This is a genomic window from Nocardia sp. CDC153 (assembly GCF_035818515.1).
Lineage (GTDB): Bacteria > Actinomycetota > Actinomycetes > Mycobacteriales > Mycobacteriaceae > Nocardia.
Genome location: NZ_JAYKYU010000008.1, coordinates 1 through 227,171, shown reverse-complemented (window position 1 = coordinate 227,171; position 227,171 = coordinate 1). Strand labels below are relative to the sequence as shown.

The window sequence follows — 227,171 nt, the reverse complement described above, 5'->3', positions numbered from 1 at the left end:
TCGGCCTGGTGATCCCCCACGCCGCCCGCCTGCTGGTGGGTCCGCGCCATCGGGTGCTGCTCCCGGCCAGCGCCCTGTGCGGAGCGCTGTTCCTGGTGGTCGCCGACGCCGCCACCCGAATTCTGGTTCGCCCCACCGAAATCCCGGTGGGTGTCCTCACCGGGCTGATCGGGGCCCCCGCGTTTCTCCTCCTCTTGGGCCGCCGCAGCTACCGGTTCGGTGCCGCATGACGAAAGGCGCAGTCTTGACCAAGGTTTCGGATTTCCGGGTGCGCCCGGCGCTCGCGCTGATCGCCGCGGCGGCGGTGCTGGCGGGATGCGGGTCGTCACAGGCGACGTCGGGCAACCTCACCGTGCGCAATTGCGGTGTGGAGCAGCGCTTTCCGTCGCCCGCGCAACGGATGTTCGTCAATGACGGGAACCTGATCTCCATGGTGTTGGCGCTGGGAGCGCAGGACCAGACCGTGGCGGTGTCGAGCCTGAAGCGGGACGCGGACACGCTGCGCAAGCACTACGGGGACGCCGTCGACAAGCTGAATTCCGTTGCGCCGGATTACCCTTCACGCGAGACGGTGCTCGCTCAGCGACCGGATGTGATAGTGGCGGGCTGGAACTACGGCTACTCGGAATCCACGAACCTGACCCCCGATTCCCTGCGAACCGCCGGGGTCGCCCCCTACATCCTGACCGAGAGCTGCCGCCGCCCCAATGGTGAACGCGGCGTGGTGGACCCGTGGACGGCCCTGCGCACGGATCTCACCGCGCTGGGCGCGATCACCGGCCGCAAGGACCGGGCCACGGAGGTGACGAGCGATCTCGACCGCCGCCTCGCCGCCCTGCAATCCGCCCCTCGGCCCGCAAAGCCCCCCACCGTCTTCGTCTTCGACAGCGCCTCCGACACCGTCATGTCCAGCGGCGAATTCGGCGCTCCCCAAGCGATTCTGGAGGCGGCCGGGGCCCGCAATGCCCTCGCCGATGTCGCCGACACCTGGACCGCCGTGTCCTGGGAGCGCATAGCCGCCGCCGACCCGGACGCCATCGTCTTCGTCGACTACCCGCCCCAGACCTTCGGGCAGAAGATCGACCTGCTGCGCGCCAAGCCCGGCATTCGCGATCTGCGCGCCGTCACCGCGGGCCGATTCCTGAACCTGCCGTACGCCCTGTGGACCAGCGGCCCGCTGAACATCGATGCCGCCGAGCAGGTCCGCGCCCAGCTGGAGCGCTGGAATCTGGTGCCGCCCTCGGGAATTCACCCCGCCACCGACGACGCCGTGCGCTGAGGCTCCGATGCTCAGCGCCCGATCGACACGGTGCCGATCTCGTCGAGCTGGATCTGCCGCACGAACGGCACGATCTGGTTGGCGATGACCGCGTTGTACTCCTGTGGCCGCTCGATCGGGTTGGCGTGCCCGGTGGTGTGTGTGGTCACCACCAGCAGCGTCCCGTTCACCCCGCCCACCTGATCGATGAGCACCTGGTGCGAGTACTCGACATTCACGATCGGATCGTCGTACGGATTGTGCGGGCGAATGAACGCGATGGCCGGACGCGGTTTACCCGCCGCGGGTTTGGACAGCGCCCGCAGATCGTCGACCGCGCCACCGGCCACAATGGCCTTGAACTGCGCCTCGATCAGGCCATTGCTGGCGGCATTGGTGTTCAGGATCTTGTCGCGCAGCACGTTTCGCACCGCCTGCCGGAATTCGTCGCCGCGAATCACATAGCGTCCGCCGACGAAATCCTGATGGCGCGCATAGGTTTCCACGATGAGCCGCAGCAGTCGGCTCTCGCGCGCCCCGGGGAACCAGCCCATCCAGCGCAGCATTTCCTCACCCTGGTCCCGGCTTTCGGGCCGCACGGCGTCCAGGTCGACCGGCGTGCAGTCGAGAATCACCGCCTTCACCTTCTCGGCGCTGCCGACGTGCAGGTGTTTGGCGATCTCCAGCGCGATCACCCCGCCCATGCTGTGGCCCACCAGCACCACGTTCGGCACCTTGGCGGCCTCGGTGACCTTCACGATCAGATCCGAGATGACCTTGGTGTCGATACCGGTCTGGTCGTAGCGCACGGCCCACACCGACCCCAGCGTGGCCAGCGACGGCAGCGCGCGGGCGGTGTCACCGGCGTCGAGCACGCCGAGACCGACCAGGTCGAATACGGCGGTGTCGCTGACCTTCGCGTCCGAGGGTCCCGCGATGGGCAGCACGGCCGGTTCGGTGCGCGCCAGCCGCGCCTGCTCGGGCAGCACGTCGACGCCCATGTATTCGGCGAAGGCACCCAGCGCCACCAGTGGAATCAGGCTCAGCCGCAGAATCATCAGCCGCGTCCGCCGCAGCCGCACCCAGCCCGCGCCGAGCCGGGTCGCGCGCAGCCGTTCCCGACGCCGCCGATCGTCGTAATCGGCGACACCGGACGGATGGGGAAAACCCGGCAACGCCATACCAATCCACTGTACGAATTTCCGGCGTTTCATCCAGGCTTGCGCCGCCGGTCAGCTCCTGGTATCGCGCTGTTCACCTGTCGGGAGGTGAACTCAGTGCCGGGCCGCGTGCTCGGTCAGCTGGGCCAGCTTGGCCAAGGACATGCGGAAACCGACCTCGTTATCGGCCGCGGACAGCCCCGGCGGCAGATTGTCGTGCCGCGCCGTGACCTTGGTGCCGCCCGGGACATCGTCGAGGGTGTAGGTGACCGTCATCTCCCCGCTCAAATCCGGGTCCTGCGTTTCGAATTCGACTGTCTGCACCACCTCCCGATTCGGAACGACCCGCGCGAAGACCCCGTGAAAGGTGTCGGTGTGCGCGGTCGTCTTTCCGGCCTCGGTGGGCAGGTCGTAGGTCAGCGATATCCGGAACCGCCCGCCGACGCGCGGATCGAATTCGTGGATGTGACTCGACATTCCGTCGGGGACCATCCACGTGCGCACCGAACGCGCATCCAGGAGCGCCCGGAAGACATTCGGACGCGGGGCACCGACGAACTTCTCGACATGGGTGGAGGGCACGCGGCCACCCTACGCCGACTGTGATGAAGATCACGACAGATTCATTCGCTGTTCGGCGAGTCCGCTGGAGCCTCCGGGAGGGTGAGGGTGGCCAGCGTGCCGCCGCCATCGGCGGAAGTCAGTGTGACGGAACCGGAATGGACGTCGGCCACCCAGCGCACCAGCGACAGCCCGATGCCGTGCTGCCCGCGCGTCCCCACCGCGCCACGCCGGAAGGGGTCGGTCAACTCGGGATCGACCCCGGGCCCGTGATCGCGGACGAGCACCTGTCCCGCCGCGACCCGCACCTGGACGGGCGTGCCGCCGTGCACGAGCGCGTTGTCGATGAGATTGCGCACCGCCAGCGCCAGCAGATCCGGATCCGCCCGCACCGCCGTGGGTTCCGCGACGAAGGCGACCTCGCCGCCGCACTCCGCGACGACGCCCTCCACCAGCTGATCCAGATGCAGCCGCTGCAGATCCAGCTCGCCCACACCGGTTTCCGCGCGGGTGCGGGCCAGCAGCCCGGCCACCATGCGGCCCATGCGGTCGGTGAGCGAGCGCGCGTCGGTGACCGCGCGCCGCGCATCGCCCGGATCCCGCAGTGCCGCATCGAGATACAGCCGCAGCGTCGCCAGCGGCGTGCGCAGTTCGTGCGAGGCCTCGGACAGGAATCGCTCCTGCTGATCCAGCATGCGCAGCGCCGACCGCATGCTCACCCCCGAGAGCAGGTGCCCGGCCAGACCGGCCAGCACCACCAGCGCGAGCCCGCCGCCCCACAGCGCCATGACCAGGCTGCGGTGGTCGCGCTGCCCGGGCGCGGGATCCCCGGCGGCGAAAATGACCGCGGCGGGCGAGCCCTCGGTATCCCAGATCGGCGCGCCCGCCAGCCGGGTCGGATGCCCGTCGCGGTCGGTCCCGGTCCGCCACCGTGTCTCCTCGTCCGCGGCGACCTGCCGGGCCGGGGCGACCAGATCGGCGGGCAGCTCGGATCGCTTGTGCGCGAACCGTTCCTGCCAGCTGCCCTGCGCATCCCGCACGAGGACGGCGACCGCGTTCGACCCGCCCGACAGATCGTCGTCACCGCGCACGGTCTCCAGATCGAGGCTGCCGTCCTCGTTCCAATACACCTCGCGGGCCAGTCCGGTCACCACCCGGTCGATGCCCGCGTCCAATTCCTTGTCGCGCGAGTGCGCGTCGATGGAGGCCGCGATGGAGCCGAGCACGATGAGGCAGACGGCGGTGAGCGCGGTGAACAGGGCGGTCAGCAGCCATCGGGTGCGCCGCAGCTGTCCGGGACTGGTCGGCCGGGTCCGGGTCGTGCGCCAGGCGCTCCGCAATAGCAGCGGCATCCTCATGGCGCGATGGTGAAGCCGACGCCCCGGACGGTGTCGATGAGCGGCGGCTCCCCGAGCTTGCGCCGCAGCTGGGCGACCACCACGTCCACCACATTGGAGGCGGGTTCGGCCATTTCGTCCCAGCAGCATTCGATGAGTTCGGCCCGGGTGACCACGGTTCCGGCGCGCACGGCCAGCAGCTCGAGCACCCCGAATTCCTTGGGCGTCAAGGTGAGTAGCGTCCCGGCGCGATGCACCCGACGACGCGGGCGGTCCACCACCAGGGTGCCCACGACCGTGCGGGTGGCCTCGGGGAGTTCCTGGCGGCGGCACAGGGCCCGCACCCGCGCGGCGAGCTCGTCCATGGCGAAGGGTTTGACCACGTAGTCGTCGGCCCCTTGGGCGAACCCGTCGAGCCGGTCGGCCAGGGCGTCGCGCGCGGTCAGCATGAGCACCGGCGTGCGCCGCCCGGATTCGCGCTGCGCGCGCACCAGATCCAACCCGTCGCCGTCGGGCAGCCCGCGATCGACCACCAGGCAGTCATAGCTGTTGACCGCGATCTTCAGGTCCGCGTCGGCGTAGTCGCGGGCCAGATCGACCGCGAATCCGGCCGCCCGCAATCCCGCGGCGACCTCGTCGCCCAGCTCCCTGTCGTCCTCGCACACGAGTACCCGCACCTGCGCAATTACAGCACTCGTACCGGTCATACGGCCACGACCCCGGGCAGTGGCCGCGGCGAGCCGGGCAGAACGTCGCTCGCCGGGACGCCGAACCAGGATTCGGCGAGGGTCGCGTAGAACTCGGTCATATCGACGGTGGCGCGCAGATTGTCGTCGGCGTCGAGGGCGCGCAGCGAGGGCATCTCCCCGGCAACCCCGGAATTGGTGGGGCCGAGCAGCAGGGCGGTTCCGGCCGCGCCGTGATCGAGGCCGCCGGAGTCGTTGTCGGGGACGCGGCGGCCGAACTCGCTGTAGGCGGCGATCAGGACGCGGTCGGCGATGCCACGGGCGGCGAGGTCCTGCCGGAACGCGGCGAGGGAGTTGTCGAGGTCGGTCATGAGCTCCGCGTACTGTTCGGTGTGATTGGAGTGGGTGTCGAAGTCCGCGCCCATGGGTACGTGCACGATGCGCAGGCCGTGGCTGTCGTCGGCGAGCAGCCGTGCGGCCAAACGCAATTGGATGCCCAGGTCGGAGTCCGGGTAGCCGGTCGCGGCGGGCGAGAGGGTGGCGGCCACGTCCGAGAAGCGCAGGGCGGCAGCGCTTCCGGCCCGAGCGGTCGCGAACAGCGGCGCGTCCAGGCGGTCCGGATGGGCCATGGCACGCTGTGCGGCCAGCCACGCGCCCCGCACGTTCTCATCATCGAAAACCGGGAACAGGCCGTCGTTTCCGGCATCCACGGACAGCGTCGTGACCCGCTCGCAGGCCAGGGCCTGGGACGAGCCGACGCCCAGTGCGACACCCACCGCGGGCGCGCTCGGGTCGCCGAGGTGATCGCACAACCGCCCCAGGAATCCGGTCTCGGCGCGCAGTCGCCCCTCGGGATCGCCGGTCTGCCACCGATGCAGCATCTCGAAATGCGAGAGGTCGGGTTTGGCGGTGCCCACGCCCGGAACGAGGGTGGCACCGGCCGCGGCGAGCTTCGGCAGATTCGGGTGTAGCCCGAGCTTGTCGTCCACGACGTGCACCTTGTCGGCGGCGATCGCGGTGCGCCGCCGCAGCTCCCGATAGCGGGAGTCGGCGTACGGCACGGTCATCGACAATCCGTCACTGCCTCCGGCCATTTCGATGACGAGCAGCTTGCGCTTGTCGAGCGCGGCGGCCCGCACCGGCGCGGGCGGCTGCCACACCGGCGGGGTCGATGACGAGCCGAGCACCTCGTATCCGGCCACCGCGCTGGCCGCGGCCACCACGCCGACACCGAGTCCGGCCCGCAGCACGGTCCGGCGATTCAGCGAGATCATGAGATTCCCTTCGTCATGCCAGCGTGAATTCCGGCGCGGTGATGGCCAGCGCGAGCAGCGCGCTCGCCGCCTGCCGTGGCTCGCGACGCAGCTCGAACGCCAGATCGCGAGCGGCCGTGGAGGTTTCGGGCGTGGGGTCGTAGATCGCGGCGCGGGCGAAGACGGCGGCGACCGGATCGCCCGCGCCCGCGATCTCCTCGAGCACCGGGGCACCGATCGCGGCCGCGGCGCGCGCCACGGCCGTGCCCGGTGCCAGCCACCGGTTGCCCGGCGGCCAGCCCGCCACATTCGGCGGGTAGAACGGCGACTGTCCGAGCCCGGTCATGGTCTCGAAAGCCGCTGCCGGGTCGTCGATTCCGCACACGGCGAAGGCGGCGGTCACCCATTCGACCGGATAGCGCGGGCGGGTGTACACGGCGGCGGTGAAGGAGCCGTCGCGCAGGATCGCCTCCACCAGCGGCCGAATCTCCAAGCGCGCCCGGGTGAATACCGCCGCGAGCTCGTCCACCCGCTGCTCCGGGGCCCACTGCCCGACCAGGAAGTAATGCAGCTTGGCGGCAATGAACCGCGCGCACTCGGGCCGATCGCACAGCACGTCCACGGCGTCACGCGCGGTCGTCACCGAGCGCCCGAGCAGTTGTACCGGCCGCCGGTTGCCGCCCTCGGGATCGAAGGACACCGTGCCGTCGTCGTCCACCGACCAGCCCGACAGCGCGGTCGCGGCGGCCTTCACATCCGCCTGCGTGTAGTTCCCGCGCCCGAGGGTGAACAACTCCATGAGCTCTCGCCCGTGATTCTCATTGGGCGCGTCCGCCACCGACCCGGCGCCGTCGAGCCACTGCAGCATGGCCCCGTCCACGGTGACCGCCCGCGTCAGCTCCCGGAAGTTCCCGAGCGCGTGGCGCCGCAGCAGCAGATGCTGCCGCCACATCAGCTCCCAGGTGTCGACCTTGTCGTGGCTGGAGGTGAAATGCGAGTGCCAGAACCAGACCAGCTTCTCGTGCAATCCGGCCGCCGGATCCGCCATGGCCCGCAGCCACCGTCCGGCGGGACCGTCCACCGCGGCATCGGCGTACTCGTCGAAGACCGGTGTCGCCGGTTCCAGCGCGGGTGCGGCCAGCACGAGGTCCACCACGCCGCTCGCGCCGTGCCCGGCGAGCGCCTCCACCCGCCCGGGAAACGGCCCGAAGGTGGTGCGCCGCAACACATGCGCCACCGCCGCCAACTCATCCATGCGGCCACGGTGACAGACGGCCCGTTAGGAATTCATGAGCCCAGATACCGCGCGCGCCAAGCCGGGTCGAACCACGACGGGGCCGCCGCACCGAACTCGTCGGCAGTCCACGAGCCCGCGCCCGCCGGAATCGAACCGACCAAATCGACTCCGGTGACCGCGGGCAGATCGACGCGGTTGCACTCCGAGGCCAGATCGGGTTCCGCGGGCCAGGATCCGATGACCAGCCCCGCGCACTCGACACCGGCCGCCGCGAGCGCCCGCGTGGTGAGTTCGCTGTGATTGAGCGTGCCCAGCCCGGCCGCCGCCACCAGCAGCACGGGCGCGCCGAGTTTCTGGGCGAGATCGAGCAGGGTGAAGTCGCCGATTCGCACGAGCAGCCCGCCCGCGCCCTCGACCAGGATCAGGTCCGCGTCGGCGCACGATTCGATTCCGGCGACCGTCTCGGCCAGGGTCAACAGTGGCCGGCCGCAGCGTCGGGCGGCGGTGTCGGGGGCGAGGGGTTCGGGGTAGCGGGCCAGTTCGAGGGTGCGCGAAACACCGCTGAGCCGAGTGATTTCCGCCAGGTCGCCGGGCTCGCCGGGGGCCACGCCGGTCTGCGCGGGTTTGCAGACGGCGACCCGCGCACCGGCCGTGGCGGCGGTGGCGGCCAGTGCCGCAGTGGCGATCGTCTTGCCGACATCGGTCGACGTACCCGTGATGAACAGCATGCGGCTCATACCGAAACGACCTCCCGTCCACGCGCCTGCGCCAGCACGTCGCCGAGAACGGTTGCGATGGTGGCCAGTTCGTCCGGGGTGAGATCGGCGCGGGCGGTCAGCCGCAGCCGCGAGGTGCCCTCCGGCACGGACGGCGGCCGGAAGCAGCCGACGCTGAGTCCGCGTTCGCGGCAGGCTTGCGCGGCGTCATAGGCGGTCTGGGCCTCGCCGAGCACCACCGACACCACGGCCGAATCCGGTTCTCCCACACCGGCGATGCGAGCCAGATCAGCGGCGCGGTCCAACACCCGCTGCGCCAGCTCCGGCTCCTCGCGCAATAGACCCAACGCCGCACGCGCCGCACCCACGGCCGCCGGAGCCAGTCCGGTATCGAAGATGAACGTCCGCGCCGAATCGATCAGATGAGCCCGCACCCGCTCGCTCGCCAGCACCGCACCGCCCTGGGCGGCAAAGGCTTTGGACAGCGTCGCGGTGATCACCAGATCGGGCTCCCCCGCCAGCCCGCACTCGTGCACCAGACCGCGCCCGCCCGCGCCGCGCACACCCAGCCCGTGCGCCTCGTCCACGATGAGCACCGCCCCGTTGGCGCGAGTCACCCTGTGCAACTCCGTCAATGGCGCGAGGTCGCCGTCGGCGCTGAACACCGAATCCGTCAAGACCAGTGCACGCTCCTCGCGGCGCTCGGACAGCAGGCGATCCACCGCCGCCGGATCGCGATGCGGGGCGATCTCCACCCGCGCCCGCGACAGGCGGCAGGCATCCACCAGCGACGCGTGGCTGCCCGCGTCCGAAACCACCAGCGCCCCACGCCCGGCCAGCGCGGTCACCGCGCCCAGGTTCGCGGCGTAGCCCGACGCGAAGACCAATCCGGCCTCCGCGCCGACGAATTCGGCGAGTTCGGATTCGAGTTGTTCGTGCTCGGCGGTGGTTCCGGTGACCAGGCGCGAGCCCGTCGCGCCCGCGCCCCAACGGCGCACCGCGGCAATGGCTCCCTCGATCACCGCGGGGTGGCGCACCAGCCCGAGATAGTCGTTGGAGGCCAGGTCGATGCTCGTGCTCTCGGCGGTGCGGGCGCGCAGCGCACGGCGCAGTCCGGCGTCCACACGCTCGGCGGCGCGGGTGTCGAGCCAGCTCAAGGGATCGGCAGTCACAGCTCGGAAGCATACTTGAACGGCGTTCAGGAGACCATGGGTGTCGGGCCGCCGGACTATGCTGGGGATCGTAAGGAGGCTGCGCGATGCCACGATGGGCAATAGTGGTCGAGCAGACGACCGGCTTCGGCGACAGCAAAACCTGGAGTCCGAAGATCCTCACGGAGGTGGTGGGCACCCGCGAACAAGCACTCGCCAAGGTTCCCGACCTCGTTTCGAAGTTCATTCCCGATCATCCGAAGTTGATCAGCCGCCGCACCATCCTGCGCGACGGGGACACCTTCATGTTGATCGCCCGCGGCTGGTCCGACGACTACCACTGCGTATTCAAAGTCTGGGAGATCCTGTCCGACAGCGACAATTCAGACAAAGTGCGCGAAAAACGGGCTAACCGCTGACGACTCGCACCGCGCGAGCGGCACGAGCACCCAGGGCACCACGCCGTCGGCCGGGAACCGCGCTCGGTCGGCGGATCGAATGGCCGAATCGGCCGAGGCTGTGGCAGCGCTGAGCACGGGTCACACCGCCGCGGCCGCGCACATGGCGTCGGTGATGCGCCGGACGTCGTCGGGGGTGCTGATGAACGGCGGCATGCAGTAGATCAGATCGCGGAACGGGCGCAGCCAGACACCGGATTCGACCGCGGCGTGGGTGGTCTTGCGCATGTCCACCGGATGATCGAGCTGGATGACACCGATCGCGCCACGAATCCGGACATCGGCGACGCCGGGCAGCTCGCGCGCGGCTGCCAGACCGGTCCGCAATCCGGCCTCGATCCCGGCCACCTCGCCGCGCCAATCACGCGACAGCAGTAGCTCGATCGAGGCCACCGCGACCGCGCAGGCGAGCGGATTGCCCATGAAGGTCGGGCCGTGCATGAGGCCACCGTGGGAGCGACTGACGGTCTCGGCGATCTCGGCGGTGCACAGCGCGGCCGCGAGCGTCAGGTACCCGCCGGTGAGCGCCTTGCCCACGCACAGCACGTCCGGTCGGATCCCGGCCTGCTCGGCGGCGAAAAGCGTTCCCGTGCGGCCGAATCCGGTGGCGATCTCGTCGAAGACCAGCAGCACGTCGTGCTCGTCGCACAACCGGCGCAGATCGGCCAGATAGCGCGGGTCGTGGAAGCGCATGCCGCCCGCGCCCTGCACCACGGGTTCCACGATGACGGCGGCCAATTCGTGCGCGTGCTCGGCGATCACCCGCTCCAGCTCCGAGACGTACCGCGGCTCATAGCTTTCCGGCGGGGCGCTCGCGAAGACCTGCGGCTCCAGCACATCCGTCCACAGCGCGTGCATGCCGCCCTCCGGGTCGCACACGCTCATCGGGGTGAAGGTGTCGCCGTGGTAGCCGCCGCGCCAGGTCATCAGGCGGTGCTTCCCGGGGCGGCCGAGCGCGCGTTGATATTGCAGGCACATCTTCACCGCGACCTCGACCGACACCGAGCCCGAGTCGCACAGGAAGACCTTGTCCAGCCCGTCGGGGGTGAGCTCGACGAGCAATTGCGACAGTCGCACGGCCGGTTCGTGGGTGAGCCCGCCGAACATCACGTGACTCATCTTCCGCGACTGCTCGAGCAATGCCGCGTCCAGCACCGGGTGCCGGTAGCCGTGCACGGCCGCCCACCAGGAGCTCATGCCGTCCACCAATTCCCGCCCGTCGGCCAGGGTGAGCCGGGTACCCGACGCCGAGGCCACGATGAGCGGTTCGGTTCCGGCGGGGAAGCCGCCGTAGGGATGCCACACGTGCGCGGCGTCGAGGGCGGTGATCTCGCTGGGGGTCAATGCCACGGGAAGTCCTTACGAGGAGCTGGCTTGAACGGCGTTCAAGTTACCACGAACCCCTGGCGGAACGGCTCGCGCGGCGTATCCTTTGACTCAGTCAAAGAATTGGCATCGGGATGGGAATCGATATGGCCACCGGTATTGCCGACCGCCTCGTCGAGGCACAGCACATTGCCGCCGTCCGCGCCTTCAACCGGCGGTACACGCGGCTCATCGGAGTTCTCCAGGGCGGGATGCTCGGCACCGAGTACTCCCTGGCCGAGGCCCGTATCCTGTTCGAACTGGCCAACTTCGGGGCCTCGGAGGTCGTCGATCTACGGTTGGGACTGGATCTGGATCCCGGGTATCTGAGCCGGATCCTGGCGCGCTTCGAGGAGCGGGGGCTGGTGGCCCGCCGGAGATCGGATGCCGACGGACGGCGACAGGTGGTCGAGCTGACCGAGTCGGGTCGCGCGGCCTTCGAAGTCCTGGATCAGCGCACCCAGGAGCAGATCGGCGACCTGCTGATCCCGCACTCCCCCGGCAAGCGCAACCGACTCGTCGGTGCCATGCGCACCATCGAGCAGATCCTCGACACCGAGACCGAACCCGATCCGGCCGCCGTCGTGCTGCGCGAGCCGCGGCCCGGCGAGCACGGCTGGGTGATCGCGCGCAATGCCGAGCTCTACGCCGAGGAGTTCGGCTGGAACGGCGAATACGAGGCGCTGGTCGCCAAGATCGTCGCCGACTGGCTGAATTCCCATGACCCGCAACGGGAACGCGCGTGGATCGCGGAATACCGGGGCGAACCCGTCGGCTGCGTGTACTGCATGCGCGACAGCGACACCACCGCGCGGCTGCGGCTGCTGCTCGTCGAACCCTCGGCGCGGGGGCTCGGCGTGGGCAGCGCGCTCGTCGACGAATGTGTCCGATTCGCCACGGATGCCGGATACACCGAGCTGGTGCTGTGGACCAACAGCGTGTTGACCTCCGCCCGCCACATCTACGAGCGCGCGGGATTCACCCTCGGCGAATCGAATCCGCATCACAGCTTCGGCGTGGATCTGGTCGGGCAGACCTGGCGCAAGGGACTCGCCTAGGGCAGGGGACACGGTCCGGGAGCGCGACCGGCTCGCTAGGGTCAGGGCATGGCTCCCGCGACTCCCGGCTCGACCGGGCTCGGTGTCTGGCCGGGGACCGCCTACCCGCTGGGCGCGACCTACGACGGCGTCGGGACGAACTTCTCGGTGTTCTCCGAGGTCGCCCGGCGGGTCGAGCTGTGCCTGATCGACGCCGACCACCGCGAGACCCGGGTGCCGCTCGACGAGGTGGACGGGTACGTGTGGCACGCCTACCTGCCCGGGATCGGGCCCGGGCAGCGGTACGGGTTTCGGGTGCACGGGAAGTTCGATCCGGCCAAGGGGTTGCGCTGCGATCCCAGCAAGCTGCTGCTCGACCCGTACGGCAAGGCGTTCGAAGGGGACTTCGGGACCGATGCCGCGCCGTACAACTACGGGCAGAATTCGCTCGGGCACACCATGACCGGGGTGGTCATCAACCCGTATTTCGACTGGGCCGAGGACCGGTCGCCGCGGCGGCCGTATCACGAGACGGTCATCTACGAGGCGCATGTGAAAGGCATGACCCGCACGCATCCGGACGTGCCCCCGGAATTGCGCGGAACCTTCTCGGGCATGGCGCATCCGGCGATCATCGACCACCTCCAGCGGCTGGGCATCACCGCCGTCGAGTTGATGCCCGTGCACCAATTCCTCGACGACCGCATCCTGCTCGATCGAGGGTTGCGAAACTACTGGGGATACAACAGCTTCGGCTATCTCGCACCGCATCGCGGTTATGCCGCGGGCGCATCCCCCGACGCCGCGGTCACCGAGTTCAAGGCGATGGTGCGGGCCTTTCACGCCGCCGGTATCGAGGTCATTCTCGACGTGGTCTACAACCACACCGCCGAGGGCAATGAATTCGGGCCGACGCTCAGCTTCCGCGGGCTCGACAATGCGGCGTATTACCGTCTGGTGGACGGTGATCCGCAGCATTACATGGATTACACCGGCACCGGCAACAGCTTCAATATGGCGCATCCGCACGCGCTGCAGCTGATCATGGATTCGCTGCGCTACTGGATCCTGGACATGCACGTGGACGGCTTCCGGTTCGACCTGGCCGCCACCCTGGCGCGCGAATTGCACGATGTGGACCGGCTTTCCACGTTCTTCGACATGGTGCAGCAGGATCCGGTGGTGAGCCAGGTGAAGCTGATCGCCGAGCCCTGGGATGTCGGCGAGGGCGGCTATCAGGTCGGCAATTTCCCGGTCGCCTGGACCGAATGGAACGGGAAATACCGTGACACCGTGCGGGATTACTGGCGCGGGCAACCGGCGACACTGGGCGAGTTCGCATCCCGGCTCACCGGGTCCTCGGATCTGTACGAGGCGACCGGACGGCGGCCCGGGGCCAGCATCAATTTCGTGACCGCGCACGACGGGTTCACCCTCGCGGATCTGGTGTCCTACAACGAGAAACACAACGAGGACAACGGCGAGGACAACCAGGACGGCGAGAATCACAACCGGTCCTGGAACTGCGGGGTCGAAGGACCCACCGACGATCCGGAGATCCTCGCCCTGCGCGCCCGGCAGACCCGCAATCTGCTCGCCACTCTCATGCTGTCCCAGGGCACGCCCATGCTGTTGCACGGCGACGAATTCGGCCGCACCCAGCACGGCAACAACAATGCCTACTGTCAGGATTCACCGCTGTCGTGGATGGACTGGACGCTCATGCACACCAATGCCGAACTGCTCGAATTCACCGAGCGGGTCATCACGCTGCGCCGGGAACACCCGGTCTTTCGCCGCCGCCGCTTCTTCGATCCGAACCGGCCCGGGGACATCGCCTGGTTCACCCCCGGCGGGACCGAGATGACCGACGAGGACTGGAAGACCAGCTTCGCGCGCTCGCTGGCGGTGTATCTCAATGGCGACGGCATCCACGAGCCCGGGCCGCGCGGCGAACGCCTCGTCGACGACTCGTTCCTGCTGTGCTTCAACGCACATGACGCGGGACTCGACTTCACCCTGCCCGGGTCGGCGTACGGCAATGCCTGGTCGATCGCCCTGGACTGCTCCACGCCGACCGGCGATCCGGCCTGCGACACCCCTCGCCCCGCCGCCGCGAGCGTGCAAGTGCCCGCACGCTGTCTGCTCGTGCTGCGCCGTACGGCATGATCGATACCGCCATGACCAGCTCGCCCGAACACCACACCGGTCCCATCGCCCGGCAGACGCCCGTGCGCAGCACCTACCGTCTGCAGCTGCGGCCCGACGCGCTCACCTTCGCGGACGCGCGCGGCATCGCGGAATACCTGCAGCAGCTGGGCATTTCACATCTGTACCTGTCGCCCGTCATGACGGCGGCGCGGGGCTCCACCCACGGCTACGACGTCACCGATCCGACCACGGTGTCGGCGGGGCTGGGCGGGCCGACCGGGTTCAAGGCGCTCTCCGACGAGGTGCGCAGTCGCGGTATGGGTTTGATCGTGGATCTGGTGCCCAACCATGTGGGCGTGGCCGATCCGCGGCAGAACCAGTGGTGGTGGGATGTCCTGCAGTACGGCAAGGACTCGAAGTACGCCAGCTGGTTCGATATCGACTGGACGCCGGGCAATGGCTCGGGCGGGCGGATCGCGCTGCCGGTGCTGGCCGGGGAGAACGATCCCGCGGCGTTGACCGTCGACCGCTCCGGGGCGGAACCCATGCTGGCGCTGCACGATATGCGCTTCCCGCTCGCGCCGGGCACCGACGGTGAGAACGCGCTGCGCATTCACGACAAGCAGCACTATCGACTGGTCAACTGGAAGTCGGGGCTGTGCGGGTACCGGCGGTACTTCACCGTCGGCGGGCTGGCCGCCATTCGGCAGGAGAACCCGGAGGTCTTCGAGGCCACCCATCGCGAGCTGGCCGCCTGGTGCGAGCACGATCTGATCGACGGTGTGCGCGTGGATCATCCGGACGGGCTGGCCGATCCGGCCGAGTATCTGCGACGGCTGCGCCAGCTCATCGGACCGCAGCGGCTGCTGCTGGTGGAGAAGGTGCTGTCCAATCGCGAACCGCTGGATGCCACCCTGCCCATCGACGGCACCACCGGCTACGACGCGCTGGCCGATCTCGGCGGGGTCCTCATCGACCCGGACGGTGAGAAGCAGCTGACCGAATTGTCGCGGCAGTTCACCGGGCACGGCAGCGACCGCGCCTGGTTCACCGAGCAGGAGCATCGAATTCGGCGCGCGGTCGCCGAGACCATGCTGGTGCCGGAGGTGCGACGGTTGGTCGCCGCGATCAAACGCGATGCGCGCGCCGACGCGTTCGACACCATGGCGCTCACCAACGCCACCATCGAGGTGCTGTCGTTCATGCCGGTGTACCGCACCGACTACGCGCCGCTGGCCGGAATGGTCGGGGCGGTGGTGGCCGAGGTGGCGCGGCGCAATGCCGAACTCACCGCGCCGCTGCAGGTGCTGGTGACCGCGCTGGCCGCGGGCGGGGAGGCGGCCACCCGCTTCCACCAGGTGGGTGGCGCCATGACCGCGAAAGCCGTGGAGGACACCATGTTCTACCGCGCGGCGCGGCTGGTGTCACTGCAGGAGATGGGCACCGATCCGGCGCGGTTCGGGTGCTCGGTCATCGAATTCCATCTCGGCAATGCCGAGCGCGCGGCCCGCTGGCCCGCCACGATGACCACGTTGACCACCCATGACACCAAGCGTGGGGAGGATGTGCGCGCCCGCATCGGGATGCTCTCGCAGGTGCCCGACATCTGGGCGCGCTCGGTCACTACCTGGGAGGAGATGGCGCCCGGGCCCGACGGGGCGACCACACTGTTCCTGTTGCAGAACATGTTCGGCGTCTGGCCCGCCGACGGACGACCGGCCGCCGCCGTGCCCGGGCTGCGCGAGCGCCTGCATCAATTCGCGGAGAAGGCCGTTCGCGAGGCGGGCACCCAATCCTCCTGGGAGGAACCGGATATCGAGTTCGAGACGGCGGTGCACCGCTGGATCGACACCGTCATCGACGGCCCGGTGGGAGCCGAACTCGGTGAATTCGTCACCGATCTCGCCACTCACGCCTGGACCGACTCGCTGTCGCAAAAGCTCCTCCAACTCTGCGCCCCCGGCATCCCCGACATCTACCAGGGCTGCGAACTGTGGGAGGACTCCCTCGTCGACCCCGACAACCGCCGCCCCGTCGACTTCACCCACCGCTCCCTGCTACTCCAATCCCTCACCGGCACCCCCGATCTCGACCCCTCCGGCGCGGTCAAGATGTGGATCGTCGCCTACGCCCTGTGGCTGCGCCGCGAACGCCCCGACTGCTTCGTCGGCGGCACCTACACTCCCCTGTTCGCCTCCGGCGACCGCGCCCCCCACCTCATCTCCTACGCCCGCGGCCGCACCGGCGAAACCCCCGAGGTCATCGTCGCCGCCACCCGCCACAGCATCCGCCTCGACGAAGCGGGCGGCTGGTCCGACACCGTCCTGGACCTCCCCCAAGGCCACTGGACCGACCGCCTCACCGGCCACACTTTCTCCGGCCGAGCCCGCCTGGAAAAACTCTTCGCCCGCCTCCCCATAGCCCTCCTCGTCCGCTGACCCGGCCAGCGTATGGCGAAGGGAATTACAGTGCGGCGGTGAAGGCTTGATAGGCGTCAGGGCCGAAGAGCACGAAGCGCACCTGCTGGACTGCGGTGTCGGTGGCTCGGACGGTGTCGATCGCGATGCGGGCGCCGTCGTCGATCGGCCAGCCGTAGATGCCGGTGGAGATGGCCGGGAAGGCGACCGTTCGAGCGCCGAGTTCGTCTGCTACTCGGAGGGATTCGCGGTAGCAGGAGGACAGGAGGGGCGAGCGGTCGTCGTGGGGGGACCATACCGGGCCGACGGTGTGGATGACCCAGCGGGCGGGGAGGTTTCCGGCGGTGGTGGCGACGGCCCGGCCGGTGGGTAGGCCCTTGCCGTAGTGCGAGGCTCGCAGGTCGCGGCAGGCGGAGAGGATGGCCGGGCCGCCCTTGCGGTGGATGGCGCCGTCCACGCCTCCGCCGCCGAGCAGGGAGGAGTTCGCGGCGTTCACGACGGCATCCACCTCTTGTTCGGTGATATCGCCTTGGACCAGTACGAGTTCGACCATGGGGAGATTCTCCGCCCACGGGCGGTTAGAAACCGAAGGAGCCGGTGTTGGGTTTGCCGCCGCCCGAGGTGGGGTCGGTGACGGTGACGGACTTGGTGGCGGTGGAGCCCGCTACGCCGGGGCGGCCGGAGAAGGTGGCGGTGATGGTGTAAGTGCCTGCGGCACCCGGGGTCCAGACGATGGTGGACGTGCCGGTGGCCGCGACGGGGATGTCGCCGAGGACTTGGTCGCCCGCCTTGAACTGGACGGTGCCGCCCGCTGCCGCCGGGGAGACGGAGGCTTCGAGGGTGACGGGCTTGTTGGTCTGGGCTCCGGTCACGTCGGTGAGGGTGGTGGTCGACAGCGCGTCGCTGGAGACGGTGATGGCGGGACCTTTGTCGGTGTAGTTGCCGTCGCCGAGGGAGCCGCTGTAGTCCATGGTGGTGGAGAGGGGGGTGTCGCGGGCGCAGTTGACGCCCACCTTGTATTGGACTTCGAAGGTTTGGGATTTGGGTTGGATATTGGGGTAGACCGGGTATTTGGTGATGCCGAATTGGGCTCGGACCCAGTCCGGGGATGAGGTGGTGTCGAGGTCCACCTGGTCGCCGCCCATTTTGCCGGAGCCCGCGACCGGGGTGAGGCAGGCGGGGTGGAAGTCCTTGACGGCGTAGATGTATTCGACGGGGATGCCGGTGCGTTCGAAGGTCGTGGTGACGGTGACGGTGTCACCGACGATCGGGTTGGTGTTGGAGACCGTGCGGGTGAACTTGCTGTTCCCGTCGGTCCAGGTGATCGTGCCCGAGGCCGCCGCGGCCGTGCCGGGTACCGCCGCGACGGCGAATCCGGCCGCCACCGCGAACGCGGCCATCGAGCCCGCCGCACGCTGAATTCTCTTGTCCACCATTGTTTCTCCCACGTTTCCGGGCACCCCTCGACATCGTCATCGAGGCGCTGGCGCACCCGGGTCGAGACATTGGATCACGGTGGAGTCGGTCATGAGTCCAGTTTTGAAATGATCATGAGTCAAATACGGAGGGCCGCTTGCACAGCCGTCACGAACCTGCGCCTCGACCCACCCGGCCGAATGGCGGTGGCGGCCGCCCGCGCCAGATCTCCACAGCTGGCGTACCGGTCGGCCGGGTTCCAAGCGGTGGCCTTGGCCAGGACCGACCCGAGAGTGCCGGGCAGCCCGGAATCCCGCGCGGGAAGCGGCAATTCACCCGGTAGCTCACCGGTTACCAACTGATACAGGGTGACCGCCAGGGCGTGAACGTCCGCACGCGGACCCGCCGGACATCCGACCCGCTGCTCCGGCGGCGCATACGGCTGCGAGAACGCCCACCGGCCGCCGGAGGTCACCGTCTCCCCCTCCGCGAGACTGCGCGCGATCCCGAAATCACCGATCAGGATCCAGTCCGCCCCACCCGTCCCGGTGGTCCGGAAGATATTGGCGGGCTTCACATCCCGATGCACCACCTGGTGAGCGTGCGCGTAATCGAGCGCATCCGCCACCGCCGCGGCCATCCGCACCGCCCGCCCCGGTTCGATGCCGCGCGGATGCTGGGCGATCAGATCGGCCAAATCCCCGCCGGGCACGTACTGCATGGCCATCCACAGCGTCCCGTGATCGTCACCGAAGTCCTTGATATCCACGATGTTCGGATGCGCGAGATTCGCCACCAACTGTGCCTCGCGCCGGAACTGGGCGGCCCCGGCGGCATCGGCCACCACCGGCCTCAGCACCTTCAAGGCCACCGGCATCGCCAATTCCGGATGCCTGGCCAGGTACACGGTCCCCATCCCGCCCTCGCCCAGCCTGCGCTGGATCACATACCCCGCGAGGACGGACCCGGCGACCAACCCCGTCGCCCCCATCCCGCGCACCCCTCCCCCTGGGGTCCGCCGATGCGAGGAGAGCCCCGCGACGGCGGTCCGGAGCGAGGAGATCAGCATGACTAGCTCGACAGCACTCGGGTATCCGTCGGCGGGAGCGGAACCAGGTCGATGGGTTCGATGAGATCGGGCGGCACCGGGCCGCGGCTGTGCTCGCACCAGCGGTGAATATTGGCCGGGCGGTAGCCCTTCCGATCCGGGACCGTGGCGGCCAGGAAGCTGTCCTGATCCTCCGGCTGCAGTAGTTTGCGCCAGGAGTCGCGGTAGAAGCGCGGGCTGTTCCAGCTCGCTGCCAGCCGCACGTAGTTGAGCACCCGGAATCCGACGCTCAGCGAATCGTGCAGGTGGGCGGCGTCGAACGGGCACTCCGCCAGCAGGGTGTCGAGCCGATTGTGGTCGAAGGCCAGCCCCTCGGCCTCGGCCTCGGCGATCATCCAGCGCAGGGTGATATCGGACAGCCCGCAGTCGGCGTAGCCGCCGCCGATATCGCTGTGCACGCCCTCGAACCAGACCTGCTTCACCCGATCGGGCCGGTCGAAGCGCTGCCTGTCCTCCTGCGGAATCTCCCACAGGCAGGGGGCGAATTCCCGCCGCCGCTCGTCGATGGCCAGCGCCTGCCGCGCGCACAGCACGATCGGCGACAGGTTCACGTCGTGGAACCGGTGCTTCCACGCGGTCAGCCCCGGCACCCCCATCGCGCCGACGGTGTCGAATACGCCGAGGAAGTTGATGGTCGGCCGCTCCGGATGGCAGTACCGGGAACGGAACTCCTCCCACTCCGGCGGATCGGCGGCCTTCGGATCCTTCTTGCGCGTCTTGTAGATCTCGAGCGCCTTCGGGTACTTGCCGTGAATCATGGCGTCGTACTTCAGGATTCCGAGCCGATTGATCATCCCCGCCAGACTGCGCGCGGTGTACGCGCCCCGGCTGAAGCCGAAGATGAAGATCTCGTCACCCGGCTCCCAGTTCAACGCCAGCTGCCAATACGCCGCCGACAGGTTGGCCTCGAGCCCGAGCCCGAAGGCTCCGCCGAGCAACCGGTCCGACATGAATCCGCGCGAGCCGGGCCCCGACACGTAGTAGATGCGCTGACCGACGGACTTCCCCTCCCTGTCCGCTCCGGTCAGCCGCACCGTCTCCGCGATCTTGACGATGTTCGACACCGTCGTGCTCGACTCGGCTTTCCAGGTGCCGTCACAGCACACCACCAGCCTTTTCATGAACGCCAGCCTCCCGTCCTGACCGTTCGGTTTCACGCGTAGTGAACTACCCGATTAATCGTCCCCCCGACACGCACCCGTTAACTCGAATACGCGCCGCCACAGGTATTCGCCCGTTCGGTGTTAACAACCGCCGATCGCTCCGCGATCGCTCATGATTCGTTCACGATCACTGTGGCACCGTGGGGCCATGTCCGACGATGGAGTGACCGCCCGCAGCGTATTCGTTCTGGTGTGTGAGGACGATGAGAAGCTGGGCGAACGGGTCGCCGACGGACTGCGCGGGGCCGGATTCATCGTCGATCTGACCCGCAATCTCACCGACGCCAGCGCGCAGGTCGGGGCCCGGGTCTACGACTGTCTCATCGTGGACCGCGGGCTACCCGACGGCGACGGCCTGGATCTGGTTCGGCGGCAACGGGAATCGGGTGTTCGCACACCCGCATTGCTGCTCACCGCGCGCGACAGCCCCGCCGACCGCACCGAGAGCTATGCGGGCGGCGCGGACGACTATCTGCCCAAACCGTTTTCGCTCGCCGAACTGGCCGCCCGGGTCCGCACCCTGTGCACGCTGCGCAAGCCGCAGCAGCCGACGCCGGTGCTGACCATCGGCGACCTGGTGGTGGACCGATTACGCCGCCGGGTGCGGCGCAGCGGCGTGCTGCTGACCATGACGACGCGCGAATTCTGCGCCCTGGAATTGCTGGCCGCGCGCGCCGGAACCCTCGTCACCCCGGCCGAGATCGCCGCGTTCTGCGCCGACCCCACCTCGACCACCGGCATCGAGGAAGTGATCACGCGGCTCGACCGAAAGCTGGGCGAGCCGCAGATCATTCACACTTCGGCGGCGGGGTACCTGCTGCACGCGTGAATCAGGTCAGGTACCGGTAGGCGGGCGAGTTCGGGTCGAGTCGCTCGCACTGGATCGGGGCCTTGTCCATGCGCTCGAGCAGCGAATCCAGCCCCTGCGGGCTCCCGAGTTCGATACCGACCAGCGCCGCACCGGTTTCGCGGTTGTTGCGCTTGACGTACTCGAACAGGGTGATGTCGTCGTCCGGGCCGAGGACCTCGTCCAGGAAGCGACGCAGCGCACCGGGTTCCTGCGGAAAGTCCACGAGGAAATAGTGTTTCAACCCCTGATGCACCAGCGACCGCTCGATGACCTCGCCGTAGCGCGAGACATCGTTGTTGCCGCCCGAGAGCAGCACCACGACCGTCGATCCGGGCTCGACCTCGACCTCACGCAGGGCCGCCGCCGCCAGCGCACCCGCGGGCTCGGCGACAATGCCCTCGTTCTGGTACAGCTCCAACATGGCCGTGCAGATCGCGCCCTCGTCCACATGCATCATGCGGAAAGAGCCTGCGCCGGTACGGGTTTCGGTGCTGGTCAGTAAGGGCAGAGAGGCGTGCGAGCGCACCGCGCCGCCGAAACGCACCACCGCCTGATACCCGACCGCGCCGACGCGGCGCACGGCCGCGCCGTCGACGAACGGATCGATCTCCGGCAGCGTCACCGGTCCCCCGGCCACCAGCGCGGCCGTCATGGAGGCCGCCCCCGTGGGCTCGGCGGCCAGGATCGCGGTCCGCGGCGACCGTTCCCGCAGGTACGTGGCAATCCCCGCGAGGCAGCCGCCGCCGCCCACCGGCACCACCACCAGATCCGGCTGGGTGCCGAGCTGTTCGAGGAACTCGGCGGCGATCGTGCCCTGCCCGGCCGCGGTGCGCGGATCGTCGAAGGGCGGGACCATGGTCGCCCCGGTGCGCGCGACATCGTCGGCGGCGGCCGCGGCGGCCGCGTCGTAGGTGTCGCCGATGGCGATGAGTTCCACGAATTCGCCGCCGTGGACGCGGATTCGGTCGCGCTTCTGCTTGGGGGTGGTGGTCGGGACGTAGATGCGGCCGCGCACGCCCATGGCCTTGCACGCGAAAGCCACGCCCTGCGCGTGGTTTCCGGCGCTGGCGGTGACCACGCCCGCGGCCTTCTCGGCCTCGGTCAGCTGCATCATCAGGTTGTAGGCGCCGCGCAGCTTGTAGCTGCGCACGGCGGTGAGGTCCTCGCGCTTGAGGTAGACCTCGGCCCCGGTGAGCGCCGACAGCCGCGGAATCCGTTGCAGCGGCGTCGGCTCGATAATGTCCGAAATTCGCTTGGCCGCCGCGTCGATCTCGTCCGCGCTCAATTCGGGCAGCGGACCGGACACTTTCTCAGCTACAGCGAGCGGATCAGACACCCGAACATGCTAGCTGGCAGCACACGCCGGGCCGGAATCAGATGCCCCGGCCGCGATGCGGCCGGGGCATCTTTCCATCGACCGCCGCGCTTCCCGGTTTCGCGGCGGGCGACGCTCAGTCGCGCGGGGTCAGGACGAAGACCGGGATTTCGCGCGTGGTCTTCTTCTGGTACTCCGCGTAATCCGGCCAGACCTCGACCGCGCGCTTCCACCAGAGGGCCTTCTCGTCGCCGGTGACCTCGCGGGCGTCGTAGTCCTTGACCACGTCGCGGTCGCGGAGCTCGACGTGCGGGTCGGCCTTGATGTTCCAGTACCAGACCGGATGCTTGGGCGCACCGCCGAGCGAGGCGACAACCGCGTATTCGCCGTCGTGCTCGACCCGCATGAGCGGGGTCTTGCGCAGCTTGCCGGACTTGTTGCCGCGAGTGGTGAGCAGGATGATCGGCACGCCCTCGTGGTCGCCGCCCTCCGCGCCAGCGGTCTTCTCGTACTGCTCGGCCTGTTCACGTGCCCAGTCGTACCGACCGGGTTCGTACTCTCCGATTAGTGGCATGACGTGCTCAACCGTCATCGTCGCCGTGTTGTTCCCGACAGAGGTTTCGGTTGCCCGAACTTTGGGTCACCGTCTACCCTGACCGTATGGCAGTGGTTCACCCTACGGACACCGAGCGGGCCCCCGCGCGTCCGACCGTGGACATCGCCGGGACAGCCTGGCCGATGTACAAGCTCGAGGCCCTGTTCGCGGGCGCGGTGGTGTGCCTGATGCTCGCCCTGATCACCGGTTCGGTGCAGATCGCGGTGCTCGCCGGAGCGGCCGTGGCCACTGCCCGCTGGTTGCTGGCCTTCGCCCGCGCCTGATTCCGTTACGTGTCATTCGGGCGCGTTATTCCTTTTGCCTATTACCGTCGAGGCCATGCGGCTGTCCACTGTGGGCGTTCCATTGCTGTCCGTCGGGGCCGTCCTCGGCTGCGCGCAGCCGGCGGGGGCCGACATCATCACGCTGCCCTCGCACGAGCGGACCTATCAATCCACCTTCGGCAGTTTCACCGTCGGCGACCGTGACGAGTTCATCAACCGCATCGCCCCGCTGAACCAGGTCGGCACCACGCGCGAAGCCCTGGTCAGCAATATGGCCTACGCCCGGGTCGACGGCATCGCGGGCGGGCAACTCAAGACCGGCTATCACGTGGGCTGCTCGGTCACCCTGCCCAACGGCAATGTCGGGGTCATCCCGCAGGCGTACGTACCGACCGTCGACGTCCCCGGATCGCCCGCACCCACCGTGCACATCATCGGCCCCAATATCCAGGTGCCCATGAGCGTCAACCTGGCCCCGGGCGAGGTCAAGGATCTCGAGATCGCGACCAAGGACCTGATTCCGGGTAAGACCGTGCAGGTCATCATTCGCGATTTCCATATCGCCGTGAATCAATGCGCCGGACCGGTTTCCATCCGGCAGTACACCTACATCTACGCGAAGTCCGCCGAAACCGATGACAGCGGAGCGGTTTTCGGCGATCCCACCTGGCTCTGACACCCGCCCGGCTCTGCCACCCGATCCAGTTCCGAGATCACCGCGGTTACCCACACAGGAGACCATTCATGAGAGTGCGTGCCGCCCTGCTCACCCTGCTGCTGGCCACCCTTCCGATGATCGCCGTACCCGGCCCCGCCCAGGCCGACCCGGGCGATCACGCGATTCCCCTGACGAGCCTGGGTTTCGGCAAGACCCTGCAATTCCAGGGCCGGACCCACGAGGTCTCCCTGAGCCTGCCGATCCTGCCGGGCCTGGCCCCGACGGCGATCACCGGCACCGTGCAGCTTCCGCCCAGCCTGGCGCGCGGCACGCTGGAGGCGCATTCGGGGCAGCGGCTGCTGGAACGGGTGAACCTGCCGCAGGATCCGCGCGCGCCCATCCGAATCTCCTTGGCGGGGGCGGAGGTTCAGGGCGATACGGTGCCGGTGACCTTGACGTCCTCGCTGCTGCCCGAGCCCGGCATCTGCCCCGACGACTGGACCGGCCAGCCGCTCACGCTCAGCGATGTGGCCGTCACCTACTTCGGCGAGGAACGCCAGCCCACGACCGTGGCCGAATACCTCCCGCCGGTCCTGGAACGGTTGACCGTCTACCTCCCGCCGAATCCGTCGCAGCTCGAGAGTTCGGCGGCGCTGTCGCTGACCACGGCCGCGGTCGCCCGCTACGCCAATCAGGCGGTCGCGGTGGAGGTGCGCCGAATGGATTCGGGCGCAACGGGTCCCGATCATCCGCCCGCGTTCCTGGAGCGGCAGGTCGCGATTCGCGAGGGCTCCGATCCGGGCCTGCGGGTCACCGGCGGGCCGACGCCGCTGCTGACCGTCTCCGGTGACAAGTCCTCGCTGCCCACCCAGATCCAGTTGCTCACCAGCGATCTGGCCCGCGCGGCCATGGCCGGTTCGGCCACCGCGCTGGGTGTCCCGGTGGCTCCGCAGCTGGCGCCGGACGCGGTCACCCTGGCCGCACTCGGCCAGAATCGCCTCAGCGCCACCGCCATCGGCTACGTCCGGGTGGATTTCGCCCTGGACATGACCCGGCTGGGCCGCCCGTCGAAGGATGTGCGAGTCAACCTGCACGGCAATCACACACCGCTGCCGGACACCCGGGGCGGCCAGCTCGCGGTGACCATCGGCGACCGGCAGATCGCGGCGTGGCCGGTGGACCCGTCCGGTCGCTTCGACCAGTGGGTCAGCATTCCCAACGAGCTGCTGTCGCGGTTCACGACGGTGACGGTCACCCTGCAGCAGGCCGGTCTCACCCACGGTTGCGGGTTGGAGCAGCCGGTCACGCTGACCATCAACCCGGACGGCGAAGTCCAGAGCTATGTCGCGAAGCCGCCGGTGCCGGGCGGCTTGGGCGCGGTGCCGCAGGCCCTGATGCCCGGCGTGCAGGTCGGGCTGCAGACGCCCGGATTCGCCGACACCGTCCGTGCCATCCAGATTCTGGTGGCGGTGCAGCGGCTGACCTCGGTGCCGCTGCGACCGGAGCTGGTGTCCTTCGATACCGCCGCGGGCAGTGACCGACCGGCCGTGCTGGTGGCGTCGAACGGCGGCGTGCCGGGTTCGATCGTGCTGCCGCTGGACCGCAGCGGCGACACCCTGATCGTGTACGGCGACGACGCCGATCTGGAGACCAAGATCGAGCTGCGGCCGCCGCTCTCGTTCGGTTCCCTGCAGGCCACCTGGACCGGCAAGCGCACCGTGCTGGTCGGCACCTCGACCCAGGCCCCCGAACACCTGGACCGCCTGCTGAATTGGCTGCTGGCGGACCCGGATCGATCCTTCCGCCTGTCGGGCCCGGTGCTGTTGCAGGCGGGCGATCGCGAGCCGGAGTTCTTCGATCCGGCGGCCGGGATCAGCAAGCAGATCGCCGCGACGGGCAAGAGCGACTCCCCCATTCCGGTGGCAGCCCGACTGGCCCTCGCGGGCGGTGTCGCGCTGGCGGTGAGTCTGCTGGCCGCGCTGGTTATCCTGCTGCCGCGCAAGCATTCTCGCTGACATGAGCGTGACCGCGAGCCTGGAGGCGCAGGCACGGGCCCGTCATCTCTGGGACGGATTGCAGTGGCGCACGGTGGTGCGGTTCGTCGTCGTGCTGCTGTGCACGCTGGTCGCGTTCGGCTTCACCTGGCTCGAACTGCTCGGCGACCTGCGCCACGATTCGGATATCGGCTACGTTTTCGTGCTGGCGGTGGTCGCGGTCTTCGCGGCCACCGGAATCGCGTTGCGGCACCGGGACGAACTGCCGATCTACGACCGCCAGACCGACGTGATCGTGGGCCTGATCGGGTTGGGCCTGTCGGCGGCGCTGCTCGGGTTGCTGGTTTTGCGCTACCCCTACCAGTACGAGGTCCTGCACCTGGATCTGATCGCGGCCCCGCTGTTCCTGATGAGCGTGAGCATTCTGGCGTTCGGGCTGCGGCCGGTGTTCCGGTTCTGGCCCGCCTGGCTGCTGCTGCTCGCCGCGTTTCCCCCGCCGTACCGCCAGCTGGTGGTGCTGCTGGGCGGCAGCAGTGTCGCCGACGGCACCGCGACGCTGCTGCTCGGGGCGGCGGCCGCGGCGATCGGGTCCGGCCGCACCTGGCGGCGGGCCGTGGTGGCCGCCGTGCTCACCCTCGCCCTGGGCGCGATCGTGTTGCTCGTGTTGTGGCGGTGGTTCCCGGGTGCGCCGCTGCTGGTGTATCAGGCGGTGCCGACGATTCTGGCGGTGTACCTGTCGACCACCATCATGTATTTGAACCATCGGAACTGGTCGACGGTGAAGCCGCTGGATCGTCCGGTGCGCCCGCTGACCGCCGCGCATTCGCGCGGCGCGCTGGCGACGGCGGTGGTGGCGACGGCCTTGATCGCGCCCATTCCGGTGCCGCACGAATACGGCGTCGACTATCCGGATATCGCGACCCTGGTGATCGCCGACGCGCCCGCCGTGCCACCGGGCTGGCAGGTGTTCAACGAGCGTGAATATCCCTGGGCCCCACGCTTCTTCGGTCCGGGAACATCGTGGACGCGCCGCTATATGGTAGCGCTGCGCGGTAATCCCGACTGGGACAAGGAATCCCGTCGCCGCCGCATCGTGGTCGACACCGAACGCTCCGTCAATCCCAATGACATCGAACGGCATCCGCAGTTCGTGCTGTACTCGCTCAACCAGCCGCGCATCAGCTCACCGGTCCGCATCGACCTGGGCCACGGTGTCACCGGCCGTCTCAACACCGTGGTCGACGATCGACGGCTGCTGAGCTGGACCTGGCTGAGCTGGCGCTGGCGCGGCCAGGGCGGCGCGGAACGCATCAGCCTCATCTCCGCCGACAATCACCTGCCCGATGCCGAATTCCCCCGGCCCGAACCGTCGGTGGCGCGCAATACCGAGAACATGCTGCATCAGATTTTTCGCGGCAATGCGGTGTCCATCGATCCGGAGGCCGAGAAGCAGGACGCGGAGTCGGAGTACAAGGACCGCGAGATGCTCACCACCGTGGCGCGGGAGATCGTCCGGATCGGAGCGGGCGGATGAGCGCCGAGCTGCCGGGTCTGGCTACCGAATCCGAGCGATCCCACGCCCTGCACGCGGCCGTGCACGGGTTGCGCGAGACCGACCCGATGTCCTCGGCATCGGTGGCTTTCCTACCGTGGCAACGCAATACGCTGCTGGCGGGCCTGGCGGTCGTGGTGGTGTGCGCGGTATTGGCCCCGAAATGGACGCTGGTCGTGCTGGTCGCGGCCTGCACACTCGGCTATACCGCCGTCATGATCGACCGCGTGGTGATCTTCGCGCGGGGCATGCCACGCGACGCCATCCTGCACGTCGACGACGAGCGCGCCCGGGCGTTCCCGGAGGATCGCTTGCCGCCGTACACGATTCTGGTCCCGGCCTACGGTGAGCCCGAGGTGGTCGGCGATCTCATCGCGGCCCTGAACGGTCTGGACTACCCCCGCGACCGGATGCAGGCGCTGCTGCTGCTCGAGGAGGACGACACCCCGACCATCGAGGCCGCCCACGCCGCCGGAATCGGTTCGGCCGGAAGCGAACACATCACCATCGTGCTGGTCCCGGCCGCCGACCCGCGTACCAAACCCAAGGCCTGCAACTACGGATTGCACGCGGCCACCGGCGATATCGTCACCATCTACGACGCCGAGGACATCCCGGATCCGCTGCAATTGCGCCGCGTGGTGGCCGCTTTCGCCGAGCTGCCGCGCTCGGTGGTGTGCATTCAGGCCAAGCTGGCGTTCCACAACGCCCGCCAGAATCTGCTCACCGCGTGGTTCACCATGGACTACGGCCTCTGGTTCGGGTTCCTGCTGCCGGGGCTCATGCGCAGCAGCGCGCCGATCCCCTTGGGCGGCACCTCGAATCACTTCCGGCGCAATGTGCTCACCGCCATCGGCGCGTGGGACCCCTACAACGTCACCGAGGACGCCGACCTGGGCGTGCGCATCGCGGCGCGCGGCTATTCCACGGCCGTCATCGATTCGACCACCCTGGAGGAGGCGAACCCGGATCCGATCAACTGGATTCGGCAGCGCTCGCGCTGGTACAAGGGCTATCTGCAGAGCTGGCTGGTGCACGCCCGGCGGCCGGTCGAACTGTGGCGCAAGATCGGGCCGATCGCGTTCGGGCGTTTCACGCTGTTCCTGGCGGGCACGCCGATCATCGCCTGCCTGAACCTGCTGTTCTGGTTCGTCACCCTGGCCTGGATCTTCGGTCAGCCGCAGATCATCGAGCAGGTGTTCCCGGCCGCGGTGTACTTCCCGGCGCTCATCGCGCTGGTGCTCGGCAACGCGACCACCGTGTACATGAACCTGATCGCCTGCCGCGAGAACGGCCGCCCCGACCTGTTGGTGGCGTGCCTGGTCTCGCCCGCCTACTGGCTGTTGATGGCCATTGCCGCGACCAAGGGCTGCTGGCAGCTGATCCGCAATCCGTCCTACTGGGAGAAGACCTTTCACGGGCTGGGCACGTCCACGGAGGCCGCCGAGTGAACATGAACCGGGTGCCGCGCGCGATCTTCGCCGCCTCGACGCTGCTGTACGTGATCACCGGCGGCTTCCTCACCGCCGGGCGCGGATATCTGATGGGCGATGCGCTCAGCCGCGTCTCGGCCACGGATTCGGCGCTGTTCAGCCGGGATCCGCACCTGTCGGCCATCGGGTTCGTGTTCACCCCGCTCACCGCGTTGGCGCAGTTGCCGTTCGTGGCGTTCGCGCGCTGGATTCCGGCGATCACCCGCTGGGGGCTCTCGGGTGTGCTGATGACGTCGCTGTTCATGGCCGGGGCGGTGGTCATGGTGTGGGGTATCGGCCGGGATCGCGGTGTGCCGGTGTGGCTTTGCGGGCTCGTGACGGCGGTGTTCGCGCTGAATCCGATGGTGGTGTTCTACGGCGGCAATGGGATGAGCGAGGCGCTGTTCCTGTTCTGCCTGTGCTGGGCGGTGCGGCGGCTCATGCGCTGGGTGACCACCGACGGTGTGCACGATCTGGTGGCGTGCGGGATCGCGCTGGGCCTCGGCTATCTGACCCGCTACGACGCGCTCGCTCCGGCCGCCACGGCGGGGGTGTTCGTCTTCGCGATCGGCTACTACCGGCGTCGCGCCGCCGAGCACCGATTCGCGGGCGCGGCAATGGATCTGGTGCTGGTCGCGGCTCCGGTCGCGCTGGCGTTCGTGGTGTGGGCGGCCACCAGCTGGCTCATTACCGGGCAGGCGTTCCAGCAGTTCACCTCGCAGTACGGCAATTCGGCGATCCTGGCGCAGGAGGGGGCGACGGGCCCGCAGCATCCGCTGGCGGCGGCGCAGTACTCGACCGGGGCGATGCTGATCCTCGCGCCCGCGCTGCCGCTGCTGCTGCCGATCGTCGGAGCGCTGGCCCTGCGGCGGCGGGAGCTGACGCCGGTGGTGCCGATGCTGCTGTGCGGATCGGTGCTGGGGTTCCAGATGCTCAGCTACGCAACCGGTTCGACCTTCGCGTTCCTGCGGTTCTATGTGGCCGCGATCCCATTGACGGCGATTCTGGCGCTGCTGATTCCACCGGCCGTGGGTGCGGTACCGAGCCGCAGGCTCGGCGCGTTCGCGCACGAACAGACACCACCGGTGGACCGGCCGAACCGATCGTCCGGCCTCGCGACAATGGCCGCCGTTCTGGTCGGCCTGGTGCTCGTGGCGTCCCTGCCGATCACCGCCCGCGGCATGAACAGCCAGCTCATGGCGGTGCAGGAGTACGCCTTGCGCGCCGTGCTCTTCCCCGACCCCAACGACACCAGCGACAAGTACCTCGACGCCGAGCACATCGCCTACACCTTCGCCGCCGAACGCCGCCTGGCCGACCACCTCGACGCCATGAACCTGCCGCGCGGCTCGATCGTCATGGACACCGTGTACGGCTTCGCGGTGCAGATCGCGTCGAAACACCCGGACCGCTTCGTCATTCCCTCCGACCGCGACTTCGTGCAAACGCTGAACCGCCCGCTGGAGCGCGGCGTGAAGTACATCCTGGCGGTCCCGAACTCCGGCCGCGGCACCTCCGACGCGGTGAACCGCCGCTACCCCACCATGTACGAGAACGGCGCGCAGATCGCCACGTTGGAGTTGGAGATACCCAATGACGGTGCCGGTCAGCCGAATTGGCGGCTGTACCGGGTGATCGGCAGCTGATCAGCCGAGGGTGGTGCGGTCGGCGACCAGCCCCCACAGCGGATCCTCGGGACCGATGTCGTAGGTGCACTGGTCCGGTCGCGGGTCCGGAACGAACGCCCAGAACAGCGCGCCCGCCGTGCCCGCCTGACGCTGTCCGTCGATGCGGCGGGCCAGGATGTCACGGCGGTCGTCGAGGGTCTCGCAGGATCCGGCGTACTCGCCGATCTCGGCCACCAGCAGGGGCTTTCCGAGATCGCGGGACTGGGCCAGCCGCCGCGCCAGGCCATGGGTGGGGCCGCCCGGCAAGGGGGCGCCATCCTCGCTGTAGTCGTGGAATTCGACCACGTCGATATTCGGCGACGCGCTGACATAGCTGAACGAGTCACCGGCGGTGCCACACTGGCTGCCCCCGACGTAGCCCGCGAAGATCAACCGATGCGGATCGAGCGCGCGCACCTGCTGGCCCGCCTCGTCCATGAAGGCGCGCAGCACCTGCTGGGAGTCCTTGGGGCAGGTGCGGAATCGCAGATCGCACTGGGTGCCGCGGCAGACGCTGGGCTCGGGCTCGCCGACCAATTCCCAGCCCGCCAGCACCGGCGAGCCGCGCCAACGCCCCACAGCGGTGCGCACCCAGTCCTGGAAACTCATGACCGCGCGACCCGGCACATGGCTCGCGGCCTTCCACCCGTCCACATACCACTGCCGCTGCTTGAACATCTCGTCGCCGCAGTCGCCGCTCTGCGCAGCCAATACCGGCAGCACCATCCGGCCGTGCCGCTGCGCCGCCGCGAAAACCGCGTCCGCCGCGGTGAAATCGAGCGCACCCGTATTCTTGTTCACCGCCAGCGCCTGGAACATGGCGAAACGGGTCAGCGAATGCTCCGGCACCTGGGCGAAGAACGCGTCGAGGTCGACCTCGGCCCCACAGCCGAAGTTCACCGAATAGTTCGTCGCCAGTTGCGGACCGTTGAATCCGGCGGGCCACCACGGCTGCCCGCGCAGCAGCAACCCGCTCGAGGTGGCCGTCACGGCCGCCGCGGCCGCGGGTGCGCCCTCGGGAATAGTGGCCTGGTCGCCCGACGGGGTGACCGGGACCGAGTGCGGCCCGCTGTGCCCGCAGGCCGTGGACAGGGCCACCAGTGCCGCCGCGACGATCAACCCGGACCGGCGAAGACGCGGAACAGCCACCAGTTTCGGTCCTCTCGGTCACGGTGCGGCGGGCGTGGTCCCTTCCCTTGGGACACTACCGCCGCGCCCGACCGATTCCGGGAAGCGGCGCAGCGCGTTCCGGGCTCGCCGAGGGTTCAGCCGCCCAGGCAGCCCGGGCCGAGCAGCGCCTTGAGGTCACCCATCAAGGCACTCGACGGTGACACGCGCAGATTGTCGGCGACCTTCAGCGTGGTGGTGCGATCCCGCGAACCGACATGTTTGATGTGCACATCGGCGGTGCCCGGATGCCGGTTCAACACCCGCTTGAGCTCACCGATCTTGTCCGGCGTGCACAGTCGCGTCGGGATCACCACCGACACCGGCTTGTCCACGCCGATCGACGAAAGGTCGGGCACCACAAGGTCGTTGGCGATCAGCGAGACCCGGTCGTCGCGGGCGCTTACGCGTGCCTTCACCAGCACGATGGCGTCCTCGGTGACGTCCATGCCGTACACCGAGTAGGACTGCGGGAAGAACAGCACCTCGATGCCACCGCTGAGATCCTCGAGCTGCGCCGAGGCCCAGGGCAGGCCGTTCTTGTTCACGCGCCGAGTCACATTGGCGAAGATGCCGCCGATGGTGACCTGCGCGCCGTCCTTGACCTCGCCTTCGAGAATGGCCGGAATCTGGGTGTCGGATTGGGCGGCCAGCACGTGCTCGACGCCATTGAGCGGATGCCCGGACACGTACAGGCCCAGCATTTCCCGCTCCAGGGCGAGCTTGTGCTTGGTCTCCCATTCCTCGTCGGGGACCTTCACATTGAAGACGCTGGCGATCGACTCGTCACCGTCGTCGAGCCCGCCGAACAGGTCGAACTGGCCGATGGCCTCGGCCTTCTTGGTGGACATGACCGCGTCGATGGCGTCGGAGTGCACCAGCATCAGGCCCTTGCGGGGATGCCCGAGCGAATCGAAAGCGCCCGCCTTGATGAGGGATTCGGTGACCTTCTTGGTGCAGGCGATGGCGTCGATCTTGTTCAGGTAGTCGGAGAAGTCGGTGAACTTCGACTTCTCCTTGCGCGCCTGGATGATCGAGGCGACCACGTTCGCGCCGACATTGCGCACCGCGCCCATGCCGAAGCGAATGTCCTTGCCCACGGAGGCGAATTCGAGTTCGGACTCGTTGACGTCGGGCGGCAGCACCTGGATGCCCAGGCGGCGGCAGTCGGCGAGATAGACGGCGGCCTTGTCCTTGTCGTCACCGACGGAGGTGAGCAGACCGGCCATGTACTCGGCGGGGTAGTTGGCCTTGAGGTAGGCGGTCCAGAAGGAGACCAGGCCGTAGCCGGCGGCGTGCGATTTGTTGAACGCGTAACCGGCGAACGGGAGAATCGTGTCCCACAGCGCCTTGATGGCGGGCTTGGAGAAACCGTTCTCCAACATGCCCTTTTCGAAGCCCTCGAATTCGGCCTCGAGCACCTCGGCCTTCTTCTTACCCATGGCGCGGCGCAGAATGTCTGCTCGACCGAGCGAGTACCCGGCGACCTTCTGCGCGATCTGCATGATCTGCTCCTGATACACGATCAGGCCGTAGGTATCACGCAGGATGTCTTTCAGCGGCTCTTCCAATTCGGGGTGAATCGGTTTGACCTCTTGCCGCCCGTTCTTGCGGTCGGCGTAGTCGTTGTGCGCGTTCATGCCCATGGGGCCGGGGCGGTACAGCGCGAGCACGGCGACGATGTCCTCGAAGCCGGTGGGGATCATGCGGCGCAGCAGGTCTCGCATGGCGCCACCGTCGAGCTGGAAGACGCCGAGAGTGTCACCGCGCGCGAGCAATTCGTAGGTGGCGGGGTCTTCGAGGGGCAGCGTGTCGAGGTCGAGTTCGATGCCGCGGTTGTTCTTGATATTGACCAGCGCGTCACCGATGACGGTGAGGTTGCGCAGACCCAGGAAGTCCATCTTCAGCAGGCCGATGGCCTCGCAAGAGGGGTAATCCCACCCGGTGATGATCGCGCCGTCCTGCGCGCGCTTCCACACGGGGATCGCGTCGGTCAAAGGCTCCGACGACATGATGACCGCACAGGCGTGCACGCCCGCGTTGCGAATCAGGCCTTCCAGCCCGCGCGCGGTCTCGTAGATCTTGTTGACGTCCGGGTTCGTATTGATGAGCTCACGAACCTCGGCCGCTTCCTTGTACCGCTCGTGCTCGGGATCCATGATGCCCGAGAGCGGAATGTCCTTGGCCATGATCGGCGGCGGCAGCGCCTTGGAGATCTGGTCCGCGATGGCGAAACCGGGCTGGCCGAACTGGACGCGCGCCGAGTCCTTCAGCGCCGCCTTGGTTTTAATGGTGCCGAAGGTGATCACCTGGGCGACCTTGTCGCTGCCCCACTTGTCGGTAGCGTAGCGGACCATTTCACCGCGACGGCGATCGTCGAAGTCGATATCGATATCGGGCATGGACACGCGCTCGGGATTCAGGAAGCGCTCGAACAGCAGACCGTGCGGAATCGGGTCGATGTTCGTGATGCCCATGGCGTAGGCGACCAGCGAACCGGCCGCCGAACCACGGCCCGGGCCGACATTGATGCCGACGCTGCGGGCGTAGGTGATGAGGTCACCGACGACGAGGAAGTAGGCGGGGAAGCCCATTTCGTTGATGACACCGAGCTCGTACTTGGCGCGGTGGACGTACTCCTCGGGCGGACCGCTCGGGAAGCGGCGGTCCAGACCCTTCATCACCTCGTGCTCGAGCCAGCTGGCCTGGGTGTGGCCCTCGGGCACCGGGAAGATGGGCATCCGGTCGCGGTGCTTCCAGACATCCTCGTAGGACTGCACGCGTTCGCCGATGAGCACGGTGTTGTCGCACGCGCCGGGGACCTCCGCGTCCCAGATGGCGCGCATCTCCTCGGCGGACTTGAGGTAATAGCCGGAGCCGTCGAACTTGAAGCGGGTCGGGTCCGAAAGCGTCTTGCCGGTCTGAATGCACAGCAGCGCTTCGTGATTGGCCGCGTCGGACTCGTGCACGTAGTGGCAGTCGTTGGTGGCCAGCGGCGGAATGCCCAGCTTCTTGCCGACCTCGAGCAGGCCCTCGCGCACCCGGCGCTCGATGGACAGGCCGTGGTCCATCAGCTCCAGGAAGAAGTTCTCGGGGCCGAAGATCTCCTGCCACTTGGCCGCCGCCTCGAGCGCCTCGCGCTCGTGGCCCAGGCGCAGGCGGGTCTGCACCTCGCCGGAGGGGCAGCCGGTGGTGGCGATGATGCCCTCGGAGTACTCGGCGATGATGTCGGCGTCCATGCGCGCCCACTTGCCGAGCTGACCCTCGATGGAGGCGAGACTCGACAGCTTGAACAGGTTGCGCAGACCGGTCGCGTTCTCGGCGACCATGGTCATGTGGGTGTAGGAACCCGAACCCGAGACGTCATCGGACTTCTGCGACGGATCGCCCCACAGCACACGCTTGGTGTTGAACCGGGACTCCGGCGCGATGTAGGCCTCGATGCCGATGATCGGCTTGATGCCCTGCTTCTTGGCGGAGTTGTAGAACTCCGACGCGCCGTACATATTGCCGTGGTCGGACATGCCGACGGCGGTCATTCCCAGCCGGGTCGCCTCTTTGAACAAGGGCGTGATCTTCGCCGCGCCGTCGAGCATCGAGTACTCGGTGTGGTTGTGGAGATGAACGAATGATCCCGACGAGGCTGACACTCGGCCATCTTAAGGGCACCCGCCGACAGGTTCCGAAGGCACGCGGGGGCGGGTCGCAAGATCGGCGTGGCGGTGTCCGCGTGTCGTGATCCAGGCCACCGACGCGGCGGTACTCCTATGCCACCGAGGCGGCGGCGGGCTCGATCTGGGTAGGGGTGCGGCGCGCCGCGCGAGCGCCCCGCACCACCAGCGGCAGCACCCATGCCGACGCGATCTGGTCCAGACTCTGCGCACCGATGCCGAGGCGGTTGTGCACGAATCCGACCGAAAGTCCCTGCCGCGGATCGGCCCAGCCGAAGGACCCGCCGAGACCGATGTGCCCGAAGCCCGCGCGGGCGCCGGGGACGGGCAGGGAGTGATATCCCATGTGCCACATCATCGGGATGTAGAACAGGGCGTGATCGAGCGCGTACGTCTCGACGTGTCGCATGGCCCGGATGGTCTCGGGCGAGAGGTACCGACGGCCCTGGTGCATACCGTCATTGGCGAGCGCCCCGTACACCGTGGCCAGACCGGTGGCGGTGCAGACCCCATTGCCCGCACCGAGTTCGGTGCGCAGGATGGGCGGCTCATCGCCCTCGAGCAGCAGATCCAGGCCGGGCAGGAACAGGGCGCGCGCGGCGGCGCCCAGCGCGCCGGGCAGCGAATAGGCGCGGCCGAGGACCAGCGAGACATAGTTGGTGCCCACGGCCGACAGCTTGTTGCCCTGCAGCACCGCCGCGTGCGTCGGCGACCCGGCGGGCGGCACGCCCAGGTGAATTCCCTCCGCCCCCAACGGTTCGGCGACCTCGGTCCGGAACAGCTCCGCCATCCCGCGCCCGGTCACCGCGCGCGCCAGACCCGCCAGCAGCCAGCCGTAGGTCAGCGCGTGATAGGTCGGAATCCCCAGCAGGTGATCGGGTTTGGCCGCGGCCAGATGCTCTTCCATCATGCGGTGATCGAGCACGTCGTCGAGTCCGCGCGCGATGGCGGGCAGACCGTAGAGCCCCGCCCGGTGGGACAGGACCTGCCGCACCGTGATTCGTTCCTTGCCATTGGCCGCGAACTCGGGCCAGTAGTGGGCGACCGGGGCGTTGTAGTCGATGAGCCCACGGTCGGCGAGCCGGTGGATGACCGTGGCCGAAATGCCCTTGGTGGCCGAGAAGACGATGGAGCCGGTGTCGGCGTCCCAGTCCCGGCCGGGCGCGGCCTCGCCGGTCCAGATCTCGACCAGCGGTTCACCCCGCAGCTGCACCGTGAGCGCGCCGCCCGCGCCCGGACGACCACCGACCAGCCGCGCGAAAGTGCGTACCAGCGGACCGAATTCGGCGCTCGCGTAGCCGCGCACCGAGGTGGGCAGGCCCACGAGACCCGTCGAGGAAGCGTCATTGCTCACCCATCCCACGGTACGAGCGGTGGGTGAGGCGGGGCAATGACGCGGCGGCGGAAGTTATTGCCGTTGCCCCAGTGGTTATTTCGAGTGTCCAGTTCGGGATGGGCTCGTTATCGCACGCGGGTGCGTACGCTGAACTTCATGCGTACGCTGCGGTCGGTGCTGCTGGCTGTGTTCGCCGTCGTCGCCCTGGTGGCTGGGTGCTCGACGAAACAGGAGGCCCCCGCCCCGCCCCGGGTGACCGGCGACTTCCACGGGAACATCGAAATCCCCGACCATCCCCTGGCCGTCGGGGTCAGCTTCGCCAACGATGGCAAGGCCACCATCGACATTCCGGCGCAGGGCGTTCAGGAGAAATCGCTCAGCGCGGTGCAGGCCGATGCCGACGCCGTGTCCTTCTCGATCACGAAGTTCCCGGGAAACCCCTCGTACCAGGGCAAATACGATAAGGGCGCGGACCGCGTCACGGGCACGTTCACCCAGGCGGGCAAGTCGTACCCGCTGAACCTGGATCGCGGCAAGGTCGAGACGCCCCCGCGTCCGCAGGAGCCGAAGCCGCCGTTCCCGTACAAGTCCGAGGATGTCAGCTACCGCAGCGGCGATATCACCATTGCCGGGACGCTGACCGAACCCAACTCCGGCGGCCCGTTCCCGACGGTCGTGCTGATCAATGGCAGCGGGGCCAATGACCGCAATGAGGAGATTCTGGGCCACAAGCCGTTCCTGCTGTTGTCCGACACCCTCACCCGCGCCGGGTACGCCGTGCTGCGCACCGACAAGCGCGGCGTGGGCAAGACCGGCGGGAACCTCGACACCTCGACCTATGCGGATCTGACCGGTGACATCGCCGCCGGAATGACGTTCCTGCGTGGACGTTCCGAGATCGATGCCAAACGGATCGGTCTGCTGGGGCACAGCGAGGGCGGCTATCTCGGCCCGCTGTACGCCTCGCGGCCGGACAGCGGCGTGGCTTTCGTGATCATGATGGCGGGTCCGGCGGTGCCCGGTTCGGATGTGCTGGTGCTGCAGAACCGGCTGATTCTCACCGCCGAGGGCGCGAGCGCCGCGGAGGTCGACAAGCAGGTCGGCTTCTCCGACACCCTGGCCACGCTGCTGCGAGCGGGGGATCTGACGGCCGCCAAGAACTATGTGCGACAGCACAATGACGAGCTTCCGGTCGAGAAGAAGCTCTCCGAGGACGATATCGACGCGCTGGTGACGCCGTACATGGCCGCCCTGGTCGGCTACGACCCGGCCCCGGCCCTGCGGGCCCTGCGCATGCCGGTGCTCGCCTTCTACGGCACCAAGGATCTCCAGGTGCCCGCCTCCCAGAGCGCGGGCCCGGCCCGCGACCTGCTGTCGGCCGATCCGGACGCCACGGTGCACGTCTTCGACGGGCTCAATCATTTGATGCAGCCCGCCGGGACCGGCAGCCCAAAGGAGTACGCCGGTATCGAGACCACCATCGATCCGCAGGTGCTGACCTACGTCACCGACTGGCTGACCCAGCGTTTCCCGCCCGCGCACTGACATTTCGGGCAGAGTGGTGGCGTGGGAATTTACGAGGACCGGGTGCTGCCGCACCTCGTCGATCTGTGTTGCGGCGCCAAGGCCATGGACCCCGAACGCCAGCGCGTTTGTTCGGGCCTGCACGGGCGGGTCGTCGAGATCGGCTTCGGCTCGGGACGCAATGTGCCGTTCTATCCGGACACGGTGAAATCCGTGAGCGCGGTCGAGCCCGCCGATCTCGGCTGGCGCATGGCCGCCGAGCGGGTGGCGGCCTCGCCGGTGCCGGTCGAGCGCTCCGGCCTGGACGGCCAACAGTTGCCCTTCGCGGACAATAGCTTCGATTCGGCGCTGTCCACCTGGACGCTGTGCACCATTCCCGATGTCGAGTCCGCGCTCGCCGAGGTGCGCCGGGTTCTGGTGCCCGGCGGCACTTTTCATTTCGTCGAGCACGGTCTCGCGCCGGATGCCGGTGTGGCGAAGTGGCAGCACCGGTTGAATCCGCTCCAGAAGGCGGTGGCCGGTGGCTGCCACCTCAACCGCGATATTCGCGGACTGATCGAAACAGCGGGCTTCGAGATCCGCGATATCGACCGCTATTACCAGCCCGACGGCCCCAAGCCATGGGGTGCGCTGTCGCTGGGTGTAGCGGTACCCGCGTGAATTCTATTGGGGCCAGCCACCGTACGGGACGGTGATCAGCTCCATGTAGTGGCCGACGGGGTCGAGGAAATAGATCCCGCGGCCGCCGTCATTGTGGTTGATCTGATTGACGCCCTGCTGACGCGGATCGGCCCAATAGGTCATGCCGTACCGCTTGATCTTGTCGTAGGCCGCGTCGAACTCTTCCTCGGACACCAGGAAGGCGTAATGCTGCGGTTGCGGCTCACCCTCGAAACCCGGTGGCGTATTGGCGAAGTCGAAGGTGACGCCATTACCGACGGTAATCGGAATGAACGGACCATACGGCTTGCCCACCTCCACCCCGAGGATATCCGCCCAGAATTCGGCGGAGACTCGATTGTCCTTGCTCGCGACGATGGTGTGGTTGAACTGGATAGTGATAGGAATTCTCCTGTACTCGTGACGATCCCGACCCTGGACCGGTACAAGTCGGCCGACAGGAGCACCGCCACGTCTTCGACGTTAACCATTCGCCGCGGAATTCGCCAAGTCCCGCGTGCGAACGATCACACTCGCCGGGGTGCGGAGTACTCCTGTTCGGGGCGGCCGGTGGAGCCGTAGCGCAGTTGCATGCGCAGGTCACCGGCACCGACCAGGGTGGCCAGGTAGCGCTGGGCGGTGGCGCGGGAGATGCCGATCGCGGCGGACACCTGTGCCGCCGACATGGGTGCATGGGCGGCCCGAACCGCTTCCAGCACCAGATCTTTCGTGTGTGACGCGGGTGCGGGCGTGACGCCGCCGGGGGTGGAGGCCGCCAGCGGGCGCAGCGCGGCCAGCGCCAGATCCACATCGGCGGCGGTCACCTCCGGGGCGGACAGGATCCGTCGATACCGCGCGTACCCGGCCAGCCGCGCGGCCAGCGCGGCGTGATCGAACGGCTTCACCAGATACCCCAGCGCCCCGGCCGCCAGTGCCGCCCGAATCGTCCCCGATTCCGTTGCGGCCGTGAGCATCATGGCGTCGAACCCGATCTCGCGCACCAGCTCGACGCCCGACCCGTCGGGCAGGTACACATCCACCAACGCCAGATCGAAGGCGTGCTCGGCGATCGCCGCCCGCGCCGCCGCCAGACTGTTCACCGTCGCCTCGACCGTGAATCCCGGTAGCGCCGAGACGATTCCCGCATGCATGTTCGCCACGCGAAAGTCGTCATCGACGACCAACACGCTCAGTTCTCCGCGGCCCACGCCGCCTCCTCTTCAGACAACACACCCGGCATCCGGGCAATGAATTCCGCTCCGGCCAAAGGGGTCTCGGCGGCGCTTACATCGCGACGGCCCCCACCACCCGGATCGGCCAAACGCACATCCCCGCCGCGAGCCCGCGCCACCTGCCGAGACAGCGCCAGACCCAGCCCGCGCCCGCCCGGCCCGCCACCCGACTTGGTCGAAACCCCTTCGGCGAAAAGCGAATCCACCAGCTCGTCCGCAACCCCGGCCCCGCTGTCCGCGACCGCGATGTGCAGGGTCTCCCCCTCCCGCACGAGCTCGACCTCGACCACCGGCCCGCTGGGCGGTGCATCGGCCGCCGCGGCGGCATCGATGGCGTTGTCGAGGAGGTTGCCCAGCACGGTGGTGACATCAACGGGGGCAGACAGATTCGCGTCGACCCAGGTGTTCGGGCCGAGCCGGAGTTGGACGCCGCGTTCGCGGGCATGCGCAGCCTTGGCAGCGAGGAAAGCTTGCAGATAGGGGTCGCGGATAGCGTCTATGCCAGGCAGCGCGGCTCCCAGCGGGCCCGAGCCGAGCAGCTCGTCCAGGTAGCGGGTGGCCTCGTCCGGGCGATCGGTGTGCAGCAGCCCGCTGAGCAGATGTAGCCGATTGGCGAATTCGTGGCGCTGAGCGCGCAGCACCGTACTCATGGTGGAGACCGCGTCGAGTTGGCGGGTCAGCGATTCCACATCGGTGCGATCGCGCACGGACAGGACCGCGCCGAGAGAGCGGGCGTCGCGCGTGACCTTCCGGGCGGTGACCACCACGATCCGCTCCCCCACCGCCGCCTGCACCGGCTCACCGTCCGCATCCCGGAACGCTTGCAGGACACGGGGAGTCAGCCCGATCGCATCGACATCGCTCCCCGGCGCGGGATCGATACTGAGCAGGCGACGGGCTTCGTCATTGACGACGGTGATCCGCCAGCTCGAGTCGACGGCGACCACGCCTTCGCCGATGCCGTGCAGAACCGCATCTTGCTCACGAACCAGGTCGGCCAGATCGGACGGTTCCAGTCCGAGCGTCAAACCATGCCAGCGACGTGCCAGCAACACCGATCCGGCAATACCGGCGAGCAGCGCGCCGCCGATGAGCAGACCCGCCCGACGGAGGTCCCGCAGGAGTTGATCACGCACCGCCGCCGTCGATATCCCCACGCTCACCTCGCCGACGACCCGGGCGGTATCCGGTTGGAGCACCGGTACTTTCGCGCGGACAGATTCACCCAGGGTGCCGTGTTCCTGGATCACCACCTCGGATCCGGCCAGGGCGCGGGAGGGGTCGGTGCTGACCTTTTCGCCGAGGCGGGAGCGGTCGGGGTGGGCCAGGCGGATGCCCTGGTCGTCGGTGATGACCACGAAGAGCGCGTCGGTGCGGGAGCGCGCGTCGTCGGAGAGGTGCTCCAGTTCTCCGGCCGCGAGCTCCTGTCGCAGCGCCGGGCCGATGGGGGTCGGGCTGTCCGCGTAGCGCGCGACCTCGGCGCGGACCTGCGGGTCGGAGGCAACGGTGCGGGCAATGGCCAGCGCGCGCTGGCCGTATTCATTGGACAGTCGCTCCCCGCTCACGTAGGCGAAGACGCCGAAGGCCAATCCCAGGGTCAGCCCCACCACGGCGATCTGCAGGAGCAGGATCTGGGTCCGGAGACGGACGGAGCGGGGGCCGAGCGAGAACACGGGCGACAGTGTAGACAACCCCTCGCAAACGCCTGAGCAGAATGCGCAAAACGGTCTAATCGTCAGTTGTGTGACTTGCGCGCACAACCGGGTCGAGTGTGACCCGGCGCACGTAGCTTCTGTCCAACGCCGCGAAAGTGGCATTGGATACAGGAGCAGTAATGAGCACAACGGCCACTGAGCACGGCGGCGAGCCGCCCATTGGGCAGAGCGATGCGCCTTTGATCGAACTGCGTGGTGCGACCAAGCGGTTCCCCGGCAATAACGGCGGTATTCACACCGCCGTGCGCGATCTGAACTTCACGGTCGCGGCAGGCGAGTTCGTCGCCGTCGTCGGCCCCACCGGCTGCGGCAAGTCGACCACCCTGTCGCTGGTCTCCGGTCTCGAGCCCGCCTCGGCCGGTCGAACCCTGGTGCGCGGCAAGGATGTTCGAGGCATTCCGGACGGCGTCGGCTACATGTTCCAGCAGGATGCCGTGCTGCCGTGGAAGTCGGTAATCGAGAATGTGGCGCTGGGTCCGAAGTTCCGGGGCGTGTCCAAGGCCGAGGCTCGCAAGCGCGCGGCCCGCTGGGTGCGCACGGTCGGCCTGGCCGGGTTCGAGAACTACTACCCGCATCAGCTCTCGGGTGGCATGCGCAAGCGCGTCGCGCTGGCGCAGACCCTGGTCAACGACCCGGAGATCATCCTCATGGACGAGCCGTTCAGCGCGCTCGACGTGCAGACCCGCCAGCTCATGCAGGACGAACTGCTGCGCGTCTGGTCCGGCACCAATGCGGCGGTCATCTTCGTGACCCACGACCTGGAAGAAGCCATCGCCCTGGCCGACCGCGTGGTCGTCATGACCGCCAGCCCGGCGACGGTCTGCGGCGACTTCAAGGTCACCCTCGACCGCCCCCGCAATGTCGAGGAAGTCCGGCTCACCGAGGAATTCCGCGACCTCTACAAGGAAATCTGGGAAACGCTGCGCGATCAGGTCGAGGCGGCCCGGCAGAACGGAGCGTCCCGTGTCGCATAACGTCATCGAGAAGACCGCCACCACCGCACCGGAATTCGTCGCCGAGACCGAGGAGCAAATCCTCGCGCGGGTGCGATCGAGCGCCCGCAAGAACAAGATCCGCACCTGGGGCCTGCGCGCCCTGATCGTGCTCGCCTGGCTCGGTTCCTGGCAGCTCACCGCCACCTACTGGATCGACCCGTTCTTCTACTCCAAGCCGTCGCTCATCTGGGACCGCCTGGTCGAATGGTTCACCAGGGGAACGCAATTCGGCTCCATCTGGCTGCAGCTGTACACCACCGTGCAGGAGGCCGTGCTGGGCTTCGCCATCGGCACCGTCGCGGGCGTCGTGCTGGGCGTGCTGCTGGGCCGCTCCCGCTACTGGGCCGATGTGCTGGCCCCGTTCATCAAGGCGCTCAACGCGGTTCCCCGCATCGTGCTGGCTTCGCTGTTCATCATCTGGTTCGGCCTGGGCCTGCAGTCCAAGGTGGCCACGGTCGTGGTCCTGGTGTTCTTCGCGGTGTTCTTCAACGCCTTCACCGGCGCGCGTGAGGTGGACGGCAATGTCATCAACAATGCCCGCATCCTGGGCGCGAGCCGCGGTCAGGTGCTGAACTCCATCGTCCTGCCCAGCGCCACCACCTGGATCCTCTCGTCGCTGCACACCGCCTTCGGTTTCGCGCTCATCGGCGCGGTGGTCGGTGAATACGCCGGTGCCAGCAAGGGTTTGGGTCTGCTGATCAGCAATGCGCAGGGCACCTTCGACGCGGCGGGCATCTACGCGGGCATGATCATCATCACGGTGGTGGCCCTGGTGGCGGAGTGGCTGATCGGCCTGGCGGAGAACCGGCTGCTGAAATGGCGTCCCTCGCAGTCGTCCTCGGCGCACGGGATCTGAGCCATGAGGTACCGCAAGCATCTCGCCCTCATCCTGTTGGCGATCAGTTCGCTGCTGCTGGTCACCGGCTGCCGCGACTCGCGCACGATCCCGATGGCCAATGGCCGTCCGCAGATCACCATCATGGTCGGCGGCCTGGAGAAGGTCATCTACCTGCCCGCCATGCTCACCGAGAAGCTCGGCTTCTTCAAGGCCAACGACATCGACGTGAAGCTGATGGGCGAGCAGTCCGGCGCGACCGCCGAAACCGCGCTGCTCACCGGCGACGTGCAGGCCGTGGTCGGCTTCTACGACCACACCATCGATCTGCAGGCCAAGGACCAGTGTCTGAAGACGGTCGTGCAATTCGCCGACGTGCCGGGCGAAGTCGAGCTGGTGTCCAAGCAGGACGCCGCGGACATCAAGTCCCCCAAGGACTTCAAGGGCCGCAATCTGGGTGTCACGTCGCTGGGCTCGTCCACCGACTTCCTCACCCAGGCCCTGGCCGGGCAGGCCGGACTGCAGACCTCCGACTACACGCGCGTGAAAGTCGGTGCGGGACAGACGTTCATCGCGGGCATGAACCACAATGGCATCGACGCGGGCATGACCACCGACCCCACGGTCGCCAAGATGGTCACCTCCGGCGACGCCCAGATCCTGGTGGACATGCGCAAGGAGCAGGGCACCCGCGAGGCGCTCGGCGGCCTCTACCCCGCCGCCTCGCTGTACATGCGCTGCGAGACCGTGGCCAGCCATCCGGACATCGTGCAGAAGCTGGCGAACGCCTTCGTCCAGACGCTGGGCTGGATCAAGTCGCATACGCCGGAGGAGATCGCCGCCAAGATGCCCGCGCAGTACGCGGGCGGGGATCCGAAGCTGTACGTCAAGTCGATCGCCGACTCGATCAGCATGTTCAATGGCGACGGGCTGATGAAACGCGAAGGGGCGGAGAACGTGCTGCGGATCCTGTCGCAGTACTCGCGCAATGTCTCGCCGGTGAAGGATCGCATCGACCTGGATGCCACCTATACCAACGAGTTCGTGGAGAAGGCGCAGGGCGCGCGCAAACCCTGACCTGCCCGGCGGAACCGCACATCCGATGAGGGGTGTGCGGTTTCGCCGTATCAGGCGGGCACCGTGTGTATCAGGCCGGCACCGTGCGACGGGAGCGCCGCAGGGCGTCGCCGGTGAAAATGGCCAGCGCCAACCAGATCAACGCGAACCCGGCCCAGCGCGACGCGGGCATGGGCTCGTGTCCCACCGCGACGCCCCAGGTCAATTGCAGTGCGGGCGTGAGGTATTGCAGAATTCCCATGGTGGACAACGGCACTCGCTGTGCCGCCAGCGCGAAGAACACCAGCGGCACGAGCGTGACCGGCCCGGTGAGCATGAGCAGCCCGGTATGCGAGACCGACGAGCCGAACGTCGCATTGCCGGTCGACGCGATCACGATCACGATCAACGCGAACGGTGCCGCGGCAAGCCCTTCCGCCGCCAATCCCGGCAGGGCGTCGAGCCGGATCACCTTCTTCACCAGACCGTACGTCGCGAACGAGCACGCCAGGATCAACGCGATCCACGGCGGCCGCCCGTAATCCACGGTCAGCACGATCACCGCCGCCGCACCCAGCCCCAACGCGACCCACTGCGGCGCACGCAGCTTCTCGCGGAAGATGACCACCCCGAACGCGACCGTGACCAGCGGATTGATGAAGTACCCCAGCGCGCACTCGACGACATGATGCGAGATCACGCCGTAGACGTACACACCCCAGTTCATCGAGATGGCAGCCGACGCCGCGGCCGCCAGCCGCCAGGTCCGGGCATCGATGCGGCGCAACTCGCCCAGCCGCCCGGCCAGGGTCAAAACCAGCAGCGACACGACCAGCGTCCACAGAATCCGTTCGGCGACCACCTCCCCCGGACTCGCGAACGACAGCAATCCGAAGAACGCCGGGAACAACCCCCAGATGAAATAGGCCCCGACCCCAAAGGCGACGCCCGAGTCTCGCTGGAGATGACTCTCTGCCCGCACGCTATCGACGCTCACTCGTCCTTCGGCCACCCGATTACGTTAGCCCGCGCAATGAACCTCACGACAGCCGATTCATAGGATCATCCCCACACCCCGCCCGGCGCGTGACGCCCAGCAACAGCCCAGTTTCTTTGATCGCCCTTTACTGTGGAGAGCATGTCGATTACTGCGCAGGCAGCTAGTCCACCCGCCCCGGGGCTCACCGCCGCCGAGGTCGAGCAGCGGCGACGCGACGGACTCACCAATGACGTGCCCGAGCGTGCCAGCCGGTCGGTCCGCGACATTGTCCGGGCCAACGTCTTCACCCGCATCAATGCCATCCTCGGCGTCCTGTTCATCCTGGTGCTGGCCACCGGCTCGATCATCGACGGCATGTTCGGCCTGCTGATCATCGCCAATAGCGCGGTCGGCATCATCCAGGAGATCCGCGCCAAGAACACCCTCGACAAGCTGGCCATTGTCGGACAGGCCAAGCCGATGGTGCGCCGCGAGGGCAAGGCCACCGCGGTCGCCCCGCAGGAGATCGTGCTCGACGACATCATCGAGCTCGGCCCCGGCGATCAGATCGTGGTCGACGGCGAGGTCGTCGAATCCGAACTCCTCGAGGTCGACGAATCGCTGCTCACCGGTGAGTCCGACCCGATCGACAAAACCGTTGCCGCACCGATCATGTCGGGCAGCTTCGTGGTGTCGGGCAGCGGCGCGTACCGGGCCACCAAGGTCGGCAAGGACGCCTACGCGGCCAAGCTCGCCGATGAGGCCAGCAAGTTCACGCTGGTCAAGTCCGAGCTGCGCAGCGGTATCGACACCATTCTGAAAGTCATTACCTACCTGCTGATTCCGGCGGGACTGCTGTCGATCTACAACCAGCTGGTGTCGTCGAAGGAGTCCTGGCGGCCCGCGGTCAACGGCATGGTGGCCGCGCTGGTGCCGATGGTGCCGGAGGGCCTGGTGCTGATGACGTCGATCGCGTTCGCGGTGGGCGTGGTCCGGCTGGGTGCGCGCAAGTGTCTGGTGCAGGAGCTGCCCGCGATCGAGGGGCTGGCCCGGGTCGACGTGGTCTGCGCGGACAAGACCGGAACGCTGACGGAAAACGGCATGCGGCTGGCCGAGATTCGACCGGTCGGCGATGAACGGCTGACGACTACCGCAGACGGTGCCACGCCCAGCTACATGAGGGAACTCCAGCAGGTCCTCTCCGCTCTGGCCAACGACGACCCGCGCCCCAATGCGAGCATGCTGGCCATCAGGGAAGCGCTGCCGGACGCGCCCGGCTGGTCCTCCACCGCCATCGCCCCCTTCTCCTCCGCCAAGAAGTGGTCCGGCATGTCCTACGGCGACCACGGCAACTGGCTCATGGGCGCACCCGACGTCCTGCTCGACCCACATTCCGAAATCGCCGCCACCGCACAGGAAATCGGTGCGAAGGGGCTGCGGGTGCTGCTGCTGGCCCAGAGCGACCGCCCGGTCGACGCCAAGGACGCTCCGGGCACGGTCACCCCCGCCGCCCTGGTCGTCCTCGAGCAGAAGGTCCGCCCCGACGCCAAGTCCACCCTCGACTACTTCGCCTCCCAAAACGTCTCAACCAAGGTCATTTCCGGCGACAATGCCGTCTCCGTCGGCGCGGTCGCGACCTCGCTGGGCATGGCGGGCGGCGACCACCCCGTCGACGCGCGCAAACTCCCCGAGGACCAGAACGAACTCGCCGACGTCCTCGACACCGAAACCGTCTTCGGCCGAGTCCGCCCGGATCAGAAGCGCGCCATGGTCTCCGCTCTGCAGTCGCGCGGCCACACCGTCGCCATGACCGGCGACGGCGTCAACGATGTCCTCGCTCTTAAAGACGCCGATATCGGCGTCGCCATGGGTTCGGGCAGCCCCGCCACGCGCTCGGTGGCCCAGATCGTGCTGCTGGACAACAAGTTCGCGACACTGCCGTACGTCGTGGCCGAGGGCCGCCGTGTCATCGGCAATATCGAGCGCGTCTCGAACCTGTTCCTCACCAAGACCGTTTACTCGGTGGTGCTGGCCTTCCTGGTCGGCGTCGCGGGCATCGGTTCGCAGATCTTCCACTACAAGGCCATCGGCTATCCGTTCCTGCCGCGCCACGTGACGATCGCCGCCTGGTTCACCATCGGCATCCCGGCCTTCATCCTGTCCCTCGCGCCCAATAACGAGCGCGCCCGCACCGGATTCGTCGGCCGCGTCATGCGATTGGCCGTACCGTCCGGTCTGGTGATTGGCGTGATGACGTTCATCTCGTACCTGATCGCCTACAAGGGTCCGGACGCGGGCGAGACCGCGAAGGTGCAGTCGGGCACCACCGCCCTCATCACCCTGCTGATCATCGCGGTGTGGGTGCTGGCCATCGTGGCGCGCCCGTGGAACTGGTGGAAGATCCTGCTGGTCGCGGGTTCCGTTGCGGGATACCTGATCCTGTTCTCTGTCCCGTTCACGCGGCACTTCTTCAAACTGGATCCGTCGAACGTGGCGCTGACGACCTCGGCGGTGGTCTGCGGCGCGATCGGCATCGTGCTGGTCGAGGCGGCGTGGTGGCTCAGCGCGAAATATCTGGGCGAGTCGCCGCATACCCGGCCCCCGGTGGTGATATCCGAAAAGGCCTGAACCGCTTAACATCCAAACTGGTCGCATGGTTTGGCTCGCCGGGGGTTTGTCCGTCCTGGGCAGTCGTTGAAACGGCAGGTACCTTGTGCCCCATGGAGGTCTTGCTGCATCAGCTCGACGCATTCGCCGACGCCCCCTTCTCGGGCAACCCCGCGGCGGTCATGCCGCTGTTGTCCTGGCTGCCGGACGAGTTGCTGCAGCGGCTAGCGGAGGAGAACAACCTCGCGGAAACGGCCTTCTACACCTCGGCCCTGCCGCCGGAAGCGGGTGCGCCGCCGGACAACTCGCCCGCCTTCCACCTGCGCTGGTTCACCCCCAGCGTCGAGGTCGATCTGTGCGGCCACGCCACCATGGCCGCGGCCGCGCAGATCCTCGACGATATGCATCCCGGCGCGGACCGCGTCCACTTCTACACGCGCAGCGGCTGGTTACGCGTGGACCGCGACCGCGACGATCTGGTGCTGGATCTGCCGTCGGTGTCGTCGGTGGAAATCGATGTGCACGAGGACATTCCGAAGCAGCTCGCCCACGCCCTGGGCGTGCGCCCCCTGCGTGCCTTCGAGGGCACCGACGTGGTCCTGTTCCTCACCGCCGAACACGAAGTGCGCGACTCCCGCCCGAACTTCTCGATCTTCCCGGCCATCGAGCGGGCGGCCATTCTCACCGCGGAGGGCGACGACGTCGATTTCGTCTCCCGAGTCTTCGCACCCGGCAAAGGCATACCCGAGGATCCGGTGACCGGTTCCGCCCACGCCCAACTGGCCCCGCTGTGGAGCCGCGAACTCGGCCGCACCACCCTCACCGCCCGCCAGCTCAGCCGCCGCGGCGGCTCGATGCGCTGCAACCTCTCCGACGACCGCGTCCGTTTGACCGGACGCTGCCGCCGCTATTTGGACGGGGTAGTTCGTCTGCCGGACTAGGGCATTCAGCGCTGGGTGATCTGTCGCGTCAACGAATCCAGATCATCCGCCCGATACCCCGGGTACCCGTGCAATAGCTCCCGCCACTCCGCCGGGATCGCCGAGGCACCCCACCGCGCCCCCAGCAGCCCGCCCGCGATGGCCGCCGTCGTATCCGTGTCCCCGCCCGCCCGCACCGCGAGTTCCAGTGCGCCGGGCAGGGTTTCGGAATGCGTGATGGCCCACCAGGCGGTCTGCAGGGCGTGCACGACCCACCCGTTCTTCGGGAAGTCCGACGGGCTGCCGGATTCCGCCTTGTCCAGCAACGGTTCCCAGAACCCGGTGTCCACCTGCGAGAGCGCCTCCCGCAAACCGTCGTAGTTGCCGTGGATGACCGCGTGCCGAATGCCCAGCGTCCACAGCTTGCACGCCTGCATGGCCTGCATGTCGTAGTGGGTCAGCGAACTGACGAGTTTCGCTGCCTTCCCACACTTCTCGGCATCGTCGAGATAGGCGAGCGCCACCGGCGCGGTCCGCATGAGCGACCCATTGCCCGCCTTCAGTCCGTCCAGATCGTGCGCCCGCATCTGCATGGCCCGCCCGCTCTGGTCCCGCCACTCGAGCACCTGCCGCGTCTGATTCCCGATGTCCTTGGGCCGCGAATCCCACCACGCGACGAACTCCGCCGCCACCGCGTCCAGCCCCTCCGGACTACAGATGTCCCCGTTCTTCGCCGCCGCCCGCGCCACCGCGACCGCCATGGCCGTGTCATCGGTCCACTCCCCCGGAGCCCACCGAAACGCGCCGCCGCCCTTCATCCGGATCTCCACCTCGGGCCCCGGATGCGTGAACTCGTATCCGGCCCCCAACGCGTCACCGGCCGCCGTGCCCAACAAAACCCCCGCGGCCCGATCGGCCTGCTCCGGCGTCAATTCCATGTGCGCTCGCCTCTTCCACTCCGATGCGTCCACATCGATCCACCACGACGTTACTCGGCAGGGCGGCGGGGGCTCGGACGGCTGGCGCACTACGCTCGGGACCACAAATGACGGATGGATGATCCGGAGGTTCTGCCCATGATGAACCAGCTCGAAGACCGTCCCAGCCTGATGGATTCCCACCCGCTGACCCGGGCCCTGGCCCCCGTCCCCACCTCGGGCCACATCTTCGACGTCACCCGCCGCCTCGGCACCGTCGACATGGACGAGCACCAGTACCTGCGCGTCGACGGCATCGCCCGCCACCTTCAGGACGCGGGGGTCGATCACCTGATCCACTGCGACGCCCTCGAGTCGCACCCGCACTGGATCTGCCGCCGCACCGTCATCGACGTCCTGCGACCGGTGACCTGGCCCTCGCAACTCCGCATCCGCCGCTGGTGCTCGGGCATCTCCCCGCGCTGGTGCACCATGCGCGTACGCATCGACTCCGACACCGGCGGCCTGATCGAGACCGAGGGCTTCTGGATCCACATGAACAAGGACACGATGGCCCCCTCCCGTGTGGCCGACGAATTCTTCGACCTCATGTGCACCACCACCGACGACCACCGCCTGCGCTGGCGGCAATGGCTCGACGCCCCCCTGCCCGCCACCCCCGGCACCCGATTCCCCCTGCGCCGCACCGACACCGACCATTTCCAACACATCACCAACACCGCCTACTGGCACGCCGTCCACGAATTCACCGCCGACACACCCGAACTCACCCAATCCCCCCACCGCTTCGTGCTGGAATACAACAAGCCCATCCGCTACGGCGAGGCCCTGGACATCCACACCTCCCGCACCGACGACACCGTCACCCTCTGGTTCGCGGTCGACGGCGACACCCGAGCCATAGCCCAGCTCCGCCCCGCCACCTTCTGATTCGAGGAGACGAGATGCTCCCAGACCCGATATCGGCCCAGAACCTCAACATCTACGGCAGCGGCGAATTGACCTGGGAGCAAGTGCAACAGGCAATCGAAAAGGGAGTCGGCCTCCCTGAAACCCCCCAATTCCTGGGCACCGTAACCCCCGACGGCAAACCCAGCTCCGCGGGCATCGGCTGCATCCAATCCGCCGGCCACCTCTACTTCACCAGCGGCCCCACCACCCGCAAATCCCGCAACCTCACCACAAACCCCGCCTGCACCCTGTCCTTCCGCTTCCCCGACGTCGACCTCACCCTCTCCGGCGAAGCCCACCGCACCACCAACCCCACCGAACTGGACCAAGTCACCGCCGCCTACCGCGAATCCGGCTGGCCCGCCCACCGCGAAGGCGACGCCATCACCGCCCCCTACAGCGCCCAAAGCGCCGGCCCCGCCCCCTGGCACCTCTACCGCTTCACCCCCCACACCGCAGTAGGCGTAGCCCTAACCGAACCCCACGGCGCCACCCGCTGGCATTTCGCCCCGCACTAGAGCGTGGACCTGCGGAACAACACCCCGGCGAAAGCACCCGCTGCCAAGGTGATTGCGCCGAATTCGATCAGCGCCATCCACAGATGGTTGCCGAAGGGCTGGTTCAGCAGAAGCGCGCGCAACGCATCGACGGCCTGCGTGACAGGCTGATTGGCGAGTACCACCCGCAGCCAGCCGGGCATCGTGTCGGTCGGCACCAGCGCGCTGCTGAAAAACACCGGCAGGATGATCAATGCCGAAAGTTGCTGGGTGACCTCAAGTGATCGGCCCAATAGCCCGATCAGTGCGGCGAGCCAAGACAATCCGAGCGCCACCAGTACCAGCAGGCCGGCGGTGGCGACCCAGCCGCCGATGCTCGCGTGGGGCCGGAAACCCACCGCGATCCCCACCCCCGTGGTGACGACCACTCCAAACCCGCTGCGAATCAGGTCGGCAACGACATGTCCGGCGATCACCGCGGACTTGGCGATCGGCAGGGTGCGGAACCGGTCGACCACACCATCCTGCAGATCGGCTGCCACGCTGGTCGCGGTGGTCACCGCCGCGAAGGCGATCGCGACGACGAGGACACCGGGCATCACGTAATCGATGTAGTGCTCATGCCCGCCGGTGCTGATCGCCCCACCGAGCAGGTAGTTCATCAAGATGATGGTGAGTACCGGCTGCAGGGTCACATTGATCAGCTGTTCGGGATCGTGGCGGATGTGAACCAGGCTGCGCCGCACCATCTCCCAGTAGTCGCTGACCATCCAGGCGAGCGAGCCTCGGCGCAGCGGCGGCGAGAGTGTCGTCATGCCGCGTCCTTCATCTCGACCGGCCGGGCATGCCCGGTCAGGTGGAAGTAGACATCGTCGAGGTCGGGCTCGCGCACGGTGTAGCTCTCGACATCGACATCGGTGCGCAGGGCCGCGTCGAGCACGGCCCGCAATTCATTGAGGCCGTCGCCTCCGTTGGCGGGCACGGCGATCCGCACGGTGCGGTGGTCAGCGACGGCGTGAAAACCCTCCAAACCGGTGGTCAGCCGCACGGCATCGGGCTCGGACGCCATCGTGAGGACGAGCTGGGTGCTCGCGGCGCGTGCCTTCAGCTCGGCCGGGGTGCCCGTGGCGATCACCCGGCCACCGTCGAGGAACACGATCGAATCCGCCAGTGCGTCAGCCTCGTCCAGATACTGCGTGGTCAGCATTACGGTGCTGCCCTGGCGGACCAGGCTGCCTATCACGTCCCACAGCGCGTGCCGACTCGCCGGATCCAAGCCGGTGGTCGGTTCATCGAGGAACAGAATCCTCGGCTGAGCCATCAGGCTCAGCGCGAGATCGAGTTTGCGGCGCATCCCGCCGGAGTAGGTCTTGACCGCACGCTTGCCGGCGCGGTCCAGCTCGAACGTCTCCAACAGCGGCGCCGATCGCTCCCGCACCACAGGCCAGGACAGCCGATTCAGGCGGCCGAACATCCGCAGATTCTCGGGCCCGGACAGCTTGGCGTCGACGGCGACCGACTGACCCGTCAGACCGATGAGGGCCCGCACACGCTCGGGTTCGCGCAGCACGTCGTGACCCGCGACGCGGATCATGCCCGAGTCGGGCCGCAGCAGGGTCGACAGAATCCTGACCATCGTGGTCTTGCCCGCGCCGTTTGGGCCGAGCAGGGAAGTCACTGTGCCGGTGGGAACTTCGAGGTCGACGCGGTCCAGACCGACGGCTCCCTCGAACTGCTTGCTCACCCCGTTTGCCGTGATCGCGACCGAGTCGGTGCGTCCCATGATCATCCTATTCGTACTTCATACGCTATCTTCGTATGCCATACGAATACGTTATTCGTATGCTGTACGCATGTCAACGGCGGACAACGCACCCATCTGGGCCCGCCCCGAGCCAGCAGGTCGTCGACCGCGCTTCACTCGGGAGCAAATCGCCGCGGCGGCGCTACACATCGCCGACACCGAGGGTTTCGAGGCGGTCACCATGAAGCGCATCGCCGCGGAACTGGGTGCGGGCACGATGACGCTGTACTACTACGTGCGCAACAAGGCCGACATCGTGGCGCTGATGCAGGACGCGATCCTGGCCGACCAGCTCGTGCCCGACGCGGAGTTGCACGCCGGCTGGCGTCAGGCCACGATCGCCATCGCCCGCCGCACCCGAGCGGTGCTGATGGCACATCCCTGGTCACCGGCCGCCCTCACCGCAGCCACCTTCGGCCCCAACGCCATGCGACACATGGAACAGAACCTCGCCGCACTGGCCGGTACGCGCCTCACCGCGCGAGAAAAAATGGAGCTTATCGCCGACGTCGACGCCTACGTCCTGGGCGCATCCCTGCAAGCCATCGAAACCCTGTCCCGCGCCGAGCTGATCGAATCGGATCCCGAATCAGCCACCACCGCAGTCGAATTCGGCCGAGGACTACTGCGTACCGGCGATTTCCCACAGCTGAACGCACTCAACGACCAACTCTCGGAGACAGACTCCGCCCGCCCCCCGATGACCGCCGACGCCCTGACCGATCAATTCGACCGCGGCCTCCAAGCCCTACTGGACGGCCTGGCCACCCAGCTGAAGATCGACTGAACCCACTCCAAACCCCAAAGAAGTCTTGCCTTTTCGTGTTTTGTCTTTTCGTGTTTTGTCTTTGAAGGTGATCCGTGCAGTCCGTGGGCTGGGAGGTGAGTCACGGCTCCCAACCCGGCGTCAGCCCAAGTCCGGTAGGGCAGGCGAGGCGACCACACTTCCGGTACCTGCACTCCGAGAGCAATCCCGTTGCCAGACATGCACGCAAGTAGTCTTCCCCCGCGTTACCTGGCCTCATGCATCTGAATCACATGTTGTGACGGGCGCGGCGGTGAGCGCGGCGTTGGGAGGGAGTGCAGTAGGCCTGGACCAGGTCCATCAGCTCGTTGACGAGTGGGCCGGGGTCGAGGAGGGAGCCGGTGGGTTGGACGTCCGGGACGCCTGCGGCGGTGACGGGTGGTACCGGCACCGAGGGGAAGAGGAAGGGGGTTCCCTCGGGGGTTGTGGTGGTGGAATCACCTGAGGGCGTGCGCCATTCGACCACGCGGTCCGGGTGGTGGGTGATCTGCCAGCGGTTCGCGCCGTTGTCGGCGAGGGTCTTGAGGCGGTGGTGTCGGCGGCAGCGGGCACCGAGGTTCGATTCGGTGGTGGGGCCGCCGGTGTCGGGGTTGTGGTGGTCGAATCGGTCTTGGTGGTCGAGGTCGGTGTCCGCGGCGGGGACCTGGCAGCCGGGCGCGCGGCAGGTTCCGTCGAGGGCGCGGACGCGGGCGGTGAGGCGCGCCGAGGGGCGGTAGATACGCTCCGCGGTGGAGGACTGTCCGGGCGCGTCCGAAGTTCGTCCGGCGGACTCGAAAATCTCTCCGGCGGACTCGGAAGGCTTACCGGCGGACTCGGAAGTCATTCCGGCGGTGGGGTTCTCAGGGATCAGCTCGATCTTCGCGAGGCGGGCGAGTTGGCGGGCCAGGTCGGCGTCGATCGCGCCGAAACCCGAGAGGAGGGCAGGGTTGTCCTGCAAGCCGGCCAGGGTTTCGGCCGAGACTCCCACCTGGACAAGGGTTTTGCGCGGAGCGGGGACAGGCTCGGTCGGGAGGCGCGGGCAATCGGCCTTGCCGCACTGGCAGATCAGGCGGCCGCTGCCGTCCGCGAGGGCGACCAGGGCGTCCGCGCGGCGCTGGTTCATGGTGCGCGGATCACTGCCACAGCATTCGGTGACGGCCATCTCCCGCAGGCGCTCGTAGAGTGTGCGCCCACCGTGAGCGGTCAGCACCCCCTCGAGTTCGGCGGTCCCATTGTCGGCCGCGCGCACCGACACGAACCGCTCGGCCTCCGCTTCCTTGCGCCGCAGGGCCTGCCCCTCCGGATCCGCCTCCAGCATCCACCGCCGCCCCGTCCGCCGAATGCGCTGCGGCTCAGCCTTTTCCGCGTAGTCGGCAAGCCGAGGCTCCAGCTCCGCGAGCATGTCCTCCGGCGCATTGGTCAAGGTGTCACTGATGGCCCGCACCTGCGACAGGTCGATCCGCCCCGCCGCGAAGGCCTCCCGGGTGTGCGGATACCGATGCTCCAGCCCCAACCCGAGGCCGATCAGCCCATCCGCCGACCGCTGCGACACCTTCAGCGCAATCCCGATCTCGGTGGCCGCGTCCTCCCCCGCATACAACTCCCCCACGCCAAGATCGAGCTGCTCCGCCCGCCGCACCTGATACAGCAGCGTCATCAACTCAACTTCCTTGGCCTGCAAGGCAGCAATCTCCGAGTGCACAGCACGAAGCTCCTCCACCACCTCGGTGGCAAAGAGCACGTCATCAGCACTTCCGGTCATACCTCGATCATACTTTCGAGACCCATGACACGATAGAATGATCAAAGCAACACGCTGCGTAAACCTCCAGCTACCAACAGATTTCGGCAGCCACGGCCCCGATCAGTTATCGGGAACGGGCCCATCATCGGCCCCAGGACTGGCCGACTCCACCTGTTCCGGCAGCAACGGCGAAACAGCGAAAACCCCCGCCGACGCATCGGCCGGAAGCGCCTGCACCGCCCGAACCCCGTTCTGCGAACCCAGATGTCGAAGCTGTTCCAGATTCCCCTGAAGAACGATCCCCACCACACACGCACAGTCCCCCCGCAGCCGCGCGGCCACGAGCCTCGCCACCCGAGTAGACCGATCATCGAAGGTAGGAGTCGACTCCATCTGCGCCGCAGCGGATTTCACCGATTCCACCGCCACCCGCTCGCCGTCCGGCACCCCGATCGCGACGATCGGCGTAGCCACCCGATCCACCGCCACGTGATACAGCACCTGCGAAATCCGCAGCCCCCCACTGAATTCCGGAATCCGATCCGCGGTAACCCCCTGCGTGAACGACAGCAGCGCCCAATGCCCGCCACCGTCGTCGCCCCGCAACGACTCCCGCGCCCGATCCAGGTACCGGGAAACCGCCTCCCCGCTCTCCGGCCCCAGCCGATCGGTCGAAACAACAGCCGCCCGAGGCGGAATCGCCCACCCCAGCAAGACGACCACCACCGCGACCAGCACCGCCACGGCCACGATCCCCGCCCGCCGCAGCGTCGGTGCCTCCACGGTTTCTCCCGATCAGCTCAGTGCTCTGGCCCGATGAACTCAGTGCGCGCGCAGCACGTCCAGCGCGTGTTCCAGGTCGGCCGGGTACTCGCTGGTGATCTCCACCCACCGCCCATCGGCGGGATGGTTGAACCCCAGCTGCCGCGCATGCAGCCACTGCCGTTCCAGCCCGAGCCGCTCGGCCAGCCGCGGATCGGCACCATAGGTCAGATCACCACAGCACGGATGCCGAACCGCCGAGAAATGCACCCGAATCTGGTGCGTCCGACCGGTTTCCAGATGAATGTCGAGCAGCGACGCCGACTGGAACGCCTCGATGGTGTCGTAGTGCGTCACCGACGGCCGCCCGTCCGCCGTCACCGCGAACTTCCAGTCGTTGCCCCGCGCCCGCCCGATCGGCGCGTCGATGGTCCCGCTCGACGGATCCGGATGCCCCTGCACCAGCGCGTGATACTTCTTCTCCACCGTCCGGTACTTGAACGCCCGCTTCAACTGCGTATAGGCGTGCTCCGACTGCGCGACGACCATCACACCGGAGGTCCCCACATCCAGCCGGTGCACGATCCCTTGCCGCTCATGGGCTCCCGAGGTCGAGATCCGGTACCCCATGGCCGCCAGTCCGCCCACCACGGTGGGTCCGGTCCACCCGACACCCGTATGCGCCGCCACCCCAACGGGTTTGTCCACGGCCACGATGTCGTCATCGGCGTAGAGGATCTTCATCCCCTCCACCGGCGTAGCCTCCACCGTGAGTTCCCGCTTGGGCTCCGGGAATTCGACCTCCAGCCAGGACCCGGCGGTCAGCCGATCCGACTTCCCCGCCGCGACCCCGTCCAGCTGTACGGCCCCCTCCTCGGCCATCGAGGCCACGGCCGTGCGCGAGAGCCCGAGCAACCGCGACAGCCCGGCGTCGACACGCATGCCGTCCAGCCCGTCCGGCACCGGCATACTGCGGGTCTCCCTCATGCCGCCTCCCCTTCCGCGCTGGACGCGTGCTCGCGATTCATGCGGCTGCCGTCGGGCTCGAACCCGAACACCGTCAAGGCGACCAGCAGAATGGCCCCGCACACGATCGACGAATCGGCCACATTGAACACCGGCCACCAGCCGATGGCCACGAAGTCCACGACATGCCCCTGCAGCGGTCCCGGCGCGCGAAAGAGCCGATCGACGAGATTGCCGAGCGCCCCGCCCAACACCATGCCCAACCCGATGGCCCAGGGCAGCGACCGCAGCGTGCGCCCGATTCGAATGACACCGATCACGACCGCCGCCGCGACCAGCGTCAGCAGCCAGGTCATGCCGGTGGCCATGGAGAACGCCGCGCCCGGATTGCGAGTCAGCGTCAGCCGCGCCCAGTCGCCGATCAGATAGATCGGCTTCCCCGGCGTCATGGTGGCGACCACGATGGTCTTGGTCAGCAGGTCCAGACCGAGTAGGACAGCCGCGACGATCAGCAAGGTCCGCAGGCGACGGGGTCGCTGCTCGAAAGGCTGATTCTCGGCTGGATCCTCTGCGTCGGTTTCGCGCGGCCGGTCGGTACTCACCCTGACATCATTCCCTATCCCCGGAGAGCAACGCCGAATACCCGTCCCCCTCGTGATCCCAGCTGTTTTTCAGGATCGCACCGTAACCTGTTCGACGTGACGGTGTTGTCTTCATCCCCTGTGCGGACCAGGTCGCACAACACCCGGACGGGGGTTCTGCTGCTGGTACTCGCGATGACCCTGAGCGCATTCGGCGTGGGCTGCAGCGATGTCTCCGAGCGCACGGTCGAATCCGACGGCACCGAGCCGGTGGGCATCAACAAAGAGGTCACCATGCCGATCCAGGCCGTGACCACCACCGTCGTCGATCCCGGCGCGGAACCGCGCTCGCCGCTGCGCCGCACGCTCGCGCCCGGCACCTCGCAGCAGGTGACGCTGAGCACCAACCACCACATCGAGCAGCAGATCAACAATCAGGCGCTGCGCGACATCTCCCCGCCCGCGATCACCATTCCCTTGGTGGCGGCGGCCGGTAACGACGGCGTGGACCTGACCCTCGGCAATGTCACCTCCCCCGATCCGAACCTGGCGAAGGCGCTGCTGCCCGCCGACGGTTCGCAGGTCGGCTTCGACGTGAACGAACTGGGCGCGATCACCGCGCTCAAGCTGGCACCCAAGCCCGCCACCTCCGATACCGCGCGCGCCGCACTGGAACAGTCGTTCTATCAGGCGGTGTACCAGTCCATCGCCTTCCCCGAGGAGCCCGTCGGCGTGGGCGCGGTATGGACCGTGCGGCAACAGGTTTCCGACACCGTGCCGCTGGAGCAGGTGACCACCGCCACCCTCACCGCCCGCGACGGCAACCTGCTCACCATCGAATTGAATGTGACGCAGACGCCGAAATCCACCATCTGGAAGCTGCCCAACGAGGCGGGCCAGCTCGAGATCGTGGACTACCTCATGCACGGCACCGGCCAGGTCACCGTGGATCTGGGTCTGCCGCTGCCGGTTTCCGGCGCGGTCGAGGTGGGCGGCAACCAGACCTACCGCGACCCGCGCAGCGCGGTGACGCTGCGCCAGACCCTGCGCACGGAGGTGCAGTGGGGAGCGTGACGCGGCTGGCGCTGCTGGCCGGTGCGCTGGCGCTGACGGTGACCGCCTGCGGGAACAAGGATTCCGCGCCGCCACTGCCGAGTCTGGGGCCGACGGTGACTCCGAAGACGCCGGGTACGGCGACACCGGCGTTGGATCAGTACACGTTGCGGTCGGATCTGCTGGATGTGTCCCAGCTGCCCGCCGGATTCACGGCGCTGGATGACCCCCCGCCGGGCAACACCGGTGGTGCGGGTGCCAAGACCGATCCGGCACCGTGCGCGAAGGTGTTGGCGGAGATCGGGACTCAAGCCCCGGGTGCCGTCGCGCAGGTCGCGGCGCAGTTCGCGGGTTCGAACTTCGCCTCGGTGGACATCGATGCCGCGTCGTATGCGAATGGTGGAGCGGCACAGGCGTTTTCGACCGCTCAGGGGCTGCTTGCCGGGTGTACCAAGTACTCCGGGAGGGACGCCGACAATACGAACGTGGAGTTCCGGCTGGGCGGGTTGGATCAGCCGCAGGCCGGGGACGGGTCGACGTCGTTCCAGGTGCGGACTACCAGCGAGGGGATGACGCTCTACACGGACGTGACCATCGTGCTGGTCGGCTCGACGGTCGTGCAGATCGCGTACTCCGACTCGAAAGAGCCCGATCCGCAACAGCTCACCGCCATGACGGCGGCACAGGTGCGAAAGCTGCAGGGCGCTGCCGGACCGTAAAGCGTGAAAACAGGTCCGCCCCGCCTCCTTTCGGGGGCGGGGCGAACTGTCTTTACTGCCTACTGCCAGCCAGTGACATTGATCGGACCCGGATTCCACAACCCGGTATGCGTCTCCGTCGTCACGATCGGCTTGGCCGTCTGCGCCGAGTGATCGATCCGATCCAGGATCTGCAACTCGCCCCAATCCTGACGCGGGTCATTGTCGAGGAAGGTCGCCAGAGTGACCGGCCGCAGCAGCATCGAGCTCCAGCCCAGCGCGCCGCCGCCGTCGTGGCTCTGCCACAGGGTGGTCATGGCCGCGCCGCCGCGATCCGGCAGGATGCGGTAGTCGGGCACCTCGGCGATGCCGTCGAGATGGTTGAACGGCCGCTGGCACGGGAACTGCAGACCCACTTCCCAATCCAGCAGCACGGGCTTGTCCTTGCCCACGAAATCCTGCAGCGTCACGGTTTGCGGAATGCGCGGCGGGGTGAGCGCCACCCACTGCTTGGCGTCGCTGTCGCGATCCTCGGCGACCACGCGAATCGCGGTGGCCTGCGCCGGAATCTGGCTCAACGGGACCCGCAGATTGCGCCAGGTCGGCGCGGGACCGATATCGATGGGCAGGACGCGGCCCTGCGGTTGCACCGCACCGTCGGCACCGGGCACGCCGTACTCGATCTCGACCTTCTGGCCGGGGGTCGCGATGCCGTCCTTGTTCACCGAGTAGATCCGTCCGGCCGCCGCCATGGCGATGATGCCGGAGCTGTCGCGCTGCGCGGGCAGGGCGTACCAGCCGGTGGTCAGCGTCGAGACGGCCTCGGTGCTGTTGTAGCTGCCCAGGATCGGGGTGTTCGCGTCGAGGCCGAAGGGCAGTGGCGCGGTGGTGGTTCCGTCGACGGTCGTGCTGGAGCGACCGCTGACCGCGGCGGAGACGTTGCCGCCGGTGTCGGTGTCGTCATCGGCACGGAGGTCGGTCGCCACGCCCTTGGGCGTGAAGCCGACGGCGTCCGCGGTGAACGTGCTCAGCGCGTCGCCGGTGAGCGGCTTCAGCATGCCCTTGTTCGGGTTCTCCTCCACCAGCACGTCATTGGCGAGACCGCACGGCTTGCCCAGCACCGCATCGACATTCGAGCGGGCCAGCGAGTACGCGGGGTACTGCGCGACCGCGCCCTTGGCCAGGGAAGCCACCTCGAACAACACCATGAACGCGGCCGCCACGGTCAGCGGCGGGATGGCGACGAATCGCCAGCCGAGCTTCGAAATCCGGTGCGGGCCAGGCTGTTGCGGCGCCCGCACATGGAACCAACCGGCCAGACCGAGCAGGCCCACGGCGGCGGCGAGCAGGATCTTGTCGACCTCGATCCCGGCCAGCACCGGCGACTTGTCGTTCCAGGAAATCGACCAGTTCGAGACGTACCACCAGCCGTTGATGCTCGCGAAGGAGATCGCGAGCGCGAAGGCCACCACCGCGGCGAACAGCGCGCGGTTGCGCGGCGAGCGCATGACCTTCGGGCCGACCGCCACGGCCGTCAAAACCGCGACGACACCGGCGATTCCGGCGTAGATGCCGTTGTGATGGGTCCACTTGGTGGGCGTCAGCATCATCAGCAGCATGACGCCGACGCCGGTGCCCAGCACGCGGCGGACCGGCCCGGGCGCGGTGAACGGGATCCGGCCGCCCTTGCGCAACAGCACGAACGCGCACACCAGCAGGCCGATCCAGAAGGCGAACATGCCGAAGCGGCGGGCCAGCGAACCGTCGATGGTGGGCATGAAAAGGTACTGGTAGCGAATGTATTCCGCGTCCCAGTGCACGTTCGGCCCGATCAGGTCGTGCACCCGGTTCATCTCGAACATGGAGGACAGCGGCTGGTCGGCGAACATGATCGACAGCGCCACCGCACCGGCCGCGACCAGCGGCACGGCGAGGGTCAGATACGCGCCGAATCGGGTGCGCAGCACCGTGAAACCGCCCGAACCAGCGGGAACGGGCTTGCTCAATGCGCTTGCGCGTCGGTCGAGTATCCGCCACATCGGCCGGATACCGGCGAGCAGCGGTGCGAAGCAAATGATTCCCGACGGACCGACGGTACAGGTGAACGCGCCGATGGCAATCGCGATGCCGTAGGGCAGCAAACGACCGGTCGCGATGGCTCGCTCCACCGAGACCCAGGTGAGCAGCAAGCCCAGCGCCACCAACGGTTCCGGCCGCAAGCCGTTGTTGTACGGCAGCCAGATGGCCAGGAAGCCCAGCGCACCCGTCCACACCGCGACCCGGTCGCGCCGAATCCGCGCGCCCAGCCGGGGAATCACCTCGCGGCTGAGCACCAGCCAGATCACGATGCCCGCCAGCAGTGCGGGCAGCCGCACGAACGCGCTGGCCGAGTAGATCTGCGCCAGGCGGCCGATCAGGTCGTAATACGGTGTGCCGACCGGGTTTTCGGGCACGCCCAGGTAACCGAAGTAGTTGGCCATGTACCCGGCGTGAATCGAGGCCCGACCCATCCCGTACTGGTAGCCGTCGTCGGAGGTGGTCGCGCCGATGAAGTGCCAGAGGATCAGCGTGCCCAGCACGACCGCGTCGACCGGCTTGAAACTCCACCAATGCTGCGGCAGGAAGCGACGATTGCGTCGTCCGTCCAACCGGTCCAGTCGCGAGACCGCGAACAGCGCGATGATCGTGCCGATGATCGCGGTCCAGATGGCGATCTTCTTGATGACGCTCGGCGTGGAGCTGAACCGGCTGTCGACCTGCGCGGTGACCTTGGCCCCGTCCGAGACTGTCAGATCGCTGAAGATGCCGACCATCTGCGGCCGGTAATCACCGTTCAGCGTGACCGGGGCGACCGTGGAGCCCTCGAGCGTCGCGGTGGTGGAGGTGAAGTCCGAGTGGACCGTGAGCACGCACCCGGCGGGCAGCTCGTCGACCGGAACACTCACCAGCGTCTTGTGGTGGGTGATCGCCTCCAGCTTGCCGCCCGATGTGACCCGCGCCACGAACCCGTACCGTTCGAGATCCGGCGCACCGTTCGGCGCGGTCGCGGCCAGCGTGCCGCCGTTCGAACCCAGCTGTGTCACAGCCGAACACGGGATGGTGGCGTCGAAAGCGGCGGGCGCGTAGGACACCAGCGGAGCCTCGATGCTCTGCGTCGAATTGCCCTGCGGCCAAGTCAGAGTCGTGTGATCCACGACGACCGGGAGCAGCGGCACGGCCAGCGCGGAGACGACCGCTATCAATCCGGCGATCAGAGCGAGCGGTCGGGCCCATCCCCCTCGGGTTCGTCTCTCGGGTTCGGCACCAGCACTCCCGGCGGAATCCTGCCCCGCCTTCTCCAACACGTCGGTCACGACCGGAGATCCTAAGCGGAGTTCATAATCGTCCGCTAAGAGAGGACGAACCCGGCATCTCGGATTTCCGATGCCGGGCCCGTCACCTGGGGACTAGCTGCAGGCCGGGGAGGTCTGGTTGGCCAGCGACAGCGCGTTGCAGATCCATTCCTTCTGGACCTTCCACTTGCCGTCCTCGGCCACGAACGGCACGACGGCCTGCTGCGGCTGGCCGCCATTGACCGCGATCTGGGCGTCGGCGGTGATGGTGCCATTGCCGAGATCGGTCACATTGGTGACGGTGATGGTGGCGTTGTTCTGCTTGTAGGCGTCCGCCAGGCGGCTCGGCAGGCTCGGATCGGCCTGGACGCCCTGCATCATGTCCAGCTTCTGCGAGTCCGGCACACTCGGATCCAGCGCCTTCTGCAGCTCGGCGTTCAGATCCGCGGCGGTCGGGGCCGCCGGGTAGCTCGTCTGCGCGGCCGTGGTCTTCGAGGTGGTCGCCTTGGTGGGCTTGCTGTCCTTCTTGTCACCGCTCCCACACGCCGACAGCCCGAGGACGGTCACCACCGCGAGTGCGGCGACCGCGATGCGTCCAGTCTTCTGAAGCTTCAACTGCTCGTCCTTTGCGTTCGAGTAGGTCCGTTCGACAACGAGCGCGACACTACCAACGCGCGGTCGCGGAAGCCCCCTCCGCAAGCGATAACGCGCCATTTTCAGTCCGAATCCTCATAATTGGCGCAAACCTGTCTTAACAGCATCAACGCAGGCTGTCGAGCGGATCGGCCCGGCGTAGGTCGGGATCGTCGGCGGGGAAGGTGCGGGCGGGACCCGGTCCGGTCGAACGGGTTTCGAAGCGGACGGTGACCACGCCGTGGCCCGCGCCCTGCACCCAGCCGTGACCGAATTCCGGGTGTGCGACATCGAGTCCCGGGTACCAGGTTCCGGTGGTGTAGGAGCGAGTCGCGGGCGGCACCACGGGATCCGGACTGTCCGGCAGGGCGAGGGTGGGTTCCTCGGAGACCGCGCCGATCGGGTCCACGGTTTGATCCAGTTCGGGGAACAGGGATTCCTGGCGAATCTCGGACAGTCCCGCGAAACCCACGCCCACCAGGCGAATCGGACCGATCTCGGCGGGATCGAGGGCCGAGCGCTGGGCGGCGGCGGTGAGGGTGGCCAGATCCTCGGTGGCATAGGGCAATGTCGAGGAGCGGGTCACGATGCTCATATCGGTCTTCTTGAGCTTGAGGACGACGGTTCTCGCCGCCCGGCCGTCGTTCGTCAGCCGCCGATGCGCCGCGGCGGCCATGGCCTCGATCGCGGGGCGCAGTTGGGCCAGATTGAGAATGTCGGTCTCATAGGTGGTTTCGGCGCTGATCTGCTTGGCCTCGGCGCGCTCGGCCACCGGCCGGTCGTCGATGCCGCGGGCCAGCCGGTGCAGCGCCACGCCGACGCTGCCGCCCAGAATCGAGGACGCCTCCGACTCCGGCAGCGCGGCCAGCGCGCCCACCGTCTCGATTCCCAGTGAGCGCAAACGACTTTCGGCAACCGGTCCGATGCCCCACAGCTTGCGGACCGGGAGGGCGGAAAGGAATTTGTCCTGCTCGATGGCCGGAATCACCCGTACACCATCGGGTTTGGCCAGGCCGGAGGCGATCTTGGCGAGCTGCTTGCCGCTGCCCGCGCCGACCGAGGCGACCAGACCGGTGCGCTCGCGCACGGCGGTGCGCAGGGCCTCACAGAATTCGAGGACCTGGTCGGGGGTGGCGCCCGCGAGTTCGGCGGGCTCGCCGAACGCCTCGTCGAAGGAGAGGGTTTCCAGCACGGGGATTTTGGCCCGGAGGGCTTCGAACACCTGGCCGCTGAGCTCGCCGTAGACGGCACCGCGCGGGGGAATGACCACCGCCGAGACCCCGACCAGCCGCCGCGCCTGATGCATCGGCATGGCCGAGCGCGCCCCGTACACCCGCGCCTCGTAACTGGCCCCCGCCACCACCCCGCGCCCGCCCATTCCGCCGACCAGGACCGGGCGGCCCCGCAGGGTCGGACGGGTGAGCTGCTCCACCGAAGCGAAGAACGCGTCCATATCTATGTGCAACACCCAGCGCCGCTGGCCGGTAGCTGCGGACCGGCTGGTGATTTGCCGTGCGTCGGCCACCGGTGTGTCCATTCCCACGCCCGGCCCCGGCGACCCCGAAACGTCGCCCCCACCAGGCGTAATGGCCTGACTGTCGAGCGCGGCGGGTGTGTTCACAACGGGAAATTTACGCCCGCCTACCGACAGGTACGAGCCGCGACGTGTGTGATGATCGATGCCATGACCATTCGCAAGGCCGTGATTCCCGCCGCCGGTATCGGTTCGCGGCTGCTGCCGTTGACCAAGGCGATTCCCAAGGAAATGCTCCCCGTCGGCGACAAGCCGGTCATCGAACACACCGTCCGCGAACTGGTGGCCTCCGGCGTCACCGACATCACCATCGTGGTCAGCGGTGGAAAGTCGTTGATCCAGGACCACTTCCGCCCCAATCCCGCGCTGGTCGCCCAGCTGCGCGCCGACGGCAAGGCCGCCTACGCCGATGCCGTCGAGGAGGTCGGCGAGCTCGGCCGCGCCGGGCACATCACCTACCTGGACCAGCACGGCCCCTACGGCAACGGCACGCCCGTGCTCAATGCCGCCCGTCACCTGGGCGATGAGCCGCTGCTGGTGCTGTGGCCCGACGACGTGTTCGTCGCCGAGGTGCCGCGCGCCCAGCAGCTCGTGGACGCCTACGAGAAGACCGGTGCGCCGGTGCTGGCGCTCATGCCCATGGATCCCTCCGAATCGCAGCGCTACGGCGTGCCGGTGGTGGAGGAGACCGTGAGCGAGGGTCTGATGCGGATCAGCGGCCTCAAGGAGAAGCCCAAGCCCGCCGACGCGCCGTCGTCGTTCGCGGCCATCGGCGGCTACGTGGTCACCCCGGGCATCATCAAGGAGCTGCGCAAGCAGGTCGACGACTGGTACACCCACCGCACCGGCGAGGTCTACCTGACCGATGCCATCAATATCTTCGCCGCCTCGAATCCGGTGTACGGGCAGGTGATTCGCGGACGCTGGTACGACACCGGCAACCCGGCCGACTACCTGACCGCCCAATTCGCCTCGGCGCTGGCGCATCCGGAGTACGGGCCGCTGCTGCGGCAACTCGTAGCGGAGTAGAACGCCGAATAGATCACATCGCCGATTTTGTCGAAACCCGAAACATGGGGGCAGGTTTCGGCGATCATCCATCCGGGGTCGGGACACCCGGTGGATCGAAGGTCGGTTTTGCTAGGCGGTTTGGGTACCCGAGCGGCAGCGCTCGCGGCGGCAAGTTGTTCTCTGGTCAGCGCTTTCACCATGGCCCTGCCCGCGGGCACGGCCTCCGGGGCACCGCCCGACCCGATCACCGGCACCGCCACCCTGGCCGCGACCCCGGTCGCCGAGGACGGTTCCAGCATTCGGGCCTTCGAGGTGCACGACGCCCGCAATCTGACGCTGCACGTGTATTCGGCGGCCATGGACACCGACATCACGGTGGAGGTGCAGCGCCCCGCCGATACCTCCCAGCCGCGGCCGGTGCTCTACCTGCTCAATGGCGCTGGCGGCGGCCTGGATACGGCCACCTGGAAGCGAAACACCGACTCCACCCAGTTCTTCGACGACAAGAACGTGAACGTGGTGATGCCCATCGGCGGCGCGTTCACCTACTACACCGATTGGCGCGCACCCGATCCCAAGCTCGGGCAGCCGATGTGGAAGACCTTCCTCACCGAGGAACTGCCGCCGCTGGTCGACGCGGCCCTGGACACCAATGGGATTCACGCCATCGCGGGCATGTCCATGTCCGGGACCTCGGTGTTGCAGCTGGCCATCGCCCGGCCCGGCCTGTACGGGGCGGTCGCCGCGTACAGCGGGTGCGCGCAGATCAGCGATCCGGTCGGCCAGAAGTTCGCCAATCTGGTGATCTCCATCGGCGGCGGCAATCCGGTGAACATGTACGGGCCCATGGATGATCCGGAGTGGGCCGCCAACGACCCCTACGTGCACGCGGACGCGCTGCGCGGCATGGGAATCTACGTCTCCAATGGCTCGGGCCTGCCCGGACGGCACGACAATGTGGCCGATGTGCGCAGCCTCGGGCCCGCGGACGGCGGTCTGCCGCAACAGATCTTGGTGGGCGGGATTCTGGAGGCGGCCAGCGACTGGTGCGCGCGGAATCTCAAGACGCGGTTGCGGGAGTTGCAGATTCCGGCGACCTTCGACATCGCCAAGCCGGGAACGCATTCGTGGGGGTACTGGCAGGACGCGCTGCGGGCGTCGTGGCCGGTGCTGGCCAAGGGGCTGGGCCTCCCCGAAACCGACTGAGCCGCGCGGTTATTCGTCGGCGGAGTTGTAGCGGACCAGGTATTCCGCCAGGCGCTCCACATCCTTGTCGTCCCAGTCCCGGAAGCGTTCGGCGAAGGCGGCGGTGCGACTGCGGGCGGCGGCGCGGGCAATTCGCTTGCCCTCCGGTGTCGCCCGCAGCACAAGGTTGCGGCGGTTGGACGGATCGACGTCCCGCGCCAGGTACCCATCTCGTTCCAGCGCCGCCACCTGTCTGCTGACCGTCGACTTGTCCAGGTGGAAGTGCCCCGCCAGGTCCGCGGCCAGGCAGCCGTCGCGCTCGATCACCAGGTCCAGGATGCTCGAGGCCACCAGCGACAGTTCCGGGTGCAGTTCGGTGGCCCGGCCGCGGGCTCGACGGGCGAAGGCGGTGAGCTCACGCTGTATGACCTCGATCGCATCGGCGCGGGCGGGGAATGCCGGGTGACCATCCATGGTTGTAGACTACAACCTTGCTTGGTTGTATTTACCAACTATTGGAGAAGAACCTCATGGCCTCGCATCAGATCCGGCATGTCGCCACCCACCTGCTCACCCCGCTGCTCATGTGCCTCGGCATGGGACTGGCGTATCTGGGCGCGTTCCATCAGCCCGAGCCCAATCACCTGGCCGTGGCCGTGGTCGGCGACAGCCCGCAGGTGAAGGTGCTGGCGCAGACCATGAAGGACAAGGGCGGGGACGCGCTGGACGTGATCACCGTGCCGAGCCGGGAGGAGGCGGTCGATCAGCTGCGGCACCGGGATCTGGCGGGGGCGTACGTGCCGGATCCGCAGCAGCCGGAAGTGCTGGTCGCCAAGGCCGGATCGGATACGACGGCCATGGCGGTCGAAGCGGTCTTTCATCAGGTGTCCGTCCAGCAGGGTGCCACCCAGCCCACGGTCACCGACGTGACCACGCCCAGCTCCGGCGATCCGACCGCGCAGGGCATCTTCTTCCTGCTGGTCGCGCTGAGCATCGGGTCCTACGGCAGCGTGGCGGCCATCGGCGCGGCGGGCGCGGGACTGTCCATGCGGGTGCGCGCGCTGATCGGACTGGTCACCTCGCTGCTGGTGAGCCTGATCGGACTGGCCTTGGCGGGCCCGGTCTTCCACGTGGTCGACCACGACGCCGCCGCGATCTGGGCCATGTCGTGGCTGTACTCGGCGGGCATCCTGGCCATCGGCATCGGCCTGCACACCTTCCTGAAGCGGTGGACCACCCTGGCCATGATGGTGCTGTTCGTCATGCTGAATTTCACCAGCTCCGGCGGCGTCTACAGCCCGTGGCTGCAGAACGACTTCTTCGGGACGCTACACCACTTCTGGAACGGGGCCGGATTCGTCGAGGGCGCGCGCGGCCTGCTGTACTTCGACAGCGCGGGCCTCGGGAGCCGGATCGCGAGCCTGGTCATCTGGTTCGCGGCGGGCGTGGTACTGATGGCCATTGCGGCCGCGGCCGAAAAGCGCCAGGCCGCAATCGGTTCCGAGCCCCGGCACGCGGCCCCGGTCGAGAAGCCCGAGGCCGCCGAGGAGGAGATGGAAGAGGCCGTCGGCGTCTAGGCCGACCGAATACCCAACTGCGACAAGGCGGTCCGGATGCCCACCCGGACCGTCTCGTTGTCTCCGACTCCCCCGCTGATGGTCACGCCATCGCGGGTCATCAGCAGCATGCGCGCGGCGTCGTCGACATCGGCGTGCCCGGCCGCGCGCAGCCGGTCGGCCATGAGATCCCGGAACCAACCGCGATAGTCGTCGACCACCTGGCGCACGGCGTGGTCGGGCTGCGGAAACTCCACGGCCGCATTGAGGAACGGGCAGCCGCGGAAGCCCGGACCGCGGCTGAGGTCGCCGAGCCGCTCGAAGATGCCGACGATGGATTCGGTCCCCTCGCCCGGGATGGCCTCCAGCGTCTCGCGCTGGCGGGCATACTCGCGGACCAGGTAGGCCACGACCAGGTCTTCCTTGGTCTTGAAGTGCCGGTAGAAGGTGGCCTTCGCGATTCCCGCCTCGGCGATGATGCGGTCGATGCCGACCGTGTGGATGCCCTCGGCATAGAACAGCCGAGTGGCGGTGTCCAGCAGGCGATCCCGGGCTTCGCTCATGGCTCGACCCACTCCTTCCCCGATCGTCTCGCTTTGCAAGCGGGTTTCGCTATTGACGATAGCAGACAGATCTGTCTACCCTGGCTTTCGTCGGAACAGACAAGTCTGTCTAGGGAGATTCGAAATGCCTAAGCTCTTCACCTCGTCCGCCACCTCCGTCGGCCGTGAGGGCCGCTCGGTCAGCTCCGACGGTTACCTCGACCTGAAGCTGGCCCAGCCCAAGGAGGCCGGCGGCAGCGGTGACGGCACCAACCCCGAGCAGCTGTTCGCGGTGGGCTACTCGGCCTGCTTCGCGGGTGCGCTGCAGGTCGTGGCCCGCAATGCCGGTGTCTCGATCGGCGACGCCTCGGTGACCGCCGACGTCAGCCTGAACAAGGACGAGGAGACCGGCTTCGGCATCTCCGTCGTGCTGCGCGTCGAGCTGCCCGAGGAACTGCAGAACGAGAAGGGCCGCGAGCTCGTCGAGGCCGCGCACCAGGTGTGCCCGTACTCCAAGGCCACCCGGGGCAACATCCCGGTCGAACTCGTTGTCGAGTAGGACGATTCAGTAGAACCGGCGGATGGTGTATATGTCGAACTGGCTCAGCGGAGTCAGGCCGACGGGCACACCCAAGCCGTACGCGTTCAAGATATTGCCGCCTCCCGCGTAGATGCCTACGTGGGAGGCGTCGTCGTTGAGGACCACCACATCGCCGGGTTGCAGTGCGCCGAAAGGCACTTCGAGCCCGGCGTCGGCCTGCTGCCAGGTGGTGCGCGGCATATCGATGCCGACGCTGCGAAAGGCCCACTGCACCAGCCCCGAACAGTCCCACTCGTCGGGGCCGGTGCCACCCCAGCGGTAGGGCTTGCCGGTCTGGGTGGTGGCCAGACTCAGGGCGACCATGGCGCGCGGGCTGGCCAGGGGAATCTGCGCCGAACCGCTCGCGCTGCCGGAGGCCGAGCCGGACGCACTGCCCGAGGCCGAACCCGACGCCGATCCGGAATCCGCATGGGCCGCACCCACCGACAATGCGCCCGCCACCGCCAGTGCCGCCATTGTCGTGACGACGTTCCGAACCCTGCCGAGCTGCCGTCGAGCCATGTGCGCGTCCCTTCATCGGCGATACCGCGGGAACTGCTTCAGCCAAAGATCAATAGCTAGCTGATAGCCGTTGTATCGCACGTGCCACACGCGTCACAAGGGAACCGGGGCTGGCGTGTCCCGAGACCCGGATCACCGAATACCGGGAACGCCCGGTCACACGGCGGTGAGATCCCGCTCGCGGGTCTCGGGCAGGGCCAGGATGCACAGCAGCGACAGCAGCGCCATCGCGCTCAGGAACCAGCCGACGGCACCGGAACCATGACTTTCCTGGATCTGCGCGACCAGCAGCGGCGCAATACCGCCGCCGAACACCCCGCCGAGGTTGTAGGCGATGCCCGCGCCGGTGTAGCGGACATCGGTGCTGAAAAGCTCCGGCAGGAACGCGCCGAGCGGTCCGTAGACCATGCCCATGCAGAGCAGCGCACCAGATAGCGCGGCGGTAACCAGAACCAGGTTCTTGGTATCGAGCAGCGGGAACATGACCAGACTGAACACCACGCCGAAGCCCGCGCCGCCGAGCATGAGCACGCGGCGGCCACGGCGGTCGGACTGCCGCGCCACCAGGAAGGTGCTCGCGCCCATGACCACCACCGCGATGAGGGTGATGCCCAGCATGGTGTTGCGCGGGATGTGCAGCGTCTTGGTCGTGTAGGTCAGGCAGTAGGTGGATGCCGTATAGAACATCACGTAGGCGACGATGATGCTGCCCGCGCCCAGCAGCAACTCCCTGGGATAGCGGCGCAGGACCGCCGCCAGCGGCGCGCTGTGCGTCCGCCGGTCGATCTCCAAGGCCGCGAAGGCCGGAGTCTCGGCCACCCGCAACCGGATTCGCAGGCCGATCACCACCAGCACCGAGGACAGCAGGAACGGAATACGCCAGCCCCAGGCCTGGAACGAAGCATCCGGCAGCCAGGCCGACAGCAGCCAGAACAGCGCGGTAGCCGCGAAATACCCGACGGGCGCGCCCATCTGGGCCGCCGACGCGAACAGGCCGCGTTTGCCCGGCGGTGCGTGCTCGGCGGAAAGCAGTGCCGCGCCGCCCCATTCGCCGCCCAGGCCGATGCCCTGCAGGATGCGCAACACCACCAGCAACAGCGGAGCCGCGACGCCGATCGTCGAATAGCTCGGCAGCAGGCCGACCGCGGCCGTGGACAGGCCCGTCAACAGCAGCGATACCACCAGCGTGGCCTTGCGCCCGATGCGATCTCCGAAGTGCCCGAAGACGATCGCGCTCACCGGGCGCACGACGAAACCGACGGCGAAGGTCGCCAGCGCGGCCAGCGTGCCCGCGAACGAGGACAGCGTGGGAAAGAACAACTTGTTGAGCACCAGCGCGGCGGCGGTGCCGTAGATGTAGTAGTCGTAGTACTCGATCGCGGTTCCGACAAAGCTGGCCGCCGCGATGCGGCCCTTCGAATTCACCTGTGCCGCAGCGCCACCCGCGGCAATCGTCCGGCTGTCCATCTACTCCCCATCTCCACGCGAGCGAGCGCTCATCGTACGGTCGTGCCGGAGTGAGGCAAACAAAATGCGCCTCCCCAGTTACTGGGGAGGCGCACTCCGGGTTCGCCAAGCGTCAGCGGTGCAGCCGCACGGTCAGCCGGTGGTTGGCCTTGGTCAGCATCGGGATCAGCAGGTAGGCGGTGGTCGGCACCACGACCGCGGTGAGGACCAGGGTGCGAGCCATCAGCGGCAGGCCCGTCATCAGCGGGCCCAGCAAAGCCAGCGCCAGGGTGATGGTCGGGTACACGGCCAGCCAGGTGATGATCGCCCGCCGGTGCACCGACGGAACCGTCAGCGGAGCGGGAACATTCGCGGCCGGAGCGGTGACGGTGGTGGCGTTGGTGGTGATGAGAGTGGTCATTGTTCGCTCCTAGCGACCGAGTTCCCGATTTCCTTCGGCGAGACGGTCCGTCTCGTCTCATGAAGTAAATTAGGCCGCCGTCCGACGCTTGTCAAGACGAGACGTACCGTCTCGTTCGGGGGTAAGCTGGACCCATGCCCCAGCCCCCCAAGCCCGAACTCCGCAATCCCAAGTCCCATCAGGCGATCCTGGACGCGACCTTCGAACTCGCGGTGAGCAAGGGCTACGGCAAACTCACCATCGAGGCCATCGCCGCCAAGGCGGGCGTGGGCAAGCAGACCATCTACCGCTGGTGGCCCTCCAAGGGCGCGATCGCCCTCGAGGCCATCAACGACCAAATCGGTTCCGCCACGGACTTTCCCGATACCGGCGATATCGCCGCCGACCTGAAGACCCAGATCACCGGACTGTCGCGGATGCTCGCCGGCGATGTCGGGTGCGTCTACCGAGGCGTCATCGCCGAGGCCCAGCATGATCCGAAACTCCTGCAGACCGTCCGCGAGACCTTCACCGAGCCCCGCGCGCGCAACGCGGCGCGCCGCCTCGAAACCGCCATGCGCGCCGGTCAGATTCGCGACGACCTCCCCATCCTGACCATGACCAATATGCTCTACGGCCCGGTCTACCTGAGATTCCTGCTCGGCCAGGGCGACCTCCTGGACGTCGCGAGCCTGGTCGACCCCATCCTCGACGGCCTGCGCCCGCGCCCCTGAATCACCGCTCGTCACGCAGCCGGTGCAGGTGCGGCGCCTCACCCCCAGCGGCGCGGTCCCGCAACCGCTCGTAATCGGCGAGCGAGATGATGACCGCGACATCGCTGCCGCCGTCAGCGACAATCGCTTCCTCGCCGGTCTTCGCCACCCCGCGCACGATCGCTCCCAGTCGTGCCCGCAGCTCACGCAATTCGTATGTGTTCATGCGGTGCATTCGGAGCCGATGCCGCCTCGGCCCGGTGTGAAACGCGTCGGGCAGGACCGATTACGGCCCTGCCCGACGTGTTCGAGGCGACTACGCCTTGGTGATGGAGACCTTCACGCCGCCGACGATCTCGGGGGCGTCGGCCGGTGTCGCGCCGAAATCCAGGCTGGTGGCGAGGATTTCGCCCGCGATGAGGTCGCGGTGGGTTTCGGCCCAGGGCAGGCGGTCGGCCGGGACGTCGAGGATCACGGTGATGCGGTCGGAGACGTCCAGGCCCAGGGACTTTCGGGTCTCCTGGAGGTCGCGGATGAGGTCGCGGGCCCAGCCCTCGGCCTCGAGTTCCTCGGTGACGAGCGAGTTCAGCACCACCAGACCGGCATTGCCGGGCAGGGCGGCGGTGGAGTCGGGCTCGGCGGCGACCAGGCGCTGGGTGTATTCCTCGGGGAGCAGGGCGATTCCGGCGGCGGAGACGGTGCCGTCGGCGGCCTCGGTCCACTCCCCGGCCTTGACGGCCTTGATGACCGTCTGGACGTCCTTGCCGATGCGCGGACCCGCGGCGCGGGCGTTGACCACGAGTTCGAAGCGGCCGTGGGCGGCCACGTCGGTGGTCAGGTCCACGCGCTTGACGTTCACCTCGTCGGCGATCAGGTCGACGAAGGGACGCAGGCGCTCGGCGTCGGCGGCGGCCACGGTGACCTCCGAGAGCGGCAGGCGCACCCGGAGATTCTGGGCCTTGCGCAGGCTCAGCACCGTGGAGCAGACCGTGCGGACCTCGTCCATGGCCGACACCAGCTCGGCGTCGTGCGGCAGCTCGTCCGCCTTCGGCCAATCGGTCAGGTGCACCGAACGCTCGCCGGTGAGACCGCGGTAGATCACCTCGGTCAGCAGCGGCAGCAGCGGCGCGGCCAGCCGCGTGGTCACCTCGAGCACCGTGTGCAGGGTGTCGATGGCGTCGCGGTTCTCTTCCCAGAAGCGCGAACGCGACCGGCGCACATACCAATTGGTCAGGGCGTCGGCGAAGGTGCGCAGCTCGTCGCAGGCGGTGGCGATGTCGTAGACCTCGAGCGCGTCGGTCATGACGTCGCGCGTCTGCGCGAGCTTGGCCAGGATGTACCGGTCCAGCACGTTCTTCGAGTCGGTGCGCCAGGTGCCGGGGGCCGAGGCGTACAGCTGCAGGAAGGTCCACGCGTTCCACAGCGGACGCAGCGCCTGGCTCACGCCCTCGCGGATGCCGCGCTCGGTGACGATCAGGTTGCCGCCGCGCAGCACCGGGGAGGCCATGAGGAACCAGCGCATGGCGTCGGAGCCGTCGCGGTCGAAGACCTCGTTGACGTCGGGGTAGTTGCCCTTGGACTTGGACATCTTGAGGCCGTCGTCGCCGAGCACGATGCCGTGCGCCACAACGGACTTGAACGCCGGGCGGTCGAACAGCGCGGTCGAGAGCACGTGCAGGTTGTAGAACCAGCCGCGGGTCTGGCCGTTGTACTCGACGATGAAATCGCCGGGGCTGTGGGCGGGTTCGTCCGCGGTGCCCTCGAACCATTCCTTGTTCTCGAACGGGTAGTGCACCTGCGCGTACGGCATGGACCCGGACTCGAACCAGCAGTCGAGCACCTCGGGGGTGCGCCGCATCATCGACTTCCCGGTCGGGTCATCGGGATTCGGGCGCACCAGCTCGTCGATGCCGGGCCGGTGCAGATCCTCCGGGCGGACGCCGAAGTCCTGCTCGATCTGATCGAGCGAGCCGTACACGTCCACGCGCGGGTAGGCCGGGTCGTCGGAGATCCACACCGGGATGGGCGCGCCCCAGTACCGGTTGCGGCTGATGTTCCAGTCGCGCGCGTTCTCCAGCCACTTGCCGAATTGGCCGTCGCGGATGTGCTCGGGGACCCAGGTGATCTCCTTGTTCAGCTCGACCATGCGGTCGCGGAACTTGGTGACCGCCACGAACCAGGACGGCACCGCCATGTAGATCAGCGGCTGGCCCGAACGCCACGAGTGCGGGTAGGAGTGCTCGATGGTCTCGTGCCGCAACAGCTTTCCGGCGGCCTTGAGGTCCTTGATGATGACCGGGTTGGCGTCGAAGACCATGAGGCCCTCGTACGGCGGCACCATCGAGGTGAACTTGCCGCCCGCGTCGAGGGGCTGCACGATCTCGATCCCGTTGGCGGAGGCGACATCCATGTCCTCCTCACCGAAGGCGGGCGCGAGATGCACGATGCCGGTGCCGGAGTCGGTGGTCACGTAGTCGGCGTTGAGCACGCGGTGGGCACGGGGGTGGCCCAGGAAGAAGTCGAAGGGCGGCAGGTAGTCCAGGCCCTCGAGCGCCGCGCCCGAATGCTCGGACAGCACCGTGGGCTCCTCGCCCAGCTCTCGGGTGTAGTGCGAGAGCCGTTCGGCGGCAAGCACGTACCGCTTACCGTCCTTGCCCTCGACGTGCACGTAGGTCAGGTCCGGGTGCACGGCGATCGCCAGGTTGGACGGCAGGGTCCAGGGCGTGGTGGTCCAGATGAGCGCGTTCGCGCCGTCGAGCTGGTGCAGCGGGTGATCGGCCGCCACCCGCAGCACCATGTCCACGGTGACCGCCGGATCCTGGCGCATGCGGTAGGAGTCGTCGAGGCGCGCTTCCTGATTCGACAGCGGCGTCTGCTCATACCAGCTGTAGGGCAGCACCCGGAAGCCCTGATAGATCAGCCCCTTGTCGTACAACGACTTGAACGCCCACATGACCGATTCCATGAAGTCGAGGTCGAGGGTTTTGTAGTCGTTGTCGAAGTCGACCCAGCGCGCCTGACGCGTCACATAGTTACGCCACTCGTTGGTGTAGCGAAGCACCGAGGATTTGCACGCGGCATTGAATTCCGCGAGACCCATGGCATCGATCTGTGATTTGTCCGTGATACCGAGCTGCTTCTCGGCTTCGATTTCCGCGGGGAGGCCGTGAGTATCCCAACCGAATCGTCGTTCCACCTTCTTCCCGCGCATGGTTTGGAATCGCGGGATCAAATCCTTGACGTATCCGGTGAGCAGATGGCCGTAGTGCGGCAACCCATTGGCGAAGGGCGGACCGTCGTAGAAGACGAATTCCTCTGCATCGGAACGGTTCTCGATGCTGGCGCGGAAGGTGTCGTCGGCGGCCCAGTAGTCGAGGACCCGCTGCTCCAGCTCAGGGAAGGACACCTGGCCGGTCGTGCGGCTCAGGTCCACGCGGGGGTACGCGCTTCGCGTCTCCGATGTCTCCGCGCTTCGGGTGGTCGTCTCGTCCGCCATGGCGGCCTCTCAGTCTCCTCGTGCCAACACCGTGGGCACGGGGACGATGGTGACGCTCGGTGCGTCACAACCGCGGTACCACCCCGCTTGCCCGGTCGTTCGGAGCGAAAACCCTTGTGCGACCAAGCCTCTCGTTGCGAGCTGTGACGGGCTCACCCGTTCGGTTCTAATAAGCGAGCTGTGTCGATGCCGCTGAACGCAGGCTCGCCGTTCTTCCGAAGGCTCCCCGGTGATAGCCGGATCAACGCCGTAAAGCTGTCTCCATACTAGCGGGGCGGGTCCAGCGGTTATTCCGCCGACCCACCCCTGAGGTCTCGCTAGTGCTTCGCATGTCTGCCACCCGGTCTCGACGAGGCTTCCTCGTCGTTCTCGGTCCGCAGCGACAACGCACTGACGAGCAGCAGCACCGCGCCTATGACGCACACGATGATGCAGCCCCATGCCCAGATCACCGAACCGGTGGTCAGTGCGGTCACCAGCAGGCCGAAACCCACGGCGGCGAGCGCGAGCGTCACCACGAGCAAGTGCACCACCCCCTCGCTGGGCTTCGCTGGCCCGGGCCATCAGCGGCTCGGCCATCGAAGGACGGGAAAGGTTGGCGACGATGACGCACCGACCGGGCTGTCACCCGGCACGACGCGGCATCGCGGGCCGTAGTTACGACTTTACTTGCTGCCCTTGAGAAGTGCGCCGTTGCCCGACGCGTCGGCGCCGAACTCGCCGCCGTCCACCGGAACCGCCGAACCACGGTTCTCCAGCTCCTCGAGCTGCGACTCCAGGTAGGACTTCAGCCGCACCCGGTACTCGCGCTCGAAGGTCTTGAGCTGCTCGATGCGGCTCTCCAGCACGCTGCGCTGCTGGGTAATGGTGGCCATGATCTCGGTGTGCTTGCGCTCGGCGTCGGCCTGCAGGGCGTCGGCCTTCTCCTTGGCCTGGCGCAGCTGGGAATCCGAGCGGGTCTGCGCGTCGGACAGCATGGCCTCGGCCTTCTGGCGGGCGTCGGCGATCATGGCCTCGGAGCGGGTGCGCGCGTCGCTGACCAGTCGCTCGGAGTTGGCTCTGGCGTTGGCCAGCAGCTGCTCGGCCTCGGTCTTGGCATCGGAGGTGAGGCGGTCGGCCATCTCCTGAGCCAGCGAAAGCACCTTGGCGGCCTGCAGATTCGCGTCCGCGGAGGGGGCGTCCTGCTTGACGGCGGCGACCGGGGCGGGCGCGGGCATGGGCGCCGGGGGCGCGGGCGGGGCGGCCTTGATGGGCTCCGGCGCGATGGGCGCCTTCACGGTCTGGACCGCGGGGCCCCGATTCTTCTTGGCGTCAGCCAGTTCCGCGTCCAACTCCGCAACGCGCTGGCGAAGATCAGCATTCTCCTCGATGAGGCGTGAGAGCTCCTGCTCGACCAGGTCGAGGAAGGCGTCGACTTCGTCCTCGTTGTATCCGCGCTTCCCGATCGGTGGTTTGCTGAACGCGACGTTATGAACATCGGCGGGGGTCAGCGGCATGGAACGATCCCTTCACGCTTCGTATGGAGATCTAGCGGTAGATCTGGGCAAGCTTTCTTTCGGCCCATTCTGTCACACCTGAGCTATCGACTGCCCTGCCTGGCCCGTGATCGTCATCAAGATGAACACGATAAAGAGCAGGACCATAATGGACAGATCGAGCCGAATTCCCCCAAGATTCACTGGGGGTATCAAACGCCTCAGAAGTTTCACCGGGGGGTCGGTGATCGTGAAGATCACCTCGAGGAGGATCACGACGAAGCCAGTCGGGCGCCAGTCTCGCGCGAAGCTGCGGATGAACTCGACGATGACTCGGCTGATCAGCAACAGCCAGAAGATGAACAGCAGCAGGTTCAACACCGTCAACAGGCTCACCCGACCACTCTGCCTCAGATCTCATGATCGGCAAAATAGAAACACTGATCGCCCCGGTCACAGCTGGGCTGGCAGCCTATGACTACCGGTCAGGACCACCGACACACGCTGTGGCACTCGAATACCCGGACATCTCGGGCACAAGACTCCCCACAATCCCCCAACGCCTCCCCGGCGAGCCCCCGCGACAAAGTCGCAACCCCCATAGACGCAACGTAATTCGTTGCCTCGGTTTACTTCTCACCCCACCCGACTCCCGGGCACCCGCCGTGGACGCGGCCCCGCGAATCCCGAGAGTTGGGTCCCGTTACTTCTGGTTGTAGAAGCCGTTTTCGGCGATGCGGCGACGCTCCTCGGCGGAGACGTCCACGTCGGCGGGCGACAGCAGGAAGACCTTGGTCGCGACCTTGTCGAACGAACCACGCAGGGCGAAGGCCAGACCCGCGGCGAAGTCCACCAGGCGGCGCGCGTCGGAGTTGCTCATCTCGACCAGATCCATGATCACCGGGGTGCCGTCGCGGAAGCGCTCGCCGATGATGGCGGCCTCCGCGTAGGTGCGCGGGCGCAGCGTGGTGATCTTGGACAAGGTGCCTCCGTCCTCGAAGATCTGGGGACGGCGGGCCGCCTCGATCCGGCGCTCCTGCTCCCGCAGCTCCTCAATGCGACGCTCCGCGTCGGTGTCCATCGCGAGCGCGCCGCGGGTGCTGCCGCGCACCATGGGCGCGCTGCCGCCCACGGACCGGGTGCGGCTGGACGGGGCGGTGTCGATGCGGGTGGGACGGCGCGGCGGCTCGTAGCGGTCGTCGGCGTCGTAGCGGTCGCGGTGATCGCGCTCGCGGAGGTCGTCGACGTAGTCGTCGCGGCGGGAGACGGCGCTGTAGCCCGGCTTGTAGGGGGCCTTGTACGACGGCTCGTAGGCGGGCTCGTCGTCGTAGCGGTCCTCGGCGTACCGGTCGTAGTCGCGCTCGCGTTCCCCGTAGGCGCGGGGGCGACGCTGACCACGCTCATCGGCGCTCCGGGCGGCTCCGCGGTCGTCGACGTAGTCGTCTTCGTAATCCTCGAGCGGAACCATCCCGAAGTACGCCTTGAACTTGTGCAGCGTGCTCATGCTTCCACCTCGCTGGCGCTCGGCTCCAGCACGAGCACGCTCGTGGCTGTATTTTTTGCCCGCTCGCTGCGCTCGCTCATCTGGTCGACCTTCCTTCGGCCCCGGTTGGCCTGGGGTGTTGTCCTGCTCAGACCTCATCTGTCACCAAGCATATGTTTCAAATGTGACTGGTGAGGTTTCTTTGCTACGCCGAGGTTATCGGTCGCGCGCCCATCAGGGCAGTACCGACACGCACGCACGTGGATCCATGGCGGATGGCCGACTCCAAGTCGCCGGACATGCCCGCCGACAGTTCCATAGCTTCGGGGTGGACGGTCGTTAATGCGGCGTGGATGCGGGCCAGTTGCTCGAAGGCGGCATCGGGTTCGACATCCAGCGGCGGGATCGCCATCAGGCCCGCGAGCTGCAGTGATTCCGAGGCGGCGACCTGATCGGCGAGGGCGTGCAGGGCCGCGTCGCGGACGCCGCCGCGGGCGGGATCGGCGTCGAGAGAGACCTGGAGCAGCACGCGCAAGGGGGTGGTGCGGGCACCGTCGTCGAGAGCGGCCTTGACGCCCGCGTCGAGGGCACTGGCGAGGCGGTCCGAATCGACCGAATAGACCGTATCGGCCCAGCGTGCAACGGCTTTGGCCTTGTTGCGCTGGAGGCGGCCGATGAACTCCCAACGTATTTGGGACAGGTGTCCCAGTTGGGCCACTTTGGCGGCGGCCTCCTGTTCCCGGGATTCACCGAACTCGCGGCGGCCGAGGTGATAGAGGATCTCGATATCCGAGGCCGGGAAGAACTTGGTGACGGGGAGCAGGCGGACGGCGGCTGGATCACGGCCCGCGGCCACGCACGCTGCGTCGATTCGCTCGATGAGAGCTGACAGTGACGTCTTCAGCTGCTCGGCGCGATCCGCCTGGCCTGTGAGCCCCGTCGCAACCGATCCCCTTGTGCCGGTAGAACTCTCGGTCATTCTGAAACCCCTTCGGATGACATCCAAATCACACCGGCGAGTCGCCCCGTCGGCGCGCCGCGGCGGTGTGAGAACAGTGTCTTGTCCTCGATGGTGCAGCGCGGGTCCACGGCGACCGCACCCACACCGGCCGCTTCCAGCTGTCGGCGGATGCCCGCGCGCAGATCCAGGCCTGGCGTGCCCTTGGCGGTGGTGGTCGCGCTGCCCGGCAGGTGCGCCTCGACATCGGCGCGCATGGCGGCGGGCACCTCGTACTGGCGACCGCTGGCCGCCGGGCCGAGGAACGCGCCGATGCGCTCGGGTCGCGCGCCGACCGAGACCATGGCCTCGAGGACCTTCGGGACGATGCCGATGCGCGCGCCGATGCGACCCGCGTGCACAGCGGCGATGACCCCGGCCTCGTCGTCGGAGAGCAGGATCGGCACGCAGTCGGCGGTGAGGACGACGAGGGCGAGATCCCGGCGGGTGGTCACCAGCGCGTCGGTGGCGGGCACGGGCTCATCGCGCGGGCCGTCGACGATCTCGACATTGCGGCCGTGGATCTGTTCCATCCAGATCAGGTGGTCGGGTGCCAGGCCGAGATTCTCGGCCAGCCGAACTCGATTGCGCCGCACCGCCTCCGGATCGTCGCCCACGTGGTCGCCCAGGTTGAACGAGTCGTAGGGGGCCGCGGAGAAGCCGCCCGCGCGCGTGGTCACAACCCGTCTGGTCCGGAAAACAGGTGCCGCTGATGTCATGGGTTCGAGAGTAGTAGCCACCGGCGGGCCAACTGGAAACGCGCCAGCCCCCGTGGTGGGGGCTGGCGCGTTCACGGCGAATTGCGTTGCGGTCCTTGCCTAATTCCGTCGCGATCCTTGGCCTATCGACGCATGAACGAGGGCACGTCCACATCGTCGTCGTCCGCGTCCGGCGGCTGGATGTGGCCGCGGGGGTTGCCGCCGATGGTCGGATCGACCGACGGGCGCGGGGCGCTGTAGGACGGCGCGGGGCCGCGCTCGGCCACGGGGGCCGGGGCGGGGGCGGCCGGGGCGGGCGGCGGTTCCACCGGACGGGTCGGCTCGGCGGCGCGGGTCGAGCTGTATTCGCTCGTGCGGCTGACCGATCCGGCCGAGGCCGAACTGGTGGTGGAGGCGGTGCTGCTGAAGCGGCTCACCGAGGGTTCGATGCGCCGCGACGGGCCGTTGCCGTCGAAACCGGCCGCGATCACCGTGACGCGGACCTCGTCGCCGAGGGAATCGTCGATGACCGTACCGAAGATGATGTTCGCCTCGATGTGCGCGGCCTCCTGGACCAGCGAGGCGGCCTCGTTGATCTCGAACAGGCCGAGGTCCGACCCGCCCGCGATGGAGAGCAGCACGCCGTGCGCGCCGTCCATGGAGGCTTCCAGCAGTGGCGAATTGATCGCCGCCTCGGCCGCCTTGACCGAACGGCCCTCGCCGCGTGCGGAACCGATGCCCATGAGGGCGCTGCCCGCGCCGGACATGACCGACTTGACGTCGGCGAAGTCGACATTGATCAGACCCGGGGTGGTGATCAGGTCGGTAATGCCCTGAACACCGTTGAGCAGCACCTCATCCGCGGAGCGGAAGGCGTCCATGAGGCTCACGGCCGCGTCGCCCAGCTGCAGCAGGCGGTCGTTGGGGATGACGATGAGGGTGTCGCAGGACTCGCGCAGGGCCTGGATGCCCGCCTCGGCCTGGTTGCTGCGGCGCTTGCCCTCGAACGAGAACGGCCGCGTCACAACGCCGATGGTGAGCGCGCCGAGTTTGCGGGCGATGGAGGCCACGACCGGTGCGCCGCCGGTGCCCGTGCCGCCGCCCTCACCGGCGGTCACGAAGACCATGTCCGCGCCCTTGAGGACCTCTTCGATCTCGTCCTTGTGATCCTCGGCGGCCTTGCGGCCGACCTCGGGATCGGCGCCGGCGCCCAGACCGCGGGTCAATTCCCGGCCGACGTCGAGCTTCACGTCGGCATCGGACATCAGCAGAGCCTGCGCGTCGGTGTTGACCGCGATGAACTCGACTCCCTTGAGTCCCTGTTCGATCATCCGGTTGACGGCATTCACGCCGCCGCCGCCGATACCGACGACCTTGATCACAGCAAGGTAGTTGTGCGGGGGCGTCATGGGCTCTCGCCTTCCTTCGATCTGAAACAGCTTGTCGTCTTCGGTTACTGGCAAAACTCCGGCGTTATGGTCTCGGTCCGATAAACCCTCAACCATAGCTTCAGCGTTATGTCAAGTATCCGACTGGTGCGGAACGGTATTCGCAGCCACCGCGTTACTAGCGCAGGCGCGCCGAAACGAGTGTCAGAATCTTGTGTGATTCGCCTCGTCCGACCCACCTGAGCATCGTATCGTGGACGGTTGCCCTCCGGTCCTGGATCGGAACCGGCGGTGCCCTTCCGGCAAACCACCGAAAATTTCGGCGGCCCAATGGGTATCGCTCACTTTACCGTGACCAGATTCGGACTCGTAACATCGAATACCTTGCCCGGCTGGGAAAGCAGGGGCCCGACCACCGCCGCCTTGCGCGCGGAGTCCGCGGTTCCGCCCCACACCACCGTACGGCCGTCACGCAACTCCAGGGCAATATCCGAAACCGAGCGGGCCACAACCGCTCCCACGCCCAACTGGTCACGCAGCGGTATGGGAAGGGCGGCCATGACCGCGACCGCGGCCCTGGTCACCGGATCCGAACCGCCCGGATGGTCGGTAATAAGTTTGGGCACTCCGGGTCCCGGCGGCTCGATCGCGAATTCCACGCTGTCGCAATCGAGCAGATGTGTCCCATCCGGGCTGTCGAAATACAGGACGGGGGTGCGCTCGACCACGGTCACCCGCACGGTGGACGGGAATACCCGTTGGACGCGGGCGGATCGGACCTTGGGTAGGTGGGCGACGCGTTCGGCGAGGGCGTCGGTGTCCAGCCGCAGCATCGAGCGACCGTCCGGTACCCGCAGCGCGTCCAGAACCTGTTGCTCCGGAACGGCGGCCAGCCCGTCCACGCGGACGGTCCGAACCGCCAGCAGCGGAGTGAAATACGCGACGAGGCCGAAGGCGATCAGCACGACGACACCGGCGAGCGCACCGAGACGGACTCGGCGGGATCGCCAGGCGCTCGGCCGATACGTGAGGTCTTCGCTCCCGGCGTCGTCTCCCCCGCCCTCGCTCATGTCCGGCTCACCGCCCGTGGCCGGGTCGCGCGCGCAGACCGTCCAGGATCTGGCCGCCCAGCATGGTCACATCGCCCGCGCCCATGGTGATCACCACATCGCCCGGCCGGGCCAGCGCGCCCACCTGCTTGCCGACCCGCGACATATCCGGCTGGTAGTGCACGGGTTTGGTGACGGCATTGGCCACCAGCGCGCCGTTCACGCCGGGCAGCGGCTCCTCGCGCGCGCCGTACACGTCGAGCACCACGACCTCGTCGGCCAGCGAGAGCGCCGCGCCGAACTCGGTCGCGAAAGTGGCGGTGCGACTGTACAAGTGGGGCTGGAAGACCACGATCACCCGACCGGGCCGCGAGCGCGCGCCGTCGCGGGCCTCCTGGGCGACCAGTTCGGCGGCGGCGGAGAGCACCGCGCGCACCTCGGTCGGGTGGTGGGCGTAATCGTCGAAGACGCGCACGCCGTTCTCTCGGCCGGTGAGCTGGAAACGCCGGTGCACGCCGCCGAAACCCTCCAGGCCCTGGATGATTTCGCCCATATCGGCCCCGGTGGCGCGGGCGGCCAGCAGCGCGCCGAGCGCGTTGAGGGCCATGTGGCGGCCGGGCACCGACAGGCGCAGGGTGCGCGGGGCGGACTCGTCGGAGAGCTGGAACACGGCCACGCCGCCGACATCGCGGGGCTCCCACGACAGCAGCCGCGCGCCGACGGGGACGCCGGAGTCGGCGATGTCGGCCGAGCCGTAACCGATCACCCGTACGCCGCGCGGATCGTCCTTCAGCTTGGCGACCGAGCGCTGCGCCAGGCCGAGCGAGCCCGGATCGTCCAGGCAGACCACCAGTCGCCCGCCCGGCTCGAGCCGGTCCACGAAGTCGTCGAAGACCTGGACGTAGGCCTCGTCCGTGCCGAAGTAGTCCAGGTGGTCGGACTCGATATTGGTGACCACCGCGACATCCGGCGCGTACTGCAGCAACGAGCCGTCGCTCTCGTCGGCCTCGGCCACGAAGATGCCGCCGGTGCCGTGGTGGGCATTGGTGCCCGCCTCGTTGAGCTCGCCGCCGACGGCGAAGGACGGATCGAGTCCGCAGTGCTGCAGGGCCACCACGAGCATGGAGGTGGTGGAGGTCTTGCCGTGCGTGCCCGAGACCAGCAGCGTCTTGTGGCCCTGCATGAGCGAGGCCAGCACGGCCGGGCGCAACAGCACGGGCACGCCGCGCTTATGGGCTTCCACCAGTTCGGGATTGGTCTTGGGAATGGCGGCGTAGGTGGTGACCACGGCGGTCGGCCCGCCCGGCAGCAGGTCCAGTGCTCCGGCGTCGTGACCGATGCGGACTTCCGCGCCGCGCGCCCGCAGGGCCAGCACGCCGCGGCTCTCCTTGGCGTCCGACCCGGACACCATGCCGCCACGCGACAGCAGAATTCGGGCGATACCGGACATACCGGCCCCACCGATGCCGATCATGTGCACGCGCCGCAGATGATCGGGTAAATCGGTCTGCACTCCTGCGATGGGTTCGGTCGCGGTGGGCGCATCGCTGTCCGGCCGCTCCACTGTCACCTCGAATTACCCCGTTCCCTGGCGTGTTTCATCGGATAGTTGGGTTCCCAGGCGCGAGTGCTGCGCCACGATTCCGTGGAGCGGCTGCTGCGCCGGGCCGAATCCGAATCTATCGATCGCCGCGACGCCGCTTCCGAGCCGCCCCGGCCTCGGCCCGATGGTAGCGCGCGCTTCTGTGGCGCGGGCTTGACCTTGGGCTTCGGCTTCGCCTTGGCCTTGGATCGGGCGCGGGCCGCGTTCGCCCGTGTGGGCGAATACATTTCGGGTTTGGGCAGCCGCAGCAGCCGGCTGAAGCGACCGTCGCCGCCGCCGTGCAGGGCCGCCACCGCCTCGGGTTCGTGGCGGGCGGCATTGGCGATGATGCCGAACATGAACAGGGTGATGGCCAGCGACGAGCCGCCCGCGGAGACCAGCGGCAGCTGCAGACCGGTCACCGGCAGCAAACCCACGACGTAGCCGACATTGATCAGGGCCTGACCGGTGATCCAGGTGGTGGCCGAGGCGGTGAGCAGGCGGATGAACGGATCCACCGAGCGCGAGGCGATGCGCAGACCGGTGTAGACGAACAGCGCGAAAAGCCCGAGCACCAGCGCGCAGCCGAGGAAGCCGAGTTCCTCGCCGATGATGGCGAAGATGAAGTCGTTGTGCGCGTTGGGCAGATAGCTCCACTTGGCGCGCGACTGCCCCAGCCCGCGACCCCAGATGCCGCCGTCGGCCAGCGAATACATGGCCTGGCGGGCCTGATAGCCGATGCCCTGCGGATCGTCGCCGGGATTGAAGAAGGCCCGCATGCGGTCGGAGCGGTATCCGGCCGAGAGCGCCAGGATGGCCGCGGCCACCGCGCCCGACACCGCGATGGTGACGAACATGCGCAGCGGCAGCCCGCCGAACCACAGCAGCGAGGTGAGAACGATACCGAGAGCGATGGTGGTCGACAGGTTGGGTTCCATCACGACCAAGAAACAAACCAGCAGGCCCGCGGGGACCAGCGGCATGAGAAGTTCCTTGTACCCGGCCCTTTCGCTCTGCCGGGAGGCCAGCAGGTGCGAACCCCACACCACCAGTGTGATTTTCGCGATCTCGGACGGCTGCACCGAGACGAAGCCGAGGTCGAACCAGCGCTGCGAGCCCTGCACCTTGGTGCCGACGCCGGGGATGAGCACCAGCACCAGCATGACCACCGACAGCGCGAACACCGGGAAGGACAGCCCGCGCATCACCCGCATGGGGATGCGCAGGGCAATATAGAACAGCACCGCGCCCAGTCCGGCGAACATCGCCTGCTGGATGAACAGCGAATACGGCGATCCGCCACCGGTATACGACTCGACGCTCGAGGCCGAGAGCACCATGACCAGGCCCAGCACGGTGAGCAGCACCGCGATGGTGACCACCAGGTGATACGACGCCAGCGGGCGGGCCAGCCACGCTCCGAACCATCCGGTTCGCGCACGCACGCGAGTCTGGTTTCCGACCCGCCGTGGCGTCGCCGTCGTCATTCGGTTCTCCCGATGTCCTTCTCGTCCAGGGCCTGCACGGCGGCCGCGAAGGCGCGTCCGCGGTGCGTGTAGTCGGCGAACATGTCCAACGACGCCGCGGCCGGGGCCAGCAGCACGGTGTCGCCACGAGTGGCGAATCCGGCCGCCACGCGCACAGCGCGTGCCATCACCGCTTCGGGTTCGATCTCGGTGAAGGGGTCACCCATTCGAGCATCGTCCCCCGAATTCAGCTCCACGACCGGGACATCCGGGGCGTGTCGCGCGAGTGCGGCCGCGATCACCGGCGCGTCCTGTCCGAACAGCACGGCGGCGACCAGGTGTTCGCGGCACTCCTCGATGAGGTCCTCGACGGTCGCGCCCTTGAGCTGACCACCCGCCACCCAGATCACGCTGGGGTGGGCCAGGATCGAGGAGCGCGCGGCGTGCGGGTTGGTGGCCTTGGAGTCGTCGACGAACTCGACGCCGGACAGCTCGCGCACGAACGCGGCGCGGTGCGGGCCGACCTTGTGCTCCTGCAGGCCCTCCTTCACGAACTGCGGTGCCACGTCGATGGATCGGGTGAGCGCGGCCGCGGCCAGCGCGTCGGCCACCCCGGCCGGTCCCTGCGGGCTGATGTCGCCGACCTCGGCCAGGATGGCGGCCTTGGTGAAGGCGCGGTCGAGCAGCTTGCCGTCCACCACGCCCAGCTCGCCGTCGGCGGGGACGCCGATGCGGAAGCCGACGGTGCGGCGCGCCTTGGACTTTCGGGCCAGCGCGGCGGCGACCGCGTCGTCCAGGCCGACCACGCCGACCCGTCCGGTCAGCGCGCGGGCCTTGGCGGCGGCGTAGGCGTCGAGCCCGCCGTGCCAATCCAGGTGGTCCTCGGCCACATTCAGCACGACGCCCGCCTCCGGGCGCACCGAGGGAGCCCAATGCAGCTGGAACGAGGACAGTTCCACCGCCAGGATCTGCGGTCCGGGATTGCGGCGCAGCGCGTCCAGGATGGGCAGGCCGATATTGCCGCAGGCCACCGACGGGATGCCCGCCGCGCGCAGGATCGAGTGCGTCATCTGCGTGGTGGTGGTCTTGCCGTTGGTGCCGGTGATCACCAGCCACTTGCGGACCGGTCCGTAGATGCGGGCCTGGTCGACCCACCAGGCGAACTCCACATCGCCCCACACCGGAATGCCCTCGGTGACAGCGGAAACCAGGACCGGGGAGTCCGGTCGCCAGCCCGGGCTGGTGATGACCAGCGCGAAGCGGCGCAGCGCGTCGGGTTCGAGCAGGTCGGCGGTGGTGGCGGTGCCCAGGCCGAGTTCGGCGGCCTCGGCCAGGGCCTTGCCGCCGCCGTCGGTGACGATCGGTCGCGCGCCGATGTCCTGCAGCGGCTCGATCAGCGAGCGCCCGGAGACGCCCCAACCGGCCACCAGCACATCACGGCCACGCAGGAATTCCAGCATGGGCCCCGGTGAACGCAGGACCCTCGGAGAATGTTCGGACATTGCTGCTCACTCACCCTGCCGCAGAGAGGTATTCGCTGTAGAACAGGCCCAGACCGATTGCCGAGGCCATGCCGGCCAGCAACCAGAACCGGATGATCACCGAGGTTTCGGCCCACCCGCTCAGCTCGAAGTGGTGATGGAACGGTGCCATCTTGAACAGGCGATTGCGCGTGGTGCGGAAGACCGCCACCTGCAGCACCACCGATGCGGCCTCGGCCACGAACAGCGCGCCGATCACGACCATGAGCAGTTCGGTGCGGGTGGTGATGGACAGACCCGCGAGCAGACCGCCCAGCATGAGCGAACCGGTGTCGCCCATGAAGATCTTGGCCGGCGCGGCATTCCACCACAGGAAGCCGATGCAGGCGGCGCCGCCCGCGGCGCACACCAGCGCCAGATCCAACGGATCGCGCACGTTGTAGCAGCCCGCCACCGCGTGCGCGGAGCAGGCGTTGCGCCACTGCCAGAAGGTGATGATCATGTACGCGCCGAGCACCAGGCTCATCGAGCCCGCGGCCAGACCGTCCAGCCCGTCGGTCAGGTTGACCGCGTTGGACCAGGCCACCACCAGCAGGCAGACGAAGGCCAGGAAGATCACCACGGCCATCGACACCGTATTGATGTCGCGGGTGTAGGACAGGTGCTTGTCGGCGGGGGTGAGGCCGTGCATGTTCTTGAATTGCAGTGCCAGCACACCGAAGACGACGGCCGCGGTGAGCTGGCCGATGTACTTGCCCGCCGCGGTCAGACCCAGGTTGCGCTGCTTGCGCAGCTTGATCAGGTCGTCGAGGAAGCCGACGAAGCCCAGCGCGGTGGCCAGACCCATGACCAGCAGGCCCGAGGCCGAGGGGCCGGGTTCGCCGTAGGTCATGGAGATCAGGTGCGAGCCCAGGTATCCGGCCCACATGCCGATGATGATGGCGACGCCGCCCATGGTGGGGGTGCCGCGCTTGGCCTTGTGGCTCTCCGGGCCGTCGACCCGGATCTCCTGTCCGAAGCCCTGTTTGGCGAAGTAGCGGATGACCACGGGGGTCAGCAGGATGGAGACGGTCAGCGCGATGGCCGCCGACAGCAGGATCTGGGTCATCGCGCGCCCTCCAGCAGATGCTCGGCGACGGTCCACAGGCCCACGGACTTCGAGGCCTTCACCAGGACCACCGCACCGGGCTCCAACTCCTCGTCGAGCAGCGCGATGGCCGCGTCGATATCGGGCACGTGGACGGCCTCCTCGCCCCAGGAGCCCTCCTGCACCGCGCCCTGGAACATGGCCCGCACCGGTCGGCCCTGGCCGACGACGACGAGACGATCCACGTCCAGCCGCACCGCCAGGCGGCCGATCTTGTCGTGTTCGAGGACCGATTCCTCGCCCAGCTCACCCATTTCGCCGAGCACCGCCCAGCTCGGGCGCGGCTGCGTTCCGGCCTTGGACATGGTGACCAGCGCCTTGAGCGCCGCGCGCACCGAATCCGGATTGGCGTTGTAGGAGTCGTTGACGACGGTGACGCCGTCGGCGCGGGTGCGCACGTCCATGCGACGGGCCGAGGCGGCGGTCGCGCCGGACAGCGCGTTCGCGACGGTGGCGAGGTCCGCGCCCAGGCCCAAGGCGACAGCGGCTGCGGAAAGCGCGTTGCCGACCTGGTGCTCGCCGTGCACGGCGAGCCGGATATCGGCCGATTCGCCGTTGGCGTGCAGGGTGAATCGGGCACGGGCCTGGTCGTCGAGGGTGACGTCGGAGGCACGCACGTCGGCGTTCGAGGCCTGCCCGACGGTGACCACCCGGGCCCGGGTCCGTTCGGCCATGGCGGCGACCAGGTGGTCGTCGAGGTTCAGCACGGCCAGGCCGTCGGCCGGAAGGGCTTCCACGAGTTCGCCTTTGGTCTGCGCGATGGCCTCGCGGCTGCCGAACTCGCCCAGGTGCGCGGTGCCGACATTGAGCACGACGCCGATGCTGGGCGGGGCGATCTCGGTGAGCGCCTTGATATGTCCGGGACCGCGGGCCGAGAGCTCGAGCACCAGGAAGCGGGTGTCGGAGTCGGCGCGCAGGGCGGTCCAGGGGTGACCGATCTCGTTGTTGAACGAACCGGGCGGGGCCACAACGGGTCCCAGCGGGGCCAGCACGGCGGCGATCAAATCCTTGGTGGAGGTCTTGCCCGAGGAGCCGGTCACGCCGACGACGGTCAGGGTGCCCGCGGCGACCAGGCGGTCGACGCTGACGCGGGCCAGTTTGGCCAGGGCGTCGAGCACGGCCGCACCCGAGCCGTCGGTGTCGTGAGCGAGGGCGATGGCGCGCGTATTGCCGGGCCGGGGCTCCACCACGATGGCCGGGACCCCGACCGGCCGCGCGGCCAGCACCGCGACCGCGCCCGCCGCGACGGCCTGCGCCGCGAAGTCGTGGCCGTCGGCGTGCTCGCCCGGCAGCGCCAGGAACAGGTCACCCGAACCCGCCCGGCGCGAATCGAATTCGGCCGCGCCGGTGACCTTCGCCTCGGGGTCGGGGGCGTCGTGCAGCGTGCCGCCGACGACCTCCGCGATCTCCCGCAAAGTCATCTCGATCATGAATGCGTCAGGTCCCTCGTCTTTTCCGACAGGGCGGCCGCGAGTACCTCGCGGTCGTCGAACGGATGCTTCACGCCTGAAATCTCCTGCCCTGTCTCATGTCCCTTGCCCGCGATCAACACCACGTCGCCGGGCCGGGCCCAGTCGACGGCGGCCTTGATCGCGGCCGCCCGGTCCCCAACCTCCCGGACCTCACCGCGTTCCGCGCTCGGCACCTGATCGGCACCGGCGAGCACCGCGGCGCGAATGGCCGCCGGGTCCTCACTGCGCGGATTGTCGTCGGTAATGATGGCCAGGTCGCTGCCGCGCGCCGCCGCCGCACCCATCAAGGGCCGCTTGGCCGTATCGCGATCACCGCCCGCGCCCACCACCACCGCCAGACGCCCCTCCCCCTGCTCGGCCAACCACGTGCGCAAGGTCGCCACGACCGATTCGATCGCGGCGGGCTTGTGCGCGTAATCCACCACGGCCAGAAACTCCTGACCCCTGTCCACCCGCTGCATGCGGCCCGGGACGTCGACGTCGCCGAGCGCCGCGGCGGCGGTCTCCGCATCGACCCCGGCCGCCGCGCAGACCGCGACGGCCAGCAGGCCATTGGCGATGTTGTACGCGCCCGGAAGTCGCAGGCGCACATCCACATTGACACCCGGGCCCGCGGCGGTGAATTCCTGGGTGCCGCCGGGGCCGGCGGTCGAGGCACCGGCGGTCCAGTCGGCTTGCGCGCCAGCGTGAGTCGCGACGGTCCACAACCGGGTCTCGTCGGCGGCGGCGAGGTCGTCGCGGATTTCCGAGGCCAGCCGCCGACCCCACTCGTCGTCCACACAGATCACCGAGCGACGCGCGGCCACCGACGGGCGCGGCGCGGCGGCGGGGTCCGGGCCGTCCGGAATGAACAGCCGGCGCTTGGCGGCGAAGTAATCCTCGAAGTCGGAATGGAAGTCGAGGTGATCCTGCGACAGGTTGGTGAACGCGCCGACGGCGAAGGACACCCCGTCCACCCGGCCCAGCGCCAGCGCGTGACTCGACACCTCCATGACCACCGCGTCCACGCCCCGCTCGACCATGAGCGCGAACATGGCGTGCAGCTGCGGCGCTTCCGGTGTGGTCAGCGCCGAGGGCACCCGGACGCCGCCGATGCGGGTCTCGATGGTGCCGATCAGCGCGGTGCGCAGTCCGGCGGCGGCGAGACCGGCCTCCACCAGATACGAGGTGGTGGTTTTGCCGGAAGTGCCGGTGATGCCGACGATGCGGAGTTTGCGAGACGGGTCACCGTAAAGAGCCGAGGACAACTCGCCGAGCACGGCGCGCGGGGTGTCGTGGATCAGGACGGGGACGGCGATCTCGCCGATCAGCTCCGCGCCCGCCGGATCGGTGAGGATGGCGGCGGCTCCGCGCTCGACCGCGTCGTGGGCGAAGCGGGCGCCGTGGGCCTTCTCTCCGGCCAGACCGGCGAAAAGATCGCCCGGCAGAACGGCATTCGACCGCTGCTCGATGCCGGTGACCTGGATGTTCGCCAGATCCGTTCCGGTACCGGCGCTGCGCGCCCCGGTCAGTTCTGCCACCTGACGCAGGCTGGTCGCTGCATTGGCAGCGGGCCGAAGCACCTGCGGGCTGGACTGCGCGGGCACGAAGCTCCTCTCCGGGGTGACTGTCATATGCATGAATCGTCCGGCTGACCGGATCGACGTGTCAGGTTACCTGTGTTCGATCGCCGCGCGATCGGCACGGCGTAGTTCGGTCACCCGCCGGTCCTCGCACCGGCGGCGGCGTACCTCACGATCATGTGTTCCCTGCTCTAACTCGCCTGCAGAACCAGCTGTTTGGCGGGCGGCGACGGCGGGATGCGATCCCGCTGCAGCAGCCACGACGCGATGCTGTGGAACAGCGGCGCGACCGATCCGCCGCCGCTGCCGTCGGAGCTGCGCACCGGCGCGTCCAGCATCATGCCGATCACGTAGCGCGGATTGTCGGCGGGGGCCATGCCCGCGAAGGTGATCCAGTAGCGGTCGCTGGAATAGCAGTGGCACTTGGGATCGACCTGCTGGGCGGTGCCGGTCTTGCCCGCGATCTGATAGCCCTCGATGGCGGCCGGAACACCGGTGCCACCCTGGTTGCCGCCATTGGGATCCTTCTGCACCACCGCCTGGAACATCTGGCGCAGGGTTTGCGCGGTGCGCGGGGACACCACCTTGATGCCGTCGGGTTGTGGCTCCTCGGTGCGGACGCCGTCGGGGGCGATCTTGGCCTTCACGATGCGCGGCGGAATCCGCACGCCGTCATTGGCGATGGCCTGGTACATGGCGGTCATCTGCAGGGTGGTCATCGAAAGACCCTGGCCGATGGGCAGGTTCGCGAAGGTGGAACCCGACCACTGGTCGCGCGCGGGCAGCACGCCCGCGCTCTCGCCGGGCAGGCCGACGCCGGTGCGCTGACCGATGCCGAAGCGCTTGACCATGTCGTACCAGCGGTCCTCGCCGACCCGCTGGGCCAGCATGAGGGTGCCCACGTTCGACGACTTACCGAAGACGCCGGTGGTGGTGTAGGGCGCGTTGCCGTGCACCCAGGCGTCGTGCACGGTGACGCCGCCCATGCTGATGCTGCCCGGAACGTCCAGCACCTCATCGGGAGTGGTCACGCCGTACTCGATGGCCGCGGCCGCGGTGACGATCTTGTTCACCGAGCCGGGCTCGAAGACCTCCTGCACCGACGGGTTGCCCAGGTCGGTGGTGGACCAGGTGTTCGGGTCCATGGCCGGGTTGAAGGTGTTGTCGTTGGCCATGGCCAGCACCTGGCCGGTGTGCACGTCCAGCACCACCGCCGAGGCCGCGCCCGCGCCCGAGAGATCCTTGGCCTGCTGCACCTGCTGCTGCACGTAGTACTGCAGATCCGAATCCAGGGTGAGCTCGACGCCGGAGCCGTTGACCGCGGGCTGGCGGTCGCGCCAGGAACCGGGGATGACCGCGCCGTCGGAGCCGCGGTCGTAGGTGAGCGAACCGTCGGAGCCGGCCAGCTGCGCGTCCATCGAGGACTCCAGGCCGATCTGGCCGTGCCCGTCCCAGCCGGTCGCGCCGATCACATTGGCGGCCAAGGAACCACCGGGATATTCGCGCATGTCCTGGCGTTCCAGGCCGACCTCGGGGAACTGCAGATTGATATCCGCCGCGATCCGGGGATCGACATTCCGCACCAGGTACACGAACGGTTCGTCGCTCTTCAGCTTGTCGAGAATGTCCTTCTCGGGAGCGTCCTTGCCGAGCTTGTCGTGAATGTATTTGGCGATGGCCGCGAGTCGATCCTCGGGCTTGGGCGCGGAATTGGGCTTCTTGTCGTATTCGTCGGACAGATCCTTGCGCACCCGCACCGGCTGAAAGGTCAACGCCTTGGCCGCGATCGTGAAAGCGAGAGATTTCCCATACCGGTCCAGAATGGCCCCGCGGGTCGCGGGATCGGCCACCTTCACCGTGCGCTGGCTCGCCGCCTCCGCCGACAGTTTCGGCGCGGAAATGCTTTGCACCCAGAGCAATTGAATGGCCGCCACGGCCAGCGCCACCAGCATGACCACCCGACCCACTCCGAACCGGAAGCGCGTCCCCGAATCCAGGCCCGGAGCGGGCCGCGGTCTGGACTGGCGACCGGGGCCCGAACCCGCACGGCCGGAACCACTCCGGCTGCGGGCGGCGGTCGTCCTGCCGCGCCCCGAGTCGCGCCCGCGCCCCGCGCGGGTAGGGCTCATGAAGCGTTTCCGTTCGTCATCGCGGTGCCCCGTTCGCCTGGACCTGGGGGTTCTGCTGCGTCGGCGCGGCCGGAACGGGATTCGCGGCGGTGGTCGTCGGTACGGCGGCCGAGGTGGGCGGCGCGGGCGTGGTGGTCACCGGAACGACGCGGTCGGCCTGGGGCTGGCCCGGTTTCGGGGGTTGGACCGGCGCGGGCGGCGTGGTGTTCAGCGGCGGGACCGGGGAGCCCTGGGCGGGTTGCGGATTGCCGACCACGGTGACCTGGCCGTCGGGCCCGATCAGCAGGCGGGCCGGGTCCTTGGCCGGGATCATGCCGAGTTCGGCGGCGCGCTGGGCCAATTCGGGGGCCGAGTCGGCGGCGGCGACCTCGCGCTGCAGGGCGTCGCGTTCGTCGGACAGCTTCTGGTTGGCGCGGCGCTGATCGCCGAGCTGGTAGGAGTCCTCGGTGGCGCGGGTGGTGAGCAGCAGCGTCAGGGCCAGCCCGCAGCCCAGCAGGGCGATGATGGTGGCCACGAAGGACATGCGGCCGCGCGGCATGGAGTCGCTGCGGCGGCCGCGGCGCATGCCCGGAATCTCGGTCTTGCCGCCCTCGCGATTGCGTCGCTTGGCGTAGGCGCGTTGGGCCGCACCCGATTTCACGCGCTCGGCGGCCTGCACCCGGCGAGCCCCCCGGCCCGCCGCCTGCTTCTGCATCGTCATAGCGCGGCCCCGATCCAGCGGGTCGCCCCTCGCCACCTGTGTACGCCGAACTTCACGAATGCTCCTCCCCTGCGATCCGTTCCGCCGCCCGCATGCGCACGGGGGCGGCGCGCGGGTTCTCGTCGATCTCCTGCTGGGTCGCCTTCTCCGCGCCACGGGTCAGGATCTTGAATTCCGGTCCCATGCCGGGCAATTCGACCGGCAGGTCCAGCGGGGTGCGCGAGGCCGACCGCTTGGCCAGCTCGGTCTTCACCACCCGGTCCTCGAGGGACTGATAGCTCATGACGCAGATCCGGCCGCCGGGTGCCAGCGCGTCCAGCGCGGCGGGCAGGGCGGCCTCGAGCGATTCCAGCTCCCGATTCACCTCGACGCGCAGCGCCTGGAAGGTGCGCTTGGCCGGATGCCCGCCGGTGCGGCGGGCGGCGGCGGGAATGGTGTCGTAGAGCAGTTCCACCAGTTGCGCGCTGGTGGTGAACGGCGTGCGCTGGCGGCGGCGGACCACCTCGGAGGCGATCTTGCCCGCGAAGCGTTCCTCGCCATAGATTTTCAGGACCCGGGCCAGCTCGCCGTGGCTGTAGGTATTGAGCACGTCGGCGGCGGTGGGGCCGGTGCTGGAGTCCATCCGCATGTCCAGGGGCGCGTCGATGGAGTAGGCGAAGCCGCGCTCGGCCTCGTCCAGCTGCATGGAGGACACACCCAAGTCCATGAGAATGGCGTTGACCGAGGACTTCTCGGGTAGTCCGGCTTGTTCCAGGGCGTAGGCGATACCGTCGTACCTGGTGTGCACCAGGGTGATCCGGTCCTGGAAGGGGGATAGTCGCTCGCCCGCCAGCTTCAGCGCGGAGGTGTCCCGGTCCAGGCCGACCAGGCGGATATTGGGATAGGTCTGCAGGAAGTACTCGGCGTGACCGCCGAGACCCAGGGTGCAGTCCATGTAGACAGCGCCATCGGAATGCAGTGCGGGGCCGAGGATTTCATCGGCGCGATGCAGGAGAACCGGAACATGGCGGGGGCCGTCACTGCCTCGGTGCACCTGGACCTCCCGGAATTTCCTGCCTCACGTTCTTCGCACGGCCGCACAGGGCAGTTGGCGAATCGGACCTAAGAAAGTTACGCGAATGCCCCGTGGTCTCTGACCGAAGCACCGCACCTGGCGTTGGGGAAGTACGTCAGGGTCGGTGTCGGGCAGAGGCCGCAGGGCACTCGCCTCGCTGCGGGCTAGAAGATCCCGCCCAGCGACTCGTCTCTGGCCTGCGAGTAATCCTCCTCGTGCTCGGCGAGGTAGGAATCCCACGCCGTCTTGTCCCATATCTCGAGGAAGTCGACCGAGCCGATCACCACGCAATCCTTGGTCAGATTGGCGTAGCGGCGGTGCTCGGGCGACAGCATGATCCGGCCCTGTGCGTCCGGACGTTGCTCATCGGAGGAAGCCGCCAAGGCCCGGACGAATGCACGGGCCTGCGGGTTCGATCGGGAAGCGGCCGCGGCTCTCCGCGCGAGCGCGGTGAACTCGTCCTTGGGATACACGGCAAGGCTGTGGTCTTGTCCCTTCGTGACCATCAACCCTCCCGCCAGCTCGTCCCGGAACTTCGCAGGCAACGTCAGTCGCCCTTTGTCGTCCAACCGAGGGGTATAGGTACCGAGAAACAAGCCCCGACACCTCCTACCGGATCACCCTCTCGACTGTTCGGCCTCCTGTAGTGCGCGCTCCACATTACCCCACTTTCCCCCACTTTCAATCGAAAGCAGCGGTGATCTCGGTCCCCGCTTGGCGAACTTCGCAGGTCACACCAGCTATCACGGTGGTGGGGAAGATTTCTCGCAGTTCCCCCGACACGCGCGACGCGCGCCGATGAGCACCCGACAACAGCCAGCAAACCCGCAGATAGCGGGCATTCCAGGCGGCCGTGGGGCGGGGTGGGGAGGGTGCGTGGGGAGGTGTGGGGAATCCCCGGATCGGCGCGACACGCCGAAACGGCACCTACAAGAAACGCCGTGACGCCACACCCGAAATCGGTGTGGCGTCACGGCGTGTCGCGAGTGTTTCAGTTAGTCGGCCGAACGGAACTGGCCAGTCGGCCGAGTGGAGCTAACTGCCTTCTTCGAACCTCTTGCGGAAGCGGTCCTCCATGCGGGCGGAGAAACCGCCCGGCTTGCGCTGCTTACCGCGGTTGGCACCGGGGGCGCCGCCCGTGCTCGGATGCGCATCGCCCGACGGACTCGCCGACCCGCTCATGCGGGGGCCACCGATCAGCAACAGCACGCCCGCGGCGAACATGACGATGAAACCGACCAGACTGATGATCGGGAACCCGCCCGGCTTGAACGGTGCGGCAATGCCGGCCACCAATAGGAACAGACCGAGGACGAACAGGGCTGCCGCCTGAAGTCTGCGTCGGCCGGTGGCAGAACGTAACCGTCCACCCCGAACAGTCGAGGCGAACTTCGGATCCTCAGCATAGAGCGCGCTCTCGATCTGTTCGAGCATGCGCTGCTCGTGCTCGGAGAGTGGCACGGTACCTCCCCCGGCACTAGGTGGTGGCTGTCGCCTCCGGGTAGACGACGGATAGCCGACCTTGGCGGCTGTCTGCCACCAATAATACGAGTTCGATCAGAGCGCGACCACCTACTCGCCGATACTCACGCCAGCATTCCGGTTACCCACCCTGAACTGGGGCGCAGCCGAGCCGCGGCGGCCAGCAGATCCTCCACGTCGTGCAGGAATGCGCCTACCCGCGAAGCGAACTCGTCGGCGCGGCGATCATCGACGGGTCTTGGCAACCCCGCTTCCAGGGCCGCGCGGGTCTCGGATTGACCCGTGAAATAGTCGGCCCACATCACGAATTCCGGTGCCGCGCGCTGCATCAGGACCCAGGCGTTGCGAGAACGCGCGCGGGGCGCGCGGTCTGCGCCGGTGAGGGCGAGCACGGCGGCCGCGCCGCGCAATGCCGCCAGGTACGCGGTGCGGAACCGCTCCGCGGGATCGGTTTCCCCCTCGGCTTGCAGCAATAGACCATCCGCCTTGCGCAGTAGGTCTCCGGCGCGGCCGGGGTGGCCCGACCGTTCTGTTTTCCCGCTCATTTCGGGTACCTCCCCACTCGCTTACCCGATTCATGCCGACGTGGCCGTGGCGTATGCCGAGGTGGCCCCGCAAGATCGAACAGGTATTCGAAGGTTTCTGTTGGGTTTGAATATAGAGAGACCCACCGACAAGTTGAGCCGTCCGCCGTGGCGCTACTGTCGAATCCATCTGTCCGCGCCAACGGAGAGTTGCGTCCCGCCGATGACCGCAGTCACCCCCAAACCGACACCCGCACCCGTCGTGGTCGACCTGTCGGCCGCGACCCTGCGGCACCGGCTGCACGACGCCCTCGCGGTTTATGTGGCGGCCATGGACTATCCGCGCGGCACCGAACACCAGCGCGCGCCCATGTGGACCGAGCACACCACGCGCCCCGGCTGGCAGGCCGTGGCCGCGGTGCTGCCCGACGACGACGGGCGGCTGGACCTGCGCACCGCGCCGATCGTGGCCATCGCCTACGGCTATCACGGTGCGCCGCACCAGTGGTGGCATCAGCAGGTGTACAGCGGTATGCGGCGCACCGGCTGGCCCGAACACGCGGCGCGGGAACTGCTTTCGGACTACTTCGAGCTCACCGAGCTGCACGTGCACCCGGCCGCGCAGGGGCGCGGGCTCGGCGAGATCCTGCTGACGCGGCTGCTGCAGAACCGGCCCGAGCGCACGGTGCTGCTGTCCACGCCCGAGGTGGATCGGGAGGCGAACCGGGCCTGGCGGCTGTATCGGCGGCAGGGGTTCGGGGATGTGGTGCGGCACTTCATCTTCTCCGGCGACACCCGGCGGTTCGCGGTGCTGGGGCGGCGGCTGCCCCTGTGGCCGGAGAACGCACAGTGGCCGGAGAACGCGCAGTGGCCCGAGCAGACGCAGTGAGCAAGGCGGACATCGGATCCCGGCGCAGCTCTCGACGCATCGCGATTGTCGGTTCGGGGCACAATGCGCTGGTCGCGGCCTGCTACCTGGCGCGGGCCGGGCATCGGGTGGAGGTGCTGGAGCGGGACACCGTGCTGGGCGGGGCGGTCTCGACGATCGAGCGGTTCCCGGGACACCAGATCGATCGCGGGTCGTCGGCGCACATCATGATCCGGCACACCGGGATCATCGAGGAGCTGGAGCTCGCCGAGTTCGGGCTGCGGTACATCGATTGCGATCCTTGGGCTTTCGCGCCCGCACCGCCCGGCTCGGACCTGCCGCCCATCGTGTTCCACCGCGATCTGGACCGGACCTGCGCCTCGATCGCCGCGGCCTGCGGTGAGCGAGACGCCGAGGCGTATCGGCGGTTCGCGACCGTGTGGGGGCCGCGCAGCGTGCGGGTCATGCGGGCGTTCTCGGGGACGCCGACGGGCGGGCAGCTGCTGAAGTCGTTCTGGGGCATGGATCCTCGCGAGGCCGCCGGGGCGACCGGGCGGGCCAGCGGCGGGGCGCTCTCGCGGGAGATGATGCAGTCCGGAGATGCCCTGCTGGACAGTCTTTTCGACAGTGAGCGACTGAAGGCGGCGCTGGCCTGGTTCGGGGCGCAGTCCGGGCCACCCATGTCGGAGCCGGGCTCCGCGCCCATGGTCGGGTTCGCGGCGCTCATGCACATCCTGCCGCCGGGGCGGGCGGTCGGCGGGAGCGGCGCGTTGAGCGCGGCGCTGGTGGAACGGCTGAAGTCCGATGGCGGCACGGTCAGTGCCGGGGATGCGGTCGCGTCGCTGGCGCGGGTCGGTGACGGCTGGGCGGTGCGCACCGAGAGTGGGCGAACCGTCCACGCGGACACCGTCATCGCGGGCTGCCACATTCTCACCACGCTGAACCTGCTGGAGCGGGGCGGTTTCGACGCGGCGACGATCGCCGACTGGCGTCGCCGCATTCGCGTCGGCCCCGGCATCGGCATGGTCGTGCGCGCGGCCACCACCGCGCTCCCCCGCTATCCCGGCGCGGAGTCCACCGAATCCGCCCATGGCCTCCAGCTTCTCGTCACCGACCGCCGCGAACTGCGGCGCGCGCACGGTGCCGCGCTGGCCGGTGACCTGCCGCCGCGACCGGTGGTGCTGGCCATGAGTTTCACCGCCCTGGATCCGAGTCTCGCCCCGGCGGGCGAACACAATCTGACCCTGTGGTCGCAGTGGCACCCCTACGACCTGGCCGACGGCACGAAGTGGTCCGACCACGCCGACCGCGAGGGCGACCGCATCATCGCCGAACTCGACTCGTACGCACCGGGTTTCGCCGACACCGTGCGGCACCGCTTCGTCCAGACCCCCGCCGACCTGGAGGCCGAAATGGGCCTGCTCGGCGGCAATGTCATGCACGTCGAGATGTCCATCGACCAGATGTTCATGTGGCGACCGCTGCCGGAACTGGCCGGCCAGCGCGTGCCCGGCGCACCGGGGCTGTATCTCACCGGTGCCTCGACCCATCCGGGCGGCGGGGTGTCGGGAGCCAGCGGGCGCAGTGCGGCTCGGCTGGTGGAACGCGATCTGCGACCCGGTCGATTCGCACTCCTACGCAGGTGAGGACGTCCATCTCACGGGCCACGGCCGTCGCGGTCGTACCCGCCGTTCTGCTGGTGCTGGTGCAGATCGCGTATCCGCTGGCGCACGGGACGGGGCGGGATCGGGTGACCGTGGTGGTCGTCTTGCTTTCGGCGGGTACGGCTTTGGTGCATGCGGTGGTTACGCGGGGGTTGCGATGGGCGGCGGGGCTGCTGGTGATCGTGTCGGGGATCGGGTTGGGGGCCGAGGTGGTCGGAACGGCGACGGGGTTTCCGTTCGGTTGCTACGACTATGCGAGTGGGCGGCTGGGGCCGGAGGTGCTCGGGGTGCCGGTGGTGGTGGCGTTGGCTTGGACCGGTGGGCTGTATCCGGTGTGGATCGTGGCGGGGAGGGTGGGTGATGCTGCGGTGGGGCGGGTTTCACCGGCGGCTCGGCGGATTGCGCTGACGGCGGTGGGAGCGGTCGGGTGGGATCTGTTCCTCGATCCGCAGATGGTCGCGGACGGGCAGTGGAGCTGGTGCTCGACGGTTGCGGGACTGCCGGGGCTGGACCGGATTCCGGTAACGAACTATCTCGGGTGGTTCGTCGTCGCGTTGATCATGGCCGGGTTGCTGGAGGCGTGGGATCGGACGGCTGCGGATACCGGTGCGGCGCGTGCGGTTCCGGTGGCGGTGTTCCTGTGGACCTGGCTCGGGTCGACGTTGGCGCACGCGGTGTTTCTCGGGTTGCCGGTGTCGGCGGTGTACGGGTTCTGCGGGCTCGGGGTGCTGGGGTTTCCGCTGGTTCGACAGCTGGGTGCCCGTCGAATCACCCTGCGGCCGGGCACGCATGGCACGATGTGAGCCGTGCAGCCGAGTCCGATCATGTCGACAGCAGAGGAAATGCCCGAGCCAGCGTCAGGGATCAGCCCCGAGCGGCGGCCCCGCCGGTGGGTGCGGATGCTGGCGGTGGTCCTGTTCGCGGGGCTGGCCGTGCTGCTGACCGGATGCCTGCGGGTGCAGGTGTCGATGGGTGTGTCCTCCAACGACCGGGTGTCGGGCCGCATTGTCGCGGCGGCCGTGCCGCAGAACGACAAGGACAAGGGCCCGCAGCTGAAGGCCCCCGACGGGCTGCAGAGCAAGGTGCGGGTGGACTCCTACTCGCAGGACGGATACGTCGGCAGCCAGGTGTATTTCGACGATCTCACCTTCGGTGAGGTGCAGCAGCTGGGCTCCATGTCCGACCAGACCTCCGGTATGTTCAACCTGGTCTTCAACCGCACCGGCGACCTGGTCACGCTGAGCGGCCGGGTGGATCTGAAGAGCCTGCCGCCGCAGGGGTCCGATGTGCAGTTGACCGTCGCCTTCCCGGCGCGCGTCGCCACCACCAACGGCACCCGCGACGGTGATTCGGTGGTGAGCTGGAAGCTGCCCGCCGGTGATGTCAGCACGCTGCGCGCGGAAGTCGGTTACGCCGACCCGAATACGCGGTCCTTCGCGGGCTGGGCGGGCATTGTCGGCGGCATCACCCTCGCCGTCGCCGCCGTGGTCGCCGTCCTGGCCTACATGGTCCGCAATCCCGATCCGCCCGCCTACGTCCGGGCCGCGCGCTGGCTGCGCCCCGATCGCACCAAGGTCCGATGAGTCTCGCGGCGAGGGCGGTGACGGCCGGAAGCGCCGTGGCTGCCCTCGGCGCGGCCACCGCCCTCGCGAATCGCCTGGGCATGCCCCGGCTTCGGTCCGACGCGCGAGAGATCACCGAGCCGGTCACCGTATTGATTCCGGCCCGGAACGAGGCCGGGCGACTACCGGCGTTGATCGCCGACCTCCGTGCCCAGCAAGGGATTTCCGATCTGGGCGTGGTCATCCTCGACGACGGGTCGACCGACGGGACCGGCGACGCCGCCTTGGCCGCCATCGGTGCGGACGAGCGCTTCTTCCTGGCCCGCAATGACATCGATCCCCCGGCGGGCTGGACCGGTAAGACCGCGGCGTGCGCCCGGCTCGCCGACCTCACCTCCGGCGAAGACGTGCTGATCTTCCTCGACGCCGATATTCGGCTGGCGCCCGATGCGCTGGCCGCGGCGGTGCGCGAATTGCGTTCGAGCCGAGCCGCACTCGTCTGTCCCTGGCCGGAGCAACTCGCGGGCTCCCCGGTGGAGCATCTGGTACAGCCGCTGCTGGCCTGGTCCTGGGCCTCGACTCTGCCTGTCGCGCTGGCTAATCGCCTCTTGCGGCCCTCGATGGCCGTGGCCTGTGGGCAGTTCCTGGTCTTCGACGCCGCCGCGTATCGCGGGCTCGGCGGGCATACCGTGGTGGCGGACAGCGTCACCGAGGATTTGGCGATCGCCCGGGAGCTTCGAAGACGCGGGCACCGCACGACGCTGGTCGCGGCCGGGCCGCTCGCGCGGACCCGCATGTATCGCGAGGCAAGCGAACTCGCCGACGGATACGGCCGCTGGCTGTGGTCGGCCTACGGCGGTCCCGTCGGCAGTCTCGCCGTCGGTTCGGTTGCGGCACTGACCTTCTGGGCTCCGCCACTGGCGGCCATACTCGGTCGCGGACGGGTTCGCCGGATCGGGCTGCTCGGCTACGCCGCGGCCGTGACCGCGCGCCTGCTGGCCCGCTCGACCGAACGCGGCGGACCCGTCGAACCCGCGGATGCCGTTGCCGCCCTGGCACATCCGCTGTCCGTGGCCGCATATCTCGGGCTCTCCGCCCGCTCCCACGGTGCCCGCCGGGCGGGCACCCTGCGCTGGAAGGGCCGAAAGGTCTAGGGCACCGGCGTCATTCCCACCGTGGGCAGGAACAAGCAGGTGGTGTTCCCATTGCGGACCGTGCCGAACATGGCGGCCAGCACGGTGCCGGAGCCGGTATTGACGGGCACGGCGCGCACCCCGCCGATCGGGAGGGCGGCGGTGAAGTAGTCGCGCACGGCCTGTTCGACGGTGGGGCGCAATTCATTCGGGACCTGGGGCGGGATCATGCCGTCGAGCACCTGGGTGAGCGGGCCCATGGGGACCAGGCCGCCGCGGCCGGTGGTCAGGTTGACCCAGGCCACCTGCATGCCGGAGGTGTCCGCGCCGTCCTTGCCGATGCCGTAGGGCACGAAGGCGAACATGGCCTGGCCCGCCTTGACGGCCGAAAGGTCAAGGCCCGGAATGGAAACCGTGTAGCGCGGCCACGGGCCGGGCACCGTGCCCGCCACCGCCGGGGCCAGGCCCAAGGTGGTGCCGCCCAGGCAGAAGGGGGCCGCGGTCGGGTAGAGGAAGGGCTCGACGCCCAGGGCCTGCAATCCGTCGACGGTCTGGTTGTAGGCCGAGAGCCAGTCGGTGGGTGCGGCGGCCTCGCCCGCGGTGGCAGCGCCGCCCGCGGTGGCGATGGCGGCCAGGGCGGCGGCGGCCTCGGCGGTGAGGGTCGCGGGCGGGGTGGCGGGTGCCGCGGCCGCGGTGCCGGTCAGGGTTGCCGGGCCGGTAGCGGTGAGTAGTGCGCAGACGCCGACGGCGCCCGCTACGCGGACGAGGTGGTGGAACACGGACATGGGAGGCTCCCCTCGAGGTCACGAGTCGAGGGGGAGGCTACTCCGCTGACCAGCAACAACCGGACATTTGCTCCGGCATGCCGGTCGGTTGTTCAGGCGTGGGCGGGTGTCGGCGACATGGTGTAGCCGAGGTTCGCCAACACTTCGCCGGTGGCCTTGGCGAAATTCAGGGTGATGAAGTGCAGGCAGGGCGCGCCCTCGGAGATGAGGCGCTCGGCGATCTCGGTGGCGATCTCGATGCCGACCGCGCGGACCGCCGCGCGATTCTCCTCCGGGCCGTCGCCGGCGGCCTGGTGCAGACGCTCCATGATCTTCGGCGGCAGGGCGCGACCCGACAGCTCGACCGCGCGCTCGACGGTGCGCAGCGAGGTGATCGGCATGAGTTCCGGGATGATCGGCTTCGCGCCCTCGATCGGGTCGGCCGCGATGGCGCGATCGCGCAGGCGCAGATAGTGCTCCGGGTCGAAGAACATCTGGGTGATCGAATACTCCGCGCCCGCACGCAGTTTCGACACCAGGAAGCGGGTGTCGTCGTCGAGGTTGTCCGACCGCGGGTGGCCCTGCGGGAACGAGGCCACGCCCACGTGGAAGTCGCCCAGATCGCGCACCATGCGGACCAGTTCCTCGGCGTACTCGACGCCCTCGGGATGCTTGACCCACTCACCCAGCACATCGCCGGGCGGATCGCCGCGCAGCACCAGCAGATTCCGGATGCCCGAATCCGCGTACGCGCCGACGATCGAACGCAGTTCGGCCACAGAGTGATCCACGGCGGTCAGGTGCGCGACCGTCAGCAGCGTGGTCTCGCGCGCCAACTGCCCGGTGACCCGAATGGTGCGATCGCGGGTGGACCCGCCCGCGCCGTAGGTCATGGACACAAATGCCGGATGCAGCCGCTCGAACTCGCGCGCGGCCCGCCACAGCCGCGCCTCACCGGCGGCATCGCGCGGGGGATTGAATTCGACCGAGAAGGGAATCGACCCGTCGGGACGCGGCCCCAACTGCTGCACCACCGACCGAGTTCCGGACCCTTGCGGTGTGCGGGAAACTCGGCCAGGGGTCGAATATCCCCGTACATTGTCGAAACTCACGCGGACATTTTACGGGTCGAGATGAGGCCCCGCCCCCCGACCTGCGCTTATCCCAGCAGGTGAGACCCGGACGCGCCGCTGCCCGCAGTGCGGTCTGGCGGGCGGGCGTGCCGGGATGGTGTGGGTCACTTCGGGGCGGGCGGGGATTGGGGCGGGCGCAACCGATTCCTGGGGGCGGTGTGGGGCTGGGTATTGTCGGGGGCGGATCCCGTGGGCGGGCTTTGGGCCGATCGGCGGGGTTGGGCATTTGCCGCGTGGCGGCACTCACCAAGGAGGCTCCCCTGTCCGCCGGACCCGGTACCCACAGCCGCCAGCAGGTTGGCGCGGCCTCGGTCGTCGCCGCCGTGGAGGAGCGTCTCACAGCGTTCTTCCGGACCCGGGAGCCGATCGTCGAGCCGCTCGGGCCGGTGTTCGTGGACGCGGCACGGGCGTTGGAGGACTTCGTGATCCGCGGGGGCAAGCGGACGCGGCCGTCTTTCGCGTGGACCGGATGGTTGGGGGCGGGGCGCAGCGCCGACGAGCCGGAGGCGGACGCGGTGCTGACCGCGTGTTCGGCGCTGGAGCTGGTGCAGGCGTGCGCGCTCATTCACGACGACATCATCGATTCCTCGCGCACCCGGCGCGGATTCCCGACCGTGCACGTGGATTACGAACAGCGGCACCGGGATCAGCGCTGGCGGGGTGACGCCGACCACTACGGGGTCAGCGTCGCCGTGCTCATCGGCGATCTCGCGCTGGCCTGGGCCGACGATATGACCCGCGACGCCGGACTGCCCGCCGACGCGGCCGCCCGCTTCGCACCGGTGTGGGCCGCCATGCGCACCGAGGTGCTGGGCGGGCAGCTGCTCGACATCCACGGCGAATCCGCCGGGGACGAGACCGTCGAGGCCGCGCTGCGGATCAACCGGTACAAGACCGCCGCCTACACCATCGAACGGCCGCTGCACATGGGTGCCGCGCTGGCCGACGCCTCCCCCGAACTCATTGCCGCCTACCGGGAATTCGGCACCGACATCGGCATCGCCTTCCAGCTGCGCGACGACCTGCTCGGCGTCTTCGGCGACCCGGCCGTCACCGGCAAGCCCTCGGGCGACGACCTGCGCGAGGGCAAGCGCACCGTCCTCATCGCCGAGGCCCTCCAACGCGCCGACGCCGATGCCCCGGCCGTCGGGGACCTCATTCGCTCCAGCCTCGGCACCGACGTGACGGCCGAGCAGGTGGCCGAATTGCGCACGGCCATCACCGATCTCGGCGCGGTCGACGCGGTCGAGAAGCGCATCAGCTCGCTCACCGATCAGGCCCTCACCGCCCTGGACGCCAGCACCGCGACGCCCGAAGCCAAGCGGCAACTGCGCGCCATGGCCCTGGCCGCCACCGCGCGTGCCTACTGAGCCCAACCCGCATCGGTCGATACGAAAGAACTGGTTCGCATGAAAACTGTTGCGGGGCCGACTGATCGGGTCGTGGTGATCGGCGCTGGACTGTCCGGGCTTTCGGCGGCGTTGCATCTGGTCGCGGCCGGGCGGCAGGTGACCGTGCTCGAACGGGCGGATCATCCGGGCGGGCGGGTCGGCCGGTATCGCGGACCCGACTATGAGATCGATTCCGGGGCAACGATTCTCACCCTGCCCGAGTTGATCGACGAGGTACTCGGGGTGGTCGGGCACACCCGGGAGTCGGTCGGGCTGCGGATTCTCGAGATGGCACCCGCCTATCGGGCGCGGTTCGCGGACGGGTCGGTGGTCGGCGTCTACTCCGAGGAGGAGCGGATGGCCGCCGAACTCGAACGGCTGCGCGGGGCGCGGGTGGCGCGGAATTACCGGCGGCTGCGCGGATGGCTGAAAGGCGTGTACGAGGCCGAGTTCCGGCAGTTCATGGACACCAACTTCGATTCACCCCTGGACATGGTCCGGATTCCCGAGAAGCGGGTGGCGCTGACGAAGCTGGTGCGGCTGGGCGCCTTCGGGCGACTCGGGCCGAAAGTCGGTGCGATCGTGCGGGATTCGCAGATCGCGCGGCTGTTCAGCTTTCAGGCGCTGTTCGCGGGGACCTCGCCGAACCAGGCGCTCGGCGTCTACGGGGCCATTCCCTATATGGACACCTGCCTGGGCGTGTACTACCCCGAAGGCGGTATGCGGGCCATCGCCGAGGCGCTCGGCCGGGCCCTCATCATGGCGGGCGGAACCCTCGAGCTGAACGCCGACGTGATCGGGATCGATTACCAGGGCAGGCGGGCCACCGCCGTCCGCACCGCCGACGGCCGCGTCGTCGACTGCGACGCCGTGGTGGTGACCGCCGACATCGGTTCCCTCCCCCGCTTCGGACTGCGCCATCGCCGCGGCCTGCGAGCCTCGCCCTCGGCCGTGGTGGCGCACGGCACCGTGCCCGCCGAGATCGCCCGAACCTGGCCGGTGCAGGCGCATCACACCATCGACTTCGGGCACGCCTGGGACCGGACCTTCGCCGAGATCGCCGCACGCCCCGGCCGCGGCCGCCTGATGAGCGACCCGTCGCTGCTGCTCACCCGGCCCGCGCTCACCGACCCCTCGCTCTATATCGACCGCCCCGAGCGGCACATCGACAGCGACGGCCATCTGCGCGAGACCGTCCGCTACGAGCCGCTGTCGCTGCTGGCCCCCTGCCCCAACCTGGCCGCCGCGCCCCTCGGCTGGGACCAGCTCACCCCCTTCTACCTGCGCGAACTCCTCAAAACCCTGGAAGAGCGCGGCTACCAAGGCATTTCGGAGCACTTCCGCGTCGACCACGTGGACACCCCGCGCACCTGGCAGGCCCGGGGGATGCTCGCGGGCACCCCGTTCTCCGCGGCGCACCTGTTCCGCCAGACCGGACCCTTCCGCACCCGAAACCTGGTGCGCGCCCGCGCGAATGTCGTCCTGGCCGGTTCGGGCACCGTGCCCGGCGTCGGCGTGCCGACCGTGCTGTTGTCGGGCAGACTGGCTGCGGCGCGTATCACGGGTGATGCGCGACATGCCGTCAGTCGATCACTCGATGCCGGGGCAGTGGTACCGGCGGGTAAGCACTAGACTGACCGCGTCCTTGTACCACCGCGGCCCGCCGCCGCCGACCTTTCCGGGGGGAAGACCGCCTATGCCGACCCCCGATACGGACGCCGCCATCGCCACGGACACCGCGCAGAGCTCCACCGCAGCCGCGCGGGCGACCGTCGACGGCCCCGCATCGCACGGCTGGAAGCGCAACACCACGGGGTGGATGCACACCCTCGGCGACTTCGTGCGCGGCCCGGCCGGGCATTCGGCCACGCTCGGATTCTTCGGCGCGCTGCTGATCACCTTCGGCGGTTTCGGCGCGGGCAGCACCCGGCGGAACGACCCGCTGCTCGAAGCCATGCACCTGTCCTGGCTGCGCATGGGACACGGGCTGGTGCTCTCGTCACTGTTCGTGTGGATCGGCGTGATCGCCATGATCACGGCGTGGGTCCGACTGGGGCGCATCGTCATCGGCAAACAGCCGGGCATCGACGTGACCCTCAACGAACTGCGCGCCATCGTCGGCATCTGGATCGCCCCGCTGCTGCTCGCGGTCCCCATGTTCAGCCGCGATGCCTACTCGTATCTGGCGCAGGGCGCGATGCTGCGCGACAACATCAACCCCTACGTGTACGGACCGGTTGAGCTCAAGGCCAACGCCGCCGTGGTGCTGGACAATGTGAGCTCCGTCTGGACCACCACCACCGCGCCATACGGGCCCATCTTCCTGCTCATCGGGCGGGCCATCACCACGATCACCGGTGACAACGTGGTCGCGGGCACCATCGCGCTGCGGCTGGTCATGCTGCCCGGCCTGGCGCTCATGGTGTGGGCGGTCCCGCATCTGACCAAACATCTCGGCGGCAAGCCGACCACGGCGCTGTGGCTGGCGGTGCTCAACCCGCTGGTGCTCATCCATCTGATCGGCGGCGTGCACAACGAAATGCTCATGGTGGGCCTGATGGCCGCCGGCATCGCGCTGGTGCTCGAACACCATCACGTGGCGGGCATCGTGGTGGTCGCGGTCGGCGTGGCCGTCAAGGCCACCGCGGGCGTGGCACTGCCATTCCTGGTGTGGATCTGGATGATTCACGAACGCGAGCGCCGCGCGGCGCGCAACGAGGGCGAACTGCCGCATCCCGTCCTGAGTTTCGCCAAGATCAGCGCGTTGGGTGTGGCGGTCTTCGCGGCCGTGTTCGCGGTGGCGACCTGGGCCACCGGGCTGCGCGACCATCAGATCGGCTGGCTGACCGCGCTTTCCGGTTCGAAGAAGATCATCAACTGGCTCTCGCTGCCGACCATCATGGCGCACGTCGTCACCTGGGTGACGCCGCTGTCGATGGACTCGGTCCTCAACGTCACCCGCATCATGTGCGCGGCCGTCATGGTGGCGATCCTGGTGTGGGCCTGGTGGCGGTTCAAGAACAGCGAGAAGGAGGCCGTGCTCGGCATTCTCGTGGCGTTCGTGGCCATCGTGATCCTCTCGCCCGCGGCCCTGCCCTGGTACTACTCGTGGCCGCTGGCGCTGGCGGCCGGGTTCGCGCTGTCCACCCGGACGCTGCAGATCCTGGTCGGCCTGTGCACGTGGCTCATGCTGATCTTCCAGCCGGACGGCGCGCCCGTCACCAACTACGTGCACGGCACCCTGGCGATCTTCGCCGCGGTGGTGGCCGCGCTCTCGCTGGTCCAGGTGGATCCGCTGAAACTGCGGGCGGCACACCCGCATACCGACAGCCACCCGCCCGCCGAGCAGCTCGGCGGCACGGCCGCACCCGGCGCGGCGTGACCGCGCCCATGCCGCTGGATCGCGCCTACCGGGACTGCCGCCGGATCGCCGCCACCCACGGGCGCACCTACTTCCTGGCCACCCGGCTGCTGGAACCCGAGCGAAGACCGGCGGTGCACGCGCTCTACGCGTTCGCCCGGCTGGTCGACGACATCGTGGACGCCAGCGACGCGCCGGAGCGGGCCGCGGAATCGACCGCGCGGCTGGATCGGATCGAACACGAACTGCGGGCGCGACTGGTGGACGCGCCGATCGAGGCGGTCGACGGGCGCGAGGCCCGGGTGCTGCTGGCGGTCTCCGACACCATTCGGCGGTATTCGATTGCGGCCGAACACTTCTGGGTCTTCCTCGACTCCATGCGCATGGATATTCCGGGCGGGCCGCAGTATCGCGACCGGTACGCCTCCATGGCGGAACTGAACGAGTACATGCGCGGGTCGGCCGCCGCCATCGGGCTGCAACTGCTGCCGGTGCTGGGCACCGTCGTCCCGACCGCCGACGCCGAACCGGCGGCGGCCGCGCTGGGGGAAGCGTTCCAGCTCACCAATTTCCTGCGGGATATCGCCGAGGACCTCGATCGCGGGCGGGTGTATCTGCCCGCCGACGAATTGGCGGCATTCGGGGTGGATGCCGAACTGCTGTTCCACTGCCGGGAATCGGGGCGCACAGATCCGCGGGTGCGGCGGGCGCTGGCGCATTTGATCGCGATCAATCGGGGGATTTATCGGCGGGCGATTCCCGGGATCGATCTGCTCGCCCCGCGGGTCCGCCCGGCCATTCGGACGGCGGCGACGCTGTACGGCGGAATTCTCGATGAGATCGAACGGGCCGACTACGCGGTTTTCACCCGTCGGGCCGTCGTACCTCAACACCGTCGTTTACGTGTCGCGGCGCGCGAATTCGTCGCGGCCAGTCCACTGCGGAACTGACCGCGACGCTGGTCCAGCTATTTCAGAACGGATCGGCCGCCGCTCGGCGGATCACCTCGCGGGCCAGCGGCCCGTGGATGGCGTCGATCGGGCGACCGGGCAGGGACTCGTCCTCGGTGTAGATCCACTCGAGGATTTCCTCGTCGGTGTATTTGCTGTCACGCATGACCGTGATGAGACCGGTCAGGTGCTTGGCCACCGCGCCGGTGGAATCGAAGAACTCCTTCGGAATTCCGGCAACGCCATCGCGGCGCACCGCGATTATCTGATGGTCGCGCAGCATCTGATGGACCCGCGTGACCACCATGCCCAGTTGCTCGGCCACGTCGGGCAGCGGGATCAGGGTCACCGAATCCGGCAGGACGTCTTCGCTGCAAGGAAAGGCACTCACCCGGACCACGGTAGTCTCTCGCGTCGCCACCGTCGCATCACACCCCGGCGCGACTACCATCGGGTGAGCCGCACGGGGCGGCTTCGACAAAATCGGAAGGGTTGCAGTTGATCGGCCAGATGCTGGAAGGGCGCTACCGCATCGACGCGCCGATCGCGCGTGGCGGCATGTCCATGGTGTTCCGGGGGGTGGACACCAGATTGGACCGACCGGTTGCAATCAAAGTCATGGATCCGAAGTTCGCCTCCGACCCGCAATTTCTCACCCGCTTCGAACTCGAGGCGCGCGCGGTGGCCAAGCTCAAGCATCCGTCGCTGGTCGCGGTGTACGACCAGGGCGTGGACGGCGACCACCCCTTCCTGATCATGGAACTCGTCGAGGGCGGCACCCTGCGCGAACTGCTGCGCGAGCGCGGGCCCATGCCGCCGCACGCGGTGCGCGCCGTCGCCGAACCGGTGCTCTACGCCATCGGCGTGGCGCACGCGGCCGGGTTGGTGCACCGCGACATCAAACCGGAGAACGTGCTCATCTCCGACTCCGGCGAGGTGAAGATCGCCGACTTCGGTCTGGTGCGCGCGGTGGCCGAGGCGAAGATCACCTCCGACAGCGTGATTCTCGGCACGGCCGCCTACCTCTCCCCCGAACAGGTCACCAGCGGCACCGCCGACGCGCGCAGCGACGTGTACTCCGCGGGCGTGCTCATCTTCGAAATGCTCACCGGGCGAACGCCGTTCACCGGCGACAACTCGCTGTCGATCGCTTTGCAGCGGGTCGAGAAGGATGTGCCCGCGCCGAGTCGGTTCATTTCCGGCGTGCCCGCGGAGATCGACGACCTCGTCGCCCACGCCACCGCGCGTGAACCCATGCACCGCTACGCCAATGCCACCGAGATGGCGGGCGAACTGCGGCGCATCGCACGGGAATTGCAGCTGCCCGACTATCGGGTGCCCGCACCGACCGAATCGGCCGAGCATCTCAGCGCGAAGTACCGCGTCGGGCCGACGCCCGCGCCGCATCAGCCCTACCATCCGCCCGCGCGGCCGATTCCGGGCGCGGCGGATCTGACCACGCGACTACCGGCCGACCCGCCGACGGTGCAGGTGCAGCCGCAGGCGCAACAGCACACCCGGGTCATGACGGCGGCGCGGGAGCTGGCTCCGGAGTATCAGCCGCCCGGGTACGCACCGCAGCCGGGTGGACCGCCGAACAACCACGGGTATCAATCGGAACTGATCGAGGATCGCGGGAAATCGCGGCGCAAGGTCGTCATCTGGTTGAGCATCGTGTTGGCGTTGGCGGTGCTGCTGGGCATCGGCGGCTGGTGGCTCGGGGTCGGGAGATATTCGGCGGTGCCGTCCATCGCGGGAATGAACACCGACAAGGCGATCGCCACGCTGCAGGGCGCGGGTTTCAAGACCGAGACCCGCAACAAGGCCTCCGATACCGTGCCGGTGGGCAATGTGGTCGGCACCGATCCGGCGGCGGGGTCCAGAATCACCAAGGGCTCCACGGTCGCGGTGCTGGTCTCGAGCGGGAAGCCGAAGGTGCCGGATCTGCAGGCCGGACAGGACATTCAATCGGTCAACAAGGCCATCAGAGACGCGGGTCTGACACCCGTCGACAGTGGGGAGGTCGGCTCGACCGCCCCGAAAGGCTCACTCGCCAAGGTGGATCCGGCCCCCGGCACCGTGCTCCCGGCCAACGCCCAGGTGAAGGTGTACCGCAGCAAGGGATCTCAGCCGGTGAAGGTGCCGGATGTGCGGGGCAAGACCGAGGACGAGGCCAAGACGGCGCTGCAGAAGGCGGGACTGACCGTCAGCTCCACCCGGGACCAGTTCGACGCGAAGATCAAGTCCGGCTCGGTGATCGGGACCGATCCCGCGGCGGGGACCAGCACCGAGTCCGGCAATGGCGTGGTGTTGATCGTGAACAGCGCGATCGAGATGCCGAATCTCCTGGGAGCCAATGTTTCTACCGCGCGCAGCAAGCTGCAGGCGCTGGGACTGTCGGTGAGCGTGCGGCAGCTGGCCAACAACGACAGTTCGATCATCATTTCGCAGAGCACCGCCCCGGGCGACGCGGTCGAACCCGGATCCACGATCACCTTGGTTGCGATTCCCTAGTTCTCAAAGGCTCGGAAACGCGAGAGCCCGGACCGTTTCCACGGTCCGGGCTCTCGTGTTGTGCTCTGCCTAACGCAGCATCTCCGCGACCAGGAACGCCAGTTCCAGCGACTGCTGGGTGTTCAGGCGCGGGTCGCAGGCGGTCTCGTAGCGCTCTTCCAGGTTCAGATCGCTGATGTCCTGTGCGCCGCCGAGGCATTCGGTGACGTTCTCACCGGTGAGCTCGATGTGCAGGCCGCCCGGGTGGGTGCCCAGCGCGTGGTGCACCTCGAAGAAGCCCTGCACCTCGTCGACGATGCGGTCGAAGTGGCGGGTCTTGTAGCCGGTGGTGGCCTCGTGGGTGTTGCCGTGCATGGGGTCGCACTGCCAGATCACCTGGTGGCCGGTGGCCTGCACCTTCTCGATGATCGGGGGCAGCACGTCGCGGACCTTGCCATTGCCCATGCGCGCGACCAGGGTCAGGCGGCCGGGCTCGTTGTTGGGGTCCAGGCGCTCGACGTACTCCACGGCCTGCTCGGGCGTGGTGGTCGGGCCGATCTTGAGGCCGATCGGGTTGGCGACCAACTCGGCGAAGGCGACGTGCGCGCCGTCGAGCTGGCGGGTGCGCTCGCCGATCCACAGGAAGTGGGCCGACAGGTCGTAGAGCACCGGCTCACCGGTGACGGGGTGCTCGCTCAGGCGCAGCATGGCCCGCTCGTAGTCGAGGACGAGCGCCTCGTGGCTGGCGTACAGGCGCGCGCTCGACAGGTTGGGATCGTTGACGCGACACGCCTTCATGAACGCCAGCGCGCGGTCGATCTCGGTGGCCATCTGCTCGTAGCGGGCGCCGGCCGGGGACTGGGCCACGAACTCGCGGTTCCAGTCGTGAACCTTGTGCAGGTCGGCCATGCCCGCGGAGGTCAGCGCGCGCACCAGGTTCATGGCGGCCGAGGCGTTGGCGTAGGCGCGGACCAGACGCGACGGATCGTGCTCACGCAGCGCGGGCTCGGCGGCGAGGGAGTTCACCATGTCGCCGCGGTAGGACTTCAGGCCCAGCGAATCGGTGTCGGACGAGCGGGGTTTGGCGTACTGCCCGGCGATGCGGGCCACCTTCACCACCGGCAGGCTCGCGCCGTAGGTGAGCACCACGGCCATCTGCAGCAGCGTGCGGATATTGCCGCGAATGTGGGGCTCGGTGTTGTCGGCGAAGGTCTCCGCGCAGTCACCGCCCTGCATGAGGAAGGCCTCGCCGCGGGCCACCTCGGCCAGCCGCAGCCGCAGCTCCTCCACCTCGGCGGGCACGCAGATCGGCGGGACGGACTCCAGCACGGTGCGCATCTTGGCGGCCTGCTCGGGATCCCACGAAGGCTGCTGCAGGGCCGGTCGGGCCAGTGCGTCGTCGAGGCGCCGACGGAGCTCGGCGGGCAGCGGAGGAAGTTCCGGCAAGCGATCGATCGGTACGTCGACGGTCCAGTTCACCCGTTCAGAATACGGATCGACCTTGGTGAGTTGGACCACCCCCAGGGCTTGAATTGCTCACACCGGGCGGACGCCTAGGCTGTGACCGGACGATCCGCTTCGATCGTCGGCGGACTCGAGCTGAGGAGAGACCCATCTCACTGCGGTACTTTTACGACTCGGAATTCATCGAGGACGGGACCGTCATCGATCTCGTCTCCATCGCGGTGGTGTGCGAGGACGGACGCGAGTTCTACGCGGTCTCCACCGAATTCGACCCCGAGAAGGCCGGGCCGTTCGTCCGCCGCAATGTGCTCCCGAAGCTACCGCCGCCGTCCTCGCCGCTGTGGCGCTCGCGCGAGCGGATTCGCGACGACCTCTACAAGTTCCTGGTGCCGCGCCCGGGCGTCGAACCCGAGCTGTGGGCGTGGGTCGGGGCCTACGACCATGTCGCGCTGTGCCAGCTGTGGGGTTCGATGGTGGATCTGCCCAACGCGCTGCCCCGCTACACCAATGAGCTGCGCCAGCATTGGGAGCAATACGGTCGCCCGCCGCTGCCGCCGGTGCCCAAGGACGCGCACGACGCGCTGGCCGACGCGCGGCACAATCTGGCGAAGTTCGAGGCCATCGAAGCGTACCGGCGACTTCAGGCTTCCTGATCGACCATGTCGAAAGGCCCCGGGAGACAGTGTCTCCCGGGGCCTTTCTCTTTCTATCTGATCTCGGTGGCTAGCTCGCGATGGTCTGCGGGATGCGGTCGGCGTCGGGGCGGCTGCCGGACGGGACGCCCTTCTTCAGGCTGGCGGCGTAGACGTCCACGTACTCCTGATCGCTCATCCGCATGAGCTCGTACATGATCTCGTCGGTGACCGCGCGCTCGACGAAGCGGTTGCCGCCCATGCCCTCGTAGCGCGAGAAGTCGATGGGCGCACCGAATTTCACGGTGACCCGGCGCGGACGCCAGCGGAACGGGCCGGGCGGGCACACCTCGTCGGTGCCGATCAGGGCGACCGGGATCACCGGCACTCCGGTCTCCAGGGCGAGGCGTGCCACACCGGTCTTGCCCTTGTACAGGCGGCCGTCCGGGGAGCGGGTGCCCTCGGGGTACAGGCCGACCAGGCGACCCTCGTCCAGCAGCTTGCGCGCGGTGTTGAGAGCGGATTCGGCGGCGTCGGCACCGGACCGGTCGATCGGGTACTGACCGGCGCCGGAGAAGAACCACTTCTGCAGACGACCCTTGAGGCCGGGGGTCGTGAAGTATTCGGCCTTGGCCAGATAGGTGATCCGGCGCGGGCTCATGAGGGGGGTGAACAGCCAGTCGGTGAACGAGAGATGGTTCCCCGCCAGAATCGCCGCGCCCTTGGCCGGGATGTTCTCGACGCCCTCTACCTTCGGGCGGTTGATCAGATGCATCCACGGACCCGGGAACACATACTTGAGCAGCCAGTAGAACATTGCGTCCTTTCCCCTGTTTCGATACCCGGGACCGGCCTCGTTGCGGGCACCACCACTGCTTGCCTACCCTACCGCCGAGACCTCGCGGTAACCAACCGGTGGCGGCGGGATTCTCCAATGTCGGGACTTTCGTCCCGCTTCATGGACTTGATCTTCCCGACCGGATCAGCGGCGGGCCTGAGCGACGGGTACCGCATCCTGCTCTTCCGGCACCGCCGCGCGAGCCAGTTCGGCCGCGCCGATCATGCCCGCGGCCTCGCCCAATTGGGCGGTGCGGATGCGGGACAGGCGGCGGTGGCGGGCGCCGGTGATGGAGGCGGCGTAGTGCTCGCGAGCGTCGTCGAGGAACTGCGGGGCCGAGCTGCTGACGCCACCGGCGACCACGATCAGGTCCGGGTCGAAGATGTCGCTGACGAAGGCCAGACCCAGGCCCAGCCAGCGCGCGAAGTCGGCCATGACCTCCTGGGCGACCGGGTCGCCGTCCTGGGCCGCGCCCGCCACCCGGCGGCCGGTCAGCGAGCCCGGATCGCGGCCGGATTCGCGGGCCAGCAGGGTGGACCGCTGCGGGTCGGTGGCCAGGAACTCGATCGCGGTGTCGACCAGGGCCGTTCCGCTGCAATACCTTTCCCAGCAGCCGCGCTTGCCGCACGGGCAAGCGCGGCCATTGGGCACCACCGTCAGATGCCCGAGTTCCGGTGCGACGCCGAAGCTTCCGCGATACAGCTGCCCATTGCTGAGCAGGGCCGCCCCGATGCCGGTGCCGATGGCCACCAGCACCACATTGCGCCCGCCCGCCGCCGCGCCGAAGCGGTACTCGGCCCACAGCGCGGCATTGGCGTCGTGCTCGAGGATGACCGGCAGGCCCAGGCGGTCGGTGAGTCGCTGCGCGACCGGCGCGTCCTCCCACGGCAGATGCGGGGCGAACCGCACGGTGGCGCGGTCCTCGTCCACGAATCCGGCGACGGCCAACCCGACCGCGCCGATGGCATGCCGCGCGCACAGTTCCCGCACGGCGCGGGCCAATCCGTCCTCGAGGGCGCGGGCCGAATGCGGGGTCGGCGCGGCGACGGTGTCGAGCACCTCGCCCGAACCGTCGACCACGGACGCCCGAATATTCGTGCCGCCCACATCGATTCCCACGGTCAGCGGCACGTCTCCACCCTCTCTCATGCCTTGATGTTCACGTCGATGGGCACATACTTGGCGCGCTTGGGTCGCCGCCCGGCACCGGGGCGGGTGCCGCCGGGCGCGGAGCCAGGATCCGGGCTCGCCGCCGGATCGCGGCGCACCTCGGCCGCGGGGGCCGCGACCGGCGGGCCGAAGGGCATGCCGCCGGGCGGTCCGATCGGTCCGGCGGAGGTGTCGAAGGTGCGTCGGGTTCCGGCGGTGGTCGCACCGGTGGCTCCGGGGCGACGGGCCGCACCCGGGCCGTGACCGAGCGGATCTCCGGAGTCGGAGCCCGGGACGCCTTCTCCCCCACCGAATTCCGACTCGCGAGCATCCCGCGCGCCGGGCTCGGTGCCGAAGGGGTTGCGCTGGGCCTGGTTTCGGGCAGCCGCGCGGCCCTGGACACCGGCGAGGAAGCGAGCGAAGACCGCGGCGAGACCCGCGCCGGCGGCGTGCGGATGACCCGGCTGCGCGGATTCACCTCCGCTCGCGGGCGATTCGCCCTCGCCCTGCGAGTCCGTCTCCCCGCGCGCGGTGGCGTAGGCGTCGGCGAAGGGCAGATCCGTTGCGCTGGAATCGGTTTCGCTCCGCTTCGAATAGTGCTGCCAGACGTGGTATTCCGGGGAGTCCGGGTCCAGGTCGGGCGGGATCACCGGATCCACCGGGACGCCCGCGAGCGCCTCGCGCAGGACGGTGACGATGGCGGTGCCGTGGTCGGCGATGGCGGCCACCACGTCGTGGTGTTCGCCGCGCACAATGGCCGCGGCCGCGCACACCGGACACCAACTGCAGCTGGACCATTCGGTGCGGCCGTCGGAGGCGGTGCGGCGCAGCACCGGTTCGACGCGTTCGAGGACGGCCTCGGCGAGCAGGCGCAGTTCCTCGGCGAATTCGCCGAGGTTCTCGTCGGGGTGGCCGGGACGCGGGTGGGTCGTGGTCATTTCGGCCAGACCTGGGGGTCGGGTCGGAACCGGATGACCAGTTGGTCGCCGTCGAGCTCGGCGGTCTCGACCGTGCACCGCCGCAATACCGGGGCCAGCGGCAACCGCCGCCGGACCCCGTCCGCTCCCACGATCAAATCGTCCTCCACTCGTCCCAGCCGCAGGGTCGACGGATCGACCACCGGCAGATGCATGCGCATCGCGAACAGCGAGTGCGCACCCGCCCCGGACTCGAGCCGCACCACCGGCTCGGCGGGGACGGGCAGCACACCGTCCGCATCTGTGCCAAGCATAGGTACCGGAGGCCATCCCACCCAGTTACCACTCGCGTCCACGGCGTAGGACAGGGCGGCCAGGGAGCTCAGGCCCACCGGCTCGGCACCGGCATGGCCCACGACCTGCACCGGAACGCCGCGCAGCTGTTTGCTCAGCTCGGTCACCACGTCGAGTTGCTCGCCGCGCCGGTTGAAGTACCACTGCACCGCGGGGTGCGGGGCTTCGGCCGGGTCGGGGGCGGGCAACTCGGGCAGCACCTTGTTCACGAGTACCGCGTCGAGGCGCAGTCCTAACAGGGCGGCCGCCGATCGCACCCGCGCCGACTCCGCGACCGCCACCCGCTCCGCGGCGGTCACCAGTCGGGCACCCGTGCGGGTGCGGTCGGCGAGCAGGTCACGCGCCTCGGTCACCGCGGCCACGATCTGCTCGACGGTCACCGCGAGCACGGCCTTGCGGAAATCGGTGCCGATGGCCTCCATGGTCCGGTTGTGCGCGGGCCACACCCGTTCCAGATAGCCGAGCAGGGTGTCTGGGGTGGTGACGATGCGCAGCATGTCCGCCGAGGGCGGACAGTCCACCACGATCACATCCCAGCGCGCGTCCTTGCCGAACTGCGTGATCTCCAACATGGCGAGCAGTTCCTGCACGCCCGGCAGACCGGTCAACTCCGCGGGATCCAGTGCGCCCAAATCGAATCCGTGCTCGTGCCCCGCCCCGGACGCCATGACCAACACCTGCCGGAACCGATCCTCCAGCAGCGCAAGCGAATCCACCTCGATCACATCCAGTGACGGTGCTTCGGCCAGCGCGTCGCCCCGGGGCATCGACGAGGCGGGCCTGCCGTCGGGCGCAGCGCTGGAATCGGCCGGGGACGCCGCGTACCCAGCGTCGGTCGTGGCTTCCTGAGCGGCGGCCGGATTGCCCGCCACCCCATCTCGCCACGCGGCGCTGAATTCCGCGGCGGCGGTGCCGGGCCCGCGCTCGGTGGCGAATTGCCCCGGACCCGCGGCGAATTCGGGCGCCGGGGCGGCGAACATGGGCAGGGGCAGGGTCGCGACGACGGGGGTCGCGCCGTGGCGCAGGCGGTAGCCCAGGGCGTCGCCGAGGGAGTGGGCCTGGTCGAGGGAGGCGAGCAGGACGCGCTGGCCGGTGCGGGCGTAGGCCAGGGCGGTGGCGCACGCCAGTGTCGTCTTTCCGACGCCGCCCTTGCCGATGAAAAGCTCGATACGGGTAGCGGGCCGCGGCGAGCGTTCGGTACCGCCGGTGGTCAGCCTTCGACCCGTTTCTTGAGTTCCTTGAGGGCGGTGTCGGTGATGACCTTCTCCGCCTTGCGTTTGAACATGCCGATCATCGGGATGTTCAGGTCCACGGTCAGCTCGTACACGACCTGCGTGGTGCCGTCGGGCAGGGCGATGAGTTCGTAGGTGCCGTCCTGCGCCTTCTGCAGCTCACCGGCCACCAGACTCCAGCTCACGGCGCGGCCGTCGGGCCGCCAGGTGTAGGACAGGCTGTAGGTGTCCTTCACGACGCCCGCGTCGAGCACGAAGCGGGCGGTGCGGGCGCGACCGTCCGGGTATTTGTCCAGCACTTCCACCGAGCGGGCCGCGGCGACCCATTCCGGATACGACTCCAGGTCGGCGATGACGGCCATCACTCGATCCGAGGGGGCGTCGATCACGATCGACCTCTGAGTTCGATCGGCCATGGGCGGCAACGCTTCCTTTCAGCCTGTGACGTGGAGCGATTGGTCAGACAGCGGCGGCGGGCGCGACCCCGGCCTTGCGCCCGGCCTCGAGGCGGGCCTTGATCTCGAAGGTCATGACCTTGCCCGCGACCCGGCGGGTCCGGTTCAGGGCCAGCAGTTCACGTCCGGACATACCGGCAATGCCGCCGCGCGGTTCGGCGTGCATGAAGTAATGCATGATGACGCCGTCCAGCATCGGCTCGAGCCAGACCTCCATGGTGCCGTCCGCGGCGCCGCCGACCGTCCAGCGAATGCCCTTGTCGCCCCGGTCTTCCCGCACCTGCAACTGCAGGTCCGGAAACCAGCGGCGCCAGCGGGCACGATCGGCCAGCACCTCGGCCACGGCCGAGCCCGGCGCGGCGACGAACGTCTGGTCGGCAACCTGGATACTGCTCACGGCGCTGAGCCTAGCGCAGGACCGGAATCCGCTCAGACCCACGCCGACCGGGAGTTGCCGCTCACGCGATGCTCCCGGTACGCAGGCTCGGATCCAGCAGTTCGCGTAGCCGCGCGCCCATCAGATCCCAGCGCCACTGCTGCTGCACCCAGGCGCGACCGGCCGCGCCCATGGCGGCGGCGGCATCGCGGTCGGAGAGGATGTCGACGATGGCGTCGGTGAGCGCGGCGACATCGCGGCCGCCGACCACCCGACCGGTCTCACCCTCGCGCACGGTCTCGGGCGCGCCGCCCGAATCCCCCGCGACCACCGGCACTCCCGAGGCCGAGGCCTCCAGGAACACGATGCCCAGCCCCTCGACATCCAGCCCGAACCCGCGGGTGCGGCACGGCATGGCGAAAACATCGGCGATGGTGTGGTGGGCCGCCAGCTCCTTCGACGGCACCCGCCCGGTGAAGACCACGTCCTCACGCAGCCCCATGGCATCGGCGAACGCCCGCAACTTCTGCTCGTAGGGCCCGCTGCCCGCGATCACCAGCACGGCCCCGTCGACCCGCTTCTTGATCTCGGGCATGGCGGTGATCAACATGTCCTGCCCCTTGCGCGGCACCAACCGCGACAGGCACAGAATCGTCGGCCGCTCCCCCAGCCCATACCGTTCCCGCAATTCCGTCCGTGCCGCCGGATCCGGCTTGAACACCTCCGAATCCACGGCGGGCGGCAGATATTCGAGCGCCGACTGCGCCCCGAACGCCGACGCGAACCGCCGCCGCGTGTACTTGCTGACATAGGTCACGACATCCGTGTGATCCCCGATCACCCGCAATGCCTGCCGCGCCGCGGGCAGCATCGACCACCCCACCTCGTGCCCATGCGTCGAGGCGATGATCCGCTCGGCCCCCGCCTGCCGCAGCACCGGCGACAACAGCGCCAACGGCGCCGCCGCCCCGAACCACACCCGATCACACTGCTCGTCCCGCATGAGCTTCTTCGCCCGCCGCGCCACCAACGGCGTCGGCAACATCAACGTCGTCGGATGCCGCACCACCTGAAACGGCTGCTCCGCATCGAACTTCCAATGACTGTCCCCCCGCCACCGCGGCGCGTAAACCACCAGCTCATCCGCGGGCAACTGCAAAGCCAGGGCATGCAGATACGACTGAATCCCGCCCGGCCGCGGCGGGAAATCATTGGTAACCAGCAACGTTCGCCCCATGCCCCAAACCTACTGCACCCCGGCCGCGCTCTCCTGCCACCCCGAAGCCTCGCACCCCGAGTCCTCGGCCGAGAGCTCGGCGCGTGTCGCGCGGGCGGTCAAGCGCCTTCGGTGGTTCGCGTCGTGATCCAGGCGCGCCAGGCGGTGACGAGGTCGGGGTAGGTGGTGTCGAGAGTGGATCGGAGGGCGGTATCGACCGCCGTGTGGTCCTTGGGGCCGGAGGCCAGTTGGTGGTAGAGGTCTACGAGTTTGGGGTCGCCATAGCGGTCGGCGATGAAAGCGCAGGCGGACCAGGCCTGTTCGTAGGCGAGGGAGGCTTGGCCGCTCTTGGGGTCGAACATCGCGTCCGACGGGAGGTCGGCGGGGAGGTCGCCGGCGCGGGCGCGGGTGGTGAGGGTGGGGGCTATCTGGGTGATGGGGTGGTGCATGCCGCGGTGGGCGGTGTACTCGGCCGCGCCCTCGAGCATCCACATCGGGGAGCCGTCGACGGTGATCTTGCGGGTGGCCATGTGGGTGAGTTCGTGGCGCAGGACCGAGCGGAGGCCGTCGGGGCCCAGGCGGTGTCCGGCCTCCGGGCCGAAAACCACGCGCTGGCCGGTCAATTCGGCGCCGGGGCGGAGGGGGTCGGCGACGGTGGAGGCGGCGACCTCGGCGGGGACGTCACCGACGGCGTGAGTGAGGGCCGCGAATTCGGCGGGGCTGGAGGCGACCACGACGACCGGTGCCTGATTCCATGCCGGACCCCACAGGTCGGTGACCGCCGTGGTGGATGCTGCGAGTTCGCCTGCGAGCAGGTCGATATCGGCGCGTTGGGCGGAATGGCCGAGGACGACGCCGACCCGGCCGGGACCGGTGGTCACCGTTTCGGCGACCGGCTTTCCGTAGTACCCCATGGTCCGCTTCACCTGCGGCACCTGCGGATCGGTGGCGGCGAGGCCATCCTGGCCCGGGGCCACCGCGCGCAGGGTCGGCAGCACGGAGTTCGGGATCATGAGCAGCGCGCCGCAGGCGGCGGTCAGGGCGGTGACCGTGACCAGGGTGAGGACGAACTGGAATCGCCGGCGCGCCGACAACCAGCCGCGCACGTTCCGCAGAGCGCTCATCGCCACCTCGTCGTGCTCATGCGCGGCCCTTCGTCGTGCTCATGGACGACACTGAATCAGAACCGGCGCGCCGAATTGAACGGTGTGGAGCCCATCGGCGCGACCTGAACCGGAACGCCGAAAGTCGAAGCGTGCAGCATCAATCCATTGCCCGCGTAGATGCCCACATGCGAGATATCAGAGTAGAAGAACACCACATCGCCGGGCTGCAGGTCCTTCTCGGCCACGGGCGTGCCGTAACTGGCCTGCTGCTGGCTGGTCCGCGGCACGTTCTTGCCGACCTGGTGGAAGGCCCACTGCACGAGGCCGGAGCAGTCGAACTGATCGGGACCGGTCGCGCCCCAGACATAGGGATCGCCGACCCGGGTCAGACCCGCGGCCAGGGCGCTGGTGCCCGAACCTGGGACCAGCCCCTTGAGCAGGCTGTCGCGATCGAAGCCGGGCGGGAACATCGAACCGGCCAGCGCGGACTTGTCACCGGCGGAGAGCTGACCCCACGCGGCGATCACGCTCGCCATGGAGCCTTGCAGCGCAGCGCGTTTGGATTCCAGATCGGCTCGCACCGCGTCGGCGGCGGTGCTGGCGGCGCGGGCGGCGTCGGCGGCGGTCCGGGCCGCGTTCTCGGCGACGGTGGCCGCGTCGGTGGCCTTCTGATACTGCGCCAGTTGATCATTGGTGCGCGCGCCCACCAGGTCCACGATCGACATCTGGTCGAGCAGCTGCTGCGGCGAATTGCTGACCATTAGCGAGGTGAGCCGGTTGGTGCGGCTGCCGAGGAGCGCGGAGGTCGCGGCCCGATCGATGACCGGACGGTATTTCGCGATCTCGGACTTGGCCGCGTCCAGCGCGGCCGCCGCGTCGGCGGCCCGCTTGTCGGCGGCGGCGGAGGCTGCGACCTTGGTGTCCAGATCGGCCTGCGCGTTGAGCGCCTGCTGATTGAGTTGCTCGGACTGCCGCGACAGGTCGATGAGCCGCTGCACTGCTTCCCCAGCAGTTGCCGGTGCGGAGACCGGATCGGCGGTCGCGGATCCGAGGCCGAGAGTGCCGGAGGTGCCGACCATGAGTGCGCCTACGGTGAGAGCTCCACCCACCAGTCGTCTGGTTCGCTGACTGCGTGTCCGATGAGGCTGCTGCGCTGCCACGGTTGGTGTCGTCCCGTTCTCTTACCCCGAGCTGGTCAAGAAGGTCTCGATAAGATTACGAAACGGCGACCGGTTGTGTCCAGCAGGCCACAGAACCATCACGGTCGCCGCTTCGAAATCCGAGGTCGAATCAGACGCGGACCGCGCCCGCGAACGGCATCGAGGAGATCGACGCCACGGCGACCGGCTGCCCGGCGGTCGAGGCGTGCACGACATTGCCGTCGCCGATGTAGATGCCGGAGTGGCTGCCGCCGTAGAACGACACCACGTCGCCCGGCTGCAGATCGTCGTAGGAGACCGGGGTGCCCGCACCGGCCTGCTCGTAGCTGGTGCGCGGGAGGCTGACGCCGGCCTGCGCGTAGGACCACTGGACCAGGCCCGAGCAGTCGAAGGCGTTCGGGCCCGAGGCGCCGTACACGTACGGGTCGCCGACGCGGCTCAGGGCGGCGTCGACCGCGGCCTGGTGCACATTGTTCTGGGGAGCGGGGGCGGCCGGGCCGCCCTGCGGGGTGACGATGCCCGGAATCTCGGGGATGTTCACCGGGATCGACGCCGGGGCGCCCGGAATGGGCGGGAGCTGAATCTGGTCGGGGACGTCGAAGACGCCGACCGGGGTGTTGACCGGCTGTGCCGACGCGGGAGTAGCGGGCAGCAGCAGCGCACTCAGCGTGGCAGCGCCGACGGCTCCGGCCGCTGCGGCACGGCGCGCGGTGCGCTGGATGCCCCGGACCTGTCGCTTGGTGGAGGTGGTCGCCATGGTGAGGTACTTCCAATCTGCCCCGCGACGCCGCACCCGGTGGTGCGTCGGACTCCGCGAGGTCTCAGGAAGATTACGAGCACATAACGGTGCTTTGTAAAGCCGAGGTGGTCGGTACGTGAACCGAAATTGTTACGCGGGCCTATTTCGGTGCGACAAACATCACAGCAATCACGAAACAATAACAGCGGGTGTTTTCGCGAGAGCGTCCCGGCGGCTACCGGCGGGTAGTTCCGGCGGGCTCGAGGCCCTCCCTACCTGGAGGAATTCCGCATAACACAAGGTCAGAGCCATGGCCCGCGACCTGGGGATCCTCGACACGCTTGATCGACACGCCCGACCGCAGGACAGCGGGGCAGCACACGGCGGCTGCCGATTCGTACCGAACGGCCCCTTCCTCATAATTGATCCACAATCCGAATTAAAGTGACCCTGGTCACAATCTTGCATATTCCAGCAATTCGGGGATTTCAGCTCGAGAATCTCGACCTTATATTCAGACATTTCCCCAGGTGGGCTGAATCGCGCCGTGACCGGGGGATTCCTCGGTCTCCAGACCCACGGCCCAGCGCAGCAGGATCAGCGCGACATACGGCAGGAGATCACGGCTGCGCCGGACCAACCAGGGGATTCCCCGTGCGACCAGCCAGCCCAGATGCCCGACCGTGCTCACCTCGCGCCCGCCGGAGCACACCAGACTCACCGGATACGGGATCGCGCAGCCCTCGTCGGCGAGCAGCTCGGTGAACGCCGCGGCCAGCACCCGGTGTCCCAGCTCGGAGGGATGCAGCCGATCGACGCTCCACAGCCGCAGGTCGTACGCGCCCGGCAGCAGGTCGATATCGACACAGCGCGCGTCGTGCCGGGCCGCGGCCGCGTCGATCACCGCGTTGAGGGCGGTGATCCGCTGTCGCAGCGCGCGGCGCAGGGGCCGGGGGATGCGGAAGATCTTGCCGTGGTCGTGGAATCGGACGGTCACCACCACGGTGCCGACGGCGGCCAGCCTCGACAGCACGTGCTCGAGATCGGCGCGCATGCCCGCGGGATCGAAGTTCGAGCGCAGGGTGTCGTTCATCCCGACCAGCAGCAGCGCCACATCCGGCCGGGACCGCACCGCCGCGGCCAGCTGCCGCTCGCGCACGCACGCCATGCGCGCCCCGACGAAGGACAGATTCGTGTACCGGATCTCGTTCCCGCCCAAGGCCTCCGCCAGCAACGGACCGACACCGCGCCAGCCGCCGCCCGGCAGCGGATCCCCGATGCCGACGGCGGTCGAATCGCCCAGCACCACGAGACTGCGTGCGCGCCACGTCAATCCACCACGAACATCCTGGTCGGCCCGTTCCACGGCGTTCATATCCTTCACGATCACCGCGATCGGCTCACGCCCGGTGAGCGACGGGTGACGGTCCGGGAAATCTTCGATGGCCAGCACCGGCGGGCCTCGCGGGCGGGAACCGGCCCGCTTGTCGGACCCTGCGCCTACGCTTGCCGTCCGTGTCCTCGAGATCGGATCCGGCCGCTCAGCTGGCCTTCGATGAGCTCGAAACCCCGCTCTACGACACGACGTTCGTGGTGGTCGATCTCGAGACCACCGGCACCAGCCCCGAGGGTGATTCGATCACCGAGATCGGTGCGGTGAAGGTGCGCGGGGGCGAGGTGCTCGGGGAGTTCGCGACGCTCGTCAATCCGGGTTGCGCGATTCCGCCGCAGATCGTGCAGATCACCGGGATCACGACGGCCATGGTGGTGGACGCGCCCCGCATCGAGCAGGTGCTGCCCGGGTTTCTGGAGTTCGCGCGCGGGGCGGTGCTGGTTGCCCACAATGCCCGATTCGATGTCGGGTTCCTCAAGGCCGCGGCCGCCAAGTGCGAATTGTCCTGGCCCGCTTTCCAAACGGTGTGCACGGTGCAGCTGGCGCGGCGGGTGCTGCCCAAGGAGGAGGCGCCCTCGGCCAAGCTCTGGTATCTGGCGCAGCTGTTGGGCGCGGAGACCCGGCCGACACACCGCGCCCTCGACGACGCCCGCGCGACCGTGGACGTGCTGCACGCGCTCATCGCACGGGTCGGCAATCAGGGGGTGCAGAGTCTCACCGAGCTGCTCGACTATCTGCCCGAGGTGACGCGCCGCCAACGCGCCAAACGGGTGATGGCCGCGGACCTTCCGGCCACACCGGGTGTGTATCTGTTCCGCGGGCCGTCGGACGAAGTCCTCTATATAGGGACGGCGGTGAATCTGCGCCGCCGCGTCCGCAACTACTTCACCGGGTCCGACACCCGCCCGCGCATGCGTGAGATGGTGCAGTTGGCCACCCGCGTCGACCACGTCGAGTGCGCGCACGGGCTGGAGGCGGGCGTGCGCGAACTCCGCCTGCTGCTCGCCCACACCCCGCCCTACAACCGCCGGTCCAAATTTCCCCAGCGCGCCTGGTGGCTGACCCTCACCGACGAGCCCTTCCCCCGTTTCGCCGTCTCCCGCACCCCCACCCGGGATGCCCTGGGCCCGTTCACCTCCCGCACCGACGCCCAGGAGATCGCCGCCACCCTCGCCGAGCAAGCGGGCCTGCGCACCTGCACCACCCGCATCCCCCGCGACGGCCGCCACGACTGCCAGCCCGCCGTGATCGGAGCGTGCCCCGCGAGCGCCCAAAACAGCCCCCTATATATAAAGGAATACGAACGAGCCCCCGCCGCGATCCGCGCACTCTTCTCGGGCACCGACGACACCCTCCTCCACACCATCGCGTCGAACCTCGAATCCCTCTCCACCGCAGAACATTTCGAGTCCGCCGCCCGCCTCCGCGACCGCACGGTCGCGGTAATCCGAGCCCTCCGCCGCACCCAACGCCTCGCCGCCCTCGCCGCCATCCCCGAACTGACAGCCGCCCACCCCGACGGCGCAGGCGGCTGGCACTTCGCCGTCATCCGCCACGCCCGCCTGGCTGCCGCGGGCACCGCCATCCGAGGCATCTCCCCCATGCCGGTCGTAGACCGCCTCACCGCCTCCGCCGAAACAGTCATCCCGCCCCGTCTCGACAGCCCCGACGACACCCCCGCCTATCCCCCACTGCGCGGCGCACTCCCGGAGGAGGCGGCCCTCCTGGTCCGCTGGCTCGAACAACCCGGCACCCGAATCGTCCGAACCACCCACGGCTACGCCGAACCCCGCCTAGGCGCAGGCCCCTGGCTCGCCTGGGTGGCCCGAGCCGAAGCCGCTCGAACGACGACACCTAGCACCGAGACCGAAACCTCGGCCCGCTAAGGCTGTTCCAGAACGTCGAATGGGATTGTCGCCTCCACCGGTTCGTCCAGCAGCAGCACCCGGCGGTGGACGTCGTGGGCGCGGTAGCGGCGGCCTGACCAATCGAGGCGGTATTCCTCGATTTCCTCGATGCGGTCTTCCTTCTGGTCCAGTCGGACGATCAGGTAGCGGGGAACGCCCGCCATTGCGTACTGGATTCGCTTGTCGTTGATATCGGTATCGATGGTCGATTCCGACGTCACTTCCACGATGAGCAGGAGATGTTCGCGGACCGTGTTCACGTCGTAGGGCTCGCAGTCGCGAATCCAGATGTCGGGGTAGCGAATGTTCAGACGGCGATCCACCGCTGCGGTTTCAGCATCGGCAAAGCGCGCGGCGACATCCGAGTCCACCACCATGCGCGGACCGCCAGCGCGCCGGGCCGCCTCGAGCAAGCCCGCCAGCCGCCTGACGACTCGGCTGTGTAGCGGGCTCTGATCGGCTTTCCGCAGAACTCGACCGTTCACGATCTCGATATCGCCGAGATCCGTTCCGCCGTCGGCGAATTGCTCAGCCGTTAACCACAGCTCGTCTTGTTCGCCGGGAGCGCCCATGCCGAACATCATGGCAGCCGACCGCGTACCGGCCCAGGAATGGGGAAGGCCCCGAGTCGGAAGCGACTCGGGGCCTTGCCTTGTGACGAACTATCCGATCAGTGGTCGGACTGGGTGCCCTTGGCGGCGTTCTGGGCCGATTCGAGGGCGGCGAGCATGTTGTGCTCTTCCTCGTGGGCGATGGCCACGTTCTGTTCCTGCTCCGCGGCGGGGTCGGCGCGGAGGAAGGAGCCGGTGCCGGGGGCGCCTGCGGAGCCCAGCTTGGACATCTTCTTGGGCACGGGGGCGCCCTGGTATTCCAGCGGGATGGGGTGGCCGTGGGAGTCGACCGGGCCCAGGGGCTGGTGCACCTCGATGTATTCGCCGTGCGGGAGGCGCTTGATGACACCGGTTTCGATGCCGTGCTCGAGGACCGCGCGGTCGCTGCGCTGCAGACCGATGCAGAACCGGTAGGCGGCGAAGTAGGCGATCGGCGGGGCCAGCAGCAGCGCGATGCGGAAGAACCAGGTGGTGGCGTTCAGCGAGATGTCGAACTTCAGCGACAGGATGTCGTTGACACACGCCAGGGTCAGCACCATGTAGAACGCGATGGCCATGGCACCGATGGCGGTGCGGACCGGCACGTCGCGCGGACGCTGCAGCAGGTTGTGGCGAGCGGTGTCACCGGTGAGGCGCTTCTCGATCCACGGGTAGGCGATCAGCACGGTGAACACCAGACCCATGATCAGGGCGACCCAGAACGGCGCGGGCACGGTGTAGCGGCCCAGGTACAGCTCCCACGGCGGCATGAGACGCGCCATACCGTCGGTCCACATCATGTAGAAGTCCGGCTGCGAACCCGCGGAGACCTGAGACGGGTTGTAGGGACCCAGGTTCCAGATCGGGTTGATCTGGAACACGCCACCCATGATCGCGACGACGCCGAGGGTGAAGGCGAAGAACGCGCCCTGGTCGGCGGCGAACACCGGGATGATGCGCGCGCCGACGACGTTCTTCTCGGTGCGGCCCGGTCCGGGGAACTGGGTGTGCTTCTGGTACCACACCAGCGCCACGTGCGCGGCGATCAGCGCCAGGATGATGCCCGGCAGCAGCAGCACGTGCGCGATGTACAGGCGCGGAATGATGATGGTGCCCGGGAAGTCACCGCCGAAGATCAGCCAGTGCATCCAGGTGCCGATCACCGGGATACCCATGGTGATACCGCCGAAGGCGGCGCGCAGACCGGTACCGGAGAGCAGGTCGTCCGGGATCGAGTAGCCGAAGAAGCCCTCGAACATGGCCAGGATCAGCAGCAGCGAGCCGATCACCCAGTTCGCCTCACGCGGCTTGCGGAACGCGCCGGTGAAGAAGATGCGGAACAGGTGGATGATGATCGACGACGCGAAAAGCAGTGCCGCCCAGTGGTGCACCTGGCGCACGAACAGACCGCCGCGCACCTCGAAGGAGATGTTCAGCGCCGTCTCGTAGGCCCGCGACATGGTGACACCGCGCAGGGGCTGGTAGGCGCCCTGGTACACGGTCTCCGACATGGACGGGTCGAAGTACAGCGTCAGGTAGATACCCGACAGCAGCAGGATGATGAACGCGTACAGCGCGATCTCACCGAGCAGGAACGACCAGTGGGTCGGGAAGACCTTGTTGATCGAGCGCTTGGCGAAGGCCGCTACCCGGTAGCGTTCGTCGATTTCGTTGGCCTGCACGGCCGCTTTGCTCGGGCTCATGAACGACGCTCCCAGTAGGCCGGGCCGAGGGGCTCGATGAAGTCGTGCTGGGCGACCAGGTAGCCATCGGCGTTGACGGTGATCGGCAGCTGCGGCAGCGCACGCGCGGCCGGACCGAAGACCGGCTTACCCCACTCGGTCGCCGAGAACTGCGACTGGTGGCAGGGGCACAGGATTCGGTTGGTCTGCTGCTCGAACAGCGAGGTGGGGCAGCCGAGGTGGGTGCAGATCTTCGAGTAGGCGAAGTAGTCGCCGTAGTTGAAGCTCTCCTGGCCCTTGCGCTTGATGGCGTGCTCGGCGTCGTGGGTGCGCAGGCGGATCAGCATGACCGCGTTGCGGATTCCACGCAGCGACTCGAGGGTCTTCTTCTCGTCTCCGCGCCAGGATTCCTTCCAGGGGAAGACGGTTTCCATGGCGCCCGCGTCCAGATCCTCCGGCTTGACGAGGACGATGTCCTCGGGACGGCCGGTGTCGCGGCGCAGGAAGACGGTCTCGCCCGGGTAGTCCGGGGTCCAGCCCGAGACCCACAGCGGCGACTTGTCGCCCTTGGCCCACGGGTTCTTGATCATGCCGCCGACGAAGACGAACAGCGCGCCCACACCGAGCAGACCCGCGCCCAGGCCCGCGGTGCGGGTGATGAGCTTGCGGCGGCCCAGGGTGGAGGTCTCGAGCGCGTCGGACAGCTCGGCGACCAGGGTGCGGCGGTCGACCTCGGAGGACTTGCCGTCGTGGCGGTCCTGGATGGAGATCTCGGCGGGGATGAAGTGCTTGCGGATCAGCACGACCGCAATGCCGATGGCCAGCACGGCGATGCCGAGCGTGATGCCGTACAGCGGGGTGGTCAGCGTGTACTGCGCATTACCGTCCTGGTGACGACCCTTGTACTCCCAGGGCCAGAACAGGTAGATGCCGATGAGCGCGGCGGCCGAGATGGCGGAGATGCCGAACCACAGGGCCACGCGGCGCTCGGCGCGCTTCTCGGCCCGGGTGCCCTCGACCGGCCAGCGCGGGGCGCGGTAGGCGACGTCGACGCCGTCGAGCTCGGTGCCGAGCTTGACCAGCTCGGCCTGTGACATGGCGTCGAGCTGCTCTTCGGTGGGTTCGGTGGGGTTGTCCCCCATGCTGTTTCGCTCCTGTTCGCTCATGACCGGGAACCGATCCACATCGCGGAACCGACCAGGACCACGATGCCGACGACCCAGATCGCCAGACCCTCGGTCGCGGGACCGAAGCCGCCGAGGCCGTAGCCGCCCTCGGACTTGGTCTCCATGCGGTCCTTGATGTAGGCGACGATGTCCTTCTTCTCCTCCGGCGTCAGCTGCCGGTCGGAGAACTTCGGCATGTTCTGCGGGCCGGTGAGCATGGCCAGGTAGATCTGCTGCTCGGTGGCCGGTTCCAGCGGCGGCGCGAACTTGCCGGAGGACAGCGCGCCGCCCTTGCCGGTGAAGTTGTGGCAGGACGCGCAGTTCATGCGGAACAGCTCGCCACCGCGGCCGAGGTCGCGGCCCTCGATGATGGACTCCGAGGCCAGTTCGCCATTGCTGTCGCGCAGCACGGTCGGACCGCCGCCCTGGGACTCGACGTACGCGCCGAGCGCGTCGGTCTGGTGCGCGTCGAACTTCGGGGGCTTGCGGACGATCTGGGCGCCATTGGCGGCGGCGGGCATGCGGCCGGTGGAGACCTGGAAGTAGACCGCGGCCTCACCGACGCCGATCAGGCTGGGGCCGCGATCCTGGACGCCCTGCAGGTTGGCACCGTGGCAGGTGACGCAGGAGGTGTCGTAGATCTGCTTGCCCTCGCGAATGAGCGCGGACTGGTCCTCTTTGGCGGTCGCGACCTGAGCCTGCGGGGTCAGGGCCGACGCCGCGAATCCGGCTCCGACGAGGCCCATCAGGAGGACCAGACCGCCGACCAGCTTGCGCCGTGTGCGGCGCTGCTTGCGGATCTTGGTGGCCTGGCCGATCCCCTCGGGATCTGGCGCTGACGGGGGAGATGAACTCATCTGTGTCCCTTTGGAGTAGACGGAACCGACTTGTACAAGCTTGTGGCTGCCGGGCGCGGGGCTGGGGCGCTCGGCGCGTCCGGGCTAGCGGACGAAGTAGATCGTGGCGAAGAGGCCGATCCAGACGATGTCGACGAAGTGCCAGTAGTAGGAGACGACGATCGCCGCCGTGGCCTGCGCCGGGGTGAACTTGCTGAGCTTGGTGCGCACCAGCAGGAAGATGAACGCGATGAGACCGCCGATGACGTGCAGACCGTGGAAACCGGTGGTGATGAAGAACACCGAGCCGTACACGCTGCTGGAGATCGAGGTGCCCTCCGAGTACAGGGCGTGGTACTCGGTGGCCTGGCCACCGACGAAGAACGCACCCATCAGGAAGGTCAGCAGGTACCAGCGGCGCAGGCCGAAGACGTCGCCCTTCTCCGCGGCGAACACGCCCATCTGGCAGGTGAACGAGGAGGCGATCAGCACCGCGGTCACCGGCACGGCGAGCTTCATGTTCAGCTCGGTCGGCTCCGGCGGCCAGTTGCCGTGGGCCTGCGCGCGAGCAACGAAGTACATGGCGAACAGGCCCGCGAAGAACATCAGCTCGCTCGACAGCCAGATGATGGTACCGACGCTGACCATGTTGGGCCGGTTCAGCGAATGCACACGCTGGGTAATGGCCGATCCTGGGGTCCCTACTGCGGTCGTCACGCCGGTAAGTATGACTTGTCGTAGTACGACAGGCGTAGCGGGGTACGAAAGTTCGTCGTACGTGTCGGAAAGCCCAGGGCGAGCGAGCGTCTCGCGGGGCCTCTCGGCGTGTCACGGTGGAGCCTAGATTGCGCAGGTAAGAGGAAGCTGAGCTGTGCTGAGAGGGATTTATGAGTCTGAAATCGTGGTGGCGGGGACTGCTCGGGCGGAGTGCGGCAACGGAACTGGATCCGGGGCGTCCGGATCTGGTCGTGGTGGCGTCGAGTTTCGATGACGCGGAAGCCTGTTCGGCGGCCCTGGGCAAGGCATTGGACTGGACCGCTGACCAACCAGTAGTCCTCCGGCACCACCTCCGGGTTCCCGCCGCCCAGGTGAATGCGGTGCAAGTCATTGCCGCGCAGGATGGCTATAACACCGCGTCGGTCTCGGACTCGGATCCGGCCAAGCTGGTCTTGCAGCGCATTCAGATCCTCGACGCCCTGCACTGTTCCCAGGAGCGTTCGCGCATGGCCGGTCTCGCGCAGCGCCACGACGGCGACGCCCTGGGCTGGGATGCGCTGCAGCCCGCCGCCGGTCCGGGCAATAAGAACTAGCCCCGCGCACTAGGCTTGCCCTCATGAGCGCGCGCAGCTGGCGAGACATTCTCGGCACCCTCACCGACGGCAACGATCTGTCCTCGGATGAGGCCGCGTGGGCCATGAACGAGATCTTCACCGACAACGCCACCTCCGCGCAGATCGCGGCCTTCGGCGTGGCCCTGAAGATGAAGGGCCCGACCCCCGCCGAGCTGAGCGGCCTGGCCGACGGCATGCTCGCGCACGCCCGCCGGGTCAGCGTCGACGCCCCGGCGGTCGACATCGTCGGCACCGGCGGTGACCGCTCGGGCACCGTGAACATTTCCACCATGTCCTCGATCGTGGTGGCGGCCACCGGGATTCCGGTCGTCAAGCACGGCAACCGGGCGGCGTCGTCCAAGAGCGGCGGCGCGGACGTGCTCGAGGCGCTGGGCGTGAAGATCGCGCTCGGTCCGGAGTCGGTGGCCGAATGCGTGCGCCAGGCCGGGATCGGCTTCTGTTTCGCGCCGGTGTTCCATCCGTCGCTGCGCTACGCCAGTCAGGCGCGCGGTGAGATCGGGATTCCGACGGTCTTCAATATCCTGGGCCCGCTGACCAATCCGGCGCAGCCGCGCGCGGGTCTGATCGGGTGCGCCTTCCCGGATCTGGTGCGGGTGATCGCGGGCGTGTTCGCCAAGCGTGGGGCCTCGGCACTGGTGGTGCGCGGCAATGACGGCCTGGACGAGATCACCACCGCCGACACCACCGACGTGTGGGTGGTCGCGGGCGGTCTCACCCACGAAACCACCATCGACCCAACCGAACTCGGCATCGAGCGGGTGAATCCGGAGGCGCTGCGCGGCGGCGACGCGGAGATGAACGCGGTGATCGCCCGCAATATGTTCGCGGGCGATCCGGGCCCGGTGCGCGACGCGGTGCTGTTGAACTCGGCGGCGGCGCTGGTGGCCTTCGAGCTGCGGCCCGAGGAGGTCGAGCTCGATCTGCACGCGAAACTGGCGGAGGCGCTGAAGCGGGTGGCCGAGACGGTCGACTCCGGCGCGGCCGCAGCGTTGCTGGATCGCTGGGTCGCCGTCTCGAACGAGCTCGGCGCGAACTAGCCGAGCTTGGTGGCCGCTTTGGTGGCTTCGATGAATTCGCGCATGGCGTCGAAACTCTTGACGCCGGGCGCGAGTTCGACCGAGCTGGACACGTCCACACCGTAGGGCCGGTGAGCCGCGATCACGCCCGCGACGTTCCCGGCATCGAGTCCCCCCGCGAGCACGAGCTTGCCGGGCACCTTCCCGACCCAGTCCGGGAATTCGGCGAAGACGCCCGAGCCGGTGCTGGCGTCGTAGAAGAAGTACTCGTAGCCCTGCGCCGGATCCGGTTCGGCCGCCGAGCAGTACGCGAGATTGGGCAGGTCGGTCCAGCGGTAGAGCTGGACGACGTCGAAATCGTCGATCACCTCGGCGACCTCGGACCTGTCGAAGGCCACCACGAAGCTGCGGATCTTCCCGCGCGCGTAGGCGGCGAGCTCCCGGGCCCGGGCCGGTTCGCGATAGCGCTTGCTCTTGGTCGTGCCGACCACGCCGATCGCCGAGTAGCCGAGCTCGACGGCCCAATCGATCTGTTCCTCGCTGGTCAGGCCGCAAACCTTCACGAACATCGGTAATGCCCTCTCGTGGACTTTTTCCTCCGAGTGTCCTGAGAGTTCGGGGCACTCGGCTGTGTGTTTCGTTGCCGAATGTCACGGCGGCGTTACAGTTTGCGACATGCGATACGGAGTGGTGCTACCCGGCCTGGTGGCCGTGTTTCTAGGCATCGGCATCCCGGTCAGCGCGGCGCACACGGCCCGCGTGGAGGCCACCGACACCGGCAACCTGACGGTGGACGGGCGCAACTACGGCAATCCCGACGACTGCGTGACCATCCGCAGCGTCCCGCACCGCCTGAATGTCGACAACGAGACCGACAAGCGGGTCCGGGTGTATCTGTTCCCCGGCTGCAAGGGCGGCGTCACGCACATTGTCGAGCCCGGCCATACCGGCACCGCGCTCGGCGCGTCGGTGCAGACGCGCTGACCCCGCGGTCCCATTGACTCCGGCGATCATTCGCCGATCGAGAACCCCGCCTCCACATCCGCGCGCGAGTAGGACTTGAACGCGATGTGGGTGGCGGTGCGCAGCACGCCGGGCGTCTTGTTGATCCGCCCCGTCACCACCTCGGCGATCTCCTCGTGGTCGCGCACCCGCACCACGGCGATCAGATCCACATCCCCCGCGCACGAGTAAACCTCGGCCACACCCTTGATGTCGGCCAATTCCTCCGCGGTCTCGGGAATCCGATCCACCTCGGCCGAGATCAGCACAATCGCGGTAATCATGCGCCCAACTCTAGCCAGCACGCGACCGGCGGCCCAGGTTTCCCACCCGGATATGCCCGAACCGCCAGATTTTCGAAAGGCATCTAGAACCTGTTCCACTCGGGGTAGGGTCTGCCCCCAAGATCGGCGCGGGATTCGCACGGCTGGTGGGGCAGCAGGTGCCTGCGGGTGATCGTCCAGGGGAGTGACGAAGAGCCGCAAGGAGGTTCGATGTCGTCGACCGAGACAGACGATTCGTACCAAGCCACGGAGATGTCCAATGCCGCGGAAATGTCCGGGGCACAGGTACTACGACGAAACTTCGGCGAGACGGTGCTGTCGAGCCTGGCGACACTGGGCCGCTCGTTGCGGATGGCGGCGAATGCCGTTCGGATCGGCGGCGCGGATCTGACCCGGTTGCGCTTCCCGGTCCACGAAACACTCACGCAAGCTTGGTTTCTCATTCGCGTCACCGCGATACCCAGTGTGCTGATGGCGATTCCGTTCGGCGTCATCGTCTCGGCGCAGGTCGGCAATATCGTCTCGCAACTGGGCGCGGATTCCATGATCGGCGCGGCCGGCGGGCTCGGCGTCATCAAACAGGGTGCGCCCCTGGCCACCGCCATGCTGCTCGGCGGGGCCGGGGCCGCCGCCATCGCCGCGGACCTGGGCGCGCGCACCATCCGCGAGGAGGTCGACGCCATGCGGGTGATGGGCGTGGATCCGGTGCAGCGCCTGGTGGTTCCGCGCATCGCCGCCATGATGCTGGTCGCGCCGCTGCTCAATGTGCTGATCATCTGCATCGGCATCGCCTCCGGTTTCGCGGTGGCGGTGACGGCACTGGGGGTGACGCCGGGGTCGTACTGGCAGTCGTTCGGCTCGTTCACCATGCCCATCGACATTTGGGTGTCGCTGGTCAAATCGGTGATCTTCGGGTTCCTGGTGGTGGTCATCGCCTGCCAGCGCGGCCTCGAGGCCAAGGGCGGCCCGCGCGGGGTCGCGGACGGCGTGAACGCCGCGGTGGTGATGTCGGTGGCCGCGGTCACGGTCTTGAACACCGCGATCACGCAGGTGGTCACCATGTTCATCCCGATTCGGATGGCGTGATGGCGGCCCCCTACACCCCGCCCGGGCTGGGCTGGACCCGTCGCCTGCGCCCCCTGGGTCCGATCGAAAACCTGGGATTCGTCATAGGTTTCGCCTGGCAGGTGCTGTCCTCGGTGCCCTACACCCTGGTCCACTACCGCCGCCAGACCGCCGCGGTGATCACCGATATGACCTGGGGGCGCGGTTCGGTCATCATCGGCGGCGGCGTGGTGCCGCTCATGCTGCTGATGGGTGCGGCCATGGGCGCGTCCATCGGCATCGAGGCGTTCAGCGCGTTGAATCTGCTGTCGCTGGGTCAGCTCAGCGGCCTGATCTCGGCGTTCGGGGTGACCCGCGAGCTGGCCCCGATCGCGGCGGGCATCGGGTTCGCCGCGCAGGCCGGCTGCCGGATGACCGCCGAGATCGGCTCCATGCGCATCTCCGAGGAGATCGACGCCCTGGAATCGCTGGGCATCCGCTCGGTGCCGTTCGTGGTCACCACCCGGGTGGTGGCCGGGATCATCGCGGTGGCACCGGCTTTCGTGGTGGCGCTGATCCTGAGCTACGCCTCCTGCGAGCTGATCGTGACCACCGTGCACGGCACCCCGTCGGGCACCTACAACCACTATTTCGATCAGTTCGTGGTCGGCTGGGATGTGGTGGCCGCGACCATCAAGGTGATGCTGTTCGCGGTGGCCGTGGTCCTGATCCATTGCTATCAGGGGTTTTTCGCCACCGGCGGTCCCGAGGGCGTGGGCGTCGGCTCGGGGCGGGCGATTCGCGCCAGCCTGGTCGCGATCATCGCCCTGGACATGCTGGCCACCATCGTGCTGTGGGGCTTCCGCTCCCCGGTCTCGTTCACGGGGTGATGACATGCCCGAATATTCCCTGCCCGGAACCGAAGTGGGACCCCGTCGTGCGCGGGTGCTCGGCGTGTGCGCCCTGGTGCTGTCGCTGTTGACCGTGGTCGGCTGGCGCGCCTGGCCCGAGACCACTCCCCCGGATGAGCTGCATGTGGCCCTGCTGGTGGGCCGGGTCGGCGCGGGCGTCGCGCCCGGCACCGATGTGCGTCTGGACGGTGTGCGCGTCGGCACGGTCACCGCCATCGACGCCTCGGGTGCCGGACGGCAGCGAATGACGCTGAACCTCAATGGTTCCCAACTCTTCGGTCTCACCGACGGGCTGACCCTGGATTACGCGCCGGGCAACCTGTTCGGGATCAGCTCGGTCGAATTGCATTCGGGCGCGGGGGGTTCGGCACTCGTCGACGGCGCGACCGTGGACCTCACCGGTGATGCGGGCCGGGTCCGCGACGCCACCTTGGCCACCCTGCTGAAGTCGACCGGCACCCTCACCGACCGGGTCCTGACCCCCGAACTGGTCGAGCTGCTGCGCCGATTCGCCCATGACCTCGACGGTTTCGTCCCGCTGCTGCAAGCCATCGGCGCGACCGCCCGCTCCTTCGCCGAGACCCAGCAGCTGCCGCCGTCGCTGCTGTTCGACCGGTACGGGTCCGCGCTGACCGGATTGCCGCCCATGCTCACCGGCGGCCTGGCGGTGCTGTGGGCGTCCTATACCAACGAGCATCTGAAAAGCGCCGAGCAACTGCAGAACTACGGCGCGATGTTCGATCGGATACGCGGCGAGTTGCTGCCGGTGGCCACCACCATGCTCGGCACCTCACAGCGGTATTTCCAGGGGCTGATGCCGATGGGCAGTCTGATCCTGGATCGGATCGCCGCCTCGGTGAGCACGCCCGACCGCTCGGCGGGGCAGCTCACCGACCTGCTCTCGCGCCTGGGCGCGGCCTTCCACGACAGCCCGGACGGGCCGGTGCTCGACGCCGCCGTGGAGCTGGTTCCCGCCCTGGCGCAACCGCTTTCGGCGCAGCTGGGACCGGCCGACGGGGAGGGCCCGCGATGAGAACCCCCGCCCTGCTGCTGCGCGTCGGCACGGCCGTCGTGGTCATGACGGTGGTGCTGATCGGCGTGTTCCGCGTGGTCGAGCGCCCGGTGAGCGGCGAAACAGACACCTACACCGCGCTTTTCACCGACGCCAATGGCGTGCGCGTCGGCGACGATGTGCGGCTGTACGGGGTTCAGGTCGGCAAGGTCGAGGCCGTGGGGCTGTCCGGCAGCCTGGCCCGCGTGCGGTTCACCGTCAGCCGCGACCACCCGGTCTTCGCCAATACCACCATCGCGGTCCGCTTCCAGAACCTCACCGGCTTCCGCTATCTGGATCTGCAGCAGCCCGAGCGGCCCGTCGGCCGCCGCGCCCCCGGCGACGCCTTCACCGCCGCGGAGACCGTGCCCGCCTTCGACATCACGACGCTGTTCAAGGGTCTGCAACCGGTGCTGGCGCAGATGTCGCCCGATGACCTCAACCAGTTCGCGACCTCCGTGCTGGCGGTCATCCAGGGCGACGGCACCGGTCTGGGCCCGGCGCTGGGTGGTATCGAGAAGCTCAGCCACTACGCCACCGATCGGCAGGCGGTGCTGTCCACCCTGGTCGCGAATCTGTCCCAGGTCTCCGAGCACATGGGCGGCAAGTCGGGCAATGCCATCAAGCTGCTCACCAATATGACCGACCTGTTCGTCACCATCAGCGACAAACTGCCGGGTCTGATCACTTTCTCCGCCACCATTCCGCCGGTGCTGCAACCACTTCGGGACCTGCTCACCGTGCTCGGTGTCACCGGTGCCCGCGACCGGGACCTGGACACCGTCCTGAAGCAGGCGTTCCCGGACCCGAAGCAGGCGGTGGCCGTGTTCGACCGGCTGCCGGGCCTGATTCAGGCCATGACCGCCGCGGTGCCGCCGACCGGTCCCGACGCCGTACCCACCTGCTTGCACGGCCCGGCCACCGCGCCCGAGCCGCTGCGGCTGCTGATCGCCGGACAGAGGATCACGCTGTGCCAGAACTGAGATCGTGGCGGCCCAGTCTCGAGTCGTGGGGGCAGCGCACCGGCCACCCCGAACCCCGTGACGACATCCGCTGGGGCATAGCCGGATTGGCCGTCGTCGTGCTGCTGGTCATCGCCATCGGCGCGGTGTACGCCACCGGAACCACCCCCGAGCACACCTATCGTGCCGACCTGTCCCAGGCCGGCACGATTCGCACCGGCGACGATGTGCGAGTCGCCGGGATCCCGGTGGGCAAGGTGAAATCGCTGACCCTGCTGGCGGATCGGGTGCGCATGGAGTTCAGCGTCGCCGCCGACACCTTCGTCGGCGATCAGAGCACCCTGGACGTGCGCATGCTGACCGTGGTCGGCGGCTACTATCTGGCGCTCACGCCCGCGGGCGCGAAACCCTTGGGCGACAGCGTGATTCCGCAGGATCGAGTGCAGCTGCCCTACAGCCTCACCCGCGCCTTCCAGGACGCGATCGACCCGGTCGCCAAGATCGACGGCGGCATGCTGCGCCAGGATCTGGCCGCGGTGTCCCAATCGGTCGGCGGCAGCCCGGATTCGGTGCGCGCGGCCCTGCACGCGGCCGGTGATCTGGTCGGCATCCTGGACAAGCAGAACGCCGATATCTCGCGCACCCTGTCCATGGCCGACGAGTATCTCTCGGCGCTCGACGCGAATTCCGATGTGCTGGCCCGGCTGATGAACACCTTCGGCACCCTCGAGGAGCTCATCCGCAACAACAAGGTGGTGGTGTCGCAGGCGCTGCGCGATCTCGCGGCGGTGGCCACCGACTTCACCCCGCTGGGCCGGGCCTGGGACAACGGCCTGAAGGATCGCGCGCAGACCCTGGCCGATGCCATCCCGACACTGAGCGAGCTCGGTGATCGGCTGGGCACGCTGCTGGATTCGGTACGCGGCCTGGAGCAGCGTCTGCGGCCATTGCTGCCCGCGGGCGGCGGGGTGAGCGTCGATCAGTCGGGCGCGAGTGTGCCGGTCGCCTCGGTGTGCGTGCCCGTACCCGTGCCCGGAGGAGGGTGCTGAATGGTCAAGCGAGTACTGGGCTCTCGCGGGTTCATGTCGATCGCGGTCGTGCTGACCCTCGTGCTGGCGGCCGGGATCGGTCTGCGCCTGAGCAAACCCGAGCCGCCCACGCGCGGCTACTGCGCCGAAATGCCCGACACCATCGGCCTGTACAAAGGCAGCGCCGTCGCCATCCTCGGCATACCGGTCGGCCGGGTCACCGAGATCAGCCCGCACGGTCCGACGGCCCTGGTGCGCTTCACCGTCCGGGCCGACCGCAAGCTGCCGCCCGATGTCGGCGCGGTGACCGTGAGCGACACCCTGGTCTCCGACCGCACCCTCACCCTGATCGGGGCCGAACCGACCGGGGCGGCCTGGAATCCGGACACCTGCATCACCAAAACGCTGACACCCAAGAGCCTTTCGCAGACCTTCGCCGCGCTCACCAGCCTGGTCGACGGTTTGAACGGCGGCGGGGACGCCGGTCAGCGCACCGCGCTCGCCTCCGGCCTCGATGCCCTGGATGCGGCGACCACCGGCACCGGCGATGAGATCAACGGCCTCATCAAACAGCTGTCCACCGCGCTCGCCGCGCCCGACGCCGCGGTCGGCCATCTGGGCAAGCTGCTGGACGCGCTCACCGAGCTGGCCCATCGCGCGCGCAACGGTTGGCCGCACCTGCGTGAGGTGTCCATCGGTCTGCCGCAGGCCTTCACCGATATCGTCAACCTGGCCTTCCCGCCCATCATCGAGCTGGTGGCGGCGCTGACCAATGTGCTGCCGCAGGCCAATGACGCCATCATGATGCTGGCTGCGCCGCTGCTGAAGAAGCTCGATGGCGCGGGCCTCGCGCGGCTGCTCGCCTCGGGGGTGGGTTCGCTCACCCAGGTGATCGGCATGGCCCCGGCGGTGGCCACCGGTTTCGCCACCGCGCTCGACCCGGACACCGGACAGTTCACCCTCGGGTACGCGCCGCCGAAACTCGCACTCGCGCAGTCCGATTCCGATCGGCTGTGCGCGGCCGTGCAGGCCCTCACCGGAGCGGGCTGCCAGGTGAGCGGTGGAGTGGTCACGGTTCCCGCGGTGCCCGCGCTGTTGGCGGCGGTGAGCGCGCGATGAACACCTGGCGTCGTGCCGGAGTGCACGTGATCACCTATCTCACGGTGCTTTTCGCGGTCACCGCCTGCGATCTGCAGCCCGCCGACATTCCCGTTCCCGGCTCGGGCGTCTCGGGACCCACCTACACCCTGCGCATCGAGTTCGCCAATGTGCTGAATCTGCCGCAGGGCGCGAAGGTGCTCGCCGACGGCGTGCGGGTCGGTCAACTCACCCACGTCACCCTGGTGGACGCGCAGCCCGCGACCGGTGACCGACCCGCCAAGCCCGGATACGCCATCGCCGATATCGCCGTGCGCGCCGCGGTGCGGCTGCCCGTGGGCACCACCGCCGAACTGCGCCAGGACACGCCGCTCGGCGATGTCCACATCGCGCTGTCCGAGCCCGCGACTTCCGGTGCGGCACAACTGCGACCGGGCGCGACCATCCCGCTCGCCGACACCACCCGCTCGCCCTCGATCGAGGACGTGCTGGCCGGGTTGTCGACCTTCATCGGCAGCGGCGCGGTCTCCGACTTCCAGGACATCGTGCGCAAGATGAACGGGGTGATGCCGCGCGATCCGGCCGACACCGCGCGCATCGCCGGGGTGCTGGGTGCGGACTTCACCGATCTGGGTGACCATCTCGCCTCGGTCGACGCCCTGCTGGACGGTCTGCAGGCCACGGTGAACGACGGGGTCGCCAAGAACGAGCCCACGCTCGACGGCCTGCTCACCCCCTTCGGCGTCCAGCACACCACCGACGCCATCACCGCCGAGAACGGTGTCATCTTCGTGCTCACCGCCCTCGGCCCGCTGGGTCCGTCGGCCGCCTGGCTCGGCCCGCTGGTCGGTTCGCTGGACGGGGCGGCGCGCGCGGTGGTGCCGATGCTGTTCGGCAGCCATCCGCTCGACAGCGATTCGCCGTCGAACATGAAGCTGCTCACCGATCTCATTCAGAACAAGCTGATTCCGTTCGCCGAACGCGGACCCAAGGTGAACCTGGTCGGGGTGAGCGTGGCGAGCCCTGCCCTGTCGGCGGACGACCGCACCGACCGCATTGTCGACACCCTGCGCATGATCGGAGCCGTGCGATGAACACCCGTACGCTGCTGTCGTTCTCGGCCATCGCGGCGGTGCTGGTGCTGGGCATCGCCTACATGACCGTCGGCGTCCTGCATCTCGATCCCCGGCGCGCCTACTTCGATGCCGAACTGCGCCTGGACAATTCGGGTGGGCTCGGGGTGAATTCGCCGATCCTGCTGACCGGCATCCAAATCGGCCGCACCGAGGCGGTCGACAAGCAGGCACACGGGGTGCGGGTGCGACTGCGCATCGACGACCGCTACCGCGTCCCCGTCGCCAGCGAGGTGCGCATCGAACAGCTCTCGGCGCTCGGCGAGCCCTACCTGGAATTCGCGCCGCAGTCGGCGGCGGGGCCGTATCTGTCCGACGGCCAGGTCATCTCGGCCGATCGGGCGCACGCGCCGACCACCGTCACCGATCTGGCGGCGCGGGTGGTGGATCTGCTGAACCAATTGCATCCGGACTCGATCGGACACCTGGTCGGCACCTTCGACCGCGCCCTGTCCGGCACCGATGACGCCGTCGCGGTGCTGCAGCGCTCCACCGATCTGCTGGCGGCCACCCTGCTCAGCCGCACCGCCGCCATCCGCCAGCTGTTCACCGACCTACAGGCGATGGGCGGCGATATGGACTGGCTCGGACCCTCGCTCGCCAATGCGGGGCCCCCACTCGGCCAGTTCGGCGTCACCCTCAACGACATCGTCGCCAATGGTGCCGCCCTGGCCGAAAGTCGGCCGGTGGCCTCGTATTTCACCGGCGACGGCTTGGTCCCGTTCCTGCAGTCACTGGATTCCCTGATCGCGCAGATCGGGCCAAGTCTGGCTCCGCTGGGGCCCGCCCTGGATCCCGTGGTGCGCGACGCGCTGAAGCGCACCCCCGCCCTCGATATCAGCGCGCTCATCGACCAGGCCCTGCGCGGCGTCGGGGACGACGGCGCGGTGCACTTCCGGATCGTCCTGAAAGGACAGCCATGACCACCACCACCGAGCCGACCGCGAAGACCCCGGAGAAGCCCGCGGAGAAGTCTCCCGAGACCGCGAAAAGCCCACGCACCGTGTCGATTCGGCTCTCGACCGTGCTGATCGCCGCCGCGTTCGCCGCGCTGCTGGCGGTATCGGTCACCTTCGGGGTGCTCTACGCCCACGCGGCGGCCACGCTGTCGGACCGCGACGCGACCGCCGCCGCCGACCGGCACGCCGAACAGATCGCCAGCGATTACGCCCTCGGGGCCTCCACCATCGACTACCACGATGTGAAGGGCTGGCTGGGCCGCCTGCAGGCGGGCACCACACCCCAGCTGTCGGCCAAATTCGACGCCACCGCACCACAACTCGAACAGATCCTGCTGCCCCTGCAGTGGACCTCCAAGGCCACCGTGCTCTCGGCGGCGGTGACCTCCGAAGCGGGCGGCATCTACAAGGTCAACGCCTACCTGAACGTCACCTCGACCAGCGCGCAGACCCCGGACGGCGCACAGACCACGGTCACCTATTCCATGACCATCGACCGCAATTCCGGCTGGAAGATCACCGAGGTGGGCGGCCTGCAGAACGCCCTGCCCACCAAGTAGCCGGTCAGTCCGGGATCGAGTCGGTGTGGTCGAGGGGGCCGCCGAGGAGGTCGGTCGCGGCGCGGTGGATCTTCTCGAGGGCCGACATCAGGTGTTCGCGTTCGGCGTCGGTGAGGTCGGCGGTGACGTTGTCCGACAGGGCTTTTCGGTCGGCTTCGACGGGGGCGCGGAGGGCGCGGCCGCGGTCGGTGAGCCAGAGGCGGACCAGGCGGTTGTCGTGGTCGTCGCGGCGGCGGGTGAGCAGGCCCGCGGCGGTCATGCGGGTGGCCATCTTGACGACGGTGGGGGTGGTGACATCGAGGGCGGCGGCCATCTCCCCCGGCGTACGGCCGTCACGTTCCCACAGGACGGCCAGCACGTGATTCTGGCCGAGGTGTAGGCCGTGGCGGCGCATATCGCGATCGGCCAAGGCGCGCAAGGCTTTCGAGGTGCGGCCGTGCAGGTCGAGGAAGTCGGACACGAATCCTCCAGTCGGGGGCGGGCAGCTATTGACCACCGATCGTTAGCCGTCTAACGTTTTTCGGTAGACGGCTAACGATCTGGAGATGCCAATGCTACTGCTGACCGGAGCGACCGGGAACATCGGCCGCGAACTCACCCGCATTCTCGACGCCGACGGGATCGAATTTCGCGCCCTGGTACGAGATTCGACCCGGGCGGAGATCCTGCCGCTGAGCGCCGAACCCGCCCGCGGCGACCTCGACGACCCGGCTGCCCTGCAACACGCCATGATCGGCGTGACAACCCTGTTCCTCCTGGTCCAGGGCATGGGCCTGAACCACACCCGCAATGCCCTGGCGGCCGCCGAGCACGCGGGCGTCGGCCGCATCGTCCTGATCTCCTCGGCCCACGTCCTGGTCGAGCCGCTGCCCGCCATGGGCAGCTGGCATCACGCCCGCGAAGAACTGGTGCGCGCCAGCGGAATTCCCGCCACCATCCTGCGCCCCGGCGGCTACATGTCCAACGCCCTGGAATGGATCCCGGCCGTCCGCGCGGGCGAGGCGATCCTCGACCCCTCCGGCCCCGGCCGCTACGCCCCCATCGACCCGGCCGACATCGCCGCCGTGGCAGCCCACTGCCTGACCACCCCGGGCCACGAGGGCGCGGCATATCACCTCACCGGCCCCGAAACCCTCACCATCGCCGAGCAGGTGGCGATCCTGTCCCGAATCATCAACCGGAACATCAAAATCCGCGAGGCCGTCACTCCGGAGGAGGTGGTGGCCGCCCGCTTCCCGAACGGCGCTCCACCACGTCTGGCCGAAGCCCTCGTGGAAGGCTTCGCCATCCTGCGCGCGGGAGTCGTGAGCACGCGCACCGATACGGTGGCCGAACTACTGGGCCGTCCGGCCCACACCTTCGCCGACTGGTGCGAGGCACACCGTTCAGCGTTCACCGACTGACTCATCGAACGTCCAAGCGCCCCACCGGGTTGGGGCGCTACCGCGGTGTCACCACTGGCCCGGGACATAGTCGCCGCCGACCACACCGGAGATGACGTTCAGCCGGTTCCAGGTGTTGATGGTGGCGATCAAAGAGATCAGCGCGCCGATCTGGTCGTCGTCGTAGTGCTTACGGACCTGGGCCCAGGTGTCTTCCGAGATGCCGGGCGAGGCGTCGGCCAGGCGGGTGCCCTCCTCGGTGAGGGCCAGGGCGGCGCGTTCGGCGTCGGTGAAGACGGTGGATTCCTTCCAGGCGGCGACGAGGGCCAAGCGGACGGCGGTCTCACCGGCCGCGGCGGCGTCCTTGGTGTGCATGTCCAGGCACATGCCGCAGTGGTTGATCTGGGAGGCGCGGATCTTCACCAGTTCCTGGGTGGCCTTGGGCAGGGTCGAGTCGTCGATGAGGCGGCTGGCGGCGGTGAAGCGCTTGATGAACTTGCCGGCGAGCTCGTTCTCGAACATGTTGAAGCGGGTCATCGTTCTCTCTTTTCCGTGTGGGTTTCGGTTGCCTTCGTCAGGTTGACGACGCGGCCCGCCCCGGTGTGACATCGGCTCCGCTGTGATGCCGGTCACGGGATTTTGTGAAATCGCCTCCGCCGAAGGCCATCCGGCGCGATCATGATTCGGAAGATTGTGAACCGACCGGTAGTCACATCCGGGCTACCTAGGGGGTTGCGATGCTCGACGCAGGCAGACATCGGAAAATCTCACCCAGCGGTCAGTGGCAGGGGGTCCGCCCGACCGTGCGGCGCGGCGGTACCGGCCGCCATCACCGATCCATCCCGAAAACCTTCCGCACCAAGGCGATCCAGGCCTTACTCCCCAGCGCCACGGTGCTCGCGCTGGCCGCGGCCCCGGCCCACGCGGACGCGCCGGAACCGGTGCGGGCCGAGATCCCGCCGCTGCCGGTGCAGATCGATCCGCTCGCGGGTCTGTCCCAGAACCTGTGGGCGGACATCGATGCTCTGAAAACGCTCAACTTCACCGATGTCGACCTCAATGGCATCGGACTGCCCGGCATCGATCTCCCGGGCGTCAATCTGCCCGCCCTGTTCGCCCCGGATACCGCGATCGTGGTGCTCGGGTACGGATTGGAGCCCGACGGCCAGATGCGTCCGGAACTCATGGCGCGCTTGTACGCCGGGTACGTCTCGGCCCTGCTGTCCCCGCAGGCCCCGATCATCGTGACCGGCGGCAATCCGCAGAACGGTGTCACCGAGGCGGACGCCATGGCGGACTGGCTGGTCGATCACGGCATCGACCGCGCCCGCATCCACACGGAGACCCGGGCGAATTCGACGATCCAGAACGCGACCTTCTCGGCGCAGCTCATGGACATCATCGGCGCGCACGCGGCGATCCTGATCACCTCGGCGGACCATATCGCCCGGGCGCTGTCGAATTTTCAGGCGGCCGGAATCTCGGTGGTGGCGACCATGACTCCGGACGCGGCTCCCCTCGCCGCGGTGCCGTTCGGGCCGCACAACTGAGAAACCGAGGGCCCGCCGATCGATGCGATCGGCGGGCCCGAGGTTTGCCGTTCAGGCGAGGTAGCGGGTGATGCTCTCGGCGACGCAGGCGGGCTTGTCCTGGCCCTCGATCTCCACGGTCACCGTCCGCACGACCTGGACGCCGCCGGGGATGTCGGTGACGGAGTCGAGGGTGAACCGCCCGCGAATGCGGCTGTCCACGCGCACCGGGTTGATGAAGCGAACCTTGTTGAGCCCGTAGTTGATCGCCATGGTGGCGCAGCTGACGCTCATGGCCTGCGCGGTCATGGGCACGGTCAGCGACAGGGTGAGGAACCCGTGCGCGATGGTGCGCCCGTAGGGTCCGGCGGCGGCGCGTTCGGCGTCGACGTGGATCCACTGGTGGTCGTCGGTGGCGTCGGCGAAGGTGTCGATGCGGCGCTGATCGACCGTGATCCATTCGCTCACACCGATTTCCGTGCCGACCGCCTTGCGCAGCTGGTCGAAGTCGCCGAAGTCGGTCATGCGTAACGCTCCTTCAGTTCCCGCTTGAGGATCTTGTGGGTGGGTCCCATGGGCAGTTCGGTGACGAACTCGACCCGGCGCGGGTACTTGTACCGGGCCACATGCTCTTTGGCGTACTCGATGACCTCCTCGGCGGTCAATGGCCCGGACGGCACCACGATGGCCAGGATCTCCTCGCCGTGACTCTCGTCGGGGACGCCGATGATCGCGACCTGCGCGATGCGCGGGTGCCGCAGCAGCGCCGCCTCGACCTCGGTCGGGTACACGTTGAACCCGCCGCGAATGATCATCTCCTTGATCCGGTCCACGATGCGCAGGTATCCGGCCTCGTCCTTGACGCCGAGGTCGCCGGTGCGAAACCAGCCGTCCACCATGACTTCCGCGGTGGCGTCGGGGCGGCCGGTGTACCCGGAGAACACATTGTGGCCGCGCACCACGACCTCGCCGATGGATCCGGCGGGGAGCAGGGTGATGCGGTCGCGCCGATCGGGGTCGGCGATCTCGACCTCCACGCCCCACACCGGATGCCCGACGGTGCCGACCTCGGGACCCAGCAGCGGCTGATTCACCGTTGCGGTCGGCGAGGTTTCGGACAGGCCGTAGCCCTCGAGAATGTGCGAGCCGTAGACCTTCTCGAACTCCTCGATGATGACCGGCGGCAGGGCCGCGCCGCCGGAGATGCACAGCCGCAGCTTGGGCAGCTCCGCGGCGTCCCCGGCCGCCGCGAGGAGTCCGTGGTACATGGTCGGCACGCCGTGGAAGGTGTTGACGTTCTCCCGCACCATCAGCTGGATCGCCTGTGCCGCATCGAATCTCGGCAGCAGCACCAGCGTCGCCCCGACCCGCCAGTGCGAGTTCATGGAGACGGTCTGCCCGAACACGTGGAACAGCGGCAGCGCCCCGAGCGCGATGTCCTCGCGCTCGACCTCATTGGCGTCGAAGGCGTTCACCGTGGCGCACATGACCATATTGAGGTGGCTGAGCTCCGCGCCCTTGGGCCGCCCGGTCGTGCCGGAGGTGTAGAACACCACGGCGGTGTCGAGCGGGCTGCGGGAGACGTAGGTCGAAATCGCCTCGCCGGTCAGTTCTTTCGGGTTCAGGCAGTCGATGCCGACCCGGCTGGCGGCTTCCTTGCCGACGGCCTCGACCATGGGATGGCAGATCAGCATCTTGGCCCCGCTGTCGCGCAGCACGTATTCGGCTTCGTCGGCGGTGAGCAGCAGGTGCACCGGCACCACGGTCGCGCCCGCCGCCAGGATGGCGAAGTAGGCGCGCGTGAAGTCCGCGGTGTTCGGTCCCATGAGCGCGACCCGGTCGCCCGGCCGCACCCCCGCTCCGATGAGCGCACCGGCCTGTTCGCGGGCCTGCCGCCACAGGTCGCGGAAGGTGATGCGCTGGTCGCCCTCGATCAGGGCGAGGTGGTCGGGTCGCCGCCACGCCGGTTCGGCGAGGATGCTGGCCAGGGAGAGAGTCGCGTTCATTGAGACCTCGGGTTGATCGATGGGCGGGGTGTCAGAGGCCCATGCTCTTGGCAATGATCATCTTCATGACTTCGCTTGTGCCGCCGTAGATTCGGTTCACGCGGTTGTCGGCGTAGAGGCGGGCGATGGGGTACTCGTTGATGAACCCGTAGCCGCCGTGCAGCTGGAGGCAGCGGTCGATCACCCGGTGCGCGACCTCGGTGCAGAACAGCTTGGCCGAGGCGGCGTCCGCCGGGGAGAGGGTGCCTTCGTCGAGGGCTTCGAGGCCGCGGTCGACCACGGCCTCGGCGGCGTCCACCTCGGCCTGGCAGGCGGCCAGCTCGAACTTGGTGTTCTGGAAGCCCGCGACCGGCTGGCCGAAGACCTTGCGCTGCTGGGTGTATTCCTTGGCGAACCGGATCGCGGCCTTGGCCTGCGCGTACGCGCCGACGGCAATGGACAGCCGCTCCTGCGGCAGGTTCTGGCCCAGGTAGGAGAAGCCCTTGTGCTCCTCGCCCAGCAGGTCCTCGACCGGCACCTTGACGTCGGTGAAGCTGAGTTCAGCGGTGTCGGAGACCTTGAGGCCCAACTTGTCCAGCTTGCGGCCGACGGTGTAGCCCGGCGACTTGGTGTCCACCGCGAACAGCGAAATGCCGTGGCGGCGATCGCCTTCGGTGGGCGCTGCGGTGCGCGCGCACACGATGACCCGGTCGGCCAGCACACCGCCGGTGATGAAGGTCTTGGACCCGTTCAGCACGTAGTGCGTGCCGTCTTCGGAAAGCTTTGCGGTGGTGCGCATTCCGGCCAGGTCCGAGCCGGTGCCGGGCTCGGTCATGGCGATGGCGAACATGGTCTCGCCGGACACGAAGCCCGGCAGCCAGCGCTGCTTCTGCTCCTGGGTGGCCAGGTTCAGGATGTAGGGCAGGCACAGTCCGACGTGCACGCCCGAACCGCCCAAAGACACCGCGGCGCGGGCGCATTCCTCGATGAGAATGGCCTGGAACTTGAACGACTCGATGCCCGCGCCACCGAACTCCTCGGGCACCTCGATGCCGAAGACCCCGAGTTCGCCCAGCTTGTAATAGAACTCGCGCGGCGCGATTCCGGCGGCGTACCACTCGTCGTAGACCGGCACGACCTCCGCCTCGAGAAAGGCGCGCACGGTCTCACGGAAGGCTTCGTGGTCCTTGTCGAAAATTGTTCTCTGCATGGTGAAGATCTCCGAACTAGAGGCGGCGGCCGCCGTCGACGTAGATGGTCTGGCCGGTGACGAAGGACGCGTTGTCGGAGACGAGGAACGACACCACGTTCGCGATGTCCGCGGGCTCGCCGACCCGGCGCAGCGGTGTGATCTTGGCGGCCTGCTCGCGGAACTCCTCCGGCGAGACGCCCACACGCGCGGCGGTGGCATCGGTCATCTCGGTGACGATGAAGCCCGGCGCGACGGCGTTGACATTGATGCCGAACGGCCCCAATTCCATTGCCAGCGTGCGGGTCAGCCCCTGGATGCCCATCTTGGCGGCGCTGTAGTTGGCCTGCCCCCGGCTGCCCAGCGCGGACACGCTGGAGGTGTTCACGATCTTGCCGGACTTCTGCTTCACCATGTACTTCTGCGCCTCCCGCGAGCACAGGAACGTGCCCTTGAGATGCACCGACATGACGATGTCCCAGTCCTCCACCGACATCTTGAACAGCAGGTTGTCGCGCAGCACGCCCGCGTTGTTGACCAGCACGTCGATCGAACCCAGTTCCGCGGCAATGCGTTCGAACGCGGCCCGCACCTGGGCTTCGTCGGTGACATTGCAACCCACGGCGATGGCCTTGCCGCCCTTGGCGACAATGGCGTCCACGGCGTCCTTGCAGGCGGCCTCGTCCAGATCGACGATGGCGACGGCGAATCCGTCGGCGGCCAGCCGGGCCGCGGTGCCCGCGCCGATGCCCCGGGCCGCGCCGGTCACTACCGCTACTTTCGACATGAGTGAATCTCCTTCTCAGACAATGGCTTTTGCTCAGACAAAGGCGTTGACGCCCGTCAGGGCGCGCCCGATGAGCAGTTTCTGAATCTGACTGGTGCCCTCGTAGAGGGTGAGCACGCGGGCGTCGCGCAAATACTTCGACACCGGGTACTCGTCGATGTAGCCGTATCCGCCGAACACCTGAATGGCATTGTTGGCGGCCTTCACCGCGGCCTCGCTGGCGAACAGCTTGGCGACCGAGGCCTCGGTGCCGAAGGGCTTGCCCTTCTCGACCAGATCCGCCACCCGCCAGGTCAGCAGCCGCGCCGCCTCGACCTCCACGGCGATATCGGCGATGAGTTCCTGAACCAGCTGGTAGGAGGCGATCGGCTTGCCGAACTGCTCGCGCTGGCCAGCGTATTGCACAGCGGCCTCCAGGCAGCCGCGCGCGACGCCGACGCATCCGGCGGCCACGCCCATGCGGCCCTTGTCCAGGGCGGCCATGGCGATCTTGAAGCCCTGGCCGAGTTCCCCGAGCCGGTTGGCGTCGGGCACGCGCACCCCGTCCAGCACCAGTTCGGCGGTGGCCTGGCCGCGCAGCCCGAGCTTGCCCTTGATCTCGGTGCGGGTGAATCCCGGTGCGTCCGTGGGCACCAGGAACGCGGTCACGCCTCGGGGCCCGGGCCCGCCGGTGCGCGCGAAGACGATCGCGACATCGGCCCAGGTGCCATTGGTAATGAAGATCTTGGTGCCCGACAGCAGCCAATCCGCGCCGTCGGCAACGGCTTTGGTGGTCAGATTGCCCGCGTCGGAGCCGGTGCCCGGTTCGGTGAGCCCGAAGCAGCCCAGCGCCTGCCCGGCGCACAACCGCGGCAGCCACGCGCGCTTCTGCGCTTCGCTGCCGTAGGTCTTGATCGTCTTCGCGACCAGCCCCAGCGACACCGACACGATGCCGCGCACCGAGCTGTCGCCGCGCCCGAGTTCCTCGAGCAGCAGGCAGTAGTCCAGGGCGGTGCCGCCGGAGCCGCCGTACTCCTCCGGGATCTCGATGCCGAGAAAGCCCATGTCCCCGAGCTTTCCGACGATCGCGGTGTCCACCGATTCGGCCCGGTCCCAGGCGGCGGCGTGGGGCACGACCTCTTTGTCCACCCAGGCGCGCGCCAGCTCGCGAAGTTCGCGCTGCGACTCGCCGAGTTCGAAGTCCATGATTGTGACGTCTCCTAACCAAACGTTGTTAGGTTTATAACTCGACGCTATCCTAACAGTGTTCGGTTATCAAGGATCCGGTGCTAAATTCGACCCGCGACGGGGGGATCATCGGGGTCCACCACACGAGGAGGTGAGCCGGATGGCCAGGCCGAAAGTGCCGCTGCTGAGCCGCGAACGCATTCGCGAGGCGGCGTTGACGCTGATCGACCGCGACGGGCTCGCCGACCTGTCCATGCGCAAACTCGCCGCCGAACTCGGGGTGCAGGCCGCTTCGCTCTACACCCACTACCCCACCAAGGACGCCGTCCTCGACGACATCGCGGGCGGCATCATGACCCGCGTCGACACCTCGGCCTTCGCATCGGGCGACTGGCGCACCGGGCTGGTGTCGTGGGCGCACTCGTATCGCGACGCCCTGGTCCGCCACCCCAATTTCGTCGCCTACCTGGCCGCGGGACCTGGTACCCGCGAGGAGAACCTGCGCCACGCCGATGCCGTGCACGGCGGCCTGGTCTCCGCGGGCTGGCCCCCGCGCGAGGCCACCATGATCGGCGCGGCCACCCGATATCTGGTCATGGGCGCGACCATGGGCTCCTTCTCGCGCGGCTTCGTCGACGACGTCCAGGTCTACCGCGACCGGTACCCCCACCTCGAGCAGGCGCACCTGCTGCGCGCCAAGGCCGACGAAATCGATGCCGAGAGTTTCGAATTGGCGCTGACCGCCTTCGTCGACGGACTGCAGCTGCGCTACGACGCCCTCGGCAAGAAGCGCGGCAGGTAGACACGAAAAGGCGGACCCATCGTCGACGGGTCCGCCCGGTTGTTCCGAATCCTATTGCGCGATGTGCGCTTTGGCCTCCTCGTACCCCAGCTGCTCGGGCGCTTCGGCGGGCCCGTAGACCGTATGCAGCACACCGGTCTTGAAGGCCTTCACCGAAAGCAGCTGCAGCGGAACGGTAGTCCCCTCCTCGAACAGCCGCAGGCCGCCGTTCTGCAGGGCGATCGGATGCACGAGCAGATGCAGTTCGTCGATCAGACCGGCCTCGAGCAGCTGCCGCACCACCGAGGTGGAGCCGCTGAGGGTGATCTCGCCGCCCTCCTCGGCCTTGAGCGCGGTCACCACGTCGACCAGCTCGCCCTTGGGCTGTTCGGAGTTGCGCCAGGTGAATTCGAGGTCCCGATGCGAGAAGACGATCTTGCGCAGATCGCCCAACGCCTTCGCGAATCCGGCATCCTCGCCGCCCGCGGCCTCGCGCTCGGGCCACGCACCGGCGAAGGAGTCGTAGGTGACCCGGCCGAACAGCAGGGTGTCGGCGGGGGCGACGAGGGCCGAAACCGCCTCGCCCATCTCGTCGTTGAAGTAGGGGAAGTGCCAGTCCTGCGGGTTGTCGACAATGCCGTCGACGGAGATGAACAGTCCAGCGGTGATCTTGCGCATCGGTGTGCTCCTTGGCTGTGGGTCGTGATGTCGGCCGCGCGGTTGTTCATAGGACGGCCCCCACAGCCGAAATTCATCGCCGAAGCATCAACCGTAACGAGCGGTCAGTCGCGCAGGGCCGCTTTCAGGACGCCGACGGCAATGGAGTGAGCGAGACTTCGGCGATCTCGTGCAGACGCTCGCGCGAAATGCCCATGCGGCTCAACTGGATCAGCCCCTGGGAGACCAGGACGATGTGTGCGCTCATGGCGGAGACGGAGTTCATGACGGACGCGGGGGCATCCGCCCCGAGATCGCGGCGCAGCCGTTCGGCGACCGCCTCCTCCATGGCCCGGGTGGTGCGCGCGCCGATCTCCGCGACCTCGGGAATCCGGCTGCCCAGCGCGGCGACGCTATTGATCATCAGGCAGCCGCGGCGACCGGGTTGGGCGGCGCAATCCTCGGCGACGGCGCGCAGCAGGGCCAGCACGGCGGCGCGGGTGGAGCCGGGCGCGGCCAGCACGGTGTCGCGCACGAACGCGGCCCGGCGATCGCAATAGCGGGCGAACGCGGCCAGAAACAGTCCGCGCTTGTTGCCGTAAGCGCCGTAGATGCTTCCATTGCCGACACCGGCGACCAGCGAGACATCCTCCACCGAGGTGTCGTCGTACCCCTTGGACCAGAACTGCTCGATCGCGGCGTCGAGCAGGTTCGATTCATCGAACTGTCGCGGCCGTCCCATGGGGGCACCGTACCAATCAACCTGCGACGACGCGCACACCGCTTGTTTTGGAGGCGTGCCTCCATAATACTGGTTGACATGTCCTCATCCGTGGCGCGGCCGCGCAGGCGCATTGGTTTCCTGGTGTTCGACGGTGTCAAGATGCTCGATTTCGCCGGTCCGGCAGAAGTATTCGTGGAGGCCAATCAATCGGTCTCCGACTACGAGGTGGTACTGATCTCCCCCGACGGGAGCGGGGTGCGCACGTCGCTGGGCACCAAGCTCGAGGTCAATGCCGCGGCGGCAGCGGCCGGAGACTTCGACACCGTCGTCATACCGGGCAGTGAACTGCCGCCCGCGCGCTTCGTCACCGATCAGCTGCTGGCCGCCGCCCGCGTGCTCTCGACCCGGACCCGTCGGCTCGCCTCGATCTGCAGCGGCGCGTTCGTGTTGGCCCGGCTCGGATTGTTGGACGGCAGGCCCGCGACCACCCATTGGAAGTTCACCCGCGAACTGGCGCAGCGGTATCCGGCCATCGAGGTGCGGCCCGATTCGATCTTCGTGCGCGACGGCAATCTGTACACCTCGGCGGGAGTCGTGGCGGGTGTGGATCTGGCGCTGGCCCTGGTCGAGGAGGACCACGGGCCGGAAGTGACTCGGCGCGTGGCGCAATCGCTGGTCGTGTACATGCAGCGCGGCGGCGGCCAGTCCCAGTTCACGGCGGCGCTGAGCGGGCCACCGCCGCGGAGTGCGCTGGTGGCCCGGGTGGCGGACCTGATCTGCTCGAATCCCGCCTTCCCCCATACGGTTCGAACCCTCGCCGCCCACGCCCAGGTCAGTCCCCGCCACCTGACCCGCCTGTTCCGCACCGAATTGGAGCGCTCCCCCGCCGAATACGTGGCCTTCGTGCGCTTCTGTGCCGCCCGTGACCTCCTGCACGCAGGTCACACCGTCACCGAGGCCGCCATGGCCGCGGGCTACGGCAATAGCGAAACCCTGCGCCGCGCCTTCATCGCCCGCCTGGGCATCTCGCCGCGCAAGTACCAACAGCGTTTCCGCTCAACGGGTTCGGCGGCCCTGTCGGACCAGGAGGAACTGGCGGACCAGGAGGAACTGGCGGACGAGGCGGAGCTGGCCGTGTCCTGATCCACCGGGCGCAGACGACGCAGGCCCCGAGCTGGATGGCTCGGGGCCTGAATTCGCTTGCGCGCGAGGCTTACTTCAAGCGGAGGCTGCCGAAGAGGCCTTCCTTCTCGTCATTGGGTCCCGCGGTGAAGTACAGGGCGTCGGCGTCGCCGAGCGACTCGCCATTGCCGAACATCAGACCCCACAGGCCGTCGATCTCGACGGGCTTGCCGTCGGCGTCACGCAGGTAGTCGACGAACTTGCCCGAGGCGTCGTCGAGGGCGAGGATGTGGCCCGCGCCGCCGAAGTTGCCGATCAGCAGCTTGCCGGCGAGCGGACCGAAGCCCTGCGGGGCGATGGTGACGGCCCAGGGCGCGTTGAGGCGGCCGTCGGCGTCGAGGGTGCGAACCAGTTTGCCGTTCTTGTCGAACTCGGCGACCTGGCCCTTCTTGGCCTTGTTGCCCGCGTCCTTTTCCTTGTCCTTGTCGAGCTTGTCCTCCTCACCTGCCTTGAGCTGGGTGGGGTCGCCGTCCTTGGGCTGGGTGATGGCGTAGGTGACGAAGACGCGGTCGCCGATGGTGGCGACATTGAAGGGGGCCGGATCGCCGATCTTCAGCTTCTTGCCCTTGGACGCGTCGGCCGGGTCGATGGCGTCACCGGTGGCGAAGGGGTTGGCGAAACCGGTGGTGGGCACCAGCTTCCAGTCCTTGTCGAAGGTGCGGATCTGCGGATCCTTGCCGAAGTCGGCGGCCAGCAGCTTGGTGCCGGAGGGGTCCAGGGCGATGCCCTTGAAGCCCATTCCCTGTGCGCTGCCGTCGAATTCGAGCACGGCCGGGCCGTCGTGGCGCACGATGGCGCCGCCCGCGCCCTGCTCGGTCCAGCCCGAGATCTTGCCCGAGTCGGTGGCGAAGATGAATCGCGCGGAGCCGGTGAGCTTTTCGTCCTTGCCGTCGTAGCTGACCGGCTGGTCCTTCACCGCGAAGATGTCGGAGGTGATGGGGGCCGGGTTGAACACCACGCCGGTGGTCTTGCCCTCGGAGTCGTCGCCGTCGTCGTCCGGGACCGAATCCGCGCCCGGAATCGTGACCAGCTTCAGCGGATCCTGGAACATCTTCTGGTACTTGGCATCCGGCGACTTGGTGACATCGCCGACGTACTGGAACGAGTAGCCGCCCGCGCCGACCCAGAAGTGCCCGCCCGCACCCTTGGGCCGGTCCGCGATGCCCCAGGCGTTGATGAAGCGCTCGTCGGTGAACTGCGCCTTGTCCGACGCCTTGTTGGAGGCGATATTGACCTGGGTGTAGTGATTGCCGTCGAGCGCCTTCACGTCGTCACTGTTCGACTTCGTACTGCCGCATGCCGCCGCCACAACAAGTGCCGCGCCCACAGCCGTGAGCCGCAGCAGGTTCTTGCGCACCGGCGGCATGCCGCTCGAGCGTCCGTTCATCTTCAGGTCCTTCTTCCCACACAACGCCCAGGTGCGGCGTTAGGTGATGCTAACCATAGCTGGAAGGACCGGCAGACTGTTAGGGGACCCTCATTTACACGATCAGAGCGCGACGAAGCCCGCCACCGCGCCGATCACCGCACCGGCCATCGCGCCGACGAAGATCATCGGAACGCAGCCGACCACCAGGCCCGCCAGGCCGATCGCACAACCGGCGACGGCACCGGCGAAGAAGCCGATGACCATACCCGCGGTCGCGCCGACCAGGCCGATGTCCTTCGCGGTGGAGATCGAGGTGACCGGCTCCACCGACGTCGGCCGCATGGTGATGGTGGTGCCGTCCTCGCTGACATCGGCGCTCAGACGCACGATCTTCTCGGTGGTGGCGACCACGGTGGGCAGGCTCTCCACCACGGTGCCGTCCTCGGCGGTCACATCGACCTTGCTGCCATCGGCGGCGACGTCGAAGTGGGCGCCGACCACCTGCGCGGCGATTCCGACGCCATCCGCGGCGGCACCGGTGGTGTAGGTGATGCCCTTTTCGGTGCCGGTCATCGTGGGCCCGCTGAACACCGGCGCCGCGACGGCCGTCTCACCGTGCGCGGTAGCCGACGCCAGACCGGTGGCAGCGATTGCCAGCAACGAGGTGGCAACGAACTTGCGGATCCACATGTATGGAAACACCTTTCAGTAGGCACTGGCAGATCCAGTGCGAGATGACGCTGGGAATTTGAAACACCACGCAGTACGAAACTGCTTCATACATTGGTAACTGATCAGCTACCAGCCCTCGAGAGCGAGCAAGACCTTACAACCACACGACGTATTTCCGGCGGATAGGACACGCCGATTTACTGCGTGGCGAAATTCGCCCGCGCGACTTTCATAGGGGCACAGCCACATTCAAGCCGACATAGTAGACAAACCAGACAAACCACTGAATGTGAAACGCAAGCGAGATCGCTTGAATCGAGAAACCATGAGTTACAGCAACATGATTCGTCGGTCCAATGTCCAGTTGATCCGGACAGGAATTCCACTTCCGTTCGCTACCAATTGATCACATGCCGTCTCGGCCATTGCGGGCCAAACCGGATGGCGACGCACGACGGCCGGATGCGCGGGGCGCATCCGGCCGCTGATCACTCGTTGGTCAGAGCTGGAATTCGGCTCGGACCTGATCCTCGGTGAGGCCGTAGTCGGCCAGGGAGTAGTGGTGGACCGGTTTGCGATCGCCGGATTTGCTCTCCTCATCGAGTGCGGTCATCGCGGCACGCGCCGAATCCGTATATTCCAGACCGAATTTCGCGTAGATCTTCTCGATGGTGGCGAACGGGTCGGCGCGCAGCTCGTCGAACTCGATGTCGAGGAACTGGTCCGGGTTGTAGCGCGCGCGGGCGGCGGTGAACTCGCGCAGGCCGCGCGACCAGAGTTCGAGCTGGGTCGCGCCGATGTTCTCGCCGACGAAGGTGGTCGACCAGCCCTTGGTGGTCAGCTCGGACAGGCTGCACGAGGAGCCGACGATGGTGACCGGGTCGCGGTGGGTCTGAATGATCAGCGCGTCCGGGTAGACCTTCATGAGCGCGTCGAGCGCGAACAGGTGGCTGGGGTTCTTGAGCACCCAGCGGCGTTGATCACCGAGTCCGATCAGCTGGAGGTTCTTGCGGTGTCGCGCATAGGCATCGGTCCAGTCCTGCTTCCGCAGCCACTGCGAGTAGGTCGGCAGGTAGGCCAGGGACTCGTAGGAGATGGACTTGACCGTCTGCCGCATGAGCTGCCAGCACTCTTCCGGCTCGGCGGCCGTCATGTAGTGCACGCCCATGTATTCCGGGTTCTCGATCCGGTGCTGCGCGAAGCCCCGGTCGACGGCCTGGTAGACGGGATTGTCGGCCCAGGTGTCGCGCGGCGGGCGCGGCTGCGGGAAGTCGGCCAGCCACATTTCCAGGGCCTGGTGCTGCGGGTCGGCGGCGAGCAGCCGGTGCAGCGCGGTGGTGCCGGTGCGGGGCAGGCCGGTCACGAAAATCGGTCTGGTGATGGCGGTTTCGGTGTGCTGCGGGTTGGCCTTGAACGAGGCCTCGCTCAGGGCCCGGGCCACCAGCGCGCCGCGCAGGAAGTAGCGGCTCATCTTGGAGCCGAGCTCGGTGAGCCCGGCATCGCGCTGATAGGACTCGAGCAGGACGCCGAGTGCCTCCAGGTAGTCGTCGGCTCCGAAGTCCTCGAGGCCGGTGACCTTGGTGGCGGAGCGGTGCAGATCCTCGATGGTGCCGACGTCGGTACGTCCGGTCATGATGGGTGAAACTCCTTGCTCAGACGTGGTATTCGCCGCAGTTGACGTCGATGGTCTGTCCGGTGATGGCATTGGCCCACGGCGAGGACAGGAACACGATGGTCTGGGCGATCTCGTCGGGCAGCGGCAGCCGCTTCAGGTCGGATTTGGACGCGGTCTGCTGGTAGACCTGTTCCTCGGTGATGCCGTACTTCTTGGCGATCTCACCGAAGTACCACTTGAGCTGGTCGGTCCAGATGTAGCCGGGCAGCACGCTGTTGACGCGAATCCCCTTCTCCCCCAGCTCGGTCGCCAGGGTCTGGGACATGGCCAGCAGGGCCGATTTGGCGATCTTGTAGCTGCCGTAGCGGGGTTCGGAGTGGCGCAGCACCATGGAGTTGACCATGACGACCGAGCCCTTGGTCTCCGCGAGGGCATCGGTGAAGGCCTGGGTCACGCGCAGATTGCCGAGCACGGTGAGGTCGACGGACTCGCGGATCTGCTCGAAGTCGGTGCGCGCCAACGGCTTCATGGATGGGACCTTGAAGGCATTGTTCACCAGGGCGTCGACGCGGCCGAAGGTGGCCAGGGTCCGGGCGGCCAGGTTCTCGACGGTCGCCGGATCGGTGATATCGGTGGGCACGCACAGGGTTTCCGCGCCGCCCTCGGCCGCGATCTCCTCGGCGACCTCCTTCAGCTTGGATTCGGTGCGCGCCGCGAGCACGACCTTGGCACCGGCGGCTGCGGCCTCGAGGGCAATGGAGCGGCCGAGGCCGGGTCCGATGCCGCTGACCACGACCACCTTGTCGGCCAGCAGTCCCGTCTTCAGCCTGCTCATCCGAGCATCCTTTCCGCGAAGGCGCGCTGGCGGTTCGCGATTCGTTCGCGCCACCCGGCCTCGTCGATCCGATTGTGTTCGTAGTGGGGCAGCCGTTCGGCCACTTTGTCGAAGGGCACCAGTTCGATGGTCGGGCCGTCCTCGGGCGTGATGACCCGGCCGACACGCTGCCAGCGGAACTGCAGAATGCCCAGCTTGCGGCCGGTGGTCTCGATCCAGTTGGCAATGCCCGGGTTTCGGGCGGACACCACCATGCGGATCATGCCGTCCGGATCCACCTGCGCCTGCCGGTGATTCAGCGAGGTCTGGTGATTGACGTAGTCGAGGGAGATGTACCAGCGGCTGCCCAGCTGGAAACCCTGGTACGGCGCATCGGATTTCGGGACGGTGATGATGAGCGCCTGATCGTCCTCGAGCTCGAAATGCCCCACCGAGGAGTACTGGGTGCTCAGGCCGCCCGGGGTGAGGCGCGGTTCGGTGAGCGTATTGACCGGCAGGTTCAGGTAGAACCACTTCGGGAAGTTGAACCAGGTGTGCACCCGGGTCAGCAGCATGCGTCCGGCCGCGCGGTAGCGCTTGCGCAGCTGCTCCACCCCGGCCTCGACCGGCGGCGTGCCGATGGTGTCCACGCGTTCGATGCGAATGCTGCCCTTGCGCTCGGCATTCCAGTCGCCGTACACCTCGCGCACGGCCAGCATGGACGCGCCCTCGCCGAGCACGAAGTAGTTGGGCTCCGGGTTGTCCTTGGGCGGGCCGAAGCGCAGCTGGTAGCTGCCGTCCTCGTTGATCTGCAGCCGCCGGTCGTCGAACGCGTCGTCACCGTTGGGGACATCGGTGGCGGTGTAATCGCCCTTGAGGACCTGGAAACTCAGGTCGACGGTGCTGCCGCGCACGCCGGTGAGCAGGTATTCCGCATTCGGTTCGACGGTGGCGTGATAGTAGAGCGTGTCCGGGTTGTCCAGGCCCATCTTGGTGTAGGGCCCGGTGGAGGACACGAAGTACGGGTGCGAGGTGCCGTGCGCCCGCGACAGCTGCAAGACCGCCGCGATGCTGCCCTGCAGGTAGTCGTAGCCCTCCGCGAGGTCGTGCGGGTCACGAATGAAATCCGCTGTGGCAATGAGCTTTTCGGCCTCGGTCACCGCCGCGATGAACGGATCGGTGAGCGCCAGCTCGGCCTGCTCGATGTCTGGTTGTGTCATCGGTTGTCTGCAATCCCTAGTGATTCTCGAATTCGGCGGGCGATCTCGGACGGCGTCCCGTCCGCGGGGGTGATGGTCAGGTCGGCGAACTCCGGCCGCTCGTACGGCGAGCTGACACCGGTGAATTCGGGCAGCTCCCCGGCGCGGGCCTTCTTGTACAGGCCCTTGGGGTCGCGCAGTTCGCATTCCTCGAGCGGGGTGTCGACGAAGACCTCGCGGAAGCGCAAATTCTTGCCGTCGTGCAGTTTTCGCGCTTCCCGCCGCTCGGCGCGGAACGGGCTGATGAGCGAGACGATGGCGACCACGCCCGCGTCGGCGAACAGGGCGGCGACCTCGGAGACGCGGCGGATGTTCTCGCGCCGGTCCTCGTCGGTGAAGCCCAGGTTCTTGTTCAGGCCGTGCCGGAGATTGTCGCCGTCGAGGAGATAGGCGGGCTGCCCGGCGGCGATCAGCTGTCGCTCCAATTCCACCGCGATGGTGGACTTTCCGGAGCCCGACAGTCCGGTCAGCCACACGGTCGCGCCGACGCTGAGCCGCTGTCCGCGTTCCACGGCGGAGCTGTGCCACACCACATTCGAGGCCTTGTGCTCGACTCGCGGTGCGCCGGTGGAGCGTCCGGTGATCATGCCCGCGGCGACGGTCTGGTTGCTGGTCTCGTCGATGAGGATGAAGCTGCCGGTGGCACGGTTCTCCCGGTAGGGGTCGAACAGCAGCGGTTGGCGGCTCTTCAGGCTCACCCGGCCGATGTCGTTGAGCGACAGGGCATCCGCGTCGGTCTGCCGGTGCAGGGTGTTGACGTCGAGGCGGTAGTCCAGTTCGCTCACCTCGACCTTGGAGGTCTGGGTGGCGGTGCGGATGGAGTAGGTGTTCCCGGCCCGCAATTGCGTGTCGTCGGAGAACCAGCACACCATGGCGTCGAGTTCACGATCGGTGTGCGGCTGATTGCCGGGGCGGGCGAGCATATCGCCGCGGCCGATATCGATTTCGTCGTCGAGGGTGAGCGAGACGGCCATGCCGGTGAACGCCTCGTCGACCTTGCCGCCGCCGGGAGCCCAGATCTGGTTGACGCGGCTGATGCGGCCCGAGGGCAGCACCACGACCTCGTCACCCGGCTTGAAGATGCCGCCCGCGACCGTGCCCGCGTAGCTGCGCTGCGTCTGGCCGTGCGGGCGAATCACGTACTGCACCGGCAGCCGGTTGTCGATGAGGTTGCGGTCCGAGGCCACGTGCACCTCCTCGAGGTGGCGCAGCAGCGGCGGGCCCGGGTACCAGTCGGCGGTGTGCGCCGAGGGATCGACCACATTGTCGCCGTGCAGGGCCGAGACCGGAATGAAGCTGAGGTCGCCGACATCGAGCTTGGTGGCGAAATCCGCGAATTCCGAACGGATTTCCTCGAACCGCCGCTCGGACCAGTCGACCAGATCCATCTTGTTCACGCACAGCACCAGGTGGCCCACGCCCAGCAGCGCGGACAGGAAGGCGTGGCGGCGGGTCTGCTCCGAGACGCCCTTGCGCGCGTCGACCAGAATGAGCGCCAGGTCCGCGGTGGACGCACCGGTCACCATGTTCCGGGTGTACTGCACATGCCCCGGGGTGTCGGCGATGATGAATTTCCTACGCGGCGTGGTGAAGTAGCGGTAGGCGACATCGATGGTGATGCCCTGCTCGCGTTCGGCGCGCAGGCCGTCGGTCACCAGCGACAGGTCCGGCCCGTCGCCGCCGCGCGAAAGGCTCGCGCGCTCGATGGCATCCAGCTGGTCGCTGAACAGGCTCTTGGAGTCGAACAGCAGCCGCCCGATGAGGGTCGATTTACCGTCGTCGACGCTGCCCGCGGTGGCGAGCCGTAAGAGGTTGCGGCGCATCAGAAGTAGCCCTCTCGCTTGCGGTCTTCCATGCCGGATTCGGAGATGCGGTCGTCGGCGCGGGTCGCGCCGCGCTCGGTCAGGCGGGTGACGGCGGTTTCCGCGATCACCTCGGCGGCGTCGACGGCGGTGGATTCGACGCAGCCGGTGCAGTCGGCGTCGCCGAGGGTGCGGAAGCGCACCGTGGCCTCGAACCGCTTCTCGTCCGGGCCGAAGGTCAGGAATCGATTGTCCGCCAACAGCATTCCATCGCGCTCGACGACAGTGCGGCGGTGCGCGTAGTACAGCGGAGGCAGTTCCACCTCGGCCTGGCCGATGTATTCCCAGATGTCGAGCTCGGTCCAGTTCGACAGCGGGAACACGCGAATGTGCTCGCCCTTGCGGTGGCGACCGTTGTAGAGGTTCCACACCTCCGGGCGCTGCGCGCGCGGATCCCACGCGCCATATTCGTCGCGGAAGCTGAACACCCGCTCCTTGGCCCGCGCCTTCTCCTCATCGCGGCGCGCGCCGCCGAAGACCGCGTCGAAGCGATGCTCGCCGATGGTGCGCAGCAGGGTGGCCGTCTGCAGTCGGTTGCGGGTCTCGCCGGGACGTTCGGTGACCCGGCCCGCGTCGATATCGTCCTGCACCCTGCCGACCAGCAGCTGAGCGCCCAGCCGCGCGACCGTGCGATCCCGGAAGTCGATGACCTCGTCGAAATTGCGCCCGGTATCGATGTGCAGCAACGGGAACGGCAGCGGCGCGGGCCAGAACGCCCGCCGCGCCAGCTCCAGCATGACCGCCGAGTCCTTGCCCCCGGAGAACAGCAGCACCGGCCGTTCGAAGGTCGCCGCCACCTCCCGAATGATGTGCACCGATTCCGCCTCCAAGGCGTTCAGGTGCGACAGCTCATATCCCGCGCGCATCTCTTCTCAACCCATTCGCCGCGCCGCCGACCCGTCGTCACCCGAAGGCTTGCGGTGTCGAATATTCGACGCTATTGTTCGATAATGTGACACCGACGATAGGTCGGTACCGCGCGACGGTCAATACCCATCCCGCCCGATACGATCGGGCGCGCCCCTCCCGCGCCGCCGGGACCGACCGAGCAGGGAACGAGTTGCCTGAATCCATCACCGCCCCAGTCGCTTCCGAGCCTGGCCCGGCCGCCGAGGATGCTCCGGCCCCCGCCTCGCCGCCGACGCACCGGGTGGTGCAGGCCATCGAACTGCTGTCCCGCCATCCCGGCGAGCGACTCTCGCTGGCGCGCATCGTGCGCGGGACGGGCATGTCGCGGGCCACGGCCCACGCGGTGCTCACACAGCTCACCGCCGACGGCTGGACCGTGCGCGACGCGGACGGAAACTACAGTCTCGGACTGGGTTTGGTGACCATCGCCCGCCGCGCCGACACCGCCTTCCCGCTGCGCAGCCTGGCCCTCGACCCCATGCGCCGCCTCGCCGACGACCACGACGTCCCGGTCTTCCTCGCCGAATTGGAACGCCAGGGGCCTTCCACCGGCGGCTACACCGGTCTGGACTCCATCGTCATCACCGAGATCATCGGCAACCCCTCGGTCCCCTGGATCCGCCACGCCCGCCGCATGCCCTTCGCCCCGCCGGTCTGCCGCGAATTCATCGCCTGGGCACCGGATTCCGATCGCCGCGCCTGGCTCGCGGCCGCCGACCCGCTGCACCGCCCCCGCCTCGAGGCCGTCCTGGACGCCATCAAATCCCGCGGCTACTCCGTCGAACGCCTCGCCGACGATTCCGCCCCCATGCTCGAGGCCCTCGCCGCCCTGCGCCACTCCCCCGTCACCGATCCGCTGCGCCACCGCCTCTCGGCCATGATCGCCGACCTCATCACCATCGACTACCTCCCCGACGAACTCACCGACCACAACGCCGTCGTCTCCCTGGCCGCCCCCCTCTTCGCCCCCGACGGCACCGTCACCGCCTCCCTCGTCGCCTGCCCCGACACCAACCTCTCCGCGGCTCGCCTCGAGTCCCTCGCCACCGCGACCATCGATGCCGCCACCCGCGTGACGAGCGCCCTGCGCGCCTGAACCGTCAGCCGAACAGGGCGTGAGTGACCGTGTACGCGAGCAGGGTCGCGCCCAGTCCGGCGACCAGGCTGGTGACGACGTTGAGCGCGGCGAACAGATACACGCGCTGTTCGACCAGGCGAATGGTTTCGTAGCTGAAGGTGCTGTAGGTGGTGAGCGCTCCACAGAAACCGGTGCCCACCAACATCATCCAGGGAGTGGACAGGGCCGCGCCGGAGATCCCGCCCAGCACCAGGCAGCCGGCGAGGTTGACCGTGAAAGTGCCCCACGGGAAGACGCTGTCGTGACGGGTCTGGACAGCGCGGTCGGTCAGGTAGCGCAGGGGCGCTCCGACCATTGCACCCAGAGCGACGAGCAACACGGTCATGCCACGGCCTTCCGCTCGGTCCGCCGCGTGGCCTCGTACGCCCAGCGGGCCAGCCGCACCGCGACCAGCGTCGCCAGCAGCGCACACAGCAGGGTCACCCCGAAATACACGAAGGCCGTGACGATCGTGTCGGGCCGCAGCAGCGCCCGGGTGTCGTTGGCGTAGGTCGAGAACGTGGTGAAACCGCCGAGAATGCCGACGCCGAGGAACGGCCGGACCAGCGGATGCGCCACCCAGATCTCGGTCACCGCGACCATGAGGATGCCGATGAGGAAGCAGCCGATCACATTGGTGATGAATGTGGCCCACGGGAATCCACCGGCCGGGGTCGGCCACAGTTGCGCGAGCCCGTACCGCGCGAGCGCGCCGATCGCGCCGCCAACCGAGATCACCGCCAAGATCGCTCCGTGTGAGCGCGACAGCTCACGGCGCTGCACGGGATCGTGGACATCGATATCCGGATCGACGGGTTCCCTACCGGGCGTGGTCAGCTCACTGGTCACAGACTTCTCCTACTCCATGCCGCACACGGCGGCTTCCTGGGGTAGGGACTGTTGGTGGCGACGCCACGGTTGTCCGGAACGATCCGGAGCGGCGAGCCCCACCGCCGCAATCTTGTCCAGGGTAGCCGGCCGGTCGCTCCACCGGGCCGATGGTGAAGCGAATCACACCCGGCGCTCGCCATGTTCACGCTGGTCAGAGGCGTGCACGCAACCATGCGACGAGGGCTGACACAGTCTCGGAGTCGAGATGGGTGTCTGCCGAGTTGTAGTTGGTCACCCCTCCGGCCTGCTCGAGTTCAACACGCGGGCGGGGCTCGTATTTGAGAACGTGGTTGGCGTTCTCGGGGAACAGAAATGACACGTTCTCGTGCGCCCCGGCCGCCCGCTCCAGCGCTTGCCCGTCGGCTTGCCAGTCCACCTGCACGTCCTTCTTTCCGATCACCACCAGCACCGGCACCCGTACCCGGCTCAGCGGTTGTGCCGCATCGGCGGTCCACAATTCGCGGGCGAAGGGCAGATTGGCCGGATTCTCCAGGGCCAGCAGCAGATTGCGCACGCCCTCGGGGAGAGCGGGATCGGGAACGATGGGCTCCCCGGCCTCGAATCGCGCGATCGACGCGTCGAACAGTCCCATCAGCTCGTCGCCATTGGGCAGCGCCGCGGCCTGCGCGGCGAGCTGCGCTCGGGCCACGTCACCCACCATCCGCCCGGGCGGCGCGGCCAGGATCAACCCGGCGAACGGCGGCTGGGAATCGCTGAGCGCGTAGTTCAGCACGTGCAGCGTCCCCTCGCTATTGCCCAGCCCGACGATTCGATCGTCCCGGATGTCGTCCTCACCCGCTAGGACGTGCACCGCGCCGATGAGTTCGTCGAGGTGACTCCGCATGCTCATCTGGCCGATCAGCAGCGGAATCGTCTCGCGCACATGGGGCCCCGACGCGCGCTTGTCGTACCGTATCGACGCGATCCCGGCCTCGGCCAGGGCTTCGGCGAGCAGGCGGCCGGAGCCATTGGTCCCCGGCAGCAGCGGTGAATTCCAGTCCCGATCGGTCGGTCCGCTCCCCGCCACGAACGCCACACCCGGAAACGGCCCGGGCCCTTCCGGCTTCACCAGCGTCCCGTACATAGTGGTCGGACCGAGAATCCAGCTGACGTCGCGACTACGCATGTCCGGATCGTATGTGCTCCCCCACCCCGCCGCAGCCAGCCGCGCACGGCCCCACCGAACCGGAGCAGTCCGCAAACGTCGGCGGCCCACACCCTGAGGGTGCGGGTCGCCGAATTCCGTTGTGGGAAGGGATATGTGGGGATCAGCGGTTAGCGAGCTCCGAAAGCTGGAAGGCCAGCTTGTGGCGGAAGGCCGGGATGCGAGCGAGAGTGCTGATCACGAGGTTGCGGATCAGGCGGGCGGGCAGCGGGCGCAGGGTGGCCATGCGGGTGACGCGGTCGGTGAACTTCACCACGCCGAGAGCCACCGGGCGGCGGGTCTTCTCGTACTCGTCCAGGGTCGACTCCGGCGCACCCGCGACCACCGCGGCCAGCAGCTTGCCGAGCATGGCGGCGTCCTGGATGCCGGTGTTCATGCCCTGACCGCCCGCGGGGCTGTGGACATGGGCGGCGTCACCGGCGAGCAGGATGCGCCCGGCCCGGTAGTGGTCGGCGACCCGGTGGTGCACGCGGAAGCGCGAGCTCCAGATGATCTCCTCGACCTTGGTGTGCGCGCCGGGCCGCCGCGCGTCGACCAGTGCCTGCACGTAGCCCAGGTCCTGATGCTCGGGGGCGTCGGCGACGGTGGCGACAATGCGGTAGCGGTCGGGCCGCGGGTCCGGCAGCGGCGCGACCACGGTGACACCCTCGGGCGAGAGGTGCAGCGACACCTCGTCGCGCGGATCCGGCCAGGTCATGCGGACGTCGGCGAGAACGAAGGATTCGGGGTAGGTGGCCCCGGTGAAGCCGATGCCCGCGGCCTCGCGGACCTTGCTGTGCATGCCGTCCGCGCCGATGACCCAGTCCGCGCGAAGGGAATTCGCGCTGCCGGCGGCATCGGTGTACTCGACGGTGACCCCGTCGGCGTCCTGCGCGACCGACCGCACCTCGGTATGCCGGAAGACCTGCGCGCCCGCTTTCTCCAAGCGCGCCAACAGGATTACCTCGGTGGATTCCTGACCGATCATGACGGTGTAGGGGTACCTGGTGGGCAGTCCCGCGAACGAGACCCGGGCCAGTACCCGATCGCCGTCGTGCATGACGAAATTCGGCACCACGATGCCGCGCTCGTGCAGCTGCTCGGTGACGCCGAACTCCTCCAATACCTCGAGGGTGCGGGCGTGCACGACGACCGCGCGGGAGGTGTTCGCGCCCTCGGCCAGCTTGTCGAGCAGCACCACGTGCACACCGGCGTCGGCGAGCGCGATGCCCGCGGTCATTCCGGCGGGACCGGCACCCACGATGACGACCGAGGCGGTGGCGGGGACGGTGTTCATGGCGACTCCTGAAGCTCTGCCAACATTTGTTGGCCAACGTCTGTTGAATTAGACGGTACGACCCGGTCCACGCTATGTCAACACTTGTTGGCCAACAATTGTTGACCAGTTGCTCGACCGGACTTCACGGTAGGCCGCCCGACGCGCGCGACCGCGTGCCGTTCGGTGCCGAAAAACGGACTCGGCGCTCAGCCCTCGGTGGCCGCCGCCAGCGACTGGAAGACGCTCGCGGTCCGGGTGTGCGGGGTCGCGCAGTAGACGATGACCCGCTGATCGGTGTCGGAGATGTGCAGCACTTGGCAGTGAAAGTCCAAGGGGCCCAAGTCGGGATGGCGAATGCGCTTGCGGTGGGTGCGCCGCACCTCCACCTCGTGCGCGCCCCACATGTCGGCGAAACGCGGTGAGGTGCCCAGCAATTCGGTGACCAGCGCCGACAGGGCCGGGTGGCCCGGATAGCGGGCATAGGCGGCCCGTAGATCGGCGATGACGGCGCGGGCGAAATCGCGGGTGTCGGCATCGGCCCATTGCGGATGGTCGGCGGCCTCGCGGAACATCCAGCGCACCATGTTCCGCTCGTGCGACGGCACGGTGTCGAGATCGCCGAGGAAGGGTGCGGCGGCGCGATTCCAGGCCAGCACCTCGTAGGTGGCGTCCACCACGTACGCGGGTGCGGCGAGACTGTCGAGAATGGTCCGAATCTCCTGGGGCACAGTCCGGTTCGGTCCAGCGGTCGCGGGCGGCTGCTCACCGGCCACCCGGTACAGATACTCGCGTTCGTCCACGGTGAGCATGAGGGCTCGGGCGAGCGCGGCCAGCACCTGCCGTGAGGGCTTCGAACCACGCGCCTGTTCCATGCGAATGTAGTAGTCGACCGATATCCCGGCCAACTGCGCGACCTCCTGGCGGCGCAATCCCGGTGCGCGGCGGTTGAGTCCGGCGGGCAGGCCGACATCGCTGGGTGTCAGCCGATTGCGCCGGGCCTTCAGAAAGGCCGCGAGTTCACTCCTGTCAGCCATGGTTCCAGTGTGGTCCGCGAAGGTGGTACAAAGCGGTCCTCCCGCGAAAGACGTGATGGCCCGATGCTTTTCACATGAGAAAAACCGCATTCATCACAGGCGCCAACAAAGGCATCGGCTACGAGACCGCTCGGCAGCTCGCCGCACGCGACATGACCGTCCTGCTCGGCGCGCGAGACCCCGAACTCGGACAGGCCGCGGCCGACAAGCTGCGGGCCGAGGGCGCGGACGCCCACTTCGTCCAGATCGATATCACCGACGAGGAATCCATCGCCGCGGCCGCCGCCCGCATCGAAGCCGACTTCGGCAAGCTGGACGTCCTGGTCAACAATGCCGGTATCAGCGGGGGCCTCGAGGGTGACGGGAAGCCGTCCTCGGGCACGCTCGCCACCCTGCGCCGGGTCTACGAGACCAATGTGTTCGGACTGGTCGCCGTCACCAACGCGCTGCTGCCGCTGCTGCGACGAGCCGAGGCGGCCCGAATCGTGAACGTGTCCAGTGAAGTCGGATCGCTGGCCGGACGCACCAACCCGAACAACCCCCTGTCCCAAGTGGTTTCGGCGATCCCCTACACCTCGTCCAAGACGGCGGTGAACATGGTGACGGTCCTCTACGCGATGGAACTGAAGGACACCCCGATCAAGGTGAACGCCGCCAACCCCGGCTACACCGCGACGGATCTCAACGGCAACAGCGGATTCCGCACCGCCGAGCAGAGCGCGGAACCCAGCGTGCACCTCGCCACGCTGCCCGACGACGGACCGTCCGGCACCTTCTACGGATACATCTGGGGTCAGGACGAGTACGGCCGAATCGAGTGGTGATCATGGGCCGATTCGGCCCATGCCCTACCAGCTCCCGATCGACGGTGGCTCCCCCCGATGCCACATATCGCCGCCGTCGCGCTCGCAACGAGGCTGCCACCATTCGTGCATCTGACGGCAGTGGCGCTCGAACCAGAAGTCGCCGTCATCATCACGGGGCCGTCGCCAACCCTGGCCTTGGTCGCCGCCGCCCTGATCCTGACCTTGCCCTTGATCCTGATCCGGCCCCTGGCCTTGCCCTTGGTCCTGGCCCCGATCACCACCGTGGTGGGTGGCCAGGATGGTCGCCGAACTCGTCGGGGCGGCCTGCGCGGTCGCCAGTCCGGTGGCCAGGGGAACGGTGATGAGGGCGGCCGCCATGGCCACGCGCCCGAGTCTTCCGATCATGTTCACTCTTCGTATCGCGTTGTACACCAAGACGATCCATGATCGTTTCCCCCGGCCCTTCGATGCGTGGACCGCGACGCCGATTAAACGCCGCCGAGATCACGGCGCAAGGGATATCGCGGCTCACCTTCGGCGCGTCTTCTGGTTTCGAACGCAATGAACCGTCCATCCGACTGGACAGCCGGTCAGGGCCGACCGGTCCCGACCCGCCTTTCCCGGAGCAGCAGAAGCGAATACGCGGCGATGGTCTGGGCGTCGACGATCACGCCGTCGGCGATCATGTCCTCCAACTCGTCCCGCGCGAACCAGGCCGAGGTCATGTCGCGCTCGGAATGCTCCCGCTCGTGCGGCCCCTCGGTAAGCTCGGTGGCCAGCACGACATGGCCGTACTGGGTGCTGGTCGCCGGAGCGGGCGACACCTTCCCCAGGAATTCGAGGTGCCCCGCCCGCAACCCGGTCTCCTCGCGAAGTTCCTGGCGCGCCACCGCGATCGCATCGAACTCGCCACCGGCCACCGCGCCGCCCGGGAACTCCCACGACCGCCGCCGCAGGGGATACCGGTACTGCTCGACCAGGTGAAACCGCTCCCCATCCCAGGGAATCACCACGGCGAACTCCGCCTTCTCGAGGTAGGCGTAGATGGATTCCTCCCCGTCCGCCTGCCGAACCACGCCCTCCCGCACCGTGATCCACCGATTCGAGTAGACCTCACGACTCTCCACCGTCTCCATTCCCCGATCCTCCCCCACCCCCGCACCAAGATCAGCCTTTGCTGCGCGGGAGTGGCGCTTGGTCGGCGACGCCGTTCCAGGTGGACTGCGCGCCGGACTCGCCGATGCGGTAGACCTGCACGGTCGCGGCGGTACCGACGGCAATGGTGAGGACCGCGAGCGCGCCCGCCAGGAGGCGGGAGGGGGTGTGGCCGCGGGATTCGCGGCGGTGCAGGACGGCGAGCAGGATCGCGACGACCAGCAGCGGGAGGGCGAAATAGATCATGGTGTCGCCGAGGTGAGTGTGATTGTGCAGAGCGGGGCTTCGAGGAATCCGCTTTTCGAGCCACTCCCCCGCGTCGGTGGTGACCGGCGTAGCGACGACGACGAGCGCGGCGAGGGCGAGTACCAGCCACACCAGCCGCCGCCGGGCCGCGGGCCAGACGGCCGCCAGTATCGCCAGCACCGCGGTGAGCGGCACCAACACCACGATGAGGTGAACCAGCAAAACGTGGGCGGGCAGCCCATTGATCGAGGACATCGACACTTTCCTTCGCACGACGACAACTCCCCGAAAGTCTCCACACGCCCGCTGTGAACACGCTGAGCCTCCACCCCGAACCCCCTGCGCACCCGTCGCAGCAGCGACGAGCATGCAAATCAGCAGGTGCCTTCTCGGTGTTCAGCTGCTCGATTGCATGCTCGTGGGGGTCAGCTCAGGCGGGCGGGGGCCAGGGCGGTGCGGGCGTCCATGAGGGCGAAGCCCAGGAGGTTTTCGCCGCGCCATTGGGAAGGGTCGGTGGCGGCGGGGGATTCGGCGGGCAGGCCGATGCCCCAGATGGTGTCGCGGGGGGCGGCTTCGACCAGGACCTTGTCCTTCGTGGCGAGGAGGAAGTCGCGCAGGGTGTCGTGTTGGCCGAATTTGGCGATGCTGCCGCGCAGGACGATGTCGAAGCGGTGGGCTTCCCAGGTGTCCTGGTCGAAGCCGGAGATCGCGCGGCCGAGGCGTTTGGCGTCGGCGGGGGTTGCGCTGGCGAGGATGCGGGTGCGCATGGCCTCGTCGCCGAACAGGCGCGCCTTCTCGGCCATCATGAAATGCTCTGCGCTGCCGTAGGTTTGGCCGTCCACGGTGAATTCGACGGGCCACCACTGGCTGAGCACCCATTTCCCGACCTCGTGGCCGGGGGTGCGAGTGTGCCCCCAGAAGAAGAGGAACTCCGGTCTGGCCCCGTCCGCCATCTCAGCTGTCAGCTGCGCCCTGTCCACGCCGCGACCCTAGCCGAACCGGGTGACACGGTCGCGTGGATAACCCGCCACGCCGCGCCGACGCGCCGCTACGGCACACCGAATCCCCTGGGCGCGGACGTGATCAGCTCGACAGCGCGCGCAGGCGGGTCATGATCTCGGCGGGGGGATGGTCGTGAACTCGGTAGCGGGGTGGGTCGTATTCGTCGGCCAGTTCCAGGGGGACGAGTCCGGTCACGACGTCCCAGGCCACGCGGAAGACGTCGCCGTCGGCGGTGACGAAGCAGATGTAGTCGGCCTTGGGGAGGAGTTGGGTGACGCCGTCGGGCCAGGAGGTCATGGTGGTCTCGCCGCCGTTCGGGTCGCGCAGGTGCAGCAGCTCCTGGATGCCGCCCTCGCGATCCTGGTCGGCGCGTAGCTTTTCGGTCTGGCCGCGATAGGCGCTGACCGCCAGCTGGATCTCGGCGTGGCGGATGGCGGCGGCCGCGGGATGGTCGGGCTCGACCCGCAGCGGGACGATCTCCCCCTCGTCGTCGACGGTGTACGGCACGGTGGACAGCGGCCGCAGCGCCGCCTGGTACCGCTCCTCGGCCAAGGACATGAGTTGCACCAGCACCTGGGGCGTCGCGCCGAGCACGACGAACATGCCCAGGTGCCCGGGTAGGAACACCAGTGGGCGCGTGTCACTTCGGGCCCGCACCCCGGCCAGCCAGCCCGCGACCAGCGGCAGCGAGCCGACATAGCTCTCGCCGTCGTCGTCGGCGAACTCCAGCACCCGCACGCCCTGCGGCGGATCGAAGGCCTCCATGGTGTTCATGGCCAGCTCGGTGAGATTGGCGTGGGCGATGGAATACACGGTGTCGGCGTCCACACCCCAGCGCGAAAGATCCTGCCCGGTAACGAATTGCACGGTACTGGGCAGATCGATGACCACCAGTTCCGACAGATACGGCAGGGCGGGTCGCGACAGCACCAGATCCCGCCCGTCGAGGCCCTCGACCTTCACCGACCCGTACCCGGCCTTGCGCAGCACCGGCCGCAGCTTGGGCGCGACCTGCTCCCAGCCCGGCGGCGCGTCCGGCGGCAACAGCAGCGCGCCGACCGCCTCGAACACCGCGGCGGTGATCTTGCCGTCGAATCGCCGATACAGCGTGTCCAGGTTCAGCTTCGCCGCGTACCCGTTCTTCAGCGTGTACGCGATCTCGTACGCCTGCGCGTCGAACCGCGCCGTCTCCACGGCGTCGTATCCGAGCACGTGTTCCAACACCCTCTTGCCGAACCGATTTCGCCCCGAACCGAACATATCGCTCAAGAAACTCATGACGCCCCGCCCGAGAAACCCATGGCGCGGACTTTACGCGCGACCGGCGACAAACGCTCCCCGCAAATCCGCAGGGAACCCGTGTGCCACAACCGAAAACGCGCTGTTCACACGGCGTCCGCACGGTGTGCATTGAGACGCCTGTCCAACTACGAGCACAATGCGCGTGACTATGGTTAGCTGTAGCGCCATGAGCACGCCCGTCTCCACCCACCCCGACGAATTTCTGCCCCGCGACACCGCGGATGTGGTTCGGACCGTTCGGGATTCGCGACGTTCGACGAAACCGCTGATCATCCGGGGTGGGGAACGACCGGACGAGGAGTTCGGGCTGCCGGATCAGGGCAGCGTGCTGAGCCTGCGCAAGATGAACCGCGTGCAGGTGGTGGACGCCGATGCCAGAACGGTGCGGGTGCAGGCGGGGGCGCGCCTCTACGACATCGACAAGACCCTGGGCGCGCACGGGCTCGGGCTCCCGATCGTCGGCGACCACCGGGACATCACGGCGGGCGGATTCGCGGCGGTGGGCGGGCTGTCGGCGGCGTCACATCGCTTCGGCATGTTCAGCGACAATGTGGCCGAACTCGAATACGTCGATCAGGACGGACGTTTCGGCACCTGCGGGCGCACCCATCACGCGGAGCGCTTCCACAAGATCCTGGGCGGGGGCGGACGCACCGGGGTCATCACCGCGCTGACGCTGGAGGTGACCGATGTGGACAAGGACCGCACCTGGCTCACCACCGACGCGCACCGCTTCCTGGACTTCGACACCTGGGTCGAGCACTCCTACAAGGAGATTCAGTCCCCCGGTGACGCCATGCTGCAGGTCGGCCGCTGGGTGGACACCGCACCCCTGAAGGTGGCCCGACCGGTCGGTACCGGCACCGTGCAGCTGGGCACCGTCCGATTCGGCCAGTGGTCGAGCCTGCACCCCACCACCCCGAACCTCTCCCTGCGCGCCCGCCGCGAGGTCGGCGCGCGCGCCCGAAAGTCGCTGGGCGCCATTGCCGCCTCGGCGGGCGGCCGCGCCGGTATGCCGGTCCGCAATGCGGCCGCGGGCGCGCTCATGTTCGCTCCGAAGGTGCTGACACTGCGCGATGCGGAGTATCTGGCCGATACGGTCATTTCCTCCTCGGAGCGCGGACCGGCCTACCGCGTCTCGGTTTTCGCGCCCCTGTCGAACTACGCGAAGGTCTTCCACGGCCTGCACGACCTGTTCGCCGGGCACCGGGAACGCACCGGCTGCTTCACCGTCATCTCGGCCATGACCTACGGTGTGCGGTCCCGCTACCTGCGCGAACTCGACGGCGAAGACCACGGCTTCATTACCTTCACCTGCCGCCTGCGCCCGGCCGCGCTGCCCTCGGAACTGTTGCGGGACATCGTTTCCGCAATCGACGAGATCTGTCTGGCCGAACGCGCCCGGCGTTATGACCCGACCGAATAGAATGTGTTCCGCCGCACCGCCAGCTATCGGTTAGCAGCCCAATCTTTTCGAGATGGCGCGACGGGGCGGCGGTATCGGTGCTGTCGGCGGGGCATCGGTGCATGGTTCATGCTCAATCCTCAGATGAAGGTTGCCTGTCCCATGATCGAATTCCGTGCTGCCCGCCGCCCCCGCACCACCGGCTCACCGACCGGTGAGATCCCCATCGAGGGCAAACGCATCGTCGTCACCGACGCCACCTCCGATATCGGGCGGGAAACCGCGCGATTACTGGGTTTTCACGGCGCCGAGGTAATCCTGGTCGCGCGCAACGGCTCCCAGCTGGTCGAGGAGTGCGCCACCATCATTCAGGCCGGGGGCCGCGCCCACTGGTTCCGCTGCGACATCTCCGCCCTCGGCGATGTGGATCAGCTGGTCGAATGGCTGCTCACCGAGTTCGACGCCGTCGACGTGCTGGTCAACAACACCGGCCGCCCCACCCGCCGCCCGGTGCTGCAGTCCCTGGACCGCTTCCGCGACTACCAGCGCACCATGGCCGCTTACTATTTCGGCCCGCTGCGCCTGACCCTGGGTCTGCTGCCCGCCATGCTCGCGGGCGGTTCCGGGCACGTGGTGAACGTGGGCCCGTGGAGTCCCGAGACCGCCGCGGCCCCCAATTTCTCCTCCTACGCCGCCGCCCAGGCCGCCTGGACCACCTTCGGCCAGTGTGCCGACGCGGAGCTGTCGCCGCGCGGCATTCACGTCACCACGGTCCAGTACCCGGCCTTCAAGGTCGATGCCCAATCCGCCGCCCACCGCCCCGAGGGCTCGTCCCTGGACCCGTCCGAGGCGGCCCGCTGGATCGAATCCGCCATCCGCACCCGACCGACCCAGCTCCAACCCCGTTTCCCCCGCGCCCTGCTCGGCCTGACCACCATGGGCCCGCGCACCACGCGCCTCAAACACGCCCTGGGCATCTAGCCCCTGAAACAGCGAAGCGCCACATCCGAATTCGGATGGGGCGCTTCGTTTTCAGCTCAGTGCTTCTCGGGTCCGAGGTGGTACTCGAACACCAGGCCGCCCGCGGCGACCAGGATGCAGATGACGCCGATGGCGATCAGCCAGAACTGGAAGAACGCCAGGCCCAGGGCGGCGATGGAGCCCGCGCCCGCGAGCAGGATGGGCCAGAACGAGCCGGGCGAGAAGAAGCCCAGGTCGCCCGCGCCGTCCACGATCTCGGCCTCTTCGTAGTCCTCGGGACGCAGGTCCAGGCGACGGGCCACGAAGCGGAAGTAGGTGGCCACGATGAGCGCCAGGCCCGCCGACAGCACGATGGCGGTGGTGCCGGCCCACTCGACGCCGGTGCGCGAGCGGCCGGTGAAGTAGCCGTAGACCACGGCCACGATCACGAAGAAGACCGTGATCAGTTCGAAGATGCGAGCTTCGACCTTCATGTCAGTTCATCCTCACTTGGCGTCGGCGAGTTCGTTACCGCGCGCCTTGCGGTCGGTGTTGAACGGATGGGTGGAGGTGGCGACCGGCGACTGACCGATGGAGGCCAGGGCCTCGGCATTGGTCTTGCCCTCCTGACGCGCCTTCAGGTACTTGTCGAAGTCCGCCGGGGACACCGCACGAATCTCGAAGTTCATCATCGAGTGGAAGGTGCCGCACATCTCGGCGCAACGGCCGACGAACGCGCCTTCCTTCTCGATCTTCGTGATCTGGAAGACGTTGTCGGAGTTGTTCTGCTTCGGGTTCGGCATGACGTCGCGCTTGAACAGGAACTCCGGCACCCAGAAGGAGTGGATGACGTCCGCGGCGGCCAGCTGGAACTCGATGTTCTTGCCGGTGGGCAGGACCAGGACCGGGATCTCGTTGGAGCTGCCGACGGTCTCGATCTTGTCGTAGTTCAGGTACGAGATGTCATTGGCGGGCAGACCGTTGTTCGGGCCCGGCTGCGGGTGCCCGTTCTTGGTCGCTTCCTTGTACTCGTCCTTGATCTGCTGGTTCATGTCCTGACGGGCGTGGTCGACACCGTCGTAGAGGGAACCGTCGGACATGACGACCTTCTGGTAACCGAACTTCCAGTTCCACTGGAACGCGGTCACATCGACGGTCACGTCCGGGTTGCCGACCTTCTCGTGCACGTAGTTCTGCACGACCACGGTGAAGTAGAACAGCACCGCGATGATCACGAACGGGATCGCGGTGTAGCTCAGCTCGAGCGGCACGTTGTAACCGGTCTGCCGCGGGAACTCCGGGGAGTTCGGCTTCTTGCGGTGGAACGCGATGGTCCAGAAGGTCAGGCCCCACACCAGCACACCCATGGCGAGCGCGGCCAGCACGGACCAGGTCCACAGCTCACGCATGCGGGTGGCCTGCGGCGTGATGCCCGAGGGCCAGCCGAACCGAAGCCACGGGTTGTCGATCGAGCAGCCGGAAACGAGCATCGCGGTCATCCCCAAGGACACCGCCAGCCCGGCCCGCCGAAGGATGCGGCCCCGCCGACCCTGGGCGGGTCGTGCCCCTATCGCCTCGCTCGCCTTGTGCGCCACGCTCAACGCCTTCCTGGTCGTCATTCCGACACCGCGTCGCCCGGGCTCCCTTCCGCCGGGCGACACAACTTCAGCACAGTTTGGGGGCTCGGGCAGGCTACACGCGAACGCACAACCGACCCTGAGAGTTTCCCAAGTACTACGCAGCGTAGACCAAGAAACCGCCCCCGTTGTGATCGGGTCCGGTTCGACACTCCGGAAACCCCATAAGCACTGGATACGGCCTCTGGCGGCGCGATCTGCCCGGGTACGGCATACTCGGGCAGTAGGTTTCGCGTTCGTGCGCGCCCGTGCGGGTGCGCCCCAATCCTTGATTCCGGAAAGAGGTTCTTGCCGCAGTGTGTGGACTGCTCGGATTTCTGACAGCTAGCACGGCTACAACCCCGGACGGGCGGACGGTCGAAACCACGGCATCGCAGGTTTACGAGGCGCTGCACTGCCAGCGGCACCGCGGCCCCGACGAGCGCGGCACCTGGAACGACGAGCACATGATCTTCGGCTTCAACCGCCTGTCGATCATCGATATCGAGCATTCGCATCAGCCGCTGCGCTGGGGTCCGCCGGAGAACCCCGAGCGCTACGCCATGACCTTCAATGGCGAGATCTACAACTACCTCGAACTGCGCGCCGAATTGAAGGAAGCGCACGCCGCCGAGTTCGGCGATGCGCCCATGTTCCGCACCGAGGGTGACGGCGAGGCCATCGTGGCGGCCTTCCACTACTGGGGTGCGAAGGCCGCGAGCCGGTTGCGCGGCATGTTCGCCTTCGCCATCTGGGATACCGAGCTGAACAAGCTGTTCCTGGCCCGCGACCCGTTCGGCATCAAGCCGCTGTTCATCGCCACCGGCAAGGGCGGCACGGCGTTCTCGAGCGAGAAGAAGAGCCTGCTGGGATTGCTTCCGGCGCTGGAGCTTTCCGACGAGCTGGATCCGCGCGCGCTCGAGCACTACACGGTGCTGCAGTACGTGCCCGAGGCCGAGACCCTGCACAAGGATGTCCGCCGCCTCGAATCCGGTTGCTACGCCTGGGTCGAGCCGGGCGAGACCCCGCGCGTGACCCGCTACTTCAACCCGCAGTTCCGGGTGCAGAAGTTCGCGGCGGGCTCGGAGGCCAAGCGGTACCGGGAGATTGCCGAGGCGCTCGAGGATTCGGTCGCCAAGCACATGCGCGCGGATGTGACCGTCGGCGCGTTCCTGTCCGGCGGCATCGACTCCACCGCCATTGCGGCCCTGGCCATTCGCCACAATCCGAACCTGCTGACCTTCACCTCGGCGTTCGAGCGCCAGGGCTACTCGGAGGCCGATGTGGCCGCCGAGACCGCGGAGGCAATCGGCGCGAAGCACTACATCCGCATGGTCTCCCCCGAGGAGTACGCGGCCGCCATCCCCGAAATCGTCTGGTACTTGGACGAACCCGTGGCCGACCCGGCGCTGGTGCCGCTGTACTTCGTGGCCAAGGAGGCCCGCAAGCACGTCAAGGTCGTGCTCTCGGGCGAGGGTTCCGACGAACTGTTCGGCGGCTACACCATCTACCGGGAACCGCTGTCGCTCAAGCCCTTCGAGTATCTGCCCAAGGGCCTGCGCAAGCTGGCGGGCAAGATCTCCGACCGCATTCCCGAGGGCACCCGCGGCAAGAGCCTGCTGCACCGCGGCTCGCTCACCATGGAGGAGCGCTACTACGGCAACGCCCGCAGCTTCAACGACGCCCAATTGCGTTCGGTGCTGCGCGAATTCCGCCCCGAGTGGACGCATCAGGACGTGACCGCGCCCATCTACGGCATGCAGGGCTACGGCTGGGATCCGGTGGCGCGCATGCAGCATCTGGACCTGTTCACCTGGCTGCGCGGCGACATTCTGGTCAAGGCCGACAAGATGACCATGGCCAACTCCCTGGAACTGCGCGTGCCGTTCCTGGACCCCGAGGTCTTCAAGGTCGCCGAGAAGATCCCGGTCGAACAGAAGATCACCAAGGAAACCACCAAATACGCCCTGCGCCAGGCGCTCACCGACATCGTGCCCCCGCACGTCCTCAACCGCGCCAAGCTCGGCTTCCCGGTCCCCCTGCGCCACTGGCTCCGCGGCCCCGAACTCTACGACTGGGCCCGCGCCCAGATCACCGAATCCGGCACCGACCACCTGCTCAACAAGCAGGCCATCCTGGCCATGCTCGACGCGCACCGCACCGGCCCGGTGGACCACTCCCGCCGCCTGTGGACGCTGATCGTCTTCATGATCTGGCACGGCATCTTCGTCGAGAACCGCATCAAGCCCGAGATCCAGGAGCCGACCTACCCGGTCAACCTCTGAACCGTCCGTCAGCGGGCGGTGACGAAGCCCTGTTGGACCATCCAGTCGCGGGCGACGTCGGCGGGTTCGCGGCCGTCGACGTCGACCTTGCGGTTGAGTTCGGTGATGACCGGGTTGGTCAGCAGGGCGGAGATGGGGGCCATGAGGGCGGCGATGTCCGGGTGGGCGTGGTCGAAGTCGGCTCGAAGGACCAGGGCCGCATTGTATTTCGGGAAAAAGGACAGGTCGTCCTTCAGCAGTACCAGGTCCAGGGCGGGGATGCGGCCGTCGGTGGCGGCGACGGAGCCGAAGCGGCATTGGCGGGCGTCGGCGGTGGCCTGGTAGACGAGGGCGTCCTGGACGATCTGCTTGTGGACCTTGCCGACGTCGATGCCGTATTTGGCGGCCATGCCCGGGAATCCGTCGGGGCGGACATTGAATTCGGTGCCGACGCAGGTCCCGGCCGCGCCCGGATCCTTGGCGATGAGGGCGGCGTAGTCGGACAGGGAGGCGACGCCGGTCTCCTGGGCGGTGCGTTTGCTGGTCACCATGGCGTAGGTGTTGTTCATGGGAGCCATATCGGTCCACACCATGTCGTGGGCGGCACGGTCGGCATCGCGGACGGCCTCGAACTGGCCGCGCTCGTCGGGGACGGGTTTCTCCTTGCCGAGGTAGTTGACCCAGCCGGTGCCGGTGTAGTCATAAGCCACGTCGATCTGGCCGTGCAACTGCGCGTCCCGAAGACTGTTGGAGCCTTGGATATTCGTCAGGTCGCGCACATTCGCCCCGGCCGCGGACAGGGCGAATTCGATGAGGTAGCCGAGGATGTTCTGCTCGGTGAAATCCTTGGAGCCGACGGTGACCGTCACGCCGTGGAGCGCGGCCACCGGGCGAATGCTGCCCGGGCCGACCCGCAGCGGCACGGCGCTGCCGGACTCGAGCCCGCAGCCGGTCAGCGCGAGCAGCAGTCCAATGGCCAGGCAGCACCACCGTTTTCCGGTTCTCACCGCAGCCCCCTGGGCCCGAGGAAACGCTCGGCGAGCGCGCCGAGCCAGTCGACGAGCAGCGCCAGCGCCACCGCGAGCACGGAGCCCACGACGAGCGTGACGTTGTCGCGCAGCTTGTATCCGGTATCGATGAGAATGCCGAGCCCACCGGCGCTCACCAGGAACGACAGGGTGGCGGTGCCGACCGCCAGCACCAGCGAGGTCCGCAGGCCCGCCAGAATGTACGGGACCGCCAGCGGAAACTCTATGCGCCGCAATACCGTTGACGACGACATGCCCTGCCCGCGTCCGGCGTCCACCACCGCCGGGTCCACCTGCTGGTAGCCGAGGATCGTATTGCGCAGCACCGGGAGCAGCGAATAGAAGGCGATGGGCGCGACCCCGATCCAGAAGCCGGTGGTGCGGGTCACGAGGTAGAACAGGACGATCAGGCCGATCGCGGGGGCGGATGCGCCGATATTGGCGATGCCGATGAAAACCGGTGCGAGACGGCGGAATCCGGGCCGGGTGACCAGGGTGCCGAGGGGGACCGCCACCGCGAGAACGATCACCACCACCGCGAGGGTGATCACTATGTGCTGGCGGGTGACGGTCGCGATATTGTGCGCGTTCATGCTTGCCCGCTGGGTCGTGGTGAGGGTGCGGGTGAAGGCCCAGATCAGCACACCGGCGGTCAGTGCTGCGACGAGCAAGGGTTGGACGAGCAGCCGTAGCCCCTCGGCGCGGCGGGCGGTCGCGGTGGCGGCGGGTCCGGTGACGGTGTTCGCGGTCATGGGCGCGTCCCCCCGGCCCCCTGGTCCCGGAGCTCGGACAGATGCGCGACCAAGGTGTCGATGGTGATCAGGCCCGCGTATTCGCCACGCGCGCCGGTGATTACGGCGGTGGCATTGCGCTCGGCGAGCAGGGCACCGAGGGCGTTCTGCAGTGTGGACCGCAGCGACAACACCTGCCCGACCGGGCGGCCGATATCGCGCAGGGAGCCCGCCGAGGTGAGCTGTTCGGCCGACACCCACCGCAACGGCCGCCGCTGGTCGTCCAGGACGAGCGCCCACGGCCATTCGCGACCGTCGAGCGCCTCGCGCAGCACCGCCACCGGCTCGTCCTCGGTGGCGACCGGGCAGTCGCCGAGCTCCACGTCCACGACCCGGGTCAGGGTCAATTGTTTGAGCGAGGCGTCTCCCCCGACGAATCCGGCGACCGTCTCATCGGCGGGATTGGCCAGGATCGCGGCCGGGGTGTCGTACTGGAGGATGCGGGATCGACTGCCCAGCACCGCGATTCGATCACCGAGCTTGACCGCCTCGGTGAAATCGTGGGTGACGAACACGATCGTCTTGCCCAATTCGGCCTGTAGACGCAGCAATTCGTCCTGGAGCAGCCCGCGGGTGATCGGATCGACCGCGCCGAACGGCTCGTCCATCAGCAGGACCGGCGGATCGGCGGCCAAAGCACGGGCCACCCCGACCCGCTGCTGCTGCCCGCCCGAGAGCTGGCGCGGATACCGGCGTCGATAGGTGGCCGGATCCAGGCCCACCAACTCGAGCATCTCGTCGACGCGCGCGGCGATGCGTTTGCGGTCCCAGCCGAGCAATCCCGGCACCGTGGCGATGTTCTTGGCCACCGACAGGTGCGGGAACAGCCCGGCCTGCTGGATGGAATAGCCGATGCCGCGCCGCAATTCGTCCGGATTCATGGCGGCGGCATCGCGGCCGCCGATGGAAATCGTGCCCGCGCTGGGTTCGATCAGGCGGTTGATCATGCGCAGCGTGGTGGTCTTGCCACAGCCCGACGGGCCGACCAGCACCACGATCTCCCCGGCCGGAATGGTCATGGAGACCGCTTCGACAGCCGGATCAGGCTGTCCCGCATAGTATTTGGATACCTCATCGAGCACGATCTCGACTCCGGACACCGTCGCGTCGGCGGTCATCGCAGCCCCTTCGAGGTGGTGAAACGTCCAATGAGCAGAAACACCCCGTCCAACAGCAGGGCGAGCACGATGACCAATACGGTCCCGGTCAGCGCCTGCGGCACGGCATTCGGGCTCCCGAGCCGCGACAGCCCGGACAGAATGACATTGCCCAGCCCCGGCCCCTTCGCATAGGCGGCGAGCGCCAGAATGCCCATGATCAACTGGGTGCTCACCCGCATCCCGGTCAGAATCGCGGGCCACGCCAGCGGCAGCTCGATCACCGCCAGCACCCGCCACCGGTTCATGCCGACCCCGCGCGCCGCATCCACCACCGCCGGGTCCACCGACGACAGCCCGATGATGGCATTGCGCAGGATCGGCAGCAGCGCGTAGACCACCAGCGCCGCCACGGTCGGCGCGACACCCAGACCCAGCACCGGGATCAGCAAACCCAGCAGCGCGAACGACGGCACCGTCAATATCGCGCTGGCCGCCGCCGTCGCCGCCGAGGACCCGAGCGGACTGCGATAGACCACCACCGCGATGCCCACCGCCACCACCGTGGCGATCAACAGCGACTGCACCACCGCCGACACATGAAGATAGGAATCGACGAGCAACTGGTGCCGCCGCGTCACCAAGAACTTCCACAGCGCGTCCACAGTCCCCACCTCCCGGATCCCGCTGTCTCGCAGAGTATCCCGGACCCGCCGCCCCCACCTCCGGAACGACCGGAATACGCGACCCGAGGCAGCCCCGGCAGTACGGTAACCAGTGGTTAGCAGATTACTTGCAGTGGCACTGCAAAAACGTCATGATGAGTGGCGGCCTGTCCGGTACGCACAGGCCCGAAATGGAAAGGGCGCTGGCAGCTATGGAATTCCCGTCGAACGATCGGACCGGACATTTCTCCCGGCGGCAGGCCCTCGGCCTGGGCGCGGCGGTCACCGCCGCCCTCGCGCTCACCGCCTGCGGCAAGTCCGGTAGCGGTTCGACCGCGACCAGCACCACCCCGGCCTCGACGGATCCCAAGGACATCGCCGCCGACGCCTACATCTTCGGCTATCCGCTGGTCCTCATGGATGCCACCCGCGAAACGGCGGGGCCCACCAATCAATTCGTGCACGCGACCCCACCGACCCCGGACGCCAAGCAGGTCGTGCGGCTCAACCTCGACACCCTCTACTCGCAGGCCTGGCTGGATCTGCGCGCCGAGCCCATGGTGTTGCAGGTGCCGCCGATCGAGGCCGGGCGCTACTGGCTCATGCAGTTGCTGGATGCGTGGACCAATACCGTGCACAATCCGAGCAGCACGGACCCGCAGGTGAAATCCGGTGCGCCACAGACCTATGTGATCACCGGGCCGAACTGGAACGGGAACCTGCCCGACCATGTCACACAGCTGGCCATGCCGACCGGCACCACCTGGCTGCTCGGGCGCATCGAATACAAGGGCGGCGATGATCTACCCGCGGTGCGCGCGCTCCAGGAACAGTTGAAGCTCTCCCCGTTGAGCGTCTACCTGCAGAACCCGGGCGCGGGCGGCGGACCGGGAGCCCAGGCGGTGGGCGGGAATCCACCGGCGCAGACGGTCGCCAGCATGGACGCGACCGCGTTCATGAATCGCCTGTGCGCGCTCATGTCGCTGAATCCGCCCGCTGCCGCGGACGCCGACGCCATGAAGCGCTTCGCCACGCTGGGCATCACTCCCGGCGCGTCCATGACCACCGCGCCCGCGGAGGTGCTGACCGCCGGTGCGACCGCGGCCCGCAAGCAGGTCATGGCGTATCGAAACCCCAAGGCGATCAATGAGAACGGCTGGTCGTTCAATCCGAATGTGGGGACCTACGGCACCGAATACACCTTGCGCGCGCAGGTCGCCGCGGTCGGGCTCGGGGCGAATCTGCCCAAGGACGCCATCTATCCGACCATCAACGCGAATGCCGACGGGGGCAGCCGCTTCCGCCTCACCTTCCCCAAGGGTCAGCTGCCGCCCGTCGACGCCTTCTGGTCGCTCACGGCCTATGACGCCCAGAGCTACCTGGTCCAGAACCCGGCGGGCATCTACTCCGTCGGGCATCTGATTCCGCTCACCCCGGCCGCGGACGGCTCGGTCGAGATCGTCGTGCAGAACGCCGATCCCGGCCCGAGCGTCCCCGCCGGGCACTGGCTACCCATTCCCGAGTCGGGACAGTTCTCCCTGACCCTGCGCCTCTACGCTCCGAAATCCGAAGCGCTGGAGGGCAAGTGGAAGGTGCCGCAGCTCGAGAAGCTGAGCTGAGGGCCGGGCGGCCCGCAGTTCACCGCCGAAGTACCCTGCGGGCCAACCAGTTTCCGAGGAACTGAATCCCCTGCACCCCGGCGATGATGATCAGCGTCGCCACCAGGGTGACCTGCCAGTCGAACCGCTGATACCCGTAGACCAACGCGAAGTCACCGAGCCCGCCGCCGCCGACCGTGCCCGCCATGGCGGACATGTCGACGATCGCGATCACGACGAACGTGTACCCGAGTACCAAGGGCCCCAAGGCTTCCGGAATCAACAGCGTCAGAATGATCCGCAATGGCCCGGCCCCCATCGACCGCGCTGCCTCGATCACCCCGGGATCCACGGTCACCAGATTCTGCTCGACGATCCGCGCGATCCCGAACGAGGCGGCCACGATCATGACGAACGCCGCCGCGTCGGTGCCGATCGTCGTGCCGATCACCTTCAAAGTGACCGGACCCAATGCCGCCAGCAAAATAATGAATGGAATCGGCCGAACCACATTCACCAGCACGTTCAGCACCACATTCACCGGCGCATTGGCCAGCAACCCACCCTTGCGAGTGGTGTACAGCAACGTCCCCAGCGCCAACCCGATGGTCCCGCCCACCACGAAGGTCAACAGCACCAAATAGACGGTGGTCCCGACCGCCTCGCTCAGCACCGGCCGCAGCCGATCCCAATCCGTATGCACGGCAGCCAGATTGCTCACGGTGCCCATCACGCACTCCTCCGATCGGCCTCGACCGCCGACACGACCGGACCCGCCACCAACCGTTCGGCCACCCTCCGGACCGCGTCCTCCGGGCCGGTCAGGGCCAGGGTCAGGCTGCCGAAGGTCTTGTCCTGCAACGCACTGACCCCGCCGAAGACGATCTCGAAGCCGACGCCCGCGGCCGCGGCGGCGGTCAGTTCCGCGCCGAGGGTGTTGTCGTCGGTGATCGGGACCGTCACCAGGGTGCCGGGGTGGCGCTCGCCCAGGCGGCGCAGCTCCTCGTCGGTCGGACGGTTGTGCAGGACCGTTTCGACGAACGAGCGGGTGGGCGGGGCCGCCGGGGCGGAGAAGACGTCGAAGGTGCTGGCCAGCTCGACAATTCGGCCCTCGGCCAGGACCGCCACGCGGTCGGCCACCGCGCGGATGACATCCATTTCGTGGGTGATGACCACGATGGTGACGCCCAGTTCGCGATTGATCTTCTTCAGCAGGCGCAGCACCTCGCCCGTGGTCTCCGGATCGAGTGCCGAGGTGGCCTCGTCCGCCAGCAGCAGCGACGGGGAGGTGGCCAGCGCGCGGGCAATGCCCACGCGCTGCTTCTGCCCACCGGAGAGCTGGTCCGGGTAGCTGCGCGCCTTGTCCGAAAGCCCCACGAACTCCAGGAGTTCGGCCACGCGCGCCTTGCGCCGCGCACGTGGCCAACCCGCCACCTTCAGCGGGTACTCGATATTGCCCGCGGCCGTGCGCGAGCGAAACAGGTTGAACTGCTGGAAGACCATGCCGATATCGCGGCGCAACTGCCGGACCCGGGACTCCGGGACCCCGGTAATGGGGTCGCCGGAGATCAGGATGGTGCCCTCGGTGGGCTTCTCCAGGGCATTGATCAGCCGCACCAGCGTGGACTTGCCCGCGCCAGAATACCCGATCACACCGAAGATCTCACCCCGCTCGATACGCAGGTCGATGCCGTCCAGCGCGGTGTGGCGCTGTTTGCCGCTGCGGAAAACCTTGGTGACCGAACGGAATTCGACAGCGGCGGCCTCGGTCTGGCTCATTTGCCGTCGCGGATGGTCTGCTGCACCCGCGCCAGGATCTGCTCCAGCTCCGGCCCGTTCTTCTTCACCTCGACCGCGGTGCCCTTGGAATCGGCCGCCTCGGCCTTCTGCACCTCGGGGCTGTGGAAGATGTCGACCAGCTTCAGGTAGGTCGCATTGTTCTTGTCCGCGGCGCGGGTGACCAGCGCGTTGATGTAGGGCGCGGCACCGGGGTTGTTCGGATCGTCCTTGTACAGCGCGCTGTTCGGATCGATATCGGCCTTGGACAGGTAGGTGTTGTTGACGATCGCGCCGTCCACCGAGGCCAGCGACAGCGCGGTCTGCGCGGCGTCGACCGGGGTCACCTTCACCTTGGACGCGCCCTTGTCGATGTCGGCGGGCGTCGGCTGGCCCTTGTCGCCGGACAGCTTCAACAGTCCCGCGGCCTGCAGCACGAACAGCGCGCGCGCCTGATTGGTCGGATCGTTGGGGATCGCGATCTCCGCGCCCGGCCCGAACTCGGTGAGCGACTTGTGCTTCTTGGAGTAAAGCCCCAGCGGCACAATGTAAGTCGCGCCGATCGGCGTCAGATCCTGGTTGTTGGCCACGTTGTACTGGCCCAGGAACTGCAGGTGCTGGAACAGATTCACGTCGATCTGCTTCTGCGCCAACGCGATATTGGGCTGCGAGTAGTCCGAGTAGTGGACGATGTCGAGGGTGATGCCCTGCTTCTTGGCCTCGTCCTTGAAGACGTCCCAGTGCGGGTCGGACTCGGTGGTGCCGATGCGGACGGTATTGCCGCCGGAATCACCGCTCGAGCCGCAAGCCGTGAGGGTGAGGCTCGCGACGGCTGCTACCAGGACCGGGATCGCCAGTACCCGATGGAATTTCACTCGTGCTCCCGCATGAATCGTCGACCCGGGTCGGGGTCGAGATGACAATGAACCCGGCCATGCAACCGTGCGGGCAATCCCCGGGCAATGATTGCGATCCGCGCGAGCGGAACGCTTCCGGGTGGCACGAACCCTCCCCTACGGTGCGTGAAATGCGAAAATTGCGCCGTTTCCTGGTGATTCCGGTCCTGCTCTCGCTAGCGCTGACGGCCGCCTGTGGCAAGGAACACCACGGCGACGTGGTGCGTATCGGTGTGAACGACCTCGCACTGCCGCACTGGGACGTGTTCAAGAAGAAGGCCGCCGCCGCGGGCATCACGGTCGAGTTCACCAACTTCACCGATTACAACCAGCCGAACCCGGCGCTGTCGCAGGGGCAGGTGGATCTCAACAAGTTCCAGCACATCCGCTACCTGGCCAATTACAACGCCCGCAACAACGACACGCTGGTGCCGATCGGGGCGACGGAGATCTATCCGCTGGGGTTGTACTCGAAGAAGCACAAGTCGGTCGGCGAGATCCCGCAGGGCGGTGAGATCACGTTGAGCAACAATCCCGCGAATCAGGTGCGGCCGCTGTTGAATCTGGCGGCGGCCGGGCTCATCGTGTTGAAGAACGGCGGGTCGTGGGATTCCAAGCTCGAGGATGTGGACAAGGCCGCGTCGAAGGTCAAGCTCACCCCCATCGACCCGACGCTCACGGCCTCGTCACTGGACAGTGTGGACGCCGCCTACGTCGACGACACCTGGGCGCGGCAGGCGGGGCTGACCAATGATCAGATCATCTACACCGACGACCCGAATCGGCCGGATCTGAAGCAGTACATCAATATCTTCGCCGCCCGCGCCGCCGACAAGGACAACCCGAAGTACCTGCAGCTCACCCAGATCTACCACGATCCGGAGGTCGAGGCGGCGATCAAGGCCGAGGCCGGCTTCCAGGGCATCTTCAAGACCAATTCCGCGGCCGATCTGCAGGCGACGGCCACGGATCTGGAGGCCAAGTTCCGCAAGTAGACCGACCGGCTATTCGGCGGCGCCGCCCCGGTGTCCGCGAGCCATTCGGACGCGGGCACCGGCGAGGATGGTGATGATCAGGACGGTCATGAACTGCAATGCGGTCCAGGGGACGGGCTGCGGGGGTGGCGCGGGCGCGACATAGGCGACCGGTGGCGGCGGTGGCGGAACGGGCCTCGGCGCGGGCGGCACCACCACCGGTTGCGGCGCGGGCGCGGGGGCGGCGACCGGAACCACGGCGGGCGCGGGCACCGGGGCCGCAGGTGGCGGAATCTCCAGGGGGATACCGGGTTCCGGCGGCGTCGGGACCGGCAGCAACAGCAGGCAGGTGAGCAGGGCACTGCCGGTCATGGCGCTGCCCACCGCGACGCTGCCCGCTCCTGCGGACCCCGACCCGATCAGGCCGCTGCCGGTCACGGCGCTGCCGACGCCGGCGGATCCTAGGCCGCTGCCGGTCACCGCGCTGCCCACCCCGGCGGAGCCCGGTCCGATCAGACCGGGCACGAGTCCGGGGCCGATCAGGCCGGAGCCGGTACCGCTGCCGGTCAGCAGGCCCAGACCCAAGACCGCGCTGCCGACCACGGCGCTGCCCGCGCAGGCGGTGGCGACACTGCCGGAGTCCAGTCCGGCCAGACCGCCGAGGGTGTTCGGCGCGTCGGCGGGGCGCAGTGGGGTCGCCGTCTGGACCGGCCGCACCGCCCCGCCGCCGTTGTACGAATTCGCGTGTGGCAGCGCCAAACTCGTCGCGTCGGCCGCGATTCCGCTTCCGGTCTGGGCGCTACCGGTAAGGCTGCTGCCGGTGCTGAGCGACCCGCCCGCCGCGTTTCCGGGCGACAGATCGACATTGCCGGGCGACAGATCGATATTGCCGGGCGACGGATTCGCCGGATTTCCCGGCCCGAGCCCCAGCGAGCTGCCCGTGGTCGCCCCACCGCTGCCCGGCCCCGAAGCACTGCCGGTGACACTGCTACCGCCGCCCAACCCGAGCGAGCTCCCGGACGGCGCGTCGATCGGTGCGGGCGTCTCCGAACCCGCACTCCCGCTGAGAATCTCGCCGATCGGCGGCAGCGCGGGTTGCCCCGGATCGGCCTCGGCGACATCCGCTTGCACGGCAAGTACCGCGGCGGCCAGCGGGAGCACCGTGGCCACCGCGAATCCCCGTGCCGCCCTGTTGGTTCGAGTCACATTGCCTCCGAAAACCGTGTGCGAACGATGCTGCGGTGGCGCGTCAGCGCGGATTGGCGCTGGCCGCCGGGGCCGTGGAGGTGATGTGTTCGAAGCGGGACAGGGCCAGTTCGTAGGCGTCGCGGGAGACGTGGTCGCCACCCGAGAACGGTTGATCCAGTTGGTAGATGGCCACGACGACCGCGCCGATCACCAATCCGAACAGGCCGGTCATGATGATGCTGCGCTTGGTGACCACCACACCGGAGAGCACGGTGCCGAACAGCAGCATGACGGTCGCGAACCACAGTGCCACGTACAGGAATCCGGGCAGCCGATACCCGGCGTCCAGGCCCCGGTCGTAGCGCGCTTCCGCGATGGCGTCGACACCGGTCATCGCCTTGTCCTGGGTCGCTTTGGCATCCGCGTCCCCGGCCGGTGCCGCGGCGACGGCCTCCCGCAGATCGTCGAGGGTGGCCTGGGCGGCCGGGCTGAGCCGCCGCTGCTGGTCCATCACCCGCCACTCGTCGCCGACCACCTGCTTCGTGTAATCCTTGACCAGCGCCTGGATCTGGGTGCGATCCGGGTCGGGCATTCCGGCGGCGGTCTCGTACACGCTCACCAGCGCCTTGGCCTCGGTCACGGTGTGCTCGTGCGAGGTGTCGTACTGCTGCCACAGCACCACCACCACGAAGGCCACGATGGCGGCGAAGAACATGTTCACCAGGTCGAGCATCATGTGCCCCGCACCCTGATCATCGCTGTGCCGCCACGATTTCGGCCGCAGCCGATCCCCCACCACGAAGACCGTCACCGCCACCACCGCGAACAGCACGAGCAAACCCAGCTGCACCAGAACTCCGAGCATTCCGCGACTCCATTTCCGCGCCAGGGCAGTTGCGATCACGAAGTATTCGCAACCACTGGTCGGTCGGATTGCACCGGCAAACAATCTGTTACGCGCGCGGTTCACTACCGGAAAGACTTCGATGCCGGGTGGCCGGGACACATCGAAACTCTAGTTACGCAGCCGTAGTTACGGTACCGTACGGGCATTGCGTCACGACGCCCGAAAGAGGCCAGCATGACTCCCTCCGCCCCACAAGCGATTTCCGACGACCCGGCCGCGGTGGTGGGCGCAGGGCCCGTCGGCCTCATCGCCGCTCTCGCGCTGGCTCGGCGCGGGGTACGCACCCTGGTGCTGGAAGCAGAAGCGCAGCAACGGATTCGGCCTGGCAGCCGGGCCATCGTGCTGGCCCTTCCGACCACGCACCGCATCGATACCGTGCTGCCCGGGCTCGGCGGCCGAATCCGGGCGGCGGGCATCGGCGTCAGTGGCTACGACGCCTTCTACGAGGGTCGCCGAATCTTCCTGCACCGCAGTGAACACGGTGTGCTCGGCCGGATCGCCCGCACGGATCGGCTGCTCACCAGCCTGCCGCAGCGGGTCACCGAGGGTTTCCTGTACGAGGCGTGCGTACGCGAGGGCGTCGAATTTCGATGGGAGAGTCCCGTTTCCACGATGGAGACCGGCGACGGCGGCGTCGACCTCACCCTGGCATCGGGTGAAACCATCAGCGCCACATACGTGATCGGCGCGGACGGCGCGCGGTCCGCGGTGCGGCGGGCCATCGGTGCGACAATGACCGGCCATACCGACGACACCCCGTTCATCATCGTGGATGTCGAGGCCCACCCCGACGGCTCCACGCCCCTGATGCCCGGCCATTTCTACTACCGCGAGCCGCGCGTCGACGGCCGCAATGTCATGCACATGCCGTTCCAGGGCGGTATGCGCGTCGATCTGCAGTGCACCGCCGACGACGACGCCGACTACCTCGCGAGTCCGGACGGCGTGCGGGACTGGACTTCCCGCATCATCGACCCCTGGTACGGCGAGCACATCACCTGGATCTCCACCTACCGATTCCATCAGGTGGTCGCCGACACCTACACCGATCCGCATCGCCGCGTCCTGCTCGCCGGGGAGGCCGCCCACCTGTTCGCGCCCTGGGGCGGCCGCGGCCTCAACTCCGGAGTCCTCGACGCCACCGACGCCGCCCGGGCCATCGCCGCCGCGCTGTCGGCGCCCTCCCGTGCGACAGCCCACCGGGCCATCGGCCGCTGTGCCGCCTACCGTCGGGCCTGGGGTCTCCGCAATCGCGACGTCTCCTCCCGAGCGCTCCGAATCATGCGCGCACCAGACCGTTCCACCCGCCTGCGCCGCGACCTGGCCGCCCGGCTCGCCCCCGCCTGCTGGCCCGCCGCCGCCTGGCTCGCCAACGGCCCGCTGCAGTTGCCGGGTCCCCGCCTGGGCAGCACCGACCTGTATTGACCGACCGATCTCGTCGTCTCGACCTCGCCGCACCCTCGATTCGATGGTCGCCTAGCGTGAACGCCGTGCCCGACCGCCCCGCCCGCCAGCGCCAGCCGCGCATGGATCTGGAGATCCGTCGTGAGCAGATCCTCGATGCGGCCCTGCGGCTGGTCACCGCGCACGGGTATGCCGCCACCACCATGGAGGCGGTCGCGCGGGCGGCCGATCTGGCGAAACCGCGTGTGTACGCGGCCTATCCGGGTCGGGGGCCGCTGCTGGTGGCCTTGTTCGAGCGCGAACAGCGCCGCGTTCTCGACCAGTTGGATTTGGCCATGCCGACCGTCGAGGAGCGCGTCGACTTCCCGTCCACGCTGGCCGCCGCGGCCGCCAATCTGCTGTGCGCGGTCATCCGGCATCCCGACTCCGCGCGACTGCTGCTGCTTCCCGCCGACGACGCTCCGGCCGAGGTCCGCGAATACTCCACCCGTGCCAGGGATTTCGCCCGCGCCAAGCTGCGTGCCCTGATCGACTGGGCCCACGACCACGCCACCGGGCCGGGCCCCCTGGACCCGGACATCCTCGCCGTCGCACTGCTCGCGGTCGGCGAGCAACTCGTTCGACTCACGCTCACCCAACCGGAAGACTATCCGGCCGACCGCCTGATCGACTTCGTCCAGTCCGCCGTCGCCCGCCTCATACCAACTCCTGACCGGCGCACCCCGCCCGCTGACGGGCCGCTCAGCGCGCGAACGACAGCACGGCGGCGGCGAGGGTGACGCTCAATTCCAGTGCGGCTCCGAGCACATCGCCATTCAGCCCGCCGAACCGCCGCACACAATGCCGCACCAGCAACACCGTCACGGCCAACGCCAGCAGCACCGCCATCGGCCCCTGCCAGTAATTTCCGGTGGCGAATACCGCCGCCACACAGGCAATCCCACCCCAGGCGAGACCCACGACCGGACTCTGTGTCCCCGCGACCAGCGCACCGAATCCGGCCCCCGGAGCCGCCTCGATCCCGCGTCGACACGCCAGCACCACCGCCACCCGCCCAACCGCCACGGCAACCACCACCGCCACCCACCGCCCGGCCTCGGCCAACGCGGCCAACGAAACCGCCTGCACCCCAATGGCGAACACCAGGGCAGCCACCCCGAACGGCCCGGCCCCACCACTCTTCATGATCTCCCGAGCCCGCTCCGGCGGCCCGTAACTCCCGAGCCCATCCATGGTGTCGGCCAGACCGTCGATATGCATCCCCCGCGTAACCAGCGCCAACCCCGCCACCGCCACGAACCCGGCCAGCAGCCACGAAGCCCCGAGTTCGCCAAGAGCCCACATCAACTCGGCGGTCCCGACACCGAGCAGTACCCCGACCACCGGTGCCCATGCGATAGCCCGCCCCGCCGCACCTCGATCCACCTCATCCGGCCCGCGCACGGGCAGCACCGTCAGCCAAGAAATAGCCAACTGCAACCCGTTCACGCCGTAGCCTCACTCGCCCGTATTCGGCCCCGCGCTGCAGGATTCGACTCAACCCGGCGGGCATGGTTACGCGCCAACGCGGTTCGCTGCGCGGGGCGTGGTGCGGTGCTCGGCGGCGAGTTACGCACCGGCCGGGTCGGGGTCCGCGTCGGCGGTGCTGACTCCGGCCTCGGCGAAGGTGGCCATTTCGCCGAGGGTGGCGACGGCCGCGCGGAGGAGGGGGAGGGCGGTGACTGCGCCGGAGCCTTCGCCCAGGCGCATGCTCATGTCGACGAGGGGCTCGAGATCCAGGCGTTGCAGGGCGATGGTGTGGGAGGGCTCGCTGGAGCGGTGGCCCGCGACCCACCAGGCGCGGGAGCCGGGGGCGAGCTGGTCGGCGACCAGGGCGGCGGCGGTGACGACAACGCCGTCGAGGATGACCGGGGTGCGGCGGGCGGCGGCGCGGGCGAGGAAGCCCGCCATGGCGGCGAAGTCCGCGCCGGATGCGGTGCGCAGCAAGGCAACCGGGTCCTTGACGACCGGGCGGGCGCGCCACATGGCGTCGCGGATGGCGGCGGTCTTACGGATCCAGCCCGCGTCGTCGACACCGGTGCCGCGCCCGACGGCGATGACCGGCTCGGTATCGGTGATGGTGGCGATCAGCACCGTGGCCGGTGTCGTGTTCCCGATGCCCATGTCACCGGCGATGAGAAGGTCCGCGCCGGAATCGATTTCCTCGTCGGCGATGGTCGCACCGGCGGTCAGCGCCGCCTGCACCTCGGCCTCGCTCAGCGCGTCCTCACGGTCGATCGACCCGCTGGACCGCCGCACCTTGTGCCGCGAGATCTCCGGCGCGGTATCGCCCTCCACCGCGAGGTCTTCCACCCGCACCGACGCATCGGCCAAGCGCGCCAACACATTCACCGCGGCCCCACCGTGCAGGAAGTTGGCGACCATCTGCGCGGTCACCTCACTCGGATACGCCGACACCCCGTGCTTGGCCACCCCGTGATCCCCCGCGAACACCACCACCCGAGCCCGCTCGAACTGCTTGGGCGGACACACCCCCTGGCAAGCGGCAACCCAATTCGCCAACTTCTCCAGCCGCCCCAACGCCCCCGCGGGCTTGGTCAACTCCAACTGCCGCGCCTCCGCAGCCGCCCGCACCACCGCATCCGGCCCCGGCACGGGCCCAAACGAGATCCGCACCGGCTTGGTGAGCCGCGGCCCATCCTCCGACGCGGCGGCAACCGCATTCTCGGCACCACCGGTGGCGGCGCTTCCCGCACCAGCGGTGGCGGCGCTCCCTGCGCCGGCGGCCGCCGAATCCCCCACGCTCACACCCGCATCCGCCGACGCGGCCTCGCTTTCCAACGCAGCGGCGGTCACGGCACCGGCGGCGGTCATGCCCAGGCCCGCGACGGCGTCCACCACGGCGGCGGACGTCGGAATCTGCTCCACCGCAGGCTGATCCGTCGAGGCGGCTGCCGAACTTTCCAGCGCAGCAGCGGAACTCGCGCCCGTCGCGACGACCGGCGAGCTCGTGGTCGCCGCGTCGGTGAGGGCGGCGGCCGAGGCGGCGGCGCGATCCGGCTTGACCTGGAGCGCCTGCCCGGCGACCACCAGGAACACCTCGTCGCACACCTCGGCCAAGCGCTGGTTCAAGGTGCCGATCTCATCGCGGAACAGTCGGCCGGAGGCGGTGCCCGGGATGACGCCCAACCCCACCTCGGGGCTGACGATGATCAGCCGCTCGGTGTATCCGGCGACGGCCGCCACCAACGCGGCGACGTCGGGGGCCACGGTGCCGCGCGGGGACTCCCACGCCGCATGCGCGTCCAACCGCCCGGTCAGCCAGGTGCCGAGGTCGTCGACCAGGGTGACGGGCGTGGGCTCGCCGAGCGCCGCGACCGGGTCGCCCTCCACGATCGTCCAGGTCGCGGGCCGCCGAGCCCGATGCGCCGCAATGCGTTCGGCGAAGTCGGCGTCGGCGGGATCGGCCACCGCGGTGGCCACGTACCGCACCGCCTCCGACGCGACCAACTGTTCCGCGAAGGCCGACTTCCCGGACCGGGCGCCACCGAGCACCAGGGTCCGCAGCGGCCGATCGGTTGTCTGAGCTGTGTGCGACACGTCAGCACGGTATCAATTGGACCGACACCCCGGCGGAGTAGGCACGGTCATCCCGCGAATCCGGCCGAGCTCCCTGGCCCCGAGGGCCAAGCGACGCCGTCCACCGGTCGCAGCGCCGCGTGGCCGCGAGGCTTCGGCCGCAGGTCAGCCCTTCTCGTTGTGGACGCACATGACCTTCAGGTCCTTGGCGGCATACGACCAGTCCGTACCCTGCGGGCAGTCCGACTCGTGGCTCACGCTCGCGACGATCTTCCCGTCGTGCGGCTTCGAGCAGGACACCACCTTGTCGTGATTGGACGTCGGCCCGCCCACCAGGCACTGCCCCTCCGCATTCCGCGGATCCTTGCACCCGGCCGCGGTCCCGGCCACCAGAATCGCCAGCGGCACAGCGGCAATCAACACTCCCCAACGCACGATTGCGCATCCTAACGGTCGGCATCGAGCGTCGTCCGATTCAGACGTCCATATCAGGACACACGCGCACCGAAGCGCCTGCGGTACTCCGCGGGCGCGATCCCCACCATCCGCTGGAAGTGATGCCGTAGCAGCGCCCCAGAGCCGAACCCGCAACGGTGGGCCAGGGATTCGAGATCGAGGTCGCTGTCCTCGAGCAGCTGTTTGGCGAGCAGAATGCGCTGCCCGGTCAGCCATTTCACCGGGGTGGTCCCGGTTTCGGCGGCGAATCGGCGGGCGAAGGTGCGCGTCGACATGGCGGTGCGGGCGGCCAGCGCCTCGACCGTGTGCGGCAGCTCGAGGTTCTCGCCCATCCAGTGCAGGGTTTCGCTGAGGCTGTCGGAGTCGCAGTCCACCACGGGCCGTTCGATGAATTGCCGCTGCCCGCCATCGCGTTGCGGCGGCACCACCATGCGCCGGGCAATGGCGTTGGCCACGGAACTGCCCAGTTCGCGGCGCACCAGATGCAGGGAGGCGTCGATGCCCGCGGCCGTGCCCGCGCTGGTGATCAGGTTCCCCTCGTCCACGAACAGCACGTCCGGGTCGACGGTGGCCTGCGGGAACTTCTCCGCCAGCAGGTCGACATAGCGCCAGTGCGTCGTGCATTTGCGCCCGTCGAGCAGCCCGGCCGCGCCCGCGAGGAAGGCCCCCGAGCACACGGTCAGCACGGTGGCCCCGCGGTCGGCGGCGTCCCGCACGGCATCGACCACGCGCTGGTCGAAGGGGTTGTCGGCGTAGATCGGAAACGCCGGAATGGCAACCAGATCCGCGTCGCGCAGTTCCTCCAGCCCGTATTCGGGCGTCACCTGGATGCCCGGCGAGCTGGAGACCAGCGGCTTGCCGGGTTCCGCGCCGCAGACCCGGAAGTCGAACAGCGGTAACCCATCCGAACTGCGGTCCAGGCCGAAAACCTCACAGACGACGCCGAATTCGAACATGGCGAGGTGGTCATTGAGTACGACGGCGACCTTCGAGAGCATGTTTCGATCCCATCTGGCCGAATATTTACGAACTATGTCAGAACTGCCACTGTTGGCGGTATGTTCTCTATAGAAAACTTACTGCCATGCAAGCCCTCACCGCAATCGTCGCAGCCGGAACCGCCATGGCGGCGCTCGGCACCATGACCTTCGGCTTCATGGCCGGAGACACCACCGACACCACAGAGGAAGGGGAGGCCCGCGCATGACCGCCATCACCCCCGGCCGCATTCACACCGCGACCGACACCACCGAGATCGTCACCATGTTCCGCCGCATCGCCGCCCTGTTCGCCGCCGCCGGCCGGGCCGTACCGTTCCACCGCGAAAACAGCTGGGGCCTCGCGGGTTCCACCAACTTCATCGACCGCGACCGCGATCGGGTGGCGCTGGAGATCCGCGCCCTGTCGACCTACCGCGAACACAACTGACGGGCGGCCCGAACCCCTCGTTCGAGAGGTTCGAATCCGCCCGTCGGGCACCATCTTCGAGCCGTCGACGCCGACGGCCCCACGATTCAGACCGCGTCGCCCGCGTTCACCCGCGGCTTGGGCGCACGCATCCGGCGCACCTGCGAGGCGCGCACGAACGCGTACCAGCCCAGCGAGAACGAGGAATCGGTGGTGTCCGGGAAGCGTTCCCGGACCCGCTTGTTCACGATCCGCCCGAGCACGACGCCCTCGATGATCATGAACAGCATCATCACCAGCATGGCCAGCGTGACGATCGCCTGCAGCGCGGGCGAGAGGATCATGCTGAGGATCAACACCAGCGCCAGCGGCATGAACAGCCCGAGCAGATTGCGGCGCGCGTCCACGATGTCACGCACGTACCCCTTGACCTTGCCCTTGTCGCGCGGCAGCAGGTACTGCTCCTCGCCCGCGAGCATGCGGGCGCGGCGGTCCTGCGCGGCGGCGCGCCGCTCGGCCGAGTCCGACTTGCGTTCCGCCCTGGTCCCGCGCAGCGCCTTGCGACGGGCGCGGGCCTCCTTGGCGGTCTTCGGCGCGGGCGCGACCGGACCGCGGCGGCGGCCCTGCGCCTCGCGGCGAGACGGGGTCGGTCGTCCCTTGCCGAGGGTGACGGTCTTGTCCGCCACCGCGGCATCGGTATCGACGCTGCTGGAGCTGTCGGAGGTGGGGGTGGACTCGCCACGGCGCAGGAACTTCACGCCGACCAGGCTATTGGATGGCACGTCTCCCCGAAAATCCTGGTCCGTACCTTTGTTGTGTCGCACACCCCACCAGCTATCTGTCAGCGACTCGACAACCTGGCCGGTCCGTCGAATACGCGCCGCGTAGGATGGGGAATAGTCTCCCGGGAACAGGTGTTGACAGGCATCGAGCCGTGCGCCTTCACGGGTTGAAAACAGGTCCCTTAGGAGAGTTCATGACTGTGCAGAACGAGACCACCACTCACGGTGTGACTCTGACCGACGCCGCCGCCAGCAAGGCCAAGGCGCTGCTGGATCAGGAAGGCCGCGACGATCTCGCCCTTCGCATCGCTGTCCAGCCCGGTGGCTGCGCGGGCCTCCGCTACCAGCTCTTCTTCGACGACCGCAGCCTCGACGGCGACCTGGTCGTCGAGTTCGGCGGCGTGAAGCTCGCGGTCGACCGCATGAGCGCCCCCTACGTGCAGGGCGCCTCGATCGACTTCGTCGACACCATCGAGAAGCAGGGTTTCACCATCGACAACCCGAACGCCACCGGCTCCTGCGCCTGCGGCGACAGCTTCAACTGAGTTAGCTCGCACAGCGCGGAACATCCGCTGACGGATGTTCCGCGCTGTCGTGTGTCCGGGCTAAAACGTCTCGGACGGTGTTATTTTCATTAGTGCGAGCCCCTTTCGGTTCGTCGCCCCCAACCCAAAGGATCGACCCCGTGACCATCGCCGTGTCCGCGTCCATCGCGACCGACCACCTCATGCGCTTCCCGGGCAAGTTCTCCGATGTGCTGCTCGCCGATCAGCTGCACCACGTCTCGCTCAGCTTCCTCGTCGATGATCTGGTCATCCGCAAGGGCGGCGTGGCGGGCAATATCAGCTACGCCATGGGCGTGCTCGGTCGCAACCCGCTGCTCGTCGGCGCGGTCGGCAAGGACTGGGGCGACTACCGGAAGTGGTTGGAGGACAACGGCGTCGACTGCTCGGCCGTGCGCGTCTCCGAGGACCTCCACACCGCCCGCTTCGTCTGCACCACCGACGAGACCATGGCCCAGATCGCTTCCTTCTACCCCGGAGCGATGGCCGAGGCCCGCGACATCGACATCACCTCGCTCGGCCGCGAGCTCGATCTGGTCCTGATCGGCGCGGACGATCCCGAAGCCATGCTGCGCCACACCGACCAGTGCCGCAGCGCCGGAATCCCCTTCGCCGCCGACCCCTCCCAGCAGCTGGCCTTCGTGGACGGCCCGACCATCCTGCGTTTGATCGACGGCGCGGACTACCTGTTCACCAACGAGTACGAGTGGGGCATCCTGCTCCAGAAGACCGGCCTGTCCGAGGCGGAAATCGGTGCGCGCGTGGGCATTCGCGTCACCACCCTGGGCTCCAAGGGCGCGAAGATCGTCACCCGCGACGGCGCGGAACTGCACGTGGACGTGGTCCCCGACATCGCCAAGGTCGACCCCACGGGTGTCGGCGACGGCTTCCGCGCGGGCTTCCTCACCGGCCAGTCCGCGGGCCTGTCGTTGGAGCGCTCCGCCCAGTTGGGCTCCCTGGTAGCCGTCCTGGTCCTGGAAACCGTTGGCCCCCAGGACTGGACCCTCGACCACGACACCGCCATGAAGCGCCTCCGCGACGCCTACGGCCCCGAAGCCGCCGCCGAAATCGAACCCCTCCTCCGCTGACCCGCCGAGTGGCACATCCTGGAGGGGTTTCGCCCGATTTCCCCTCCAGAATGTGCCACTCGATGGCAAGGAAATACATCGCGCGCAATACGCTGTGGGGATGGCCTCCGACCGTTTGTACTTTCGCCAGTTGCTGTCCGGGCGCGACTGGGCCGTGGGCGATCCGATCGCCACGCAGATGCGCAACTTCGCCTACCTGATCGGGGATCGGGACAGTGGCGAGTGTGTGGTTGTCGACCCGGCATACGAGGCGGGGCAGCTCGTCGATATCGCCGAGGGCGATGGGATGCGGCTGACCGGGGTGCTCGCTACGCATCACCACCCGGATCATGTCGGCGGCACGATGATGGGCTTCACGCTGCGGGGCGTGAAGGAACTGCTCGAAAAGACCGATGTGGCAGTGCATGTCAATGCCGAGGAGCTGCCGTGGGTCGCGAACGTCACCGGGATCGCGCCGAGTGAGCTGACCGGGCACGCGCACGGGGACAAGGTCGCCGTCGGCGGGTTCGAGATCGAGCTGCTCCACACCCCCGGGCACACCCCCGGCAGCCAATGCTTCCTGTTCGAGGACCGCCTGATCGCGGGCGACACGCTGTTCGTGGACGGCTGCGGCCGCACCGACTTCCCCGGCGGCGACTCCGACGCCATGTTCCGCAGCCTGCGGTACCTCGCCGATCTGAAGTCGAACCCGACGGTGTACCCGGGTCATTGGTACTCGGAGGAGCCGAGTGCGTCGCTGACCCACATCAAGGAACACAACTACGTCATGCGCCCCCAGACCCTCGAACAGTGGCACATGTTCATGCCCAGCTGACCGCCGAAAGTGAAAGTGCCCGCCCCGAAGGCTTTCGGGGCGGGCACTTTTCGTCCGACCGGCGTCAGACCAGCGTGCGCATCCAGCCGTGGTTGTCGGCGAAGGTGCCGCGCTGGATACCGGTGAGGGTGTCGCGCAGGGCCATGGTGACCTCGCCGGGTTCGCCGTCGCCGATGGTGAATTCGCCCTCGGCCGAGCGGACCGAGCCGACGGGGATGACGACCGCGGCGGTGCCGCAGCCGAAAACCTCGGTGATCTCACCGGTTTCGACGCCCTTGCGCCATTCGGCGACCGAGATCTTGCGCTCCTCGACCTTGTAGCCGGAGTCGGCGGCGAGGGTGATGAGCGAATCGCGGGTGATGCCGGGGAGCAGGGAGCCGGAGAGTTCGGGCGTCACCAGGCGGGCGTCCGAGCCGCTGCCGAAGACGAAGAACAGGTTGTTGGTGCCCATCTCCTCGACGTAGCGGTGCTCGCAGGCGTCCAGCCAGACGACCTGATCGCAGCCCTTCTCGGCGGCCTGCTGCTGAGCCAGCAGCGATGCCGCGTAGTTGCCCGCCACCTTGGCCTCGCCGGTGCCGCCGGGGGCCGCGCGCACGTATTCGGTGGACAGCCACACCTTGACCGGCTTCAGACCGCGCGAGAAGTACGCACCGGCCGGGCCGCCGAGCAACAGGTACTTGTAGGAGGCGGCGGGCTTCACACCCAGGCCGACCTCGGTGGAGAACATGAACGGGCGCAGGTACAGCGCGTCCTCACCGCCCGCCGCGGGCACCCAGTCGGCGTCGACCTCGAGCAGCTGGCGAATCGATTCGATGAACAGCTCGTCGGGTAGCTGCGCCATCGCCATCCGCGCCGCGCTGCGACGGAACCGGGCGGCGTTGGCGTCCACCCGGAAGGTGGCGATGCTGCCATCGGCCTGCCGATACGCCTTCAGCCCCTCGAAGATGGCCTGACCGTAGTGGAACACCATGGTCGCCGGATCCATGGCCAGCGGCCCATAGGGCTCGACCCGCCCATTCGTCCACTGCCCATCGACGTAATCCAGCGACACCATGTGATCGGTGAAGAAGCGCCCGAACCCGGGCTCCGCGAGAATCTCCTGCCGCCGCTGCGCCGATAGCGGCGCGGGATGCGGGACACGGGTGAACTGCGCGGCAAGTGTCATGACCTGGAGTCTAATTCGCCCCACCCAACACGCCCCAACCGGACGACCCTCCGCACCCGCCACCCCCGCGACCCGCCGCCCAACACTCCGTTTCCCCTCGTCAGCGGGCTTGACGCGCCCGGAAGGCTCGAATCGAGCGCATAGCGCAGAGTCCAACCGGTTCGACGAACCGAACCGACGGATGGGGCGGGAATTCCGGCCAATCGCCGCCATGGACAGGCAGCGGCCCCTCCCACCAATCACGCTTGGGAACGGCGAACACAACCGCACCCGGGGCCGGCGACTGCGGCCCGGACGAATCGGGTCGGCCGCAGCCACCGACGTCGCCAAGAACTGGGCGACCGTGGCCGAAATGAACGGCGACCGCCGGCCGGACCGGCCGTGACCGAATACAAGCAGGGCAACGAGGTCGTCGACACCTGGTGCGGCTGAAGGTTATTGCCCCAGGCGCAATTCGAAGGTGATCATGTCCCGTCCGGGACCGTTGTAGTCGGCGATCGGGCCGTCGACGACGAATCCGAGTGCGCGGTGGAAGGCCACGGAGCCCGCATTTCCGGGCGAGGTGATCGCGCGGATCACTGTGCAGCCGTGGGCTCGCGCAGCCGCGCCGAACCGGCCATACAGCTCACGAGCAAGCCCGGTCCCTCGGCGATTCGGGTGCACGCCGACGAAATGGATGTACGCGCAGAGGGATTCCTCCGGCGCGAAGAAGCCGATCAGGAACCCGGCCAGCTGCCCACGGTGTTCGGCCACCAGACTGGTACCGGCGAAATGGTCCAGGAAAAGCCGGGGAATCGCCCGCAGGACCGGGCGGCCCCACCAGTCATCCACGACACCGGCAATGGCGTCGTAGTCGGTGGGGACCGCCGGTCGGATCGAGAGGCCGGTTGCCAACCCCGGTCAGGCCGTGCGGGTTTCGACGAAGGGCGGGCGGATGACCTCGCAGCGGAGGCGGCGGCCGCGCACGTCGACCTCGACCTGATCGCCGGGCTCGATGCCCGCGGCGGTGTCGAGGAGGGCGAGGGCGATGCCGACCTTGAGGCTGGGAGAGAAAGTGCCGGAGGTGGTTTCACCGACCTGGGTGTCGCCCCGCATGACGGTTTGGCCCTGACGCAGCACGCCCTTGTCGATTGCCTTGAGGCCCAGCAGGATTCGGCGGGGGCCGGCGGCCTTCTCGGCTTCCAGGGCCGACTTGCCCCAGAACTCCGGCTTCTTCCAGCCGACAGCCCAGCCGGTGCGGGCCTGCAACGGCGAAATGTCCAGGGACAGTTCATGTCCGTGCAGCGGGTAACCCATCTCGGTGCGCAGGGTGTCGCGCGCGCCGAGCCCGGCAGGCTGGCCGTCAGCGGCCTGGACCTCGGCCACCAGTGCCCGGAACACAGCCTCGGCGTCCTCCCAGCGGGGCAGCAGCTCGTAGCCGTGCTCGCCGGTGTACCCGGTGCGGCACACCCGGACCGGTCGCCCGTCCCACTCGGCGTCGGCGTAGGCCATGTACTCCATATCGGTGGGCAGCCCCAGCTTGGCCAGCACCTCGGCGGACCGCGGACCCTGCACCGCGAACACCGCATAGCCCCGATGCTCGTCGGTGATGGTGATGCCCTCCGGCGCAACCTTCTGCAGCTCGGCGACCACGGTCGCGGTATTCGCCGCATTCGGCACGAGGAAGATCTCGTCGTCGCTCACGTAGTAGGCAATGAGATCGTCGATCACGCCCCCCTCGGGCGTGCAGCACAGCGTGTACTGCGCCTTCCCGGGCCGAATCCGATTCAGGTCATTGGTCAGCGCGGAGTTCACGAACGCCGCGGCCCCCGGCCCCTTCACGGTGGCCTTACCGAGGTGACTCACATCGAAAAGCCCGACGGTGGTCCGCACGGCGGTGTGCTCCCCCACGGTCCCCGCATAGGAAACCGGCATCTCCCACCCGCCGAACGGAGCGAAGCTCGCCCCCAGTTCGACATGCACAGCGTGAATAGGTCCCTGCAGCAGCGTCTCGTCGGTCACCCGATGCAGCTTATCGGTCCGCTATGGGTCCTCAGTGCTGGGACTGTTGGAAGCAGGCGACGTCGTATTGGGATTTGGGCGAGTAGTGCTGGCCGCCGGTACCGCCGTTCTGGCTGTTGATGCCCGGCTCGTTGAAGGGGGAGCCGGGGCTGTTGGCCGAGTTGCCGGGAGTGTTGGGCTCGAGGAATTGGCAGGACTGGTTCGGGGGGCCGGGTGGCCCCGTCGGGATCGCGAGGGCCGGCGCGGCGAAGAGGGTTCCTGCCGCGCAGATGATCGCTGCGGTCGCCAGTGTCGTACGCATGACCGCCTCCTTAGGGGTAGCGATATGGACTACACGGATCATCGCGAACGGCGGTTCAGCAATTGCAGTGCAAACCTTCGGATCAGATGCCGAGGGTGCGGGCGATGCCGGGCCAGGCGGTGTGGAAGTCGGCTTGCCAGGAGGGCCAGTTGTGGCCGCCGCCGGGGAGGTAGTCGAAGGTGGCCGGGATGTTGGCAGTGGACAACTCGGATTGCAAAGCGCGAGTGCAGGTTTCGACGGTGGATTCCAAGGCCGTACTGGATGCGCCGACTTGGCCGCCGCCCGCCGCGGCGGGGTTGGCACCGGTTCCGGCGGCAATGTGGAGGTCGGTGCCACGAAGTTTCTCGAGGTTGGCCGGGGTGGAGGGATCGTTCGCGAGCCAGGCCGGGGAATCATCGAGGCCCCAGATGTTCCAAGGATTTCCGCCACCGGAGAGGACCACGGCCTGCAGGTAGCGGCGGCCCGGGTCGGTCCCGGTCTGCGCGCAGCCGCTGAAGGAGCCGACACTCGCATACAGGCCCGGGGCGGCTTCGGCGAGCGCGAGTGCGGAGGTGGCCGACATCGATACTCCCACAATGGCATTGCGGCCCGAGGCGTTGAGGGCCGAATCCAGGACGGGCGGAAGCTCCCGCGTCAGGAAGGTCGTCCACTTGTTGCGCCCGAGCATGGGGTCGTCGGACTGCCAGTCGGTGTAATACGTGTACCGGCCATCGAGGACAGTCACCACATTCGCATCCTGATCCGCCATGAAATCGACGAGATCCGTCCGGGTCTCCCACGAAACTTCGGTGCCATTGGCGTCGAGCCCATCTTCCGCACCATTCAACAGGTACAGAGTCGGACGCGGAACCGAGGTATCGGCCGCGCGCATGACCCGCAGCGCAATGTCGCGATTCATGGCGGCGGAATAAACGTAGACGGTGGATCGCCGCTCATCCAGCGGAACAACGCGAGAAATATGCGACCCGTCGGCGGCCGACACGGCATTGGGAAATCCCGGCTCCCGAGCATTCGCCGGCCCCGGAATCACCGCCCCGAATATCGCCGTGACCAGTGCAATTCCGGCCCCGATTCGCCAGCGCCGACCCCGTGCACCCGTCATATCCGCCTCTAGATCATCCGAACGATTCCCCAATCCTCTCTACCCAGCCCTGGGCGGCCTCGCAAGAACGAAAGACTCACACCCCTGATCTGCTGAACAGTCTTGCTCCCACTGCCGCATGCGTTGCCAGCCGTCGCCGACCCGCCTATCCGCGGGCCGCCACCTCGACCGCTCCCTTCCCGATGCGCGCCAGGAAACCGGCCTCGTCGAGAACCTCGATCCGCTGCCCACGCGCCCGGAGTTCGGCTGCCCGTCGTGCCTTCGACGTCGTGAACGCGGTGGGATCGCTGCCTCGGAATCCATCGCCGATTACCAGGCCGGTCGCGCGGCGGGTGACGTTTCGGGCCGGGGTCGCTCCGCAGGCTGCGATGGCGTTCCATGCTTCCTGGCGCTTCATGGCGGTGAGATCGCCTGTGAACACGATGATTTCGCCGTAGAGCGGATGTGATGGGTCGGTGCCGGTGACGGTGGGGATGACCAATTCCTCATGGCCGAACCAGGATCGGCGTGGGCGTTCCCCGCTCGGCTCCGGCTGCGCCCGCGTCGTCCTAGATGCGGCCCGGACCGGTTCCGTCCGGAGCGGTCGATCGACGACCGCGCGCTCGAGCGCCGCCAGCGAATCGGCACCGGCGCGCTCCGCGAGGGCGATCACGATGTCGGCGGCGGCTGCGGCATCCGCGGCGGCGTCATGGTGATTGGTGAAGTCGATACCCAGGGCGGCCGCGACGTGCGGCAGCCGATAGCTGTCGAGGTTCAGGTGACGTCGGGCCAGCGAGAGACTGCAACTGAAGGACCATGCGGGCACCCGAATCCCACTGCGGCTGCACGCTTCTCGAATGGCACCACTGTCGAACCCGGCATTGTGGGCGATGAGTGGCAGGTCTCCCACCAACTGCACCACCTCTGGAAAGCGCTCCGCGAACCCCGGCTGGTCCGCGACCATCGCCGCCGAAATCCCGTGCACGCGAATGTTGTGCCAGTTGAAGAAGTCCAGCCCCGCAGGCGGACGACACAACCACGACACGGTCTCCTCGCGCTTCCCTTCCCGCACGACCGTGACGCCAACCGCACAGATACTGCCCCGCGCGGAATTGGCGGTCTCGACATCGATGGCGGCGAACGACAATCCCGCCATGCTCACCGCACCGCGAGCGGCAACGGCCGCGCAACGGGACCACCGAACTCGACCAGGAATGGCCGAGCGAGCCTAAGCGATTCGAAAGCCGCCCAGGCATCGGCCAAGTCGGCGAGCGCTCGCGCCAGGGTGAGCACCGGACGAATGTGATCGTCCACGACGTCGACCTGCGATTGCGTCAGCGAGACCTCATGCGGCGGCACGATCGTCGGCCACTGCGGCCGGGTGTACTTCCCACCGGCCGCGTCCTGCTGCTCGGTGAACCGCGCATCAACCGATTCGATTTCAGCGCAAACGGTTTCGACGGTCGCATCGACATCCACGATCCCGCTGCTGGCCGCAATCGAAACCCCGTCACCGGTAAGCGCGATCGGATACGCCGCCGTGAGGCTCTCGATCTCGGCCGTACGCGAATCCTCCAACACCCAAGCGCCCGATAGCCGCGACTCCCCCAGCCCCGCCCCCACATTCACATGCCAGATCACCAATCGATCCTCGGCCGCACCGAGCACAGCAAGGGAATGAAGGTCGAACGAGGCAGCCATAACGCTCCACGGTCGTAGCGAACAGATACCCGCACACGTTAGAGCATCCCTCCGACAAACTTCCCGCGAACCCACCCGAATTCCCCACGCCCCCAAACAGTTCCAACCGCCGGGTTTGTCTGTCCTTCACCTGCCGCCGTACCAACGATCTCGCTCGCCTTCGTGGAATAGCTCGCAAGAAGGGCGATCTGACCACCACCTGCGACATACGAGGATCCACATCCGAACCCAATCGCAACGGCATCCCTCACCCAGCCCCTACACCACCGCGGCCAAGCTCTTCTCCTGCGCACCGTTCCCACCCGAATCACCACCGCGTCCAACTGTTTCGACCGATCGGATCCGAACCAGTCTGGTCCGGAACGGGCCCACGCCTCTCGACCCGGGAGCGGGGACCCCTTGCACCGCGGGTACCGGCCCAATCCCGGTCAGGGCGTGTAAATAGTGTTCGGCAAGCCGGTCCGGCTGGTCCCGCGGCACCTGCCGCGGGTGACGCGGCGACGGGCTGCCCAGTCAGCGCAACGCCGCGCGCCGCACCCACTCCGCGTGGGCTGCCATGGAATAGTTCGCACAGATAGCGATCCGCGACCACCCCGGAGGCCTCGTGTCCGACTCGGAATCCGCGCCGCCCGTACCCGCGACGCTTCGCCAGCGGGGGCCAGCGCTTCTCCTCCTGATTCTCCCCGGCGTCCTCTACTGCATCGCGCCGTTCGTGGCCAACCGCGTCGAACCGCGCATCCTGGGTGTCCCGTTCCTGGTCGCCTACCTGATCGCGGTCACCATTGTGACAGGCCCACTGATCTGGCTGGTCGCCCGCCTCGACCCCGCATATCGTTCGGGCGCACCGGAATTCGTCCCCGCAGACGACCGAGACTCCGCATCCGACTTCCCGCCCACCGCTGGCGACGGGAGCGTGCGATGACCGGCCACGCGACGGTGGCCGTGACCCTGTTCGCGATCGCCATGCTCGCCACGATCGCGATCGGCGTCCTCTCAGCGCGCGGCCGCACCCGCACCATGTCCGAATGGTCCATTACCGAACGGGGTTTGGGCACACTTTTCGTCCTGGTGCTAATGGCAGGCGAGAGCTACACCAGCTTCTCGTTCCTGGGCGCGGCCGGTTGGTCCTACCGCTACGGCATCCCGATCTTCTACTTGATCGCCTACCTGAGCACCGGTTTGGCCGTGGCATATTTCGTCGCGCCACTCCTCTGGACATATTGCGCCCGCCACCACCTGGTCTCGATCGCCGACATCGCCGAACATCGTTTCCGCTCAAGGCCTTTGGGCATAGCCGTCGCCGTAATCTGCACGATCTTCCTCGTCCCCTACGTGCAACTACAAATCCAGGGCATGGGCGTGGTCGTCAACGCCATGTCCTACCGCGCGATCAACCTGAAAACCGCAGCCGTCATCTCATTCGTGGTAGCCGAAACCTTCATCCTCACCTCCGGCCTCCGCGGCTCAGCCTGGGTAAGCGTCCTCAAAGACACCCTCGCCGTCCTATCGATAGCCATCCTCGCCATCTACATCCCCTGGCACTATTTCGACGGCCCATCCGAACTCCTAGACCGCCTGGTCGCCGAAAAGCCTCAGTGGCTAACGTTCCCGGGAGCAGGCGGCGGCACCTTCGGCGCATCCTGGTTCATCTCCACAATCATCCTGAACGCCATCACCATCTGCGTCTTCCCCACCACAGTCTCCGGCTACCTCTCCGCCAAATCCCCAAACGCCCTCCGCCGCAACTCAATCCTCCTCCCCTGGTACCAGGTCCTCCTCCTGATCCCCATCATGATCGGCGCCGCCGCCCTCTTCGTCACCCCGGCATTGAAGAACCCCGACCTAGCCCTCTTCACCCTCGTAACCGACTCCCTCCCCTCGCCACTAGTCGCCCTCATCGGCACAGCCGGAGCCCTCTCAGCAATCGTCCCCATGAGCGTCTTCCTGGTAGCCATCGGAACCCTCTGCGGCCGAACCATTCTCGGCGGTGGACTGCGCGGCGGCGGCGCATCGGATTCCCGTCAACGCCGAGGCTCCCAACTGATCGGCCTCCTGGTCGGCGCAATCGCCCTCGGCGGCGCAGTGGCATTCCCAAAGGTCCTCGTGAACCTCTCGGTCCTGTCCTACGAGGGCATCGCCCAACTGGTCCCCGCGGTCCTCCTGGGCCTGTACTGGCGTCGCCTGACCACCCTCGGTGTGAGCGCGGGACTCTTCACAGGCGGAGCAGTGGTCCTCCTGCTCCACGCCACCGGACACGACCCCCTGCTCGGCATAAACGGCGGCCTCTTCGCCCTGGCCGCAAACCTCGCCGTCGCGACCGCAATTTCCGCCGTCGGTCGTCACCGATATCAACTCCAAGGATCCACCCCCACCGGCCCCACAAACCTCTCGTCACGCTAACTATTTGCCCTCTTCTACATAGAAGGGCCTTCAAGGCGATCCAGAAGCAGCCCCAGCAGCTCTAAACACTGATCTATCTGGCAAAATTCTGATTCCAGGCACGTCCTGGGATCAAGAACGAGTCATGACCAGAAGATTGCTGGCGACTGAAGGGGCGGCTGCGGCATGTTCCAGGCCGATATTGACGAACTGAAGAAACTGGCCACGACGGTGAGCTCGGTCGGTGACGAGATCGACAACCTGGATGTCCGGACCACCGGGGACACCCTTGGCGACGCACTTCCCGGCATTGCCATTGGCGCGGCCTGCTCGAAGGCGGGCGAGTACACCGAGGGTGCATGGCTGCGCATCGCGGAACGCATGCGCAAGCTCGCGGGCATCGTCAACCAGTGCGCCGACGACATCAAGGTCACCGACACAGAGTTCAAGAATCGGCTCGAACAAATGCACTTCTTCCGCACCGGGGACACCGCGTAATGCCGAGCCGCAAGGACGTCGAGAACTGGAAGCCGGAGAAGCTCTCCGAGTGGGCGACCGAGCTCGACGCGAAAACGACTAGCTACGAAGGCCAACTCGATCGCAGCGTGACGCACTTCCGCGGCACCAACTGGCAGGGCAAGGCCTATCTCGCCGCCTACGACCGATTCGGTGAGGAACACGACGAGGGCTACAAGCTCTCGCAGGAGATCCGCGATGTCTCGTCCGCGCTGCGGACCGCGGACAGCCGCCTCGCCGACGAACGACGCATCCTGCTCGGGCGGGTATCCGATGCCGAGCACGACGGCGAGTGCCCGGTCGGACTGACCGTCGACGACGGCTGGAAGGTTCACGCCAAGCCGTACACCGGGAACTCCGACCAGGACAAGAAGAAGATCAAGGAGCGAATCGACCACCATCAGGGTCTGATCGATACCGCCCGATCCGGCCTGATGACCGCGGTCGGCGAGGTGATTGCCGGAATCGTCAACGCCTCCAACAACGTTCGAACCCGCGGCGATCAACTCGGCAGCGGAATCGACACCCCGGCGCTGACCAAGGTCGACCCGGCCGAGCTGGGCCGTAAGGACGGCGAGGACGTCTCCGACGGCAAGCTCTCCGACAAGAAGATCGCCCAGATCGCTGACCGACTAGCCGGCACAAGCCTGCCCCCAGACCAATTGGCAATCCTGGCCAAGGGCGGCGAGATCACGGTCCCGCAGTCGACCATGGACTACCTATCGGCGTTCTACGACAAAGCCGGCCGCGACGGCTTGGTCGAACTCTCGGATTCCTTGAAAGCCAACGGATCTCCGCAAGCCCTGCAGCTACGTCAGGAACTGATCAACAACATGCTAACCCTCTCCAATGAGAAGGTCGTCACCCGCGGCCCCGACGGCCAGGTCGCCGATCGCGGCGGCTGGAACAAGCTCAACTCGGAAGTCCGCGAAATGATCGGTACCCGACCGAAGATCGGCGGTGCACCGGACTCCAATACCCGCGATCTTCCCGATGACTACCGCGCCGTCATCTTCGGCAAGGGCCCCATCGACGACCGCCACGCCTTGTTCGACTACACCGAGGACATGGCCAAGATGGGCAGATTCCTCAACAGCGGTGATCCGAGCTATGTCCCTGGCCAACGCCTCGGGGTAGAGCTGGAACGCCAAGCGGCGCACCAGGCATGGATTCTCGATCACGGTGGCTATGCCGGATACAAATCGGTGGGTATGAACGAGCCCGACTGGTCGACGGACACCGAACACAGCAGCCAAGACCTCCTCAGCGTGGGAGCCCGCAACCACGAAGCCACCTACGCTCTGCTCACCGGACACGGCAGCGACGAGCTGTTCGGCAAGGGAGTCCCTGGCCAGAGCTTCGAGCACTACGACCCGAAAGTTGTCAACTCGCTGTTCCAACACGAGAAGTGGGATGACGGAGGCAAGGCAGTCGGCTCGCTGGTCGATTGGATCGGAACTGACTCCCACGACGTGGGTCCCGACGGCAAACCCACAGTGCAGGCACTACACGCTCGGGAATCACTCACCCGACTACCGGGAATCTTCGCGCCGCTCGAGGCCCCACAAGACCCCGCGCATCATGGCGATCAGCCACAACTACACCGCAGCGGCGGTCTCGACGAAGCGCAGTTCGGAAGGACCGCAAAGGCATTCGCCAACAACCCTGAACTAGCGCGGAGCCTGGCCTATGCGATGGGCTCGAACATCGATGCGTACGTCGACGCACCGAACCTTCCGAAGACCGCCTACCTGCCCGAAGTCGGAGAGGCTCAACTCCAGGTGACCGATGCCAACCGGCTCTTGTTCTTGGCCAGCCAGTCGGACCAGGGCCGACTGACCCTCGAGGTCGCACGGCAGTCGTACGAATCAAACGTCTTGAACCAAGCGTTCTCCCAACACGATGTGCTGCCAGGCGAGTACGCGAAGACGTCGCTTCAGCAGTTGGCCAGTCTCGACGGCCGGTACACCAACGCCGAACAGAACGCCCTGACTTATCAGGACGAGCACAAGATCCACGAATACAACAACAAGATGCAGGAGATTTTCGAGAAGAAGAAAGCTGCTGCAGAGATCGTGGCCAAGCTGGGCCAGAGCTCACTGGAGTTCACACCCGGCGGCGACGCGAGTTCAAAGGTCTCCGATGTGCTCGGAGATAAGGCGACGGACACCTTGATCAGCAAGTTCATTCCCGAGCCGCAGAAAATAGAAACGCTGTATCCGAATGCAAGTCAAATCAATAATCAAGGATACAGAAACTTCCAGCAGGAGCTGATCAATACCGCATACGATCATGGCAGCCGGTTGCCCGACAACCTAATAGATGGCCATACCGGACGGCCGATCGACCTCGAAAACTCGCCCACCTCCGACCAAACCAAAGCACTGAGGATGTTCGCGAAAGATCAAGGTTTCGAGCAGTTCATCACCGACTACAACCAAACCTTCGGCATCGAAGTGCTTCAAGGCGTGGGCCAATACGGCACGAGCCTCTCCGTCATATTGACCGGTAAGGAGAAGTAGTTTGACCATGAAGAGCTCGATGGCCATTTGTTTGATGCTGACATCCCTCATTGCCACGTCATGCTCGGACAAGAATTCACCCAACGAAGGATCGTCAACAGAGACTCCGACGTCGTCAGCCTCGTTCCCGTACCCTCCGCTCGAATTCAGATGGGATATCGCAGTTCCATTGGACGCGCAGGCCGAGGCCGCGGCCAAAGCGGCTCTCGAGACGGCTGCTTTGGAAGACCGGATGCGAGCGCACGAGGATGCCGCTTTGATTCCGCAAATCAATTCTCGCGTAACCTATGACCGCAGATGGACATCCGATGGAATCCGGCAATTGCCAGAGACCGGCGGCTCCCTCACGCGAGCAGTTGATGTCAACAAGACTTCCGACAATCAATGGACCGTGACCTACTGCGTTTACAACACCCCCGGCGCATACGCGGCCGGAGACAACGGGCAACTCCGTCTCAGCAATCCGAACTGGAAATACACCCCATACGCAGATGTAGTTGCGCTGACCAGCGAGCGCTCAGGTACCGGTGAGACCTCCCCGACCCCGCGGCTGCTGGTCACGGCCGCACCGGCCCGCCCCGAATTGCAGACCTATCCAGGCGTGCCCAACGACCTGCCCCGCCAAACCTGCGAACCTTTCATGCCCAACCCGTTCATTCAGCAGCCACCTGCTCCGCTACCTGCTGGGAAGTAGCACGCAGGTCACCGTGAACGGTGGGAGTCGCAAAATCGACGAATGCCGCAGTTGGTCCGATCGATGAATGCCTCTGCGCACGAGGGCTTCTCGCACAATTTGAAGCGCCGCCAGACGTCTGCTTAGACCAGATGGGCAAGCCTCAAAAGGCACTCCGCTTTGGATACCGCGGCGTCGACGGTCTTCAGCGCCCAGCCGGTAGAGGTCCTCCGGACACAGATCCTCAGCATGTACTAGAGCTGCTGAGCCAGAACAACATCCAGCGACTAGGCAGGACATGACCTATTACGCCGACCTTTCCCCCTACACCTATCTACCCGACACGGCACCTGCCGACAAAACAGTCCTCAATGTCGGCTGGCTCGACAAGGACCACCCATACCCGACCGGGACTCCGCCGGAGACCTTCCTGCAGCGTCTGGGAATCCTCTGCCTGAATCCGGTGATGCGCACCCGCGGAATGCACTGGTGCGAACTATGCCCCGAGGACGAACTCGAGTATCCCGTCACTCCCACCATAGAAGGAACGCCAACGCCGCTCGGCGGCGCCGAAGTCCGAGTCCCCACGGCAGACGGCACCATCCTCGCCGCGCCCGACCTGATCTACCACTACGTCGAGAAGCATCACTACCTGCCACCAAGTCTCGTCATCGAATCAGTTCTGGCCCAGCAGTATTGACCCCGATATCCCCAGTGCACCGCGGCGGAACAAAGCACGCGCTGACCATCAACCGAGTCGAGGTCGACGACCAAACGGCGTATCGACGGCGCATCGGCATTCCCAAAGGCCCTCGTAATCCTCTCGGTCCTCCTACGAGGGCATAGCGCAACTAGTCCCCGCCGTCATCTTCGGCCTGTACTGGCGCCACCTGACCGCGCTGGGCGAGGGCGCGGGCCAGTTGAAGGATTTCCTGAACGGCGGTGCCGAGGCACCGAAAACCGACAAGTGAGAGTGGAGAGCATGACTGTGGTGCGTCACCTGGTGGTCTGCACGATCGCAGCACTCGGCGTTTGTGGTTCGGTAGCAGCATGCGGCAGCGATCGGAGTCCGGACAGCACTCCGGTACTGGCAACCACCGTTCCGACTGCTTTCGATCCTTGCCATGACGTCGCAAGCGACTCCCTCGACACCATGCAGCTGATGAGAAACCCCAGCCCATTGGATCTGCGCGCGGACCCGGACGAGCCGGGGGTGAAGGCACAAGGGTGCCAGTACCTTTCCGCGGTCACCGATGAGAATTCCCCAATGACGCTGCTGTGGGTCGAGGCAACGAATCTCACCGTCAACGCCTACCGCAAGTTTCACAACACCCAGCAAGAGCCCATCGAACTGGCTGGTCATGGGGCACTGACGATCAGCGACTCCACCCCCTCCGACACCGGCCCTACCCGCTTCAGTTGCACGGTGCTGATCGACATTCCCGGCGGCGGAATCCGATTCATCGGCGGGTCGAATCGACCGGACCTTTGCCACCTCCTCGAGAATCTGGCCGACGCCACCGTCTCGAAACTGCCAAGTGGCTCGTAGCGCGACTGCCGAGCTCTTGCGCGCAATCCTGGCGCTGACACCTCTGCAGGACGACTCGTGAGCAACGTTTCGAACAGCGAGCGACGCCGACGAGCCGCGGAGGTCAGGGATGACCGAGGACGAGCCTACGGCTCGCGTAGCGTGCCCTGGCGGTCAGCACTCCGGCGATGCGAATCGCAATACAGACGGATGCTGCCATTGGTTCGGTCAATGAATATTTGTGTGCACGATGGCTTTTCGCACACCTTGATCCGCCGCCAGCCGTCGGTGGCAATCAGATGGGCAAGACTCGAAACGCATTCGGCCGCCGATTCCACAGCGTCGGTAGTCGTCAGCGCCCAGCCCTCCGGGACCCGACGAACCTGCACCGACGTACCGGAGAGCTCCAGCATCGCATTGAGAAGTGCGCAAGCCTCGTCCAGACGCCCACTCACCGTAGCGGACACCATCGCCCTGATCCGCGGGTCCTGCGTCGCCAGCTTCTCGAACTTCGAAAGCCCAGGCTCGAACGCTGCGAAAGGCGGTACAGGCGTTCGTATTCGGCTCATCCTGGAACCCCTCCGCCTGCATTCAGCCGTCGACCCGCACACCCATCGACCGCGCGGTACCAGCCACGATCCGCATCGCTTTGTCGATATCGGACGTGTTCAAGTCGGGCAGTTTGCGCTCGGCGATCCGACGCAACTGCGCGCCGGTCAGCGTCGCCACGGTTTCATGCCCGGGCCTGTTCGCCCCTCGCACCCCAATCGCCGTCCGAATCAACGACGATGTCGGCGGAGTCTTCAACCGCATGGACCATTTTCGGTCCGGCGTGTAGGTGATCACCGCCGGAACGATCTCGCCACGACTAGCGGCCGTCAGCGCGTCGTATTCCTTCTTCACCTCGAACGGCGGAATGCCGGTAGGGCCCAGCGTCTTTCCGAGCTCAACCATCGAGGCGTTGCCCGCATCGAGGTGAATCGTCACCGTTCGGGTCTGCTTTGCCGGATTCTTCGTCACCTAAAGCACACTAGGAATTGACGTTACGGAAGAGTCAATACCGAACCCGCCGTAACCTGTCACCCGCATCCGCTACCGTCGCTGCGTGGCCGATGAACAGCCGCCCGTCCCCTCTCGCCGCCGACCGCGCCGAAGAAGCCGGTCACCTACCGCCTGCGCGTGACGATCCAAGGCATCGACCCGCCGGTGTTCCGATGGATCGACGTCTCCTCCGAGCTATTCCTCGACGACCTCAACGAGGTGCTCGGCGCATCCATCGGCTGGACAGACTTCGCCGCCCACGAATTCCGTTGCGGCCCAACCTTCGACGACCCAACCTCGGAGCGCTACCTCCGCGCCGAAGCAGTCGCCCACGGCGACAACGGCATCCCCGAGAACCAGGTCCGCCTCGATGAGCTCTTCACCACCGAGGGCGACACACCGCCAAAACACCCCGCGCCCGCTGCATGGGCGGCGACCGAGACGGCCCACCCCAAAACTCCGGCGGCCCAATCAACTACGAATACTGGTGCCGCAGAGCCGATCCATACGACGACGGCGAATCATTGGAGTACATCACCCCAGAAGCCCTCATCATCGAATCCGAATACCACGAACCCAGCCCTTCGTCATCGAAGAAATCAACTGGTACCTGACCCGCCAGTTCGGATACGGAAGGAACCAGGCCTGAGCGGTCGGCCGCAAAAAGTACAGTATCGCGCTCATCGACGACCATTCCCATGTCTACTCCAACGACACGATGGCCGAGTTGAACCTCAACAAGGACATCTAGACCCAAATCAACCCTGGCAACAAGGTTTCAGTGACCATCTCCGTCGACGTCCCCAAAGACACCGTCCCTACCGCAGTCGAATTCCACGACTGAATGTTCTCCAGCGGCGCCCGCGTCGCGATCAAATAGCCCTCAGCGCCGACCGTGATGCGCCTCGCCTCGGTCAGCAGCCTTCTGGACCGAAATCATTGTGATGCAAGGAGACCCCGATGCCTCGCAGTGCCGCCAACGTGAACGGCTCTCGTCGGCGAGCGCGCCACGGCGTCAGAACGGCGGCTCGTCTACGTCCCGGTCTTCCTACTCAGCAGCGCGGGCCAATACCTAGGGACGATCGAAGCTGCCGACGCTCACCGCGTTCGCAAAGCAGTCCCCATGCCGTCCCGTCGAAGCTCAGGACCGGGCTGGACTCCCCCTTCGCGTCCCGCACAGCCACCTGCTCAGAAGGCAAGTGCTCAATCGCAACACATCTTGTAAGTCAGTTCGAGCGCGTCTGCACCGTGCCATTGAACGGTGATGACAGTGACCATCGCAGCGGGAGGAGACCCTCGATGCGCAGCCCCGGCTCGAGCTCCTCGAGCAGCACGCATGACCTCCATGATCGACGTTTCACCAACGGTAGGGGAGATGTCCGACATCGTTTCCTGAAGCACATCGATAGCACCGACTACTTCAAGTTCGGGCCAAGCCGTCGAGCCGAACAATCGCCCGCATTCCGGGAATCGCTTGTGCCCTAGGTAGTTCCAGTCGCCGACTGGTGAACAAATGGTGCTTCGCCCGTTCGCTCAAAGCCGCTTGACCGGCGAAGCTGGTCGTCCCGTGCACGGCAGCCGCGCAGCCTCATCGAAGCTATCAGTACGGACAGTCGAAGCGGCGATGGTCGGATCGACGATAAGATCGGCGGTAGCCAAGTCATCAAGGGGGCGGCGTGTAGGGACTGGCCGAGGTATCAGAAGCCTGTGACCGTTCCCGACGATTTCCGTCTCCTTACCCGACCAACCGACTGGTGTCTGGGCCCATGGGCCACCTCGTACAGATGGCCAGAAGTCCAAGCAGATACGTCGGACTCGCACCGACCTAGCAAGAGAGTGCTCATGACCCTCGACGAATTGAAGGATCTGGTAGCGGAGTTCTCCCAGGTGCGAGATTGGGAGCGCTTTCATACGCCGAAGAATCTGGTGATGGCTCTCATGGGGGAAGTTGGCGAGCTGGCGGAGATCTTTCAATGGCTTACGCCCGAGGAGAGTCAGGCGATCTGCTCCGGTGATGATGAGCGGATCAAGGTCGAGCATGAGGTTGCCGATGTCTTCATCTATCTCTTGCGGCTTGCGACCGTGCTGGATATCGATCTCGCTACCGCTGTACAGGGGAAGTTGGCTGTAAACGACGAGCGGTACCCGGTCGGCTTGGCACGTGGGCGCGCGACGAAGTACTCCGAGCTCGGGTAGCCGGACAGCCATCCGATCGCTCGTCGTTGGCCGTTGTCCATTAGTCGAGATCTATGATCGAAGCTTCAGGTGCGCCGGTTCGGGGTTCGGGCTTCGGGCACTTCGGAACATCGAGGTCGGCGAACAGCTTCCGCGTGTCCGGATCGGTCGAGTACAGCACGGTGCCTCGCATGGAGCGAGTCATCAGTACCCCGTAAGTGTTGCGCAGGGATCTGTTGAGCTCGGCATCCGATTTGATTTGCGAGGCGCCGCTGATCACGTGTTCGCGATGCTCCACCCAACGGCGTTCGCCTGCACTCCAGGTGAGATCCGGACCCATGATAACGCCGCCCCAGTGATACTCGAGTCCCTGCGCCGTGTGTACACAGCCAATTTGGTTAAAGCCGCCGGGATCTGTTGCCCAGAACGCCCTTTCAGGAATCTCACCGGGCGCGATCGACTTGTCACCGCCGTTCCATGGCCGTGCCCACTTCGGTGTAGGCTTTACCTCTGGGACCGTCCCTGTCTGGTCTTCCCAGCTCCAGCACATTCCGGCGGTTATACGAGCGATGACACCGTCGGCCTGTTTCGAGGCGAGGAAGCGCTCCATTTGGCCTGGCGTATCCGCGTAGTAGAGCTTGAACGGCTCTTCGTCGTCATCACCCGGCTGCCATGGGATCGGGCTGCCGGCCATCAACCTGCGAACCCAGGTGTCGTAGGTGCTGCTTCCCAGCGAGCGCACGACTCGTTCGAGCGCGATCGGCACGACCTCGGCGCCTAGGTCCAGAACGGCTTTGCGGATGTCCTCTTGTGTCCATACCTCGTCTTTGAATAGCCGCTGGTCACCGTCCACAAAGAACACCGGCACCTTCGACTTGCTGACGATCACCGCGATCGACGAATCCCCGTCGAGCATTCCGAACGAACCTCGGCGCGGCCGTGCATATAGCCGGTGCGCCTCGTCGCAGACGACCAGATCGAGTTCGTCATCCTCGCATTTGGTGAGTCGTGAGAGCGGCACGAACATGGAACGAGACTTTCTGGGCGCTGCCCTGCGGAAGGTATCGCGGGAGGCCACTCCCCCGGAAACATAACGGGTATCGAATCCCTGCTCGGTCGCCAATGCGAGAAGTTCCGCCGCGATCAGGGACTTGCCGGTGCCAGCACGGCCACTGATGATGAAGACCTGCTTCAGTTTCGGGCTGCTCTGCCGGACTTCCTTCAGTCTCTTCGCGATCCGCTCGAAGGCGTCGAGTTGGTTCTCGATGAGCGTAAATTCGGACCGCCCCCCGATCACGTCGCCGAGCACCTCTTGCAGCCGTGGAACGCCGCGCTGCCGTTCGAGCAACGCCTGCATCGCCTCGGCACCCGATTCAGCGGCGAAGTTCTCTTTGAAGAACCTTCTCAGATCGTCAGGGGTTCGCTCGGTAAAGGTCGAAATGCCCTGGCGCGGACTGACATTTCGGATCCACTGGTACTCCGAGCCATGCAAATTATGCAGATATGCGGCGGCAACGAGGTTGACCGATCGGTCGTCGAACTGACTGTGCCGCGTCTTCATCGCGATCAGGCCCTCATGAGCCTGCAAGGCTGGGTGTTTCTTGTTGGCCTCGTACCCGTGGACAAAGACCCAGTCCTTGTCTCCCTCCTTGTCGCCGGTGGGCCGGGAGATCTTTCCCCACTGCTTGAGTTCGATGGCGGCGTAGCTGAACGTCCCACGCTCAGGGTGAACGCCGGCCAAGACGACGTCTATCGGGGGCATCGCGGCGTCGATACGGTATTCCACGAGCATCCAGACCTGGCCCAGGCCAATAGAGTTCAGGTCGACAGCCAGTTTGTGAACACTGTTTCGCCAAGCCTTCACCTCGCCACTGCCAGCCGACTTGTGGTGCGGATGCGCCTCGACATACCTCTCCGCTAGGACGTCGACCAGCTTGTCCCAATTGTCAACCAGCTCGCTGGCCGGCCAATAGGCTTCCAGCGCGTTCCAATCGGACATCCGACCCCATCCCCATCAGCGAGCGAACGAGACAGACTGTACTGGGTCACGAGCTGTCAGACCAAGCAGTGTTTCATAAGGTTCGGTTGCCTGAATAGCCGAAACTTCTTGTACCCGAGCATGTTCCGGCACGTCCCATCGCGAACACCATCGCGGCGCCCTCGGGAACGAGACCACCCAATCCCTCGCACAGCAACCTTCAGGCTACAGGACCTTGAAGTGGGCTGCAGGCTCTTCACGCCGCCCCCGAGGACTCCGAATTTCACCGGGGGAATGACATCCACTTCAGCCGAGGGCCCCGCCGAAGCGGGTTGTCGACACGCCCTGCAGCACGCATGGCCTACCAGGTTGGCCGGATGTCGGACGCGTCGAACGATGGTGAACATACTCGCGATGACCGCCGTTGTACCTGCGGGATGGACGAGCGTGGATCGAAAGGCCACCCGCCACCTGCGGCGCGAGCGACGCCCGCTGGGCGTCGCGTGCACTCGGGCTCGCGGTTTGACGAAAGCGGAAGTGAATCCGCGTCAGCGCGGTGGATGCGGCACTCCGTCGACACGCCGTATGAACGCCAGCAGTTCATCGGTGGTGTAACCGAGTGCGTGGGCCCGCTCTACCGCCATCAGAAGCAACTGGGCCAGGATCTTCGCGCCCCAACCGCCCTTGCCGTCCGAGGACCATTCCTCAACCTTCTCCACGCCGACGTTCGCGAGGAAATGGCCGTAGGTTTCACGGATTTCGCTGCAGGTGGAGGAGATGGCATCGAGGAGATCGGTGCCGGGGCGGACGCATTCGAGGCCGAAGGAGTAGACGAAGTCGCCGATGGTGCAGCCCTGCGGCGGATTAACTTTGATCGCGTCGTAGCGTGGGTCGTTTGGGCGGGCGTCACCGGAGCTGAGCCAGGTATCGAGCAGGACGAAACGGTAGTGGCCGGGTGGCGGAGGAGGTGGCGGGCGGTAAGCCTCGAGTCCGAAGGCTTCTGTCACCTGCGCCACCGCCTCATCCTGCGAATCATGGGAGATCACAACGGACTTCACGCCATCAGTCCCGGTGGCTATCCACTGATTGTTCTCGGGATCCCGGTCGTAGGAGAATCTGATACTCATGTCCGTGATTCGAGGCCGACCGCTCACCGGATCAGCGGAATCTGACCACCTCGTTTCTCGGCCGGGACGTGTCGTACCCCGCCGCTAGCCTCCGTGACATGGGTCTGTCCGTGACTACACACGCTCTCGCCGACGTCCTCGAAGAGGACGATGATTGCGAATACCGTGCGGGACTGTATGAAGAGCTTCGGGTTATCAATGATCTCCTCGCTGCCGAGGGACTGCCGCCGCATCATGAGCCGGCAACCCGCGGGCCGGCAACGGAACGGCCTGTCACGCAGAGCATTCCGTATAGCTTTCTGCACTACCTCCGGCGGGCGTATGCGTGTGCTGTCGAGAACCCCGGGCAAGCGCTGACGCCCGTTTCGGACGGAGACAACCCCGCCCGGGATCCCGCGGTCGAGCACCTCGCCTACCTCTTCGAATCGCATCTCTTGTGCCACTCGGATTGCGAAGGCTTTTACGTTCCAGTGGATTTCGAGAACATACTGTTCCCTGAGAGTGAGAACGCTATCGCGGGTGGAATGGTTGGCTCCAGCTTCGCCCTGCTGCGCGAACTCATCTACGTCGCACCGTACCTAGGGATCGAGTTGAACAACGGGGAGCTATCCGATGCCGAGGTCGCGCGAATCAAAGCCTGGATCGACGATGAGGAGGTCAACAGCTTCTACCGGGAACACGAGACCTGGCTTCTGCTGTTCGAGACCGCGCGGGTCTCGATCGCGAACCGAACCCTTATCACCTTCGGCTGATCCCGGTACCGGAGTTTGACCGGATCATCGAGTGAGGTTCGAGCAATCGTCGGCGGGTGGTGTGCCTGCGAAGCGGTCCATCAGGAAGGCCTGGGCGGTGGGGGTGAATTGGAGGGCGGCTAGTAGGTGGTTGCTGGCGGGGTATTCGTTGTATTGGACGGAGAGGCCTCGGCGGCAGAAGTCGGTGGCCAGGGTGCGTTCACCGGCAGCGACGATGACGCCGTCACCAATTCCGTCGACGTTGCCAGCCCCGAACAGCATTGGTGCGGTGGGGGTTCCGGTGTCGCCCATGTGGTTTTCGGCCAGGATGCGGGTGAAGCCTGGGATTTCTTGGTAGTTCTGGTGGTCGGGGCGTAGGAGTTGGGAGAGGCGGAGGCCGGGGAAGTGGGGGCCGTTGCTTACGCAGTGGTCGGCGATTTGGGTCATGACTTCGCGGCCGTAGTCGGAGAGGTAGGGGGTTAGGTCGAGGTTGAAGCCGCGGGCGGCGCCCTGCATTACGTAGGGGAGGACTAGGGCCCATTCGGGGCTGCCGTCTACGTAGTCGATGGTGGCGGCCATGTCGACGGGCATGCCGCCTGCGGTTACGCCGATGATATTCAGTTCGGGGGCGTAGGTGGGGGCGAGTTCGGCGGCGAACTCTGTGGCGATGGAACCGCCGGAGAAGCCGGACATGCCCACGGGGGTTGTCGCGGGAGCGTCGAGGGCGTGTAGAGCGGCGCGGATGCCGTCCAGGGTGGCGTTGCCCGACAGGCGGCCGGCACCGTAGGCGAGTTTGGTTCCCTCGTAGTCGGATACGACGACCGTCAGTCCGGCTGCCAGATAGCCCGCGATGATCACCGCGTCCTGTGGTGCGCCGCCACCGCCGCCGCGCAGTGCGTAGGACGGGTCGCAGCTGGCGGTCAACGAGTCGTAGGCGGTTTGATACGAGACGATTCGCAGTGGGCCGGATGCGGAGGGCGATCGGATCACCGTCGCAACCGTCGCGTCGGGCTTCCCGAATTGATCGGTCGTGGCGTACAGGACCTGGGTTGCCTCCAGCGGTAGCTGCGCCCCGGTCGGTGCCAGAGATACTGTGCGCGTGTGTAATACGGATCCCGGCGTGCTTGCTTGCCAGCCGTCGGGGCCGCGGTAGAACGGGTCATCGCCGGGTAGCGGCACGGTGGTATCCGCGGACGCCGGTACCGTCGCCGCGACGATGGACGAAAACGCGATGAGTCCGGCCGCGAATGTCGTGCGGCAACGATTTCGAATGGTCATCCCTACTCCTCCCACTGCCCCGACACCGCACCCGACGGTACGGTGATGTACCGCGACGGTGGAGCCACAACAAATCGGGGCACCCAATCTCGAACCGATGAGATATCAAGGGATACAGCTGGTTTGACGTCTACTGCCCGTGTTCGATTCAGGTGGAGGATCTAGATGGTCAGGTCGAAGTGGGGAATCCTGGTTGCCCTGGCGCTCGGTCTCCTCGTCGGCTACGGGGCACCGGCGGCCGGAGCTGCACCCATGGGGAAGATCCCCGACGGGAGCGTCGATCCGCCGGGGTCGAACGATTGGAACTGTGCGCCCACAGCCGCTCACCCGGAGCCGGTGATCTTGATCCACGGAACCTGGGACAACCAGAACGCCTGGGATGTTCTCGCGCCGCGGGTGAAAGCCGCCGGTTATTGCGTGTTCTCGTTGAACTACGGGCGCGACACATCGAGTGTGCTCGGCGCGATCCCGGGGCAGTACGCGACGGCGGACATCCGGGTCTCCGCGCGGGAGCTCGCCGGGTTCGTGGACCGGGTGCGAGCCGCCACCGGGGCGAGAAGGGTTGCGCTCGTTGGTCATTCGCAAGGGGCCGTGGTCGCCAGGCAGTATGTGCGGTTCGAAGGCGGCGCGGATGAAGTGGGGCACCTCATCAGCCTGTCGGGGACCAATCATGGGGTGAGCGTGTCGGGACTGTTGGCGGGTAGGGCCGAAACTCCGCAGAGTCCCGAGTGGCAGGTCGCGCCCCTCACCGGACTCGCATTCGTACAGCAGTTGGCCGGAAGCACGCTGCTGCGAGATCTCAATGCCGACGGAGATACCGTTACGGGAATTGCCTATACCGCGATCGGTAGCCGGGTCGACGATACGTCGACGCCGCTCGAGGCTACGTTCTTGCGGGCCGGACCCGGTGCCACCGTGGACAACGTCATCGTGCAGGACGTGTGCCCATCCGATACTTATCCGCACGCCATGCTCCCGCAATCTTCCGCGGTCGCCTACATCGTCCAACGTGCCCTCGATCCGACCTTCGAGGGCACGCCCTGTAGGTGACATGGGTCAGCAGACTTGCAGAGAGTTGAAGCTCTGCACCACCGGGGTCGGGCGGTTGTAGGTGAGCAGTAGATCCGGGGTGCGGTGCCGTCGGATGAGAAGGTCGAGCGCCTGGGGGAAGGTGGGGGCCAGGAGGTGGAGGGCGAGGATGCCGTCGGAGACCACTCGGCCGTCGTCGAGGATTAGGAGGAAGGTGGTGCCGCTGGCGTTGGCGGCGAGGGGGGTCATGCGGTGGCCCAGGGCGGATTCGAAGTCGGCGTAGCGGTCGTACATGCCGTTGGCTACGTCGAGAGGGTCGAAGAATAGGGAGTCCGCGGGCCAGAGGGCGGTGGCGAGGTGTGGTGGCTGGATTGCGAGGCCGCCGAAGGTTTCGAGAATGGTTGCGGCGACGGGTGATACGTGGAAGCCCTCGGATTCGAGGCGGGCGGTCCAGTCGGTGATGTCGATTCTGCGGCCGGGGGTCCAACCTGATGCGGTTAGGGCTTGGGAGGTGATGGGGTTCGGCCAGAAGAAGCGCATAGTGGAGATTCGAGGCCGAATGCTGGTGGGCGCGTATCGATTTGATCTAGATGCATAGTCGCCCGGCTACGCAGAAACCCCCTGGCCGAAGTCAGGGGGTTTCGCGAAGGATGTTCCGGCGGTGTCCTACTCTCCCACACCCTGTCGAGTGCAGTACCATCGGCGCAGGTGGCCTTAGCTTCCGGGTTCGGAATGGGACCGGGCGTTTCCCCACCGCTATAGCCGCCGTAACTCTATGAAACTATCCACACATGCGTGTGTTGTTTCAGATACTGCACAGTGGACGCGTAGCTTCTTTGTTGGTAAGTCCTCGGCCTATTAGTACCAGTCACCTACACCCGTTACCGGGCTTCCAGTTCTGGCCTATCAACCCAATGGTCTG

Annotated in this window: 221 protein-coding genes, 2 rRNA genes and 2 pseudogenes (1 of these 225 running past the window's edge); 83 read left to right on the top strand and 142 right to left on the bottom strand. The window is 67.6% G+C overall.

The annotated features are described in order from the left end of the window. Positions 1-230, top strand: the final stretch of a protein-coding gene (locus VMT65_RS36205; protein ID WP_326313193.1) for a FecCD family ABC transporter permease. 802 nt of this gene lie to the left of the window's left edge; 230 of the gene's 1,032 nt are visible here — the last part of the coding sequence; its start codon lies beyond the left edge, outside the window; it ends in the stop codon at positions 228-230. 14 nt (positions 231-244) lie between these two features. Beyond that, positions 245-1,279, top strand: coding sequence for an ABC transporter substrate-binding protein (locus tag VMT65_RS36200; protein ID WP_442790383.1), 1,035 nt, complete (start codon positions 245-247; stop codon positions 1,277-1,279). Positions 1,280-1,290: 11 nt separating this feature from the next. On the opposite strand, the gene VMT65_RS36195 is transcribed toward VMT65_RS36200, so the two are convergent. The 8 genes from VMT65_RS36195 to VMT65_RS36160 all read right to left on the bottom strand — a co-directional run bounded on the left by VMT65_RS36195 (position 1,291) and on the right by VMT65_RS36160 (position 9,380). Further along, the gene (locus VMT65_RS36195) at positions 1,291-2,439 is read right to left on the bottom strand and encodes a lipase family alpha/beta hydrolase (protein ID WP_326313191.1); all 1,149 of its coding nucleotides are present in this window, start codon (positions 2,437-2,439) and stop codon (positions 1,291-1,293) included. Positions 2,440-2,532: 93 nt separating this feature from the next. Beyond that, positions 2,533-3,000 carry an SRPBCC family protein gene (locus VMT65_RS36190; RefSeq protein ID WP_326313190.1) on the bottom strand — a complete coding sequence of 156 codons (468 nt, stop codon included), beginning with the start codon at positions 2,998-3,000 and terminating at the stop codon, positions 2,533-2,535. 41 nt (positions 3,001-3,041) lie between these two features. Next, positions 3,042-4,337 (bottom strand): sensor histidine kinase, encoded by a 1,296-nt coding sequence (locus VMT65_RS36185; RefSeq protein ID WP_326313189.1) that lies wholly within the window; start codon positions 4,335-4,337, stop codon positions 3,042-3,044. Further along, positions 4,334-4,993, bottom strand: a complete 660-nt coding sequence (locus tag VMT65_RS36180; RefSeq protein ID WP_326313188.1) for a response regulator transcription factor — start codon at positions 4,991-4,993, stop codon at positions 4,334-4,336. Before VMT65_RS36180 ends, VMT65_RS36185 begins: the two co-directional genes overlap by 4 nt. 26 nt (positions 4,994-5,019) lie before the next feature. Further along, positions 5,020-6,276: a DUF1501 domain-containing protein gene (locus VMT65_RS36175; RefSeq protein WP_326313187.1), complete on the bottom strand. Its 1,257-nt coding sequence runs from the start codon at positions 6,274-6,276 to the stop codon at positions 5,020-5,022. Positions 6,277-6,289: 13 nt separating this feature from the next. Further along, complete coding sequence (locus VMT65_RS36170) at positions 6,290-7,510, bottom strand: DUF1800 domain-containing protein (protein WP_326313186.1); 1,221 nt, start codon at positions 7,508-7,510, stop codon at positions 6,290-6,292. A 32-nt stretch (positions 7,511-7,542) separates the two neighbouring features. Continuing rightward, a complete protein-coding gene (bioD, locus tag VMT65_RS36165; protein WP_326313185.1) occupies positions 7,543-8,229 on the bottom strand; it encodes a dethiobiotin synthase in 687 nt (228 codons plus the stop codon). Further along, complete coding sequence (locus VMT65_RS36160) at positions 8,226-9,380, bottom strand: 8-amino-7-oxononanoate synthase (RefSeq protein ID WP_326313184.1); 1,155 nt, start codon at positions 9,378-9,380, stop codon at positions 8,226-8,228. The genes bioD and VMT65_RS36160 overlap by 4 nt, the downstream gene beginning before the upstream one ends. A 104-nt stretch (positions 9,381-9,484) precedes the next feature. Between VMT65_RS36160 and VMT65_RS36155 the strand changes: the two genes are divergently transcribed. Further along, positions 9,485-9,778 carry a hypothetical protein gene (locus tag VMT65_RS36155; RefSeq protein WP_326313183.1) on the top strand — a complete coding sequence of 98 codons (294 nt, stop codon included), beginning with the start codon at positions 9,485-9,487 and terminating at the stop codon, positions 9,776-9,778. A gap of 120 nt (positions 9,779-9,898) precedes the next feature. Here VMT65_RS36155 and VMT65_RS36150 read toward each other — a convergent pair whose 3' ends face one another. Then, positions 9,899-11,167 carry an adenosylmethionine--8-amino-7-oxononanoate transaminase gene (locus tag VMT65_RS36150; RefSeq protein ID WP_326313182.1) on the bottom strand — a complete coding sequence of 423 codons (1,269 nt, stop codon included), beginning with the start codon at positions 11,165-11,167 and terminating at the stop codon, positions 9,899-9,901. Between the two features lie 110 nt (positions 11,168-11,277). On the opposite strand from VMT65_RS36150, the gene VMT65_RS36145 reads away from it, so the two are divergent. From VMT65_RS36145 to treY, 3 genes are read left to right on the top strand one after another with little or no spacing between them, the layout of a single operon-like run. Beyond that, on the top strand, positions 11,278-12,240 hold the full coding sequence (locus VMT65_RS36145; protein WP_326313181.1) for a bifunctional helix-turn-helix transcriptional regulator/GNAT family N-acetyltransferase: 963 nt from the start codon (positions 11,278-11,280) through the stop codon (positions 12,238-12,240). Positions 12,241-12,288: 48 nt separating this feature from the next. Then, entirely contained in the window at positions 12,289-14,388 is a 2,100-nt protein-coding gene (gene glgX / locus VMT65_RS36140) for a glycogen debranching protein GlgX (RefSeq protein ID WP_326313180.1), read from the top strand. Between the two features lie 11 nt (positions 14,389-14,399). Continuing rightward, positions 14,400-16,808: a malto-oligosyltrehalose synthase gene (gene treY, locus VMT65_RS36135; protein WP_326313179.1), complete on the top strand. Its 2,409-nt coding sequence runs from the start codon at positions 14,400-14,402 to the stop codon at positions 16,806-16,808. 25 nt (positions 16,809-16,833) lie between these two features. Here treY and VMT65_RS36130 read toward each other — a convergent pair whose 3' ends face one another. From VMT65_RS36130 to VMT65_RS36115, 4 genes are all read right to left on the bottom strand, one after another. Then, positions 16,834-17,340, bottom strand: coding sequence for an O-acetyl-ADP-ribose deacetylase (locus tag VMT65_RS36130; protein ID WP_326313178.1), 507 nt, complete (start codon positions 17,338-17,340; stop codon positions 16,834-16,836). A gap of 25 nt (positions 17,341-17,365) precedes the next feature. Then, the gene (locus VMT65_RS36125) at positions 17,366-18,223 is read right to left on the bottom strand and encodes an Ig-like domain-containing protein (RefSeq protein WP_326313177.1); all 858 of its coding nucleotides are present in this window, start codon (positions 18,221-18,223) and stop codon (positions 17,366-17,368) included. A 119-nt stretch (positions 18,224-18,342) separates the two neighbouring features. Continuing rightward, positions 18,343-19,194, bottom strand: a complete 852-nt coding sequence (locus tag VMT65_RS36120; RefSeq protein ID WP_326313176.1) for a serine/threonine-protein kinase — start codon at positions 19,192-19,194, stop codon at positions 18,343-18,345. An 80-nt stretch (positions 19,195-19,274) separates the two neighbouring features. Then, the gene (locus tag VMT65_RS36115) at positions 19,275-20,432 is read right to left on the bottom strand and encodes a DUF2235 domain-containing protein (protein WP_326313175.1); all 1,158 of its coding nucleotides are present in this window, start codon (positions 20,430-20,432) and stop codon (positions 19,275-19,277) included. 190 nt (positions 20,433-20,622) lie between these two features. On the opposite strand from VMT65_RS36115, the gene VMT65_RS36110 reads away from it, so the two are divergent. Further along, positions 20,623-21,303: a response regulator transcription factor gene (locus tag VMT65_RS36110; protein ID WP_326313174.1), complete on the top strand. Its 681-nt coding sequence runs from the start codon at positions 20,623-20,625 to the stop codon at positions 21,301-21,303. A gap of 1 nt (position 21,304) precedes the next feature. Here the strand turns inward: VMT65_RS36110 and ilvA are convergent, their stop codons facing one another. Together ilvA and VMT65_RS36100 are read right to left on the bottom strand one after the other, a co-directional pair. Then, entirely contained in the window at positions 21,305-22,660 is a 1,356-nt protein-coding gene (gene ilvA, locus VMT65_RS36105) for a threonine ammonia-lyase IlvA (protein ID WP_326313173.1), read from the bottom strand. A gap of 115 nt (positions 22,661-22,775) precedes the next feature. Further along, the gene (locus VMT65_RS36100) at positions 22,776-23,213 is read right to left on the bottom strand and encodes a nitroreductase family deazaflavin-dependent oxidoreductase (protein WP_326313172.1); all 438 of its coding nucleotides are present in this window, start codon (positions 23,211-23,213) and stop codon (positions 22,776-22,778) included. Between the two features lie 86 nt (positions 23,214-23,299). Between VMT65_RS36100 and VMT65_RS36095 the strand changes: the two genes are divergently transcribed. From VMT65_RS36095 to VMT65_RS36070, 6 genes are all read left to right on the top strand, one after another. Further along, complete coding sequence (locus VMT65_RS36095) at positions 23,300-23,518, top strand: hypothetical protein (protein ID WP_326313171.1); 219 nt, start codon at positions 23,300-23,302, stop codon at positions 23,516-23,518. Between the two features lie 55 nt (positions 23,519-23,573). Then, a complete protein-coding gene (locus VMT65_RS36090) occupies positions 23,574-24,194 on the top strand; it encodes an MspA family porin (RefSeq protein WP_326313170.1) in 621 nt (206 codons plus the stop codon). Positions 24,195-24,262: 68 nt separating this feature from the next. Further along, entirely contained in the window at positions 24,263-26,191 is a 1,929-nt protein-coding gene (locus tag VMT65_RS36085; RefSeq protein ID WP_326313169.1) for a hypothetical protein, read from the top strand. A gap of 1 nt (position 26,192) precedes the next feature. Then, on the top strand, positions 26,193-27,704 hold the full coding sequence (locus VMT65_RS36080) for a hypothetical protein (protein ID WP_326313168.1): 1,512 nt from the start codon (positions 26,193-26,195) through the stop codon (positions 27,702-27,704). Further along, positions 27,701-29,173, top strand: a complete 1,473-nt coding sequence (locus VMT65_RS36075; RefSeq protein ID WP_326313167.1) for a glycosyltransferase — start codon at positions 27,701-27,703, stop codon at positions 29,171-29,173. Before VMT65_RS36080 ends, VMT65_RS36075 begins: the two co-directional genes overlap by 4 nt. A gap of 2 nt (positions 29,174-29,175) precedes the next feature. Then, entirely contained in the window at positions 29,176-30,840 is a 1,665-nt protein-coding gene (locus VMT65_RS36070; protein WP_326313217.1) for an ArnT family glycosyltransferase, read from the top strand. On the opposite strand, the gene VMT65_RS36065 is transcribed toward VMT65_RS36070, so the two are convergent. From VMT65_RS36065 to VMT65_RS36055, 3 genes are all read right to left on the bottom strand, one after another. Continuing rightward, the gene (locus VMT65_RS36065) at positions 30,841-32,010 is read right to left on the bottom strand and encodes a beta-mannosidase (protein WP_442790382.1); all 1,170 of its coding nucleotides are present in this window, start codon (positions 32,008-32,010) and stop codon (positions 30,841-30,843) included. Between the two features lie 116 nt (positions 32,011-32,126). Further along, positions 32,127-35,678, bottom strand: a complete 3,552-nt coding sequence (gene dnaE / locus VMT65_RS36060) for a DNA polymerase III subunit alpha (protein WP_326313166.1) — start codon at positions 35,676-35,678, stop codon at positions 32,127-32,129. A 115-nt stretch (positions 35,679-35,793) separates the two neighbouring features. Next, a complete protein-coding gene (locus VMT65_RS36055; protein ID WP_326313165.1) occupies positions 35,794-37,053 on the bottom strand; it encodes a serine hydrolase domain-containing protein in 1,260 nt (419 codons plus the stop codon). Between the two features lie 138 nt (positions 37,054-37,191). Here VMT65_RS36055 and VMT65_RS36050 point away from each other — a divergent pair, with 138 nt between their 5' ends. Both VMT65_RS36050 and VMT65_RS36045 read left to right on the top strand, forming a co-directional pair. After that, positions 37,192-38,580, top strand: a complete 1,389-nt coding sequence (locus VMT65_RS36050) for an alpha/beta hydrolase family protein (RefSeq protein WP_326313164.1) — start codon at positions 37,192-37,194, stop codon at positions 38,578-38,580. Between the two features lie 21 nt (positions 38,581-38,601). After that, complete coding sequence (locus VMT65_RS36045) at positions 38,602-39,219, top strand: class I SAM-dependent methyltransferase (RefSeq protein WP_326313163.1); 618 nt, start codon at positions 38,602-38,604, stop codon at positions 39,217-39,219. A gap of 3 nt (positions 39,220-39,222) precedes the next feature. Here VMT65_RS36045 and VMT65_RS36040 read toward each other — a convergent pair whose 3' ends face one another. From VMT65_RS36040 to VMT65_RS36030, 3 genes are all read right to left on the bottom strand, one after another. Then, complete coding sequence (locus tag VMT65_RS36040) at positions 39,223-39,621, bottom strand: VOC family protein (protein WP_326313215.1); 399 nt, start codon at positions 39,619-39,621, stop codon at positions 39,223-39,225. A 125-nt stretch (positions 39,622-39,746) separates the two neighbouring features. Next, complete coding sequence (locus VMT65_RS36035) at positions 39,747-40,427, bottom strand: response regulator (RefSeq protein ID WP_326313162.1); 681 nt, start codon at positions 40,425-40,427, stop codon at positions 39,747-39,749. Then, a complete protein-coding gene (locus tag VMT65_RS36030) occupies positions 40,409-42,124 on the bottom strand; it encodes an ATP-binding protein (protein WP_326313161.1) in 1,716 nt (571 codons plus the stop codon). Before VMT65_RS36030 ends, VMT65_RS36035 begins: the two co-directional genes overlap by 19 nt. Before the next feature lie 161 nt (positions 42,125-42,285). On the opposite strand from VMT65_RS36030, the gene VMT65_RS36025 reads away from it, so the two are divergent. The 3 genes from VMT65_RS36025 to VMT65_RS36015 are packed head-to-tail and all read left to right on the top strand — an operon-like array spanning position 42,286 to position 45,073. Next, positions 42,286-43,140 carry an ABC transporter ATP-binding protein gene (locus VMT65_RS36025; RefSeq protein ID WP_326313160.1) on the top strand — a complete coding sequence of 285 codons (855 nt, stop codon included), beginning with the start codon at positions 42,286-42,288 and terminating at the stop codon, positions 43,138-43,140. After that, a complete protein-coding gene (locus VMT65_RS36020) occupies positions 43,130-44,017 on the top strand; it encodes an ABC transporter permease (protein WP_326313159.1) in 888 nt (295 codons plus the stop codon). The genes VMT65_RS36025 and VMT65_RS36020 overlap by 11 nt, the downstream gene beginning before the upstream one ends. Before the next feature lie 3 nt (positions 44,018-44,020). Continuing rightward, positions 44,021-45,073: an ABC transporter substrate-binding protein gene (locus tag VMT65_RS36015; protein ID WP_326313158.1), complete on the top strand. Its 1,053-nt coding sequence runs from the start codon at positions 44,021-44,023 to the stop codon at positions 45,071-45,073. A 70-nt stretch (positions 45,074-45,143) separates the two neighbouring features. Here the strand turns inward: VMT65_RS36015 and rarD are convergent, their stop codons facing one another. Then, positions 45,144-46,034: an EamA family transporter RarD gene (gene rarD, locus VMT65_RS36010; protein ID WP_326313157.1), complete on the bottom strand. Its 891-nt coding sequence runs from the start codon at positions 46,032-46,034 to the stop codon at positions 45,144-45,146. 156 nt (positions 46,035-46,190) lie between these two features. On the opposite strand from rarD, the gene VMT65_RS36005 reads away from it, so the two are divergent. Both VMT65_RS36005 and VMT65_RS36000 read left to right on the top strand, forming a co-directional pair. Then, positions 46,191-48,659 (top strand): cation-translocating P-type ATPase, encoded by a 2,469-nt coding sequence (locus VMT65_RS36005; protein ID WP_326313156.1) that lies wholly within the window; start codon positions 46,191-46,193, stop codon positions 48,657-48,659. Positions 48,660-48,751: 92 nt separating this feature from the next. Next, a complete protein-coding gene (locus tag VMT65_RS36000; protein WP_326313155.1) occupies positions 48,752-49,579 on the top strand; it encodes a PhzF family phenazine biosynthesis protein in 828 nt (275 codons plus the stop codon). Positions 49,580-49,584: 5 nt separating this feature from the next. Here VMT65_RS36000 and VMT65_RS35995 read toward each other — a convergent pair whose 3' ends face one another. Beyond that, positions 49,585-50,496, bottom strand: a complete 912-nt coding sequence (locus VMT65_RS35995; RefSeq protein ID WP_326313154.1) for an ADP-ribosylglycohydrolase family protein — start codon at positions 50,494-50,496, stop codon at positions 49,585-49,587. A 114-nt stretch (positions 50,497-50,610) separates the two neighbouring features. Here VMT65_RS35995 and VMT65_RS35990 point away from each other — a divergent pair, with 114 nt between their 5' ends. Further along, complete coding sequence (locus tag VMT65_RS35990; RefSeq protein WP_326313153.1) at positions 50,611-51,426, top strand: acyl-ACP thioesterase domain-containing protein; 816 nt, start codon at positions 50,611-50,613, stop codon at positions 51,424-51,426. Positions 51,427-51,440: 14 nt separating this feature from the next. Next, positions 51,441-51,965 carry a pyridoxamine 5'-phosphate oxidase family protein gene (locus VMT65_RS35985; RefSeq protein ID WP_326313152.1) on the top strand — a complete coding sequence of 175 codons (525 nt, stop codon included), beginning with the start codon at positions 51,441-51,443 and terminating at the stop codon, positions 51,963-51,965. Here VMT65_RS35985 and VMT65_RS35980 read toward each other — a convergent pair. Together VMT65_RS35980 and VMT65_RS35975 are read right to left on the bottom strand one after the other, a co-directional pair. Beyond that, the gene (locus tag VMT65_RS35980; RefSeq protein ID WP_326313151.1) at positions 51,962-52,759 is read right to left on the bottom strand and encodes an ABC transporter permease; all 798 of its coding nucleotides are present in this window, start codon (positions 52,757-52,759) and stop codon (positions 51,962-51,964) included. The two genes, VMT65_RS35985 and VMT65_RS35980, sit on opposite strands and share 4 nt — an antisense overlap. Then, a complete protein-coding gene (locus VMT65_RS35975; protein WP_326313150.1) occupies positions 52,756-53,727 on the bottom strand; it encodes an ATP-binding cassette domain-containing protein in 972 nt (323 codons plus the stop codon). The genes VMT65_RS35980 and VMT65_RS35975 overlap by 4 nt, the downstream gene beginning before the upstream one ends. A gap of 70 nt (positions 53,728-53,797) precedes the next feature. Between VMT65_RS35975 and VMT65_RS35970 the strand changes: the two genes are divergently transcribed. Next, positions 53,798-54,535, top strand: coding sequence for a TetR/AcrR family transcriptional regulator (locus VMT65_RS35970; RefSeq protein ID WP_326313149.1), 738 nt, complete (start codon positions 53,798-53,800; stop codon positions 54,533-54,535). 247 nt (positions 54,536-54,782) lie between these two features. On the opposite strand, the gene VMT65_RS35965 is transcribed toward VMT65_RS35970, so the two are convergent. From VMT65_RS35965 to lspA, 4 genes are all read right to left on the bottom strand, one after another. Then, positions 54,783-56,294, bottom strand: coding sequence for an HNH endonuclease signature motif containing protein (locus VMT65_RS35965; RefSeq protein WP_326313148.1), 1,512 nt, complete (start codon positions 56,292-56,294; stop codon positions 54,783-54,785). A 102-nt stretch (positions 56,295-56,396) separates the two neighbouring features. After that, positions 56,397-57,059 (bottom strand): hypothetical protein, encoded by a 663-nt coding sequence (locus VMT65_RS35960; RefSeq protein ID WP_326313147.1) that lies wholly within the window; start codon positions 57,057-57,059, stop codon positions 56,397-56,399. Positions 57,060-57,098: 39 nt separating this feature from the next. After that, positions 57,099-58,025, bottom strand: a complete 927-nt coding sequence (locus VMT65_RS35955; RefSeq protein ID WP_326313146.1) for an RluA family pseudouridine synthase — start codon at positions 58,023-58,025, stop codon at positions 57,099-57,101. Further along, on the bottom strand, positions 58,022-58,606 hold the full coding sequence (gene lspA / locus VMT65_RS35950; RefSeq protein ID WP_326313145.1) for a signal peptidase II: 585 nt from the start codon (positions 58,604-58,606) through the stop codon (positions 58,022-58,024). The genes VMT65_RS35955 and lspA overlap by 4 nt, the downstream gene beginning before the upstream one ends. A gap of 174 nt (positions 58,607-58,780) precedes the next feature. Between lspA and VMT65_RS35945 the strand changes: the two genes are divergently transcribed. Together VMT65_RS35945 and VMT65_RS35940 are read left to right on the top strand one after the other, a co-directional pair. Continuing rightward, a complete protein-coding gene (locus VMT65_RS35945) occupies positions 58,781-59,659 on the top strand; it encodes a hypothetical protein (RefSeq protein WP_326313144.1) in 879 nt (292 codons plus the stop codon). Then, complete coding sequence (locus VMT65_RS35940) at positions 59,647-60,357, top strand: hypothetical protein (RefSeq protein WP_326313143.1); 711 nt, start codon at positions 59,647-59,649, stop codon at positions 60,355-60,357. The genes VMT65_RS35945 and VMT65_RS35940 overlap by 13 nt, the downstream gene beginning before the upstream one ends. Before the next feature lie 59 nt (positions 60,358-60,416). Here VMT65_RS35940 and VMT65_RS35935 read toward each other — a convergent pair whose 3' ends face one another. The 3 genes from VMT65_RS35935 to VMT65_RS35925 form a co-directional block, all read right to left on the bottom strand. Beyond that, positions 60,417-63,689, bottom strand: coding sequence for an arabinosyltransferase domain-containing protein (locus VMT65_RS35935; RefSeq protein WP_326313142.1), 3,273 nt, complete (start codon positions 63,687-63,689; stop codon positions 60,417-60,419). 93 nt (positions 63,690-63,782) lie between these two features. Next, the gene (locus VMT65_RS35930; RefSeq protein ID WP_326313141.1) at positions 63,783-64,283 is read right to left on the bottom strand and encodes a hypothetical protein; all 501 of its coding nucleotides are present in this window, start codon (positions 64,281-64,283) and stop codon (positions 63,783-63,785) included. A 145-nt stretch (positions 64,284-64,428) separates the two neighbouring features. Further along, on the bottom strand, positions 64,429-65,754 hold the full coding sequence (locus tag VMT65_RS35925; RefSeq protein ID WP_442790386.1) for a DNA polymerase IV: 1,326 nt from the start codon (positions 65,752-65,754) through the stop codon (positions 64,429-64,431). Between the two features lie 231 nt (positions 65,755-65,985). Between VMT65_RS35925 and VMT65_RS35920 the strand changes: the two genes are divergently transcribed. Both VMT65_RS35920 and VMT65_RS35915 read left to right on the top strand, forming a co-directional pair. After that, positions 65,986-66,864 carry a UTP--glucose-1-phosphate uridylyltransferase gene (locus VMT65_RS35920; protein WP_326313140.1) on the top strand — a complete coding sequence of 293 codons (879 nt, stop codon included), beginning with the start codon at positions 65,986-65,988 and terminating at the stop codon, positions 66,862-66,864. 180 nt (positions 66,865-67,044) lie between these two features. Then, complete coding sequence (locus VMT65_RS35915; protein WP_326313139.1) at positions 67,045-68,052, top strand: alpha/beta hydrolase; 1,008 nt, start codon at positions 67,045-67,047, stop codon at positions 68,050-68,052. Positions 68,053-68,061: 9 nt separating this feature from the next. On the opposite strand, the gene VMT65_RS35910 is transcribed toward VMT65_RS35915, so the two are convergent. Continuing rightward, positions 68,062-68,505, bottom strand: a complete 444-nt coding sequence (locus tag VMT65_RS35910) for a MarR family winged helix-turn-helix transcriptional regulator (RefSeq protein ID WP_326313138.1) — start codon at positions 68,503-68,505, stop codon at positions 68,062-68,064. A 56-nt stretch (positions 68,506-68,561) separates the two neighbouring features. On the opposite strand from VMT65_RS35910, the gene VMT65_RS35905 reads away from it, so the two are divergent. Further along, the gene (locus tag VMT65_RS35905; RefSeq protein ID WP_326313137.1) at positions 68,562-69,608 is read left to right on the top strand and encodes a hypothetical protein; all 1,047 of its coding nucleotides are present in this window, start codon (positions 68,562-68,564) and stop codon (positions 69,606-69,608) included. Here VMT65_RS35905 and VMT65_RS35900 read toward each other — a convergent pair. Next, positions 69,605-70,150: a TetR/AcrR family transcriptional regulator gene (locus VMT65_RS35900; RefSeq protein ID WP_326313136.1), complete on the bottom strand. Its 546-nt coding sequence runs from the start codon at positions 70,148-70,150 to the stop codon at positions 69,605-69,607. The genes VMT65_RS35905 and VMT65_RS35900 overlap by 4 nt on opposite strands. A 124-nt stretch (positions 70,151-70,274) precedes the next feature. Between VMT65_RS35900 and VMT65_RS35895 the strand changes: the two genes are divergently transcribed. Continuing rightward, entirely contained in the window at positions 70,275-70,688 is a 414-nt protein-coding gene (locus tag VMT65_RS35895) for an organic hydroperoxide resistance protein (RefSeq protein ID WP_326313135.1), read from the top strand. A gap of 6 nt (positions 70,689-70,694) precedes the next feature. Here the strand turns inward: VMT65_RS35895 and VMT65_RS35890 are convergent, their stop codons facing one another. The 3 genes from VMT65_RS35890 to VMT65_RS35880 all read right to left on the bottom strand — a co-directional run bounded on the left by VMT65_RS35890 (position 70,695) and on the right by VMT65_RS35880 (position 73,098). After that, positions 70,695-71,231 (bottom strand): NlpC/P60 family protein, encoded by a 537-nt coding sequence (locus tag VMT65_RS35890; RefSeq protein ID WP_442790381.1) that lies wholly within the window; start codon positions 71,229-71,231, stop codon positions 70,695-70,697. 156 nt (positions 71,232-71,387) lie between these two features. After that, positions 71,388-72,698, bottom strand: coding sequence for an MFS transporter (locus VMT65_RS35885; protein ID WP_326313134.1), 1,311 nt, complete (start codon positions 72,696-72,698; stop codon positions 71,388-71,390). Positions 72,699-72,810: 112 nt separating this feature from the next. After that, the gene (locus VMT65_RS35880; RefSeq protein ID WP_326313133.1) at positions 72,811-73,098 is read right to left on the bottom strand and encodes a hypothetical protein; all 288 of its coding nucleotides are present in this window, start codon (positions 73,096-73,098) and stop codon (positions 72,811-72,813) included. Between the two features lie 134 nt (positions 73,099-73,232). On the opposite strand from VMT65_RS35880, the gene VMT65_RS35875 reads away from it, so the two are divergent. Then, entirely contained in the window at positions 73,233-73,811 is a 579-nt protein-coding gene (locus VMT65_RS35875) for a TetR/AcrR family transcriptional regulator (RefSeq protein ID WP_326313132.1), read from the top strand. A 1-nt stretch (position 73,812) separates the two neighbouring features. On the opposite strand, the gene VMT65_RS35870 is transcribed toward VMT65_RS35875, so the two are convergent. The 22 genes from VMT65_RS35870 to VMT65_RS35765 all read right to left on the bottom strand — a co-directional run bounded on the left by VMT65_RS35870 (position 73,813) and on the right by VMT65_RS35765 (position 98,996). Further along, the gene (locus VMT65_RS35870; protein ID WP_326313131.1) at positions 73,813-74,016 is read right to left on the bottom strand and encodes a type II toxin-antitoxin system Phd/YefM family antitoxin; all 204 of its coding nucleotides are present in this window, start codon (positions 74,014-74,016) and stop codon (positions 73,813-73,815) included. A 90-nt stretch (positions 74,017-74,106) separates the two neighbouring features. Next, complete coding sequence (gene ileS, locus VMT65_RS35865) at positions 74,107-77,286, bottom strand: isoleucine--tRNA ligase (RefSeq protein ID WP_326313130.1); 3,180 nt, start codon at positions 77,284-77,286, stop codon at positions 74,107-74,109. 317 nt (positions 77,287-77,603) lie between these two features. Further along, positions 77,604-77,810: a hypothetical protein gene (locus VMT65_RS35860; RefSeq protein WP_326313212.1), complete on the bottom strand. Its 207-nt coding sequence runs from the start codon at positions 77,808-77,810 to the stop codon at positions 77,604-77,606. 141 nt (positions 77,811-77,951) lie between these two features. Continuing rightward, entirely contained in the window at positions 77,952-78,782 is an 831-nt protein-coding gene (gene wag31, locus VMT65_RS35855) for a DivIVA-like cell division protein Wag31 (RefSeq protein WP_326313129.1), read from the bottom strand. A gap of 72 nt (positions 78,783-78,854) precedes the next feature. After that, positions 78,855-79,157 carry a YggT family protein gene (locus VMT65_RS35850; RefSeq protein WP_326313128.1) on the bottom strand — a complete coding sequence of 101 codons (303 nt, stop codon included), beginning with the start codon at positions 79,155-79,157 and terminating at the stop codon, positions 78,855-78,857. Between the two features lie 307 nt (positions 79,158-79,464). Further along, a complete protein-coding gene (locus VMT65_RS35845; RefSeq protein ID WP_326313127.1) occupies positions 79,465-80,265 on the bottom strand; it encodes a cell division protein SepF in 801 nt (266 codons plus the stop codon). Between the two features lie 184 nt (positions 80,266-80,449). After that, entirely contained in the window at positions 80,450-81,223 is a 774-nt protein-coding gene (locus VMT65_RS35840; RefSeq protein WP_326313126.1) for a YggS family pyridoxal phosphate-dependent enzyme, read from the bottom strand. Further along, positions 81,220-81,960 (bottom strand): peptidoglycan editing factor PgeF, encoded by a 741-nt coding sequence (pgeF, locus tag VMT65_RS35835; RefSeq protein ID WP_326313125.1) that lies wholly within the window; start codon positions 81,958-81,960, stop codon positions 81,220-81,222. Before pgeF ends, VMT65_RS35840 begins: the two co-directional genes overlap by 4 nt. A 122-nt stretch (positions 81,961-82,082) precedes the next feature. Then, entirely contained in the window at positions 82,083-83,348 is a 1,266-nt protein-coding gene (ftsZ, locus tag VMT65_RS35830; protein WP_326313124.1) for a cell division protein FtsZ, read from the bottom strand. Between the two features lie 320 nt (positions 83,349-83,668). Next, positions 83,669-84,397 carry a cell division protein FtsQ/DivIB gene (locus VMT65_RS35825; RefSeq protein ID WP_326313123.1) on the bottom strand — a complete coding sequence of 243 codons (729 nt, stop codon included), beginning with the start codon at positions 84,395-84,397 and terminating at the stop codon, positions 83,669-83,671. A gap of 7 nt (positions 84,398-84,404) precedes the next feature. After that, positions 84,405-85,850 (bottom strand): UDP-N-acetylmuramate--L-alanine ligase, encoded by a 1,446-nt coding sequence (gene murC, locus VMT65_RS35820; RefSeq protein ID WP_326313211.1) that lies wholly within the window; start codon positions 85,848-85,850, stop codon positions 84,405-84,407. 92 nt (positions 85,851-85,942) lie between these two features. Then, positions 85,943-87,445 carry a putative lipid II flippase FtsW gene (ftsW, locus tag VMT65_RS35815; protein WP_442790380.1) on the bottom strand — a complete coding sequence of 501 codons (1,503 nt, stop codon included), beginning with the start codon at positions 87,443-87,445 and terminating at the stop codon, positions 85,943-85,945. After that, positions 87,442-88,884, bottom strand: coding sequence for a UDP-N-acetylmuramoyl-L-alanine--D-glutamate ligase (gene murD, locus VMT65_RS35810; protein WP_326313210.1), 1,443 nt, complete (start codon positions 88,882-88,884; stop codon positions 87,442-87,444). Before murD ends, ftsW begins: the two co-directional genes overlap by 4 nt. A gap of 52 nt (positions 88,885-88,936) precedes the next feature. Continuing rightward, entirely contained in the window at positions 88,937-90,013 is a 1,077-nt protein-coding gene (gene mraY / locus VMT65_RS35805; RefSeq protein ID WP_326313121.1) for a phospho-N-acetylmuramoyl-pentapeptide-transferase, read from the bottom strand. Next, complete coding sequence (locus VMT65_RS35800; protein ID WP_326313120.1) at positions 90,010-91,482, bottom strand: UDP-N-acetylmuramoyl-tripeptide--D-alanyl-D-alanine ligase; 1,473 nt, start codon at positions 91,480-91,482, stop codon at positions 90,010-90,012. The genes mraY and VMT65_RS35800 overlap by 4 nt, the downstream gene beginning before the upstream one ends. Further along, positions 91,479-93,137 carry a UDP-N-acetylmuramoyl-L-alanyl-D-glutamate--2,6-diaminopimelate ligase gene (locus VMT65_RS35795; protein WP_442790379.1) on the bottom strand — a complete coding sequence of 553 codons (1,659 nt, stop codon included), beginning with the start codon at positions 93,135-93,137 and terminating at the stop codon, positions 91,479-91,481. Before VMT65_RS35795 ends, VMT65_RS35800 begins: the two co-directional genes overlap by 4 nt. A 140-nt stretch (positions 93,138-93,277) precedes the next feature. Continuing rightward, positions 93,278-95,215, bottom strand: coding sequence for a peptidoglycan D,D-transpeptidase FtsI family protein (locus VMT65_RS35790; RefSeq protein WP_442790378.1), 1,938 nt, complete (start codon positions 95,213-95,215; stop codon positions 93,278-93,280). A 16-nt stretch (positions 95,216-95,231) separates the two neighbouring features. Further along, positions 95,232-95,915 carry a hypothetical protein gene (locus tag VMT65_RS35785; protein WP_326313118.1) on the bottom strand — a complete coding sequence of 228 codons (684 nt, stop codon included), beginning with the start codon at positions 95,913-95,915 and terminating at the stop codon, positions 95,232-95,234. A 52-nt stretch (positions 95,916-95,967) separates the two neighbouring features. Then, a complete protein-coding gene (gene rsmH, locus VMT65_RS35780; RefSeq protein WP_326313117.1) occupies positions 95,968-96,948 on the bottom strand; it encodes a 16S rRNA (cytosine(1402)-N(4))-methyltransferase RsmH in 981 nt (326 codons plus the stop codon). A gap of 185 nt (positions 96,949-97,133) precedes the next feature. Continuing rightward, positions 97,134-97,565, bottom strand: a complete 432-nt coding sequence (gene mraZ, locus VMT65_RS35775) for a division/cell wall cluster transcriptional repressor MraZ (RefSeq protein ID WP_326313116.1) — start codon at positions 97,563-97,565, stop codon at positions 97,134-97,136. 439 nt (positions 97,566-98,004) lie between these two features. Continuing rightward, on the bottom strand, positions 98,005-98,430 hold the full coding sequence (locus VMT65_RS35770) for a DUF3040 domain-containing protein (RefSeq protein ID WP_326313115.1): 426 nt from the start codon (positions 98,428-98,430) through the stop codon (positions 98,005-98,007). A gap of 125 nt (positions 98,431-98,555) precedes the next feature. Further along, a complete protein-coding gene (locus VMT65_RS35765) occupies positions 98,556-98,996 on the bottom strand; it encodes an SAV_6107 family HEPN domain-containing protein (protein WP_326313114.1) in 441 nt (146 codons plus the stop codon). Between the two features lie 202 nt (positions 98,997-99,198). On the opposite strand from VMT65_RS35765, the gene VMT65_RS35760 reads away from it, so the two are divergent. From VMT65_RS35760 to VMT65_RS35740, 5 genes are read left to right on the top strand one after another with little or no spacing between them, the layout of a single operon-like run. Further along, on the top strand, positions 99,199-99,864 hold the full coding sequence (locus VMT65_RS35760; RefSeq protein WP_326313113.1) for a GNAT family N-acetyltransferase: 666 nt from the start codon (positions 99,199-99,201) through the stop codon (positions 99,862-99,864). Next, entirely contained in the window at positions 99,861-101,489 is a 1,629-nt protein-coding gene (locus VMT65_RS35755) for a phytoene desaturase family protein (RefSeq protein WP_326313112.1), read from the top strand. The genes VMT65_RS35760 and VMT65_RS35755 overlap by 4 nt, the downstream gene beginning before the upstream one ends. Beyond that, positions 101,486-102,310, top strand: coding sequence for a carotenoid biosynthesis protein (locus VMT65_RS35750; RefSeq protein WP_326313111.1), 825 nt, complete (start codon positions 101,486-101,488; stop codon positions 102,308-102,310). The genes VMT65_RS35755 and VMT65_RS35750 overlap by 4 nt, the downstream gene beginning before the upstream one ends. Before the next feature lie 39 nt (positions 102,311-102,349). Then, positions 102,350-103,090 (top strand): LppM family (lipo)protein, encoded by a 741-nt coding sequence (locus tag VMT65_RS35745; RefSeq protein ID WP_442790377.1) that lies wholly within the window; start codon positions 102,350-102,352, stop codon positions 103,088-103,090. Beyond that, positions 103,087-104,223 (top strand): glycosyltransferase, encoded by a 1,137-nt coding sequence (locus tag VMT65_RS35740; RefSeq protein ID WP_326313110.1) that lies wholly within the window; start codon positions 103,087-103,089, stop codon positions 104,221-104,223. Before VMT65_RS35745 ends, VMT65_RS35740 begins: the two co-directional genes overlap by 4 nt. On the opposite strand, the gene VMT65_RS35735 is transcribed toward VMT65_RS35740, so the two are convergent. Next, on the bottom strand, positions 104,220-104,987 hold the full coding sequence (locus VMT65_RS35735; protein ID WP_326313109.1) for a hypothetical protein: 768 nt from the start codon (positions 104,985-104,987) through the stop codon (positions 104,220-104,222). The genes VMT65_RS35740 and VMT65_RS35735 overlap by 4 nt on opposite strands. Before the next feature lie 92 nt (positions 104,988-105,079). Further along, positions 105,080-106,078, bottom strand: a complete 999-nt coding sequence (locus tag VMT65_RS35730) for a methylenetetrahydrofolate reductase (protein WP_326313108.1) — start codon at positions 106,076-106,078, stop codon at positions 105,080-105,082. Positions 106,079-106,332: 254 nt separating this feature from the next. Between VMT65_RS35730 and VMT65_RS35725 the strand changes: the two genes are divergently transcribed. The 4 genes from VMT65_RS35725 to VMT65_RS35710 all read left to right on the top strand — a co-directional run bounded on the left by VMT65_RS35725 (position 106,333) and on the right by VMT65_RS35710 (position 111,801). Continuing rightward, complete coding sequence (locus VMT65_RS35725; RefSeq protein ID WP_442790376.1) at positions 106,333-107,469, top strand: polyprenyl synthetase family protein; 1,137 nt, start codon at positions 106,333-106,335, stop codon at positions 107,467-107,469. Positions 107,470-107,508: 39 nt separating this feature from the next. Further along, positions 107,509-109,122: a phytoene desaturase family protein gene (gene crtI / locus VMT65_RS35720; RefSeq protein ID WP_326313107.1), complete on the top strand. Its 1,614-nt coding sequence runs from the start codon at positions 107,509-107,511 to the stop codon at positions 109,120-109,122. A 64-nt stretch (positions 109,123-109,186) separates the two neighbouring features. Further along, positions 109,187-110,872: an alpha-(1->6)-mannopyranosyltransferase A gene (locus VMT65_RS35715; RefSeq protein WP_442790375.1), complete on the top strand. Its 1,686-nt coding sequence runs from the start codon at positions 109,187-109,189 to the stop codon at positions 110,870-110,872. An 8-nt stretch (positions 110,873-110,880) separates the two neighbouring features. Next, positions 110,881-111,801 (top strand): phytoene/squalene synthase family protein, encoded by a 921-nt coding sequence (locus tag VMT65_RS35710; protein ID WP_326313205.1) that lies wholly within the window; start codon positions 110,881-110,883, stop codon positions 111,799-111,801. 22 nt (positions 111,802-111,823) lie between these two features. Here VMT65_RS35710 and VMT65_RS35705 read toward each other — a convergent pair whose 3' ends face one another. Beyond that, positions 111,824-112,192 carry an Rv2175c family DNA-binding protein gene (locus tag VMT65_RS35705; protein ID WP_326313106.1) on the bottom strand — a complete coding sequence of 123 codons (369 nt, stop codon included), beginning with the start codon at positions 112,190-112,192 and terminating at the stop codon, positions 111,824-111,826. 107 nt (positions 112,193-112,299) lie between these two features. Between VMT65_RS35705 and pknB the strand changes: the two genes are divergently transcribed. Continuing rightward, a complete protein-coding gene (gene pknB, locus VMT65_RS35700) occupies positions 112,300-114,315 on the top strand; it encodes a Stk1 family PASTA domain-containing Ser/Thr kinase (RefSeq protein ID WP_326313204.1) in 2,016 nt (671 codons plus the stop codon). A gap of 69 nt (positions 114,316-114,384) precedes the next feature. On the opposite strand, the gene VMT65_RS35695 is transcribed toward pknB, so the two are convergent. Next, entirely contained in the window at positions 114,385-115,773 is a 1,389-nt protein-coding gene (locus VMT65_RS35695) for a class II 3-deoxy-7-phosphoheptulonate synthase (protein WP_326313105.1), read from the bottom strand. A 140-nt stretch (positions 115,774-115,913) separates the two neighbouring features. Here VMT65_RS35695 and VMT65_RS35690 point away from each other — a divergent pair, with 140 nt between their 5' ends. Next, positions 115,914-116,411, top strand: a complete 498-nt coding sequence (locus VMT65_RS35690) for a polyadenylate-specific 3'-exoribonuclease AS (RefSeq protein WP_326313203.1) — start codon at positions 115,914-115,916, stop codon at positions 116,409-116,411. Positions 116,412-116,481: 70 nt separating this feature from the next. Here VMT65_RS35690 and VMT65_RS35685 read toward each other — a convergent pair whose 3' ends face one another. The 11 genes from VMT65_RS35685 to VMT65_RS35630 all read right to left on the bottom strand — a co-directional run bounded on the left by VMT65_RS35685 (position 116,482) and on the right by VMT65_RS35630 (position 127,385). Further along, positions 116,482-117,207 carry a lysophospholipid acyltransferase family protein gene (locus tag VMT65_RS35685; protein ID WP_326313104.1) on the bottom strand — a complete coding sequence of 242 codons (726 nt, stop codon included), beginning with the start codon at positions 117,205-117,207 and terminating at the stop codon, positions 116,482-116,484. Between the two features lie 165 nt (positions 117,208-117,372). Further along, positions 117,373-118,377 carry an ROK family protein gene (locus VMT65_RS35680; RefSeq protein WP_326313103.1) on the bottom strand — a complete coding sequence of 335 codons (1,005 nt, stop codon included), beginning with the start codon at positions 118,375-118,377 and terminating at the stop codon, positions 117,373-117,375. Beyond that, on the bottom strand, positions 118,374-119,315 hold the full coding sequence (locus VMT65_RS35675; RefSeq protein WP_326313102.1) for a hypothetical protein: 942 nt from the start codon (positions 119,313-119,315) through the stop codon (positions 118,374-118,376). Before VMT65_RS35675 ends, VMT65_RS35680 begins: the two co-directional genes overlap by 4 nt. Next, positions 119,312-120,862 (bottom strand): ArsA family ATPase, encoded by a 1,551-nt coding sequence (locus tag VMT65_RS35670; protein WP_442790385.1) that lies wholly within the window; start codon positions 120,860-120,862, stop codon positions 119,312-119,314. The genes VMT65_RS35675 and VMT65_RS35670 overlap by 4 nt, the downstream gene beginning before the upstream one ends. After that, positions 120,859-121,296, bottom strand: a complete 438-nt coding sequence (locus VMT65_RS35660; protein ID WP_326313100.1) for an SRPBCC family protein — start codon at positions 121,294-121,296, stop codon at positions 120,859-120,861. Before VMT65_RS35660 ends, VMT65_RS35670 begins: the two co-directional genes overlap by 4 nt. A 43-nt stretch (positions 121,297-121,339) precedes the next feature. After that, positions 121,340-121,732 carry a polyketide cyclase / dehydrase and lipid transport gene (locus tag VMT65_RS35655; RefSeq protein WP_326313099.1) on the bottom strand — a complete coding sequence of 131 codons (393 nt, stop codon included), beginning with the start codon at positions 121,730-121,732 and terminating at the stop codon, positions 121,340-121,342. 61 nt (positions 121,733-121,793) lie between these two features. After that, a complete protein-coding gene (locus VMT65_RS35650) occupies positions 121,794-122,948 on the bottom strand; it encodes a glycosyltransferase family 4 protein (protein ID WP_326313098.1) in 1,155 nt (384 codons plus the stop codon). A 98-nt stretch (positions 122,949-123,046) separates the two neighbouring features. After that, positions 123,047-124,051, bottom strand: coding sequence for a peptidase MA family metallohydrolase (locus VMT65_RS35645; RefSeq protein ID WP_326313097.1), 1,005 nt, complete (start codon positions 124,049-124,051; stop codon positions 123,047-123,049). 56 nt (positions 124,052-124,107) lie between these two features. Beyond that, complete coding sequence (locus tag VMT65_RS35640) at positions 124,108-125,112, bottom strand: NlpC/P60 family protein (RefSeq protein ID WP_326313202.1); 1,005 nt, start codon at positions 125,110-125,112, stop codon at positions 124,108-124,110. Between the two features lie 211 nt (positions 125,113-125,323). Continuing rightward, positions 125,324-125,950, bottom strand: coding sequence for a C40 family peptidase (locus VMT65_RS35635; protein WP_326313096.1), 627 nt, complete (start codon positions 125,948-125,950; stop codon positions 125,324-125,326). A gap of 496 nt (positions 125,951-126,446) precedes the next feature. Beyond that, positions 126,447-127,385 (bottom strand): SGNH/GDSL hydrolase family protein, encoded by a 939-nt coding sequence (locus tag VMT65_RS35630; protein ID WP_326313095.1) that lies wholly within the window; start codon positions 127,383-127,385, stop codon positions 126,447-126,449. 62 nt (positions 127,386-127,447) lie between these two features. Here VMT65_RS35630 and VMT65_RS35625 point away from each other — a divergent pair, with 62 nt between their 5' ends. Beyond that, positions 127,448-129,211: a DEDD exonuclease domain-containing protein gene (locus VMT65_RS35625; protein ID WP_326313094.1), complete on the top strand. Its 1,764-nt coding sequence runs from the start codon at positions 127,448-127,450 to the stop codon at positions 129,209-129,211. Here VMT65_RS35625 and VMT65_RS35620 read toward each other — a convergent pair. The 5 genes from VMT65_RS35620 to ctaE form a co-directional block, all read right to left on the bottom strand. Continuing rightward, positions 129,208-129,816 carry a Uma2 family endonuclease gene (locus VMT65_RS35620; protein WP_326313093.1) on the bottom strand — a complete coding sequence of 203 codons (609 nt, stop codon included), beginning with the start codon at positions 129,814-129,816 and terminating at the stop codon, positions 129,208-129,210. The genes VMT65_RS35625 and VMT65_RS35620 overlap by 4 nt on opposite strands. Positions 129,817-129,902: 86 nt before the next feature. Further along, positions 129,903-131,525 (bottom strand): cytochrome bc1 complex cytochrome b subunit, encoded by a 1,623-nt coding sequence (qcrB, locus tag VMT65_RS35615; RefSeq protein ID WP_326313092.1) that lies wholly within the window; start codon positions 131,523-131,525, stop codon positions 129,903-129,905. Then, a complete protein-coding gene (gene qcrA, locus VMT65_RS35610; RefSeq protein ID WP_326313091.1) occupies positions 131,522-132,670 on the bottom strand; it encodes a cytochrome bc1 complex Rieske iron-sulfur subunit in 1,149 nt (382 codons plus the stop codon). The genes qcrB and qcrA overlap by 4 nt, the downstream gene beginning before the upstream one ends. Further along, positions 132,667-133,527, bottom strand: coding sequence for a cytochrome bc1 complex diheme cytochrome c subunit (qcrC, locus tag VMT65_RS35605; protein ID WP_326313090.1), 861 nt, complete (start codon positions 133,525-133,527; stop codon positions 132,667-132,669). The genes qcrA and qcrC overlap by 4 nt, the downstream gene beginning before the upstream one ends. Before the next feature lie 84 nt (positions 133,528-133,611). After that, positions 133,612-134,223: an aa3-type cytochrome oxidase subunit III gene (ctaE, locus tag VMT65_RS35600; RefSeq protein WP_326313089.1), complete on the bottom strand. Its 612-nt coding sequence runs from the start codon at positions 134,221-134,223 to the stop codon at positions 133,612-133,614. 170 nt (positions 134,224-134,393) lie between these two features. On the opposite strand from ctaE, the gene VMT65_RS35595 reads away from it, so the two are divergent. Beyond that, positions 134,394-134,816 (top strand): hypothetical protein, encoded by a 423-nt coding sequence (locus VMT65_RS35595; protein WP_326313088.1) that lies wholly within the window; start codon positions 134,394-134,396, stop codon positions 134,814-134,816. Between the two features lie 23 nt (positions 134,817-134,839). Continuing rightward, positions 134,840-135,895: an anthranilate phosphoribosyltransferase gene (gene trpD / locus VMT65_RS35590; protein ID WP_326313087.1), complete on the top strand. Its 1,056-nt coding sequence runs from the start codon at positions 134,840-134,842 to the stop codon at positions 135,893-135,895. On the opposite strand, the gene VMT65_RS35585 is transcribed toward trpD, so the two are convergent. Next, positions 135,892-136,443, bottom strand: coding sequence for a hypothetical protein (locus tag VMT65_RS35585; RefSeq protein ID WP_326313086.1), 552 nt, complete (start codon positions 136,441-136,443; stop codon positions 135,892-135,894). The two genes, trpD and VMT65_RS35585, sit on opposite strands and share 4 nt — an antisense overlap. Before the next feature lie 106 nt (positions 136,444-136,549). Between VMT65_RS35585 and VMT65_RS35580 the strand changes: the two genes are divergently transcribed. After that, a complete protein-coding gene (locus VMT65_RS35580) occupies positions 136,550-136,858 on the top strand; it encodes a hypothetical protein (RefSeq protein WP_326313085.1) in 309 nt (102 codons plus the stop codon). A 26-nt stretch (positions 136,859-136,884) separates the two neighbouring features. Here the strand turns inward: VMT65_RS35580 and VMT65_RS35575 are convergent, their stop codons facing one another. Further along, a complete protein-coding gene (locus VMT65_RS35575; RefSeq protein ID WP_326313084.1) occupies positions 136,885-137,160 on the bottom strand; it encodes an Lrp/AsnC family transcriptional regulator in 276 nt (91 codons plus the stop codon). A 210-nt stretch (positions 137,161-137,370) separates the two neighbouring features. Here VMT65_RS35575 and VMT65_RS35570 point away from each other — a divergent pair, with 210 nt between their 5' ends. From VMT65_RS35570 to VMT65_RS35530, 9 genes are read left to right on the top strand one after another with little or no spacing between them, the layout of a single operon-like run. Beyond that, positions 137,371-138,246 carry an MlaE family ABC transporter permease gene (locus VMT65_RS35570; protein WP_442790374.1) on the top strand — a complete coding sequence of 292 codons (876 nt, stop codon included), beginning with the start codon at positions 137,371-137,373 and terminating at the stop codon, positions 138,244-138,246. After that, positions 138,243-139,094 carry an ABC transporter permease gene (locus VMT65_RS35565; protein WP_442790373.1) on the top strand — a complete coding sequence of 284 codons (852 nt, stop codon included), beginning with the start codon at positions 138,243-138,245 and terminating at the stop codon, positions 139,092-139,094. The genes VMT65_RS35570 and VMT65_RS35565 overlap by 4 nt, the downstream gene beginning before the upstream one ends. 4 nt (positions 139,095-139,098) lie before the next feature. Continuing rightward, positions 139,099-140,148, top strand: a complete 1,050-nt coding sequence (locus VMT65_RS35560; RefSeq protein WP_326313082.1) for an MlaD family protein — start codon at positions 139,099-139,101, stop codon at positions 140,146-140,148. Further along, positions 140,145-141,149, top strand: coding sequence for an MlaD family protein (locus tag VMT65_RS35555; RefSeq protein ID WP_326313081.1), 1,005 nt, complete (start codon positions 140,145-140,147; stop codon positions 141,147-141,149). Before VMT65_RS35560 ends, VMT65_RS35555 begins: the two co-directional genes overlap by 4 nt. Continuing rightward, positions 141,137-142,177, top strand: coding sequence for an MlaD family protein (locus tag VMT65_RS35550; protein ID WP_326313080.1), 1,041 nt, complete (start codon positions 141,137-141,139; stop codon positions 142,175-142,177). Before VMT65_RS35555 ends, VMT65_RS35550 begins: the two co-directional genes overlap by 13 nt. Further along, complete coding sequence (locus VMT65_RS35545) at positions 142,178-143,275, top strand: MlaD family protein (protein ID WP_326313079.1); 1,098 nt, start codon at positions 142,178-142,180, stop codon at positions 143,273-143,275. Further along, positions 143,272-144,348, top strand: coding sequence for an MlaD family protein (locus VMT65_RS35540; RefSeq protein WP_326313078.1), 1,077 nt, complete (start codon positions 143,272-143,274; stop codon positions 144,346-144,348). Before VMT65_RS35545 ends, VMT65_RS35540 begins: the two co-directional genes overlap by 4 nt. Beyond that, a complete protein-coding gene (locus VMT65_RS35535; protein ID WP_326313077.1) occupies positions 144,345-145,310 on the top strand; it encodes an MlaD family protein in 966 nt (321 codons plus the stop codon). Before VMT65_RS35540 ends, VMT65_RS35535 begins: the two co-directional genes overlap by 4 nt. Further along, complete coding sequence (locus VMT65_RS35530; RefSeq protein ID WP_326313076.1) at positions 145,307-145,906, top strand: hypothetical protein; 600 nt, start codon at positions 145,307-145,309, stop codon at positions 145,904-145,906. The genes VMT65_RS35535 and VMT65_RS35530 overlap by 4 nt, the downstream gene beginning before the upstream one ends. Before the next feature lie 4 nt (positions 145,907-145,910). Here VMT65_RS35530 and VMT65_RS35525 read toward each other — a convergent pair whose 3' ends face one another. Next, positions 145,911-146,366 carry a MarR family winged helix-turn-helix transcriptional regulator gene (locus tag VMT65_RS35525; protein WP_326313075.1) on the bottom strand — a complete coding sequence of 152 codons (456 nt, stop codon included), beginning with the start codon at positions 146,364-146,366 and terminating at the stop codon, positions 145,911-145,913. 85 nt (positions 146,367-146,451) lie between these two features. Here VMT65_RS35525 and VMT65_RS35520 point away from each other — a divergent pair, with 85 nt between their 5' ends. Next, complete coding sequence (locus tag VMT65_RS35520) at positions 146,452-147,309, top strand: NAD(P)H-binding protein (RefSeq protein ID WP_326313074.1); 858 nt, start codon at positions 146,452-146,454, stop codon at positions 147,307-147,309. A gap of 48 nt (positions 147,310-147,357) precedes the next feature. Here the strand turns inward: VMT65_RS35520 and VMT65_RS35515 are convergent, their stop codons facing one another. After that, the gene (locus tag VMT65_RS35515) at positions 147,358-147,825 is read right to left on the bottom strand and encodes a carboxymuconolactone decarboxylase family protein (protein WP_326313073.1); all 468 of its coding nucleotides are present in this window, start codon (positions 147,823-147,825) and stop codon (positions 147,358-147,360) included. 200 nt (positions 147,826-148,025) lie between these two features. Between VMT65_RS35515 and VMT65_RS35510 the strand changes: the two genes are divergently transcribed. Then, positions 148,026-148,838: a YdcF family protein gene (locus VMT65_RS35510; protein ID WP_326313072.1), complete on the top strand. Its 813-nt coding sequence runs from the start codon at positions 148,026-148,028 to the stop codon at positions 148,836-148,838. Between the two features lie 51 nt (positions 148,839-148,889). On the opposite strand, the gene VMT65_RS35505 is transcribed toward VMT65_RS35510, so the two are convergent. Genes VMT65_RS35505 through VMT65_RS35485 form a run of 5 tightly spaced genes read right to left on the bottom strand, consistent with a single transcriptional unit; the run spans position 148,890 to position 153,963 of the window. After that, positions 148,890-149,342: a MaoC family dehydratase gene (locus tag VMT65_RS35505; RefSeq protein WP_326313071.1), complete on the bottom strand. Its 453-nt coding sequence runs from the start codon at positions 149,340-149,342 to the stop codon at positions 148,890-148,892. Then, entirely contained in the window at positions 149,339-150,823 is a 1,485-nt protein-coding gene (locus VMT65_RS35500; RefSeq protein WP_326313070.1) for a long-chain-fatty-acid--CoA ligase, read from the bottom strand. The genes VMT65_RS35505 and VMT65_RS35500 overlap by 4 nt, the downstream gene beginning before the upstream one ends. Before the next feature lie 31 nt (positions 150,824-150,854). Further along, positions 150,855-152,012 (bottom strand): acyl-CoA dehydrogenase family protein, encoded by a 1,158-nt coding sequence (locus VMT65_RS35495; protein ID WP_326313069.1) that lies wholly within the window; start codon positions 152,010-152,012, stop codon positions 150,855-150,857. 16 nt (positions 152,013-152,028) lie between these two features. After that, positions 152,029-152,778 (bottom strand): 3-oxoacyl-ACP reductase FabG, encoded by a 750-nt coding sequence (gene fabG / locus VMT65_RS35490; RefSeq protein WP_326313068.1) that lies wholly within the window; start codon positions 152,776-152,778, stop codon positions 152,029-152,031. A gap of 33 nt (positions 152,779-152,811) precedes the next feature. Beyond that, a complete protein-coding gene (locus tag VMT65_RS35485) occupies positions 152,812-153,963 on the bottom strand; it encodes an acyl-CoA dehydrogenase family protein (protein WP_326313067.1) in 1,152 nt (383 codons plus the stop codon). 142 nt (positions 153,964-154,105) lie between these two features. Between VMT65_RS35485 and VMT65_RS35480 the strand changes: the two genes are divergently transcribed. Beyond that, entirely contained in the window at positions 154,106-154,747 is a 642-nt protein-coding gene (locus VMT65_RS35480; RefSeq protein ID WP_326313066.1) for a TetR/AcrR family transcriptional regulator, read from the top strand. A 51-nt stretch (positions 154,748-154,798) separates the two neighbouring features. Here the strand turns inward: VMT65_RS35480 and VMT65_RS35475 are convergent, their stop codons facing one another. Together VMT65_RS35475 and VMT65_RS35470 are read right to left on the bottom strand one after the other, a co-directional pair. After that, a complete protein-coding gene (locus tag VMT65_RS35475) occupies positions 154,799-155,404 on the bottom strand; it encodes a dihydrofolate reductase family protein (RefSeq protein ID WP_326313065.1) in 606 nt (201 codons plus the stop codon). A gap of 124 nt (positions 155,405-155,528) precedes the next feature. Then, complete coding sequence (locus VMT65_RS35470; protein ID WP_326313064.1) at positions 155,529-156,125, bottom strand: TetR/AcrR family transcriptional regulator; 597 nt, start codon at positions 156,123-156,125, stop codon at positions 155,529-155,531. Between the two features lie 78 nt (positions 156,126-156,203). On the opposite strand from VMT65_RS35470, the gene VMT65_RS35465 reads away from it, so the two are divergent. Beyond that, on the top strand, positions 156,204-157,250 hold the full coding sequence (locus VMT65_RS35465) for a GlxA family transcriptional regulator (RefSeq protein ID WP_326313063.1): 1,047 nt from the start codon (positions 156,204-156,206) through the stop codon (positions 157,248-157,250). A gap of 70 nt (positions 157,251-157,320) precedes the next feature. On the opposite strand, the gene VMT65_RS35460 is transcribed toward VMT65_RS35465, so the two are convergent. The 7 genes from VMT65_RS35460 to cysD all read right to left on the bottom strand — a co-directional run bounded on the left by VMT65_RS35460 (position 157,321) and on the right by cysD (position 165,746). Continuing rightward, a complete protein-coding gene (locus VMT65_RS35460; RefSeq protein WP_326313062.1) occupies positions 157,321-158,676 on the bottom strand; it encodes a TIGR03118 family protein in 1,356 nt (451 codons plus the stop codon). 102 nt (positions 158,677-158,778) lie between these two features. Next, entirely contained in the window at positions 158,779-159,348 is a 570-nt protein-coding gene (locus VMT65_RS35455) for a hypothetical protein (protein ID WP_326313061.1), read from the bottom strand. 481 nt (positions 159,349-159,829) lie between these two features. After that, a complete protein-coding gene (locus VMT65_RS35450; RefSeq protein ID WP_326313060.1) occupies positions 159,830-160,963 on the bottom strand; it encodes a sulfotransferase family protein in 1,134 nt (377 codons plus the stop codon). A 19-nt stretch (positions 160,964-160,982) separates the two neighbouring features. Continuing rightward, a complete protein-coding gene (locus VMT65_RS35445) occupies positions 160,983-161,780 on the bottom strand; it encodes an SDR family oxidoreductase (protein ID WP_326313059.1) in 798 nt (265 codons plus the stop codon). Further along, the gene (locus tag VMT65_RS35440; protein WP_326313058.1) at positions 161,777-162,979 is read right to left on the bottom strand and encodes a hypothetical protein; all 1,203 of its coding nucleotides are present in this window, start codon (positions 162,977-162,979) and stop codon (positions 161,777-161,779) included. The genes VMT65_RS35445 and VMT65_RS35440 overlap by 4 nt, the downstream gene beginning before the upstream one ends. Further along, positions 162,976-164,841: an adenylyl-sulfate kinase gene (cysC, locus tag VMT65_RS35435; protein WP_326313057.1), complete on the bottom strand. Its 1,866-nt coding sequence runs from the start codon at positions 164,839-164,841 to the stop codon at positions 162,976-162,978. The genes VMT65_RS35440 and cysC overlap by 4 nt, the downstream gene beginning before the upstream one ends. After that, positions 164,841-165,746: a sulfate adenylyltransferase subunit CysD gene (cysD, locus tag VMT65_RS35430; RefSeq protein WP_326313056.1), complete on the bottom strand. Its 906-nt coding sequence runs from the start codon at positions 165,744-165,746 to the stop codon at positions 164,841-164,843. Before cysD ends, cysC begins: the two co-directional genes overlap by 1 nt. Before the next feature lie 194 nt (positions 165,747-165,940). On the opposite strand from cysD, the gene VMT65_RS35425 reads away from it, so the two are divergent. Further along, on the top strand, positions 165,941-166,885 hold the full coding sequence (locus VMT65_RS35425) for a helix-turn-helix domain-containing protein (RefSeq protein WP_326313055.1): 945 nt from the start codon (positions 165,941-165,943) through the stop codon (positions 166,883-166,885). A 4-nt stretch (positions 166,886-166,889) separates the two neighbouring features. On the opposite strand, the gene crcB (VMT65_RS35420) is transcribed toward VMT65_RS35425, so the two are convergent. The 5 genes from crcB (VMT65_RS35420) to VMT65_RS35400 all read right to left on the bottom strand — a co-directional run bounded on the left by crcB (VMT65_RS35420) (position 166,890) and on the right by VMT65_RS35400 (position 171,254). Beyond that, on the bottom strand, positions 166,890-167,252 hold the full coding sequence (gene crcB / locus VMT65_RS35420; protein WP_326313054.1) for a fluoride efflux transporter CrcB: 363 nt from the start codon (positions 167,250-167,252) through the stop codon (positions 166,890-166,892). Further along, on the bottom strand, positions 167,249-167,755 hold the full coding sequence (crcB, locus tag VMT65_RS35415; protein WP_326313053.1) for a fluoride efflux transporter CrcB: 507 nt from the start codon (positions 167,753-167,755) through the stop codon (positions 167,249-167,251). The genes crcB (VMT65_RS35420) and crcB (VMT65_RS35415) overlap by 4 nt, the downstream gene beginning before the upstream one ends. A gap of 193 nt (positions 167,756-167,948) precedes the next feature. Then, positions 167,949-168,923 carry an alpha/beta hydrolase family protein gene (locus VMT65_RS35410; protein ID WP_326313052.1) on the bottom strand — a complete coding sequence of 325 codons (975 nt, stop codon included), beginning with the start codon at positions 168,921-168,923 and terminating at the stop codon, positions 167,949-167,951. Positions 168,924-169,065: 142 nt separating this feature from the next. Continuing rightward, on the bottom strand, positions 169,066-170,238 hold the full coding sequence (locus VMT65_RS35405; protein ID WP_326313051.1) for an FAD-dependent oxidoreductase: 1,173 nt from the start codon (positions 170,236-170,238) through the stop codon (positions 169,066-169,068). A gap of 188 nt (positions 170,239-170,426) precedes the next feature. Next, a complete protein-coding gene (locus VMT65_RS35400; RefSeq protein ID WP_326313050.1) occupies positions 170,427-171,254 on the bottom strand; it encodes a helix-turn-helix transcriptional regulator in 828 nt (275 codons plus the stop codon). 74 nt (positions 171,255-171,328) lie between these two features. Between VMT65_RS35400 and VMT65_RS35395 the strand changes: the two genes are divergently transcribed. After that, the gene (locus VMT65_RS35395) at positions 171,329-172,078 is read left to right on the top strand and encodes an SDR family oxidoreductase (RefSeq protein WP_326313049.1); all 750 of its coding nucleotides are present in this window, start codon (positions 171,329-171,331) and stop codon (positions 172,076-172,078) included. Between the two features lie 24 nt (positions 172,079-172,102). Here VMT65_RS35395 and VMT65_RS35390 read toward each other — a convergent pair whose 3' ends face one another. The 5 genes from VMT65_RS35390 to VMT65_RS35370 all read right to left on the bottom strand — a co-directional run bounded on the left by VMT65_RS35390 (position 172,103) and on the right by VMT65_RS35370 (position 175,675). Further along, positions 172,103-172,465, bottom strand: a complete 363-nt coding sequence (locus VMT65_RS35390) for a hypothetical protein (protein ID WP_326313048.1) — start codon at positions 172,463-172,465, stop codon at positions 172,103-172,105. Positions 172,466-172,650: 185 nt separating this feature from the next. Further along, positions 172,651-173,196: an NUDIX hydrolase gene (locus VMT65_RS35385; protein WP_326313047.1), complete on the bottom strand. Its 546-nt coding sequence runs from the start codon at positions 173,194-173,196 to the stop codon at positions 172,651-172,653. Between the two features lie 31 nt (positions 173,197-173,227). Further along, positions 173,228-173,716, bottom strand: coding sequence for a DUF2231 domain-containing protein (locus VMT65_RS35380; protein WP_326313046.1), 489 nt, complete (start codon positions 173,714-173,716; stop codon positions 173,228-173,230). Positions 173,717-173,886: 170 nt separating this feature from the next. After that, positions 173,887-174,441 (bottom strand): NADAR family protein, encoded by a 555-nt coding sequence (locus tag VMT65_RS35375; protein ID WP_326313045.1) that lies wholly within the window; start codon positions 174,439-174,441, stop codon positions 173,887-173,889. Between the two features lie 103 nt (positions 174,442-174,544). Then, entirely contained in the window at positions 174,545-175,675 is a 1,131-nt protein-coding gene (locus VMT65_RS35370) for a hypothetical protein (RefSeq protein ID WP_326313044.1), read from the bottom strand. A 256-nt stretch (positions 175,676-175,931) separates the two neighbouring features. Between VMT65_RS35370 and VMT65_RS35365 the strand changes: the two genes are divergently transcribed. Both VMT65_RS35365 and VMT65_RS35360 read left to right on the top strand, forming a co-directional pair. Continuing rightward, entirely contained in the window at positions 175,932-177,191 is a 1,260-nt protein-coding gene (locus VMT65_RS35365) for an FAD-binding oxidoreductase (RefSeq protein WP_326313043.1), read from the top strand. Positions 177,192-177,332: 141 nt separating this feature from the next. After that, positions 177,333-178,151, top strand: coding sequence for an SDR family NAD(P)-dependent oxidoreductase (locus VMT65_RS35360; protein ID WP_326313042.1), 819 nt, complete (start codon positions 177,333-177,335; stop codon positions 178,149-178,151). 56 nt (positions 178,152-178,207) lie between these two features. Here the strand turns inward: VMT65_RS35360 and VMT65_RS35355 are convergent, their stop codons facing one another. Next, positions 178,208-178,624 (bottom strand): cytochrome c oxidase subunit 4, encoded by a 417-nt coding sequence (locus VMT65_RS35355; protein WP_326313041.1) that lies wholly within the window; start codon positions 178,622-178,624, stop codon positions 178,208-178,210. A 12-nt stretch (positions 178,625-178,636) separates the two neighbouring features. Beyond that, the gene (gene ctaC / locus VMT65_RS35350; RefSeq protein ID WP_326313200.1) at positions 178,637-179,629 is read right to left on the bottom strand and encodes an aa3-type cytochrome oxidase subunit II; all 993 of its coding nucleotides are present in this window, start codon (positions 179,627-179,629) and stop codon (positions 178,637-178,639) included. Between the two features lie 434 nt (positions 179,630-180,063). Between ctaC and asnB the strand changes: the two genes are divergently transcribed. Next, a complete protein-coding gene (asnB, locus tag VMT65_RS35345; protein WP_326313040.1) occupies positions 180,064-182,031 on the top strand; it encodes an asparagine synthase (glutamine-hydrolyzing) in 1,968 nt (655 codons plus the stop codon). Between the two features lie 8 nt (positions 182,032-182,039). Here the strand turns inward: asnB and VMT65_RS35340 are convergent, their stop codons facing one another. The 4 genes from VMT65_RS35340 to VMT65_RS35325 are packed head-to-tail and all read right to left on the bottom strand — an operon-like array spanning position 182,040 to position 185,591. Next, entirely contained in the window at positions 182,040-183,017 is a 978-nt protein-coding gene (locus tag VMT65_RS35340) for a glycine betaine ABC transporter substrate-binding protein (protein ID WP_326313039.1), read from the bottom strand. Then, entirely contained in the window at positions 183,014-183,790 is a 777-nt protein-coding gene (locus VMT65_RS35335; RefSeq protein WP_326313038.1) for an ABC transporter permease, read from the bottom strand. The genes VMT65_RS35340 and VMT65_RS35335 overlap by 4 nt, the downstream gene beginning before the upstream one ends. Next, positions 183,787-184,947, bottom strand: coding sequence for an ABC transporter ATP-binding protein (locus tag VMT65_RS35330; protein ID WP_326313037.1), 1,161 nt, complete (start codon positions 184,945-184,947; stop codon positions 183,787-183,789). The genes VMT65_RS35335 and VMT65_RS35330 overlap by 4 nt, the downstream gene beginning before the upstream one ends. Beyond that, a complete protein-coding gene (locus VMT65_RS35325) occupies positions 184,944-185,591 on the bottom strand; it encodes an ABC transporter permease (protein ID WP_326313199.1) in 648 nt (215 codons plus the stop codon). The genes VMT65_RS35330 and VMT65_RS35325 overlap by 4 nt, the downstream gene beginning before the upstream one ends. A 212-nt stretch (positions 185,592-185,803) precedes the next feature. Here VMT65_RS35325 and VMT65_RS35320 point away from each other — a divergent pair, with 212 nt between their 5' ends. Then, the gene (locus tag VMT65_RS35320) at positions 185,804-187,210 is read left to right on the top strand and encodes a DUF1254 domain-containing protein (RefSeq protein WP_326313036.1); all 1,407 of its coding nucleotides are present in this window, start codon (positions 185,804-185,806) and stop codon (positions 187,208-187,210) included. A gap of 19 nt (positions 187,211-187,229) precedes the next feature. Here the strand turns inward: VMT65_RS35320 and VMT65_RS35315 are convergent, their stop codons facing one another. From VMT65_RS35315 to VMT65_RS35305, 3 genes are read right to left on the bottom strand one after another with little or no spacing between them, the layout of a single operon-like run. Further along, the gene (locus VMT65_RS35315; RefSeq protein ID WP_326313198.1) at positions 187,230-187,892 is read right to left on the bottom strand and encodes a methionine ABC transporter permease; all 663 of its coding nucleotides are present in this window, start codon (positions 187,890-187,892) and stop codon (positions 187,230-187,232) included. A gap of 26 nt (positions 187,893-187,918) precedes the next feature. Next, entirely contained in the window at positions 187,919-188,968 is a 1,050-nt protein-coding gene (locus VMT65_RS35310) for a methionine ABC transporter ATP-binding protein (protein ID WP_326313035.1), read from the bottom strand. Further along, positions 188,965-189,840, bottom strand: coding sequence for a MetQ/NlpA family ABC transporter substrate-binding protein (locus tag VMT65_RS35305; protein ID WP_326313034.1), 876 nt, complete (start codon positions 189,838-189,840; stop codon positions 188,965-188,967). The genes VMT65_RS35310 and VMT65_RS35305 overlap by 4 nt, the downstream gene beginning before the upstream one ends. Positions 189,841-189,992: 152 nt before the next feature. Between VMT65_RS35305 and VMT65_RS35300 the strand changes: the two genes are divergently transcribed. Next, the gene (locus tag VMT65_RS35300; RefSeq protein WP_326313033.1) at positions 189,993-190,856 is read left to right on the top strand and encodes a MetQ/NlpA family ABC transporter substrate-binding protein; all 864 of its coding nucleotides are present in this window, start codon (positions 189,993-189,995) and stop codon (positions 190,854-190,856) included. Between the two features lie 9 nt (positions 190,857-190,865). On the opposite strand, the gene VMT65_RS35295 is transcribed toward VMT65_RS35300, so the two are convergent. Continuing rightward, on the bottom strand, positions 190,866-192,005 hold the full coding sequence (locus tag VMT65_RS35295) for a hypothetical protein (RefSeq protein ID WP_326313032.1): 1,140 nt from the start codon (positions 192,003-192,005) through the stop codon (positions 190,866-190,868). A gap of 79 nt (positions 192,006-192,084) precedes the next feature. After that, the gene (locus VMT65_RS35290) at positions 192,085-192,888 is read right to left on the bottom strand and encodes a bestrophin-like domain (protein WP_326313031.1); all 804 of its coding nucleotides are present in this window, start codon (positions 192,886-192,888) and stop codon (positions 192,085-192,087) included. Positions 192,889-193,104: 216 nt separating this feature from the next. Here VMT65_RS35290 and VMT65_RS35285 point away from each other — a divergent pair, with 216 nt between their 5' ends. Both VMT65_RS35285 and VMT65_RS35280 read left to right on the top strand, forming a co-directional pair. Continuing rightward, entirely contained in the window at positions 193,105-194,355 is a 1,251-nt protein-coding gene (locus VMT65_RS35285; protein ID WP_326313030.1) for an FAD-dependent monooxygenase, read from the top strand. 65 nt (positions 194,356-194,420) lie between these two features. After that, positions 194,421-195,113, top strand: coding sequence for a TetR/AcrR family transcriptional regulator (locus VMT65_RS35280; RefSeq protein WP_326313029.1), 693 nt, complete (start codon positions 194,421-194,423; stop codon positions 195,111-195,113). Here the strand turns inward: VMT65_RS35280 and VMT65_RS35275 are convergent. The 4 genes from VMT65_RS35275 to VMT65_RS35260 all read right to left on the bottom strand — a co-directional run bounded on the left by VMT65_RS35275 (position 195,076) and on the right by VMT65_RS35260 (position 199,367). Continuing rightward, positions 195,076-195,822, bottom strand: coding sequence for an adenosylcobinamide-GDP ribazoletransferase (locus VMT65_RS35275; protein ID WP_326313028.1), 747 nt, complete (start codon positions 195,820-195,822; stop codon positions 195,076-195,078). The genes VMT65_RS35280 and VMT65_RS35275 overlap by 38 nt on opposite strands. Positions 195,823-195,942: 120 nt before the next feature. Continuing rightward, complete coding sequence (cobT, locus tag VMT65_RS35270; RefSeq protein ID WP_326313027.1) at positions 195,943-197,934, bottom strand: nicotinate-nucleotide--dimethylbenzimidazole phosphoribosyltransferase; 1,992 nt, start codon at positions 197,932-197,934, stop codon at positions 195,943-195,945. 144 nt (positions 197,935-198,078) lie between these two features. Then, complete coding sequence (locus VMT65_RS35265) at positions 198,079-198,348, bottom strand: hypothetical protein (protein WP_326313026.1); 270 nt, start codon at positions 198,346-198,348, stop codon at positions 198,079-198,081. Between the two features lie 53 nt (positions 198,349-198,401). After that, positions 198,402-199,367 carry a helix-turn-helix domain-containing protein gene (locus VMT65_RS35260; protein WP_326313025.1) on the bottom strand — a complete coding sequence of 322 codons (966 nt, stop codon included), beginning with the start codon at positions 199,365-199,367 and terminating at the stop codon, positions 198,402-198,404. Between the two features lie 86 nt (positions 199,368-199,453). On the opposite strand from VMT65_RS35260, the gene VMT65_RS35255 reads away from it, so the two are divergent. Further along, entirely contained in the window at positions 199,454-199,576 is a 123-nt protein-coding gene (locus tag VMT65_RS35255) for a hypothetical protein (RefSeq protein WP_326313024.1), read from the top strand. Then, positions 199,573-199,797, top strand: a complete 225-nt coding sequence (locus VMT65_RS35250) for a hypothetical protein (RefSeq protein ID WP_326313023.1) — start codon at positions 199,573-199,575, stop codon at positions 199,795-199,797. Before VMT65_RS35255 ends, VMT65_RS35250 begins: the two co-directional genes overlap by 4 nt. Before the next feature lie 86 nt (positions 199,798-199,883). Here VMT65_RS35250 and VMT65_RS35245 read toward each other — a convergent pair whose 3' ends face one another. Beyond that, positions 199,884-200,558 carry a DUF3043 domain-containing protein gene (locus VMT65_RS35245; protein ID WP_326313022.1) on the bottom strand — a complete coding sequence of 225 codons (675 nt, stop codon included), beginning with the start codon at positions 200,556-200,558 and terminating at the stop codon, positions 199,884-199,886. A 194-nt stretch (positions 200,559-200,752) separates the two neighbouring features. Here VMT65_RS35245 and VMT65_RS35240 point away from each other — a divergent pair, with 194 nt between their 5' ends. The 3 genes from VMT65_RS35240 (at position 200,753) to VMT65_RS35230 (ending at position 203,023) form a co-directional block, all read left to right on the top strand. After that, complete coding sequence (locus VMT65_RS35240) at positions 200,753-201,103, top strand: HesB/IscA family protein (protein ID WP_033089671.1); 351 nt, start codon at positions 200,753-200,755, stop codon at positions 201,101-201,103. Between the two features lie 140 nt (positions 201,104-201,243). After that, positions 201,244-202,209: a carbohydrate kinase family protein gene (locus VMT65_RS35235; protein ID WP_326313021.1), complete on the top strand. Its 966-nt coding sequence runs from the start codon at positions 201,244-201,246 to the stop codon at positions 202,207-202,209. Between the two features lie 100 nt (positions 202,210-202,309). Further along, positions 202,310-203,023, top strand: a complete 714-nt coding sequence (locus VMT65_RS35230; RefSeq protein WP_326313020.1) for an MBL fold metallo-hydrolase — start codon at positions 202,310-202,312, stop codon at positions 203,021-203,023. Positions 203,024-203,087: 64 nt separating this feature from the next. Here the strand turns inward: VMT65_RS35230 and VMT65_RS35225 are convergent, their stop codons facing one another. The 7 genes from VMT65_RS35225 to VMT65_RS35195 form a co-directional block, all read right to left on the bottom strand. Further along, positions 203,088-204,188, bottom strand: a complete 1,101-nt coding sequence (locus VMT65_RS35225) for a branched-chain amino acid aminotransferase (protein ID WP_326313019.1) — start codon at positions 204,186-204,188, stop codon at positions 203,088-203,090. A gap of 435 nt (positions 204,189-204,623) precedes the next feature. Then, positions 204,624-205,082, bottom strand: coding sequence for a GNAT family N-acetyltransferase (locus VMT65_RS35220; RefSeq protein ID WP_326313018.1), 459 nt, complete (start codon positions 205,080-205,082; stop codon positions 204,624-204,626). 6 nt (positions 205,083-205,088) lie between these two features. Then, the gene (gcvT, locus tag VMT65_RS35215) at positions 205,089-206,189 is read right to left on the bottom strand and encodes a glycine cleavage system aminomethyltransferase GcvT (RefSeq protein ID WP_326313017.1); all 1,101 of its coding nucleotides are present in this window, start codon (positions 206,187-206,189) and stop codon (positions 205,089-205,091) included. Between the two features lie 31 nt (positions 206,190-206,220). Continuing rightward, the gene (locus VMT65_RS35210; protein WP_326313016.1) at positions 206,221-206,490 is read right to left on the bottom strand and encodes a hypothetical protein; all 270 of its coding nucleotides are present in this window, start codon (positions 206,488-206,490) and stop codon (positions 206,221-206,223) included. A gap of 82 nt (positions 206,491-206,572) precedes the next feature. Beyond that, the gene (locus VMT65_RS35205; protein ID WP_326313015.1) at positions 206,573-207,388 is read right to left on the bottom strand and encodes an alpha/beta hydrolase; all 816 of its coding nucleotides are present in this window, start codon (positions 207,386-207,388) and stop codon (positions 206,573-206,575) included. A gap of 349 nt (positions 207,389-207,737) precedes the next feature. Further along, entirely contained in the window at positions 207,738-208,727 is a 990-nt protein-coding gene (locus VMT65_RS35200; protein WP_326313014.1) for an exonuclease domain-containing protein, read from the bottom strand. Positions 208,728-208,729: 2 nt separating this feature from the next. After that, positions 208,730-209,272: a hypothetical protein gene (locus tag VMT65_RS35195; protein ID WP_326313013.1), complete on the bottom strand. Its 543-nt coding sequence runs from the start codon at positions 209,270-209,272 to the stop codon at positions 208,730-208,732. A 604-nt stretch (positions 209,273-209,876) separates the two neighbouring features. Between VMT65_RS35195 and VMT65_RS35190 the strand changes: the two genes are divergently transcribed. The 5 genes from VMT65_RS35190 (at position 209,877) to VMT65_RS35170 (ending at position 215,383) form a co-directional block, all read left to right on the top strand. Continuing rightward, complete coding sequence (locus tag VMT65_RS35190; RefSeq protein WP_326313012.1) at positions 209,877-210,194, top strand: DUF3311 domain-containing protein; 318 nt, start codon at positions 209,877-209,879, stop codon at positions 210,192-210,194. Then, positions 210,191-211,672: a sodium:solute symporter family protein gene (locus tag VMT65_RS35185; protein WP_326313011.1), complete on the top strand. Its 1,482-nt coding sequence runs from the start codon at positions 210,191-210,193 to the stop codon at positions 211,670-211,672. Before VMT65_RS35190 ends, VMT65_RS35185 begins: the two co-directional genes overlap by 4 nt. 165 nt (positions 211,673-211,837) lie before the next feature. Then, positions 211,838-212,149, top strand: a complete 312-nt coding sequence (locus VMT65_RS35180; protein WP_326313010.1) for a hypothetical protein — start codon at positions 211,838-211,840, stop codon at positions 212,147-212,149. Beyond that, positions 212,149-214,689 (top strand): TPR repeat region-containing protein, encoded by a 2,541-nt coding sequence (locus VMT65_RS35175; protein WP_326313009.1) that lies wholly within the window; start codon positions 212,149-212,151, stop codon positions 214,687-214,689. The genes VMT65_RS35180 and VMT65_RS35175 overlap by 1 nt, the downstream gene beginning before the upstream one ends. A 1-nt stretch (position 214,690) precedes the next feature. Continuing rightward, entirely contained in the window at positions 214,691-215,383 is a 693-nt protein-coding gene (locus tag VMT65_RS35170) for a hypothetical protein (RefSeq protein ID WP_326313008.1), read from the top strand. A gap of 8 nt (positions 215,384-215,391) precedes the next feature. Here VMT65_RS35170 and VMT65_RS38530 read toward each other — a convergent pair whose 3' ends face one another. After that, the gene (locus VMT65_RS38530; RefSeq protein WP_442790372.1) at positions 215,392-215,481 is read right to left on the bottom strand and encodes a CGNR zinc finger domain-containing protein; all 90 of its coding nucleotides are present in this window, start codon (positions 215,479-215,481) and stop codon (positions 215,392-215,394) included. Between the two features lie 179 nt (positions 215,482-215,660). On the opposite strand from VMT65_RS38530, the gene VMT65_RS35165 reads away from it, so the two are divergent. Then, complete coding sequence (locus VMT65_RS35165; protein WP_326313007.1) at positions 215,661-216,062, top strand: DUF7919 family protein; 402 nt, start codon at positions 215,661-215,663, stop codon at positions 216,060-216,062. A 282-nt stretch (positions 216,063-216,344) separates the two neighbouring features. Next, a complete protein-coding gene (locus tag VMT65_RS35160; RefSeq protein ID WP_326313006.1) occupies positions 216,345-216,911 on the top strand; it encodes a DUF3558 family protein in 567 nt (188 codons plus the stop codon). Between the two features lie 125 nt (positions 216,912-217,036). On the opposite strand, the gene VMT65_RS35155 is transcribed toward VMT65_RS35160, so the two are convergent. Then, positions 217,037-217,459, bottom strand: coding sequence for a CGNR zinc finger domain-containing protein (locus tag VMT65_RS35155; RefSeq protein ID WP_326313005.1), 423 nt, complete (start codon positions 217,457-217,459; stop codon positions 217,037-217,039). A gap of 22 nt (positions 217,460-217,481) precedes the next feature. Then, entirely contained in the window at positions 217,482-217,910 is a 429-nt protein-coding gene (locus VMT65_RS35150) for an uL11 family ribosomal protein (RefSeq protein ID WP_326313004.1), read from the bottom strand. A gap of 153 nt (positions 217,911-218,063) precedes the next feature. Between VMT65_RS35150 and VMT65_RS38525 the strand changes: the two are divergent. Then, positions 218,064-218,315, top strand: a pseudogene (locus VMT65_RS38525) (IS1096 element passenger TnpR family protein); the annotation flags it as partial. Positions 218,316-218,406: 91 nt separating this feature from the next. Here the strand turns inward: VMT65_RS38525 and VMT65_RS35145 are convergent. The 3 genes and pseudogenes from VMT65_RS35145 to VMT65_RS38515 all read right to left on the bottom strand — a co-directional run. Then, a complete protein-coding gene (locus VMT65_RS35145) occupies positions 218,407-218,631 on the bottom strand; it encodes a hypothetical protein (protein ID WP_326313003.1) in 225 nt (74 codons plus the stop codon). 352 nt (positions 218,632-218,983) lie between these two features. After that, on the bottom strand, positions 218,984-219,139 hold the full coding sequence (locus VMT65_RS38520; protein ID WP_442790384.1) for a hypothetical protein: 156 nt from the start codon (positions 219,137-219,139) through the stop codon (positions 218,984-218,986). A gap of 10 nt (positions 219,140-219,149) precedes the next feature. Then, positions 219,150-219,265, bottom strand: a pseudogene (locus tag VMT65_RS38515) (DEAD/DEAH box helicase); the annotation flags it as partial. Positions 219,266-219,773: 508 nt separating this feature from the next. Here VMT65_RS38515 and VMT65_RS35140 point away from each other — a divergent pair. Then, positions 219,774-220,127, top strand: coding sequence for a nucleotide pyrophosphohydrolase (locus VMT65_RS35140; RefSeq protein WP_326313002.1), 354 nt, complete (start codon positions 219,774-219,776; stop codon positions 220,125-220,127). Between the two features lie 40 nt (positions 220,128-220,167). Here the strand turns inward: VMT65_RS35140 and VMT65_RS35135 are convergent, their stop codons facing one another. Then, positions 220,168-222,105 carry a DNA/RNA helicase domain-containing protein gene (locus tag VMT65_RS35135; RefSeq protein WP_326313001.1) on the bottom strand — a complete coding sequence of 646 codons (1,938 nt, stop codon included), beginning with the start codon at positions 222,103-222,105 and terminating at the stop codon, positions 220,168-220,170. Between the two features lie 527 nt (positions 222,106-222,632). Continuing rightward, positions 222,633-223,211 carry a hypothetical protein gene (locus tag VMT65_RS35130; protein WP_326313000.1) on the bottom strand — a complete coding sequence of 193 codons (579 nt, stop codon included), beginning with the start codon at positions 223,209-223,211 and terminating at the stop codon, positions 222,633-222,635. A 98-nt stretch (positions 223,212-223,309) separates the two neighbouring features. Here VMT65_RS35130 and VMT65_RS35125 point away from each other — a divergent pair, with 98 nt between their 5' ends. After that, complete coding sequence (locus VMT65_RS35125; protein WP_326312999.1) at positions 223,310-223,963, top strand: hypothetical protein; 654 nt, start codon at positions 223,310-223,312, stop codon at positions 223,961-223,963. 24 nt (positions 223,964-223,987) lie between these two features. On the opposite strand, the gene VMT65_RS35120 is transcribed toward VMT65_RS35125, so the two are convergent. Next, the gene (locus tag VMT65_RS35120; RefSeq protein ID WP_326312998.1) at positions 223,988-225,220 is read right to left on the bottom strand and encodes a lipase family protein; all 1,233 of its coding nucleotides are present in this window, start codon (positions 225,218-225,220) and stop codon (positions 223,988-223,990) included. Positions 225,221-225,385: 165 nt separating this feature from the next. Between VMT65_RS35120 and VMT65_RS35115 the strand changes: the two genes are divergently transcribed. Then, a complete protein-coding gene (locus tag VMT65_RS35115; RefSeq protein WP_326312997.1) occupies positions 225,386-226,270 on the top strand; it encodes an esterase/lipase family protein in 885 nt (294 codons plus the stop codon). A gap of 6 nt (positions 226,271-226,276) precedes the next feature. On the opposite strand, the gene VMT65_RS35110 is transcribed toward VMT65_RS35115, so the two are convergent. The 3 genes from VMT65_RS35110 to VMT65_RS35100 all read right to left on the bottom strand — a co-directional run. Then, complete coding sequence (locus VMT65_RS35110; protein ID WP_326312996.1) at positions 226,277-226,789, bottom strand: SUKH-3 domain-containing protein; 513 nt, start codon at positions 226,787-226,789, stop codon at positions 226,277-226,279. Between the two features lie 113 nt (positions 226,790-226,902). After that, positions 226,903-227,019, bottom strand: a 5S ribosomal RNA gene (gene rrf / locus VMT65_RS35105). Between the two features lie 68 nt (positions 227,020-227,087). Then, positions 227,088-227,171, bottom strand: a 23S ribosomal RNA gene (locus VMT65_RS35100); the annotation flags it as partial.

Excerpts from the sequence above, each read along its gene's own strand:
- VMT65_RS36195 (WP_326313191.1), bottom strand. The coding sequence starts at position 2,439 with ATGGCGTTGCCGGGTTTTCCCCATCCGTCCGGTGTCGCCGATTACGAC.
- VMT65_RS36185 (WP_326313189.1), bottom strand. The coding sequence starts at position 4,337 with ATGAGGATGCCGCTGCTATTGCGGAGCGCCTGGCGCACGACCCGGACC.
- VMT65_RS36175 (WP_326313187.1), bottom strand. The coding sequence starts at position 6,276 with ATGATCTCGCTGAATCGCCGGACCGTGCTGCGGGCCGGACTCGGTGTC.
- VMT65_RS36170 (WP_326313186.1), bottom strand. The coding sequence starts at position 7,510 with ATGGATGAGTTGGCGGCGGTGGCGCATGTGTTGCGGCGCACCACCTTC.
- bioD (WP_326313185.1), bottom strand. The coding sequence starts at position 8,229 with ATGAGCCGCATGCTGTTCATCACGGGTACGTCGACCGATGTCGGCAAG.
- VMT65_RS36145 (WP_326313181.1), top strand. The coding sequence starts at position 11,278 with ATGGGAATCGATATGGCCACCGGTATTGCCGACCGCCTCGTCGAGGCA.
- glgX (WP_326313180.1), top strand. The coding sequence starts at position 12,289 with ATGGCTCCCGCGACTCCCGGCTCGACCGGGCTCGGTGTCTGGCCGGGG.
- treY (WP_326313179.1), top strand. The coding sequence starts at position 14,400 with ATGACCAGCTCGCCCGAACACCACACCGGTCCCATCGCCCGGCAGACG.
- VMT65_RS36130 (WP_326313178.1), bottom strand. The coding sequence starts at position 17,340 with ATGGTCGAACTCGTACTGGTCCAAGGCGATATCACCGAACAAGAGGTG.
- VMT65_RS36125 (WP_326313177.1), bottom strand. The coding sequence starts at position 18,223 with ATGGTGGACAAGAGAATTCAGCGTGCGGCGGGCTCGATGGCCGCGTTC.
- VMT65_RS36120 (WP_326313176.1), bottom strand. The coding sequence starts at position 19,194 with ATGGGGGCGACGGGGTTGGTCGCCGGGTCCGTCCTCGCGGGGTATGTG.
- VMT65_RS36115 (WP_326313175.1), bottom strand. The coding sequence starts at position 20,432 with ATGAAAAGGCTGGTGGTGTGCTGTGACGGCACCTGGAAAGCCGAGTCG.
- VMT65_RS36110 (WP_326313174.1), top strand. The coding sequence starts at position 20,623 with ATGTCCGACGATGGAGTGACCGCCCGCAGCGTATTCGTTCTGGTGTGT.
- VMT65_RS36100 (WP_326313172.1), bottom strand. The coding sequence starts at position 23,213 with ATGCCACTAATCGGAGAGTACGAACCCGGTCGGTACGACTGGGCACGT.
- VMT65_RS36095 (WP_326313171.1), top strand. The coding sequence starts at position 23,300 with ATGGCAGTGGTTCACCCTACGGACACCGAGCGGGCCCCCGCGCGTCCG.
- VMT65_RS36090 (WP_326313170.1), top strand. The coding sequence starts at position 23,574 with ATGCGGCTGTCCACTGTGGGCGTTCCATTGCTGTCCGTCGGGGCCGTC.
- VMT65_RS36085 (WP_326313169.1), top strand. The coding sequence starts at position 24,263 with ATGAGAGTGCGTGCCGCCCTGCTCACCCTGCTGCTGGCCACCCTTCCG.
- VMT65_RS36080 (WP_326313168.1), top strand. The coding sequence starts at position 26,193 with ATGAGCGTGACCGCGAGCCTGGAGGCGCAGGCACGGGCCCGTCATCTC.
- VMT65_RS36075 (WP_326313167.1), top strand. The coding sequence starts at position 27,701 with ATGAGCGCCGAGCTGCCGGGTCTGGCTACCGAATCCGAGCGATCCCAC.
- VMT65_RS36070 (WP_326313217.1), top strand. The coding sequence starts at position 29,176 with ATGAACCGGGTGCCGCGCGCGATCTTCGCCGCCTCGACGCTGCTGTAC.
- VMT65_RS36050 (WP_326313164.1), top strand. The coding sequence starts at position 37,192 with ATGCGTACGCTGCGGTCGGTGCTGCTGGCTGTGTTCGCCGTCGTCGCC.
- VMT65_RS36025 (WP_326313160.1), top strand. The coding sequence starts at position 42,286 with ATGAGCACAACGGCCACTGAGCACGGCGGCGAGCCGCCCATTGGGCAG.
- VMT65_RS36015 (WP_326313158.1), top strand. The coding sequence starts at position 44,021 with ATGAGGTACCGCAAGCATCTCGCCCTCATCCTGTTGGCGATCAGTTCG.
- VMT65_RS36005 (WP_326313156.1), top strand. The coding sequence starts at position 46,191 with ATGTCGATTACTGCGCAGGCAGCTAGTCCACCCGCCCCGGGGCTCACC.
- VMT65_RS36000 (WP_326313155.1), top strand. The coding sequence starts at position 48,752 with ATGGAGGTCTTGCTGCATCAGCTCGACGCATTCGCCGACGCCCCCTTC.
- VMT65_RS35995 (WP_326313154.1), bottom strand. The coding sequence starts at position 50,496 with ATGGAATTGACGCCGGAGCAGGCCGATCGGGCCGCGGGGGTTTTGTTG.
- VMT65_RS35990 (WP_326313153.1), top strand. The coding sequence starts at position 50,611 with ATGGATGATCCGGAGGTTCTGCCCATGATGAACCAGCTCGAAGACCGT.
- VMT65_RS35985 (WP_326313152.1), top strand. The coding sequence starts at position 51,441 with ATGCTCCCAGACCCGATATCGGCCCAGAACCTCAACATCTACGGCAGC.
- VMT65_RS35980 (WP_326313151.1), bottom strand. The coding sequence starts at position 52,759 with ATGACGACACTCTCGCCGCCGCTGCGCCGAGGCTCGCTCGCCTGGATG.
- VMT65_RS35975 (WP_326313150.1), bottom strand. The coding sequence starts at position 53,727 with ATGGGACGCACCGACTCGGTCGCGATCACGGCAAACGGGGTGAGCAAG.
- VMT65_RS35970 (WP_326313149.1), top strand. The coding sequence starts at position 53,798 with ATGTCAACGGCGGACAACGCACCCATCTGGGCCCGCCCCGAGCCAGCA.
- VMT65_RS35965 (WP_326313148.1), bottom strand. The coding sequence starts at position 56,294 with ATGACCGGAAGTGCTGATGACGTGCTCTTTGCCACCGAGGTGGTGGAG.
- VMT65_RS35955 (WP_326313146.1), bottom strand. The coding sequence starts at position 58,025 with ATGAGGGAGACCCGCAGTATGCCGGTGCCGGACGGGCTGGACGGCATG.
- VMT65_RS35945 (WP_326313144.1), top strand. The coding sequence starts at position 58,781 with ATGACCCTGAGCGCATTCGGCGTGGGCTGCAGCGATGTCTCCGAGCGC.
- VMT65_RS35925 (WP_442790386.1), bottom strand. The coding sequence starts at position 65,754 with ATGGACGCGTTCTTCGCTTCGGTGGAGCAGCTCACCCGTCCGACCCTG.
- VMT65_RS35920 (WP_326313140.1), top strand. The coding sequence starts at position 65,986 with ATGACCATTCGCAAGGCCGTGATTCCCGCCGCCGGTATCGGTTCGCGG.
- VMT65_RS35915 (WP_326313139.1), top strand. The coding sequence starts at position 67,045 with ATGGCCCTGCCCGCGGGCACGGCCTCCGGGGCACCGCCCGACCCGATC.
- VMT65_RS35910 (WP_326313138.1), bottom strand. The coding sequence starts at position 68,505 with ATGGATGGTCACCCGGCATTCCCCGCCCGCGCCGATGCGATCGAGGTC.
- VMT65_RS35905 (WP_326313137.1), top strand. The coding sequence starts at position 68,562 with ATGGCCTCGCATCAGATCCGGCATGTCGCCACCCACCTGCTCACCCCG.
- VMT65_RS35900 (WP_326313136.1), bottom strand. The coding sequence starts at position 70,150 with ATGAGCGAAGCCCGGGATCGCCTGCTGGACACCGCCACTCGGCTGTTC.
- VMT65_RS35895 (WP_326313135.1), top strand. The coding sequence starts at position 70,275 with ATGCCTAAGCTCTTCACCTCGTCCGCCACCTCCGTCGGCCGTGAGGGC.
- VMT65_RS35890 (WP_442790381.1), bottom strand. The coding sequence starts at position 71,231 with ATGGCTCGACGGCAGCTCGGCAGGGTTCGGAACGTCGTCACGACAATG.
- VMT65_RS35885 (WP_326313134.1), bottom strand. The coding sequence starts at position 72,698 with ATGGACAGCCGGACGATTGCCGCGGGTGGCGCTGCGGCACAGGTGAAT.
- VMT65_RS35880 (WP_326313133.1), bottom strand. The coding sequence starts at position 73,098 with ATGACCACTCTCATCACCACCAACGCCACCACCGTCACCGCTCCGGCC.
- VMT65_RS35875 (WP_326313132.1), top strand. The coding sequence starts at position 73,233 with ATGCCCCAGCCCCCCAAGCCCGAACTCCGCAATCCCAAGTCCCATCAG.
- VMT65_RS35870 (WP_326313131.1), bottom strand. The coding sequence starts at position 74,016 with ATGAACACATACGAATTGCGTGAGCTGCGGGCACGACTGGGAGCGATC.
- ileS (WP_326313130.1), bottom strand. The coding sequence starts at position 77,286 with ATGGCGGACGAGACGACCACCCGAAGCGCGGAGACATCGGAGACGCGA.
- wag31 (WP_326313129.1), bottom strand. The coding sequence starts at position 78,782 with ATGCCGCTGACCCCCGCCGATGTTCATAACGTCGCGTTCAGCAAACCA.
- VMT65_RS35845 (WP_326313127.1), bottom strand. The coding sequence starts at position 80,265 with ATGAGCACGCTGCACAAGTTCAAGGCGTACTTCGGGATGGTTCCGCTC.
- VMT65_RS35840 (WP_326313126.1), bottom strand. The coding sequence starts at position 81,223 with ATGACCGAGAGTTCTACCGGCACAAGGGGATCGGTTGCGACGGGGCTC.
- pgeF (WP_326313125.1), bottom strand. The coding sequence starts at position 81,960 with ATGACATCAGCGGCACCTGTTTTCCGGACCAGACGGGTTGTGACCACG.
- ftsZ (WP_326313124.1), bottom strand. The coding sequence starts at position 83,348 with ATGACGCCCCCGCACAACTACCTTGCTGTGATCAAGGTCGTCGGTATC.
- VMT65_RS35825 (WP_326313123.1), bottom strand. The coding sequence starts at position 84,397 with ATGAGCGAGGGCGGGGGAGACGACGCCGGGAGCGAAGACCTCACGTAT.
- murC (WP_326313211.1), bottom strand. The coding sequence starts at position 85,850 with ATGATCGGCATCGGTGGGGCCGGTATGTCCGGTATCGCCCGAATTCTG.
- ftsW (WP_442790380.1), bottom strand. The coding sequence starts at position 87,445 with ATGACGACGGCGACGCCACGGCGGGTCGGAAACCAGACTCGCGTGCGT.
- murD (WP_326313210.1), bottom strand. The coding sequence starts at position 88,884 with ATGCTGGAATTCCTGCGTGGCCGTGATGTGCTGGTGGCCGGTTGGGGC.
- mraY (WP_326313121.1), bottom strand. The coding sequence starts at position 90,013 with ATGACCCAGATCCTGCTGTCGGCGGCCATCGCGCTGACCGTCTCCATC.
- VMT65_RS35800 (WP_326313120.1), bottom strand. The coding sequence starts at position 91,482 with ATGATCGAGATGACTTTGCGGGAGATCGCGGAGGTCGTCGGCGGCACG.
- VMT65_RS35795 (WP_442790379.1), bottom strand. The coding sequence starts at position 93,137 with ATGACAGTCACCCCGGAGAGGAGCTTCGTGCCCGCGCAGTCCAGCCCG.
- VMT65_RS35790 (WP_442790378.1), bottom strand. The coding sequence starts at position 95,215 with ATGAGCCCTACCCGCGCGGGGCGCGGGCGCGACTCGGGGCGCGGCAGG.
- VMT65_RS35785 (WP_326313118.1), bottom strand. The coding sequence starts at position 95,915 with ATGACGATGCAGAAGCAGGCGGCGGGCCGGGGGGCTCGCCGGGTGCAG.
- VMT65_RS35765 (WP_326313114.1), bottom strand. The coding sequence starts at position 98,996 with ATGAGCGGGAAAACAGAACGGTCGGGCCACCCCGGCCGCGCCGGAGAC.
- VMT65_RS35760 (WP_326313113.1), top strand. The coding sequence starts at position 99,199 with ATGACCGCAGTCACCCCCAAACCGACACCCGCACCCGTCGTGGTCGAC.
- VMT65_RS35745 (WP_442790377.1), top strand. The coding sequence starts at position 102,350 with ATGCCCGAGCCAGCGTCAGGGATCAGCCCCGAGCGGCGGCCCCGCCGG.
- VMT65_RS35740 (WP_326313110.1), top strand. The coding sequence starts at position 103,087 with ATGAGTCTCGCGGCGAGGGCGGTGACGGCCGGAAGCGCCGTGGCTGCC.
- VMT65_RS35735 (WP_326313109.1), bottom strand. The coding sequence starts at position 104,987 with ATGTCCGTGTTCCACCACCTCGTCCGCGTAGCGGGCGCCGTCGGCGTC.
- crtI (WP_326313107.1), top strand. The coding sequence starts at position 107,509 with ATGAAAACTGTTGCGGGGCCGACTGATCGGGTCGTGGTGATCGGCGCT.
- VMT65_RS35715 (WP_442790375.1), top strand. The coding sequence starts at position 109,187 with ATGCCGACCCCCGATACGGACGCCGCCATCGCCACGGACACCGCGCAG.
- VMT65_RS35710 (WP_326313205.1), top strand. The coding sequence starts at position 110,881 with ATGCCGCTGGATCGCGCCTACCGGGACTGCCGCCGGATCGCCGCCACC.
- VMT65_RS35685 (WP_326313104.1), bottom strand. The coding sequence starts at position 117,207 with ATGTTCTACTGGCTGCTCAAGTATGTGTTCCCGGGTCCGTGGATGCAT.
- VMT65_RS35680 (WP_326313103.1), bottom strand. The coding sequence starts at position 118,377 with ATGAGAGAGGGTGGAGACGTGCCGCTGACCGTGGGAATCGATGTGGGC.
- VMT65_RS35675 (WP_326313102.1), bottom strand. The coding sequence starts at position 119,315 with ATGACCACGACCCACCCGCGTCCCGGCCACCCCGACGAGAACCTCGGC.
- VMT65_RS35660 (WP_326313100.1), bottom strand. The coding sequence starts at position 121,296 with ATGGCCGATCGAACTCAGAGGTCGATCGTGATCGACGCCCCCTCGGAT.
- VMT65_RS35650 (WP_326313098.1), bottom strand. The coding sequence starts at position 122,948 with ATGGGGCGAACGTTGCTGGTTACCAATGATTTCCCGCCGCGGCCGGGC.
- VMT65_RS35645 (WP_326313097.1), bottom strand. The coding sequence starts at position 124,051 with ATGAGCGCTCTGCGGAACGTGCGCGGCTGGTTGTCGGCGCGCCGGCGA.
- VMT65_RS35640 (WP_326313202.1), bottom strand. The coding sequence starts at position 125,112 with ATGGTCGGCACCTCCGGCACTCTCGGCCTCGGATCCGCGACCGCCGAT.
- VMT65_RS35635 (WP_326313096.1), bottom strand. The coding sequence starts at position 125,950 with ATGGCGACCACCTCCACCAAGCGACAGGTCCGGGGCATCCAGCGCACC.
- VMT65_RS35620 (WP_326313093.1), bottom strand. The coding sequence starts at position 129,816 with ATGATGTTCGGCATGGGCGCTCCCGGCGAACAAGACGAGCTGTGGTTA.
- qcrB (WP_326313092.1), bottom strand. The coding sequence starts at position 131,525 with ATGAGCCCGAGCAAAGCGGCCGTGCAGGCCAACGAAATCGACGAACGC.
- qcrA (WP_326313091.1), bottom strand. The coding sequence starts at position 132,670 with ATGAGCGAACAGGAGCGAAACAGCATGGGGGACAACCCCACCGAACCC.
- qcrC (WP_326313090.1), bottom strand. The coding sequence starts at position 133,527 with ATGAGTTCATCTCCCCCGTCAGCGCCAGATCCCGAGGGGATCGGCCAG.
- VMT65_RS35595 (WP_326313088.1), top strand. The coding sequence starts at position 134,394 with ATGAGTCTGAAATCGTGGTGGCGGGGACTGCTCGGGCGGAGTGCGGCA.
- trpD (WP_326313087.1), top strand. The coding sequence starts at position 134,840 with ATGAGCGCGCGCAGCTGGCGAGACATTCTCGGCACCCTCACCGACGGC.
- VMT65_RS35585 (WP_326313086.1), bottom strand. The coding sequence starts at position 136,443 with ATGTTCGTGAAGGTTTGCGGCCTGACCAGCGAGGAACAGATCGATTGG.
- VMT65_RS35580 (WP_326313085.1), top strand. The coding sequence starts at position 136,550 with ATGCGATACGGAGTGGTGCTACCCGGCCTGGTGGCCGTGTTTCTAGGC.
- VMT65_RS35575 (WP_326313084.1), bottom strand. The coding sequence starts at position 137,160 with ATGATTACCGCGATTGTGCTGATCTCGGCCGAGGTGGATCGGATTCCC.
- VMT65_RS35570 (WP_442790374.1), top strand. The coding sequence starts at position 137,371 with ATGTCGTCGACCGAGACAGACGATTCGTACCAAGCCACGGAGATGTCC.
- VMT65_RS35560 (WP_326313082.1), top strand. The coding sequence starts at position 139,099 with ATGCCCGAATATTCCCTGCCCGGAACCGAAGTGGGACCCCGTCGTGCG.
- VMT65_RS35555 (WP_326313081.1), top strand. The coding sequence starts at position 140,145 with ATGAGAACCCCCGCCCTGCTGCTGCGCGTCGGCACGGCCGTCGTGGTC.
- VMT65_RS35545 (WP_326313079.1), top strand. The coding sequence starts at position 142,178 with ATGGTCAAGCGAGTACTGGGCTCTCGCGGGTTCATGTCGATCGCGGTC.
- VMT65_RS35540 (WP_326313078.1), top strand. The coding sequence starts at position 143,272 with ATGAACACCTGGCGTCGTGCCGGAGTGCACGTGATCACCTATCTCACG.
- VMT65_RS35535 (WP_326313077.1), top strand. The coding sequence starts at position 144,345 with ATGAACACCCGTACGCTGCTGTCGTTCTCGGCCATCGCGGCGGTGCTG.
- VMT65_RS35530 (WP_326313076.1), top strand. The coding sequence starts at position 145,307 with ATGACCACCACCACCGAGCCGACCGCGAAGACCCCGGAGAAGCCCGCG.
- VMT65_RS35520 (WP_326313074.1), top strand. The coding sequence starts at position 146,452 with ATGCCAATGCTACTGCTGACCGGAGCGACCGGGAACATCGGCCGCGAA.
- VMT65_RS35515 (WP_326313073.1), bottom strand. The coding sequence starts at position 147,825 with ATGACCCGCTTCAACATGTTCGAGAACGAGCTCGCCGGCAAGTTCATC.
- VMT65_RS35510 (WP_326313072.1), top strand. The coding sequence starts at position 148,026 with ATGCTCGACGCAGGCAGACATCGGAAAATCTCACCCAGCGGTCAGTGG.
- VMT65_RS35505 (WP_326313071.1), bottom strand. The coding sequence starts at position 149,342 with ATGACCGACTTCGGCGACTTCGACCAGCTGCGCAAGGCGGTCGGCACG.
- VMT65_RS35500 (WP_326313070.1), bottom strand. The coding sequence starts at position 150,823 with ATGAACGCGACTCTCTCCCTGGCCAGCATCCTCGCCGAACCGGCGTGG.
- VMT65_RS35495 (WP_326313069.1), bottom strand. The coding sequence starts at position 152,012 with ATGCAGAGAACAATTTTCGACAAGGACCACGAAGCCTTCCGTGAGACC.
- fabG (WP_326313068.1), bottom strand. The coding sequence starts at position 152,778 with ATGTCGAAAGTAGCGGTAGTGACCGGCGCGGCCCGGGGCATCGGCGCG.
- VMT65_RS35485 (WP_326313067.1), bottom strand. The coding sequence starts at position 153,963 with ATGGACTTCGAACTCGGCGAGTCGCAGCGCGAACTTCGCGAGCTGGCG.
- VMT65_RS35480 (WP_326313066.1), top strand. The coding sequence starts at position 154,106 with ATGGCCAGGCCGAAAGTGCCGCTGCTGAGCCGCGAACGCATTCGCGAG.
- VMT65_RS35475 (WP_326313065.1), bottom strand. The coding sequence starts at position 155,404 with ATGCGCAAGATCACCGCTGGACTGTTCATCTCCGTCGACGGCATTGTC.
- VMT65_RS35470 (WP_326313064.1), bottom strand. The coding sequence starts at position 156,125 with ATGGGACGGCCGCGACAGTTCGATGAATCGAACCTGCTCGACGCCGCG.
- VMT65_RS35465 (WP_326313063.1), top strand. The coding sequence starts at position 156,204 with ATGTCCTCATCCGTGGCGCGGCCGCGCAGGCGCATTGGTTTCCTGGTG.
- VMT65_RS35460 (WP_326313062.1), bottom strand. The coding sequence starts at position 158,676 with ATGAACGGACGCTCGAGCGGCATGCCGCCGGTGCGCAAGAACCTGCTG.
- VMT65_RS35455 (WP_326313061.1), bottom strand. The coding sequence starts at position 159,348 with ATGTGGATCCGCAAGTTCGTTGCCACCTCGTTGCTGGCAATCGCTGCC.
- VMT65_RS35450 (WP_326313060.1), bottom strand. The coding sequence starts at position 160,963 with ATGACCGGACGTACCGACGTCGGCACCATCGAGGATCTGCACCGCTCC.
- VMT65_RS35445 (WP_326313059.1), bottom strand. The coding sequence starts at position 161,780 with ATGAGCAGGCTGAAGACGGGACTGCTGGCCGACAAGGTGGTCGTGGTC.
- VMT65_RS35440 (WP_326313058.1), bottom strand. The coding sequence starts at position 162,979 with ATGACACAACCAGACATCGAGCAGGCCGAGCTGGCGCTCACCGATCCG.
- cysC (WP_326313057.1), bottom strand. The coding sequence starts at position 164,841 with ATGCGCCGCAACCTCTTACGGCTCGCCACCGCGGGCAGCGTCGACGAC.
- cysD (WP_326313056.1), bottom strand. The coding sequence starts at position 165,746 with ATGCGCGCGGGATATGAGCTGTCGCACCTGAACGCCTTGGAGGCGGAA.
- crcB (WP_326313054.1), bottom strand. The coding sequence starts at position 167,252 with ATGACCGTGTTGCTCGTCGCTCTGGGTGCAATGGTCGGAGCGCCCCTG.
- VMT65_RS35410 (WP_326313052.1), bottom strand. The coding sequence starts at position 168,923 with ATGCGTAGTCGCGACGTCAGCTGGATTCTCGGTCCGACCACTATGTAC.
- VMT65_RS35405 (WP_326313051.1), bottom strand. The coding sequence starts at position 170,238 with ATGAACACCGTCCCCGCCACCGCCTCGGTCGTCATCGTGGGTGCCGGT.
- VMT65_RS35400 (WP_326313050.1), bottom strand. The coding sequence starts at position 171,254 with ATGGCTGACAGGAGTGAACTCGCGGCCTTTCTGAAGGCCCGGCGCAAT.
- VMT65_RS35395 (WP_326313049.1), top strand. The coding sequence starts at position 171,329 with ATGAGAAAAACCGCATTCATCACAGGCGCCAACAAAGGCATCGGCTAC.
- VMT65_RS35390 (WP_326313048.1), bottom strand. The coding sequence starts at position 172,465 with ATGATCGGAAGACTCGGGCGCGTGGCCATGGCGGCCGCCCTCATCACC.
- VMT65_RS35385 (WP_326313047.1), bottom strand. The coding sequence starts at position 173,196 with ATGGAGACGGTGGAGAGTCGTGAGGTCTACTCGAATCGGTGGATCACG.
- VMT65_RS35380 (WP_326313046.1), bottom strand. The coding sequence starts at position 173,716 with ATGTCCTCGATCAATGGGCTGCCCGCCCACGTTTTGCTGGTTCACCTC.
- VMT65_RS35365 (WP_326313043.1), top strand. The coding sequence starts at position 175,932 with ATGAGCACGCCCGTCTCCACCCACCCCGACGAATTTCTGCCCCGCGAC.
- VMT65_RS35360 (WP_326313042.1), top strand. The coding sequence starts at position 177,333 with ATGATCGAATTCCGTGCTGCCCGCCGCCCCCGCACCACCGGCTCACCG.
- VMT65_RS35355 (WP_326313041.1), bottom strand. The coding sequence starts at position 178,624 with ATGAAGGTCGAAGCTCGCATCTTCGAACTGATCACGGTCTTCTTCGTG.
- ctaC (WP_326313200.1), bottom strand. The coding sequence starts at position 179,629 with ATGACCGCGATGCTCGTTTCCGGCTGCTCGATCGACAACCCGTGGCTT.
- VMT65_RS35335 (WP_326313038.1), bottom strand. The coding sequence starts at position 183,790 with ATGACCGCGAACACCGTCACCGGACCCGCCGCCACCGCGACCGCCCGC.
- VMT65_RS35330 (WP_326313037.1), bottom strand. The coding sequence starts at position 184,947 with ATGACCGCCGACGCGACGGTGTCCGGAGTCGAGATCGTGCTCGATGAG.
- VMT65_RS35320 (WP_326313036.1), top strand. The coding sequence starts at position 185,804 with ATGGAATTCCCGTCGAACGATCGGACCGGACATTTCTCCCGGCGGCAG.
- VMT65_RS35310 (WP_326313035.1), bottom strand. The coding sequence starts at position 188,968 with ATGAGCCAGACCGAGGCCGCCGCTGTCGAATTCCGTTCGGTCACCAAG.
- VMT65_RS35300 (WP_326313033.1), top strand. The coding sequence starts at position 189,993 with ATGCGAAAATTGCGCCGTTTCCTGGTGATTCCGGTCCTGCTCTCGCTA.
- VMT65_RS35290 (WP_326313031.1), bottom strand. The coding sequence starts at position 192,888 with ATGCTCGGAGTTCTGGTGCAGCTGGGTTTGCTCGTGCTGTTCGCGGTG.
- VMT65_RS35285 (WP_326313030.1), top strand. The coding sequence starts at position 193,105 with ATGACTCCCTCCGCCCCACAAGCGATTTCCGACGACCCGGCCGCGGTG.
- VMT65_RS35260 (WP_326313025.1), bottom strand. The coding sequence starts at position 199,367 with ATGCTCTCGAAGGTCGCCGTCGTACTCAATGACCACCTCGCCATGTTC.
- VMT65_RS35255 (WP_326313024.1), top strand. The coding sequence starts at position 199,454 with ATGCAAGCCCTCACCGCAATCGTCGCAGCCGGAACCGCCATGGCGGCG.
- VMT65_RS35250 (WP_326313023.1), top strand. The coding sequence starts at position 199,573 with ATGACCGCCATCACCCCCGGCCGCATTCACACCGCGACCGACACCACC.
- VMT65_RS35240 (WP_033089671.1), top strand. The coding sequence starts at position 200,753 with ATGACTGTGCAGAACGAGACCACCACTCACGGTGTGACTCTGACCGAC.
- VMT65_RS35230 (WP_326313020.1), top strand. The coding sequence starts at position 202,310 with ATGGCCTCCGACCGTTTGTACTTTCGCCAGTTGCTGTCCGGGCGCGAC.
- VMT65_RS35225 (WP_326313019.1), bottom strand. The coding sequence starts at position 204,188 with ATGACACTTGCCGCGCAGTTCACCCGTGTCCCGCATCCCGCGCCGCTA.
- VMT65_RS35210 (WP_326313016.1), bottom strand. The coding sequence starts at position 206,490 with ATGCGTACGACACTGGCGACCGCAGCGATCATCTGCGCGGCAGGAACC.
- VMT65_RS35205 (WP_326313015.1), bottom strand. The coding sequence starts at position 207,388 with ATGAATCGCGACATTGCGCTGCGGGTCATGCGCGCGGCCGATACCTCG.
- VMT65_RS35200 (WP_326313014.1), bottom strand. The coding sequence starts at position 208,727 with ATGGCGGGATTGTCGTTCGCCGCCATCGATGTCGAGACCGCCAATTCC.
- VMT65_RS35195 (WP_326313013.1), bottom strand. The coding sequence starts at position 209,272 with ATGGCTGCCTCGTTCGACCTTCATTCCCTTGCTGTGCTCGGTGCGGCC.
- VMT65_RS35185 (WP_326313011.1), top strand. The coding sequence starts at position 210,191 with ATGACCGGCCACGCGACGGTGGCCGTGACCCTGTTCGCGATCGCCATG.
- VMT65_RS35180 (WP_326313010.1), top strand. The coding sequence starts at position 211,838 with ATGTTCCAGGCCGATATTGACGAACTGAAGAAACTGGCCACGACGGTG.
- VMT65_RS35175 (WP_326313009.1), top strand. The coding sequence starts at position 212,149 with ATGCCGAGCCGCAAGGACGTCGAGAACTGGAAGCCGGAGAAGCTCTCC.
- VMT65_RS35165 (WP_326313007.1), top strand. The coding sequence starts at position 215,661 with ATGACCTATTACGCCGACCTTTCCCCCTACACCTATCTACCCGACACG.
- VMT65_RS35160 (WP_326313006.1), top strand. The coding sequence starts at position 216,345 with ATGACTGTGGTGCGTCACCTGGTGGTCTGCACGATCGCAGCACTCGGC.
- VMT65_RS35155 (WP_326313005.1), bottom strand. The coding sequence starts at position 217,459 with ATGAGCCGAATACGAACGCCTGTACCGCCTTTCGCAGCGTTCGAGCCT.
- VMT65_RS35145 (WP_326313003.1), bottom strand. The coding sequence starts at position 218,631 with ATGGGAATGGTCGTCGATGAGCGCGATACTGTACTTTTTGCGGCCGAC.
- VMT65_RS35140 (WP_326313002.1), top strand. The coding sequence starts at position 219,774 with ATGACCCTCGACGAATTGAAGGATCTGGTAGCGGAGTTCTCCCAGGTG.
- VMT65_RS35135 (WP_326313001.1), bottom strand. The coding sequence starts at position 222,105 with ATGTCCGATTGGAACGCGCTGGAAGCCTATTGGCCGGCCAGCGAGCTG.
- VMT65_RS35130 (WP_326313000.1), bottom strand. The coding sequence starts at position 223,211 with ATGAGTATCAGATTCTCCTACGACCGGGATCCCGAGAACAATCAGTGG.
- VMT65_RS35125 (WP_326312999.1), top strand. The coding sequence starts at position 223,310 with ATGGGTCTGTCCGTGACTACACACGCTCTCGCCGACGTCCTCGAAGAG.
- VMT65_RS35120 (WP_326312998.1), bottom strand. The coding sequence starts at position 225,220 with ATGACCATTCGAAATCGTTGCCGCACGACATTCGCGGCCGGACTCATC.
- VMT65_RS35115 (WP_326312997.1), top strand. The coding sequence starts at position 225,386 with ATGGTCAGGTCGAAGTGGGGAATCCTGGTTGCCCTGGCGCTCGGTCTC.
- VMT65_RS35110 (WP_326312996.1), bottom strand. The coding sequence starts at position 226,789 with ATGCGCTTCTTCTGGCCGAACCCCATCACCTCCCAAGCCCTAACCGCA.